The 230,686-nt window shown below is 59.1% G+C and carries 204 protein-coding genes, 5 pseudogenes and 1 riboswitch (2 of these 210 only partly in view); of the genes and pseudogenes, 108 read left to right on the top strand and 101 right to left on the bottom strand.

Translation table 11 applies throughout. The features are described from left to right. Together ABOK31_RS28115 and ABOK31_RS28120 are read left to right on the top strand one after the other, a co-directional pair. Positions 1–216, top strand: partial view of a M20/M25/M40 family metallo-hydrolase gene (locus tag ABOK31_RS28115; protein WP_349962093.1) — the 3' end only. The gene continues 1,005 nt to the left of window position 1, outside the view; 216 of the gene's 1,221 nt are visible here — the last part of the coding sequence; its start codon lies beyond the left edge, outside the window; it ends in the stop codon at positions 214–216. A gap of 6 nt (positions 217–222) precedes the next feature. Beyond that, positions 223–1,356 carry a Xaa-Pro peptidase family protein gene (locus ABOK31_RS28120; RefSeq protein WP_349962094.1) on the top strand — a complete coding sequence of 378 codons (1,134 nt, stop codon included), beginning with the start codon at positions 223–225 and terminating at the stop codon, positions 1,354–1,356. Positions 1,357–1,448: 92 nt separating this feature from the next. On the opposite strand, the gene ABOK31_RS28125 is transcribed toward ABOK31_RS28120, so the two are convergent. Then, a complete protein-coding gene (locus ABOK31_RS28125; protein ID WP_349962873.1) occupies positions 1,449–1,745 on the bottom strand; it encodes a hypothetical protein in 297 nt (98 codons plus the stop codon). Between ABOK31_RS28125 and ABOK31_RS28130 the strand changes: the two genes are divergently transcribed. Further along, complete coding sequence (locus tag ABOK31_RS28130; RefSeq protein WP_349962863.1) at positions 1,638–2,087, top strand: DUF3592 domain-containing protein; 450 nt, start codon at positions 1,638–1,640, stop codon at positions 2,085–2,087. The two genes, ABOK31_RS28125 and ABOK31_RS28130, sit on opposite strands and share 108 nt — an antisense overlap. On the opposite strand, the gene ABOK31_RS28135 is transcribed toward ABOK31_RS28130, so the two are convergent. After that, the gene (locus tag ABOK31_RS28135) at positions 2,084–2,941 is read right to left on the bottom strand and encodes a GNAT family N-acetyltransferase (protein ID WP_349962864.1); all 858 of its coding nucleotides are present in this window, start codon (positions 2,939–2,941) and stop codon (positions 2,084–2,086) included. The two genes, ABOK31_RS28130 and ABOK31_RS28135, sit on opposite strands and share 4 nt — an antisense overlap. A 256-nt stretch (positions 2,942–3,197) precedes the next feature. On the opposite strand from ABOK31_RS28135, the gene argE reads away from it, so the two are divergent. The 7 genes from argE (at position 3,198) to ABOK31_RS28170 (ending at position 10,279) form a co-directional block, all read left to right on the top strand. Beyond that, on the top strand, positions 3,198–4,325 hold the full coding sequence (gene argE, locus ABOK31_RS28140) for an acetylornithine deacetylase (protein ID WP_349962866.1): 1,128 nt from the start codon (positions 3,198–3,200) through the stop codon (positions 4,323–4,325). A gap of 13 nt (positions 4,326–4,338) precedes the next feature. Then, complete coding sequence (locus ABOK31_RS28145) at positions 4,339–5,262, top strand: glyoxylate/hydroxypyruvate reductase A (RefSeq protein WP_349962096.1); 924 nt, start codon at positions 4,339–4,341, stop codon at positions 5,260–5,262. A 24-nt stretch (positions 5,263–5,286) separates the two neighbouring features. Beyond that, positions 5,287–5,640, top strand: a complete 354-nt coding sequence (locus ABOK31_RS28150) for a cupin domain-containing protein (protein ID WP_174172412.1) — start codon at positions 5,287–5,289, stop codon at positions 5,638–5,640. Positions 5,641–5,779: 139 nt separating this feature from the next. Beyond that, positions 5,780–7,243 carry an aldehyde dehydrogenase family protein gene (locus ABOK31_RS28155; protein WP_349962097.1) on the top strand — a complete coding sequence of 488 codons (1,464 nt, stop codon included), beginning with the start codon at positions 5,780–5,782 and terminating at the stop codon, positions 7,241–7,243. Positions 7,244–7,256: 13 nt separating this feature from the next. Next, positions 7,257–8,300, top strand: a complete 1,044-nt coding sequence (locus tag ABOK31_RS28160) for a tartrate dehydrogenase (protein WP_349962099.1) — start codon at positions 7,257–7,259, stop codon at positions 8,298–8,300. Positions 8,301–8,315: 15 nt separating this feature from the next. Beyond that, on the top strand, positions 8,316–9,773 hold the full coding sequence (locus ABOK31_RS28165; RefSeq protein ID WP_349962101.1) for an NAD-dependent succinate-semialdehyde dehydrogenase: 1,458 nt from the start codon (positions 8,316–8,318) through the stop codon (positions 9,771–9,773). 158 nt (positions 9,774–9,931) lie between these two features. Next, positions 9,932–10,279 (top strand): hypothetical protein, encoded by a 348-nt coding sequence (locus ABOK31_RS28170; RefSeq protein ID WP_174172416.1) that lies wholly within the window; start codon positions 9,932–9,934, stop codon positions 10,277–10,279. A 97-nt stretch (positions 10,280–10,376) separates the two neighbouring features. On the opposite strand, the gene ABOK31_RS28175 is transcribed toward ABOK31_RS28170, so the two are convergent. Both ABOK31_RS28175 and ABOK31_RS28180 read right to left on the bottom strand, forming a co-directional pair. Further along, positions 10,377–11,651 carry an FAD-binding oxidoreductase gene (locus tag ABOK31_RS28175; RefSeq protein WP_349962103.1) on the bottom strand — a complete coding sequence of 425 codons (1,275 nt, stop codon included), beginning with the start codon at positions 11,649–11,651 and terminating at the stop codon, positions 10,377–10,379. A 15-nt stretch (positions 11,652–11,666) separates the two neighbouring features. Then, on the bottom strand, positions 11,667–12,335 hold the full coding sequence (locus ABOK31_RS28180; protein WP_174172418.1) for a haloacid dehalogenase type II: 669 nt from the start codon (positions 12,333–12,335) through the stop codon (positions 11,667–11,669). A gap of 321 nt (positions 12,336–12,656) precedes the next feature. Between ABOK31_RS28180 and ABOK31_RS28185 the strand changes: the two genes are divergently transcribed. The 7 genes from ABOK31_RS28185 to ABOK31_RS28215 all read left to right on the top strand — a co-directional run bounded on the left by ABOK31_RS28185 (position 12,657) and on the right by ABOK31_RS28215 (position 21,074). Beyond that, a complete protein-coding gene (locus ABOK31_RS28185) occupies positions 12,657–13,496 on the top strand; it encodes a GNAT family N-acetyltransferase (protein WP_349962106.1) in 840 nt (279 codons plus the stop codon). A gap of 13 nt (positions 13,497–13,509) precedes the next feature. Beyond that, complete coding sequence (locus ABOK31_RS28190; RefSeq protein ID WP_349962107.1) at positions 13,510–14,883, top strand: aspartate aminotransferase family protein; 1,374 nt, start codon at positions 13,510–13,512, stop codon at positions 14,881–14,883. Positions 14,884–15,118: 235 nt separating this feature from the next. Beyond that, positions 15,119–15,841 (top strand): HAD-IA family hydrolase, encoded by a 723-nt coding sequence (locus ABOK31_RS28195; protein ID WP_349962109.1) that lies wholly within the window; start codon positions 15,119–15,121, stop codon positions 15,839–15,841. 64 nt (positions 15,842–15,905) lie between these two features. After that, positions 15,906–17,516, top strand: a complete 1,611-nt coding sequence (locus tag ABOK31_RS28200; protein ID WP_174172422.1) for an ABC transporter substrate-binding protein — start codon at positions 15,906–15,908, stop codon at positions 17,514–17,516. A gap of 101 nt (positions 17,517–17,617) precedes the next feature. Continuing rightward, positions 17,618–18,568 carry an ABC transporter permease gene (locus tag ABOK31_RS28205; RefSeq protein WP_174172423.1) on the top strand — a complete coding sequence of 317 codons (951 nt, stop codon included), beginning with the start codon at positions 17,618–17,620 and terminating at the stop codon, positions 18,566–18,568. Continuing rightward, the gene (locus ABOK31_RS28210) at positions 18,565–19,416 is read left to right on the top strand and encodes an ABC transporter permease (protein WP_174172424.1); all 852 of its coding nucleotides are present in this window, start codon (positions 18,565–18,567) and stop codon (positions 19,414–19,416) included. The genes ABOK31_RS28205 and ABOK31_RS28210 overlap by 4 nt, the downstream gene beginning before the upstream one ends. Before the next feature lie 2 nt (positions 19,417–19,418). Then, positions 19,419–21,074 carry an ABC transporter ATP-binding protein gene (locus ABOK31_RS28215; protein ID WP_349962113.1) on the top strand — a complete coding sequence of 552 codons (1,656 nt, stop codon included), beginning with the start codon at positions 19,419–19,421 and terminating at the stop codon, positions 21,072–21,074. Positions 21,075–21,099: 25 nt separating this feature from the next. Here ABOK31_RS28215 and ABOK31_RS28220 read toward each other — a convergent pair whose 3' ends face one another. Continuing rightward, positions 21,100–21,576, bottom strand: a complete 477-nt coding sequence (locus ABOK31_RS28220; protein WP_092713673.1) for an Lrp/AsnC family transcriptional regulator — start codon at positions 21,574–21,576, stop codon at positions 21,100–21,102. A gap of 232 nt (positions 21,577–21,808) precedes the next feature. Here ABOK31_RS28220 and ABOK31_RS28225 point away from each other — a divergent pair, with 232 nt between their 5' ends. Both ABOK31_RS28225 and ABOK31_RS28230 read left to right on the top strand, forming a co-directional pair. Continuing rightward, the gene (locus ABOK31_RS28225; RefSeq protein ID WP_349962114.1) at positions 21,809–23,134 is read left to right on the top strand and encodes an FAD-binding oxidoreductase; all 1,326 of its coding nucleotides are present in this window, start codon (positions 21,809–21,811) and stop codon (positions 23,132–23,134) included. Between the two features lie 95 nt (positions 23,135–23,229). Next, positions 23,230–23,577, top strand: coding sequence for a DUF488 domain-containing protein (locus ABOK31_RS28230; protein ID WP_174172427.1), 348 nt, complete (start codon positions 23,230–23,232; stop codon positions 23,575–23,577). 132 nt (positions 23,578–23,709) lie between these two features. On the opposite strand, the gene ABOK31_RS28235 is transcribed toward ABOK31_RS28230, so the two are convergent. Next, positions 23,710–24,828, bottom strand: coding sequence for an ankyrin repeat domain-containing protein (locus ABOK31_RS28235; protein ID WP_349962115.1), 1,119 nt, complete (start codon positions 24,826–24,828; stop codon positions 23,710–23,712). Positions 24,829–25,247: 419 nt separating this feature from the next. Between ABOK31_RS28235 and metB the strand changes: the two genes are divergently transcribed. Further along, a complete protein-coding gene (metB, locus tag ABOK31_RS28240) occupies positions 25,248–26,405 on the top strand; it encodes a cystathionine gamma-synthase (RefSeq protein WP_349962116.1) in 1,158 nt (385 codons plus the stop codon). A 51-nt stretch (positions 26,406–26,456) separates the two neighbouring features. On the opposite strand, the gene ABOK31_RS28245 is transcribed toward metB, so the two are convergent. After that, positions 26,457–27,578 (bottom strand): HPP family protein, encoded by a 1,122-nt coding sequence (locus ABOK31_RS28245; protein ID WP_349962117.1) that lies wholly within the window; start codon positions 27,576–27,578, stop codon positions 26,457–26,459. A gap of 53 nt (positions 27,579–27,631) precedes the next feature. Then, positions 27,632–28,537, bottom strand: a complete 906-nt coding sequence (locus tag ABOK31_RS28250) for a LysR family transcriptional regulator (protein ID WP_349962119.1) — start codon at positions 28,535–28,537, stop codon at positions 27,632–27,634. 114 nt (positions 28,538–28,651) lie between these two features. On the opposite strand from ABOK31_RS28250, the gene ABOK31_RS28255 reads away from it, so the two are divergent. The 10 genes from ABOK31_RS28255 (at position 28,652) to ABOK31_RS28300 (ending at position 38,570) form a co-directional block, all read left to right on the top strand. Beyond that, positions 28,652–29,335, top strand: a complete 684-nt coding sequence (locus tag ABOK31_RS28255; protein WP_349962121.1) for a 5-formyltetrahydrofolate cyclo-ligase — start codon at positions 28,652–28,654, stop codon at positions 29,333–29,335. Positions 29,336–29,528: 193 nt separating this feature from the next. Beyond that, on the top strand, positions 29,529–29,849 hold the full coding sequence (locus ABOK31_RS28260; RefSeq protein ID WP_349962123.1) for a hypothetical protein: 321 nt from the start codon (positions 29,529–29,531) through the stop codon (positions 29,847–29,849). 423 nt (positions 29,850–30,272) lie between these two features. Beyond that, the gene (locus ABOK31_RS28265) at positions 30,273–30,983 is read left to right on the top strand and encodes a GntR family transcriptional regulator (protein ID WP_174172432.1); all 711 of its coding nucleotides are present in this window, start codon (positions 30,273–30,275) and stop codon (positions 30,981–30,983) included. Continuing rightward, complete coding sequence (locus tag ABOK31_RS28270; protein WP_349962124.1) at positions 30,980–31,891, top strand: dihydrodipicolinate synthase family protein; 912 nt, start codon at positions 30,980–30,982, stop codon at positions 31,889–31,891. The genes ABOK31_RS28265 and ABOK31_RS28270 overlap by 4 nt, the downstream gene beginning before the upstream one ends. Continuing rightward, complete coding sequence (locus ABOK31_RS28275) at positions 31,884–33,401, top strand: aldehyde dehydrogenase (protein ID WP_349962126.1); 1,518 nt, start codon at positions 31,884–31,886, stop codon at positions 33,399–33,401. Before ABOK31_RS28270 ends, ABOK31_RS28275 begins: the two co-directional genes overlap by 8 nt. Further along, positions 33,398–34,744, top strand: a complete 1,347-nt coding sequence (locus tag ABOK31_RS28280) for an FAD-binding oxidoreductase (RefSeq protein ID WP_349962127.1) — start codon at positions 33,398–33,400, stop codon at positions 34,742–34,744. Before ABOK31_RS28275 ends, ABOK31_RS28280 begins: the two co-directional genes overlap by 4 nt. A 78-nt stretch (positions 34,745–34,822) precedes the next feature. Further along, positions 34,823–35,674, top strand: a complete 852-nt coding sequence (locus tag ABOK31_RS28285) for a glycine betaine ABC transporter substrate-binding protein (RefSeq protein ID WP_174172436.1) — start codon at positions 34,823–34,825, stop codon at positions 35,672–35,674. 87 nt (positions 35,675–35,761) lie between these two features. After that, positions 35,762–36,853, top strand: coding sequence for a glycine betaine/L-proline ABC transporter ATP-binding protein (locus ABOK31_RS28290; protein WP_174172437.1), 1,092 nt, complete (start codon positions 35,762–35,764; stop codon positions 36,851–36,853). 14 nt (positions 36,854–36,867) lie between these two features. Continuing rightward, entirely contained in the window at positions 36,868–37,716 is an 849-nt protein-coding gene (locus ABOK31_RS28295; protein ID WP_349962129.1) for an ABC transporter permease subunit, read from the top strand. Further along, complete coding sequence (locus tag ABOK31_RS28300) at positions 37,713–38,570, top strand: ABC transporter permease subunit (RefSeq protein ID WP_349962131.1); 858 nt, start codon at positions 37,713–37,715, stop codon at positions 38,568–38,570. The genes ABOK31_RS28295 and ABOK31_RS28300 overlap by 4 nt, the downstream gene beginning before the upstream one ends. Before the next feature lie 14 nt (positions 38,571–38,584). On the opposite strand, the gene ABOK31_RS28305 is transcribed toward ABOK31_RS28300, so the two are convergent. After that, on the bottom strand, positions 38,585–38,818 hold the full coding sequence (locus ABOK31_RS28305) for a hypothetical protein (RefSeq protein ID WP_349962874.1): 234 nt from the start codon (positions 38,816–38,818) through the stop codon (positions 38,585–38,587). Here ABOK31_RS28305 and ABOK31_RS28310 point away from each other — a divergent pair. Then, a complete protein-coding gene (locus ABOK31_RS28310; RefSeq protein WP_349962867.1) occupies positions 38,711–39,688 on the top strand; it encodes a 4-hydroxyproline epimerase in 978 nt (325 codons plus the stop codon). The genes ABOK31_RS28305 and ABOK31_RS28310 overlap by 108 nt on opposite strands. Positions 39,689–39,714: 26 nt before the next feature. Further along, on the top strand, positions 39,715–40,701 hold the full coding sequence (locus tag ABOK31_RS28315; RefSeq protein ID WP_174172441.1) for a GlxA family transcriptional regulator: 987 nt from the start codon (positions 39,715–39,717) through the stop codon (positions 40,699–40,701). Between the two features lie 133 nt (positions 40,702–40,834). Here ABOK31_RS28315 and ABOK31_RS28320 read toward each other — a convergent pair whose 3' ends face one another. Next, complete coding sequence (locus ABOK31_RS28320; protein ID WP_349962134.1) at positions 40,835–41,980, bottom strand: ROK family transcriptional regulator; 1,146 nt, start codon at positions 41,978–41,980, stop codon at positions 40,835–40,837. 200 nt (positions 41,981–42,180) lie between these two features. Between ABOK31_RS28320 and ABOK31_RS28325 the strand changes: the two genes are divergently transcribed. The 5 genes from ABOK31_RS28325 (at position 42,181) to ABOK31_RS28345 (ending at position 48,655) form a co-directional block, all read left to right on the top strand. Beyond that, complete coding sequence (locus ABOK31_RS28325) at positions 42,181–43,458, top strand: ABC transporter substrate-binding protein (RefSeq protein ID WP_349962136.1); 1,278 nt, start codon at positions 42,181–42,183, stop codon at positions 43,456–43,458. Between the two features lie 120 nt (positions 43,459–43,578). Next, a complete protein-coding gene (locus ABOK31_RS28330) occupies positions 43,579–44,454 on the top strand; it encodes a sugar ABC transporter permease (protein WP_349962138.1) in 876 nt (291 codons plus the stop codon). After that, positions 44,454–45,305 carry a carbohydrate ABC transporter permease gene (locus tag ABOK31_RS28335; protein WP_174172445.1) on the top strand — a complete coding sequence of 284 codons (852 nt, stop codon included), beginning with the start codon at positions 44,454–44,456 and terminating at the stop codon, positions 45,303–45,305. Before ABOK31_RS28330 ends, ABOK31_RS28335 begins: the two co-directional genes overlap by 1 nt. A 39-nt stretch (positions 45,306–45,344) precedes the next feature. Then, positions 45,345–46,496, top strand: coding sequence for an ABC transporter ATP-binding protein (locus tag ABOK31_RS28340; protein WP_349962139.1), 1,152 nt, complete (start codon positions 45,345–45,347; stop codon positions 46,494–46,496). A gap of 17 nt (positions 46,497–46,513) precedes the next feature. Continuing rightward, positions 46,514–48,655, top strand: a complete 2,142-nt coding sequence (locus tag ABOK31_RS28345) for a beta-galactosidase (protein WP_349962141.1) — start codon at positions 46,514–46,516, stop codon at positions 48,653–48,655. 85 nt (positions 48,656–48,740) lie between these two features. Here the strand turns inward: ABOK31_RS28345 and ABOK31_RS28350 are convergent, their stop codons facing one another. From ABOK31_RS28350 to ABOK31_RS28365, 4 genes are all read right to left on the bottom strand, one after another. Beyond that, the gene (locus ABOK31_RS28350; RefSeq protein ID WP_349962142.1) at positions 48,741–49,610 is read right to left on the bottom strand and encodes a shikimate dehydrogenase; all 870 of its coding nucleotides are present in this window, start codon (positions 49,608–49,610) and stop codon (positions 48,741–48,743) included. 138 nt (positions 49,611–49,748) lie between these two features. Further along, on the bottom strand, positions 49,749–50,420 hold the full coding sequence (locus ABOK31_RS28355) for a TetR/AcrR family transcriptional regulator (RefSeq protein WP_349962144.1): 672 nt from the start codon (positions 50,418–50,420) through the stop codon (positions 49,749–49,751). Positions 50,421–50,503: 83 nt separating this feature from the next. Continuing rightward, positions 50,504–52,390, bottom strand: coding sequence for a TIM barrel protein (locus ABOK31_RS28360; protein WP_349962146.1), 1,887 nt, complete (start codon positions 52,388–52,390; stop codon positions 50,504–50,506). Between the two features lie 83 nt (positions 52,391–52,473). Then, the gene (locus ABOK31_RS28365) at positions 52,474–53,814 is read right to left on the bottom strand and encodes an MFS transporter (protein ID WP_349962147.1); all 1,341 of its coding nucleotides are present in this window, start codon (positions 53,812–53,814) and stop codon (positions 52,474–52,476) included. 542 nt (positions 53,815–54,356) lie between these two features. Between ABOK31_RS28365 and ABOK31_RS28370 the strand changes: the two genes are divergently transcribed. Beyond that, the gene (locus ABOK31_RS28370) at positions 54,357–55,781 is read left to right on the top strand and encodes a M20 family metallopeptidase (RefSeq protein WP_349962869.1); all 1,425 of its coding nucleotides are present in this window, start codon (positions 54,357–54,359) and stop codon (positions 55,779–55,781) included. A 73-nt stretch (positions 55,782–55,854) separates the two neighbouring features. On the opposite strand, the gene ABOK31_RS28375 is transcribed toward ABOK31_RS28370, so the two are convergent. Continuing rightward, complete coding sequence (locus tag ABOK31_RS28375; protein WP_174172452.1) at positions 55,855–56,340, bottom strand: Lrp/AsnC family transcriptional regulator; 486 nt, start codon at positions 56,338–56,340, stop codon at positions 55,855–55,857. 172 nt (positions 56,341–56,512) lie between these two features. Here ABOK31_RS28375 and ABOK31_RS28380 point away from each other — a divergent pair, with 172 nt between their 5' ends. From ABOK31_RS28380 to ABOK31_RS28400, 5 genes are all read left to right on the top strand, one after another. Further along, positions 56,513–57,292, top strand: coding sequence for an ATP-binding cassette domain-containing protein (locus ABOK31_RS28380; RefSeq protein ID WP_349962149.1), 780 nt, complete (start codon positions 56,513–56,515; stop codon positions 57,290–57,292). A 44-nt stretch (positions 57,293–57,336) separates the two neighbouring features. Further along, positions 57,337–58,110 (top strand): transporter substrate-binding domain-containing protein, encoded by a 774-nt coding sequence (locus ABOK31_RS28385; protein ID WP_349962151.1) that lies wholly within the window; start codon positions 57,337–57,339, stop codon positions 58,108–58,110. 12 nt (positions 58,111–58,122) lie between these two features. Continuing rightward, on the top strand, positions 58,123–58,848 hold the full coding sequence (locus ABOK31_RS28390) for an ABC transporter permease subunit (protein WP_349962153.1): 726 nt from the start codon (positions 58,123–58,125) through the stop codon (positions 58,846–58,848). Between the two features lie 11 nt (positions 58,849–58,859). Continuing rightward, positions 58,860–59,549: an ABC transporter permease gene (locus tag ABOK31_RS28395; RefSeq protein WP_349962155.1), complete on the top strand. Its 690-nt coding sequence runs from the start codon at positions 58,860–58,862 to the stop codon at positions 59,547–59,549. Between the two features lie 63 nt (positions 59,550–59,612). Next, entirely contained in the window at positions 59,613–60,533 is a 921-nt protein-coding gene (locus ABOK31_RS28400; protein WP_349962157.1) for a homocysteine S-methyltransferase family protein, read from the top strand. Between the two features lie 56 nt (positions 60,534–60,589). Here ABOK31_RS28400 and ribB read toward each other — a convergent pair whose 3' ends face one another. The 7 genes from ribB to ABOK31_RS28435 all read right to left on the bottom strand — a co-directional run bounded on the left by ribB (position 60,590) and on the right by ABOK31_RS28435 (position 67,623). Then, the gene (gene ribB, locus ABOK31_RS28405) at positions 60,590–61,216 is read right to left on the bottom strand and encodes a 3,4-dihydroxy-2-butanone-4-phosphate synthase (protein WP_349962158.1); all 627 of its coding nucleotides are present in this window, start codon (positions 61,214–61,216) and stop codon (positions 60,590–60,592) included. 111 nt (positions 61,217–61,327) lie between these two features. Continuing rightward, positions 61,328–61,475, bottom strand: a riboswitch (FMN riboswitch). Positions 61,476–61,575: 100 nt separating this feature from the next. After that, positions 61,576–62,358 (bottom strand): glucose 1-dehydrogenase, encoded by a 783-nt coding sequence (locus ABOK31_RS28410; RefSeq protein ID WP_349962160.1) that lies wholly within the window; start codon positions 62,356–62,358, stop codon positions 61,576–61,578. A gap of 77 nt (positions 62,359–62,435) precedes the next feature. Beyond that, the gene (gene tpiA / locus ABOK31_RS28415) at positions 62,436–63,173 is read right to left on the bottom strand and encodes a triose-phosphate isomerase (protein ID WP_349962162.1); all 738 of its coding nucleotides are present in this window, start codon (positions 63,171–63,173) and stop codon (positions 62,436–62,438) included. A 4-nt stretch (positions 63,174–63,177) separates the two neighbouring features. After that, the gene (locus tag ABOK31_RS28420; RefSeq protein ID WP_349962164.1) at positions 63,178–63,966 is read right to left on the bottom strand and encodes an SDR family oxidoreductase; all 789 of its coding nucleotides are present in this window, start codon (positions 63,964–63,966) and stop codon (positions 63,178–63,180) included. A gap of 122 nt (positions 63,967–64,088) precedes the next feature. Further along, positions 64,089–65,567 carry a sugar ABC transporter ATP-binding protein gene (locus ABOK31_RS28425; RefSeq protein ID WP_349962166.1) on the bottom strand — a complete coding sequence of 493 codons (1,479 nt, stop codon included), beginning with the start codon at positions 65,565–65,567 and terminating at the stop codon, positions 64,089–64,091. 28 nt (positions 65,568–65,595) lie between these two features. After that, positions 65,596–66,525 carry a sugar ABC transporter substrate-binding protein gene (locus ABOK31_RS28430; protein ID WP_075855984.1) on the bottom strand — a complete coding sequence of 310 codons (930 nt, stop codon included), beginning with the start codon at positions 66,523–66,525 and terminating at the stop codon, positions 65,596–65,598. 117 nt (positions 66,526–66,642) lie between these two features. Then, entirely contained in the window at positions 66,643–67,623 is a 981-nt protein-coding gene (locus ABOK31_RS28435; protein WP_174172462.1) for an ABC transporter permease, read from the bottom strand. 223 nt (positions 67,624–67,846) lie between these two features. Here ABOK31_RS28435 and ABOK31_RS28440 point away from each other — a divergent pair, with 223 nt between their 5' ends. The 4 genes from ABOK31_RS28440 (at position 67,847) to ABOK31_RS28455 (ending at position 72,232) form a co-directional block, all read left to right on the top strand. Beyond that, positions 67,847–68,656 carry a transketolase gene (locus ABOK31_RS28440; protein ID WP_349962793.1) on the top strand — a complete coding sequence of 270 codons (810 nt, stop codon included), beginning with the start codon at positions 67,847–67,849 and terminating at the stop codon, positions 68,654–68,656. Then, complete coding sequence (locus ABOK31_RS28445) at positions 68,656–69,612, top strand: transketolase family protein (RefSeq protein WP_349962168.1); 957 nt, start codon at positions 68,656–68,658, stop codon at positions 69,610–69,612. Before ABOK31_RS28440 ends, ABOK31_RS28445 begins: the two co-directional genes overlap by 1 nt. A gap of 178 nt (positions 69,613–69,790) precedes the next feature. Next, positions 69,791–71,257, top strand: coding sequence for an FGGY-family carbohydrate kinase (locus tag ABOK31_RS28450; protein ID WP_349962169.1), 1,467 nt, complete (start codon positions 69,791–69,793; stop codon positions 71,255–71,257). A 21-nt stretch (positions 71,258–71,278) separates the two neighbouring features. Then, positions 71,279–72,232 (top strand): sugar-binding transcriptional regulator, encoded by a 954-nt coding sequence (locus ABOK31_RS28455; protein WP_349962171.1) that lies wholly within the window; start codon positions 71,279–71,281, stop codon positions 72,230–72,232. 81 nt (positions 72,233–72,313) lie between these two features. Here the strand turns inward: ABOK31_RS28455 and ABOK31_RS28460 are convergent, their stop codons facing one another. The 6 genes from ABOK31_RS28460 to ABOK31_RS28485 all read right to left on the bottom strand — a co-directional run bounded on the left by ABOK31_RS28460 (position 72,314) and on the right by ABOK31_RS28485 (position 76,960). Further along, a complete protein-coding gene (locus ABOK31_RS28460; protein WP_349962173.1) occupies positions 72,314–72,988 on the bottom strand; it encodes a 4-carboxy-4-hydroxy-2-oxoadipate aldolase/oxaloacetate decarboxylase in 675 nt (224 codons plus the stop codon). A 98-nt stretch (positions 72,989–73,086) separates the two neighbouring features. Next, a complete protein-coding gene (locus ABOK31_RS28465; protein ID WP_349962175.1) occupies positions 73,087–73,923 on the bottom strand; it encodes an ABC transporter substrate-binding protein in 837 nt (278 codons plus the stop codon). Between the two features lie 31 nt (positions 73,924–73,954). Next, entirely contained in the window at positions 73,955–74,725 is a 771-nt protein-coding gene (locus ABOK31_RS28470; protein WP_174172468.1) for an amino acid ABC transporter ATP-binding protein, read from the bottom strand. Continuing rightward, complete coding sequence (locus ABOK31_RS28475; protein ID WP_349962177.1) at positions 74,722–75,480, bottom strand: amino acid ABC transporter permease; 759 nt, start codon at positions 75,478–75,480, stop codon at positions 74,722–74,724. Before ABOK31_RS28475 ends, ABOK31_RS28470 begins: the two co-directional genes overlap by 4 nt. Next, entirely contained in the window at positions 75,477–76,184 is a 708-nt protein-coding gene (locus ABOK31_RS28480) for an ABC transporter permease subunit (RefSeq protein ID WP_174172470.1), read from the bottom strand. Before ABOK31_RS28480 ends, ABOK31_RS28475 begins: the two co-directional genes overlap by 4 nt. After that, entirely contained in the window at positions 76,181–76,960 is a 780-nt protein-coding gene (locus ABOK31_RS28485) for an SDR family oxidoreductase (protein WP_174172471.1), read from the bottom strand. Before ABOK31_RS28485 ends, ABOK31_RS28480 begins: the two co-directional genes overlap by 4 nt. Positions 76,961–77,202: 242 nt before the next feature. On the opposite strand from ABOK31_RS28485, the gene nac reads away from it, so the two are divergent. Beyond that, entirely contained in the window at positions 77,203–78,108 is a 906-nt protein-coding gene (gene nac, locus ABOK31_RS28490; protein ID WP_092713764.1) for a nitrogen assimilation transcriptional regulator NAC, read from the top strand. A 45-nt stretch (positions 78,109–78,153) separates the two neighbouring features. On the opposite strand, the gene ABOK31_RS28495 is transcribed toward nac, so the two are convergent. From ABOK31_RS28495 to ABOK31_RS28530, 8 genes are all read right to left on the bottom strand, one after another. After that, positions 78,154–79,359, bottom strand: a complete 1,206-nt coding sequence (locus tag ABOK31_RS28495) for a pyridoxal phosphate-dependent aminotransferase (protein WP_349962180.1) — start codon at positions 79,357–79,359, stop codon at positions 78,154–78,156. Between the two features lie 46 nt (positions 79,360–79,405). Beyond that, a complete protein-coding gene (locus ABOK31_RS28500; protein WP_349962182.1) occupies positions 79,406–80,173 on the bottom strand; it encodes a 5-oxoprolinase subunit PxpA in 768 nt (255 codons plus the stop codon). A gap of 31 nt (positions 80,174–80,204) precedes the next feature. After that, a complete protein-coding gene (locus ABOK31_RS28505; RefSeq protein ID WP_349962184.1) occupies positions 80,205–81,200 on the bottom strand; it encodes a biotin-dependent carboxyltransferase family protein in 996 nt (331 codons plus the stop codon). Beyond that, positions 81,197–81,904 carry a 5-oxoprolinase subunit PxpB gene (gene pxpB, locus ABOK31_RS28510; protein ID WP_349962186.1) on the bottom strand — a complete coding sequence of 236 codons (708 nt, stop codon included), beginning with the start codon at positions 81,902–81,904 and terminating at the stop codon, positions 81,197–81,199. Before pxpB ends, ABOK31_RS28505 begins: the two co-directional genes overlap by 4 nt. Then, positions 81,901–82,326, bottom strand: a complete 426-nt coding sequence (locus ABOK31_RS28515) for an acetyl-CoA carboxylase (RefSeq protein ID WP_349962188.1) — start codon at positions 82,324–82,326, stop codon at positions 81,901–81,903. The genes pxpB and ABOK31_RS28515 overlap by 4 nt, the downstream gene beginning before the upstream one ends. After that, a complete protein-coding gene (locus ABOK31_RS28520) occupies positions 82,323–83,705 on the bottom strand; it encodes an acetyl-CoA carboxylase biotin carboxylase subunit (protein WP_349962189.1) in 1,383 nt (460 codons plus the stop codon). The genes ABOK31_RS28515 and ABOK31_RS28520 overlap by 4 nt, the downstream gene beginning before the upstream one ends. Continuing rightward, the gene (locus tag ABOK31_RS28525; RefSeq protein WP_174172478.1) at positions 83,705–84,145 is read right to left on the bottom strand and encodes an acetyl-CoA carboxylase biotin carboxyl carrier protein subunit; all 441 of its coding nucleotides are present in this window, start codon (positions 84,143–84,145) and stop codon (positions 83,705–83,707) included. Before ABOK31_RS28525 ends, ABOK31_RS28520 begins: the two co-directional genes overlap by 1 nt. 269 nt (positions 84,146–84,414) lie before the next feature. Further along, on the bottom strand, positions 84,415–85,443 hold the full coding sequence (locus tag ABOK31_RS28530; RefSeq protein ID WP_349962191.1) for a 4-hydroxythreonine-4-phosphate dehydrogenase PdxA: 1,029 nt from the start codon (positions 85,441–85,443) through the stop codon (positions 84,415–84,417). 217 nt (positions 85,444–85,660) lie between these two features. On the opposite strand from ABOK31_RS28530, the gene ABOK31_RS28535 reads away from it, so the two are divergent. Both ABOK31_RS28535 and ABOK31_RS28540 read left to right on the top strand, forming a co-directional pair. Beyond that, entirely contained in the window at positions 85,661–86,326 is a 666-nt protein-coding gene (locus ABOK31_RS28535; protein WP_349962795.1) for a GntR family transcriptional regulator, read from the top strand. A 185-nt stretch (positions 86,327–86,511) separates the two neighbouring features. Further along, positions 86,512–88,245: an alpha-glucosidase gene (locus tag ABOK31_RS28540; RefSeq protein ID WP_349962193.1), complete on the top strand. Its 1,734-nt coding sequence runs from the start codon at positions 86,512–86,514 to the stop codon at positions 88,243–88,245. A gap of 173 nt (positions 88,246–88,418) precedes the next feature. Here the strand turns inward: ABOK31_RS28540 and ABOK31_RS28545 are convergent, their stop codons facing one another. The 10 genes from ABOK31_RS28545 to ABOK31_RS28590 all read right to left on the bottom strand — a co-directional run bounded on the left by ABOK31_RS28545 (position 88,419) and on the right by ABOK31_RS28590 (position 98,994). After that, positions 88,419–89,348 carry a LysR substrate-binding domain-containing protein gene (locus ABOK31_RS28545; protein WP_349962194.1) on the bottom strand — a complete coding sequence of 310 codons (930 nt, stop codon included), beginning with the start codon at positions 89,346–89,348 and terminating at the stop codon, positions 88,419–88,421. Between the two features lie 76 nt (positions 89,349–89,424). After that, the gene (gene argH / locus ABOK31_RS28550) at positions 89,425–90,813 is read right to left on the bottom strand and encodes an argininosuccinate lyase (RefSeq protein WP_349962195.1); all 1,389 of its coding nucleotides are present in this window, start codon (positions 90,811–90,813) and stop codon (positions 89,425–89,427) included. Positions 90,814–90,861: 48 nt separating this feature from the next. Further along, on the bottom strand, positions 90,862–92,223 hold the full coding sequence (locus ABOK31_RS28555; protein ID WP_349962197.1) for an MmgE/PrpD family protein: 1,362 nt from the start codon (positions 92,221–92,223) through the stop codon (positions 90,862–90,864). Further along, positions 92,213–93,112, bottom strand: coding sequence for a polysaccharide deacetylase family protein (locus ABOK31_RS28560; protein WP_349962198.1), 900 nt, complete (start codon positions 93,110–93,112; stop codon positions 92,213–92,215). Before ABOK31_RS28560 ends, ABOK31_RS28555 begins: the two co-directional genes overlap by 11 nt. Beyond that, positions 93,109–93,981, bottom strand: coding sequence for a polysaccharide deacetylase (locus ABOK31_RS28565; protein WP_349962200.1), 873 nt, complete (start codon positions 93,979–93,981; stop codon positions 93,109–93,111). Before ABOK31_RS28565 ends, ABOK31_RS28560 begins: the two co-directional genes overlap by 4 nt. 132 nt (positions 93,982–94,113) lie before the next feature. Further along, entirely contained in the window at positions 94,114–94,944 is an 831-nt protein-coding gene (locus ABOK31_RS28570; protein WP_349962202.1) for an ABC transporter substrate-binding protein, read from the bottom strand. A gap of 41 nt (positions 94,945–94,985) precedes the next feature. Next, on the bottom strand, positions 94,986–95,747 hold the full coding sequence (locus tag ABOK31_RS28575) for an amino acid ABC transporter ATP-binding protein (protein WP_349962203.1): 762 nt from the start codon (positions 95,745–95,747) through the stop codon (positions 94,986–94,988). Then, on the bottom strand, positions 95,747–96,634 hold the full coding sequence (locus ABOK31_RS28580) for an amino acid ABC transporter permease (RefSeq protein ID WP_349962205.1): 888 nt from the start codon (positions 96,632–96,634) through the stop codon (positions 95,747–95,749). Before ABOK31_RS28580 ends, ABOK31_RS28575 begins: the two co-directional genes overlap by 1 nt. 193 nt (positions 96,635–96,827) lie before the next feature. After that, positions 96,828–97,316, bottom strand: a complete 489-nt coding sequence (locus tag ABOK31_RS28585) for an NUDIX hydrolase (protein WP_349962207.1) — start codon at positions 97,314–97,316, stop codon at positions 96,828–96,830. Further along, positions 97,309–98,994 (bottom strand): Na/Pi cotransporter family protein, encoded by a 1,686-nt coding sequence (locus tag ABOK31_RS28590; RefSeq protein WP_349962210.1) that lies wholly within the window; start codon positions 98,992–98,994, stop codon positions 97,309–97,311. Before ABOK31_RS28590 ends, ABOK31_RS28585 begins: the two co-directional genes overlap by 8 nt. Before the next feature lie 394 nt (positions 98,995–99,388). On the opposite strand from ABOK31_RS28590, the pseudogene ABOK31_RS28595 reads away from it, so the two are divergent. Together ABOK31_RS28595 and ABOK31_RS28600 are read left to right on the top strand one after the other, a co-directional pair. Further along, positions 99,389–100,194: pseudogene (locus tag ABOK31_RS28595) on the top strand (MBL fold metallo-hydrolase). A 46-nt stretch (positions 100,195–100,240) separates the two neighbouring features. Beyond that, positions 100,241–101,200 (top strand): aminoglycoside phosphotransferase family protein, encoded by a 960-nt coding sequence (locus tag ABOK31_RS28600; protein ID WP_349962212.1) that lies wholly within the window; start codon positions 100,241–100,243, stop codon positions 101,198–101,200. Positions 101,201–101,286: 86 nt separating this feature from the next. On the opposite strand, the gene ABOK31_RS28605 is transcribed toward ABOK31_RS28600, so the two are convergent. From ABOK31_RS28605 to ABOK31_RS28615, 3 genes are read right to left on the bottom strand one after another with little or no spacing between them, the layout of a single operon-like run. Further along, complete coding sequence (locus ABOK31_RS28605) at positions 101,287–102,672, bottom strand: HAMP domain-containing sensor histidine kinase (RefSeq protein WP_349962215.1); 1,386 nt, start codon at positions 102,670–102,672, stop codon at positions 101,287–101,289. Beyond that, a complete protein-coding gene (locus ABOK31_RS28610; protein WP_015342375.1) occupies positions 102,669–103,340 on the bottom strand; it encodes a response regulator transcription factor in 672 nt (223 codons plus the stop codon). Before ABOK31_RS28610 ends, ABOK31_RS28605 begins: the two co-directional genes overlap by 4 nt. A gap of 2 nt (positions 103,341–103,342) precedes the next feature. Next, a complete protein-coding gene (locus tag ABOK31_RS28615; protein ID WP_234910232.1) occupies positions 103,343–103,660 on the bottom strand; it encodes a hypothetical protein in 318 nt (105 codons plus the stop codon). Positions 103,661–103,838: 178 nt separating this feature from the next. Here ABOK31_RS28615 and ABOK31_RS28620 point away from each other — a divergent pair, with 178 nt between their 5' ends. Then, positions 103,839–107,882 (top strand): Pls/PosA family non-ribosomal peptide synthetase, encoded by a 4,044-nt coding sequence (locus tag ABOK31_RS28620; RefSeq protein ID WP_349962219.1) that lies wholly within the window; start codon positions 103,839–103,841, stop codon positions 107,880–107,882. Between the two features lie 8 nt (positions 107,883–107,890). Next, a complete protein-coding gene (locus ABOK31_RS28625) occupies positions 107,891–108,508 on the top strand; it encodes a 4'-phosphopantetheinyl transferase superfamily protein (RefSeq protein WP_349962222.1) in 618 nt (205 codons plus the stop codon). A gap of 73 nt (positions 108,509–108,581) precedes the next feature. Here the strand turns inward: ABOK31_RS28625 and ABOK31_RS28630 are convergent, their stop codons facing one another. Further along, positions 108,582–109,529, bottom strand: coding sequence for a bile acid:sodium symporter family protein (locus ABOK31_RS28630; protein ID WP_349962226.1), 948 nt, complete (start codon positions 109,527–109,529; stop codon positions 108,582–108,584). Positions 109,530–109,688: 159 nt separating this feature from the next. Between ABOK31_RS28630 and ABOK31_RS28635 the strand changes: the two genes are divergently transcribed. The 9 genes from ABOK31_RS28635 (at position 109,689) to ABOK31_RS28675 (ending at position 117,904) form a co-directional block, all read left to right on the top strand. Further along, on the top strand, positions 109,689–110,387 hold the full coding sequence (locus tag ABOK31_RS28635) for an isoprenylcysteine carboxylmethyltransferase family protein (protein WP_349962229.1): 699 nt from the start codon (positions 109,689–109,691) through the stop codon (positions 110,385–110,387). Between the two features lie 143 nt (positions 110,388–110,530). Beyond that, a complete protein-coding gene (locus ABOK31_RS28640) occupies positions 110,531–111,349 on the top strand; it encodes an ABC transporter ATP-binding protein (RefSeq protein ID WP_349962231.1) in 819 nt (272 codons plus the stop codon). Continuing rightward, positions 111,346–112,116: an ABC transporter permease gene (locus ABOK31_RS28645; protein WP_349962234.1), complete on the top strand. Its 771-nt coding sequence runs from the start codon at positions 111,346–111,348 to the stop codon at positions 112,114–112,116. The genes ABOK31_RS28640 and ABOK31_RS28645 overlap by 4 nt, the downstream gene beginning before the upstream one ends. A 35-nt stretch (positions 112,117–112,151) precedes the next feature. Next, a complete protein-coding gene (locus ABOK31_RS28650; protein ID WP_174172498.1) occupies positions 112,152–113,183 on the top strand; it encodes an ABC transporter substrate-binding protein in 1,032 nt (343 codons plus the stop codon). Between the two features lie 349 nt (positions 113,184–113,532). Then, positions 113,533–114,186, top strand: coding sequence for a hypothetical protein (locus ABOK31_RS28655; protein ID WP_349962238.1), 654 nt, complete (start codon positions 113,533–113,535; stop codon positions 114,184–114,186). Between the two features lie 6 nt (positions 114,187–114,192). Further along, positions 114,193–114,756, top strand: coding sequence for a T6SS effector amidase Tae4 family protein (locus tag ABOK31_RS28660; RefSeq protein ID WP_349962241.1), 564 nt, complete (start codon positions 114,193–114,195; stop codon positions 114,754–114,756). 493 nt (positions 114,757–115,249) lie between these two features. Continuing rightward, the gene (locus ABOK31_RS28665) at positions 115,250–116,242 is read left to right on the top strand and encodes an alginate lyase family protein (RefSeq protein ID WP_349962243.1); all 993 of its coding nucleotides are present in this window, start codon (positions 115,250–115,252) and stop codon (positions 116,240–116,242) included. Between the two features lie 70 nt (positions 116,243–116,312). After that, positions 116,313–117,173 (top strand): hypothetical protein, encoded by an 861-nt coding sequence (locus tag ABOK31_RS28670; protein WP_349962246.1) that lies wholly within the window; start codon positions 116,313–116,315, stop codon positions 117,171–117,173. A 65-nt stretch (positions 117,174–117,238) separates the two neighbouring features. After that, a complete protein-coding gene (locus tag ABOK31_RS28675) occupies positions 117,239–117,904 on the top strand; it encodes an ATP-dependent Clp protease proteolytic subunit (RefSeq protein ID WP_349962249.1) in 666 nt (221 codons plus the stop codon). Here the strand turns inward: ABOK31_RS28675 and ABOK31_RS28680 are convergent. Then, on the bottom strand, positions 117,883–118,041 hold the full coding sequence (locus ABOK31_RS28680; protein WP_349962252.1) for a hypothetical protein: 159 nt from the start codon (positions 118,039–118,041) through the stop codon (positions 117,883–117,885). The genes ABOK31_RS28675 and ABOK31_RS28680 overlap by 22 nt on opposite strands. A 206-nt stretch (positions 118,042–118,247) precedes the next feature. Between ABOK31_RS28680 and ABOK31_RS28685 the strand changes: the two genes are divergently transcribed. Next, complete coding sequence (locus ABOK31_RS28685) at positions 118,248–119,048, top strand: prolyl oligopeptidase family serine peptidase (RefSeq protein ID WP_349962255.1); 801 nt, start codon at positions 118,248–118,250, stop codon at positions 119,046–119,048. On the opposite strand, the gene ABOK31_RS28690 is transcribed toward ABOK31_RS28685, so the two are convergent. Next, positions 119,012–119,257 (bottom strand): hypothetical protein, encoded by a 246-nt coding sequence (locus ABOK31_RS28690; protein WP_349962258.1) that lies wholly within the window; start codon positions 119,255–119,257, stop codon positions 119,012–119,014. The two genes, ABOK31_RS28685 and ABOK31_RS28690, sit on opposite strands and share 37 nt — an antisense overlap. Before the next feature lie 164 nt (positions 119,258–119,421). Here ABOK31_RS28690 and ABOK31_RS28695 point away from each other — a divergent pair, with 164 nt between their 5' ends. Continuing rightward, a complete protein-coding gene (locus ABOK31_RS28695; RefSeq protein ID WP_349962261.1) occupies positions 119,422–120,549 on the top strand; it encodes a LysM domain-containing protein in 1,128 nt (375 codons plus the stop codon). Beyond that, complete coding sequence (locus tag ABOK31_RS28700) at positions 120,546–121,370, top strand: hypothetical protein (protein WP_349962263.1); 825 nt, start codon at positions 120,546–120,548, stop codon at positions 121,368–121,370. The genes ABOK31_RS28695 and ABOK31_RS28700 overlap by 4 nt, the downstream gene beginning before the upstream one ends. A 116-nt stretch (positions 121,371–121,486) precedes the next feature. Here the strand turns inward: ABOK31_RS28700 and ABOK31_RS28705 are convergent, their stop codons facing one another. Next, entirely contained in the window at positions 121,487–121,912 is a 426-nt protein-coding gene (locus ABOK31_RS28705) for a DUF4168 domain-containing protein (RefSeq protein ID WP_349962265.1), read from the bottom strand. Positions 121,913–122,319: 407 nt separating this feature from the next. On the opposite strand from ABOK31_RS28705, the gene ABOK31_RS28710 reads away from it, so the two are divergent. Further along, positions 122,320–123,492, top strand: coding sequence for an AGE family epimerase/isomerase (locus ABOK31_RS28710; protein WP_349962267.1), 1,173 nt, complete (start codon positions 122,320–122,322; stop codon positions 123,490–123,492). A gap of 302 nt (positions 123,493–123,794) precedes the next feature. Here ABOK31_RS28710 and ABOK31_RS28715 read toward each other — a convergent pair whose 3' ends face one another. From ABOK31_RS28715 to ABOK31_RS28730, 4 genes are all read right to left on the bottom strand, one after another. Next, entirely contained in the window at positions 123,795–124,967 is a 1,173-nt protein-coding gene (locus ABOK31_RS28715) for a lactonase family protein (protein WP_349962268.1), read from the bottom strand. Positions 124,968–125,039: 72 nt separating this feature from the next. Further along, positions 125,040–125,948, bottom strand: coding sequence for a 5-dehydro-4-deoxyglucarate dehydratase (gene kdgD / locus ABOK31_RS28720; RefSeq protein WP_349962271.1), 909 nt, complete (start codon positions 125,946–125,948; stop codon positions 125,040–125,042). Positions 125,949–125,986: 38 nt separating this feature from the next. Then, positions 125,987–126,961 carry a mannonate dehydratase gene (locus ABOK31_RS28725; protein ID WP_349962274.1) on the bottom strand — a complete coding sequence of 325 codons (975 nt, stop codon included), beginning with the start codon at positions 126,959–126,961 and terminating at the stop codon, positions 125,987–125,989. 68 nt (positions 126,962–127,029) lie between these two features. Next, entirely contained in the window at positions 127,030–127,740 is a 711-nt protein-coding gene (locus ABOK31_RS28730) for a FadR/GntR family transcriptional regulator (RefSeq protein ID WP_349962277.1), read from the bottom strand. Between the two features lie 130 nt (positions 127,741–127,870). On the opposite strand from ABOK31_RS28730, the gene ABOK31_RS28735 reads away from it, so the two are divergent. From ABOK31_RS28735 to ABOK31_RS28755, 5 genes are read left to right on the top strand one after another with little or no spacing between them, the layout of a single operon-like run. After that, positions 127,871–129,466 carry an ABC transporter substrate-binding protein gene (locus ABOK31_RS28735; protein ID WP_349962279.1) on the top strand — a complete coding sequence of 532 codons (1,596 nt, stop codon included), beginning with the start codon at positions 127,871–127,873 and terminating at the stop codon, positions 129,464–129,466. Between the two features lie 20 nt (positions 129,467–129,486). After that, positions 129,487–130,515: an ABC transporter permease gene (locus tag ABOK31_RS28740; protein ID WP_349962280.1), complete on the top strand. Its 1,029-nt coding sequence runs from the start codon at positions 129,487–129,489 to the stop codon at positions 130,513–130,515. Then, a complete protein-coding gene (locus ABOK31_RS28745) occupies positions 130,512–131,414 on the top strand; it encodes an ABC transporter permease (RefSeq protein ID WP_349962281.1) in 903 nt (300 codons plus the stop codon). The genes ABOK31_RS28740 and ABOK31_RS28745 overlap by 4 nt, the downstream gene beginning before the upstream one ends. Then, positions 131,401–132,246 (top strand): ABC transporter ATP-binding protein, encoded by an 846-nt coding sequence (locus ABOK31_RS28750; protein WP_174172515.1) that lies wholly within the window; start codon positions 131,401–131,403, stop codon positions 132,244–132,246. Before ABOK31_RS28745 ends, ABOK31_RS28750 begins: the two co-directional genes overlap by 14 nt. Continuing rightward, the gene (locus ABOK31_RS28755; RefSeq protein ID WP_349962283.1) at positions 132,243–132,980 is read left to right on the top strand and encodes an ABC transporter ATP-binding protein; all 738 of its coding nucleotides are present in this window, start codon (positions 132,243–132,245) and stop codon (positions 132,978–132,980) included. Before ABOK31_RS28750 ends, ABOK31_RS28755 begins: the two co-directional genes overlap by 4 nt. Positions 132,981–133,693: 713 nt before the next feature. Here ABOK31_RS28755 and ABOK31_RS28760 read toward each other — a convergent pair. From ABOK31_RS28760 to ABOK31_RS28780, 5 genes are all read right to left on the bottom strand, one after another. Beyond that, entirely contained in the window at positions 133,694–134,326 is a 633-nt protein-coding gene (locus ABOK31_RS28760; protein ID WP_349962284.1) for a phosphoribosyltransferase family protein, read from the bottom strand. Continuing rightward, positions 134,316–134,996, bottom strand: coding sequence for an energy-coupling factor transporter transmembrane component T (locus tag ABOK31_RS28765; RefSeq protein WP_349962285.1), 681 nt, complete (start codon positions 134,994–134,996; stop codon positions 134,316–134,318). Before ABOK31_RS28765 ends, ABOK31_RS28760 begins: the two co-directional genes overlap by 11 nt. After that, positions 134,993–136,516, bottom strand: a complete 1,524-nt coding sequence (locus ABOK31_RS28770) for an ATP-binding cassette domain-containing protein (protein ID WP_349962286.1) — start codon at positions 136,514–136,516, stop codon at positions 134,993–134,995. Before ABOK31_RS28770 ends, ABOK31_RS28765 begins: the two co-directional genes overlap by 4 nt. Before the next feature lie 19 nt (positions 136,517–136,535). Continuing rightward, positions 136,536–137,108 (bottom strand): aminotriazole resistance protein, encoded by a 573-nt coding sequence (locus ABOK31_RS28775; RefSeq protein WP_174172520.1) that lies wholly within the window; start codon positions 137,106–137,108, stop codon positions 136,536–136,538. Positions 137,109–137,568: 460 nt separating this feature from the next. Then, complete coding sequence (locus tag ABOK31_RS28780) at positions 137,569–138,282, bottom strand: phosphoribosyltransferase family protein (protein WP_349962287.1); 714 nt, start codon at positions 138,280–138,282, stop codon at positions 137,569–137,571. A gap of 26 nt (positions 138,283–138,308) precedes the next feature. Between ABOK31_RS28780 and ABOK31_RS28785 the strand changes: the two genes are divergently transcribed. Then, positions 138,309–139,358, top strand: coding sequence for a LysR family transcriptional regulator (locus ABOK31_RS28785; RefSeq protein ID WP_349962288.1), 1,050 nt, complete (start codon positions 138,309–138,311; stop codon positions 139,356–139,358). A 383-nt stretch (positions 139,359–139,741) separates the two neighbouring features. Further along, positions 139,742–140,284, top strand: coding sequence for a hypothetical protein (locus ABOK31_RS28790; RefSeq protein WP_349962289.1), 543 nt, complete (start codon positions 139,742–139,744; stop codon positions 140,282–140,284). Between the two features lie 194 nt (positions 140,285–140,478). Here ABOK31_RS28790 and ABOK31_RS28795 read toward each other — a convergent pair whose 3' ends face one another. Continuing rightward, positions 140,479–142,827 carry a methyl-accepting chemotaxis protein gene (locus ABOK31_RS28795; protein ID WP_349962290.1) on the bottom strand — a complete coding sequence of 783 codons (2,349 nt, stop codon included), beginning with the start codon at positions 142,825–142,827 and terminating at the stop codon, positions 140,479–140,481. Positions 142,828–143,349: 522 nt separating this feature from the next. Between ABOK31_RS28795 and ABOK31_RS28800 the strand changes: the two genes are divergently transcribed. The 4 genes from ABOK31_RS28800 to ABOK31_RS28815 all read left to right on the top strand — a co-directional run bounded on the left by ABOK31_RS28800 (position 143,350) and on the right by ABOK31_RS28815 (position 148,445). Continuing rightward, the gene (locus ABOK31_RS28800; protein WP_349962291.1) at positions 143,350–143,844 is read left to right on the top strand and encodes an Lrp/AsnC family transcriptional regulator; all 495 of its coding nucleotides are present in this window, start codon (positions 143,350–143,352) and stop codon (positions 143,842–143,844) included. 119 nt (positions 143,845–143,963) lie between these two features. Further along, positions 143,964–145,460, top strand: coding sequence for an NAD-dependent succinate-semialdehyde dehydrogenase (locus ABOK31_RS28805; protein WP_349962292.1), 1,497 nt, complete (start codon positions 143,964–143,966; stop codon positions 145,458–145,460). A 29-nt stretch (positions 145,461–145,489) separates the two neighbouring features. After that, positions 145,490–146,869, top strand: a complete 1,380-nt coding sequence (locus tag ABOK31_RS28810) for an aspartate aminotransferase family protein (RefSeq protein ID WP_349962294.1) — start codon at positions 145,490–145,492, stop codon at positions 146,867–146,869. A 145-nt stretch (positions 146,870–147,014) separates the two neighbouring features. Further along, positions 147,015–148,445, top strand: a complete 1,431-nt coding sequence (locus ABOK31_RS28815; protein ID WP_349962797.1) for a PLP-dependent aminotransferase family protein — start codon at positions 147,015–147,017, stop codon at positions 148,443–148,445. Positions 148,446–148,484: 39 nt separating this feature from the next. Here ABOK31_RS28815 and ehuA read toward each other — a convergent pair whose 3' ends face one another. From ehuA to ABOK31_RS28860, 9 genes are all read right to left on the bottom strand, one after another. After that, a complete protein-coding gene (gene ehuA, locus ABOK31_RS28820; RefSeq protein ID WP_349962295.1) occupies positions 148,485–149,249 on the bottom strand; it encodes an ectoine/hydroxyectoine ABC transporter ATP-binding protein EhuA in 765 nt (254 codons plus the stop codon). Continuing rightward, positions 149,246–149,938 (bottom strand): ectoine/hydroxyectoine ABC transporter permease subunit EhuD, encoded by a 693-nt coding sequence (ehuD, locus tag ABOK31_RS28825; protein WP_349962296.1) that lies wholly within the window; start codon positions 149,936–149,938, stop codon positions 149,246–149,248. The genes ehuA and ehuD overlap by 4 nt, the downstream gene beginning before the upstream one ends. Next, positions 149,935–150,600, bottom strand: a complete 666-nt coding sequence (gene ehuC / locus ABOK31_RS28830) for an ectoine/hydroxyectoine ABC transporter permease subunit EhuC (protein ID WP_349962297.1) — start codon at positions 150,598–150,600, stop codon at positions 149,935–149,937. The genes ehuD and ehuC overlap by 4 nt, the downstream gene beginning before the upstream one ends. A 95-nt stretch (positions 150,601–150,695) precedes the next feature. After that, the gene (gene ehuB / locus ABOK31_RS28835; RefSeq protein WP_174172529.1) at positions 150,696–151,553 is read right to left on the bottom strand and encodes an ectoine/hydroxyectoine ABC transporter substrate-binding protein EhuB; all 858 of its coding nucleotides are present in this window, start codon (positions 151,551–151,553) and stop codon (positions 150,696–150,698) included. A 103-nt stretch (positions 151,554–151,656) separates the two neighbouring features. Next, entirely contained in the window at positions 151,657–152,676 is a 1,020-nt protein-coding gene (doeB, locus tag ABOK31_RS28840) for a N(2)-acetyl-L-2,4-diaminobutanoate deacetylase DoeB (RefSeq protein WP_349962298.1), read from the bottom strand. Between the two features lie 9 nt (positions 152,677–152,685). Beyond that, positions 152,686–153,864, bottom strand: coding sequence for an ectoine hydrolase DoeA (gene doeA / locus ABOK31_RS28845; RefSeq protein WP_349962299.1), 1,179 nt, complete (start codon positions 153,862–153,864; stop codon positions 152,686–152,688). Continuing rightward, positions 153,861–154,877, bottom strand: a complete 1,017-nt coding sequence (gene eutC / locus ABOK31_RS28850) for an ectoine utilization protein EutC (protein ID WP_349962300.1) — start codon at positions 154,875–154,877, stop codon at positions 153,861–153,863. Before eutC ends, doeA begins: the two co-directional genes overlap by 4 nt. Beyond that, positions 154,874–155,860, bottom strand: coding sequence for a hydroxyectoine utilization dehydratase EutB (gene eutB / locus ABOK31_RS28855; protein WP_349962301.1), 987 nt, complete (start codon positions 155,858–155,860; stop codon positions 154,874–154,876). Before eutB ends, eutC begins: the two co-directional genes overlap by 4 nt. A 273-nt stretch (positions 155,861–156,133) precedes the next feature. Then, positions 156,134–157,333 carry a DUF3422 domain-containing protein gene (locus tag ABOK31_RS28860; protein ID WP_349962302.1) on the bottom strand — a complete coding sequence of 400 codons (1,200 nt, stop codon included), beginning with the start codon at positions 157,331–157,333 and terminating at the stop codon, positions 156,134–156,136. Positions 157,334–157,607: 274 nt separating this feature from the next. On the opposite strand from ABOK31_RS28860, the gene ABOK31_RS28865 reads away from it, so the two are divergent. Then, on the top strand, positions 157,608–158,156 hold the full coding sequence (locus ABOK31_RS28865) for a VOC family protein (RefSeq protein WP_174172534.1): 549 nt from the start codon (positions 157,608–157,610) through the stop codon (positions 158,154–158,156). Positions 158,157–158,176: 20 nt separating this feature from the next. Here the strand turns inward: ABOK31_RS28865 and lpdA are convergent, their stop codons facing one another. The 7 genes from lpdA to ABOK31_RS28900 form a co-directional block, all read right to left on the bottom strand. Further along, positions 158,177–159,565: a dihydrolipoyl dehydrogenase gene (gene lpdA / locus ABOK31_RS28870; RefSeq protein ID WP_349962303.1), complete on the bottom strand. Its 1,389-nt coding sequence runs from the start codon at positions 159,563–159,565 to the stop codon at positions 158,177–158,179. A 4-nt stretch (positions 159,566–159,569) separates the two neighbouring features. After that, a complete protein-coding gene (locus ABOK31_RS28875; protein ID WP_349962304.1) occupies positions 159,570–160,850 on the bottom strand; it encodes a dihydrolipoamide acetyltransferase family protein in 1,281 nt (426 codons plus the stop codon). A 2-nt stretch (positions 160,851–160,852) separates the two neighbouring features. Further along, positions 160,853–161,866: an alpha-ketoacid dehydrogenase subunit beta gene (locus ABOK31_RS28880; RefSeq protein WP_174172537.1), complete on the bottom strand. Its 1,014-nt coding sequence runs from the start codon at positions 161,864–161,866 to the stop codon at positions 160,853–160,855. A gap of 1 nt (position 161,867) precedes the next feature. Continuing rightward, positions 161,868–163,100 (bottom strand): 3-methyl-2-oxobutanoate dehydrogenase (2-methylpropanoyl-transferring) subunit alpha, encoded by a 1,233-nt coding sequence (locus ABOK31_RS28885; RefSeq protein WP_349962306.1) that lies wholly within the window; start codon positions 163,098–163,100, stop codon positions 161,868–161,870. A gap of 82 nt (positions 163,101–163,182) precedes the next feature. Further along, the gene (locus ABOK31_RS28890; RefSeq protein WP_349962308.1) at positions 163,183–164,310 is read right to left on the bottom strand and encodes an acyl-CoA dehydrogenase family protein; all 1,128 of its coding nucleotides are present in this window, start codon (positions 164,308–164,310) and stop codon (positions 163,183–163,185) included. 25 nt (positions 164,311–164,335) lie between these two features. Next, positions 164,336–165,523 carry an acetyl-CoA C-acyltransferase gene (locus ABOK31_RS28895; protein ID WP_349962310.1) on the bottom strand — a complete coding sequence of 396 codons (1,188 nt, stop codon included), beginning with the start codon at positions 165,521–165,523 and terminating at the stop codon, positions 164,336–164,338. 28 nt (positions 165,524–165,551) lie between these two features. Then, on the bottom strand, positions 165,552–166,319 hold the full coding sequence (locus tag ABOK31_RS28900) for a 3-hydroxyacyl-CoA dehydrogenase (protein WP_349962311.1): 768 nt from the start codon (positions 166,317–166,319) through the stop codon (positions 165,552–165,554). A gap of 195 nt (positions 166,320–166,514) precedes the next feature. On the opposite strand from ABOK31_RS28900, the gene ABOK31_RS28905 reads away from it, so the two are divergent. Then, positions 166,515–167,522, top strand: coding sequence for an AraC family transcriptional regulator (locus tag ABOK31_RS28905; protein ID WP_349962799.1), 1,008 nt, complete (start codon positions 166,515–166,517; stop codon positions 167,520–167,522). A 72-nt stretch (positions 167,523–167,594) separates the two neighbouring features. Here the strand turns inward: ABOK31_RS28905 and ABOK31_RS28910 are convergent, their stop codons facing one another. Further along, positions 167,595–168,482, bottom strand: coding sequence for a LysR substrate-binding domain-containing protein (locus ABOK31_RS28910; protein ID WP_349962312.1), 888 nt, complete (start codon positions 168,480–168,482; stop codon positions 167,595–167,597). 107 nt (positions 168,483–168,589) lie between these two features. On the opposite strand from ABOK31_RS28910, the gene ABOK31_RS28915 reads away from it, so the two are divergent. The 3 genes from ABOK31_RS28915 to ABOK31_RS28925 are packed head-to-tail and all read left to right on the top strand — an operon-like array spanning position 168,590 to position 172,222. Then, the gene (locus tag ABOK31_RS28915; protein ID WP_349962313.1) at positions 168,590–169,843 is read left to right on the top strand and encodes an aromatic ring-hydroxylating dioxygenase subunit alpha; all 1,254 of its coding nucleotides are present in this window, start codon (positions 168,590–168,592) and stop codon (positions 169,841–169,843) included. Between the two features lie 10 nt (positions 169,844–169,853). Beyond that, positions 169,854–170,915 carry an FAD-binding oxidoreductase gene (locus ABOK31_RS28920; protein WP_349962801.1) on the top strand — a complete coding sequence of 354 codons (1,062 nt, stop codon included), beginning with the start codon at positions 169,854–169,856 and terminating at the stop codon, positions 170,913–170,915. Positions 170,916–170,941: 26 nt separating this feature from the next. Then, positions 170,942–172,222: a Xaa-Pro peptidase family protein gene (locus ABOK31_RS28925; protein ID WP_349962314.1), complete on the top strand. Its 1,281-nt coding sequence runs from the start codon at positions 170,942–170,944 to the stop codon at positions 172,220–172,222. Positions 172,223–172,257: 35 nt separating this feature from the next. On the opposite strand, the pseudogene ABOK31_RS28930 reads toward ABOK31_RS28925, so the two are convergent. The 3 genes and pseudogenes from ABOK31_RS28930 to ABOK31_RS28940 all read right to left on the bottom strand — a co-directional run. After that, a pseudogene (locus ABOK31_RS28930) lies at positions 172,258–172,365 on the bottom strand (GFA family protein); the annotation flags it as partial. An 86-nt stretch (positions 172,366–172,451) separates the two neighbouring features. Beyond that, entirely contained in the window at positions 172,452–173,024 is a 573-nt protein-coding gene (gfa, locus tag ABOK31_RS28935) for an S-(hydroxymethyl)glutathione synthase (RefSeq protein ID WP_349962316.1), read from the bottom strand. 445 nt (positions 173,025–173,469) lie between these two features. Beyond that, positions 173,470–175,506 carry an NADH:flavin oxidoreductase gene (locus ABOK31_RS28940; RefSeq protein ID WP_349962317.1) on the bottom strand — a complete coding sequence of 679 codons (2,037 nt, stop codon included), beginning with the start codon at positions 175,504–175,506 and terminating at the stop codon, positions 173,470–173,472. A 145-nt stretch (positions 175,507–175,651) separates the two neighbouring features. On the opposite strand from ABOK31_RS28940, the gene ABOK31_RS28945 reads away from it, so the two are divergent. After that, a complete protein-coding gene (locus ABOK31_RS28945; protein WP_349962319.1) occupies positions 175,652–176,281 on the top strand; it encodes a TetR/AcrR family transcriptional regulator in 630 nt (209 codons plus the stop codon). Positions 176,282–176,487: 206 nt separating this feature from the next. Here the strand turns inward: ABOK31_RS28945 and ABOK31_RS28950 are convergent, their stop codons facing one another. The 4 genes from ABOK31_RS28950 to ABOK31_RS28965 form a co-directional block, all read right to left on the bottom strand. Continuing rightward, positions 176,488–177,681 (bottom strand): FAD-dependent oxidoreductase, encoded by a 1,194-nt coding sequence (locus ABOK31_RS28950; protein WP_349962321.1) that lies wholly within the window; start codon positions 177,679–177,681, stop codon positions 176,488–176,490. Between the two features lie 78 nt (positions 177,682–177,759). Beyond that, the gene (locus ABOK31_RS28955) at positions 177,760–178,560 is read right to left on the bottom strand and encodes an amino acid ABC transporter ATP-binding protein (RefSeq protein ID WP_174172549.1); all 801 of its coding nucleotides are present in this window, start codon (positions 178,558–178,560) and stop codon (positions 177,760–177,762) included. Positions 178,561–178,564: 4 nt separating this feature from the next. Beyond that, positions 178,565–179,305 carry an amino acid ABC transporter permease gene (locus ABOK31_RS28960; RefSeq protein WP_349962324.1) on the bottom strand — a complete coding sequence of 247 codons (741 nt, stop codon included), beginning with the start codon at positions 179,303–179,305 and terminating at the stop codon, positions 178,565–178,567. A 14-nt stretch (positions 179,306–179,319) separates the two neighbouring features. Next, positions 179,320–180,243: a transporter substrate-binding domain-containing protein gene (locus ABOK31_RS28965; RefSeq protein WP_349962326.1), complete on the bottom strand. Its 924-nt coding sequence runs from the start codon at positions 180,241–180,243 to the stop codon at positions 179,320–179,322. Between the two features lie 112 nt (positions 180,244–180,355). Between ABOK31_RS28965 and ABOK31_RS28970 the strand changes: the two genes are divergently transcribed. Together ABOK31_RS28970 and ABOK31_RS28975 are read left to right on the top strand one after the other, a co-directional pair. Continuing rightward, entirely contained in the window at positions 180,356–181,042 is a 687-nt protein-coding gene (locus ABOK31_RS28970) for a GntR family transcriptional regulator (RefSeq protein ID WP_174172552.1), read from the top strand. A 377-nt stretch (positions 181,043–181,419) separates the two neighbouring features. Continuing rightward, entirely contained in the window at positions 181,420–183,372 is a 1,953-nt protein-coding gene (locus tag ABOK31_RS28975; RefSeq protein WP_174172553.1) for an EAL domain-containing protein, read from the top strand. 133 nt (positions 183,373–183,505) lie between these two features. On the opposite strand, the pseudogene ABOK31_RS28980 reads toward ABOK31_RS28975, so the two are convergent. From ABOK31_RS28980 to ABOK31_RS28995, 4 genes and pseudogenes are all read right to left on the bottom strand, one after another. Then, positions 183,506–184,277: pseudogene (locus ABOK31_RS28980) on the bottom strand (nucleotidyl transferase AbiEii/AbiGii toxin family protein). After that, a pseudogene (locus tag ABOK31_RS28985) lies at positions 184,270–184,752 on the bottom strand (transcriptional regulator). Before ABOK31_RS28985 ends, ABOK31_RS28980 begins: the two co-directional pseudogenes overlap by 8 nt. Positions 184,753–184,819: 67 nt before the next feature. Then, the gene (locus ABOK31_RS28990; protein WP_349962329.1) at positions 184,820–184,945 is read right to left on the bottom strand and encodes a sigma-70 region 4 domain-containing protein; all 126 of its coding nucleotides are present in this window, start codon (positions 184,943–184,945) and stop codon (positions 184,820–184,822) included. Then, a complete protein-coding gene (locus ABOK31_RS28995) occupies positions 184,938–185,219 on the bottom strand; it encodes a sigma factor (RefSeq protein ID WP_349962330.1) in 282 nt (93 codons plus the stop codon). Before ABOK31_RS28995 ends, ABOK31_RS28990 begins: the two co-directional genes overlap by 8 nt. Positions 185,220–186,003: 784 nt before the next feature. Here ABOK31_RS28995 and ABOK31_RS29000 point away from each other — a divergent pair. After that, positions 186,004–188,175, top strand: coding sequence for an adenylate/guanylate cyclase domain-containing protein (locus ABOK31_RS29000; protein WP_349962331.1), 2,172 nt, complete (start codon positions 186,004–186,006; stop codon positions 188,173–188,175). A 106-nt stretch (positions 188,176–188,281) separates the two neighbouring features. Here the strand turns inward: ABOK31_RS29000 and ABOK31_RS29005 are convergent, their stop codons facing one another. Together ABOK31_RS29005 and ABOK31_RS29010 are read right to left on the bottom strand one after the other, a co-directional pair. Beyond that, complete coding sequence (locus ABOK31_RS29005; RefSeq protein ID WP_349962333.1) at positions 188,282–189,307, bottom strand: FecR domain-containing protein; 1,026 nt, start codon at positions 189,305–189,307, stop codon at positions 188,282–188,284. A gap of 370 nt (positions 189,308–189,677) precedes the next feature. Then, positions 189,678–190,592, bottom strand: a complete 915-nt coding sequence (locus ABOK31_RS29010) for a LysR family transcriptional regulator (RefSeq protein WP_349962334.1) — start codon at positions 190,590–190,592, stop codon at positions 189,678–189,680. A 101-nt stretch (positions 190,593–190,693) separates the two neighbouring features. On the opposite strand from ABOK31_RS29010, the gene ABOK31_RS29015 reads away from it, so the two are divergent. Both ABOK31_RS29015 and ABOK31_RS29020 read left to right on the top strand, forming a co-directional pair. Then, positions 190,694–191,332: a DsbA family protein gene (locus tag ABOK31_RS29015; protein ID WP_349962335.1), complete on the top strand. Its 639-nt coding sequence runs from the start codon at positions 190,694–190,696 to the stop codon at positions 191,330–191,332. Positions 191,333–191,357: 25 nt separating this feature from the next. Beyond that, positions 191,358–192,254, top strand: coding sequence for an MBL fold metallo-hydrolase (locus ABOK31_RS29020; RefSeq protein WP_349962336.1), 897 nt, complete (start codon positions 191,358–191,360; stop codon positions 192,252–192,254). 322 nt (positions 192,255–192,576) lie between these two features. Here the strand turns inward: ABOK31_RS29020 and ABOK31_RS29025 are convergent, their stop codons facing one another. Next, positions 192,577–193,326: an SDR family oxidoreductase gene (locus tag ABOK31_RS29025; RefSeq protein ID WP_174172558.1), complete on the bottom strand. Its 750-nt coding sequence runs from the start codon at positions 193,324–193,326 to the stop codon at positions 192,577–192,579. Positions 193,327–193,503: 177 nt separating this feature from the next. Here ABOK31_RS29025 and ABOK31_RS29030 point away from each other — a divergent pair, with 177 nt between their 5' ends. Continuing rightward, a complete protein-coding gene (locus ABOK31_RS29030; protein ID WP_350019311.1) occupies positions 193,504–194,082 on the top strand; it encodes a TetR/AcrR family transcriptional regulator in 579 nt (192 codons plus the stop codon). Positions 194,083–194,155: 73 nt separating this feature from the next. Here the strand turns inward: ABOK31_RS29030 and ABOK31_RS29035 are convergent, their stop codons facing one another. Together ABOK31_RS29035 and ABOK31_RS29040 are read right to left on the bottom strand one after the other, a co-directional pair. Then, a complete protein-coding gene (locus ABOK31_RS29035) occupies positions 194,156–195,409 on the bottom strand; it encodes a Zn-dependent hydrolase (protein WP_174172560.1) in 1,254 nt (417 codons plus the stop codon). 151 nt (positions 195,410–195,560) lie between these two features. Beyond that, positions 195,561–196,049 (bottom strand): Lrp/AsnC family transcriptional regulator, encoded by a 489-nt coding sequence (locus tag ABOK31_RS29040; RefSeq protein WP_075854587.1) that lies wholly within the window; start codon positions 196,047–196,049, stop codon positions 195,561–195,563. A 113-nt stretch (positions 196,050–196,162) separates the two neighbouring features. Here ABOK31_RS29040 and ABOK31_RS29045 point away from each other — a divergent pair, with 113 nt between their 5' ends. The 9 genes from ABOK31_RS29045 (at position 196,163) to ABOK31_RS29085 (ending at position 204,959) form a co-directional block, all read left to right on the top strand. Further along, a complete protein-coding gene (locus tag ABOK31_RS29045; RefSeq protein ID WP_349962338.1) occupies positions 196,163–197,383 on the top strand; it encodes a diaminopropionate ammonia-lyase in 1,221 nt (406 codons plus the stop codon). Beyond that, positions 197,380–198,567 carry a M20 aminoacylase family protein gene (locus ABOK31_RS29050; RefSeq protein ID WP_349962339.1) on the top strand — a complete coding sequence of 396 codons (1,188 nt, stop codon included), beginning with the start codon at positions 197,380–197,382 and terminating at the stop codon, positions 198,565–198,567. The genes ABOK31_RS29045 and ABOK31_RS29050 overlap by 4 nt, the downstream gene beginning before the upstream one ends. A gap of 74 nt (positions 198,568–198,641) precedes the next feature. Next, complete coding sequence (locus tag ABOK31_RS29055; RefSeq protein WP_349962804.1) at positions 198,642–199,742, top strand: branched-chain amino acid ABC transporter substrate-binding protein; 1,101 nt, start codon at positions 198,642–198,644, stop codon at positions 199,740–199,742. A gap of 146 nt (positions 199,743–199,888) precedes the next feature. Further along, the gene (locus tag ABOK31_RS29060) at positions 199,889–200,791 is read left to right on the top strand and encodes a branched-chain amino acid ABC transporter permease LivH (RefSeq protein ID WP_349962341.1); all 903 of its coding nucleotides are present in this window, start codon (positions 199,889–199,891) and stop codon (positions 200,789–200,791) included. A 4-nt stretch (positions 200,792–200,795) separates the two neighbouring features. Continuing rightward, the gene (gene livM, locus ABOK31_RS29065) at positions 200,796–202,187 is read left to right on the top strand and encodes a high-affinity branched-chain amino acid ABC transporter permease LivM (RefSeq protein WP_349962343.1); all 1,392 of its coding nucleotides are present in this window, start codon (positions 200,796–200,798) and stop codon (positions 202,185–202,187) included. Next, on the top strand, positions 202,187–203,032 hold the full coding sequence (locus ABOK31_RS29070; protein ID WP_349962345.1) for an ABC transporter ATP-binding protein: 846 nt from the start codon (positions 202,187–202,189) through the stop codon (positions 203,030–203,032). Before livM ends, ABOK31_RS29070 begins: the two co-directional genes overlap by 1 nt. Further along, positions 203,032–203,760 (top strand): ABC transporter ATP-binding protein, encoded by a 729-nt coding sequence (locus tag ABOK31_RS29075; protein WP_349962346.1) that lies wholly within the window; start codon positions 203,032–203,034, stop codon positions 203,758–203,760. The genes ABOK31_RS29070 and ABOK31_RS29075 overlap by 1 nt, the downstream gene beginning before the upstream one ends. A 21-nt stretch (positions 203,761–203,781) precedes the next feature. Beyond that, positions 203,782–204,135 (top strand): DUF6867 family protein, encoded by a 354-nt coding sequence (locus ABOK31_RS29080; protein WP_349962348.1) that lies wholly within the window; start codon positions 203,782–203,784, stop codon positions 204,133–204,135. A 65-nt stretch (positions 204,136–204,200) separates the two neighbouring features. Beyond that, a complete protein-coding gene (locus ABOK31_RS29085; RefSeq protein WP_349962349.1) occupies positions 204,201–204,959 on the top strand; it encodes a sulfite exporter TauE/SafE family protein in 759 nt (252 codons plus the stop codon). 78 nt (positions 204,960–205,037) lie between these two features. Here ABOK31_RS29085 and ABOK31_RS29090 read toward each other — a convergent pair whose 3' ends face one another. Continuing rightward, positions 205,038–205,967: an AEC family transporter gene (locus ABOK31_RS29090; protein ID WP_349962351.1), complete on the bottom strand. Its 930-nt coding sequence runs from the start codon at positions 205,965–205,967 to the stop codon at positions 205,038–205,040. Between the two features lie 318 nt (positions 205,968–206,285). Between ABOK31_RS29090 and ABOK31_RS29095 the strand changes: the two genes are divergently transcribed. The 3 genes from ABOK31_RS29095 to ABOK31_RS29105 all read left to right on the top strand — a co-directional run bounded on the left by ABOK31_RS29095 (position 206,286) and on the right by ABOK31_RS29105 (position 212,018). Beyond that, positions 206,286–207,209 carry a LysR family transcriptional regulator gene (locus ABOK31_RS29095; RefSeq protein ID WP_349962353.1) on the top strand — a complete coding sequence of 308 codons (924 nt, stop codon included), beginning with the start codon at positions 206,286–206,288 and terminating at the stop codon, positions 207,207–207,209. Between the two features lie 364 nt (positions 207,210–207,573). After that, positions 207,574–209,466 carry a HAMP domain-containing methyl-accepting chemotaxis protein gene (locus tag ABOK31_RS29100; RefSeq protein WP_349962355.1) on the top strand — a complete coding sequence of 631 codons (1,893 nt, stop codon included), beginning with the start codon at positions 207,574–207,576 and terminating at the stop codon, positions 209,464–209,466. Positions 209,467–210,284: 818 nt separating this feature from the next. Next, on the top strand, positions 210,285–212,018 hold the full coding sequence (locus ABOK31_RS29105; RefSeq protein ID WP_349962356.1) for a hypothetical protein: 1,734 nt from the start codon (positions 210,285–210,287) through the stop codon (positions 212,016–212,018). 29 nt (positions 212,019–212,047) lie between these two features. Here ABOK31_RS29105 and ABOK31_RS29110 read toward each other — a convergent pair whose 3' ends face one another. Beyond that, positions 212,048–212,944, bottom strand: coding sequence for a hypothetical protein (locus tag ABOK31_RS29110; RefSeq protein ID WP_349962358.1), 897 nt, complete (start codon positions 212,942–212,944; stop codon positions 212,048–212,050). A gap of 640 nt (positions 212,945–213,584) precedes the next feature. On the opposite strand from ABOK31_RS29110, the pseudogene ABOK31_RS29115 reads away from it, so the two are divergent. Beyond that, positions 213,585–215,139: pseudogene (locus ABOK31_RS29115) on the top strand (ISL3 family transposase). 452 nt (positions 215,140–215,591) lie between these two features. On the opposite strand, the gene ABOK31_RS29120 reads toward ABOK31_RS29115, so the two are convergent. Beyond that, positions 215,592–215,840 carry a hypothetical protein gene (locus tag ABOK31_RS29120; RefSeq protein WP_349962360.1) on the bottom strand — a complete coding sequence of 83 codons (249 nt, stop codon included), beginning with the start codon at positions 215,838–215,840 and terminating at the stop codon, positions 215,592–215,594. 432 nt (positions 215,841–216,272) lie between these two features. Here ABOK31_RS29120 and ABOK31_RS29125 point away from each other — a divergent pair, with 432 nt between their 5' ends. From ABOK31_RS29125 to ABOK31_RS29135, 3 genes are all read left to right on the top strand, one after another. After that, on the top strand, positions 216,273–217,112 hold the full coding sequence (locus ABOK31_RS29125) for a LuxR C-terminal-related transcriptional regulator (RefSeq protein ID WP_174172580.1): 840 nt from the start codon (positions 216,273–216,275) through the stop codon (positions 217,110–217,112). A gap of 530 nt (positions 217,113–217,642) precedes the next feature. After that, positions 217,643–218,536, top strand: a complete 894-nt coding sequence (locus ABOK31_RS29130; protein ID WP_349962362.1) for a hypothetical protein — start codon at positions 217,643–217,645, stop codon at positions 218,534–218,536. Positions 218,537–218,563: 27 nt separating this feature from the next. Then, a complete protein-coding gene (locus ABOK31_RS29135; RefSeq protein ID WP_349962364.1) occupies positions 218,564–227,113 on the top strand; it encodes an RHS repeat-associated core domain-containing protein in 8,550 nt (2,849 codons plus the stop codon). A 44-nt stretch (positions 227,114–227,157) separates the two neighbouring features. On the opposite strand, the gene ABOK31_RS29140 is transcribed toward ABOK31_RS29135, so the two are convergent. Next, positions 227,158–227,655, bottom strand: coding sequence for a GNAT family N-acetyltransferase (locus tag ABOK31_RS29140; RefSeq protein WP_349962365.1), 498 nt, complete (start codon positions 227,653–227,655; stop codon positions 227,158–227,160). After that, positions 227,652–227,948, bottom strand: coding sequence for a DUF1778 domain-containing protein (locus ABOK31_RS29145; RefSeq protein ID WP_349962367.1), 297 nt, complete (start codon positions 227,946–227,948; stop codon positions 227,652–227,654). Before ABOK31_RS29145 ends, ABOK31_RS29140 begins: the two co-directional genes overlap by 4 nt. Before the next feature lie 586 nt (positions 227,949–228,534). Here ABOK31_RS29145 and ABOK31_RS29150 point away from each other — a divergent pair. Next, positions 228,535–229,833, top strand: coding sequence for a DUF4010 domain-containing protein (locus tag ABOK31_RS29150; protein WP_349962369.1), 1,299 nt, complete (start codon positions 228,535–228,537; stop codon positions 229,831–229,833). 292 nt (positions 229,834–230,125) lie between these two features. After that, positions 230,126–230,686 carry the 5' portion of a transporter gene (locus ABOK31_RS29155; protein ID WP_349962371.1) on the top strand. The gene runs 234 nt beyond the window's last position, so only the first 561 of its 795 coding nucleotides appear in the window; its start codon is at positions 230,126–230,128; the stop codon falls past the right edge of the window.

A 230,686-nucleotide genomic window follows, 5' to 3' on the forward strand; every position in this document is an offset into this window, starting at 1 on the left:
CGGGGCGAGAAGCAGCCGACCGGCGCCATTACGCCCACACGTTTTTACGGGACGGATGCCGGCCATCTGTACCATGAGCTCGGCATGGAGGGCATCGTCTGCGGGCCGGGCGGCCGGTACAACACGATGCCGGACGAACGTGTCGACATCGTCGACTATCTCGACATGATCCGGGTCTACATGCTCACCATTCTCGACATTTGCGAGGTTGCCTGAGGCTCCATGTTTCCTCGTGACGAATATGATTGGCGGATCGCCAAGGCACACGCCGCGATGGATGCCGCTGCCGTCGATCTGCTCCTGATCGACAGCGGCGAGCTTCTCGCATGGCTTACCGGCTATACAGTTTCGGAGACCATGTATCGTGCCGCTTTTCTACCGCGACACGGCACACCATGGTTCGTCCTGCGAGAACTCGACGAAGCGCCATGCCGGGAAAAGACCTGGATTTCCGACATTATCGGCTTTGCCGACACGGTCAGTCCGCATGAGGCCATCGCCGGCAGCATCCATGCTCAGGGTTTTGCCAATGCCCGTATCGGGACTGACTTCGCCTCCTACAGCTTCAGCGCCGATACGGCGGCCAGGCTTCGGGCGCATCTGCCCCAAGCGCAATTCGTCGCCCTTCCCGGCATCAGCGACAGTCTGCGTTGGGTCAAATCAGCCCGTGAGATTGCCGTTCTGACGCAAGCGGCCGGCATCGCTGACAAGGCCATGCTGGCAATAGCGCAGAGTACGAGGGCCGGCTCTTCGACCCGTACGGCTGCGGCAACCGCGGCTGCCACCTTCCTGCTAGAAGGTGCCGACAGCGGAGAGACCGGTCCGATCGTCAAGGCGAGCGGCGACCACCAATTCCTGCATGGTTCTTTCAAGAGCGAATTGCTTGACGCAGGTGATATTCTGCATGTGGAGCTTATTCCGCGCGTGGGCGGTTATGGCGCCCGTCTCATGCGGCCGATCGTCATCGGTGAAGCAACCGCGAAACTTCGGGATATCGCCTCCCGCATCATCGCATTGCAGGATCAGCAGATCGAAGCCATGAAGCCGGGCGTTTCTGCTTGTGAGGTGGATGCCATTGTCCGTCAGGGCCTCATGTCGTCAGGATTGAGACAGCGTTACGACAACGTAACGGCCTATACGCTTGGTCTTTATACCCGCACGCCGCGCACCAGCGATTTCTCTCGGGTTTTCCTGCCGGATGCGAATTGGCCACTGGAGGAAGGTATGGTTTTCCATATCTATGCGACAGCCGCCAGGCTTGGATTCAGCGAAACGGTTGTCGTTACGCCGGAGGGCGGACGACGTCTGACGATGACGGGGCGCCACCTCCTCGGCTCGGAGAAATGGCAGGCGTAGCAGCTCGGGGCCAATCGTGCGGATTTCATCCCGCCAGCGGCAGTCGTATTTTTCGAAAATACAGACCTTGCAGATCGCGGTTTGCGTTTCATCTAATAGAAGCCTCGGCGTTGGCGATAGGCAGCGCCGGCGGAGCAAGGTTTAGGTGAAATGAGCGGGTTTGATCCGCTCATCCCTTTCTGAAGATCGGGTGAGGCCGCATGATAAGGTCGAGTCGACACGCGCCGAAAGCCGGAACCAAGCGGTTTCAGAAATTCGCCTTCATCACTGCCTTCGCGATATTGACAGCGGTAACCGCTCTTCTGGACTGCCGCTTTGTTTGGCGTGCCGTTACGGCCGGGATGAATCGAGAGAAAACCGTCGGTGTCGTCATTGCGCTCGACCGCCACGTAGAAATAGCTCCGCTCCGGAAAGCTTCTGTTATGAACCGGGGCTCTGACACCGTTACGACCTACGCGCCGATTGTCGTCTTTCAAGGGGACGATGGTATGTCCTATCGGGTACAGGGAGGGGTCTACTCGAGCTACAATCCGGCCAGGATTGGCGATCAGATCCCCGTCTATTATCGCCATGATGATCCGCATGACGCAATCATCGCATCCTTCCAGGAAATATGGTTGCCGGTGATCGTTGGAAGCGGCATGGCTGCCGCCTTTGCGCTTGCCTTGTTCGGAACGATCTGGCTGACGCGCGAAAAGCCTGCGGACGGTGAGGCTGTGTCGAGGCCCTAACCGAGCGCCTGACTGGCAAGAGCATATTTAGCCATCATCCCGGCGACAGCCTTGTCTCTGTCGGAGGGATGCTTTCCAAGCGACATGGTCAGGACGGTATCGCAGACGATCATGCCACTCTGGGACACGTAAGATGCAAAGTCGCCGCTCTCCATATGGGTATCGAGGCGCAGAAACTGACCGGAATGGCTGCTTACATGCGGCGCGACCACGGCAATCGCGTCAGCGTCATTGGACGCAACGACCGGTCCGACGACATGGCTGCGTCCGAAAGGCCGGCACAATGCGAAAGCCTGCAGATCCGCTCCACGGAACAGACCATAGCCGATCGATTGCTCGTTGAGACGCCTGACCAGTTCCGAGCGGTCGACACCGAAGGCAACGGCATCAAGCCGAAGGATCGCAGCAAGATCGTCGGTGCCAAGTTGCCGTACCGTGCCCTCCGAAGTTAGCGGCGCAAAATCCTTTGCGATCCGCGCCTCCCCCTGACATTGGTAGACCGTCTTTTCCGGCTTGAAATCCAGTGAAAGATATAGGCGGCGCGCCGCCTGGGTCGCACTGAGGCTGAGGCGGCGTCCCGCTACTTTGTCCAGGATCCGGCTCATCAGCCATTGGCCGGTGCCATTGGTCTGCAGTCGCGGAGAGGTAATCACCATACCGACGGTGGCAAACTCGTCTCCATGCGGAAACCACATGGCAGATCCCATGACGCGACCGATTTCGTCGAGCGCGACGATGCCGCTACCCGTTTGCCGCAGAAATTCCCAGTCCTCGGCTCGATGCGGCCACCGGACCGAGATCGACAGCGCGTGCAACTGATCGAGTTCCACGTCTTTGATGTCGCCGATATGCATGGAGAAAGCATCGACCCGCAAACTGTCTGATACCTTCACTGGACCACCTCAAAACTTGCTATCCATAGTCATACGCCAAAACAGAGGCGCTCCCCGCCGATAAGGATAGGCGACGCCCGTCGATACAATTAGCTCGAATTGCCTGTGCCCGCACAACAATCGACTGAAACACCTCGACATTCGGCATGCAATTATGAAAGCAGCCGCCATGCTATGGGGGAAATATCCGCAATTTGCCGCAGCCGCTGAGGAGCATATGGACACGGTTGAAATCCTCGCCCGTCTTGTCGCCTTTCCGAGCGTCGTCGGCACGCCGAATGACGGCATAGTCGACTGGATCCGGACGTATCTGCAAGATCTCGGAATCCACGTCACCGTGCTTCCAGGGCCTGAAGGCGACAGGTCCAACATCTTTGCCACGATCGGGCCCAGGGATGTCGCAGGTTATATTCTGTCCGGACATATGGATGTCGTTCCCGCCGGAGAGCCGAGCTGGACCTCGGAACCCTTCGCGCTCAGTCGGGAGGCAGACCGGCTCTATGGGCGGGGAACGACGGATATGAAAGGGTTTCTTGCCGCCGCACTCGCGGCCGCGCCGGAGCTAGCCAGGGCAAACCTCGCCCGCCCCATTCATCTGGCATTCTCCTATGACGAAGAAGCGGGATGCCGGGGCGTACCGCATCTTCTGGCGCAGATGAAGGCGCTTTGCGCACATCCGCAAGGTGCCATCATCGGCGAGCCGAGCCGCATGCAGGCCGCGCGCGCCCATAAGGGGAAAGCGGCAGCGCGCGTCACGATCGGCGGAAAGGCAGGCCATTCATCTCGTCCGGACCTCGCGCTCAACGCCATTCATGCCATGTCGAAAGTGCTCAGCTCGGCAGTCGATGAAGCTCATAAACTGACGCTCGGCCCCTTCGATCCCGCATTCGAGCCGCCCTATTCGACGCTTCAGGCAGGTATTATTTCCGGCGGACTGGCGCTGAACATCGTTCCCGATAGTTGCCGTCTCGACCTTGAGGCGCGGGGCATTGCCAATGTCGATCCCGAGGAGCTGCTTGCTCCGATCAGGCACAGCGCAGAGATACTTAGGGAACAGGGCTTCTCCGTGGACTGGATCCCGCTCAGCGCCTATCCCGCGCTATCGCTTGCCGAGAACGCGCCGCTCGCAACCCTGCTGGAGGAGATCACCGGCAAGCCGTCGCTTGCCGCGGTCAGCTATGGGACCGAGGCTGGCCTATATCAGGCGGCCGGCATCGATGCGATCATCTGCGGGCCTGGTGATATCGAGCGCGCTCACAAGCCGGACGAATACATTCTGGAAGCCGAGCTTGCGGAATGCCGCCAGATGATATCAGCGCTGGCTGCGCGATGTGCGCGATCCTGATGGAGCAATTGCCGTGACGTTTCTCTTCAATTCGGATGCCAGGCGCGGTGCGATCTTTGCCCGGGCCTTCGCCGAGGAACTCCCTGATCTGGCATTTTCCATGGATGCGGCAAGCGTCGATCCGGACGAGGTTCGCTTCCTGATCACCTGGACAGTGCCAGACGACCTCGCCCGTTACCGCAATCTGGAAATCCTGTTTTCGATCGGCGCCGGCGTCGACCAGTTCAAGACGGACCTCGTACCCGAGCATGTGAAGATCGTCCGTATGGTCGAGGATGGCATCGTCAGGATGATGCAGGAATATGTGACACTTGCCGTGCTGGCCCTGCATCGCGACCTTCTCTCCTATCTTGCCCAGCAGCGCACCGAGGAATGGCGCGCCCTGCCTCCGCGTCAGGCGCATGAGAGGCGGATCGGAGTTCTGGGATTGGGGGTTCTCGGAACGGCCGTGCTTGAACGGCTGAAGCCTTTCGGCTTCCCGCTTGCCGGCTGGAGTAGATCACCCCGGTCAATCGAAGGTGTCGAATGCCATCATGGTGATGCTGGCCTCCGAACCATGGTGGCGGCAACGGATATTCTCATTTGCCTGCTGCCTCTGACTCAGGAGACCACGGGGTTCTTGAACGACACTCTTCTTGGCACTCTTCCGGCCGGGGCGATGCTGGTGCATGCCGGTCGCGGCCCACAGCTCGATGCACACGCGCTGATCGAGGCGCTAGAGACCGGCCATCTTGCAGCGGCGGTGATCGACGTGACCGACCCTGAGCCGCTGCCCACAGATCATCCTTTGTGGCGACACCCAAGAATCATGCTCACCCCGCATATCGCCAGCGTGACGCAGCCTGATACCGCCGCACGCGCGGTGATCGACAACATCCGTCGTTATCGCGCGGGCCTGGACCCCATCGGGCTCGTCGACCGGCAACGCGGCTATTGAACCCATAGCAATGAAAGGCTCGACATGACCCTGCTCAAAACCGTTATAACCAATCCTGAGACGGCGCCGCGTGAATCCAAGGCCCTGCCGGAAAGGCTGATTGCCGGCGACCCGTCATTCAAGACCTGGGCACAGGATGAGGCGAAGGATGGCGCAGTACGCACCGGTGTCTGGGAGGCAACGCCTGGTGAGACCCGGTCGATCAAGGGCGAGACCTTCGAATTCTGCCATATCCTGTCGGGTGTCGTCGAGATCACCCCTGATGGCGGCGATCCGGCGGTCTACAGGGCCGGCGACAGTTTTGTGATGAAGCCCGGCTTCACGGGCAGATGGAAGACGATCGAGACCGTTCGCAAAATCTACGTGACGGTGGGATAAAAGCTGCTGGCTGCCGCAACAGAAATCACTGTTCGCCCTCGCTAAAACGCAAGATTCGTCGGCATGCCCGCCGGCATACGAAGCAAGCTGCTCGTAAGCCGGCGCTAGGCTTTGGCAAAGCCTTAAGAAAGAGCCTCCCATGAGCTTGAGTTTCGATCCTGACACATTGCCATTGCCGATCGGCCACTTCATCGGCGGGGAACTCATTGAAGCTCCCGGCGCGATAGAGATGCACAGGCCCTCCGATGGCAAGCCCTACGCAGGCTGCCCGATTGCAGGCCCCGAGATGGTGGACCGGTCCGTCGAATCGGCCAAGGCGGCATTGAAAGCAAGCAACTGGAGTGGCCTGCGCCCACGCGAACGTGTCCGCGTACTGCATGCCTGGGCCGACCTGATCGAAGCCGAAGCCGAAAACCTTGCCCGGGTCGAGGCTCTGTCGTCCACACGCCTCATCGCGCAACTGGTGGCCGGCGACATCGCCGTCACCGCCGAACAGATCCGCTTCTTTGCCGAATTCGCCGACAAGGAAGGCAGCGATGTCGTGCCGACCGATGACAAGACCTTCGGCATGATCCTCAGCGAACCCTATGGCGTCGTCGGCGCGATCACGCCCTGGAACTTTCCGGTCTCCATGGCCGGCTGGAAGCTCGGCCCGGCGCTCGCTGCGGGTAATGCCGTCGTCCTCAAGCCCTCGGAGATGACACCGTTTTCGACTGTTTACCTGGCCGAGCTCGCCGTGAGGGCCGGATTGCCCGCCGGCCTTTTCAACGTCGTCCTCGGCGACGGACTCTCAACCGGTACTGCGCTCACCGGCCATCCCGACATCGCCAAGGTCAGCTTCACCGGCTCGACGCGCGCCGGCTCGGCGATCATGGAGAATATCGCCCGCACCGGTATCAAGCCCGTGACGCTCGAGCTTGGCGGCAAGAGCCCGCAGATCGTCTTCAAGGATGCCGATCTTTCGAAGGCGGCCGATGCGATCGTCGGCAGTGTTCTCTTCAATGCCGGCCAGGCCTGCGTCGCCGCGACACGCGTGATCGTGGAGGCAAGCGTGGCTGGAGAGTTTACGCAAGCGCTCATCGCGCGGATGGCCGACGTCGGGCCCGGCCCCACCTGGGATGCAGCGACACGCTATTCGCCGATCATCTCCGAGCGCCAGCGTGACCGGATCGACGCGATCGTTGCCGCCGCGATCAACGAAGGCGGCCGCTGTATCGCCGGCGGCAAGCCAATGGACCGGTCAGGCTATTTCTACGAGCCGACGCTTTTGACCGATCTCGATCCGTCGTCTCCAGCCATTCTCGAGGAGATCTTTGGGCCGGTCCTGACGCTGCAGACCTTTGAGGACGAGGAGGAGGCGATGGCTCTTGCCGATCACCCGACCTACGGGCTTGCTGCGGGCCTGTTTACATCGGACCTGTCGCGCACCATCCGCCTCAGCCGTCAGATCCAGGCAGGCACGATCTGGGTCAATCGCTACAGCCGCTCACGCGATCATATTCTGCCCACCGGCGGCTACAAGCGCTCCGGCATCGGCAAGGATCTGGGGCGCGAAGCCTATCTCGCCAACCGAAAGACCAAGAGTGTGCTCATCAACCTCTAAGGGACCTACAGCCATGAAGACCTATTCCATTGCCCTGATCCCCGGCGACGGCATCGGCCGGGACGTGACGGACGCCGCATGGTCGGTGCTGCAAGTCGCGGCCAAAACTTGCGGTTTCGCATTGAACGGCACCGAATTTCCTTGGTCATGCGCATTCTACAAGCAAATCGGGCGGATGATGCCCGAAGACGGGATCGAGACGCTGAGGACGTTCGATGCCATCCTGCTCGGCGCGGTCGGCTGGCCGGCCGAAGTGCCTGATGCGGTCTCGCTGCATGGCCTGCTGCTGCCGATCCGCAAGGCCTTCGTGCAATATGCCAATATCCGACCGCACCGGCTGCTGCCTGGGGTACAGGGACCATTGCGGGCGGAGGCCTTCGACATTCTTTGCATCCGCGAAAACACCGAGGGCGAATATTCGGGCGCCGGCGGCCGCGTCCATCAAGGTACCAACGATGAAGTCGCGGTGGAGACGTCGATCTTTACCCGCGCGGGTGTCGAGCGGATCTTACGTTTCGGCTTCGAGCAGGCGCGCAGCCGGCGGGGCAAGCTTGCCTCCGTCACCAAGTCCAACGCCCAGAAATATTCGATGGTCTTCTGGGATGAAATCACGGCCAAGCTTGCGGCCGAATATCCTGATGTCGAGGTTTCGAGCTATCACATAGACGCCATGGCGGCGCGTATGGTGATGGCGCCGGAAAGCCTTGATGTCGTCGTCGCCTCCAATCTGTTCGGCGATATCCTGACCGATCTTGGCGCGGCCATTCAGGGCGGCCTTGGATTTGCGGCTTCGGCCAATATCAACCCACGGCGCGACGCACCTTCCATGTTCGAGCCGGTTCACGGTTCGGCCCCTGATATTGCCGGGCTCGGCATCGCCAATCCGATTGCCGCCATCTGGTCGGGCGCGATGATGCTCGATCATCTGGGCGAGAAGAATGCGGCTGCCCGCATCATCGCTGCCATGGAGGCGACAACGGCGCGCGGCATCGGCACTATTCCGGGCAAGGATCGAACGGAAACCATTACCGCCGGCATCATCGCCGCGTTCTCCTGACTGCAGAGGGACCTCATGTTGGATTTGAAAGACAAGCAGCTTTTCCGTGAGAAGGGATTGATCGACGGGCTTTGGATCTCAGCGGCATCCGGCGCGACGGTGGATGTTCACGACCCGGCCAGACAGGCCGCAATCGGCACCGTGCCCGATATGGGCTCCGCGGAGACGCGCAATGCGATCGTGGCCGCCGAGCGCGCGCAACGCAGCTGGAAGCGCAAGACCAATGCCGAGCGTGCCGCGCTTCTCGAAGCCTGGCACGATCTCATGCTTGAAAACGTCGACGATCTCGCCCTCATTCTGACGACGGAACAGGGCAAGCCGCTCGACGAAGCGCGTGGCGAAATTCGCTACGGCGCCTCCTTCGTGAAGTGGTTCGCCGAGGAAGCCCGCCGGATCAACGGTCACACGATTCCCTCCCCCACCCCAGATCGCCGCATCATCGTGCTCAAGGAGCCGGTCGGCGTCTGCGGTATCATCACGCCCTGGAATTTTCCCAATGCGATGATCACCCGCAAGGTCGCGCCGGCTCTTGCCGCCGGCTGCACCGTTGTCATCAAGCCCTCGGAATTTACCCCTTATTCTGCTCTCGCGCTCGGGGTACTGGCCGAACGCGCCGGCATCCCGGCCGGCGTCATCAATATCGTCACCGGCATGCCGGCCGAGATCGGCAACGAGATCATGCGCAACGAAACCGTGCGCAAGATCTCCTTCACCGGCTCGACCAGGGTGGGGGCGCTGCTGATGCGCGGTGCTGCCGACAGCATCAAGCGGCTCAGCCTCGAACTCGGCGGCAACGCGCCCTTCATCGTCTTCGACGACGCCGATCTCGACCTTGCCGTCGAGGGCGCGCTCATCTCCAAGTTCCGCAATGGCGGCCAGACCTGCGTCTGCGCCAACCGGCTCCTCGTGCAATCGAGCGTCTATGACGCCTTCGCAGCGAAACTGAAGGCAAAGGTCGATGCCATGAAGGTCGGCCCGGGCACCGAGGCCGGCGTGTCGATCGGCCCAATGATCAATCAAGCAGCCATCGAAAAGATCGACCGGCATGTTCGCGACGCCTTGGCAAAGGGTGCCAAGATCATCACATCGGCTCGGCAGCTACCCGATGGCGGGCAATATACGGCGCCGATCGTCCTGACCGGGGCGACAACGGAGATGGAGCTTGCCGGCGAAGAGACGTTCGGGCCGGTGGCGCCGCTTTTCCGCTTCGAGACCGAAGACGAGGCGATCGCGATCGCCAACGGCACGCCCTTTGGATTGGCCTCCTATTTCTATACTGACAATCTCAAGCGCGCCTGGCGCGTCGGCGAGGCCCTGGAGTTCGGCATGGTCGGGCTCAACACCGGTTCGGTTTCGATGGAAGTCGCACCCTTCGGCGGCGTCAAGCAATCCGGCATCGGCCGCGAGGGCGCGCAGGCCGGTATCGAGGAATATCTTGAGATGAAGAGCTTTCACATGGCCGGGCTTACCTAAATATGCCAGCTCTGGCTCATCATCTTCATGAGACCATTTCGATCCTCCGCAAGGAATTGTAATTGCGGCACACCAAAAGTGGTGCATAGATCATGACCGAGCAGCGGCCGGCGAAATCCGCCAGCGGACGTCGGGCGCCATCGGAATATGGAGACGACATGATCATTCGTTTTTGGCGAGCCGTGGCAGGTTCTGACGAAGTGCTGACCGCCTATGCGACGCACCTCGAAACAACGACTTTCGTTGAAATGGCGCAACTGCCCGGCCACCTTGGCGCAACCCTCGCCCGCAAGGTGCGAGGCGAAAACAATGAATTGGTGGTCATGAGCTTTTGGACGGACATGGCCTCCGCCGGCCATTTCGGCAAAGGCGATTTTGACGATGCGGTGGTGAAGCCGAGCACGCAGAAACTGTTGCGCTCCTTCGATCTGAAGGTCGAATATTTCGAGACTGTAGTTTCGACCGGGCTGGTCGCCGGTCAGGATCGTCCGCTTCAAGACGTCTAGAGCAATTCCAGGAAAAGTGCGTGAGCCGCTTTCCGTCCGGAATCGCGTGGAAAACGGAATCGCTCTAGGACAGCACATCAGAGCCTGATGGTCGTCATCACCCTAACCTGTCCAGCATCTTGTAATAGAGACCTACCAGCGGCAGGAACCATGGCTTGCCGAAATGGCCGGGTACAGCAGGCCAGTCGACGTCCTTCATGGGATTGCGATCTTCGCGGCCGAGCATGGCGTCAGCCATGATCATGCCGAGGTGCGTCGACAGTTGCGCGCCATGACCGGAATAGCCCATCGCATACCAGCTTCCATCGTGATAGCCGGCGCGCGGATAGCGATCCTTGGTCATGTCGACGAGACCGCCCCAGCAATAATCGATATCGACGCCGGCGAGCTGGGGGAATATCTCGGTCAGGCCCGCCTGGAGGATTGCGCCGCTCTTGGCGTCGGAGCGATGATCGGAGGTAGCGGAAAATCGTGCCCGCCCGCCGAACAACAACCGGTTGTCGGGCGACAGGCGGAAATAATTGCCGATGTTCATCGAGGTGACACAGGTGCGATTTCCCGGCATGACCGACGCGATCTCGTCCGCCGTCAGCGGCCGGGTTGCGATCAGGAAGCTGCCGACCGAGATGATCCGCCGGCGGAAATAGCCGAAATTCGGGGTCGTGTAGGCGCCGGTCGCCACCAGCACATTGTCGGCCGTGATCTCGCCGCGCGGCGTCACCAACCGATGCCGGCCATTCTCCTGGACCCTGTTCGTCACAGGCGCTGCCTCATGGATGACAGCACCATGGCGCACGGCAGCATCCGCAAGGCCGACCGCATAGCGGCCCATATGCATCATCGCGCTTTTCTTGAAAAGCATGGCTCCGTGGAAGGGCGAGCCGATTTCCTGTTTGAGATCGTCCGGCGTAAGCAGTGCCGTATCCGCATCGACTTCGGCATGAACGGCTTCGAAATTACTGGCGATTGATGCGAAATGCTGTGGCTTCGATGCCAGTTTCAATTTTCCGGCCCGCCGGAAATTGCAGTCGATCCCCTCCTCGGCGACAAGCGCCTCGATCGTATCGATGGAAGCGTCGAGCGCCTTATAGAGTGCGATCGCCCTGTCCTTGCCGAGTTCGGCCTTGGCGGCCGGATAGCTATGGGCAAGGCCGTTGTTCAGATGGCCGCCATTGCGGCCCGAGGCGCCCCAGCCGACACGCTCGGCTTCAAGCACCACGACCCTCGCGCCAGCCTTGGCCAGTTGCCGGGCCGCGGACAGTCCGGTGAAACCGGCTCCTATGACACAGGCGTCGTATCGCCCTTCGACCGGACCTTGCCGGCCTCCGGCAAAGATCGGCGCCGTATCGTGCCAATAGGAGACGAATTTCATGAGACTACCCTTCCCTTATAGCCCGACGACGCCGGCCAGGCCGGATATGTCTGCGATCTCGACATAGCCGTAATAGGGATTTGCAGGTTCATGGCCGCGATTGACCCAGACCTTGTTCTTGATGCCGAGATCATGCGCCGACATCAGGTCGTAGCGGAAGGAGGACGAGCAATGCAGGATGTCCTCCGGTCCGCAACCCAGCATGTCGAACATATATTCAAAGGCCTTGAAGCGCGGCTTGTAGGCATTGGCCTGTTCTGCCGTATAGACGGCATGGAAAGGTGCGCCAAGCTTGTCGACATTCGACATGATCTGGCTGTTCATCGCGTTGGAGAGGATCACCAGCGGGATCTCCTTGGCAACTTTCGCCAGTCCGGCCGGCACATCGGGATGCGGCCCCCAGCTGGGTACACGCTCATAGATCGCCTTGGCGTCTTCCGCCCGAAACTTGACTCCATTTGCGCGGCAAGTCCGTTCGACGGCGTTGTGAACGACATCGGCATAGGGTTTCCAGTCGCCGAGAATCTCGTCCAGCCGATAGGCGGCGAAGTTCTTTGTAAACTGCTGCATCTTCGCTTCATCAAGTCCGGAGCCATAAATGTCGCGCGCCGCTTCGGCCATCTCGAAATTGATGAGCGTGCCATAGCAATCGAAGGTGATGTATTTCGGCCGGAAAGGCGCCATGTCCGTTCGTCCTCTGTCTAAAGGGCATCTGCGTTCTCTACTGAAACGATCATAGGCTGAAGTCCTGCGACGGACATGATCGAATTGGCGTCTCCGCAAAGCATATTGTTTCGTATGCGCGGCATGCTTTGGCAGACTGTTGCAGCAGACACGCATCGCTATGCTGTTTTGGGATCGTTAGAAAGCCGCCGAAACAGGATCGGCAGCATAAGATGCGGCCAATCGCATTCGCTACGGCGAAAGATATCACGACAAACCGCGCCTTCAGATAATCTGCCGTGCGGGGATCGCCGAGACTTGGGGGCAAGGAAAGGATGCCCCATGCGAACCGACAGCATAGATTTGGTCAGCTTCACACCGGAGCATATAGACGGTGCACTCGCCCTCTCGCGCCAAGCCAAATGGCCTCACCGCGCCGAAGACTGGAATCTGGTCTTGCGCTTGAGCCATGGCGTAGCAGCCATGGACGAAACGGGTCATGTTGTGGGTACCATCCTGATGACCCCCTACGGGGAAGATTGCGCGACAATCAATATGGTGATCGTCGACGAGAACCTGCGCGGCCGCGGGCTTGGCCGCAAGCTCATGGACGCGGCAATGGCGCTTGCCGGTGATCGGTCTCTAAGGCTCATCGCAACCACGGACGGACTGCCGCTCTATCGCAAGCTCGGCTTTGTCGCCGAGGGCGAGATCTTCCAGCACCAGGGGCATCTTGCCGATCTCGTTCCGGGAGGGGATGTCGAGGCTGCGACCGCCGATGACTTTTCCGCGATCAAAACGCTCGACCGCGCAGCCTTCGGTGCCGACCGCAGCTCATTGATCGACGCCCTTGCGAACATCGCGCAAGTCGTTGTCTTTCGGCGTAATGGCCGCGTCGAAGCCTATGGCGCTCTGCGCGCCTTCGGGCGCGGCGAGGTGATCGGGCCTGTAGTCGCAACGAATGCCGAGGATGCGAAGTCTGTGATAACGGCGCTCGCCCTTCGCAAGTCGAGCACCTTCTTGCGAGTCGATACGAACGAAGGCTCGGGGCTGACTGGCTGGCTGGCGGAAATCGGCCTCAGCCATGTGGGTGGCGGCATTGCGATGCGACGACCGACTGGCAATGCGGTGGTCAGCCAGAACGCAAGAATATTTGCATTGGCCAATCAGGCCCTCGGATAATCTGGAGATCATCATGCTCGCCAACTCCCTTATCGAACTCGATCGCGCGCACCTCATCCATCCGGTCTCATCCTATCGCGGCCATGAAAAGCTGGGCGTGCGGGTGCTACGATCCGCAAAGGGCGCGACTGTCACCGATGCATCCGGCCACCAGCTCGTCGATGGATTTGCCGGCCTCTGGTGTGTGAACGCCGGCTACGGGCATGAGAGCATCGTCGAGGCGGCGGCCCGCCAGATGCGTGAACTCCCTTATGCGACCGGCTATTTCGATCTCGGCTGCGAGGCGGCCATTCGTCTCGCAGCCGAACTCGCCGACCGGGCGCCCGGCGACCTCAATCATGTCTTCTTCACGCTCGGCGGATCGGATGCGGTCGACAGCACGGTGCGTTTCGTGCGCTACTACTGGCATGCGAAGGGCAAGCCGGAGCGCGATCAGTTCATCTCGATCGAGCAAGGCTACCACGGCTCCTCGACGGTCGGAGCCGGCTTGACGGCGCTGCCGGGATTTCACGCCGGCTTCGGCGTCCCCTTCGATTGGCAGCACAAGATCCCCTCGCCCTATCCTTACCGCAATCCGGTCGGCGAAGAGGCGGACGCCATCATTGCCGCGTCGATCGCAGACCTCAAATCAAAGATCGAGGCGATCGGCGCCGAGCGCGTAGCGGCATTTTATGCCGAACCGATCCAGGGATCAGGCGGTGTCATCGTGCCGCCGAAAGGCTGGCTGAAGGCGATCCGCGATCTCTGCAGCCAGTATGACATTCTTTTCATCGCCGATGAGGTCATCACCGGCTTCGGCAGAACCGGTCCGTTGTTTGCCTGTTCGTACGACGAAGTCGTTCCCGACTTCATGACGACGGCCAAGGGCCTGACCTCCGGCTACGTGCCGATGGGCGCGGTCTTCATGTCAGATCGTGTTTATGATGTCATCGCTGACAGTGCCGGAAATGCCGCCATCGGCCATGGCTACACCTATTCGGCCCATCCCGTCAGCGCCGCCGTCGGGCTCGAGGTGCTGAAGCTCTACGAGGGCGGCCTTCTGGAAAACGGCATCAAGGCAGGCGCGCGCCTGATGGCGGGGCTGGAAAGCCTGCGTGACCATCCGCTGGTCGGCGATGTCCGCGGCCGCGGGATGCTGGCGGCCGTCGAGCTCGTCGTCGACAAGGTCAAGAAGACACCGTTACCAAGTGCTGCCGCGCCGGCTCGCAGGATTTTCGATCGCGCCTGGGATAATGGCCTCGTCATCCGCGCATTCGCCCATGGCGTGCTTGGATACGCGCCACCACTTTGCTGCACGGACGGTGATATCGACGCGATCCTGGAGCGCACACGTAAGACACTCGACCAGACTTTGGATGATCCGGACGTTCGGGATGCCATGCGTTGAAGCGGCGTAGGCCGTTCTTCGTTGGTGAAATGTCGGACGGAGCCGGAAATTCGGAATTTTGTGCCGCGGCACACCATCGATTCGGCGACTCCGCCGCTCAGGAACTGCCAAACTACTTCCTAGAACGGCTGAAAACCGGCTTTTCCGGGCCTTGGCAGGAAGATTTCCGCCCCTTGGGCCAGAATTTTATGCTGCAAGTGGCTTGTCCGCGGCAGATCATGAAGGAGAGCATGACTTGGCCAAAGATTTTCAGGACTTCAAATATCTCACTTTCGACGTCGTCGGCACGCTCATTGATTTCGAAGGCGGCATAAAGACCTGCCTCACCGAGATTGCGACGGAAGTCGGCACCTCCATCGACGGCGAGGAAGCATTGAGACTCTACCGCCAGGCGCGCTACAGCGAGGATGCGGATCTCTTTCCGGACGATCTCTCACGCGTCTACATGGTCATTGCACCCGCACTCGGCCTGCCGGCGGAAGATCGTTATGCGCGGCGGCTGCGCGATTCGGTGGCCAACTGGAACGCGTTCGACGACAGCGCGGCAGCACTTGCCGAGCTCAAGATAACACATCGCCTCGTCGCAATGACAAATGCTCGCCGCTGGGCGCTCGATCATTTTGAAAAGAAGCTGGGCTCGCCGTTCTTTGCGACCTTTACCGCCGACGATACCGGCACGGAAAAGCCAGATCCCGCCTTCTTCGAACAGGTATTCGAATTCGTCACCGGCAAAGGGGCAAGCAAGAACGATATCCTGCATGTCGCCCAGAGCCAGTATCACGATATCGGCATTTCGCGAAAACTTGGTCTCACCAATTGCTGGATCGAGCGCCGTCATGCGCAGAACGGCTATGGCGGGACGATAGAGCCCGAAAACTTCACTCAACCCGACTACCACTTCACGTCGATGGCGGCCTTCGCCTCGGCGGTCAAGGAAAGGCTGACCGAAAGACAATGACCCAACCCGGGAGAGCTCGCGAGCAAGACGAGCATCCCATCAATCAACAGAAAAGGGGAATGAGATGACTGACAGAATTACAAACTGGACCACCGCCGACGACGCAATGGTGGAAAACGCCATCCGGCGCGGAGCAACGCGGCGCGATCTTCTGAAACTGATGCTGGCGGGAGGCGTCGCGGTATCATCAGCAGGCATCATTCTCGGCCGCGCCACGCAGGCCGTTGCAGCCACGCCAGTCTCGGGCGGCGCGTTCAAGGGGGCCGGCTGGTCGTCGTCCACCGCCGACACGCTAGACCCCGCCAAGGCTTCCCTGTCGACAGACTATGTGCGCTGCTGCTCGCTCTACAATCGCCTGACCTTCATCGACAAGGCCGGCGTAACGCAAATGGAGCTTGCCGAGAGCATCGAAAGCAAGGACGCCAAGACCTGGACGATCAAGCTGCGCAAGGGCGTGACGTTCCATGACGGCAAGGAACTGACGGCCGACGACGTCGTCTTCTCGCTGAAGCGCCATCTCGACCCGGGCGTCGGCTCCAAGGTTGCCAAGATCGCCGCCCAGATGACCGGCTTCAAGGCGGTCGACAAGTCGACCGTCGAAATTACGCTTGCCGACCCGAATGCCGACCTGCCGACCATTCTGGCGCTCCATCACTTCATGATCGTTGCCAACGGCACGACGGACTTTTCGAAAGGCAACGGCACCGGCGCTTTCGTTCTCGAAACCTTCGATCCGGGCAATCGCTCGGTCGTCGTCAAGAACAAGAACTACTGGAAGTCTGGCCAACCCTATCTCGACTCCTTCGAGTTCTTCGCCATCAGCGACGACAATGCCCGTGTGAATGCCCTGCTCTCGGGCGACATTCATCTTGCCGCCGCGATCAATCCGCGCGCTGTGAAGCTGGTCGATGGCCAGTCGGGCTTTGCCCTGTCGAAAACGACAAGCGGCAATTACACCAATCTCAACATGCGCCTCGACATGACGCCGGGGAACAAGAAAGACTTCGTCGACGGGATGAAGTCTCTGGTCAACCGCGAGCAGATCGTCAAATCAGCATTGCGCGGCTTTGGGGAAGTGGCCAACGATCAGCCCGTCTCTCCGGCCAGCATCTATCACAACAATGATTTGAAGCCGAAAGCCTTCGATCCGGACAAGGCCAAGTTCCACTTCCAGAAGGCGGGCGTGCTCGGCCAATCCATTCCGGTGATCGCGTCCGATGCAGCGGGTTCGTCGATCGATATGGCGATGATCATTCAGGCGGCCGGCGCGAATATCGGCATGAAGCTCGATGTCCAGCGCGTTCCGTCCGACGGCTACTGGGATAATTACTGGCTGAAGGCGCCGATCCATTTCGGCAACATCAATCCGCGCCCGACGCCCGACATCCTGTTCTCGCTCCTCTACGCTTCGAATGCCCCATGGAATGAGAGCCAGTACAAGTCGGAGAAATTCGACAAGATGCTGATCGAAGCCCGTGGCTTGCTCGATCAGACCAAGCGCAAGCAGATCTACGACGAAATGCAGGTGATGATCGCCGACGAGGCAGGCACCATCATCCCTGCCTATATCTCGAATGTGGATGCCATTTCGAGCAAGGTACACGGATTGGAAGCCAATCCGCTCGGTGGCATGATGGGTTACGCGATGGCGGAGTATCTCTGGCTCCAGGCCTGACCGCCGCTGGACACCTCTCCCGAGGACGGCTGACGCCGCCTCGGGGGATTTTCGTCCCGCAAATGCCATTCGTTCCTTAGAACGCCGCAGGAGCATTTTGTTTGAGATCCGAGGTTTCCTTTCTTGTCCTGAACCGGCTCTTCATTGCGATCATCTCCTTGCTGATCGTGTCGTTCGCCGTGTTTTTCGCAACCAGCATGCTGCCGGGAGATACCGCTTCGATCCTGCTCGGCCAGGCGGCGACGCCGGAAGCGGTGGCAGGCTTGCGCAAGGCCATGCACCTCGACGAGCCGGCAATCCTGCGGTTCATGGGATGGCTTTTGGGCTTGATGAGGGGCGACCTCGGCATCTCCTATGCGAATAACATGCCCGTCGCGCAGCTGATCGGCGGCCGCCTGGTGGCGACGCTGGAGCTTGCGGCCATCACCACTCTCGTCTCCGTGCCACTGGCACTGCTGCTCGGCATTACGTCTGCCATGCTTCGCGGCTCCTATTATGATCGGCTCGTGACCGTCATCTCGATCGGCGTCATATCGGTGCCCGAATTCATGGTCGCGACGCTCGCGGTCTTGCTGTTCGCCGTTTATCTGCGCTGGCTGCCGGCATTGTCGTCGACGAGCGAGGCCCATACGCTCTTCGATCTCATGAAAATCTATGCCATGCCGGTCATTACGCTTACCTTTGTCATTTCGGCCCAAATGATCCGGATGACCCGGGCAGCCCTCATCGAAACGCTGAAGACGCCCTATGTCGAAATGGCCCTGCTCAAGGGCGCCTCGCGCAGCCGCATGGTGTTCCGGCACGCATTGCCCAATGCTCTCGGGCCGATCGTCAATGCCATTGCGCTTTCGCTCTCCTACCTCGTCGGCGGCGTCATCATCGTCGAGACGATCTTCAACTATCCGGGCATCGCCAAGCTGATGGTGGACGCGGTCGCAACCCGCGATCTGCCGCTCATCCAGAGCTGCGCGATGATCTTCTGCCTCGGCTATCTCTTGCTGATCACCGCCGCCGACATCATTGCAATCCTGTCAAATCCGAGGCTGCGATGATCACGAAAAGCTTGGCTCCCCGCCCCTCATCTCTGTTTGGCTACAAGGTCAGCCCCGTTGGCGTTGTGGCTTTCACCATCATCCTCGGCTGGACGATCGTCGCCCTGTTCGCGCCCTATATTATCCCCTACTCAGTCGGAGATATCGTCGATACGGATTATTTCGGCCCGATGAGCCCGCAATTGTGGCTCGGCTCCGACTATCTCGGCCGCGACATGCTCTCGCGTGTGCTGATGGGCGCGCGCTATACTGTCGGCATTTCATTGGCTGCCGTGGCACTCTGCTGTTTTTGCGGCGTGGCGCTCGGCATGACCGCGGCCGTGATCGGCGGATGGTTCGACACGATCCTGAGCCGGTTTCTCGACGCCTTGAATTCGATCCCGAGCAAGCTTTTCGGCCTGGTCGTCGTTGCCGCTGTCGGCTCGTCCATTCCGGTGCTGATTATCACGCTCGCCGTCATTTATACCCCCGGCGCCTATCGCTTTGCCCGCGCCCTTGCCGTCAACATCAACACGATGGATTTCATCACGGTTGCGCGCAGCCGCGGCGAGAAAGTCGGCTACATCATCGGCTCCGAAATCCTGCCGAACATTATCCGGCCGGTACTGGCAGATTTCGGCCTGCGCTTCGTCTTTGTCGTGCTCCTGCTATCGGGCCTTTCCTTTCTTGGCCTCGGCCTGCAGCCGCCCTATGCCGACTGGGGAGCGCTGGTCCGCGAAAATATTGGCGGGTTGCCTTTCGCCGCTCCTGCCGTGATCGTGCCCTCCTTTGCCATCGCCAGCCTCACCATCAGCGTCAACCTGCTGATCGACAACCTGCCGCGCAGGATCAGGGACAGGAGCGCATGACGATGACCAACCTCGTTGAAATCAGGAATCTCAAGGTCGAGGCCAGGACGGACTCCGGCCGGGTCATCGAGATCATCAAGGACGTCAGCTTCGACATCGCCAAGGGCGAAATCGTCGCGCTGATCGGCGAAAGCGGCTCGGGCAAGACGACGATCGCCCTGACGCTCATGGGACATGCGCGAGAAGGCTGCCGCATCTCCGGCGGCAAGATCCAGGTCGACGGGCAGGACATGGCCGCGCTCTCCGAAAGCGAACGGGCGAAAGTCCGTGGCACGACGGTCGCCTATATCCCGCAAAGCGCGGCGGCGGCCTTCAATCCCGCCACGAAGATCATCGAGCAGGTGATGGAGGTCACCCGCATTCATCGGCTGATGCCGCCCGAACAAGCGCGCCGTCGCGCGATCGAGCTCTTTCGGGCGCTGTCGCTCCCAAATCCGGAAACGATCGGCGAACGATATCCGCATCAGGTCTCCGGCGGTCAGTTGCAGCGGCTCGCCGCCGCCATGGCGCTAATTGGCGAACCCAAGCTCGTCATCTTTGACGAACCGACCACCGCGCTCGATGTGACAACACAGATCGACGTGCTGAAAGCGTTCAAATCCGTCATTCGTGCCGGAGATATTGCCGGCGTTTACGTCTCCCACGATCTGGCGGTCGTGGCGCAGATCGCCGATCGCATCGCTGTGCTCAAGGGCGGCGAAATCCAGGAATTGGCGAGAACTGAAGCGATCCTGACGCGGCCGAGCCATCCCTATACGCGCGAGTTGTTGGCAGCCTTCGAGCCGAAGCAGGCCATCCGCGACAACAAAACAGGCGGGTCGATTGCGCCCGTACTGAGGATCGACAGCCTGGTCGCCGGCTATGGCGATCTCCAGCCCAACGGCCTGCCGGCGGTCTGTGCGGTTCAATCCGTGAGCCTCGAGGTGGAGAAAGGCAGAAATCTCGGCATCATCGGAGAGTCCGGATGCGGAAAGTCGACGCTCGCGCGTGCGATTGCCGGAATACTGCCGGCCGTGTCAGGCACCATCGGCTTCAATGGCAGCGACATGAATCGCACCGCCAAATTGCGCACACGCGATCAATTGCGGGAGATGCAGATCGTTTTTCAATATGCCGATACCGCGCTCAATCCGGCAAAGTCGATCGCCGATATTCTCGAGCGGCCCTTGGTCTTCTATCACGGCATGGATCGCAAGGCGCGGGAGGCGAGAGTCGATCAACTGCTTGACATGGTGCGATTGCCCCGCGCGCTTCGCTATCGCTATCCGTCGGAATTATCGGGCGGCCAAAAACAGCGTGTGAATTTCGCCCGCGCCCTGGCCGCCGAGCCACGCCTGATCATCTGCGATGAAATTACCTCCGCCCTCGACACCGTCGTTGCCGCCGCGATCATCGATCTCCTCAAGGAGCTGCAACGTGAGCTGCATCTATCCTACATCTTCATCAGCCATGATCTCTCGGTCGTCGAGGCAATCTGCGACGAGATCGTCGTGATGTATGGCGGGAAGAAGGTGGAGCAAATCACGCGTGAGACCACGAATGCGCCTCGTCACCCCTATTCGCAACTGCTGTTCGGGTCCGTTCCCAAGCTTGATCCGACCTGGCTTGACAATCTTGTCCAGGATCCAGCGCTCAAGCGTGAATATGGTCACGGCTAACCGATGCCGTGATGCTGGATGCCGCTTACATGGGAAACAGGCTGGTGAGCGGCATATGCGACTTGACGATCGGTGATTTGAGCACGACGAAACTGAAATACTTGTCGATGCCGATATCCATGTCGGTCAGCCGTTCCATGATGGTCTGGTACTCGCCGATCCCGGCGGTGACGAACTTGATGAGATAGTCGTAACCGCCCGAGACGAGATGGCACTCGATCACCTGGTCGATTTTCTCGACCACGTTAAGGAAGCGGGCAAAGTCGATCTGCCTGTGGTTCTTCAGGGTAATTTCGGTAAAGACGGTCAAAGTCTGGCCAAGTTTGGCGAGATTGATCTGCGCCGAATAGCCCTCGATATATCCTTCCGCCTGCAGCCGCTTGACGCGCATGAGGCATGGGCTGGGCGAAAGAGCCACCAGCTCTGCCAACTCGACATTGGTGATGCGGCCGTTTCTCTGAAGCTCGTAGAGGATTTTGATGTCGATCCGATCCAGTTTCATGAGAGACCCGCCATTGAAAAAGTGCCGAAGACAGACGGCACAAAATGCTGCTACCAATCAAGACAGAGGGTAGCACACCCAATGGGCATGTCCATCCGGAAGAAAAATCTCCGTTGAAGCACAATAGTTTATACAGTAGATCAATCACGGCATAAAATTTGGCGTGACGGTGATCTCCAGCAAGGTTTGGCCAAGCAATGAATTAGATTCGGATAGAATCTGGAGATCGCGCATGCCTGCACCGCTTTGCCTTATCGAAAGCTCGCCGATATTGCCGAAGTCCGCCGATGCCGTCGTGATCGGCGGGGGGATCGTCGGCGTTTTCACGGCATATTATCTTGCACGATCGGGCCTGCGCGTAGCGCTTGTCGAAAAGGGCCTGATCGGCGCGGAGCAGTCCAGCCGCAATTGGGGATGGTGCCGGCAGCAGAATCGCGACGGGCGCGAGCTGCCGATCGCGACGAAAAGCCTCGATCTCTGGGAGCGATTTGCCGCCGACAGCGGCGAGGATACAGGCTTTCGCCGCTGTGGCCTGTTCTATCTCAGCAATGACGAACAGGAGATCGCCGGCTGGGCGCGCTGGCACGACTTTGCCAGAACGGTCGGTGTCACGACACATATGCTCGACAGCGCTGCTGCGACCGAGCGTGGCCGCGCCACGGGGCGCATCTGGAAAGGCGGCGTCTTCTCGCCGACCGACGGAGTTGCCGATCCGGCCAATGCCGCGCCAGCGGTGGCACGCGCGATCATGAAGCTCGGCAGTACCGTTCATCAGAACTGCGCCGCCCGCGGCCTGGAAACGGAAGCAGGACGCGTCAGCGGCGTGATCACCGAAAGCGGCGTGATCCGCACCAAGACCGCGATCCTCGCCGGCGGCGCCTGGGCGTCATCCTTCTGCCGGCAGCTGGGCATCCGCTTTCCCCAAGCCTCCGTTCGCTCGTCCATCCTGGCCGTTTCCGCCGGCGCCGAGGGATTGCCGGATGCCTTGCACACCAGCGGCGTATCGATCACGCGTCGCGGCGGCGACGGGTATACGCTGGCCATCAGCGGCCGAGGCCGGATCGATTTGACGCCGCAACAATTGCGGTTCTCATCGCAATTTGTTCCGATGTTCCTCAAGCGGCGAAAAAGCCTTTCGCCCGGTGGGCTCGAAGGCTTTCGCTCTGGCCACGAATCTTTGAAACGCTGGCGGCTCGATCGAGCAACACCGATGGAACATATGCGCATTCTCGATCCAAGGCCGGACCATGCTACCATCGAACTGACGCATGCAAGGGCACTGGAACTCCTGCCGGAGCTTCGCAAGACTAAGATCACGGCCGGCTGGGCGGGCTATATCGACAGCACGCCGGACGGTGTTCCCGGCATCGGCGAGATCTCAACCCTTCCCGGCTTCATTCTCGCCGCCGGATTTTCCGGCCATGGTTTCGGGATCGGACCCGGGGCCGGCCATTTGATTGCCGATATCGTGACCGACGCTGCACCCATCGTCGATCCACTGCCCTATCATCCCAGTCGCTTTGCCTCATCCGTTTGGGGCAAGGTCGCGGATTTCTGAGGCACAAAAAGAACGCCGGTCCTCTGATTATTGACCAAGTTCCGCAGACGGATGTTATCATCGCCGAGGGCAGCCGCCCTAGAAAGGCGATGAACATGCCTCTGCGCATCAAACGAATTTATGAACCCGCTGATGATGGCGACGGCAAGCGTATCCTCGTCGACCGTCTATGGCCTCGCGGCATCAGCAAGAACGACGCTCATATCGACGCCTGGGTGAAGGACGTCGCCCCGAGCGCCGAGCTGCGACACTGGTTTGGTCATGATCCGAAAAAATGGGATGAGTTTCGCCGGCGCTATCAGGATGAGCTCAAGAAGAACTCGAAGGCAGTGGAAGAGCTTAGAGAGCAGATAGGGCAATCGACTGCCACGCTTCTTTATGGAGCGAGAGACACCGAGCACAACAATGCTATCGTGCTCATGAACTTCATCGCCAATCGGTAGAGCGTTGAGCGGCATTGCCGATCGCGACGAAACTCTCTTAGCGCCAAGCTGAACCGATCGGCAATTTCCGCGGAGCCGACCATAAACGGGATCGTTGCCACAAAACCGCTGCGCGCTTTCGCGCGACATGCTTTAACGCCCATATGAAGGCGTCGCGAGCGCGGTCGGATTTGGGTTCAGCGCCACCCACTTGACCGCCAACTCACCTAGACGCCGCGTATCGCCATATTTTCGTTTCACCTCACTGATGATCGTTGTCGCCTCTTTCAATTCAGCCGCAGGCAAAGACTTGCCGGAACCGAGATGCATCAGCAGTGCGTCAGCCATCTGTTTAAACTCTTTATCCCAATTTATGCCACCATTACCGTCAAGCTCTCTGGTAATGCGCCCCGAAATACGGATGACTTCGCCTTGCACTGTATTGGCTGCTCCGCTCGACGGTACCAATAGCTCCCACAATTCCTGATGGCGGTCCTCCCACTTGGCCGCCTTCGCCACAATAGGCGACTTGCCATCATGCATGTTTCGGCGCGGTACAGGAGGGACGCCGAATAAGACATAGAGCTTATCGAGCGCAGTACTGGTCGCCTCTCTGCTTTCTGGATTGAAATTGCCACGATGGAATTCGAAATCCGTTCCGATACGCCGAACAAAACCCTGTATTTCCTGGGAAATTCGATCATCATCCTTTTGTCCCCGTCCAAGCAGACGCGAGGCAAACGCACGGATACCGGTCTGTTGGCGCGGCTGCGCAGCCAGCAACAGTTCAGCCATTTCGGCAATCTGCTGGATTTTCGCGTTACTGCATTGCTGGAGGGCAAGCGCCAATGGAGTCAGGCCGCTGTTATTGCGAGCATCAACACGTGCGCCACGTTCAAGCAGGATCCGAGCAGTTCGGATGTTGCCGACTGAAGCAGCCTTGTGAAGCGGAGTGTCGCCCCTGCTATCGCTGCTATTTACATCCGCGCCCAGTTCCAGCAAAACATTGATCTTTCCCTGCCAGTGACCGGCACGATCATGTAGAGGAGTCTCGCCATAGCTGTCGGTTGCAGAAATGTCCGCGCCTTGATCGACCAGCCATCGTGCAACGTCGTCCGGAAGCTCGTTGAAGGCCAGAGCAGCTCTTTTGAAGGGACCACCACGTGCATTCACGTCGCATGTATCGAATACAGCCTTGATCGCATCGGAATTACCCACCTTCAGCAATTCCTCGAAATTCTTCGGCAGCATTTTCTTCTTGGCTTTAGGCATCGAGCGCGGGCCTCATTTTTTGGCTAAGGGTAAATCGCCCCAAAGTGATCCGATGTCGTTCGCGTCAAAGTTCAACCAGTTTTAGACGCCGATCGGTTCCCATAAATCAACGCTTTGCGGACCGGAAATCAATACCTGCCTACACCGGAACGGATCCCGCAAGTCTCCGACTTCGTGCGCTCGACAAGCAAATCCCTACCCTTTCCTTTCCTGTTCATGGATGGTCTTTCAGCAAAATTAGAGAACGAAATATCATTGTCATTCTCTAGATGAAAATTATAATCATACGAAGGGTTTGGATCTCCGCCGGTCATGCCCGGCAAGCCAACCACAAACCCCGCCTGCGAACAGATCAATCCTTATTGGCGATGCGCATCACGGCAAACGTCAAATCCAATTCATGAAAGGGCAATTCCCTCGTGTCGATCAACAAGGACTTCAGAACGATTGCAGCTGCAAATGGGATCGCGGACGATACGGCTTATGGCGCCGTCACCCCGCCGCTCTATCTGTCGAGCAACTTTGCATTTCGGCAGTTCGAGCAAGCACAGGCCTACGAATATTCCAGAACGTCCAATCCCACGCGCGACCTGCTTGCCGATACGGTTGCAAAACTGGAGGGCGGAGCCGGCGCGGTGGTGACTTCGTCGGGAATGGCGGCCGTCAATCTCATTCTTGGTCTCCTGAAGCCTGGGGATCGGGTGATTGCACCGCATGACTGCTATGGCGGAACATATCGCCTTTTGGCTGCTTTGCGGGACAAGGGTCACTTCGAGGTCGAGTTTGTCGATCAAGGCAACAGCACGGCACTGGCATCGGCGCTGGATCGCGGCGCGGCGCTGGTTTTCGTCGAAACGCCCAGCAACCCGCTCATGCGCATCGTCGACATCAGGTCCATTTCCCAACAGGCGAAATCGGCAGGGGCTCGCCTCGTGGTCGACAATACCTTTCTGTCGCCGGCCCTTCAGCGGCCGATTGCCCTTGGAGCCGATTTCGTAATCCATTCGACAACAAAATATCTGAACGGCCATTCCGATGTCGTTGGCGGTGCCGTCGTTGCGGCAAATTCCCATGATGTAGAGGAGCTGAAAGCATGGGCGAATATGATCGGGGTTACCGGCTCGCCATTCGATTCATATCTTACCCAGCGCGGCATTCGAAGCCTCTTTGCGCGGATCGAACGACAGCAGACGACGGCCATGGCCATTGCGCAGTTTCTCTCCCGGCACCCGCAGGTCGGGGCCGTGCATTATCCCGGTCTGCCGACCCATCCGGGTCATGAACTTGCGGCGCAGCAGCAATCGGGTTTCGGCGCCATGTTGAGTTTCGAGCTCAATGGAGGGATTGAAGCCATACGCCGCTTCGTGGCGACGCTGAAAATCTTCACCCTTGCCGAATCCCTGGGCGGCGTTGAAAGCCTCGTTGCGCATCCGGCAAGCATGACCCATGTCGGCATGGGTGCCGAAGCCCGCCATGCCGCTGGCATCCGTGATGGGTTGCTCAGGGTCTCCGTCGGCCTGGAAGCAGAAGAGGATCTGCTGTCGGATTTCGCGGCAAGTCTTGGGAAGATCGAATAGCTCACCGTCATCCTTCGGAGATGAAAGCGGATCGAAACCTCCGCGCCGATTTCAGGCGACCACTCGCGTCGGGGCGTCCTTGGTCGGCAGAAGCCGTGCCATCGCGCTCAACAGATCCGTCTGCGATATCAGACCAAGGACGCGCCAGTCGGCATCAACGACGATGACCGCATGCGTGCGTCCGTCCGTCAGAACAGGCAGGAGCGAGAGAGCAGGATCGGCCGCATCGGCTACGGCCGGTTTGGATATGGCGTGCGCAATGGTGTCGAGACCGCCCGAGAGCTCACGCAAGCCGACTGTGCCGATCAGGCGGCCCTCCCGATCCTTGACCGGCAACGTGCGAATATTGTGCTTCAGCAGAAGATGCCGCGCGTGATCCGGCTCAGCATCCTCGCCGATGGCAATGACATCGCGCGACATGATGTCGGCACAGCTTATGTCTCCATGCGAACGCACCGCTGCCTGCAATTCGACCTGCCGCAAAAGGCGGCTGAGGTCTGCGCGATCGATATCGAAGGTCTCGTCAAGCACGCCCAGGGCGGCATCGACGTCTTCTTCTCTAAAACCCACCCGCAAGGGCGGCGGCAGATCGCGCGTCTGATGGGTATTCTCGGCGGGCTTTGCGACAACATGCGGATAGTTGCGCCTGGAGAGCTTGTGAAACACAAGTCCGAGGCCCACGAGTATGCAGGAGTTCAAGGCAACCGGCACGAACGGAAACAGGAAACCCCAGCCCGCAACGACCGGACCGCCGAGAACGGCGGTCAAGGCTGCAGCTCCCCCTGGCGGATGCAGGCATCGCGTAAACGACATTGCCCCGATTGCAAGCGAGACGCCGACCCCGATCGCGATGATCGGATCGTGGATGAGATAGGCGGCGATGATGCCCATCAACGCGGAAATGGTGTTGCCGCCGATAATCGACCAAGGCTGTGCAAGCGGACTCGCCGGAACCGCGAAAAGCAACACCGCAGACGCCCCCATCGGCGCGACGATGAGCGGAAGATGCGGTCCCTGCCCGAACAGATAGCCGCTGATGACTCCGGTAAGGCCAATGCCGATCAAGGCACCAAGGCACGCGATCAGCCGCTCGCGCAAGGTGGCTCCGGCGAGGATCGGGGAAAACAGACGGAACCGGCTGGACCCCGCCTTGTGGGACTCTGGATGCTGCATAATGAAACCAGTTTTAGAGAAGGGTATTCCTTGGATGAACGGCAGGACGCCGGCTAGTTCGGCACGAGCGGCAGGCTCCTGCCCTTGGTGGCGCCGAGGACTTCATGAAACGCATCGAACGAACTCGGGCGATCATTCTTGCGGGAGATAAGGATCGTGTCGACGGCAGCAAGCTGGTGTGTCGCCGATGTCGCCGGCCAGTGCATGAGATCGAGAACCGACTTTGGCATGACGCCGGCTGCGTTACCGGTCGCCACACTGGCCAGGATGGCATGATAGGAGCCAAGTTCGGTCGTCGGCAAAGAGCTCGATTTGCGCGCCCAGCCTTCTGCAATCCTGCGATAAGTGCATCCGGGCTCAAGGGCAGCAATCGATCCGACACGCAAATCGGCAGCCGAGCGGATCGATGGATGCCCGGATGGCAGAAGGAGGAGCAAATCCTCGACAAATACCGGCTCGGCCTCGAGCTGCTTGAGCTCGGCCGCAAAACTTGGATCTTCATCCAGCATCGCTTTTGGCGGCCGGGCGATCAACGCGCAGTCCAAAACATCGCGCAGAACATCTTGAGCAAGATCGCGGGAAGCGCCAAGTGTCAGTTGAAGCGATACATCCGGCCACATATGATTGAACTGGCTGAGCGCTGCGGGCAGCCGGCTTGCCGCCGTGCTTTCCATCGTTCCTAGACGCAACGTACCCGTTGGGCGCTGCGGCCTGACCGCCTGACGCGCCTCGAGCGCAAGCGCGGCAAGTCGATTGGCATAGACCTGAAATGTCTCGCCTTCTTTCGTCAGCGTCATCTTCTTGCCGTCGCGGCTGAAGAGCAGGACACCCAGATAGTCCTCCAACTGCTGGATGCGCGTCGTCACATTCGACGGCACGCGTCCCACGACTTTGGCGGCCTTGGTCACGCTGCGGTCACTGGCCACAGCAAGGAAGATCTCGATTGATGAGAGGTCCAATGAAAAGATCTCGATTCAGGAATTAAGTTATCTTATCATTCCCTATATAAAAATCATTGTCGCAGCTCAAGCATGTTTCGGCATCGAGCCATGGAATGGAGTTCCGAAGAGCGGATGGCAAAATCAGATCGACATCAAACGGACGAAACAATCCGCGAATATGCGTCGCCTGCCTGCATGCTGCACGAGGTCGACCCAGCCTATAGCGGCATTTCACCCGATGAGGACCGGATCTCGACTATTTTCGCGTGGCGAAAGGCCGAACGGCAAAGGCTAATCGGAGCGCGAAAGGCGCTGCCGTTCGAAAAACGCGAGGACTATACGGGTTCGATTGCTGCTCATCTCGACCAGGTTGTCACCGATATCGACGGCAGACACGTCAGCCTGTTCTGGCCCTTCTCGGGAGAGCCCGACCTGAGGGGATGGATGGCCGCCTTGACGGCCCGTGGCGCGAACTGCCTGTTGCCCGTCGTCGTTGCCAAGGCAAGGCCTTTAATATTCCGATCATGGAAAAAAGGGGAGCGGCTTGAACGCGGGGTATGGAACATTCCAGTGCCGGCAGAGGGCAAGGAAGCAATCCCAGATATCGTCATAGCGCCCCTGGTTGGCTTCGATTCAGCTTGCTACCGTCTTGGTTATGGAGGCGGATTTTTCGACAGAACCCTTGCTGCCCTCGAGCACAAGCCTTTGGTCATCGGCGTCGGCTTCGAATCGCAGAGGATCGACACCATCCGCCCGCTTGCTCATGACATTCCGATGGACGTGATCGTCACGCAAGCAGGACTACGCTATCGATGAGTTCTACGCTCCTTTTTCTTGTCGGGCTTTGAGCCTGTCGATTCCAATGAGGTGCTAAACAGAGCGGCAGATCGCCGGACAAACGGGCAGCGGTTCATGCCTGCACGCTGCTTTACCCGGCCAGATCAACGCCTGCACCTATTGGCACATGAATTGCGTCTTCATGATCGATCCATCGGAAGAGACGATATTCATGCTGTCCATTCTCCCGCCGCTACTTTTGAGCATTTCCCTCGGTTTGAGCTGGAATAGGTTTCTGCTCACGTTCACAAGCCGCGGGGACTGTCTTCAAAACCAGATGCCGGTTACGATGGTCGCGGCGACCGTCAGCCTGACCGCCCTTGCATTGTCGTTTGCCGACAAGGGACCGTTGCTGGGAGGTGCTATCATCCTGCTCGGACTGTTGCTTGCGGCCATCAGCAAGAACCTCTCCCAACCCATTGCCATTGTGGCGCTTTCCGCCGTCAGCCTTGCGGCCTATCTCCAGTTTACAGCGCATGCATTGAGCCACTGATGCCCACCAAATCGGCATCCGATGCCGTGACGCCCTGCGTCATCTAAAGGATCTCGGCAAATCCCGCTCGGCTTCGGCTGACCTGCCTTGAGCACAGAGAATTAGCGATGGGAACACGTGCGTGATTGCCAAATGGCAAGCCCACACCGCGGTCGCATCACTGCTCGCCCTTCACACGCCTCCGGTCGGTGAAATCCGAAGAGCCGGATCAATTCCCTCTGACATCCGAGTGGCGATTTTCGCGAAAAGCCCCGCTGCTCAAAGCATTCGGCAGCAAAAACAGGATTGTATTTTTTCACAACATCTATTGTGTACTCATATTATACAATTTTATTGACTCGATGATCGGCCTGTGCGACCTTCCTCCCATCAGCAGGAGCCGACGGGTTCAATTCCCTGCAAAATCCCAAGGAGGAGGTCGCAATGAAGGGCGGGAAGAGCAGTCTTTACGACGATCTGAAACGTCAAATTCTGACGATGGAGCTCGATCCTGACCAGGATTTGGACGAAGTCAGTCTCAGCGAGCAATACGGCCTCTCGCGCACACCCGTCCGGGAAATCTTTCGGCGCCTCGAGGGCGAAGGCTATATCGACATCCGGGCCAATCGCGGCGCACGCGTCAGCCCAATGAACCATCAGACCCTCAGGCACTTTTTTCTGGTGGCGCCGATGATCTATGCCGCAATCGGCAGGCTCGCGGTGCAGAACTTCAAGCCCAAGCAACTCGTGGATCTGAAAGAGACGCAGGATCGGTTCCGATCGGCAAGCACCTCGGGCGATGCTCTCGCCATGGTACTCGAGAACAATCGCTTCCACGAAATCATCGGCGAAATGTCGTTCAACGCCTATCTGCAGCCGAGCCTGGGTCGCTTGCTGATCGACCATGCACGGATCGGCCACACCTTCTTCCGCCCGAAGAACGACGATATGCGCGAGCGGCTTCAACTCGCCGTGGAGCATCATGACGGCTTCATCGAGGCAATCGCGAAGCATGACGAAGACACCGTCGTGGACCTGGTCTTCGAGCATTGGGAGCTGTCGCGCGAGAACATGGAAATGTTCATCGCGCCGCAAGGAATGAAGGCGGACGCGCTCGTCGAAGTGCCCGTCACATCGATGGAGAAATCGTCTTGAATTTCGAAGGCATCTACACCCCGGCGATCACGCCCCATGGACCGGACGGTCAGATAGACAAGGCTGCCTTCGCAGCCGTGCTGGAATCCCTCGTCGAGGCCAAGGTCCACGGCATCATCATCGGCGGCTCTACGGGCGAATATTATGCCCAATCCATGCAGGAACGGCTCGATCTTGCTGCCTATGCCAAGCAGGTCATCGCAAACCGCCTGCCGCTGATCGTTGGTACCGGGGCGACCCGTACGGAGGACTCGGTCGCTTATGCAACGGCAGCAAAGGAGATCGGCGCGGATGCAATCCTCGTGACGTCGCCGCCCTATGCCCTGCCGACGGAGAAGGAAAATGCCATTCACGCATTGACGGTCGACCGCGCCGCGGATCTGCCGATCATGCTCTACAACTACCCTGCCCGCATGGGCGTGATGATGGGCGACGAATATTTCTCGCGTGTCGGCAAGTCCAAGAATGTGCGGGCGATCAAGGAAAGTTCCGGGGAGATGGCAAACGTCCATCTGCTGGCGCGGAAATTTCCTCACATCGCACTGTCTTGCGGCTGGGATGACCAGGCCCTCGAATTCTTCGCCTGGGGTGCGAAGAGCTGGGTGTGCGCCGGTTCGAACTTTCTGCCGCGCGAACATGTCGCGCTCTACGAAGCCTGCGTGCTCGAGAAGAATTTCGACAAGGGCCGCGCCATCATGACGGCGATGCTGCCGCTGATGGATTTTCTCGAAACCGGCAAGTTCGTGCAATCGATCAAACATGGCTGCGAGATCATCGGCCTCAAGGCCGGACCTGTCCGCGCACCGCTGCGCGGAATGACCTCCGAAGAAAAAAGAACCCTCCAGACTGTCGTCGCCACCTTGAAGCGCACGGTCGCCCAGATCACGTCGGGAGCCAATCATGCATGAACCTTTGACCGCAGCCGAATACAAGGCGATTGCCGCTGGCCTTGATCTGCCGACGAACGCCTTCATCGACGGTTCCTTCCGTCCGGCCAATTCCGGCAAGACGTTCACGACGACCAATCCGGCGACCGGCGAACTCCTGGCTAACGTTGCCGCCTGTGATGCCAGCGACGTCGACTACGCCGTACTCAAGGCAAGAGAGGCCTTTGAGGATGGCCGCTGGCGTCAGCTATCGCCGGGCGAGCGCAAGGCAACGCTCATCAAGTTCGCCAGGCTGCTCGAAGAGAACCGTCACGAGTTGGCGGTTATGGAGAGCCTCGATAGCGGCAAGCCGGTTCGCGAGTGCCAGACCGTCGACGTGCCCGACACCATCCACACCATCCGCTGGCACGCCGAGGCGATCGACAAGCTCTATGACAATACCAATCCTGTTGGCCCGAATGCGCTGGCAATGGTGGTGCGCGAGCCGATCGGCGTCGTCGGCTGCGTCCTGCCCTGGAATTTCCCGCTGCTGATGCTTGCCTGGAAGATCGGCCCGGCGCTGGCTGCTGGTTGCTCCGTCGTCGTCAAGCCCGCGCAGGAGACGACCCTGACGACGCTGCGGGTTGCCGAACTTGCTTATGAAGCCGGTATCCCAGCCGGTGTCTTCAATGTCGTCACCGGCAGCGGCAGGGATGTCGGCGAACCGCTCGGCCTGCACATGGATGTCGACATGGTGGCCTTTACCGGCTCGACGCCGACCGGCCGCCGTTTCCTTCATTATTCCGCCGATTCCAACCTGAAGAAGGTCGTGCTCGAATGCGGCGGCAAGAACCCGGCCGTTGTGCTGGAAGATGCCGACGATCTCGATCTCGTCGCCGAGCAGGTCGTCAACGGTGCCTTCTGGAACATGGGCGAAAACTGCAGCGCGAGTTCACGCCTCATCGTCCATGCCAAGATCAAGGACGAGCTGCTAAAGCGCATCGGCGCCTATATGCGCGAGTGGAAAACGGGCGACCCCCTTGATCCGGAAAACCGCGTCGGCGCACTGGTCAGCAAGAACCATTACGAGAAGGTCACATCCTTCCTTGACGACGTCAAAAGCGAGAAGTTGACGATCGCCCATGGTGGCGAAACGCATGGCGGCATTTTCGTCGAGCCGACGGTGGTTGACGGCGTCACCGCTGCAAGCCGGCTTTTCAAGGAGGAAATCTTCGGGCCGATCCTGTCGGTGACGACGTTCAACACCCTGGCCGAGGCCGTCGCTCTTGCCAACGACACCAATTATGGCCTGACGGCGTCGGTCTATACCGGCAGCCTGAAGAATGCGATCCGGCTGTCACGTGACATCCGGGCCGGCCTCGTCACCGTCAACTGCTTCGGCGAGGGCGACGCGACGACACCGTTCGGCGGCTATAAGGAGTCCGGTTTTGGCGGGCGCGACAAGTCGATCTTCGCCCATGACAATTATTGCGAACTGAAGACCATCTGGATCGATATCTCCGATCGCTCGGTGGACGAGACGATCCGATGATCACGACGTCCGTCAAGCGTTTGCCGGCAGAAAACGGCATCTCGGGCTGGGAGGCGATCAGTCGACGTTCGTTCCCGGTCCGGAGCCTGGAAGGCAACGTGACTGCGGACTGGCTGATCATCGGCGCGGGTTTTGCCGGGCTTTCCACCGCGCGCCGGCTGCTGCAGCTTCGGCCCAACGACAAAATCGTCGTGCTTGATGCGAGCGAGGTCGGCAAGGGCACCTCGGGCCGCAATTCCGGCTTTATGATCGACGTCCCGCACAACCTTTCATCGAGCGAATATTCGAGCGGCGGTCTGGACGCCACTCGCCTGGAGATGGCTCAGAACAGGGCTGCGATCGCTTTCGCGAGAGAAGCCGCGGACGAATACGGCATGTCCCCGGAAACTGTCGACCCGACAGGCAAGATCAATGCGGCGGCAACCGCGCGCGGAATGAAACTGAATATCAGCTTCGGCCGATCCTTGAAGGGTGCGGGCGAGAAGCACAGCTTTCTCGATGCATCCGAAATGCGCAAGCTTACCGGTTCCGATTACTACCTGGGCGGCCTTTACACGCCGGGCGCGGTCCTGATCCAGCCCGCCGATTACGTTCGCGAATTTGCGGCAGGGTTGTCGCGCAAAATCGACATCTTCGAAAGATCGCCGGTTACCGCCCTGACGCGGGACAAAGGGACATGGACGGCTATCTCCCCTCGCGGCAAGGTCACCGCACCGAAGGTTATCCTCGGTGTCAACGGTCACATCGACGACTTCGGTCACTTCCGCGGCCGCCTGATGCACATCTTTGCCTACGCCTCGATGACCGCTCCATTCTCAGCCGACGACCTCGGACGAAAGATTTCGGGACGAGATAGATGGGCGCTGCTTCCGGCCGATGCCATGGGCGCGACGGTGCGAAAGATCACCTCGGGCGGACAATCGCGCATCGTCATTCGGACGAAATACACCTACGAGACGACGATCACCGTTTCTGATCGGCGAATGGCCAAAATGGCCGAAGAGCATCGAAATTCGCTCGATGCGCGGTTTCCGGGACTAAAGGACATTCCCTTCGAACACAGCTGGGCCGGGCGTCTCTGCCTCAGCCGGAACCATGTGCCGGCATTCGGCGCGCTTGACGAAGGGCTTTATTCGGCATGCTGCGAAAACGGGCTCGGCACCGTCAAGAGCACATTGGCAGGCATGATGGCCGCCGAACTTGCGACCGGCACTGCCTCGGAACAACTCGAACAATACATGGATCACGCCGCGCCATCCCGGTTGCCACCGGAACCCTTTGCATGGCTCGGCATCAATTCAGTGATCCGTTTGCAGGAATTGCGCGCAGGCCGCGAGGGATGATCCCTCGCCGCGCAATGTGAAGACTGCGCCTATCGCAGGTCTTCAACAATATGGGAACGAAAACTAGGAGCAAGAAAAATGAAGACTTTGTGGAAAGCGCTCTGCGCGGCCGCGATGGTCGGAATGACCGCATTCTCCGCCCATGCGGAAGAGAAGAGCATCACCGTGGGAACGATGTCGTGGGAAGACCTGACACCGATCACCGGGATTACCAAAAAGGTGCTGGAAGATGCCGGCTACACCGTGAAGGTCGTGCCGTTCTCCGAATGGGGCATCGCCTATGCAGCACTCAGCAAGGGTGACATCCAGATCCTTGCCTCTCAGACCGATTACGTCGCACAGGACTATTGGGACAAGAACAAGAAGCGCCTCGAAAAGATCTCGCCCGTTTCGCACGGCCTGTTCCAAGGCGTCGCAGTCCCGAAATACGTGCCGATCGACTCCATGGACCAGCTGAACGCCAACGCCGACAAGTTCGGCGGCAAGATCGTCGGCATCGAGCCGGGTTCGGGCCTGATGCGCGATACTGCCAACGCCGTTAAAGGCTATGATCTGAAACTGCAGCTCGTCGAAGGCAGCACCGCAGCCATGACCGCGGCCCTCAAGTCGGCCGTTGACCGCAAGGAATGGATTGCCGTCACGATCTGGGAGCCGTCCTGGATGATGCAGAAATACGACGTGAAATTCCTGAAGGACCCCAAGGGCATCTTCCCGCCGCCACAGAGCTATTACTGGATCGGCAAGAAGGGCTTCTCCGCCGACTATCCGCACGCTCGCGAGGTCATTGCCAGCGTCTATGTGCCGCTTGCCGATATCACCGCGATCAACAGCGCCGTGAATGACGGCAAGACAATGGACGAGGCCATCAAGGACTGGACCACCAGCCATGCCGATCTCCTGAAGCGGTGGGAGAATATCAAGGGCGAATGATGTCGACAGCGGGCCGCCATCGGGGCGGCCCGCATCCCTCAACGAAGACGAACAGGCCGGCAATGGACTGGCCGCGTGGGGAATACAATGAACACTGTCATGGATAACACCGGTGAAGTCCTGGTCGATTGCCAGAACGTCTGGAAGATTTTCGGTGCGCGTGCGACCGCCGCTGTGAAGGCCGTTTCCGAGCGTGGCCTCTCCAAGAAGCAGGTGCTTCAGGAATTCAACTGTGTCGTCGGTGTCTCCGATGCCCACCTTCAGGTCCGTCGCGGCGAGATCTTCTGCATCATGGGCCTCTCGGGAAGCGGAAAATCCACCCTGGTCCGCCTTCTCAACCGTCTTATCGAACCGAGTCTCGGCAGGATCACGATCAAGGGCAAGGAAATTGCCAGGCTGAACGCGGCCGAACTGCGCGATATGCGCGCCCGCAATATCGGCATGGTGTTCCAGAGTGTGGCGTTGCTTCCAAATCGCACCGTTCTTGAGAATGCGGCCTTCGGATTGGAAGTCCGCGGCGTGTCAAAGGATGAGCGCAACAAGACGGCCCGAGCTGCGCTCGATAAGGTCGGCCTCTCCGACTGGACATCGCGATACCCGTCTGAACTGTCGGGTGGGATGCAGCAGCGCGTCGGCCTGGCCCGTGCCTTGGCGGCCGATCCCGAGATCATCCTCATGGACGAGCCGTTCAGCGCGCTTGATCCCCTTATTCGCCGCCAGTTGCAGGATGAGTTTCGGGAGTTGACGAAGTCGCTCGGCAAGTCCGCGGTCTTCATCACGCACGATCTCGAAGAGGCCATTCGCATCGGCGACCGCATCGCCATCATGAAGGACGGCGTCATCGTTCAGGTGGGAACCGCGGAAGAGATCGTAACGAAACCTGCCGACGACTACGTCGCCGACTTCGTTGCGGGCATATCAAGGATTCATCTCGTCAAGGCCCATTCGGTCATGCAGTCGATCGCGGAATACAGGAGCCTGCAGCCGCAGCATGATGTGGATGCGCTCCTGAAGACCTCTCCTGAGGCGGATATCGGCGAACTCATAGACCTTACGATGAAGTCGGATCGCGATGCTGTGGCAGTGGTCGACAATGGTTCCATTGTCGGTGTCGTCACCACGCGGGGGCTGCTTCGCGGCGTTGCCGGATCCCCGGCGCAACAGCAAATGCCGGCGTAGAAGGACGTACGAAAATGGACATCTCGGTCATTGCGGATACCTTCGATGCCTGGACCGATGACGCGCTGGGCTGGATCAGCGACAACGGCGACTGGCTGTTCACTCCCTTGAGGGCCATCCTCGAAGGAACCTATAATGGCGTCCTTTGGCTGCTTCATTTGGCGCCCTTCTACGTCAGCGTGGTCATTGTCGCGCTTCTCGCATGGCGCCTGATCGGCGCTTTGTCCGCCATACTGGCGGGACTGGGCCTGTTCTTCTGCGCAGTCATGGGATTGTGGAGCGAAACCATGAGCACGCTTGCGCTTGTCACCACTGCGACCATACTCGCACTTGCCATCGGAATTCCGATCGGCATCGCTGCCGGCTTCATGCGGTGGTTCGACAGGGCTCTAGAGCCGGTCCTCGACCTCATTCAGACATTGCCACCGTATATCTACCTTCTTCCGGCGATTGCCCTTCTTGGCTTCGGCCCCGCGACTGCGCTCGTTGCGACCTTCATCGTGGCGATGCCGCCCGCCATCCGGTTGACCTCGCTTGGCATTCGCATGACGCCGCCAGCCTTTATAGAATTGGGACAGGCAAGCGGCCTGACGCCATGGCAAATGTTCACGAAGATCAGGCTGCCCTTCGCAATCCCAAGTGTCCTGGCGGGCATCAACCAGAGCCTGATGATGGCATTCGGCATGGTCGTGATCGCAGGCATCGTCGGCTCCGGCGGCCTCGGCGAAACAATTTACAGCGCTGTGCGCACGCTCGACATGGCCACATCCATCAACGCTGCAATCGCGATCGTCATCTTGACGATGGTACTCGACAGATTGACGCAGAGCGCGGCCAGCCGCGCCAAGGCAGGTGTAAGATGAACCTCGATCTTCTCCGGTTTTCGCCAGGTACCTATCTTGCTCCCGTCGTCGATTGGCTGAACACCAACTTTCATCCCGTGTTCGAAGGCATCACCAAACTTATCGAAGCGGTGCTTGGCGGCATCGAAGCGGCGCTTCTTTACCCACCGCCTTATGCGGTGATTGCCATAGCCGTGCTTTTCGCAGCCTTTGTCATCAACATCAGAGTTGCAATAGTGACTGCCGTTGCGCTCACCTTCTGCCTGTTCACCGGCTTCTGGGCTGCATCCATGCAGACACTGGCTCTGGTAACAGTTGCAGTCGCCATCTCCGTCTCGATTGCCTTCCCGCTTGGCATTCTTGCATCGCGTTATAAGACCTTCGAGAAGGTTGTAAGGCCATTGCTCGATATCATGCAGACCGTTCCGCCCTGGGTTTATCTGATCCCGGCTGTCATGATCTTCAGCCTCGGCCGTGTGCCGGCGATCATCGCGACGATCGTCTATGGCGTACCACCGATGCTGCGTCTGACGACGCTGGCATTCAACCAGGTGCCGACGGACCTTCTCGAGCTCGGACAAGCCACGGGCGCGCCGCCGCGCTCGATCCTCTTCAAGATCGAGATTCCCTCCGCAATGCCGACCCTGCTTGTCGGCCTTAACCAGTGCATTCTTCTGTCGCTGGCCATGGTCGTTCTTGCCGGGCTCGTTGGAGCCGGCGGGCTTGGAGCCGAGGTGACGCGGGGCCTGACCCGGATGGAAATGGGGCTTGGGCTGCGGGCGGGTCTTGCGATCGTCGCCATCGCTATCCTGCTCGACAGACTGTCAAAGGGCGCTTTGCAGGATCGCGCCCGGTCATCGGCAAAGCACGGCTAGAACGGTTCAGCTTTTCACGGAATCTCTGAACCGCTCCAGCTTCCTGTTTTCACGCAATTCCGGACGGAAAGCGGCTCACGCACTTTTCCTGAAATTGCTCTAAGCGGAAAGATCATCGCATGCGCCACAGTTTCTTCTGCATCGATTCCCACACCTGCGGCAATCCCGTACGGCTTGTCGCAGGTGGCGGCCCCTTGCTCCCACATCTTCCGATCGCCGAGCGGCGTGAAATTTTCGTCCGCGATCATGACTGGATCCGCAAGGCTTTGATGTTCGAACCGCGTGGACATGACATCATGTCCGGCGCCATCATCTATCCCGCCTATCGTGAAGACTGCGATTTTGCCGTGATCTTCATCGAAGTCAGCGGATGCCTGCCCATGTGCGGAGCCGGAACGATCGGTCTGGTGACGGCGGCGATCGAAGAGGGCCTCGTCACGCCACGCATTCCCGGCAAGCTCTCCATCGAGACGCCAGCGGGCCGCGTGGATATCGACTATGACAAGCCCGGCGAATTCGTCGAGGCGGTCCGCATGTTCAATGTCGCAAGCTACCTGCATGCGGCTGATGTCGAAGTCGATGTGCCGGGGTTCGGCGCACTGACGATCGACGTCGCCTATGGCGGCAACTATTATGCTGTCGTCGAACCGCAGAGGAACTGGCCTGGATTGGATGGCATGTCGAGTGATGACATTGTCGACATCAGCAGGAAGTTGCGCGATGCTCTCGAGCGGATCTGCAATCCGGTTCATCCCGAGGATGAAAGGATAAGAGGTGTCCACCACGCCTTATGGTGCGACGCGCCGACGAGCGACAAAGCCGATGGGCGGGGTGCGGTTTTCTATGGCGACAAGGCGATAGATCGCTCCCCGGGCGGTACCGGCACCTCCGCACGCCTTGCGCAATTGCATGGCAAGGGTCGGCTGAAGGTTGGCGACACCTTTCGCCAGGAGAGCCTGATCGGCACGATATTCGAAGGATGTATCGAGTCGGAGGTTGAAGTCGGAAATTTCAGGGGTATCAGGCCGAGTGTCGGGGGCTGGGCACGTATCATCGGCCACAACACGATCTTCGTCGACGATCGAGATCCTTTGGCCTATGGTTTCCAGATCAAATAGAAAAGGTCGCTCCCGCGAGGCGTTGCATGAAATCCGTCAAACAAGAAGCTAAGCACGATCCCTTGAAGGTCGGATTCATCCTCGCACGATCATTTACGCTTTCCGCCTTCGCTCTGTTCGTCGATACGCTGAGATTGGCGAGCGACGAGGCCGACAAATCGGGCAGAGTGCTGGCCGACTGGCAGGTATTGGGTAGCACCCGGCATCTCATCACATCGAGCTGCGGTGTTCAGGTCGCACCGACGTCGGACTTTATCGACCCAAAGGAATTCCACTACATTGTCGTCGTGGGTGGGCTTTTGAATGCCGACATTACGATCGATCATCAGACCTCCGACTATCTGAAGAAGGCCGCAGCCCAGAAGATCCCGCTGATCGGGGTTTGTACCGGCACGTTCATTCTGGCGCGCCTTGGCCTGATGAAAACACACCAGACCTGCGTCAGCTGGCTGCACTATCAGGCTTACCGGGAGCAATTCCCCGAAAACCCCGTTCGCTCGGATCGCCTGTTCAATCTCGACCGGAGCCGCGGATCATGCGCGGGCGGAAGCAGCGCCGCCGATATGGCTGCTTTTCTCGTCAGACGGCACATCAGCCGAGATGCAGAACGAAACGCTCTGGAAGTGCTGCAAATCGAGCGCGCCCGATCCGGGCTGGATATACAGCCGCGCAAGCCACTCGCGATCGAATGCCAGGATCCACGCCTGAAAGCCGTGCTGATCACCATGGAAAGCCATATCGAGGACGTGGTGCCGACCGAAGAGCTTGCCGCATCGGTCGGCTTATCCCGGCGGCAGCTCGAACGTCTGTTCACCGAAGAAATGAAAACCTCTCCCGGAGCCGTCTACACCCGCATTCGCATGGAACGGGCCAAGCAGCTGGTTCTCCAGACAGAGGCACCGCTCATTGAAATCGCGCTCGAAGTCGGCTTCGACAGCGCATCCCATTTTGCAAGGCTCTTTCGCCGTCTCTTCGGACAATCTCCCACAGAGCTGCGTCGCGCGCATGCCTAAAGCAGGCGGAGAAACGTGCCGCGCCGATGGCTGCCAGCTTCCCTAATGACGTTCCCGATAAGGAGTGAGCGGAGTCCGACAGTCGGTTTCCTGCCGACACGACGCCCATATGCGGATCATGCGCGCAGCGGCATCATTCAACATCCAGATCGAAGAAATGCTGGGTCGCTAGAGCTGCGGCGCCTCGCGCCCAGGAACCAGGCACCCAATCTGGCAGCAATTCAGGCGTATTCAAAAAGACATATTTTGCCATCGAACGGCGGATCGGCTCGAGGATCGCCTCGCCAAACTGCATGGCTTCGCCGCCGGCGATGAGAACCTCGGGATCGAACAGGTTCACCAGATCCGCCACGTGACGCCCGATCAACTCTCCAGCTTCTGCCATGACCTCGAGAGCAGTCGCATCGCCGCCATCGATCGCCGCTGCGAATTCGTCGCGATTGGCCTTAGCGCCTCGGCGCCGACCCCACTCCTCGATCATCGGCGCCTCGGCTGCGTGAGCCTGAAGGCAGCCCCGTCTCCCGCATTCGCAAAGCCGTCCGCCGGGAACCGTGATGATGTGACCGAGCTTTCCGGCCAGGCCATGGCTTCCGTGATAGATTTCTCCACCCATAACAAGCGATGATCCGACACCGGTGCCGACTGCGATCGTCGCGAAATTGCTGTAGTTGCGGCCGGCGCCGAAGAGCCGCTGAGCAACGGTGAAGGCGCTGATGTCGTCATCGATCCAGACAGGGATATGAACCCGTTCACGCAGCAGTTCGGGAAAGGCGAGATTACGCCAGCCAAAGCGCGGGCTCTGCACGCAGATGCCTTTGACCGCATCCACCTCGCCGGGAATGGAAACGCCGACGCCCATAACCGGCGAGCCGGTACGGCCGGCATCGGCCAGAAGCTTCGGGATCGCCGTCGCGATGGCCTCGACCATCGTTTGCGGCAACGTGTCCCGCACAGGCATCTCGAAGGAAGCGATCGGCGTCGTGGCGAGGTCGGTCAGGACACAATCGATACTGTCGTGGCGAAGCTTGAACCCGACAGCCAGATGGCCGCCATAGTTGATATCGACTGGTACGGGCCGGCGCCCGGTTGCGCCCGTCTGCGCTTTTCCTTCGACGACGAGCCCCTCCTCGATCAGTTCCGTGACCACGAAGGTCACTGCCGCCGGACTGAGGCCCGTCACCGTGGCGATTTCGGCACGCGGCATTGCCCCGCGGTTTCGCAGCAGGTTGAGGATGAGCCGCCGGTTGAGGGCTCGAGAGGTACTAGGGTTGCCGCGCACGGTGATCCTTTAAATTTATTTTGTAAATTAACTATTGTTGCTTCCCGGAAGATACGGTATGCAATAGCACATGGCAATGGAGGAATGTCCGCTTGTATCAACGCAAGCGGAAAGGCCGGTTTATTGCGTAATTTCTGAAGGTTAGCGGCTGCTCATATCGGTGGGCGGGCCAGGATTTGATGTGCCTCGGGAGGAAAAAGATGGCATCGAAGAACGAACTTTCACTCATCAATGCAATCAGGGCGTCTCGGCGCCAGTTTATGATTGGCACGGGCGCTGCCCTGGCTGCCACGGCTCTTTATCGTCCGGCAATTGCCAATGGCGGCGAAGTGACGATCATTTCGGATATCGGCAATGCCGACCAGCGGGCCGTCCTTGACCGCATTGCTGCTGATTTTACCAAGAAGACGGGGACGAAAGTTACCATCAACAATATGGATCACGAGGCCCACAAGACGGCTATCCGCAGCTATCTCGTCGTCGGCGCCCCTGATATCTGCTTCTGGTTCTCCGGCAATCGAATGAAGGCTTTCGTCGATCGCGGGCTGTTCGACGACATTTCCGACCTGTTCGTGAAGGAAGGCTACAGCGACAAGCTGGGCGCCACCATGACGGCCGTCACCGTCAACGGCAAGCAGTACGGCCTGCCGCTTGGCGGTATTCTCTGGGGCCTTTTCTATCGCAAGGACGTTTTCGCCGAGAAGGGCTGGACGGCGCCGAAGAACTGGGACGACTTCCTGAAATTCGGCGAGGCGGCGAAGTCCGCCGGCATGACCCCGATCAGCATGGGCACAAAGGAACTGTGGCCGACCGGCGGCTGGTTCGATCACATGAACCTGCGCATCAACGGTCTCGACAAGCACCTCGCCCTTATGGAAGGCAAGATCCCCTATACCGACCCGATGCTGAAGCCGGTCTTCGACAAATGGGAAGAGCTCATCAAGGCCAATTTCTTCTCCGCAAGCGGCCCATCCTTCGGCTGGGAACAGGCGGGCGCGGCTCTCGCACAGAAGAAGGCAGCGATGATGGATCTCGGAGGCTTCATCAAGTCCGCCTTCCCGGCAGGCGACGAGGCCCAGATTGCCTTCGCCCCCTTCCCGGAAATCGTATCCGGTGTCGAACGCTATGAGGACTTCTCGGTCAACTCGGTGCATATCCCGGCCAAGGCGAAGAACCGGCAAGGTGCGCGCGATTTTCTCGCCTATTTCTATCAGCCGGAAAACCTCGGCGCATTCCTCGAAGCCGAAGGCACCATTCCGCCGCGCAACGATTGCCCGCCGAGCAAGGATCCCTTGGTCAACATCGCCGTAGAGTCGCTCAAGACCGTGAAGGGAACGTCGCAATATTATGACCGCGACACCGATCCAGACATGGCGCAGGACGGCATGAAGGGCTTCCAGGAGTTCACGGTCAAGCCCGAGCGGCGCGACCAGATCCTGGCGCGGCTCGAAAAGACCCGCGCGCGCATTTTCAAATAGTCCTCCCGGACCAAGGCGCGGCGGGCCAGGAGTCTTGCGGCCCGTTGCTCCCGCCGCGCCCATCTTCAAGATGTGCGCCTCCCGAGGCGCCGAGAACTATCGAACCAAGAAGTCTGAGCCATGTGGAAAAAACACAGGAACTGGCTGACGCCTGTCCTCTTCATTGTGCCGGGATGCATCCTGTTCGGAACGATCATCATCGCTTCCTCGGTGGAATCGATCTGGATATCGTTCTTCGATTGGGACGGTGTCGGGCAGAAGGCCTGGGTGGGATTGGCAAACTATTCAGAACTCTTTGCCGATCCGCAATTCTACGTCTCGCTGAAGAACAACATCATCTGGCTCGTCATGTTCATGGCGGCACCGCCGCTCGGGCTGGCGCTGGCACTCCTCGTCAACCAGCAGATCGCCGGCATGCGGATCTTGAAGTCGCTCTTCTTCATTCCGCTCGTGCTTGCGACCGTCACGGTCGGCGTCGTCTTCGGCTGGGTCTATGATCCGAATTACGGGCTTCTTGCTCTCATCTTCGGTCTTTTCGGCGCAACGGCGCCTGCCTTGCTCGCCGACGAGCATTTCGTCACCTTCGCCGTGGTCGCAGCCGCGCTCTGGCCGCAGATCGCCTTTTGCATGGTGCTTTTTCTCGCCGGCCTCAACAATCTGAGCTCTGACATCATCGGAGCCGGACGTGTCGATGGCGCGCGCGGCTGGAACATGCTCTGGCACGTCGTGTTGCCGCAGTTGCGTCAGGTAGGTTTCATCGCCCTTGCCGTTACCGTCGTCGGCGCATTGCGGTCCTTCGACATGATTGCAGTGATGACATCTGGCGGCCCCTTCGGCTCGTCGGAGGTCCTGGCCTACCAGATGTACGAGCAGTCGATCTTCTCATACCGGTTCGGCTATGGCGCAGCGATTGCCACCATCCTCTTCGCAATCATGATCGTTTTCATCACTTGGTATCTGCGCGTCATGGTGCGCATGGAACGGGAGACACGCTGATGTATCCTCGCCCCATTCCCGAAGAAAAGCCCGCGCTTCGCGGCCTTTATGCCGGCTTCGTCGGCCTCATCCTCATATTGTGGCTGCTACCGCTCTTTGCCGTCATGCTGACAGCCTCCAAGACGGCCGATGAGATCATGGCCGGCAAATACTGGACTTGGCCCGAGCACTTCAATCTGTTCGAGAACTTCCAGTCGGTCTTCCAGCAGACGAACATGTGGGGCTACTTCATCAACAGCCTCATCATCACCCTGCCTTCCGTATTGCTGGTTCTCGTGTTCTCGACGCTGACCGGCTATGTGCTCGCCCGCTATAATTTTCGTGGCAATGCGCTGCTCTTCTCGCTTTTCGTCGGCGGCAACTTCCTGCCTGCGCAGATCATGATGATCCCGGTACGCGATCTCATGGTCTCGGTCGGCCTATACGACACCTATTTCGCGTTGATCATCTTCCACGTCGCCTTCCAGACCGGCTTTGCGACCCTGTTCATGCGCAATTTCATCGCGGCTCTGCCCGACGAATTGTTCCAGGCGGCGCGCGCGGAAGGCGCCTCCCCCTGGCAGACAATGCGCCATGTCGTCATACCGCTGATGCGGCCGGCGCTCGCAGCATTGGCGATCCTGATCTTCACCTTCGTCTGGAACGATTATTTCTGGGCGATCGTGCTCACCCAGAGCGATGTCGTGAAGCCGGTGACCGCAGGGTTGAACAACCTCAGAGGCGAATGGACGTCTGCCTGGAATATCGTGGCAGCGGCAACATTGTTCGTCGCCGTTCCGCCGGTCCTAATGTTCTTCCTGATGCAAAAACATTTCATCGCGGGCCTGACCATGGGCGCCGTCAAGGGCTGACGCGCGCCGCACCGTTTGAGACGATTTGGAGTATCATTCATGAGCCATGTACAGCTGATCGATATCGACAAACATTATGGCAGCTATCATGCCCTGCGTTCGGTCAATCTTTCCGTCGACAAGGGCGAGTTCATCGTCATGGTCGGCCCTTCCGGCTGCGGCAAATCCACCACGCTGAAGACCATCGCCGGGCTTGAGACCATCAGCTCAGGCGAGATCTGGATCAATGGCCGCAACGTGACGCGCGAGGAGCCGGGCGACCGCGGCATCGCCATGGTCTTCCAGTCCTATGCGCTTTATCCGCACATGACGGTCGCCGAGAACATGGGCTTCGGCCTGAAGATGGCCAAGCGGCCGCAAACGGAGATCGACGCTGCCGTCAAGCGCGCAGCCGAAATCCTTAGAATATCCGACCAGCTCGATAAACGCCCGAAGCAGCTTTCGGGCGGCCAGCGGCAGCGCGTCGCCATCGGCCGCGCCATTACCCGCTCGCCGGAGGTCTTCCTTTTCGACGAACCGCTTTCCAATCTCGATGCTGCGCTGCGCACGCAGATGCGCGTGGAGCTTTCGACGCTGCATCAGCAGCTCGGCTCGACGATGATCTATGTGACGCACGACCAGGTCGAGGCGATGACCATGGCGAGCCGGATCATCGTGTTCAACAAGGGCATCATCGAACAGGAAGGCGCGCCGCTCAACCTCTATCACAATCCGGCAAACCAATTCGTCGCCGGCTTTCTCGGTGCGCCGCGGATCAATTTCATCAATGCAAAGCTCATTTCCCTTCGCGATGGCATCGCTGAAGTCGCGCTCGAAGGTGGCGGCACGACGGTCCGCGTTCCGGTGGGCGATGTCGGCGATCTTAAGGCTGAGTCCCATCTCACCCTGGGCATCCGGCCGGAATCGCTGAAGATCGGCCCCTCCACCGAGGATGTCGCCATCTCCTTGGACGGCAAGGTCCGGCTGGTCGAGCAGCTCGGCCGTGAAACCATCCTCTACGTCGATGCGGGTCCGCTCGCAACGATCGGCTCGGAAAGCGGCACACGCAATTTCACCGTTCAGCTCGGTAACGCGACCGGGTTTTCGGCCGGCGAGCAGGTCAAGCTGTCCGCCTCCACCTCCGCCCTTTACCTCTTCGGCCCCGATGGCAGAACCCTCAGCCGGCCGAAACCCATCATTGCCTCTCTGTAAAGAAAGCTTGTGATCTCATGAAAGTTTTGGAAAGAAAGCCGCTCTCGGTCTGGCGGACGCTCAATCTCGACGGCTTCATGGTCGGCGTGCCGCATTATCCCGAACATGTCGACGAGAGCTATTGGGATCGCGATGCCGAACGCATGGCAGCTGCCGGTTTCAACGCCGTTCGCATGGCGGAGTTCGCCTGGCACATCATGGAGCCGCATGAAGACCATTTCGACTTCTCGCTCTTCGACAAGGCGATTGCCGGCCTTGCCAAGCACGGCATCAAGACCATTCTCTGCACGCCGACGGCAACGCCGCCGCGCTGGCTGACGGCAAAATATCCGGAAGTCCTGCGCGTCGATGCCAATGGCAGGCAGGCAAGCCATGGATCGCGCCAGCATTGCGACACGACGAGCCCGGTGTTGCGCGTGCACAGCCAGCGCATCACCCGCGCCATGGCCGAACATTACCGCGACAATCCTCACGTCATCGGCTGGCAGACGGATAACGAGCTGAACACGACGACCTCCGAAAGCTACTCGCCATCGGCGCTCATCGAATTCCAGAAGTTCTGCCGCGCCAAGTACGAAACGATCGAAGCTCTGAACTTTGCCTGGGGCGGCGACTTCTGGGCAACGGCCTATCAGACATTCGACCAGATCGTCTTCCCGAAGCCGATGAACCCGTCCTTCTCGAGCCCCGGCCATGTGCAGGACTATCACCGCTTCCTTGCCTTCGCGACGGCCCTCTTCCAGCACGATCAGGTGGAGATCCTGAGAGCCACCAATTCCGAATGGTTCATCTTCCACAATCTCGGCAACCTTGCCGACATCGATTTCCGCGGCCAGTTCGGCCAGGATCTCGATTTCATCGGCTTCGACATCTATCCGTTCCTCTATGACGAGATGCGCCGTGGCGGCGGCCATGCGATCACGCAGGCTTTTCATCTCGACCAATGCCGGGCTTATTCCGGCAATTTCATCGTTCCCGAACAGGCCTCCGGCCTCGGCAGCCAGCCGGGCTTTTCCTCCTCCGTGCCGGAACCTGGCGAGATGCGCCGCATGGCGATGACTTCCGTTTCGCGCGGCGCTGACGGTCTGATGTTCTTCCGCTGGCGGCCGGCGCATTTCGGCGCAGAAATCTACTGGAACGGCATTATCGACCACGATGACGTTCCACGCCGCCGTTACGAGGAAGCCAAGCAATTCGCATCGGACATCCGCAAGATCGAGGACAAGTTGCTCGGCACCACCGTCCGCATGGATATTGCCATCGCCGGCGCGGATTTCGACAATCAGGAAGCCTACAAGACCTATGCAATCGGCCTGCCAAGCCCGATGCAGGATGCCGCCCATCTGCACCGCGCGTGCTACCAGGCCGGTATCGCCTGCGGCTTCATCCATCCGGAAGATGATCTCTCGCGCGTCAAGGCGCTCTATGTTCCCCATTGGGTCATGTGGAAGGAAGAGTGGTCGCCAGCAGTGGAGAAGTTCGTCGCCGATGGCGGCACGCTCATCCTGTCGGCTATGACGGGAACCCGCGACGACAACAACCACATCATCCGCACCCAGGCACCGGGCAAGGCGCTCTCGGAGCTTTCGGGGGTGCATGTCTATGAATTCGGTCCGGTCTCCGCCCCAGGAGCGGATGGGCTGTTTACCGGCTTCCGCGAGGGCGGCATTGGTGGTCACCAGCCGTCGCCACGTCCGGCGGCAACCTCCGCTTCGCGCAAATATGCCTACACGATCGGCAATCGTCAGCTGGAAGCCGGCCATCTCTACGAGAAGCTGGAGACAACAGCGGACACGGAAACTGTTGGCCGCTGGTCCGATCGCTTCCTCGAAGGCACGCCAATGTTGACGTGCCGCCGGCATGGCAATGGCCAGGTCTACTACCTCGGCACCTATCTCACCGCGCCGCTTGCGGAGGTCATTCGCGAGCTTCTCGTCAGCAAGGGTGTTGCCGTACCACTAGTGCAGGATCTGCCTAATGGTGTCGAAGTGTCCCTGCGCGAAGGTGACAGCAGGAAGCTGCTGTTCGTGCTCAATACGGAGCATGAAACGAAGATCGTCAATCTGCCGTCCGGTACCGACCTGCTGACCGGCAAAGCCATATCGGGCATGACTGAACTCGCCGGCTACGGCGTATTGGTGATCGAGCAATCGGCCTGACATCGCCCATGATATCTACGGCGCCGGGAATGAAACTTCGGCGCCGAAGTTTTGGAATTTAGATTCTTCGATCACTGATCGGCATCTAGGCGCGCAGCGAATTGAAGTGCTGCATCATACGCTCGGCCGTCGGTCGGATACCGGTGAACAGCTCGAACGCCTTCACCGCCTGGAATACCGCCATGCCGCCGCCGTCGAGAACATGGCACCCTGTCTGCCGAGCGAGTTTCACCAACTCGGTCTCGATCGGGAAATAGACGATTTCTGCGACCCAAAGACGATCGGATAGAAGTTGCGCGTCGAGCGGCAGCCCGGGATGAGCGGCCATGCCGGTCGGCGTTGCATGAACCAGACCATCAGCTGCATCCAGTGCCACGGCAAGGTCATGACCAATCGAGAAACGGCAAGCGCCATGTGCTGGCTGCAGCTGATCCACGAGAGCCTGCGCGCGCAAGGGGTCGAGATCGAATATCTCTATGGACTGCGCGCCCATTTCAGCCACCGCATGGGCAACGGCAACGCCGGCGCCGCCAGCGCCCAGCTGCACAACGTGATCGAGTGAAACCCCGGTCAATCCGCGCCGGAAACTTTCGGCAAATCCCCACCAATCGGTATTGTGGCCGATCCTGCGCTGCCCATCAAAAATGATCGTGTTGATGGATCGCAGTGTCTGAGCATCAGGCGACAATTCATCCACCAGTGCCACGGCCGCCTGCTTACAAGGATGGGTGATGTTGAGGCCGGCAAAGCCCTGCGCCTCGGCTTCATCGACGAGAGCCGGAAGGTCCGATACGGAGAGGCCGCGTATATCAAGGTCGATGAGGTCATAGCGATAGGACAGGCCGCAATGTTCGCCCTCGCGCATATGCATAGCCGGCGTCAGCGAGCGGCCTATCCCGGCACCGATCAATCCGACATGAAGTTGACGAGGAACAATGGCAGCTTGAGTGTTCAATCTTTCCTCCCGAACAGCAAAACCAAGCCATGCTGCAGGCTTGTCCGCAAAATGTACGAACTAGTACGTAAAGTCAATATAAGACGCGCTTCCAGGCCTCCGGGAAACGTCGGTCCCAATCAAGCGGCTCTGGCACCGTCAGGCCATCTCGGAGGAAGGATGTCTCAGAAAAGCAAGGATCGCATCGACGATCAGAGACTTATGCCGCTTCTTCAAAGCTTCGGACGACAAGTCACGCTCGAAGATCGCCCCGAAAGTATGCCGATTGGAAACGCGAAAAAAGCACTGGGCGCTGATCATCATATGCAGATCGACCGGATCTACCTTGCGCACGAAGCTGCCATCGGCGTAGCCCCGTTCGAGGATTTGCGTGATGATATCGATGACGGCGATGTTCATCTGCGACAGGACGACCGAACGCTTCATATGTTCGGCGCGATGGATGTTCTCGATGCTGACCAGTCGTACGAAATCCGGATTCTGGTCGTCATGATCGAAGGTGCTTGCGATCAATTGTGCCATGGCCTGAACGGGCGGCATGTTTTCGAGATCGAGCTCGCTCTCGAGCGTGCGGATCTTCGTATAGGCCTGCTCGAGAACGGCGAGATAGAGCCCTTCCTTGCTGCCGAAATAATAGTAGATCATGCGCTTGGACGTCTTGGTGCGCTCGGCGATCTCGTCGACGCGCGCACCGGAAAAACCGGCTGCGACAAACTCCTCGGTGGCAATCTTCAGAATATTTTCCTTGGTCGCGTCTGGATCGTTCTTCCGCGTCAGACGCTCGATCTTGGCCGCTTGCGCTTTGGTCATCCCTTGCCCGTCTTCCTGGGTCTGTCTCTGCCCATCATTGAAGATCAAAGCTTTAACACAGGCTTCACGCCAATGGGGAGGGCCTAAAGTTTCGGCAGACCAATCGGTCGCAGATGCCGCCTCAGCGCTGCTATGCGAAAGATGGCATTGGCCGCACCATAGCCACGATAGCCGCTGCGCTGGACGATTTCGAAGAAGAAGCCTTCGCCGTAGGTCGGGCTGTAAAGCTGGAAATATTCGCCGTGATCGTCGCGATCATAAAGAATATTATGCGCCTTCAGCCGATCCGTGAAAGCCGGCTCCAGGCCGAATCTCGCCTCCAGATCGTCGTAATAGTTGGGCGAGATCATCAAGGTGGCAAAGCCGTTATCCGACAACGCGGCCGCAGCCGTAAAGATATCATCGGTCGCAAACGCCAGGTGCTGAATGCCGGAGCCAAAAGTTTCGGCGATGAAATGGCCGGCGAGCGTATTGCGATTTTCCGCGCCATTCAGCGTGATGCGCAAGGTGCCTTGTTCGTTTTCGACGACCTGGCTTCGAACGACGCCGGCCGGATCGATAATATCGACCATCGGCGTCTTATGCGCCTTCAGTATCGCCGTATAAAAGAGCAGCCAGGTCAGCAACTCCTCATATTTCATCGTCTGCGCGACATGATCTATGCCCGTCAGCCCGACCGGCTGCAGATCGGTGTCGTCATTGACCGGATCGAATTCGATCTCCCATATGCGGGCGAGCGCGCTTCTGCGATCGAGGAAATACAGGATGCCGCCGCCGACGCCCCTGACGGCAGGCATTTCGATCTCGCCGGGATTCAGTGGCTGTTCAAAACGTTCGGCACCCAGGGCCACGGCTCGCGCGACTGCGGCTTCGGCATCATCAACCCATAATCCCATCGCATAGGCTGACTGCCCGTGCAGAGCATAGGAGGCACCGGCAAATCCATCCGGATCGGTGTTGACGACGAGATTGATATCGCCTTGCCGGAAGACGTCGACGCGCTTGGTCTTGTGGCGCCCGACATGGCGAAAGCCCAGGGCACGCAGCCGATCCGCGAGCACGGATGTCTCCGCCTCATCGACGGTAAATTCGATAAAGGCAACGCCCTCCACCTCGGCGCGCGTCGGCATCGGCGGCAAGGTGAGGCTGCTGCTTTCCGCGCGACGAACCTGGTCACCGAGATAGATGAGAGAGCGCCTGCCATCGACGGCAATCGCGGTCGGCGAACCGCCACGAAACTGGTCGTTGAAAATCTCCAGCGAGAGATAGCCGTCGTAGCCAGTCACGGCGACGGCCTTCATGAATTCGAGCACGGGAAGATCGCCCTCGCCCGGCATGTTGCGGAAATGGCGGCTCCAATAAAGGAGATCCATGTCGATCAACGGCGCGTCGGCAAGCTGGATGATGAAGATCTTCTCTTTCGGGATCGATCGGATCGAATTGACGTCGATCTTGCGCGAAAGCGTATGGAAGCTGTCGAGAATGAGCCCGATATTCGGGTGATCGGCCCGACGGACGATTTCCCAGGCGTCGCGATGATCGTGAATGTGCCGTCCCCAGGCGAGCGCCTCATAGCCAACGCGCAGGCCGCGCCTGGCCGCTCTTTCGCCGAGCTCGAAGAAATCGGCCGCGGCTCGATCGATCCCGCCCAGCGCCACGGACGAGACGTTTGAACAAACGAGAACAAGATCGGTCCCCATCTCCTGCATCAGGTCGAACTTGCGTTCGGCGCGATCGAAGGTTCGGCTGCGCAGGGGTTCGGGCATGCCCTCAAAGTCCCGGAAGGGCTGAAAGAGCGTGATCTCCAGCCCATGATCCCTGACCATCTGGCCGACCTGGCGCGGCGATTCATCGAAGGCGAGGAAATCATTCTCGAAGATTTCGACACCATCGAAACCTGCCTTGGCAATGGCCTGAAGCTTTTCCTTGAGGTCACCACTGATCGAAACGGTCGCAATCGAGGTTTTCATTGTTTCATCCCGTTACTTGACGATTTTCAACAAACTCATCCGCGATCGCGACACGTTATCACCATCAAGATCAGACGCGACGGCTAGACCGTGCGATCGGCGTGGCGAACGGAAGCTGCCAAGCGTCGTTCATCCCTGCCGAGTTGATCGATCGGCGTCCGGTAGGTCTCCGTTGCGGTTGCCGCGGAAATGGCGGCAATCAAGGCTGTGATCGAGGTAAACACGGCAACCGGCACCCATCCCATCGGTCCTGTGCCCATCACGGCTGCGCTGATTGTCGGCGCGAAGCCGCCGAGTGCAAAGCCGATCTGGGTTCCGACAGCCATGCCGGACAGGCGCACGCGGGTGTCGAACATTTCAGCATACAGCGCCGGCCAGATGCCGTTCGATGCACTGTAGACCACGCCGGAAAGCAGGATACCGAGGACGAAGACCAGCAAGAGGTTGTTCTGGCTGATGGCCCAGATGTAGGGCCAGATCAGCACCGCACAGCCGACGGCACCGAAGATGAATATGGGCTTGCGGCCGATGCGGTCTGCGAGAATGGCCCAAGCGGGAATCGCACCGAGCGCCACGATATTGGCAAGCACCAGAACGGTCAGCATCGTCGAGCGATCGATATGCATGGTGTTGACGGCATAGGACAGGGTGAAGACGCTGAAGATCGTGCTGACGACGGAAATCAACGCCGCAAAGATGATGCGCAGGACATCCGCCCAATAATTGGTGATAAGCGAGACAAGCGGAACTTTTGCGACCTCGCCCTTCTTGGTTTCCTCCAGAAAGGCAGGTGTTTCCGCAAGTGTGCGGCGAACCCAGAATCCAACGATGACCACCACGAAGCTCAGGAAAAACGGGATACGCCAACCCCATGACATCAATGCGGCTTCATCGAGCTTTCCAAGCGGGATGAAGACCAATGTTGCAAGGATCAGCCCGGCCTGTGTTCCGCTCAGCGTGAAGCTGGTGAAAAAGGCGCGCCTATTTTCAGGCGCGTGCTCGAGCGTCATGGAGCTGGCGCCAGCCTGTTCGCCGGCAGCTGAAATGCCCTGCAGCAAGCGCGCCAGAACCAGAAGAACAGGCGCCAGAATGCCAGCCTGATTATAGGTCGGCAGGCAGCCTATGATGAAGGTCGAAAACCCCATGAGGAGCAGCGTGAACGTCAGCACCTTCTTGCGGCCGAATTTGTCACCGACGTGACCCAGAACGACTGCACCCAGCGGCCGCATGATATAGGCAACGCCAAAGGTCGCGAACGAGGCGATGGCCGCCGTTTGCGGATCTTCCGCCGAAAAGAAGATCTTCGGGAATATGAGAGCTGCTGCCGTACCGTAGACGAAGAAGTCATAATACTCGACGGCGCTTCCCAACCAGCTCGCAAGAGCCGCGCGCTTGGGTGTCTTATGTTCGATTTGTGCTTTCATGGTCGTTCCTCCCCAGAGCATTCGGATATCGAGGACACATCATAACCGGGCGCATCCGGCCTCCGCCTGCACCCGCTTACAAGGACATCCGAGATCATCCTGACAGTCATCGATGCCGCACGATGCAGCATCCGTCACTCCTCGCCGATAATAATGTACGAACTAGTTCGTTTTGTAAAGCGCCACCGAATTGCGATCACGCGACACGTTGTTGCGCGCATCAGAAATAATGTGTTGAACCAGCTTGTGCGTCACAGCCAGACGCGGTGAAGACCCTGCGATCAAGCCGAGCTCACCCACGGAGGCTGCGTCATTCTCCGTTCAAAATCCTGAAGGTCAGGCAATATGGGCCCGATCCGGCGGGAACGCTGGCCATCTCGCAACCAGACGAATCCTTATGCCAGAGTCATTCCGACCGTTACCGAAGCCAACAGCTCAAAACGATTGCATGTCGAAAACCTGGCGAGCATAAGATGCCACGCGAACACGACACCTTCCTGATGGTGGACAATCCGCAGGATTTAACAAAATCGGAGCTGCAAATGAATGCGAATGACCGCCAGGAGCTTTGGTCGAAGATCGATGATTCCAAACAGCGCCTCATCGAACTGAGTGATCGCGTTTGGGGGATGCCCGAGGTTTGCTACACCGAAGTCCGCTCCGCTGCGGAACACAAGGCCGAGCTCCTGCATCAAGGCTTTCGCGTGAAAGAAGGGATAGCCGGAATTCCAACGTCCCTTGTTGGAGAGTTGGGCGAGAGCGGCCCTGTCATTGCATTCCTCGGAGAATACGATGCGCTGCCAGGCCTCAGCCAGGAGGCGGGTATTACCGAACACAAGCCTGTCGAGGCGGGCGGTCACGGTCATGGTTGCGGCCATAACCTGCTCGGCTCCGGTGCCATGCTCGCGGCTGTCGGGCTGGCGAACTTCCTGAAGGAAAAAGGAATTCCAGCGCGCGTTCGCTACTATGGATGTCCTGCAGAAGAAGGCGGCGCTGCCAAGGCCTTCATGGTGCGCGAAGGCGCGTTCGACGATGTCGATATCGCCATTTCGTGGCATCCCAACAGCTTCTGGGAGGTAGTGCCGCCATTATCATTGGCCAATACGCGCGCCGATTTCGTCTTCAAGGGGCGCGCTTCACATGCAGCAGCCACCCCACATCTGGGGCGTAGCGCATTGGATGCCGTTGAGCTGATGAGCGTTGGCGTAAACTACATGCGGGAACATATGCCGTCCGATGCCCGTGTGCATTCGGCCATACTGGACACGGGCGGCATCGCTCCCAATGTGGTTCAAGCCCATGCGCGTGTCCGATACTCGATACGCGCCATGGAATTGCAGGATATGCTCGATCTGGTGCAACGCGTCTACAAGATTGCGCAGGGCGCTGCCCTGATGACCGAAACCAGCGTGGAAATGAAGATTATCAGCGCAGTCTCCAACACCTTGGGCAACAAGCCGCTCGAGCAGGCTCTTTACAATGCGATGGAGGAGCTGGGCGTACCGTCTTTCGATGACGGGGATCGCGCATTTGCCAGGAAAATTCAGGGCACCTTGTCTGATGCCGATATCGCGGCCGAATACCAGGCGATCGGAATGCCCGTCACTGACGAGCCGCTCGCGACCTTTCTCACCCCGCAAAACGCAAATCGCAAGCCATTGATCGGGTCGACGGATGTTGGCGACGTCAGCTGGGTCGTCCCGACCGTTCAGGTTCACGCGCCAACGGTTGCGATCGGCACGCCGTTTCATACATGGCAGGTGGTGGCTCAAGGCAAGATGCCGGCGGCGCACAAAGCGATGGTGCACGCAGCAAAAGCGATGGCAGCGACAGGACTTGCCGCGATCACTGATCCGATATTGATGGAAGGTGCAAAAGCCGCCCTGGCCGAACAAACCGCCCGCAAACCCTATGTCAGCCCTTTGAAGGCGGATGTGATGCCGCCCCTGGATATGTCCAGGGGATAGTTGCTTCTCGCCTTGGCGCGTACGGATAACAGGCGGGCACGGCGTGCCCGCCGATCATTCTGCAATCCGCGGGTTACCGTCCGGCGTCGTTACCCTCTGCCAGCGGCACGAGCAATCCAAGCTTGACGTCACGCAATACAACATTGGTGTGCATGCGCCGGATCTGCGGATTTTCCGCCATGATCACGGCGGCGATGTCGTCATAATGCTCGACATCCCTGGCAGTGACGATTGCAATGAGATCGACGGCACCCGTGACATAATAGACCTGCTGGATATGGTCCTGCTTTTCCGCCCAAAGGCGGAACTTGGCAAGCGCATCGTAATTGTCCCGCTCGATTTCCATGCCGACGATGAACACCATCGGGGTCCCCGTCGCCTTGCGATCGACGACCGCGATTTCCGCCTTGATGATACCATCTTCGCGCAGTCGTTTCAGGCGCCGTTGCACGGCGGATGTCGAAAGGCCGACCTCTTCGGCGATCGCTTCGGCAGTGAGTTGGCAATTGCGCTGGACGATATCGAGAATATCGCGATCAAAGCGATCCAGGTTTTCCATTCCCCACTCCTTTAGGCGCCGATGAAATCAGGCGACAACATCTCTATTCTATCATAAAAGATGCACAAGGAATACATTTTTGCATTTTTTATGCAAAATGATCTGAAATTGCGCGCAAATTCCGCTCTTCTTCGCGATATTCTCCGCAAATTGTTTTTCATCGGAATTCTATATGACAGCGCGGTCCTCCCAGGCACTTTGTGTGGAAGATCTCCACAAGAGCTTTGGGTCACATCAAGTCCTCAAGGGCGTTTCAACCACCGCCAATCAAGGGGACGTGATTTCCATCATCGGCTCGTCCGGCTCCGGAAAAAGCACGTTTCTGCGCTGCATAAACCTGCTTGAAATGCCCGATCGCGGCCGCATCCTCGTCAACGGCGAGGAAGTCGTCCTGAGGCAGGGACGCCACGGACAGATGCAACCGAAAAGCTGGCGGCAGATCGAGCGGATGCGCAGTGGCCTGGGCATGGTATTCCAGAGTTTCAATCTCTGGGCCCACATGACCGTTCTCGAAAATATCATCGAGGCTCCGGTGCATGTTCTGGGCATCCCCCGTCGCGAGGCGATCGAAAAGGCGGAGGCTCTTCTCAATAAAGTCGGGCTTTACGACAAGCGCGATGCCTATCCGGCCTTCCTCTCCGGCGGTCAGCAGCAGAGGGCAGCGATCGCGCGCGCGCTTTGCATCGATCCGGCGGTTATGCTCTTCGACGAGCCGACATCGGCACTCGATCCCGAACTGGTCGGCGAAGTGCTCAAGGTGATCCGTGACCTCGCAGAGGAGGGTCGAACCATGCTGCTGGTCACCCATGAAATGCGCTTTGCCCGCGATGTCTCGAACCACGTTCTCTTCCTGCATCAGGGACGGATAGAGGAGGAAGGGCCGCCCAGGCAGATCTTCGACGCCCCAATCAGCGCTCGCTGTCGGGAATTCACCGGCATGCTGACGTCCTGATCCACATCTCATTCGCAGACAAAACCATTAGGAGAATCCCTTACATGAAACTGATTTCCACTCTATTCGCCGGGCTCGCCCTTACGCTCTCCGCCATGACGGCTCAGGCTGAGGTTCGCTTCGGCATCATGAACGAATCCTATCCGCCCTTCTTCGCCAAGGATGCCTCGGGCAAATGGCAGGGCTGGGAAATCGATATGATGGATGCCGTCTGCGAGCAGATGAAAGAGAAATGCTCGATCGTCGAGCTTTCCTGGGATGGCCTTATCCCGGCACTTCAGAGCAAGAAGTTCGATGTGATCTGGTCATCCATGTCGAATACGGCCGAGCGCTCGAAGGTCATCGATTTCACCGACAAATATTACAATACGCCCAGCACGCTGATCGGTCCGAAGGACCAGAAGCCAGGCGCAACTGCAGACGACGTCAAGGGCAAGACCATCGGCATTCAGGTGTCGACCATCCAGTCGGAATACTACAAGAAATACTTTGCCAAGGTCGCGGACGAGAAGACCTACCAGACGCTCGACGAGGCGTTTCAGGATCTCGCTGCAGGCCGCATTGACTATGTCTTCGGCGATTCACTCGCTCTCGACGCTTTCCTCAAAAGCGATGGCGGCAAGGATTGCTGCGCCAAGATGGGCGACGTGGCCGACGACAAGGAAATTCTCGGAGCCGGCGTTTCCGGCGGCCTTCGCAAGGAAGACACCGAACTCAAGGCAAAGCTCAACGCAGCGATCGCCGCAGTACGCGCCAGCGGCAAATACGACGAGATCACCAAGAAGTATTTCAGCTTCGATATCTACGGCGCCAAGTAAGAAATAGCGACGATGGCGACCTCCCAGCAAGGCATTCTGGACCTGCTCTCCCCCTATCCGCCCGGATGGGGTGGCGTGCTATTGACCGGAGCCGCCTCCACGGTCGCCATCTCCGCCGGCGCCTTTCTGATAGGCCTTCTGCTTGGTACTGGCGGTGCGCTGGGCAAGCTCTCCGGCATCAGGCCGCTCCGGCTCTTACTCGAACTCTACACCACCGCCGTCCGCGCGGTCCCCGAGCTGATCCTGATTGTCGGGCTCTATTATGCGGGAATGGATGGCCTCAATCGTCTCCTCGTCGCGCTCAATCTGCCCGCCTTCGAATTGAACGGCTTTGCGGTCGCGGTTGCCGTGCTCGGTTTCGTGCAGGGCGCCTATATGACGGAGGTGTTGCGCGGCGCGATCCTTGCGATCCCCGTCGGCCAGATCGAGGCAGCGAAGGCTTTCGGCATGGGGTCGCGCCTGCGCTTCCGCCGCATCATCCTGCCCGCCTTGCTGCCAAACGCCCTTCCCGGTCTTGCCAATCTCTGGATGTCGGTCACCAAGGACAGCGCTCTCGTCGCGGTCGTTGGCTATCAGGAGCTGGCTCTCGCCACACGTCTCGCTGGTGCTAGCACCAAGCACTATTTCATCTTTTTTCTGGCGTCCGCCCTCATCTACCTCGCTCTCACGCTCGTTTCGAACGCCCTCTTCAACCTGTTGGAGCGGCGCGTTCGGCGCGGCCAGCCCAAGATTGCCTGAGGAACGTTGACATGACCTTCTCGTGGATATCATCCTATTGGCCGCTTCTGTTAACGGGAGCCGTCCAAACGCTGTCGCTGCTTGTGATTTCCGTCGTCTTCGGTTTCATCATCGCCGTCGGCCTCGCCTTCGCTCAGGTCAGTGGCGGCCCCATCCTGCGCAGCCTTGCCCGCGGCTACTGCACCTTCTTCCGAGGCACGCCGCTGCTGATACAGCTCTGGTTGCTTTACTACGGTGTCGGCTCTCTCCTACCGATGATCCCGGGTATCCGTCAGAGCCTGTTCTGGCCGATCCTGCGCGAAGGTTTCTTCTTCGCGGCCGTCAGCTTCACGCTGAATTATGCGGCTTACGAGGCAGAGGTTTTGCGCGGCGCGTTGCTTGCGGTCCCGAAAGGCGAGCTGGAAGCCGGCCGCGCGTTCGGCATGCGGCCCTTCACGCTGACACGGCGCATCTGGCTGCCGCGCGCCATTCGCATCGCATTGCCGACGATCGGCGGCGAAATCGTCATGCAGCTGAAGGCGACGCCGCTCGCCTTCACCGTGACGGTGATGGATCTCTACGCCGTTGCCACGAAAGTTCGCCAGGACACGCTGCTCGTCTACGAACCGCTGATCGTCGTCACCGTCTTCTATCTCATCCTTACAGCCATCATCGCACGAAGCTTCCGTTTTCTGGAAGCGCAGGTACCGGTGCGGCGCTAACCCACGGCACGAAGGAGAGGTCAAACCTCCCCGCAGATCCGCGTTATTTTGGAGATTCCATTCATGAGCAAACTCTTGATCCTCGACGGCGGCATGAGCCGCGAACTGCTGCGTCTCGGCGCAGAATTGAAACAGCCGGAATGGTCGGCGCTGGCGCTCGTCAATTCGCCGGAGATCGTCCGGCAGGTCCATGACGAATTCATTGCCGCCGGATCGGACGTTGTTACAACGAACAGCTATGCGCTCGTCCCTTTCCACATTGGTGAGGAGCGGTTCTGGAAGGAAGGGGCCGATCTCATTGCCCTGTCCGGGCGGCTGGCGCGCGACGCCGCGAATGCCTGCAAGGATCGAAAAATCCTGGTCGCCGGTTCGCTGCCCCCGATCTTCGGCTCTTACGAGCCGCAGAATTTCGATCCGTCAAAGGTACAGGACTATCTCAAGGTTCTGGTCGAAAACCTCGACCCCTATGTCGATGTCTGGCTCGGCGAAACCCTCAGCCTGATCGCGGAGGCAGACGCGGTTCGGACTGCGGTCGCTGAAACAGGAAAGCCGTTCTGGATTTCCTTCACGCTGGCGGATGATGCCGCGCAAAGAAACGGCGCCTCGCCCAAGCTTCGATCCGGCGAAGCCGTCGCGGATGCGGCTCGGTGGGCGGCGTCATCTGGCGCCGACGCACTCCTGTTTAACTGCAGCAAACCGGAAGTCATGCGAGAGGCCGTCGACGCAGCAGCGGAGGTTTTCAACCGGAGCGGCAAGAACCTGCAGATCGGCGTCTATGCCAATGCCTTCGAGGGAGAGCAAGGCGAGTCCGCCGCCAACGAGGGCCTTCATGCGACCCGAGAGGACCTGAACGATGACGCCTATTCACGCTTCGCCTGCTCCTGGGTCGATGCCGGCGCAACGATGGTGGGCGGCTGCTGCGGAATTGGCGCCGGACATATTCATCGGCTGAAGAAGGCTCTCCTTAGTCCCCAAGGGGCGTAGGAGAGCCTTGGATCACCATCGATCCGGACGAGATCAGATAGGCTGTATCAGAACGATCAGGCAGCCTTGAAGGGAGCACTCGCAGCTCTGTAGGCGATGAGATCCTCGATCGTGACAAGATGGAGGCCATGCCGCTCGGCGAAAACTTCGAGCTCTGGAAGACGCGCCATCGTGCCGTCGTCGTTTGCCACTTCGCAGATGACGCCGGCCGGAGAAAGGCCGGCAAGCCTTGCAAGATCCACAGCTGCTTCCGTGTGCCCCGGGCGCGACAGGACGCCGTTTGGATGCGCACGAAGCGGAAAGATATGACCGGGCCGGGCAAATTCCTCCGGACGAGATCCGTCCCTGACGAGAGCCCGAACAGTCGCCGCTCTGTCGGCGGCGGATATTCCGGTCGTGGTTTCCGGGATGTAGTCGACCGAAACGGTAAACGCGGTCCTCAGAACTTCCGTGTTGCGCGGCACCATCAACGGAATGTCGAGCTCGTCGAGCCTTTCGCCCTCCATCGGAACGCAGATGAGACCACGGGCATGGTTCATCATGAAGGCGATCGCCTGCGGCGTGACTGCTTCGGCAGCAATCACCAGGTCGCCTTCGTTTTCGCGGTCGAGATCATCGACAACCACGATGATCTCGCCTCGCGCAATCGCGGCGATCGCATCTTCAATTTTCGAAATTGCCATTTTCCTGCCTTTCAAGGGTTGCCGTTAAAACGGCGTGCATGGCCGGTCAAAGCCACCATTTTCCCTTGGGCGAACAAGCATGTGAACGCCACCATCAAGCGGCGTCTCCTGCGTTGCTCTCTTCCATCCGGACTATGACCGTCGGCTCCGGCATCTCACCGGATCTGCTGACCCTTCCGAAAGCTCGGAAGGCGCTCGCCGGCTCGAGGAAACTCCTCATACCGCCGGTGGGGAATTACACCCCGCCCTGAGAACAAGTGAAAGATAAGGGATCAACGCCTCATTCCGCAAGAGGCTTTGATCGCCGAATCGTCGAGAATTCGATCCGCCCGATGAACGCACCGTTCCTCATTGTCGAACTACGACATGATCAAGCCGCCATCGACATTGATCGTCTGTCCGGTGATATAGGCGGCATCGTCACTGGCAAGGAAAGTGACGAGGCCGGCAACATCTTCACCCGACCCAGCCCGTTTCATCGGAATGCCTTCGACCCATTCCTTCATGAGCTCGCCGGGACCGTAATTGCCGAGCAGCTTGCCCCATGCCTGGTCGTTATAGGCCCACATGTCGGTTTCGATGATGCCCGGGCAAAAGGCGTTCACGGTAATGCCCTCGGTCGCGACTTCCTTGGCAAGGCTCTGGGTAATGCCGACGACGCCCATCTTCGATGCCGCATAATGCGGCGTATAGATGAAGCCGTCGCGCGCCTGGCCGGAGGCGGTATTGATGATGCGGCCGCCACGGCCATGCTTGCGCATGCGGGCGATCGCCTCCTGGGCGCAGAGGAAGACGCCCTTGGTGTTGACGGCCATGACCTTGTCCCATTCGTCCTCGGTCATATCCTCGACGCGGGCGATGGTGATGACGCCGGCATTCTGGATGGAAACATCGACGGCGCCGAAGGCCGCCTCGGCAGCGTCGTAGAGACCTTTCACACTGGCCTTGTCCGTCACATCGCCGACGAAGGAAATCGCTTTGCCGCCGTCAGCCTTGATCGCATCGGCGACCGTATGGACCGAATCCTCGTTGGCGGAAACCACCAGATTGGCGCCCTCGCGGGCAAACCGTTTGGCGATCGCAGCCCCGATGCCGCGGCTTGCGCCAGTGATGACGACGGTCTTGTTTTCGAAGCGTTGCATTCTCTGTTCCTTTCGCGGTGACAGCCACACCAGGCGCCGGCTCGAGGGGCCGATCGCCCTGCCTGTTGCTGGCGATTTCAAACGGCCGCCGTAATAATCCCGGCAAACTCCGATGCCTTCAGCGATGCGCCTCCGACGAGAGCGCCATCGACGTTGGAAACGCCGAAGATCGCCTTTGCATTCGACGCCTTGACCGAGCCGCCGTAGAGGATCCTGACGCGAGTTCCATCGTCTCCCAGCTTCTCGTTAAGCATCTGGCGGATGAACAAATGCACTTCCTCTATCTGCTCGAGGGTCGGAACCAGTCCTGTCCCGATCGCCCATACGGGTTCATAGGCGATCGTCGTGTTGGAACTGGTCGCTGTTTCGGGAATTGAGCCTTCAAGCTGAGCACGAACCACCTCGATCGCCCTTCCCTCGTCTCGTTCTATGCGCGTCTCGCCGACACAAATGATGCTTGTCAGCCCCACCCTGTGAACCGCGGCAGCCTTGCCCGCGACTGCGGCATCCATTTCCTTGTAGGCGGAGCGGCGTTCGGAATGTCCGAGGATGACGAAGCGAGCGCCGATTTCGGCGAGCATCTCGGCGGAAACGTCTCCGGTATAGGCGCCTGCGGCCTGCGCATGGCAATCCTGTGCGCCGACGGCAATCGTCGAGCCTCCAGCGCATTCGGCCGCCTTTTCCACCAGCGTGAAGGGCGGGCAGACGACGATGTCACATGCCGCCTCGCCCGTTATTCCCTTCAGCGCCTCGATCTCAGCCAGGGAGGAAGCGAGACCGTTCATTTTCCAGTTGCCGGCAATCAGTTTCTTCATCGCATCACCAGCAGCAGAAGCCGCCATCGACGAGCAGGTCGACGCCCGTCACGAAGCTCGCGGCATTCGACAGTAGGAAGACGGCAGGTCCGACCATCTCATCGACCGTTGCCATACGCTGCATCGGCGTCTGCTCCTCGAAGAGCTTGGTCTGATGAACCATTTCCGGGCGCGTATTCATCGGCGTCGCGGTATATCCCGGCGAGATGGTGTTGACGCGGATGCCGCGGCCAACCCACTCCATCGCCAGCGACTTCGACATGTGGATCACGCCCGCTTTTGAGGCGTTGTAATGGGCCTGGCTCAGACCCCGATTGACGATCACACCCGACATGGAGGCGATGTTGACGATCGATCCGCGTCCGTTTTTCAGCATGGCGCGTGCTTCTGCCTGGCAGGACAGAAAAATGCCCTTCAAGTTGATGTCCATCAGCGTCTGGTACTGGTCTTCCTCCATCTCCTCCGCAGGATTGGCGTTGGCGATACCGGCGGCATTGACCGCAAGTGTCAGCGGACCGAGTTCCGCCTCGGTACGCGCAACCGCCTCCCCGAGAGAGGACTTGCTGGTGACGTCAGCCGCGATCTGGAGGGAGCGACGACCGGCCGCCTCGATATGCGAGGCCGTGTTCGCCAGGCCATCGTCGGAGCGACGATCAAGAAGCGCTACATCGGCGCCGCATTGAGCAAGGCCGATTGCGATGCGTTGCCCGATCCCGCTTCCGGCGCCGGTCACGAGCGCGACCTGTCCCTTGAGATCGAAGAGTTTCGGGGCGTTCAGAGTGATGTCGGACACCGCTCTTCCTTTCTGTTTGTCTAGAGCGTTTTCGCTTTTCTTCGATCGCGAAAACGCTCTATGTTGTTGTTTCTTTAGGCATTCCAGACGGAAAACCGCTACGCAATTTTCCTGGAAATGCTCTAGATTGTCGCGAGTTCCATGACCGAGACGTCGTTCGCCTCGTCACGATTGAGAATGCCTGCCTGCTTGCCCTGGGCAAGCACGAGAATTCGGTTGGAGACGCCAAGAACCTCCTCAAGATCGGAGCTGACGACGATCACCGCGACACCCTGTTTCGCCAGGTTCACGATGATGTCGTAGATGCCGGCTCTGGCGCCGACATCGATGCCCCGGGTCGGTTCATCAAGGACGACGACCTTGGGGTCGCGCATCAGCCACTTCGCGATGACGACCTTTTGCTGGTTGCCGCCCGACAGGTCTGACGCATATTGCTCGGCCCGGCCCTTGACGCCGAACTTCGCCACCGCCTTCTCGGCAAAGGCGCGCTTGACGCGCGATGTGATCCAACGTCCGCCGAGCTTGTCGAGATTGGCGTAGATGATGTTTTCGCTGATGCGATGACCGACGACGAGACCTTGTTCCTTGCGATCCTCGGGCACCATGACGATGCCCTTTGCGATCGCATCCGCCGGATCGCGAAGCTTGAGCTCCTTGCCCTCCAGCTTGATCGAACCGGCGCTGATCGGATCGGCCCCGGAAATGGCGCGAACGAGTTCCGTGCGGCCGGCACCAACCAACCCGGCAATGCCGAGAATCTCGCCGGCCCGAACGTCGAACGTCACATCCCGAAATGAATCGTCGGGAGAAGTCAGCCCATTGACCTGTAGTACCGCCCGGTCCGTCGGCTCGGGAAGAGCCGGAAACATCCGGTCAAGCGAACGACCGACCATGCTTTCGACGATGGTGCGAACGGGGGTGCCGCTATCGGCAAACTCCTGGACGCGCTCGCCATCGCGCAGGACGACGATGCGGTCGGTGATCTGCTTGATCTCCTCCATGCGGTGCGAAATGTAGACAATGCCGACGCCTTCGGACCGAAGCTTTCTTACCTGCTCGAACAGGGCCTCGGTCTCCGCGCCGCCGAGCGCCGCGGTCGGTTCGTCGAGGATCAGCAGCTTGGCATTGAGCGCTAGCGCCTTGGCGATTTCGATGAGCTGCTGGTTGGCCGTCGACAGGCCCGCGACCTTGCGCGTCGCCGGAATATGCAGGTTCAGGCGTGCAAGCTGTTCCTGCGCGCGCCGGACCATCTGGGGGCGATCGACGGCGCCATTCTTCATCGGCCACCGCCCGATGAAGACATTTTCGGCGATCGAAAGATGCGGCAAGAGCTGCAATTCCTGATGGATCAGGACGACACCCTTGTCGATCGCGTCGCGCGGGGTGGCCGGGGCATAAGGCTGCCCCAGCCATGTCATTGTTCCCTCGGAGGGTGTGCGTGACCCGGCGATAATGCCCGACAATGTCGACTTGCCGGCGCCGTTCTCGCCGAGAAGCGCGACCACCTCACCCGGATAGACATCAAGGCTGACATTCTTCAGCACCTGAAGCGGTCCGTAGCGCTTGGATATGCCTCTCAGGGAAAGAACGGGCTCAGTCACGGCACACCTCCTCAAGATTTCAGGACGATTACGGATGGTTGGCGATAAAGCCGGCCACGTTTTCCTTGGTCGTCAGCGTGGCGTCCATGAGCTGCACTGCGGGCACCTTCTCGCCGGCGACGAGCTTGACGGCATTGGCGACCGCATCGCGGCCCATCTTCTGCGTCTGCTGTGTCGCAGTGACGTCGAAGACACCCTTGCTGAGTGCTTCGAGAGCGGCGGTGTCACCATCAAAGCCGCCGACAACGATCTTCTGGGATGGGTTAGCAACCTTGATCGCCTGTGCTGCGCCGAGTGCAAGCGCGTCGGCCTGAGCAAACACGATCGATACGTCAGGATTTGCCTGCAGCATGTTCTGCATGATCTGGAATCCCTCGTCCTGGGCCCACATGTTGGAATACTGCTCGGCAACCACCTTCACGCCGGGATTCGCCTTCAGCGATTCAGCGCAACCCTTGCTGCGGTCGACTTCAGGCGTCGTGCCTTTCTGGCCGTGGATGATGACCATCTTGCCCTTGCCGCCGGCCTGCTTGAGGATGTAGTCGCAAACGGCCTTGGCGGACGCGACGGAATCCGTTGCAAGGAAGGTGTCGCCGGGGGCACCGTCGGCGTTGCGGTCGACGTTGACAACCGGAATGCCGGCATTCTTGGCAAGCTTTACGGGAACGCTTGCCGCCGCAGCACCGGCCGGAATATAGATCAAGGCATCGATGTTCTGGGTCAGCAGATCCTGGATCTGGTTGATCTGGGTCGGGCCATCGCCCTTGGCATCCACGGTAACCACCTGGATGCCGCGCTTCTTGGCTTCATCCTCGACGGACTGCTTGATCTGGTTGAAGAAGTTTGCCTGCAGGTTTGCAACAGCCAGACCGATCTTCTTGGTGTCTTTTGCCTGAACAGAACCCAATGACATCGCAAGCACGGCGGCCGAGGCCAGAAGAATGCGCGCAAATTTCATTTTATTTCCTCCTTTTTTCAGTGAACCCTTGGGTACGTCCTCCCCCTCGGGCATGTGATCCGCTCCAAACCTCTCGGAGAGGAACTGGTAAAGGTCCGCCGAACGCGGACCTGAATGTCAGGCCCGCCGCCTACGGATCGTTTCCGCGCCGACCGCAAGTACGATGACGATGCCGATGATGACCTGCTGCAGGAATGGCGAGACATTGAGCAAGTTGAGACCGTTGCGCAGAACGCCGATGATCAGGACACCGATGAGCGTGCCGCCAATGCCGCCAGATCCCCCGGAAAGAGAGGTGCCACCAATGACGACGGCTGCAATCGTGTCGAGCTCGTAACCAAAGCCGCTCGACGGCTGAACAGAGTCGAGACGCGCCGCCAGCACGATACCGGCCAGACCGGCCAGCACCGCGCTTGCGACATAGACGGCGATCGTCACGAGCTGGACATTGATGCCGGCGAGACGAGCAACTTCCGGATTGCCGCCCACGGCATAGAGCATGCGCCCCTCGGAGCGGAAGTGCAGGAACACCCAGGCCACGGCGACAACCGCCAGCATCAGGAAAACCGTCGCGGTCAGCACGCCGAAATGCCGATCGATCGCTAGCATCATGAACCAATCGGGAAATCCGACGATCTGCTGCCCATCCGTGATCATGTTCGCGACGCCGCGTGCGGCCGACATCATCGCCAGCGTCGCAATAAAGGCCGGAACCCGGAATAAGGTCACGAGAAGTCCGACGATCAGTCCGCTGACCGCGGAAGCGACGAGCGCGACTGCAATCCCCGCGACAAGCGGCAGGCCGGCAATATTTGCCGTCCAGCCCATGACCATCATGGCCAGCGCAAGGACCGAACCAACCGAAAGATCGATGCCGCCGATCAGGATGACGAAGGTCATGCCGACGGCCATGATCCCAAGCACGGTGATCTGATCGAGAATGTTGAGGCCGTTGCGAAGCGAGAGAAACGCATCGGTGCTGAGGCTCAGGAAAACGCAAAGAGCAAGCAAGCCAACAAGGGGTCCAGTAGCGCCGGTGAGCTTTTTCAGCCACGTCACGGACGGACGGCTCTGTTCATTGACGTCGATCGCCACCATCATTCCTCCCAGGGACCTGAGGCTAGCGGCCATGCCTGGCGGCTAGGTTTTCAAGCTAGAATATTTATTCACATATGCTGGAAAATTCATTACCAACTCGCCTTGGCACTGTCAACCGAGTCTTTTCGGCCTGTTTTGACAACAACTCATCCGCGGGGGCTTGACTAACGATCCTCCTGTGCAAAAATATAAATAGATGAATATTTATTCACACGAGGAAATGATGGAGCCTTCCGAACTTGAACGTATTGCTCGTCAGATACGTCTGCGAGACCTCCAGGCAGTCTACGAGGCAGGTGCCGGACATATTGGCGGCGAGATGTCCGTAATCGACCTTCTGGCCGCGCTGTACTTCCGCGTCCTGCGTATCTGGCCGGATCAGCCGAAACATCCTGATCGGGACAGGTTCGTACTTTCGAAGGGACATACCGCATGCGCGCTCTATGTCACGCTGGCAAAACGCGGCTTCATTCCGGAAGACGAAATCTCGACGTTCCTGAAGCCGCATTCGAGGCTCAATGGCCACCCCAATTGCAACAAGGTACCGGGCGTCGAAACCAATACCGGTCCCTTGGGGCACGGCCTGCCGGTCGCGGTCGGCATGGCCAAGGCAGCCAAGCTGTCAGGCGCCGGCTACCATACCTATGTCATCACCGGCGACGGCGAGATGCAGGAGGGCTCAAATTGGGAAGCGATCATGGCCGCCGCACAGTTCCGGCTTGATAATCTGACCCTGATTGTTGACCATAATCGGTTCCAGCAGGGGGCGGCACTTTCGGATACGAACGACATCGCGCCGCTTCGCCCGAAGCTCGAAGCCTTTGGCTGGGACGTCAGCGAAATCGACGGCAACAATATGCATGAGGTTGTCCCCGCCCTCGAACACCGGAGCGATCGCCCCCATTGCATCGTGGCCCATACCAACAAGGGGCACGGAATCTCCTTCATGCAGGATCGTGTCGACTGGCATCACAAGGTTCCGAGCAAGGAACAATACGTAGTCGCATTGGCAGAATTGTCGGAGGCACTCTAATGAACGCGCCTGTGAATGCACCCAAGCTCCACGACTGCCGAGACGCTTTCGCATCGACGCTCGAACGCCTTGCCGCCGAGAATGAAACGATCGTGGCCGTCTGCAACGATTCGGTCGGATCTTCGAAGCTCGGCGGCTTCAAGTCGAAATTTCCCGACCGCCTGGTCAATGTCGGCATTGCCGAGCAGAACATGGTCGGCGTCGGCGCGGGCCTGGCCAATGGCGGACGCCTCCCCTATGTCTGCGGTGCTTCGCCGTTCCTCACAGGTAGATCGCTCGAGCAGATCAAGGCCGACATCTCCTACTCGAATGCCAACGTCAAGCTCGTCGGCATTTCGTCCGGAATGGCCTACGGCGAGCTCGGTCCGACCCATCATTCGATCGAGGATTTCGCCTGGACGCGCGTTCTGCCCAACCTTCCGGTGATCGCGCCCTGCGACCGTATCGAGACGGCGGCCGCGGTGGAATGGGCGGCAAGCTACAATGGCCCCTGCTTCCTGCGCCTGTCGCGCGTCGGCGTGCCCGACCTCCTGCCGGAAGGGCACAAGTTCGAGCTTGGAAAGGCCAATCTCCTGCGGCAAGGCTCCGATGTCACGCTCATCGCAAACGGAACTCTGACCCATCGCATGATGCAGGCCGCCGATATCCTCGCGCAGCGCGGCATCAAGGCCAGGGTGCTCAATCTCGCCACGGTTCGTCCGATCGACGAGGATGCCATCATTGCGGCTGCCAAGGAAACCGGCGCGATCGTGACGGCGGAGGAGCATTCGATCTTTGGCGGGCTGGGATCGGCCGTGGCCGAAGTTGTGGTCGACAATGCCCCGGTTCCGATGACCCGCCTCGGCGTTCCCGGCATCTACGCGCCGACCGGCTCGGCCGAGTTCCTGCTCGACGAATTCGGCATGGCCCCGTCGGCTATTGCGGACGCCGCGCAAGCACTTATCAAGCGCAAGTAGGCAAACAGCACGCATTCAAGCCTGGGCGGCTTGCCGCCCCGGCCTTGTCGTTAGAGCCGGATGATTTTAGGTCGAATCGGCCTAAAATCTGAATCCGCTCTAGAATCACAGAAGTAGAGCAAGATGTCGCTCGAGCACCGCTCACACGTTTCGGCGTCATGCTCTGGTGGAGGATATAATGCGGGCCATTCTGGCAATCGACCAGGGAACCACCAATTCCAAGGCGGCGCTGGTCTCCGAGAGCGGAGACATCATTGCCAGAGGCTCGGCTCCGGTAGGCATCTCCTATCCACAGCCCGGCTGGGTCGAGCAGGATCCAGATCGGATTTACGCATCCGTCTGCGAAGCGATCGCACTTTGCCTGCAAGGCGCGCCTGGTGCGACAATCGAAGCGATAGCGATCTCCAACCAGCGGGAATCCGTTACTATTTGGGATGCCGAAACGGGCAAGGCGCTTGGACCGGTACTGAGCTGGCAATGCAGACGCACGGCGCCGGATTGCGAGCGTCTCATCGCCGATGGACATTCCGAGCGCGTCGAGGCGCTGACCGGCCTTCCTCTTGATCCTATGTTTCCCGGCCCGAAGTTCCGGTGGCTTCTCGATCGGGTCGCACATGGGCGAAAGGTCCGCATCGGTACGATCGATAGCTGGCTCATCCACTGCCTTACCGGTGGTCGCAAGCACGTCTGCGATGCCTCGAATGCGGCCCGAAGCCAGTTGTTCGACCTCGCGGCTCAAGCCTGGAGCGAGGAACTGGGCGAGATTTTCGAGGTCGATATCCGGCTCCTTCCGGAAGTGCTCGACAGCTCCGCGGACTTCGGAACCACGCAGGGTCTTGCCGGCGTTCCGGACGGCACACCGATCAGATCGGCCATCGGGGACAGCCATGCCGCCTTGTTCGGCCACGGAGCCTTCAATCCCGGCGATGGCAAGGCGACCTTCGGAACAGGGTCTTCGGTCATGACCACTCTTCCGCACTTCATCGCACCACGCAATGGCATCACCACAACGGTCGCCTGGCGCATCGCCTGGCAGCCGACTTTCGCCTTCGAAGGCAATATCCTCGTGTGCGCTGCGAGCCTGCCATGGATGGCCGGCATTCTGGGCCTCCCGGACGTTGCTGCCCTGGTTGACCTTGCAGCCACCGCCGAACCGGACGGCCCAGGCTTCGTGCCAGCCTTCGTCGGGCTGGGGGCGCCCTACTGGAATTCCGACGCCCGCGCTCTCTTTTCGCAGATCAATTTCAGCACCACCCGCGCACAGATGGCACGCTCAGTCACCGACTCGATCGCCTTGCAGGTTCATGACGTAATCACGGCGATGCGGGCACAAAGCGGCGGCGAACTTGGCAAGCTTTACGTCGACGGCGGACCGAGCCAGAACCGTTTCCTCATGCGATGCGTATCGAACCTGGTAAAGCACGCTGTCATCCAGTGTGAGGCCCCGGAAGCGTCGGCGCTGGGAGCCGCTTATCTTGCCGGTCTTTCGATCGGCCTCTGGCCGGATCTCGACGCCATCGCGGCGCTTCCGAGAAATACTGAAGTCATCGAGCCGGAAAACATCGACGGTACGGGCCTCGTGAACAGGTGGAATGATGCGCTGGCCCGCTCGACGTTGCGCACAACTCCGGTTAAAGGTGAATAAAAATTCACCCCGGGATCAACGATGGCTCGCCTTAACGAACTCCGCCTCATTTCACGAGTTGCCCAGATGTACCACATAGAGGGCAAGCGGCAGGCGGATATCGCGCAGCATCTTCGCCTGTCGCAGGCAACAGTCTCGCGAATGCTGAAGCGGGCCGAGGCGGAAGACATCGTGCGCACAAGTGTTATTCCGCCCGTCGGCACCTATAGCGAACTCGAAGGAGGGCTGCGCGAGAAGTACGGTCTCCCCGAGGCGATCGTCGTCGAATGCACCGAGGACCGGGACGGAGCCGTCATGGCGCGGATCGGCGAAGCTGCCGCGCATCTTCTGGAGGTGACGCTTGCACCCGGCGAGATCATCGGTGTGTCGAGCTGGAGCCAGACGATCTTCAGGATGGTGGAAAACATTCATCCCCAGAAGAGCGCCCAAGCCAAGTACGTCGTCCAGACGCTTGGCGGCATGGGCGACCCGTCGGTCCAGACGCATGCCACCCAGCTTACCACCCGCCTTGCGCGACTGACCGGCGCGGAGCCGAAGCTGCTTCCGGTGCAGGGCGTCACGACCTCGCGCGAGGCCAAACTCTTGATGCAGGCGGATCCGTTCGTGCGGGAGACGATGGACCTCTTCGGCAGCATCACGCTCGCCATCGTCGGGATTGGCGCCGTCGAGCCATCGGAATTGCTTGCAAGATCCGGTAATATCTTCTCGTCACGGGAGCTTGCCGATCTCGCCGAGGCAGGCGCTGTCGGCGATATATCGCTGCGTTTTTTCAACAAGGACGGCAAGCCTGTTAAGACGCCGCTCGACGAGCGCGTCATCGGCTTCCCGCTCGAAGATCTCGAACGGGTTGATCGGGTCATCGCGCTTGCCGGCGGAGCAAAGAAGACCGCGGCAATTGCTGGCGCCCTGAGGATTGGAGTTATCGATACACTGATAACGGACAAGTTCAGCGCCGAGCGACTTATTGAATCATAGGCGGCCACAACAGCAACAATCTGTCGCTAACTGGAATCGCCGCCTACGGGATTGGCTGTGAAAGCAGCAGCCGTCGTCAGCTCAGATATCAACGATGAGGCCTTTGGCCTTCAATACAGCTTCAAGCTTGCTGACTTCGATGACCGATTTTCCTTGCTTATAGGCCTCGATGTATCCGGCCTCGGCCTCGTCGCGAGCCTGTGAGAGCCGGGCGACCTCCTGCGCCTCCTCCTGGCGAACGATGACCAGTCCGTCGGCATCGCCAATGACGATGTCGCCCGGATTGATGATCTCTCCGCCGACAATGACCGGATCGTTGACTGCCGCGATCGTTTCCTTGACCGTGCCCTTGATGCAGACGCTGAGCGAGAAGACCGGAAATCCGAGTTCCCTCAGCTGCAGCGTGTCACGCACGCCGGTATCGGTCACCAGGCCGCCAATGCCCTTGGCAAGGCAGGCATTGGCGAGCACATCGCCGAAGGAGCCGGCTTCCTCATATTCGCCCGCGGAGACGACGATGATGTCGCCCGGCTTGGCGAAGTTGATCGCAAGCTGCAGCATGATGTTGTCGCGCGGCGCGCATTTCACCGTGAACGCCGGGCCACATAGCTTCATGCGATAATCCACGGGCTTCAGCCGCGAGGACAGCGCACCACGGCGACCTTGAGCCTCATGGATCGTTGCAGGCGAAAATTTGGCGAGTGCGTCGATGTCGGCCTTGCTTGGGCGCTTGGCAATATCTTTGATGTGGGTCACGGAAACCTCCCATGGTTAAGCCGGCGGTGGGTGCGCCCACCGCCTGTAATCGATGACAATTTTCGGATGGATGACTGACCGAACTAGGCGGCCCTTCGTCAGGGAATCGGATCGAACTTCAATTCGGTGATCGGGACGACCTTCTCGGTACGGGTCATTTTGTACTCGGTATTCGGACCAAGCCATTTCTCCCAGATCTTGTTGATCTCGCCCGCGCTGTCGAGCTTATGGAGGATTTCGTTGATCTTTGCGGTCAGCGCCGGTTGATCCTTTTGCATGCCGATACCGACCGGCTCCAGCAGCATGGGGTCGTCGATCATGCGCATCTGCTTGCCCTTCGTCTTGGATTCGTTGACAAGCAGCGTCGTCGTCATGGTGTTGGCGACGAGACCCCGCGCCTTGCCCTGCTGAACGGCGAGATAGGCAGACCCGGTGTCCTGGAAGGTCAACGGGTCGGACTTGTTGAGCTTGATTGCCAGTTCCGAAGTCGAGCCCTTGGTCGAGGCAAGACGCTTGCCTTCGAAATCGGCCTTGGTCTTGCCGGCGTCATCGGCGGGGACGATGAGCATTTCCTTGGCGATGTAATAGGGATCGCTGAACTGGATCTGTTCGGCGCGGCTGAGCGTATAGGCAAGGTTGGCGACCGTGATATCGACGCGGCCGAGCTTCACTTCGGGAACACGTGCCTCGACTGAGATCGGCTTGATCTCGGCCTTCACGCCAAGTTCGTTTGCAATCGCCCGGCACAGATCGACGTCGAAGCCGACCATTTCGCGGGTTTTCGGGTCGGGCGAGGAAAACGGCGGCACGTCGGCATAGGTCGCGCAGCGAAGCGTCTTTGCTGACATGATGGTGTCGAGCTGATCCGCCTTGGCCGGCAGGGCAATGGCGACGCCGGAAAGCGCCAATGTCACGGTGAAGCATTTCCAGTTCATTGCTGTTCTCCTTGTTATCGATTTCAGGTGCTTAGTGGCGCAGATCCGAAAGGAAGCGCTGAGCTCTGGGATGACGGGGGCTCTTGAAGAATTCCTCGGGAGGCGCAGTCTCCAGGATCTCGCCGGCATCGATGAACCAGATCCGGTCGGCCACGTCGCGGGCAAAGCCCATTTCGTGGGTAACGCAGAGCATCGTCATCCCTTCAGCCGCCAGGCTTTTCATGACACTCAGGACTTCGCCGACCATCTCGGGATCAAGCGCACTCGTCGGCTCGTCGAAGAGCATGACCGGCGGCTCCATTGCGAGGGCGCGGGCGATGGCCACGCGTTGCTGCTGACCGCCTGAAAGCTGGCCTGGATAGGCATTCGCCTTGTCGGCGAGACCGACGCGATCAAGCAATGCGAGCGCCTTGTCGCGCGCCACTTTCGCCGGCACGCCCTTGACCCGGATTGGCGACATCGAAACATTGTCGACGACGGACAAATGGGGAAACAGGTTGAAATTCTGGAAGACGAAGCCGATCCGGCTGCGCAGCCGATTGAGCTCGGCAGCGCCCATCGCGGCATGAATATTCTTTCCCTCAAAATCTATCGAACCGCTATTGATCTCTTCCAGCCGGTTGATCGTGCGGATCAGTGTCGACTTGCCGGAACCGGACGGTCCGCAAATGACGACAACTTCACCGCGGCTGACATCGGCATTGATGTTGTTCAACACCTGATAATGGCCGTAGCTCTTGCAGACCGCGTGAAGACGGATCTCCCGAGCGCCGTCCTGCGGTGCGGGAACTGGGATGCTCATAGCTGCTCCGTGAATGTTTTTAAGGGAACGACATCGCTGCGCAGCTGTATCTTCCGTGGTCCGGCTCGCCGCCGGGCAATCCGCCGTTCAACGCTGTTTGCGACATGGGTCAGGCTCCAGCAGAGCGCATAGTAGACAACGGCGAGGATGAAGAAGACCTGGAAGGGTTGCGACAGCAGCTGGTTGTTCACCTGGCTTGCCGCGAAAGTCAGGTCCGGCACGTTGATGATGTAGCCGAGCGTCGTGTCCTTGATCGTCGAAACGAACGTCGAGATCATGCTCGGGATCATGTTGTAGAGCGCCTGCGGCAGGATCACGAAACGCATCGCGCCGATGTAACTGTGGCCAAGTGCTCTCGCAGCATCCATCTGCCCCTGGCCGAGCGAGACGATACCGGCGCGAACGACCTCGCTCAGGAACGCGCCCTCATAGATGATGAGCGTTACCAGCATGATCAGGAAACTTGGGACATCCGCCCCCGTCCATAGCGGAACGATGAAATAGCACCAGAGGATCAACATCAGCAGCGGAACGCCACGCGTGACGTAGACGAGGCCGGTTGCCGGCCATCTGAGAACCGCCCATTTGGAAAGACGGGCCATGGCAAGCAGAATACTGACGGGGAATGCGAGCGCGATGGCAAGCGCCGAAAGGATGAGCGTATTGGCAAGACCGCCCAGCGGGCCATTGGGATACTGGCCGATCAGCAGCAGAAGCCAATAATCATGGATGATCTTGATGATATCCTGGATCACGCGCGCGCCCTCCGCACCGGATCGCTGCGCAGGGAGATATATGCGCCGAAGGCCATGATGATGAGGGAGAAGAAGAGATAGATGACCGTACCGATCAGATAGATCTCGAAAGTGCGGAAACTGACATTGTCGATTTCCTTGACAGCATGCGTAAGTTCTGACGCACCTACGACGATCGCGAGACTGCTGTTCTTGAACAGCGATACGCTGTGATTGATGAGCGGCGGCAGGGCATTGCGCACGCCCTGGGGCATGATGACGAAACGCATGGCCGAAATGTAGCCATGCCCGAGCGCCTTGGCCGCTTCCATCTGCCCTGGGCCGACCGACCGCAGCCCGGAGCGCAAATCCTCACTGAAATAAGCGGCCTGGCACAGCCCCAGGCCTATGATGGCGAAGATCGCCTCGGCATTGTGGTCGGCAAGCCAGTCGGTGACGCCTTGCGGCATCAGCGTATAGATCCCGAAATACCAGAACATCAGCTGCACCAGCGTCGGCACGTTGCGATGGTAGGAGACGTAGGCTTTCACGATCGGCTCGCCGATGCGAAGCGGCGAGACCCGGAGGGCAAAAAGCAGGATGGCCAGCGTCATCGCAAGGAGCCAGGAGCCGATATAGATGACGAAGGTCATCTCGATGCCCTGCAAGAGCATCGCGACGTAATCCGGATTCCTCAGGATGGCCGACAGATCGAACCCGCTCACCGCTTCGCACCTTCCGCATCATAGGTGGCGGCGGATGTCTCGGGCTTTGCCGTCTGCAGGCCGCCCATCACCTGCAATGTCGGGGTGATCTCCATATGACCGATATTGACCGCGACCGGCGCTGAAATCGCAAAGGCGATCGCATCCGCGATATCGGCCGCCTGCGGCAGCTCGAACCCGTCAATGAAGCGTTCGCGCACGCTCGGGTCATCACCATGGACGTGGTTGAAGATATCGGTCGCAACACGACCAGGGCAGATCTCGGTGACGCGGACCCGCTTGCCGAATGCATCGATGCGCAGCTGGTTCGACAGCATGGCGACGCCAGCCTTGACGGCATGATAAGTTGAATTGCCGCCGAAATTGTAGTTTCCGGCAATCGAGGAGATGTTGATGACGTGCCCGCGGTCGCGAGTCACCATCCCCGGCACGACCAGACGGCAGATATGCAGCACGGCGCGAAGATTGACATCGATGAGGAGATCGATGTCTTCCTCGTCCGCCTGAAGGAATTTCTTCGGCCGGTCGACGCCGGCATTGTTGACCAGAATGTCGAACTGAACCCGGTTGGCAAGATCGGCGATTGCGGCGCGATCCGACACATCGATGACGTGGGCGATGCATCCCGTGCGCTCGGCCAGTTCCTTCAGGGCACCGGCACTGCGGGCAATCGCATGCACCTCTATGCCCTCGCGGCAAAACCGCTCCACCACGGCGGCGCCGATACCGGAGGAGGCGCCAGTGACCAGCGCGGTCTTGTAATCGGAGAATGGCATTCTGATCCCCTTTTTGTTGGTTTGGACATTAGCGGAGCTTCAACTCCTTGCCTAAGACCGATTACTTTTGGAGTAATAAGCAACTTTTATGGAGATGTGCCGGCCGCAAGCGGACTGGCCATCGCTGCGGGCGATTGCACTTTTCTGCAAGAGCCGGCATGGCGTTCCGACATCAGCCTGCGTTGCAAAACAGATGCGCGTCTGCAAACATGCCCCGCCAAAACAGAACAGTAATCGATGCCATGGATATCAGACGCTTCAAATCCTTCATTGCCATCGTCGATAGCGGCAGCATTACGCGGGCCGCCGATATCCTGCATCTCGCCCAGCCGGCTCTGAGCCAGCAATTGGCGGCGCTCGAGGAACATTTCGGCCAGAAACTCCTGATCCGGAGCCAGCAGGGCGTCAGCATGACCGATGCCGGGCACGCGGTTTATCGGCACGCGCAGATCATTCTGCGTCAGATGGAACAGGCGCAAGCCGATGCCGCCGCTGCCGGCAATTCGCTTGCCGGACGCGTCTCGGTCGGCCTCGTGCCCTTCAGCAGCGCCGCCACGCTTTCCGTCGACCTTCTGGCGGAGACACGCAAGAGGCACCCCGGAATTCTGCTTCATCTGACGGAGAGCGTCGGCCAGACCTATAGCCAGATGATCATGACCGGCCGGCTGGAAATGGCCCTGATCCACGGCACGGGGCCGATCAAAGGCGTGCGGTTCGAGCCGATCCTCCGGGAAGAATTCTACCTCGTTGCCCATCGCAATTTCGCGATCGATTCAGACCAGAAACCCGTGCCCGTTAGCGCACTCGATGGGATGCCGATGCTGTTGCCGCCGGCTTACAATTTCGTACGCCGGGCCGTCGATGCCGCCTTCACGCGCAGCCGCATCAATCTCAAGGTCGTGGCCGAAGTCGAAATCGTGCGAACGCTGGCGCGCGCCGTCGGCAGCGGACTAGGCGCGACCATCATGCCGAAGGCGATCGCCGACCGCATCGTGTCGGAATCGAGCGAGCCTCTCGTCTGCCGGCTGATCTCGCCGCGGATCGAGGAAACGCTGTCGCTTTGCACCTCCGATCAGAATTCGCTGTCGGAGCCTGCATTTGCCGTCAAGGACATCCTCGTCGAGCTGACCGAGCAGTTGAAAGTCTAAAGCTTCCGACCCGGAAATCGGGCCGGAAGCGTGTAACATCGCCGCTCAGCGCATATCGCGGCAGAACTCAGCGATACGGGCGCAGCCCTCGCCCAGCTTCTCCATGCTCGTCGCATAGGAGATGCGGAAATAGGGGCTCATGCCGTAAGCGGAACCCTGCACCGTCGCGACATGGTGCTCATCGACCAGCGCCATGACGAAATCGACGTCCGTCTCGATCTTGCGTCCGCCCTTGGTGGTCTTGCCGATCAGGCCGGACATATTGGGATAGATGTAGAAGGCGCCTTCCGGCTTGTGGCAGCGCAGTCCATCGACCTTCGACAGTTGATCGAGAACGAAGTCGCGCCTTTCCCTGTAGATTGCTGCCCGCTCCTTCAAAAGATCCTGGGGACCTTCCAGCGCCGCGATCGCCGCCGCCTGCGTGACGGTTGCAATGCCGCCGCTGTTCTGACCGTTGACGTTGCTGATCGCGGCAATCAATTCCTTCGATCCGCTGGCGCAATATCCAAGACGCCAGCCGGTCATGGCATAGGCCTTCGAGACGCCGTTCATCGTCAGGACCCGATCGTAGAGCCTGGGTTCGGCATCGGCGATCGTGCAGAATTCGAACCCGTCATAGACGAGGTGCTCGTAGATATCGTCGGTGAGTATCCAGACATCCGGATGGCGCAGCATGACCTCGGCGATCGCGGCCATTTCCGCGCGCGAGCAGGCTGCACCAGTCGGATTGTTCGGAAAATTCAGGAGAAGCCATTTGGTGCGCGGCGTGATCGCCGCCTCGAGGTCCTCCGGACGCAGTTTGAACCCGGCCTGCTCGAAGCAGGGGACAACAACCGGGACGCCGCCGGCAAATTTGACGATGTCGGCGTAGCTGACCCACGACGGCGTGGGAATAATGACCTCGTCGCCCGGATTGCAGGTGGCCAGCATCGCATTAAAGATCACCTGCTTGCCGCCACCGGAAACGACGATCTGGCTTGCATCGTAATCGAGGTTGTTGTCGCGCTTGAATTTTCGGCTGATCGCGGCCTTCAGCGCCGGCGTGCCGTCCATCGGCGGATATTTGGTATCGCCGCCGAGTGCAGCCGCGTGCGCTGCCTCGATCGCATGGGCGGGGGTCGGGAAATCCGGCTCCCCGGATGAAAGGCTGACAACCTTGATGCCCTTGGCGGCCAGTTCGCGGGCGCGCTGGGTCATGGCGGCGGAGGCGGAGATGGAAACGTTCTTCAGGCGATCGGCTGTGGAGGGCATTGGCGTGCTCTTTCAGTGGAAATGAAAACTTGGTGGCCGGAGGCGATCAGGATGCAAGTTCTGCCGCGGGCGCGAGGGTCGCACCAGAAGCCTCGATTTCGCTGCGGATGATACGGGCAAGGTCGAGCGAGCCGGGCGTATCGCTGTGGACGAGGATCGACCGGGCCGGCATTTCAAGCGTGCTGCCGTCGATCGCCTCGACGGTCCCATCCGTCAGAAAGCGACGCACCCGTTTGCGAACCGCGGCCTCGTCCTTAACCAGCGCGCCCGGCAGACCGCGGGTGACGAGCCTGCCGTCGGCATCATAGGCGCGGTCGGCCAGAAACAGCGCCAGCGTCTTGAGTTTCGCGCGCCTTGCCGCCTTTTCGATTTCACTGCCCGACGTCACGAAGACGACCAGACGCGGATCGACCGTGGAGATGGCATTCATCATCAGATCGGCGAGCGCCGCATCGCGGTTGACCATATTGCCCATGGCCGCATGAAAGCTGAAATGTCCGACGGTCATGCCCTCGCTCCTGGCGATCGCAATCAGCGCGCCGAGCTGGTAAAGCATCTGCTGCCGAAGCTCGTCCGGCTGGAACGGCATCTCGCGCCGGCCGAAACCGGATCGGTCCGGCAGGCCCGGATGCGCGCCGATGCCGACACCGTTCTCCTTCGCGAGACGCACCATGCGCGCCATCGTTTCCGGGTCACCGCCATGAAAACCGCAGGCGATGTTGGCAGACGACACGATCTTCATCATCGCCTCGTCATCGCATAGCCGATAAGGACCGAAACCTTCGCCCATGTCGGAATTCAGATCGATTTTCACCTGCTCCTCCTCTTGGTCCCTGCCACTCTCATCAGGCCATCGCCTTCAAGGCGCGCTTGACCATTTGCGACGTTCGCCTGACGTCCCCGACATAGCGGGCCACGGCCTGTTCAACCGCACGCGCCTCCGCATGCGTCGAGCGGACGAAGCGGAGTCGGGTGCCGATACGCGCCTGGCCGAGCCGCCACAGATCGCATTCGATGACGCCGGCGATCTTCGGATAGCCACCCGCGGTATTGGCATCGCTCATCTGGATGATCGGCTCGCCGGCCGGGGGCACCTGGATCACGCCGGGCACCACGCCATGCGAGCGCATTTCGACCGTCGCCGTCGGCTTGATCGGTTCGCCGGACAGGCGATAGCCGGTGCGGTCGCTGCTCGACGATATCCTCCAGCTCTGGCTCCAGAAGGCCTCGCCATCCCCGGCGAACAACTCATGCTCGCCGGCCGGTATCGCACGGATCGGCAACGCGCCGTCGATCATGGCCGGGAAAAAGTCGCGCAAGGCGATCGCAGGCTCGACAACGGCAAGACCACTTGCCGGCAGGGGGAGCGCATCGGCGGATGTGCCAAATTCAATCCGGTCGCCCTTGATGAGCGCGCGACCGGCATTGCCGCCAAAGCCGCCGCGCAGGGACGTGCTGCGCGAGCCCATGAGAACCGGCACATCCAGCCCTCCACGGAAGACGATGTAAGCACGTGCTAACCTAAGTGGCTGCCTTAGCTCGAGGATCTGGCCCGGCTCGGCGACGTGCGTGCACCAGGCAATCAGCTCCCGTCCGTCCAGTACGGGGCTGCCATCCGCACCCGTGACGGCAAAGACGCCGCCCGTCACGAACTGTAGTTTGAACGGAAAGGTCTGAACCTCTATCGCAGCCGCATCGTCGTCGTTGCCAACAAGGATATTGCCGATCTTCACCGCAAGAGGGTCCATCGCGCCGCTGGCTGTGACGCCGATGTCGCGATAGCCGGGACGGCCGAGATCCTGGATCGTGTTGAATGGGCCGGTTTCAATGATCTCGATCATAGCTCGATCCTTGCCGGCAGAAAGCGGACGATATCGCCGGGCATCATCAAAGCCGGCGTCGCTGAGGTCGGATCGAACATCTGCAGCTCGGCGTGGCCGAGGGAATTCCAGCCATTCGGGCCAGTTAGCATCGCAACGCCCGTTTGCATTCCACCGATCGTGACGCTGCCCTTCTCCATCCTGAGCGATGGAACGGTCTTGCGTGGCATATAGATGCGCGGATCGAGCCCGTGCAGATAGCCGAAACCGGGAGCGCTCCCCAAGGCGAAGACGCGGTAGCTCGCCTCGTGATGCAGGCGCACGACCTCACGGTCGCTCAAGCCGCAAAAGTCGCAGATGGCGGGAAGATCGATTGCATAGGCGCCACCATAGTGAACCGGGATTTCGATGACTTTTCCCGCGAGGTCCAAGCTCTCGGCGTTGTTCCATGCCTCAAGAAGCCGGAGCGTGACCAGATCGGGGTCCTCCGGCGTCTCCTTGAGGATCGCCAGGAGATTGGTCATTCCGGGGATTACTTCCGCTATATCGGTCCAGCCCCTCACCGTCCGCGCCAAAGCCCAGATCCATCGCTGCGCGGGCAAATCGAATTCGCCCGGCGCTTCCAGCAAGAAAGATCGCGTGCCGATGCAGGAAATCCGTGCCCGGCCCTTGGCGGCGGGAACGATTTCGCGCGACGAGGTGATGGTGTTCGACGTAGCAATCATGGCAGCGGCTCGATTTCGAACAGGGGATCACCGAATCCGACCAGGGTTTCAGGCTCCACCAATTGCCTGGCCAGCGAACCGGATCTGCCGGCGGGAATGGGAAGCAGAACGGAACTAATGCGGATAAAGCCGATCACATCCCGGTTTGAGACCCTGCGAGGCAGACGCTCGGCTGCATCGGAATCCGAAGGATGCAATGGATAGAAGTGACCAGCCATTGGCGCTTTGATGATCGCCATCGGTATCGCCGGCTCGGGCTGCGCATTTCCTGTCAGCTTGATTTGGGCGCCCGCAGCCTTCGAGACGATGATGCGTAGATTACCGCCCGGTCGCGAAATTTCTATGCCATCGACGCCCGCCGCCGTCAGCGCATCAGCCAGAGCCGCGATGGTCGAAGGATCGCTAAAGTCGATCGCACTCATGCCGCCCTCCTCTGCCGAAGCCATTGCTCCAGATAGTGAATATCTGTCTCGCCGCGGGCAAACCCTTCATCCTCGAACAACATGCGCAGTAACGGCAGGTTGGTGGAAATCCCTTCTATCCTTGTGGCAGCAAGCGCCTCGCGCATTTTGGCCATGGCTTCTGCCCGGGTAGACGCATGAACGATCAACTTGGCGATCAGTGAGTCATAATAGGGCGAAACCCGATAGCCGGCGTGAATATGGGTATCGACCCGGATACCCGACCCTTCCGGCAGTGCCAGATCGGAGATCGTGCCTGCCGAAGGCAGGAAACTTTCGGAATCCTCGGCATTGATGCGGCATTCGAAGGAATGGCCGGCACACGCCACATCGTCCTGGCGTATTTCAAGGGGAAGACCCTGGGCGACCATTATCTGTGCTTGGACGATATCGATCCCGCTGGTCGTCTCAGTAACGGGATGCTCGACCTGCAGACGCGTATTCATTTCGATGAAATAGAAAGCCCCATTTTCGTAAAGGAACTCGAAGGTTCCGACGCCGCGATAGCCGATCTGCCGACAGGCTTCCACACAGGCCAGACTGACAGGCTCGATCACTTCCGAAGAAATCCCGGGCGCCGGGGCCTCCTCCACGACCTTCTGATGCCGGCGCTGCATCGAGCAATCACGGTGCCCGAGCCAGACGGCATTGCCGTAGATATCGCAGAGCACCTGAATTTCGATGTGACGCGGATGCTGGAGGAACTTCTCCATGTAGAGCGCCGGCGAGCCGAAAGCCTGACGGGCTTCTTCCCGCGTCAAAGCAATGGCCTCATGCAGCTCGCCTGCGTCAGGAACTACCCGCATCCCTCTGCCGCCTCCGCCGCCGGCGGCCTTGATGATCACGGGATAACCAATCTCCTGGGCGGTCCGCTCGACGGAAGTCGGGTCGTCCGGAAGAGACGTATCAGGACCGGGCACGCAAGGGACACCTGCAGCAATCATTGCCCGCTTCGCCGCTATCTTGTCGCCCATGATCGCGATCGAGGAGGCTTCGGGGCCAATGAATGCGAGGCCGGCTTTCTCCACAGCTTCGGAAAAAGCAGCATTCTCGGACAGAAACCCGTAGCCGGGGTGGATCGCACCCGCCCCGGTCAGCTGTGCGGCAAGGAGGATCGCATCTTGATTGAGATAGCTGCCGGTCGCGTTCGCGGGACCGATGCACAGAAAGGTGTCAGCGGTCTTGCCGTAAGGCGCCCGCCTATCGGCTTCGGAGCAGATCGCGACCGTCTTCAGGCCGAGTTCGCTACAGGCCCGCTGAATTCGCGCAGCAATTTCGCCGCGATTTGCGATCAGGACCGTATCGAAACGTCGACCCGCCTTGTCGAGAGCTTCCGCCACTACGCGATCTCCGCCAGGACTTCGCCCGTCTCGACTTCACCGCCATCTATTTCGGTAAGGTGCCTGATGCGGCCAGCCTGCGGGGCCGCGATCTTGTTGAAGACCTTCATCGCTTCGATGATGAAGAGCGTCTGCCCCTCCTCCACCGCGTCGCCAACCTTGACGAAAGGCTCCTGCCCGGGTGCTGGTGCCCGGTGCAAGACACCGAAGATCGGCGCCTTCACGGTCACAGCGGTGCCTTGCGACTTTTCTGAAATATCGCAGCCTTGTTCAGCGCGACCAGTTGCTACGCTGGCAGCCATCTGCGCTGAAGGAAACGAATCCGTCGGATTGAGCGTTCGGAAGATCCGAACCGTAACATCCTTTTCCGTTACCGTGAGCTCGGTAACGTTGGATCGTCCAACAAAATCGATCAGTGTTTTTATCTTCGACAGATCCATGCGAGAACTCGGTATTTCGGAGCACCTCCCGCAATCCAATGGGTAATGACAGCGTTTGGCTGCCTTCCTCCCTACACGATGGCTTTCACGATGGGGTCAAAGGAACTTTTGATGACGCAGCCCCACGCTCGATGAGACAGCTGTAGCCAATCGATTTATCAAGGCCTCAAGGTGATTTTGTTCGCCAGGAACCAGAATCGCTCGCGAGGTTTGGCGTCAGGTACGGCAAATCGCCAGATCCGAACGTTGGGGCTGGCGGTTCCGGGAGGTCAGGCGGCGCTCGCCTCGCCTTGCGCAACCATCCGCGCAGCAAGCAAGACGGCCTCCTCGCTGGCGCCGACATTGGCGATGCCCTTGCCGGCAATATCATAGGCTGTACCATGCGCGGGTGTGCAGACAGGGAACGGCAATCCACCGAGCATTGTCACGCCGCGATCGAAACCCATCATCTTCATCGCGATCTGACCCTGATCGTGATACATGGTTAGAACTGCGTGGAAGCCGCCTTTCAACGCCGTCAGGAATACGGTATCGGCAGGAAACGGTCCTTCGACCTGCCAGCCCATCTCAACACTCCGGATGACGGCGGGCTCGATGATGTCGATTTCCTCCATACCGAAGCTGCCGCCATCGCCGGCATGCGGATTGAGCCCGGCTACCGCGATCTTGGGCTCGGCGATCCCGGCCTTGACCAAGCATCTCCGCGTAAGATCGAGTTCCGCAAGAATGGCTTCCTGCGACATGTGGGAGGCAACGGCCGAAAGCGGAATATGCGACGTCACGCGCGCATTCCAGATCTTTTCCAGCACGTTGAATTCCCGCATCTTCTGCCGGAACTGCAGCACATCGGCGATGAAGCGAATTTCGTCGTCATAGCCCGGATAGGCAAGGCGCATGGCCTTCTTGTTGAAGGGCGTGAAGCATACCGCATCCACTTTGCCGTCACGGCCAAGTTCGAGGGCATTGCGGAAGTTTTCAATGGCAAAGCGCCCTCCGATGAGAGCCGCCTCCCCTCTGCGCACATCGGCAGGCGCCAGATTGCCGAGGTCCACGAAGGCATGCGCTGTCACTGCCTGCCGGCTGATATCGCTCAAGGACACCGGCTGCAGCTCGGGGATTACACCCGCAACCACCGCTCCATCGTTCAGAATACGGCGGTCGCCGATAACCACCAGCCGCGCGGCTTGGTGCACCCGTTCGGAAACAAGCAGTCGGGCCGCCAATTCGGGGCTGACGCCTGCGGGGTCGCCCATGGCAAGTGCGATGAGGGGACGATAAGCCGCGCGCATGTCATTCATTTTGGCTACCCGATCTGGCGTGAATGAAGCGACGCTATCGAAGCGACGGGACAGCGTCAAGTATTCTGTATACAGAATACAAAATGTAGAAAGGTTGCTCGTCGGCGATCCCGGGCTGGACAGTCATGGGTGGAAAAGATACGTCCAGAACAACGTCGTTACTTTTGAAGACCAGGGGATGGACATGGTTGCAGGCTCCGATCCGCTTTCGAGCGTGATGGATGCATCGGCGAGCGGGTCCGGGCCGATTGCCCGCATGTCGCTTCACGACGCAATCGTCAACCGGCTGCGCGACATGATCATCGAGGGCGAGCTGCCGCCCGGTTCCCGCATCCATGAAACCCAGATGGGCCAACGGCTCGGCGTGTCCCGCACACCCTTGCGCGAAGCGATAAAATTCCTCGCGAGCGAGGGACTTGTCGAGCTCGTACCGAGCCGGGGGGCTGTCGTGCGCCAGTTCAGCGCCAAGGATCTCAGGGACATGCTGCTTGTGCTCAAGACCCTCGAGGTTCTGGCGGGTGGCATCGCCTGCGAACGCGCCACCGACGAGCAGATCGCCCATATTCGATCCCTGCACGAAGAGATGCTTGGCCACTATCGCAAGCATCGGCGCATGGAATACTACAAGCTAAATCAGAGCATTCACTCGGCCATCGTGGCCCTCTCCGACAACGAGCCGCTGGCCTATACCCACGGCATGCTGCAGGGGCGCCTGAAACGAATGCGCTTCGTCAGCCATGAGGGCGAAGAGAATTGGGCCAAGGCTGTCTCCGAGCATGAAGAGATGATCGCGGCTTTGGAAGCCCGGGATGCGGCTCGCCTGTCCGAAATCATAGAGCGGCATCTGTCGGCTGCTTGGGAGCGGGTCGAGGCCTCGCTCTGACGGCGCCTGCGTGAGCACGGCAGCAGGGTGTCGAAGCCTAGCCCGCCTGACATGACAAAATCCATCGCATCGACACCACAGATGAGCCTGCACGCCGATCGCAATCGCGGAACGGATCGTCGCAGACCCTTGACCGGCGGTGAATCGGATACACTTGACGTCACGAGTGAACGACTGGAGAAACCATGTCCGTCCCAACTTCCTCCGCGCCTCCCGAAACGACACTTGCAACCGCGGCCTGGTGGAAACGCGCTGTCGTCTATCAGGTCTATCCAAGGAGCTTTGCCGACGCCAATGGCGACGGTATCGGTGATCTGCGCGGGCTGATCAACCACCTCGATTATCTTGCCTGGCTCGGCGTCGATGTCATTTGGCTTTCGCCCGTCTATCCCTCGCCGCAGGATGATAATGGCTACGATATCAGCGACTATCGCGACATCGATCCGCTGTTCGGCTCACTCGCCGATTTCGACGAACTGATCGAGAAAATGCATGCACACGACATGCGGCTGCTGATGGATCTGGTCGTGAACCACACGTCGGACGAACATCCCTGGTTTGTCGAATCCCGCGCCTCGCGCGATAACCCCAAGCGCGACTGGTATTACTGGCGGGACCGCAAGGCGGATGGCTCGGCCCCAAACAACTGGAAGTCACGCTTTTCAGGTTCGGCCTGGGAATATGATGAGGTGACCGACCAGTCCTACCTGCATCTCTTCTCGCGCAAGCAGCCGGATCTCAATTGGGAGAACCCCGAACTGCGTCAGGCCGTCTACGAGATGATGCGCTGGTGGCTGGATCGCGGCGTGGATGGTTTCCGCATGGATGTCATCAACTTCATCTCCAAGGTCGACGGCCTTCCCGACGCGATCGGCACAGATGCATCGAGCGACGGCAGGCAGCACTATATCCACGGCCCGCGGCTGCTGGAGTTCCTGAGCGAAATGCGCCGCGAGGTGTTCGACGGTCGCGACAAAGTGCTGCTGACTGTCGGCGAAACGCCGCAGGCGATCGTCGATCATGCGAAGGCGCTGACTGACGAGCGAACCGGCGCGCTCAACATGGTCTTCCAGTTCGCGCATATGCAGGTGGATCAGATCGGCGCGACGCGCTGGGCACCGACGACGCTGGAGCTCGGTAAGCTCAAAGCCGTCATGGGACACTGGCAGGATGGCTTGGCCGACGCCGGCTGGAACAGCCTCTACTTCAACAATCACGACCAACCGCGCGCGCTATCGCGCTGGGGCAATACCAGCCAATACAGGGTTCAATCGGCCAAGGCCATCGCCACGGTTCTGCATATGCATCGAGGCACCCCCTACATTTATCAGGGCGAGGAGATCGGCATGACCAATCCCGAGCTGAAAACCATCGACGATCTTCTCGATGTCCAGTCGCGCAACTATTACTTTTCGTGTATGGCAGCCGATCCCGCGCAGGATCAGGAGGCACTGATGCGCGTCATCAGGCCAATGGCGCGGGACAATGCCCGCAGCCCGGTTCAATGGGATGCAAGCATCAATGCCGGCTTTTCGACCGGCAAACCCTGGATGGCCATCAATCCCAATTACAAGACGATCAATATCGAGGCCGAAAGGGCCGACCCGCATTCGGTGCTGCATCACTACCGGCAGTTGGTCGCACTCCGACACGAGCACGACGTGATCGCCTATGGCAGTTCAAAGCTCGAAGCGCTCGACGACCCGCAGCTCTATATCATCATCCGTACGCTCGGCGACGAGCGTGCCGTCATGCTTGCCAATCTCTCCTCCGAACCGGCAGCCGTCGACGGTGGTGCCTATGCGTCGCCCGATCTCAAGCTCGTATCGAGCAATTACGATGACGACGCCGAGCCGATGGAAGCAATCAAAATCCTGCGGCCATGGGAAGCTTTGATTTTCCTGTCATCTGCGCAATAAGCAACGCGATCGATGGAACGCCTATGAAGGCGGTCATCATCTCGGCGCGTTATCTCGATCAGCCATCGCTCCGTATCAACTTACGGAACTCAACTGCAAAACGCGCGATGGCAATCTGGATGAAGCGCTGTCGGCAAGTCTCTGATTTCGCCGCCGCTTCCTTCCTTTAAACGTCAGGTCCGATCGCCCCCAAAGCCGTCGGCAGTTGCATTGCAAGCGTGCCCGAGCCAGTCGGAAAAGGCCCGCACCTTCTGGCGCGCTTCGGCTCTTGCCGGCCAAAGCGCATAATAGCCGTAGCCGCTGTCGATGATCCGCTCGAAAGGAGCGACCAGCTCGCCGCTCTCCAGATCCTGTCGAGAAAACACGAGATCGCCCATCGTTACGCCATAGCCGCTCGCAGCCGCGGTCATCGCGAAATCCTGCGTGTCAAAGACCTGATGACGAGAGGCCTGGAACGAATAGGCGCCTTCGGCCTGCAGCCAGAGCGTCCAGTCGCTATGGCGCGGATTGGAGTGCAGCAGGACGCAGTTCTGCAGGTTCTTCACCTCGGGCGGATCGCCGAGCCTGGATAGAAATTGCGGCGAGCACATCGGCGTCAGCTGCTCCCGCAATAGCGGCAGCACATCCATGCCGGGCCAGTGGCCGTTGCCGTAGGTGATCAACATGTCGATATCGCCGACGGAAAAGGTCGGCCGCAGGAACCAGGCGGTATCGATATTGATGTTCAGGTCTTCATGATGGCTATGAAGATCCGGCAGGCGAGGCAGGAACCATTTGCGCGCGAAGGTCGGCGGCATGCGAATAGTCAGAGAGCGCACCGTCGTTCGCGTTGCCTCGAACGAGGTCTTCAACGAGGCGAGCAGGCCGTCGACGATCGGGATCAGCGCCATGCCGCGTTCCGTCAGCGCCACCTTGCGGGTGTGGCGCTCGAACAGGCTGCAGCCGAAATAATGCTCGAGCTGCTGCACCTGCCGGCTGATTGCACTTTGGCTGAGATTGAGTTCTGCCGCCGCCGCCGTGAAACTGCCCGTTTCCGCGACAACGGAAAAGGTTTGCAGCGTCTGCAGCGGCGGCAATCTGTTGTGATCGAACCTCGGCTCCATTCCCTACCCGGCTTCTCCGCTGCTGTCTCGAACAGCAAGCATTAAAGCATGTGGATGGAATGGCAACCGACGGCCCTCAGGCGATCGCGCGGCGCACCGTCTCGATGGCTTCCCGGACCCTTCGCGGCGCTGTGCCGCCCTTGTGATCGCGGCTGGCGACAGAACCCTCGACAGTCAGCACCTCGAAGACATCCTCGCGAATACCAGGCGAAAAGGCCTGCATGTCGGCGAGCGAAAGCTCCGAAAGCGTCGGCAGCGCCTTGTCGCGGGCAGCACCGACGATCGCGGCCACGGCGTGGTGCGCATCGCGAAACGGCAGACCGGCGCGGACGAGGTAATCGGCAAGATCGGTTGCCGTGGAATAGCCCTGATTGGCAGCCGCGAGCATCTTTGCATGCTTGGCCGTGATGGTCGGGATCATCTGCGCCGTGACGCTGACCGCAGCGCGGACGGTCTCGAGCGTATCGGTGAGCGGCGGCTTCGATTCCTGCTGGTCCTTATTGAAAGCGAGCGGCTGGCTTTTCATCAGCGCAGCCGAAAAGGCGAGATTGCCCATAACACGGGCGGCCTTGCCGCGCACAAGCTCCGCAAGATCCGGATTGCGCTTCTGCGGCATGATCGAGGAGCCGGTGCAGAACTGGTCGCCCACTTCGATGAAATCGAACATCGGCGTGCACCAGAGGATGACTTCCTCGCTGAAACGCGACAGGTGTCCCATGATGATCGAGCCGGCACTGCAGACATCGACGACATAATCACGGTCGGAAACGGCGTCGAGCGAGTTGGCAAAGGACGTAGAGAAACCAAGCTCGGAGGCGCTGTATTCGGGATCGATCGGATAGCCGGTGCCTGCGAGCGCTGCGGCACCAAGCGGTGAAACGTTGAGGCGTTCGCGCGCCGCGCCGACACGATCGAGATCGCGCAGGAACATTTCGACATAGGCCATGAGATGGTGACCGAAGGTCACGGGCTGCGCCACCTGCAGATGGGTGAAGCCCGGCATGATCGCATCGGCGTGTTTCTCGGCAAGGTCGACGAAGGCGCCGATGAGCGTCTTTAGATCATCAGCAAGAAGATCCAGTTGCTCGCGCGCATAGAGACGAATGTCCGTCGCCACCTGATCGTTGCGCGATCTTGCGGTGTGCAGCTTCTTGCCGGCATCGCCGATCAGCGCGATCAGCCGATCCTCGACATTGGTATGAACGTCTTCAAGCTCCGTCTTCCACTCGAAGGCGCCGGAGCGCATTTCTTCCGCCACCTGGTCGAGGCCGGTCTGGATCTGCGCGTTGTCCCCGGCAGTCAGAATGCCAGCGCGGGCAAGCATTTCGGCATGAACCTTGGAACCAGCAACGTCGTGCAGGGCGATGCGCTTGTCCTGATCAAGACATTCGTGAAAGCTTTCGAAATCCCTGGAGACGGCCTCCTTGAACAGCGGGGACCATGTGGCTTCTTTCTGGTTTCTCATCGCGGTCTTCCCTTTTGAACGAATGCCACCCTCCTCCGGGCGCATCCTCTATTGAAGCAGCGCAAGCAGGCTGCGGGTGTCGGTCTGGTTTTCGAGATCGAGAACGTAGTCGCTGAGAGCGTCGACCCTTGATCCCGGCAGCACCATGCCGGCGAGCGCTGCATATTTGCCGATCAGCCTTTCATCGCTCAGCGGGTTCTGCGGTCCCCCGAGTGGAAATTCGACAACGAGCCGATGTCGCTCGCCCGCGGCAGTCACGATGGTGATCGCCGGTTCATCCTCGTCCTTCATGGCGGGATCGATACGCACTGTGATACGATCCATCAATGGACCAATCTCGGCAGCCGACCACGCGGACTCCTCAAGTTCGGCCAGAAAAACCTTGCCGTAACGCAACCGCGCCGCCAGCGCATAGGGCAGGCTCATCTGCGCCTGGGCGCGGGATGAAATGATCTTGCCGCCGCACATGCCATACTGGAAACCGCTGATATCCACCTTGATGGCGGCGATATCGGCGGGACCAAGCCCATGACGCTGCAGCAGCAAATCCAGCGCATCGATCCCCGCATGCGTGCCCCGGCAGGTGGCGTGCGGCTTTATGGAGCACCGGTTCAGCCGCCAATAGTGTCCGAAATCGCGGACGAGCGCCTGCGGATCGCCCTTGCCGGCACCGAAGGTCGCGAAAAAGCTGCCCCAGCGCTCCGCCTCGAAAACGCTGTCGGGGCCTTCGAAACCCTGCCCTGCGAGGTAAGCGGCCATGAGCCCGCCTTCGGCGGCACGGCCAGCGTGGAGCTTTTTGGTCGAGCTGCCATTATGGATGAACGCCCAGGTGCCGCCAGCAAAGGAGCAGGCCGAACCCAAAGCGGAGGCCATGGCATTCACATCGAGGTTCACCAAACTGCCGACGGCGGCGGCAGCTCCGAACGCGCCGCACGTCCCCGTTGAATGCCAGCCGAGACCATTGTGCTCTTCATATCCGCCGACGGCTTCCAGCACGCGCCGCCCGACCTCGTAGCCGAGCAAGACGCTGCGCAACAGGTCGCGACCACCAACCGGCCCTTCGTGATCGCCAAGCGCGGCGAGCACGGCTGGAAGGACGACTGCACCGGAATGATCGCAGCCGCCGCTGTCGTCAAGCTCGTAGGCATGGGCAGAAACACCGTTGACGAAAGCCGACGTTCTCGCGTCCGACGCAATCGATCGGCCCCAGATCAGGGAAGATCCGGTTCCGGCCTGGATACCGAGCATTGCGACGACGGCGTCAGTTTCGCGGGATGCCGAACCGGCGATCGCAGCACCCAGCGTATCGAGAATATGAAGCTTCGCCTTGTGGATGGTCTCGGGTGGAAAGGCTTCATAGTTGGTCGAGCAAACGAGATCCGCCAGTGCCTGGGTCAGATTATCGCTCACGGGACCGTTCCTCATCGACATAGTCTTCATAGACATTGATCGGGTGGTCGCCCGGTGCAGCAAGGCCCTTGTCGGCGTGCCAGCGGGCTACGTCTGCGGCCGTCGCCAGCCACACGTCGTGGAAGCTCGTGATATGGGCAAGCAGGGCTTCAACAAGTGCGATCCGGCCCGGCGTGCCGGTCCATTCCGGGCGAAGCTGGATGACGCAACAGAGGCCGTATTTGCGGTAGGCATCAAACTCGGCGATCCAGTTGCCGAGCACTGCCTCATAAGACGGGATGCGGCTTTGCCCCTTCGGGAAGGCCGGCGTGAAATTGAACTGGAAGTAAGGCCGGTCCTCGAGCTCGTTGTGAACCGGGATCTCCACCAGCGACGAGGAATGAGTGTAGGGCACATCGTCCCCATTCAACGATGCCGACCAAGAATAGCCAGCCTCGACGAGCAGGCGGTCGAAGCGACGCGGCCAGTTGCCAGCCGGAAGCCGGAAGCCGGAGACGTCATTCGATGCGATCGCATTCAGCCTCTCGCGACTGCGCTTCAGCAGATCGACGGCTTCGGGCGCGGAGATGGCTTCGTAGCGCTCGAAATCCCAGCCATGGCTTTCGATCTCATGGCGCGGCGACACGACATCGCGCAGCAATTCTTCGTGTTTCTCCGCGACGACCCCGGGCACGAACCAGCTCGTGGATATACCGGCATCGGCAAAGGCGTTGCATAGGCGCTCGACGCCGCGTGTTGCGCCATATTGCCAGACGGAAAAGCTCTTGCTGCGCCCCTTCAAGTCCGGCGCCTGCGCGACGGCATCGAGGCCATCATCAAAGATCACGGAGACAATGGCCGCGCATCTCTTGCCCTGTGGCCAGAAGCCTTCAGAAGCCGTGCTGGTCATGCGGCAGTCTCCGAATGTTGTACGATCCACCATTTTGCGATTTCGGCGCAATGCGTTGCCCAGACGCGGTCGCCATGGGCGGTGATCGCTTTAAACAGGCCTTCAAGGATCGCGAGCCGGCCGGGCTTGGCGCAGACCTTCGGGTGCAGGATCGTCGTCCAGCAGAGCCCTTCGCGGTGATAGCCTTCGAATTCGGCGCACCAGTTCTTTTGAACATCGGCGTAGCCCGAGATGCGGTCGAGACCGATGGGAAAATCAGGCTCTTCGGTATAGGCGAGCGCGGTATAATCATCGATATCCCAACGCCCCGGAATCTCGACCAATCCGCGCCCGCGCGGCGTGGTATGAAAGTAAGGCCTGTCATCACCGCGCATCGAGCTCGAATAGATCACGCCGAACTCGTGTAGCAATTGCGCCGTCTCGTCGCTCCAGTCGCCCGACGGTGTGCGGAAGCCGACGGGCGATACACCCATTCGGCTTCGGAAGATGTCACGGGATCGACCCATGATATCGAGCTGCTGCTGGTAGCCGCAGTCGATGAAGACCTCGTGATAATGGCCGTGATAGGCAATCTCGTGGGCATCGCGAAGAATACGCTCGCATTGCGAGGGCCAATGTTCGACCACCCAGGTCGGCACGAAGAAGGTAGCCTTGAGGCCGTAGGCCGCGAGAAGATCGAGAAGGCGCGGCAGCGCCCGCCACGGGCCATAGGCGCCCTGCGTGAAATAGCGCGGATTGGACAGCAGCGAGCCGTCGAGCATCGCATCGCCCGTCGGGCCATCGACATCGAAGGCGAGCGCCACAGCCGATTGCCGGCCTTCCGGCCACAGGCTTGGTTTCGCCGATTTGGTTGCATTCTTCGCAGTCATGGGACTCTGCATGCGTCTTGAGGTGTTTTCGGGCGCAACCATCCATCCGTGGGCGCTGAGGCGCCCCGGCCGATGGCTGCATGCAATGGGATGAAGGAAGCGCCGCTATGATCGCGGCGCTTCTTCTAAGTGTTACTTGACGCCGTTGATGACGGCCTTCGGAACGGCATTGTGGACAAGGCCCCACTTCTTGAGGATCTCATCGTAGCTGCCGTCCGTGATCAGCGCGTCGAGAGCGCCGGCAACCGCGTCGCGAAGCGCGGTATGGTCCTTCTTGAAGCCTATGCCGAAGGTGTCGTTGCTGAGCAGCGGCTCACCAACGAGCGTATAGGTGTTTGGCTCGACGCGCATCTGGTAAGCGATCGTTTCGATGCCCTGCACGACGGCGTCATAGCGGCCCTGCTTCATGCCAAGACGGGCCGCGTTCGAATCCGCGGTCCCCTCGAACTTGATGGCGGGCTTGCCCTTGCCTTCGCAATTCTCGGCACTCCAGGCCTTGACGTTATCGCCGAAGGAGGTGCTGCGGCTTCCGGCAACCGTCTTGCCGCAAAGGTCTGTCGCCTGCTTGTAGGTCCCGGCATTGGCGTTGACGGTGAAGAGGATCGGGCCGCTGGTGATGTAGTCGACGAAGTCCATGGCGGCCTGGCGCTTCACGTTGTCGCTCATGCCGGAGATGATCATGTCGGCGCGGCCGGTCTGCAGGCCGCTCTGCAATTCCTGGAAAGCCGAGGTCACGAAGACGGTCGTCAGGTTGAGCTTCTTGGCGATCGCGTTTGCCAGATCAACGTCGAAACCATCGATCGTACCGGTGTCCGGATTGACGAACTCCATCGGCGGATAGATCGGGTTGGTCATTATGCGGAGCTCGCCATCCTTGATCAGGTTCAGGCTTGAATCCGCGGAGGCGGCGGTGGCCGCAAGCGACAGCAGGGCTACTGAGGCGGCGAGACGAATGAGTTTCATGCAATTCTCCTCTGATGATCTTTCTTCAGGTTCTTTTGTTGTTAAAGCACCGCAGAGATGAAGTTCTTCACTCTGGGATTCCTGGGGTTTTCCAATATGTCGCTCGGCGTCCCGGTCTCGACGATCATGCCGGCATCCATGAAGACGACGCGGTCGGCGACCTCGCGGCAAAAGCCGATTTCATGCGTAACGACGATCATCGTCGTGCCTGACGCGGCAAGTTCCTTCATGACGCCGAGCACCTCGCCGACGAGCTCGGGATCAAGCGCCGAGGTCGGTTCGTCGAAGAGCATCGCCTTCGGTTTCATGGCGAGCGCGCGGGCAATGGCGATGCGCTGCTGCTGGCCGCCGGACAGCTCGCCCGGATAGGCGCCCGCCTTGTCGGCGAGGCCGACACGCTGCAGGAGAATGCGCGCCTCGGCGATGCATTCCTGCTTGGGCCGCCTCTGCACACCGACCGGACCTTCGATGATGTTCTGCAGGACGGTGCGATGCGGGAAAAGATGGAATTTCTGGAAGACCATGCCGACGGACTGACGCTGGCGGGCGATCTCGCGATCCGGCAGGTGAAACAGCCTGTTGCCCTCGCGGCGATAGCCGGCGATCTCATCCTCGACCGTGACATAGCCGCCGTCGATCTGTTCCAGCTGGTTGATGCAGCGCAGGAAGGTGCTCTTGCCCGAGCCGGAAGGCCCGATGATGCAGACCACTTCGCCCTTCCGGATCTCGAAATCGATGTCCTTCAGGACGTGAAACGTGCCGAAATACTTCTGCAGGCCGTGTGCCTTGATGATCGCGTCCATCAGGAAGCCTCCCCGACCAGAGCCTGGTTGGCTGCCTGCTGGGCGCTCGCATCACGCCGGCCCCAGCCCTTGGAGAAATGCCGCTCGATGTAGATTTGCGCAATGCTGAGCACGGTGACGACGACCATGTACCAGATCGCGGCAACGATCAGCAGTTCGATGACGCGCGAATTGACGTAGTAGATATCCTCGACGTTTTTCAGCACCTCGGAATATTGGATGACGCTGGCAAGCGACGTCAGCTTCACCATGCCGATGGTTTCGTTGCCGATCGGAGGAACGATAACGCGCATGGCCTGCGGCAGCACGATCTTCAACGTTGCCCTAAGCTTCGTCATGCCGATCGATTGCGCCGCTTCCATCTGGCCCTTGTCGATTGACAGAAGGCCGGCCCGCACGACTTCGGCTGTGTAAGCGCCCTGCTGAATGCCAAGGCCGAGAAGGGCGGCCACGAAGGGCGTCATGACATCGACGGTGCGGATCGACCACAATCCCGAAATGCCGATCGTCGGAAAGATCAGGGCGAGATTGAACCACAAGAGAAGCTGCAGCAGCGCCGGCGTGCCGCGAAACAGCCAGACATAGCCGACGGAAATACTGCGCAGAACCGGATTGTCGGACATGCGCATGATCGCTGCGATGACGCCGAGGACGATGCCGACGATCATGGCGCAGAAGGTCATGATGATCGTGTTGCCAACCCCTGCCAGGACGGCCCTGGTGAACAGGTTCTGTCCGACATATTCCCAGGCGATGTCGCCCTTCCAGAAGGCTCTCGCCAACAGAAGAAGCAGGATTATGCAGATTGCCGCCATGATCTTCGTGCCGATCTTTCGCTGCGGCACGATCACAAGCGCATTCACGTCCAGTGGCGCTGAGTTGGTCAAATTTCGATCCCCTGAGCTCGTTGGTGAGCTTCCATTTTCTAGTGGGGAAAAGTTACGTTGCTTTTGAATTCATCCGCAAACGAGATTTAGACATGTAATTTATGCGCTTTACGCATAAATCAGGGACACCCATGAGGATGTTGCACCGTCTGGTCGCGGCGAATTGGGATGGAGGAAGCCGGGGCTTCTTGTTTCACCGATCCGGCGTGAGGGCGGTCTCGACCCTGCGCAGAAGGCTTTTTAGCTCCGGTTCCCGAACGCGGGCGGCCGCCTCGTTGGGCGAGAACCATTGCCGCTGGCGCTGACCGCGCTCGGGAAAGCGCTCGTCCAGTCCCGTCACCTCAAGCAGATGAACCTGAACTACGGAGGGAACCGTATCGCCGGTATCGAGAGACTTCAGATAGGTATAATAGCCAAAATTCTTCTTCCTGGCCTTTCCCTTGACGCCGGCCTCTTCCCAGGCCTCGCGTTCGGCGACCTGATGCGGCAGCCTGCCTTCCATCGGCCATCCCTTGGGAATGACCCACCGGCCGCTGTCGCGCGACGTGATCAGCAGGATTTGCACATCCTTTCGCGCGGGCAAGCGCCTGTAACAGATCGCGGCATATTGCTCGATCAACCGGCCGGCAAAGAGCTTTCCAGCTTCGTCCGCCAAACGACCGAGATAGGTCTTTTTAGTCATGTGCCGTCACTGCCGCCTGCCGGACCGGGCTCGGCGTCCGGCTTTGCAGCAGTTCGCCGCGCTCTTCCAGAACGGGATAGGCGGCGGCGGCAACGAGGTGGGAATTGATCTGCTTGAGGTCGCGCAGAAGGTCGAGGTGAAGCGAGCTGGTCTCGGCCGTCTCGATCCCGCCCTGACGTAAGCGCTGGAAATGGGCTTCCGTTCCCTCACGCTCCGCCTTGCGGAAAATCACCTTCTCGTCCGCCAGCATGCGCGCGGCACTCTCGTTCTGTGTCATGAACAGAGCGGCCGTCGTTTGCAGGTTCGACTGCAATCGGTCGAACAATGTCGCCAGTTCGAGCTGCCCTTCCTTCGAGAAACTCAAACCTCGGCGCAGGCGTTTTGCCAGGTGCGGCAGGAGGTTCTGGTCGAGCACATCGCCGGCATGTTCCATGTTCATCGAGAACAGCAGGATCTCGTTCAGACGTCTCCTGTCGGCTTCGCCGAGCTCATCGGGATCGATCGAGGTCAGGTAGGTCTTCACCGCCGTATTCAGGCTGTCGAGGATATTGTCCAGCGAGCGCAATCGTGTCAGCGCCTTTCGATCCGTGTCCGACAAGGCGGATTTGGCGCCTGCAAGCATTTCCGAGAGCACATCGACCAGTCTCAACGCCTCGCGTGCTGCCGCGCCGAGAGCGACCACAGGCGTTTCCTTGGCGGCCGGATCGAGATATCTCGGGCGTGTCGGATCGGCCTCGTCGATCTTCTGCGGCAGCAATTTGGTCAAGAGATCGGCATAAGGCCGCAACAACGGCATGAACACCACGGCCAGAACGACGTTGAAAGCGCTGTGAAAATTGGCGACGGCACGGGCGCTGTCGCTATCGACCAGCGCCGACAGGCGGGTGATCCGCTCCAAGAGGCCAATCACCGCAACAACGCCGATAATACGCGTCAGCATGTTGCCGATGGGCAGCCGCTTGACGGAGAGATCGGCGCCCGACTGCCCTTCGATGAGTGGATTAATCGCAGTGCCCAGATTGGCGCCGAGAACGAGCGCAAAGGCCTGATCGACGCTGACCAGCCCCTTGCTTGCCAGAGACATGATGAGCAGCACGACGGCCACGCTGGAATGGGCAGCCCACGTCAGAACGGCTGCGAGAAGCATGCTCAGCACCGGTGTCGCAGCGATCGCATCGAGGACGTAGGCGAGCGCTTTCGACCCCTCATACTGCGTCATCAGGTCGAGGAGCTGATGCAGCGCCAGAAGCATGAAGCCAAGCCCGATCATGACGCGCCCGAGATCGTGCACACGCGAATTCGCGGTCCGGCGAAACATCAGCACGCCGATAAGGATGAGGGCCGGCGAAGCGGCGGCAACATCGAAAGACAGCACCTGGACAATCAGCGTCGTGCCGACATTGGCCCCCAGCATGACGGCAAGCGCCGGCACGAGGTCCACCAGACCGCCGGCTGCAAAGCCGGAGGCCATCAGGCCGGTAGCCGTGCTGCTCTGCAGGATGGCGGTGACGCCGATCCCGGCAAAAAACGCCTTCGTCCGATTGCTGAGCGCGCGACCGAGAAAGGAGCGCAGATCAGGGCCGAAGGCGCGCTGGATGCCGGTCTGGACCATGCGCGTGCCCCAGAGCAAGAGGGCGATGTGACCGGCCAGAGCAACGAGGCCGAAAATAAGCGCCATGGTGGTCCTCCATATGCCTGCGATGCCCGGATAAATGCCGGACATCAATATCGCGATTACCTAAACTTTCATTAGCCGACTATGTTTCTTTGTCTTTGCACCTTTTGCAAGACCAGATTGTCACAAAACTGATAGGATAATAATTTCTACATTAAAAATCATACTGATAGATTGTCATAAATTCTGTCACTATCACTACGAATATCCATACTTCCGGGAAAGGTCGGCCTGAAAACGACGATTTTCTGTCTGCAACGAGATTGTTTGAGGATCGCTGCTTCGCCTTTTCGCTTTGATCCGTCCAATGTCTGGCCAATATAGCACAAAAGCCTTCATTTGCCGTGCGGCGGGCCTACGGCCACAGGCTAGAAGACAGACTGGCGAGGAATTCGAGATGACGCATTTTATCTGCATCACATGTGGCGCACAGTTCGGCGAAGGCGACAGACCGCCGCCGACCTGCCCGATCTGCGAGGACGAGCGCCAGTTCGTACCTCAATCGGGGCAGGAATGGACCGACATGGCGGATATCGGCCGGAGGCATGCGGTAATCTGGAATGAAGAGGCCAAAGGCGTTCACAGTCTGCAGATCGCGCCCCATTTCGGCATTGGCCAGCGCGCCTTTCTGATCGAAGGACCTGATGGCAATATCCTCTGGGATTGCCTCAGCCTTATCGACGAGGCCAGCAAGGCGCGGATTGCCGCCATGGGCGGCTTAAGCGCGATCGCGATCTCCCACCCTCATTTCTATTCGTCGATGACCGAATGGAGTGCCGCCTGCGGCGGAGTGCCGATCCATATCCACGCCGACGATGGCGACTGGGTGCAAAGGCAGAGTGCTGTGCTACGTCTATGGAAAGGCGAGACGCTGCCGATTGGCGGAGCGACCATGATCCGGTGGGCGGCCACTTCAACGGCAGTTCCGTGCTCCATTGCCCCTGGCTCGAAGGCGGGCGCGGTGCTCTCTTCGTCGGCGACACAATGCAGGTGACCATGGACCGCAAATTCGTCAGCTTCATGCGCAGCTACCCAAATCTCATCCCGCTCGCGCCCAGGGCCGTGACGGCGATATCGGAAGCTGTCCGACCCTATCGTTTCGAGGCGATCTATGGCGCATTCCCCGGCAGAACGGTCGAAAGCGACGGCAGCCGCGTGGTGGAGCGCTCCGCGGAAAGATACCTGAAGGCGATCGCAAGTTGAGAATTTTGCAACCGATGTTCCGCTTCAGACATGGGCCTACTCATACATGAAACAGAAAATACCGACGCGGCGAACGCCGGATGCTGGGCTTGCCGCTGCAATCGTATCAGAGGTCATTGGTTGCACTCCGGTTACTGTTAGACGCTTCACTACCGGCGCGCAGCACTATGTCTTCGATCTTCAGTTCGCTGACCGGCCTTCGGCCGTTATGCGCATTGCCGATCCATCCGCTCGGGCCGAAATGGCCGGTGCGGTTTATCTTTCGCGATTATTGCGGCCCGGTGGTGTGCCGCTTCCAGCCATTCTGGCCGAAGATATTGACGCGGAGTTTCCCTGGCTTCTGCTAGAGCGTTTTCCCGGCACGGATCTGGGTTCGGTCATCTTCAACCTTGCGGAAGAGAAGCTGGATAGGATTGCTTCACGCGTGGCGCATGCTCAGGCCATCACAGCAAGAACCATATCCGCAGGACGCTACGGATATGCCGCACGAGCGGAACAAGCGCCACACGGCGTGTGGTCGCAAGTGTTGCTTACCAATCTTGCTCGTTCGCGAGGGCGGATCGGATCTGCCGGATTGTTTGATGTCGGGCTGGTTGACGCAGTCGAACACGAGGTAACAATCCGACGCGAAGAGCTCGACAAGATTGAAGCGATACCTTTCCTGCATGACACCACGACAAAGAATGTAATTGTCACACCTGAGGGCGCGTTCAGCGGCATTGTTGACGTCGATGATCTTTGCTTTGGCGATCCGCGTTATCCTGCCGCTTTAACATTGGCTGCGCTGATGGCCTATGGCGGCCCCGTGAGCTACGTCGATGCGTGGCTCCGGCACGCTGGGCGAGCCGATGACCGGCTTTTTCGTCTTTACACGAGTGTCCTTCTACTGGACTTGATGGCCGAGCACGGCCACGTTTTCAACGGCAACGAGACTCCGTTAGCACCGGCAGTTCAGGCCGCGATGCAGAGCGCACTTGAGTTCAATCTCAACTTAGTACGGTCATGAATGCCGCGTAGTTCAAGACTTCACTACGCTCCGGCGGCCACCGGCGATATCCGTCCTTGTTTCCAGTCCAATCCGACCGCGCCGAACTAGTTTTCCAGCGCCGCCTGCTTGTCCTTGACCAGCCGCGCCGGCAAATTGACGGTGACGGACAGTCCCCCAAGACTGGAACGGGCGAGCGTCAGCTTGCCGTCATAGGCTTCAACCAGATCCTTGGCGATCGCCAGGCCGAAGCCGGTTCCGGCGATGCTTTCGTCCAATCGTCTGCCGCGGCGGATGAAAGCCATTTCCGCATCCTCGGGCAGACCCGGGCCATCGTCTTCGATGCACAGCTCCACCCCCTCGGGCAACTGCGACAGGCGAACCTTGACCTTCCCGGCTGTCCATTTCCTGGCATTGTCGATCAGATTGCCTGTGATGTCGGCAAAATCCGCCTCGTCGATCGCCAGCCACATCTCGGTCGGCGCCATAAGTTCGAAATCGATCTTCCGCTCGGTCGACAGGCGCCGCATGACCGAGATGATCTTCTGGAGATCGGCGCTGGCATCCATGACGCCGACGGTATGGGCAGCCGCAAGGCTCGCGCGGGTTTGCGCCAGCGTTCGCTTGATCTGCGCCTCCATCCGGCTGACTTCCGTCTGGATGGCCGCGGCCCGCTCCGACATGCCCTCTTCCGAAAGAATGCGGGCGGTCGCCTCAAGTGCTGCGAGCGGGGTCTTCAGACCATGCGCCAGATCGCCGGCGCGAGCTCGCGCCTGCGTCAACTGCGTCTCACGCGATGCGAGCAGGCCGTTGAGATCGTCGACGAGAGGCTGGACCTCGCGCGGAAACTGGCCGGTGATCTTGCGCGCGGATCGCTCCTGCACCGCCATCAATGCCGCGCGCAGATCGTTGAGCGGCCGCAATCCGTATCTCAGAAAGGCAATGACGGCCACGATGAGAGCGGCTGACAACACGCCCAGGGATGGCGCCATGGCGTAGAAGAAACGCCAGCGCGCGGGCGCGAGCTCGCGATTGTCCAGCCCCATCAAGATATCGACCATCTGATCGCCCGTCGCCGAAGGGATGGAGATGGAGCGCTCGACGGCAAGAAGATGGCTGCCGTTCGGTCCTTTCATATCCGTTGCCCGGCCAGCATCGCGAGGGCGCGAACGAAGCCAGGGCAGATTCTGCTCCCAGAGGGATTGCGAGCGCAGCTCCACGTTGCCGTTGCGGCCGACCTGCCAATAGAAACCGCCATTCGGGATGCCGAAACGGGAATCCGTCGGCGTATCGTCGAGAAAGAGCTGGTTGGACGAATTGATATCGACCGCGGCCAAAAGAACGCGCAATTCCTCGTCTATCTCGGAGAGGGCAAGCGCCCTGACAGCCAGCCCGGAAATGGCATTGATGCCGACGCCTGCCAGAAAGGTTGCGACAATGATTGCCACCGCAGAACCCAGCAGCAACCGCCCTCGCAGCGAAAACGGCGTCATGACGGCGGCGCCTCGCGCGGAATGATATAGCCCTGGCCACGCCGCGTCTCGATGACAGTGCCGTCGAACTTGCGGCGCAGGCGGGCGACGACCACTTCAAGCGCGTTCGACAGAAGCTCCGTCTCTTCGTCATAGATGCTGTCGGCGATCTGCGTTCGGGAAAGCACAGTGCCGGCATTGTGCATCAGATAGGCAAGGAGCCGATATTCGAGCGCCGTCACCTGGACCGGCTGCCCACGAAACGAAACCGTACGCTGGCGCGTGTCAAGTTCCAGCACGCCGTTGGAAAGGATCGGAGAGGATTGTCCGGCGGCGCGGCGCATTAGTGCGCGCACGCGGGCCAGAAGTTCTTCCATGCGGAAAGGCTTGGTCAGATAGTCGTCGGCGCCCGCATCCATGCCGTCGACCTTGTCGCGCCAACCGTCTCGCGCCGTCAATATGATGACGGGCATACCGCGGCGTTCTGCACGCCAGCGTCGCAGCACCGTCAGGCCATCGAGCTTGGGAAGTCCGAGATCAAGGATGACAAGATCGAAATGCTCGATATCGCCGCGATACCAAGCCTCCTCGCCGTTGCTCACGGTCGAGACGACATAATGCTGGTCCTCCAGGCAGCGGCGCATGTCCGCCACAATACTGGGCTCATCCTCAGCAATCAGAATGCGCATTTTCAGCGTCTCTCGATCACGGCGAGTGTTGCACCGTCGAGCACTATGTCACCACGTTTGCCATCCGGCTTCAATACGCGCACGGCATAAGCCTGACGCCCAGCCCGGCGAACCCGCTTGATTCGCAGCACCTTTCCCGGCATTTCACGCGCGACGACCGCGTAAATCTCGCGCAGCGGCCGCAAGGTACCGGCATCTTCGACCAGAACACTGCTATGCGAACGAGCTAATGCCTCCATGCCTGGCGAGCTCAGCAATGCCGTCACCAAGAGAACGGACAGCCAGCGGTGCCAGCCGGCTCTTCGCCCGAATATGCGCAACGATATCAATCCTTCTTCCGAGATAGCACACGGGGCTCGCCCCACGCCGATCCAAACATAGCTTTCCCAACATTACAATTCCCTGACAGCGCCCGTAAGAGAGCTGCAAATTGAAGGGTGTATAAGCATTGATAGATGGCACGCTGATTGTGTCGAGTTTCGTTTCGCAGAAGTTACCATGACTATCCAGATCTCGTCGATTACCCCAAATGCCAGCCTCTCGGTTTCCTCAGGCGGCATTCGGCCTGAGTTCGTCCGCAATGAAACCCTGGTGGACATATTCAAGGCAACGGTTGCCCGCAGCCCCGACAAGACGGCACTGACCCTGATCGGAACCGACCAGGCGATGACCTATGCCGAACTTGACCGGCTCTCCGATGAGGCGGCGCGTGCGCTCGGCCGTCGTGGTATCGGCCCCGGCGATTTCGTTGGCCTGTGGTTCCAACGCTCCCTTGAGCTACATGTCGCGCTTCTGGCGATTCTCAAGGCCGGAGCTGCCTATATCCCGTTCGATGCGTCCGCTCCTGCCGATCGCGTAGCTGTCAGCCTGGCCGATTGCGGCGCGAAATGGCTGCTGACGCATGACGAAAAGGCGGCGCTCGCACCCGAATTCGATGGTCAGACACTGCTCCTCAAGACGCTGTTCGCCGAAGATGACGATGGCATTGCACCGCGGGTCGCCACTCACGGCGATCCCGCTTATGCCATCTATACGTCCGGCTCCACGGGCAAGCCGAAGGGCATCGTCATCACACACCGGAATATCTGCCACTATCTGCGGGCGGGTAACGATGTCCTCGGCATGGTCGAATCGGATGTCGTTCTTCAGCAGGCCTCAGTTGCTTTCGACCTTTCGCTCGAAGAAATATTCGTTCCCTATCTGGTCGGCGCGACGCTGAAGGTTGCCACATCTGCCGTCATGGCCGAGCTGGACAGGCTCGCCGATGTGCTGGAAGCGGAAAAGATCACGGTCATCGATACCGTGCCGACCCTGCTCACCATGCTGGAACGCGATGTCGAAAGCTTGCGCATCATCATCGTCGGCGGCGAAGCCTGCCCTCCGGCAATCGTCAGCCGCTTCTCCAAAGCCGGCCGGCGCCTGATCAATACTTACGGCCCGACCGAGACGACGGTGGTTGCAACCTACGTCGAACTCGATCCTTCCCGACCCATCACGATCGGCTGCCCGATCGCCAACACGACCGCCTATGTCGTTGATGAAAACCTGCAGCTTGTAGCGCGCGGCGATACCGGTGAATTGCTGATCGGCGGACCGGGTGTTGCTGCCGGATACAGAAACCTGCTGCAGCTGACCGCTGCCAAGTTCATCGCCAACCCCTTCGCGCCCCATAACGATCCGGTACTTTACCGCAGCGGCGACGCCGTGTTGATGGACGAAGAAGGCCAGCTCCATTTCCTCGGCCGCATCGACGATCAGGTCAAGATACGCGGCTATCGCATCGAGCTCGGCGAGATCGAGATCGTTGTCGGTGAGCTCGCCGATGTGAAAGCTGCTTCCGTGGTCGTACATCGGCCGCCGGATGGCGAGGAGATGCTGGTCGCCCATGTCGTCACGACAGGCAGCAACTTCGATCGCGACAAGGCGCGCACAGTGCTCGCCGCGAAACTGCCGCCCTATATGGTGCCTGCCGCCTGGCACAGCCATGTGTCGCTGCCGCGGCTTTCCTCCGGCAAGATCGACCGCAAGACGCTTGCCGCAATCCCTCTGGTCGCCGACCAGTCGACGCAGGCACAAGAGCCGCCCCGCACATGGACCGAAGCCCAGCTGCTGAAAGCGGCCACGGAGGCGCTTCGCCTGCGCTCCATCAGCTTCGAAGCCGATTTCTTCACCGAGCTCGGCGGTCACTCCATGCTCGCGGCCCGTTTCGTTTCCGAAGTCCGCAAGATCCCGCTGCTGGCAGGCATCGCCCTGCGCGACGTCTATGCCGGCCGCACCCTGCGTGGCATCGCGGCGATCCTGGAGCAGCGCACGGAGCGTACTTCCGGACAGGAGCGCAAGAATTTCGACCCGGTTCCGTGGCGCCGGCGCTTCCTCTGCGGTCTGGCGCAAGCGGTGGTGCTGCCCTTCATCGTCGCGATCGCAACGCTGCAATGGATCGGCCTGCTGCTCGCCTCGATCCTGCTGATCGATGACGGCGCCTCGGTCTGGAATGAAATTCTCATTCTGGGCGGCGTCTATCTCGCTCTCAATCTCGGCGAGAAGCTGGTTGTCGTTGCCCTCAAATGGCTCGTCATCGGCCGCACACGCCCTGGCGTCTATCCGCTGTGGGGCGCCTATTATTTCCGCATCTGGCTGATGCAACGCATCGTCCAGCTCACCGCTCCGAAATTCCTCAAGGGCTCGCCGCTCATCCGCGTCTATATGCGCGCACTCGGCGCCAGGGTCGGCAAGGATGCGATGATCGACGAATTCGAGGAAGGCGCGATCGACCTTGTGAGCGTCGGCGCAAGATCCAGCCTCGGCGTCAAGATCAAGCTCGCCAATGTCGAAGTCATCGGCAATGAGATCCATGTCGGCACGATCGATATCGGCGATGGCGTACAGATCGGCAACGGCTCCGTCATCGGCCATAACGTCAAAATCGGCGACGGCGCCGTCATCGGCGATCTGACGGCAATTGCCGCCGGCACCCATGTCGAGGCCCATACTCGCTGGGACGGTTCGCCCGCTCGCCAGACCGGCCATGCGGAACATGAGGAAATGCCGGCGCATCCGGAACTCGGCGTCGCTGGACGCGTGTTCCAGTTCGCCGCCTATTTCGTTGCCTACAATCTCAGCCTCGTCGTCGGCCTGCTGCCGATCTTCCCGGCCTTCTACCTGTTCTCTGCCGTACAGCAGATCTATGCACCTGGCTCCGACGAAGCCCTGTCCTGGGGAATGATCGCCGCACTCTCATGGCCGGCTTCCCTGCTGCTGATCGTCGTGTCCATGGCTGTCGTCGTGGTCTTGCGCTGGGTGCTGCTGCCCCGCGTCGTACCCGGCCGCTACTCGATCTTCGGCAATCTCTATTTCCGCAAATGGGTTGTCGGCCTGACCACCGAGGCCATGCTGGAAACGCTGAACTCGCTCTACGCCACCGTCTTCATGCGCAACTGGTATCGCCTGATGGGTGCCAAGATCGGCAAGGGTACGGAAATCTCGGCAAACTTCGCCGGTCGCTACGACCTCATCGAAATGGGCCGCGACAACTTCATCGGTGACGAGACCATCTTCGGCGACGAGGAAATCCAGAATGGCTGGATGATACTCAAGCGCCTGAAGACGGGCGATCGCTGCTTCTTCGGCAACTCCTCCGTCATCTCGCAAGGTGCCGTGATCGAGAGCGATTCACTCGTCGGCATCAAGACGCGCCTGCCCGACTCCATGCACGTCAAGGCAGGTGAAACCTGGTGCGGCAGCCCTGCCTTCCAGTTCCCGACGCGCGAGAGGCTGCAGGCGGCTGCGTCCGCCACCTATGCACCGCCGCTGCGTATGCGCCTTGTGCGCATCGTGTTCGAAGCCATGCATACCTCGTTGCCAACCGCCATTCTCATCGTCATGGCGCTCGCAATGTCCGACATGATGGCAAGCGCGATCGATGATGGCGCTTGGGGAAGACTGTTCTGGACGCTGATGGCTTCCGGCCTCGCAACTTCGGGCATCCTGTATCTGGTCGCCGTCGCCTTTAAATGGACGCTCATCGGTACCTACAAGCCGATGAACCGGCCGATGTGGTCCTGGTGGGCAATGCGTACCGAGGCCGTCGCGGTCTTCTACGGCGGGCTCGCCAGCAAGATGCTGCTTGACTATCTGCGCGGCACGCCCTTCCTGCCATGGCTGCTCCGTCCCTTCGGCACCAAGATCGGCCAGGGGGCATGGATCAACAGCACCGATATCTGCGAGTTCGATTGCACCCATATCGGCGACCATGCCGTACTCAACATGGGATCCTGCCCGCAGACCCATCTCTATGAAGACCGCATCATGAAGGTCGGCCGCATCATGATCGGCAAAGGCGTCTCCATCGGTACGGGAAGCACCGTCCTGTACGAGGCCAATGTCGGCGATTTCGCTGAGATCGGACCGCTGACCCTGGTCATGAAGGGTGAAGCCATCCCGCAAGGAACGTCATGGGTCGGCACCCCCGCCCAGGCGGTTCAAGCCGAGCAGGAGCAGGCCCCGGTTGCTCGGAAAGAGACCCTGCCCTCCGCCGCCGCGTGAGCAGCGGCATGACGGCCCCTCGATTTGAGGTCGTCCTGACGGTCGCAAATGCGATCGCCATCCTTGTCCGCCCGATGCCGGGCGGACGAGCAGAGCGTGATAAGGTCGCGCAAGTAGCCTTGAGAACAGCAACACAGCGGGACGATCTTTCCATCTATCGCCGGCCAAGTGAACGGCCGGCGCTCAGGCATCCCTATCACGAACTGGGTATTTCGCTTTCGCATCGCGCCGATCTGCTGCTGGCGGGCTTTGCGCCTGATGGCGCTGTCGGTGTGGATATAGAGATCGAAGATATCAACGGATTCGAACCGGTGGCCTTTGCCGCCGATCACTTCTCACCGCAGGAAGCGGCCGCGGTAGCCGCCCTCGATAGCGCGGCGGCACTGGAGATTTGCTACCGGCTGTGGGTCGCCAAGGAGGCTGCATTGAAGATCAGCGGCCGCGGCATTTTCGACGGGCTGGACGAACCCGATCTGGCGGCGCAACTGCACCTCCTCCGCACCGATGGCGCAATCATCCAGCTTGACGCCGGATCGCGGCTGCCGCCGATTGCACTCACCGTGACCCGGTTTGGCGGGGCCGCGGCTCAATCCGTCTATTGCGCCCTTGCCAGGGATATGAGCTGAACGGCCGTCGCTTGATGGCAAGCATTGCGGGCGAGCGCGGCTTGAAGCCGCGGCTTGTCATACCGTGTCGATATCAGGGCCGCGGGGGCGCATCTGCGTCTTCGCGCGAGGCAAACCAGTTTGCCAAGGTCGCGCCGGAAATATTATGCCAAACGGAGAAGATCGCGCTCGGAACAGCAGCGATCGGCGAGAAATAGGCGGTTGCGAGCGCAGCGCCCAGACCTGAATTCTGCATTCCGACTTCGATCGCCAGCGCCTTGCGCTTGTAGAAGTTAAGCCCAAGCACCTTCGACGCATAATAGCCGAAGAGGTAGCCGAGACCGTTGTGCAGCACGACGACGACGAAAATCAGCAGGCCGGACTGCACGATGGCCGCCTTCGAGGCACCGACGACGGCGGCAACGATCAGAACGATGCCGATGACGCTGACGAGAGGCAGAACAGGGATCGCCCTGCGAACCAGGCCAGGCACGGCCTTTTGCGCGATGAAGCCAAGCAGCAGCGGCACGATGATGACCTGCACGATGCTGATGAACATCGACCAGGCATTGACAGGCAGATATTGGCTCGCGAACATCCAGACAAGGAATGGCGTGACAATCGGCGCGGCAAGTGTCGTCACACTCGTGCAGGCGACCGACAGCGCTACGTCGCCACGCGCGAGATAGGTCATGACATTGCTCGAGGTTCCGCCTGGGCAGCAGCCGACCAGAATGACACCGGCAGCGACTTCCGGCGGCATCGGAATGATCCGCGTCAAAAGCAGTGCCAGTGCCGGCATGATGCCGAAATGGGCGATGACGCCGATCGCGACCTCATGCGGACGACGCGCCAGCTCGCGAAAGTCGTCTCCGGATATGGTCAGTCCCATGCCAAACATGATGATGCCGAGGAGCACGACGATCCAGGGTGCAAACTGCTTGAAGACATCGGGCAGGAAAAAACCGAGAACCGCAAACAGGATGACCCATATGGAAAAGGTCTTGCCGACGAAGGCGGAAAAGGATGCCAGGAATTTCATGGGATCTCCGGGGGGAAGGAGCATAATGATATATGGCCGGTCTAAACCCGGCGCTCCGCGTGTCAAGGCGTCGAATTGCCCGATCCGTCTGCTTCCATCATCTATGCGGCATAAATCCATCGAAGGGCGCAGCAGGTTTGCCCTGCAAGGAGCCAATACATGACTGTCACCGAACCGGAACCCATGTCCCGCACGAAGGCCATATCCTATGCCATTGGCCTGCCGCTGGCGCTGCTCGTGCTTGTCTTTCTGCCTGCCGGCCGCCTCGATTGGGTGCCCGGATGGGTCTTTATCGCGTTCCTTGTGGTAAGCTATGGGATAGCGACGCTGATCATGCGTCGCGTGAACCCCGTGATCTTCAGGGCGCGCAGCCGCTTCCAGGCCGGGACCAAACGCTGGGACCTCATCCTGGTTTCGCTCATGTGCCTTGGCATGATCGCCGAAATACCGCTTGGAACTCTGGATGTCGGAAGGATGGCGTGGTCGGCAATGCCAATCTCCATCGTGATCCTGGGTTATATCCTGCTTGCCGCCGGCATTGCGCTCGGCACATGGGCACAAGCCGTCAATCGCTTTTTCGAGCCCGGTGTCCGCCTCCAGCGCGAACGTGGCCAGCATGTCATCAGCAATGGTCCCTACGCATTCGTGCGTCATCCCGGCTATGTCAGCGCGATCATGATCTTTGCCGGGTTGGCACTGGCGATCGGTTCTTGGTGGGCTCTAACCCCAGCCGCGTGGGCAAGCGGTCTGCTGATCCTGCGCACAAGCTGGGAAGACGCGCTGCTGCAAGCCGAGCTGGAGGGCTATGCCGACTATGCCAGGCGCGTACGGTTCCGATTGCTGCCCGGTCTCTGGTAGAGCCTTGCCGCCTTCCGCTGCGGCATAACGAACTGCGCGCCCGATCGCATATTGACTGGCACGACCTGCTTTGATCTGTTGTTCGGAAATGGCAATGCCAGACGTTCGGCAAATCGGCGGATGTCCGGGAGGAACAGCAAGGCATGACGATGGAGGCTGTACGGGCGGTCAGCCTGAAACAGGTGGCGATTTCCTTTGAAATGGCCGGCAAGGCACGGTTCGACGCCGTAGCGGCGACCAATCTGGATGTAGAGGCGCATGAGTTCGTGGCCATTGTCGGCCCGACGGGTTGCGGTAAATCCACGCTTCTGAACGCGGCGGCTGGCCTTTTGACGCCGGCCTCCGGCACGGTCGAAGTCTTCGGCCAACCGCTGAAGGCAATCAATCGGCAGGCAGGCTATCTCTTCCAGCAGGATTCGCTGATGCCGTGGAAAACGGTTCTCGAGAATGTTGCGATCGGACTCGAGATCGCGGGAACGGATACGACCGAGGCAAGAAGGATCGCCCGCGATTGGCTGGGGCGTGTCGGCCTTGCGACATTTGCCGATCGTTTCCCACGAATGCTCTCCGGCGGCCAGCGCAAGCGCGTCGGTCTCGCCCAGGTGCTCATCCGCAATCCGAAACTGCTCCTGATGGACGAGCCTTTCGGACCGCTCGACGCGCAGACACGCCTCATCATGGGCGACCTCCTGCTCAAGCTCTGGTCCGAGGACCGCAAGGCCGTGCTATTCGTTACGCACGATCTCGATGAGGCTATTGGCCTTGCCGACCGCGTTGTCATCATGTCAGCCGGTCCGAAATCCCGCATCATCGGCGATTTCAAGGTGCCTTTGGAGCGACCGCGCGATATCGGCGAGATACGCCACGATCCCGTCTTCAACCGGCTTCATCGCGATATCTGGCAGGCGCTGCGCGATGAAGTGATGACGGCCTATCGCCAGAGCAGTGGGGAGGTCGCATGAACCGCTCCCTCCTTCTCCTGCTGCAGATCCTGGTGGCGCTTGTCATTCTGGTCCTTTGGCATCTTGCAACAAATACCAGCCTCTTTGGCAACCCGAAGACCATATCCTTTTTCTTTGCCGATCCGCTCAAGGTCGCGCAGCGTGTCATCCAATGGTTCGCCAGCGGATCGATCTGGTATCATCTCTGGATTACCTTATCGGAATCGATCCTCGCTTTCCTGCTCGGCGCCTTCGGCGGCATCGTCTTCGGCTTCTGGTTCGCGCGCCGGCCGCTGATCGCCGCGGTGTTCGATCCTTACGTGAAAGCGGCAAACGCGCTGCCTCGCGTCGTTCTCGCCCCGATCTTCGCGCTCTGGTTCGGCCTCGGCATCTGGTCCAAGGTCGCGCTTGGCATCACGCTGGTTTTCTTCATCGTCTTCTTCAACGTCTATCAAGGCGTCAAGGAAGTCAGCCAGCCGGTCCTGTCCAATGCCCGCATGCTTGGCATGAACGAGCGCCAGCTGCTGCGCCATGTCTATTTGCCCTCCGCACTTTCCTGGGTGTTTTCCAGCCTGCATACCTCGGTAGGTTTTGCCGTCGTCGGCGCGGTCGTCGGTGAATATTTGGGCTCTGCCGCGGGTCTCGGCTATCTCATCCAGCAGGCCGAGGGTGTTTTTGACGTGACGGGCGTCTTTGCGGGCATGGTAGTTCTGACCGCCTTTGTCCTGCTCGTGGACTGGGCGATGACGATGGTCGAACGGCGCCTGCTGGCCTGGCGCGGCCAGTAGCACATGGAAAATAGTGAAGTGGAGGAAAAAGGAACATGGAACGCAGGACATTTCTGATCGGGACGGCAAGCTTCGGTATCGGCGCGTCGCTTACCGGCATCCTCCCCGCCGCGGCACAGGATGCGAAACCGGAAAAGCCGGATCTGTTGATCGGTGTCGGCGGCAAGCCGCTGCTCTATTACCTGCCGCTGACCATCGCCGAGCGGAAAGGCTTCTTCAAGGAAGAGGGTCTCAACGTCACCATCAATGATTTCGCCGGCGGTTCGAAGTCGCTCGAAGGCTTGATCGGCGGCTCGCTCGATGTCGTCGCCGGCGCCTATGAACACACGATCCGTATGCAGAACAAGGGGCAGGATATCGTCGCGATCTGCAATCTCGGCCGCTTCCCGGGCATCGTTATCGCCGTGCGCAAGGATCTCGCCGGCGAGATCAAGTCGATGGCCGATATGAAGGGTCGCAAGATCGGCGTGACCGCGCCAGGCTCCTCGACGGCGCTGATGTTCCAATATGCCATGCTGAAGAACGGATTGAAGACCGACGATGCGTCGCTGATCGGCGTCGGCGGCGGAGCCGGCGCGGTTGCCGCGGTCAAGAGCGGTCAGATCGACGGTCTTTCCCACCTCGATCCGGTTATCGCGCAGCTGCAATATGACGGCGACATCACCGTCCTTCTGGATACCCGCACCGAAGCCGGCACCCGCGCGCTTTTCGGCGGCCCGAACCCGGCCGCGACCGTCTACATCAAGCGCGAATTTGCTAAAGAGAATCCGATCACCACGCAGCGGACGGTCAATGCCTTCATGAAGGCATTGAAATGGATCGCGACGGCAAGCCCCGAAGATGTCGCCGGCGTCGTGCCGGAAGAGTACCTGCTCGGCAATCGTGACCTCTATATGCAGGCCTTCAAGAATTCCAAGGAAATGTATTCCCCGGACGGCATGGTCACGATGGAAGGCTATAATTCCATGATGGGCGTCTTGAAGACGCTCGATCCCGAACTCGCCAATGCCGACGTGCCCTTCGACAAGACATTCGATCCGACCTTCGCAAAGGCCGCAAAGACCTGATGGAAGCAACAGGCGTGGCCGGCATTTTGGCCGGGCACGCCTGACCCCCGACAGCTCGGGGTGATCGAACCGAAATCTCTGTCAGATTGAGCAAGCGTCGACGGGCCAGCGTGATGCTTACGGGGGAAGCTTTCGCCTATCGATCTAGCCGCCTGTTGCATTTGCACACCGAGCGATGAGGACGGCAACTAAAAGCTCGCATCCCTCTCGAAAAAATCAACCGGAGGCCTAGATCAGGCGTTGTAGTGTGATCGGAAGTGTTGCGAGGCTATGTCGCCCGTGCCTTTTGGCGGCTTTGTTCGTCGTCAAATGCCGGAGTTCAAGCGGAAACTTATGGAGTACCAATGGCATGGCTTCACTTGCCAAAGTGTTTCGGGCGCCCGTCCTAATTGCCTTGTTTATCCTCTCCTTCGCGCTTTCCCCTACATGGGCCGATGATGCCGGCCAATCATCAAGCGGGACTCAGCTCCCGCGGCCGACGAGCAGCTACACGGCGACCTCGGCGGATGGCGTACCGGTAAAATTGAACTACTTCTCTCCGCAAGACGGTATCGCGGTCGTCTTCGTCATCGGCGAAACGGGCCAACCTTTGAAGACGCTTCCATCCATCGAAGAACAGGGCAAGCTCCTGGATGGCTTGCTAAGCCAGTTGGTCAGCGAACATAAAGACTTGCCGGCGACCTTTCCCCTCTTCCTGACGGGAACCAAGGATAGCTTGACGACGGAGCTGGTGGCGAAGCTGCACGACAAGGACGCCAACTGGAATCCGAAGACCGGTCAACCGAAGCGCGGCCATTTCAATGATGTTGTAACGGCCGAGCTCAACACGATCCTTCAGTCGTCACCCGTCGCCCAGGCTTTCCAGTCCCATGGCTACAAGCTGGAGCTGACGGATATCGAAAAGATCGAAATGCAAGTTCCCGCCAAGAAAGGCGATGGAAAATATCCGCAATACATCAACTCAATGGATATAGACGCGACCAAAATATCAACCGGAGGATGACGTAAGATGAATCAACAGGTACGTTCTCATTTGAGACCCTCTTTCGATGATCTGGTAAAGAATTATCCCGACCCGAGACGGGTCAAGTTGAAGCCCCTGAAGGAAATTATCGGCGGCGGTCTTACGACGGACTGGGCGATGAACAGTATCAGCGATAGCTGCACCCTTCGCATGAGCCGCGCATTTAATTATGGTTCCAGCTATCAGATTCCGGCCCATTTTCCGGGCTTGAGAACCTTGGCGGGCAAAGATGGATTGCGCTATGCCTATGCGGTTCAGGAATTTCACAAGTGGCTGAAGCAGCGTCTCGGCGCTCCTGACCTCATCGTGAAAGGCAAGCCCGTCAGCCGCGACAGTTTTGCCGGCAAGAAGGGGATTATCATTTTCGATATCGTCTTCGGACCGAATCCGGATGGCACGCGCGCCCTTGGCCATGCCGATCTATGGGACGGCCAGACCTTCTATGACGAGCTCGACGGTACCAGCAGACCGGACCGTGACTTCTTCACCATAGCCGATGGCGTCTCGCTCTGGATTTGCCCCGGAACGACGAATTTGGCCAGTCGCTGACAAAACTGTTCGCTCGAAGAATAGTCCCGCCAATCCAAGAAAACCGCCACCGGGGAGAAGCAAGATCCCGGGGCCGTTATTGGGCGGCCTTACAAGAAGAGCGGCTTCCGTCGCCCATGGAAGCTGCCAAGCGAATAAATTCACCCACGGGCTGGCGAGGCTAGCCAAACCATCTTTCCGGGTCCAGCTAGAGGCAATCCTCACCGACCTGGAAATGAAACGCCTGCCTCAAGAGATTTTCCGACAGCCGCCGGCAACTGTAATGAGCAGCTGCCCTGCCACCACGACTAGCCAGCAGTTCGTGGCTCCGGTTGCTGTTTCCGGATGCGAACCACAAGTCACCTCATTGGCTCCTGGCAGCGAAGAATTTTTTCAAATTGACCGACGGGTTTCGATCGCATGCACGTTCAAGCAGCGCAAGATCTGACGAGAACCTGAATGACAAGGTTTGTTGAGGTCCAGGCAGGCTGCGGTCCGATACTGGAGAATGAGGATGGTTGCATCATTCAAAACGCCAGTGGGCCAGAAGCGGATATATCCGACAATGCTCCTCGGCATGTTGTTCGTCTTCGCCTTTCCCATCGCGGTACGCGCGGAAACCTGCACGGTCCCACCGCCAATTTCTGCCATCGATCCACCCGGTTTCTACGATGATCCCGATGGCTATGGCCGAGCGATAAAACCGCTGCACGTCTTCATCGAAAAGGTGAATAAGGCAGCCGATAGCGGCGACAAAGCGTGCCTGGTCGAGCTTCTGGGTATTTGGGCGCGTGCGAATGCCTTGATGGCACCGATCAAGGGCTATCAGGGATATTGTGAGCGCTCATGGGCAGGAACTGACTTTGCCTTGGCTCTCCTCAGATTCTTTCCCCAGTCAAAGAACGATGCGCCCGCTGTTCCGCCGGCTATCTCGAAATGGCTTATCGAGATAGCCGGCGGAACGCGGGATGCGAATGCCATCAACCGCCTGCACAACAATCTGGTTTACTGGGCAGGCCTGAATCTCACGGCAATAGGAACGCTGACGAAACGGCCCGACCTCATCGACGCCGGCATTGCTCGTGCGCGCGAGGGTATCAAGGATATCCAGCCGAACGGCACATTGGAACGCGAGTTGAAACGTGGAGACCGAGCACTTCATTATCATAATTTTGCGCTCATCCCGCTGGTTTTCACCGCGGAGTTGGCGCAAGCGCGGCATGTTGACCTCTATTCGGAAAACAACGGGGCTATTCGACATCTGGCAAATGTGATGATCGATGCAGTGCTCAGCCAAAGCAGCTTCTCAGCCTATACTTCCACTCCACAACATCTTTTCCCTTGGACTTTTGCCGGCGATCTCGCCTGGATGGAGCCATATCAGGCTCGCTTCCGCGATCCACGATTGGTGGCCCTGATTGCTCAGCGGCGGCCTTTTATCAACCCACGGCTCGGTGGCAACGTGACGGCCACCTGGAGCGGACGCCCGACAACGGAGCATCCCTAGTGGTGATATCCGGAACAACCCGATCAACCGGCGCTTCAGCCCCATCTGAGATGGTCAATGGAGAATCAGCATGCATTTAACACGTCGGCAGTTTGCCATTCTGGCCTGCGCTTTGACGGTTCCGGCAGGCCGAGGCGCTGCGGCAAGTGAAGATAACGCAGTATTCTGGCAAGCGAATCTGGCAGATCGATCAATCGCCATCTTCGGCTATGAACGCATCAGTGCCGCACTGGTATCCGACATCGTTCGCGATGGAGAGCGGATATCCGATCAGGCAAGTTCAGTCTATACCGACATCGGCCCGAACGCCCCGCACTTGAAGTACTCAACGAATATAAAACAAGTGCCACCGGTTCTTCCCGATTTGACACCAGCGGATGCAGACGATCTACGCCGCATTATACCGGCCGCAGCAGGTTCCCCGGTTGAACGTCTTCCAGGATACGTAGTGGCCTTGCTGCTGATGGGCGAAGGACAACACTCATGGGCGCCAAGCGTCGAGGGTGTGATCATGGATCATGTCCGCTCCGGTGGAAAGCAAATCTCCCCGCTGATAAGCGATACCGACCTGATGTCGATATGGTCGCCACCCGATACTTTCACACTGAAAGCAGTTGGTGCACATCAAATCGGCTATCTTCTCGAAAAACGCCGCCAGCTGGGGCCTATCGGTGGCTATATGGAAACACTTTACAGGCAACGGCGTGTATCTGAGATCACGCAGTTGCGAGAGGAAATAGCCAAAGAAGGAGTGGTCAGTCCGCTTGGTTCTCTGGCAGGTCCGCAATTCAAGGCGCTACTTCTGAAGCAGGTCTTGAAAATTGACTCGACGAAGAATTTTCTCCTTCTTCCCCTGGCCGTCTTACTAGGTAATGACGGCATCCTGGAACTCATGAAATCAAACGGCTTTCAGATAACTGCATTGGCATAGTGCTGCCGGTGCCTGTGAGAGCCGCGTGCTCCATCGAAGTATTTATCCCATTGGAGGACTATCTGATGTCAGCAATCATGAACCGCCGCGATCTCTGCCTGTATCTATCTGCATTGGCTACGGGTATGCTTGAACCCAAATTCGCCTCTGCTCAAGACAAGGCAAATAGCACATCGACAGCTTACTTGTATTTCTCACAACCGATCGACGACAAATCGACACTTAGCCTGACAAACGGATTGATCGACCTGAGAGCTAAGGGATATAAAATAATATACCTTATGCTGAATTCCAATGGCGGGAACATATCATCTGGAATTGCCTTATATCACATGCTGTCTGCCATGGATATAACGATCAATACATATGCTATTTCCAATGTTGATTCGGCAGCAATTCTCTTGTTTTTAGCCGGAAAGGAAAGAGTTGCAAATAAAGAGTCTCTGTTTGCATTTCACTCCGCCAGAGAAGACTTCAGCAATGAAAAGCTTACTCCGGACGAGATCACCGAGAGATCAAATGTACTTGAGATCGACAATGATCGAATGAAGGAAATATTCAAGGAGCGACTTACACTCGGCGACAAGCAATACGGCGATTTCTTCGGCCCGCAGCTCCGGTTCGTAAGACCGCAGGAGGCATTAAGCATCGGCCTGGCAACGCGGATCGGTGAGATAAGCATGCAACCACATGACGGCCTCTATTATGTTCAGTCCTCTGCCGGCAAGTAACTTTGATGAAACATGGCCCCGTTCGCGGCAATCAAAAGCGCCGCCGCTTTATCGCGGAATGACAATCCGAACGCGATGCCGACCGGCTGGCGCATTTTACCGAGGTTGACCGACAATGAGTGGAAAGACGCGTTCAATCCTGTCGATTTTCCTCCTTTGGTGGCAAACCGCCGCTGTACTCGTCATGCTCTTTTCGGGTGCAGCTCGTGCTGAAGATCATGCGTTCGTCGGCTTTCAGGAGATAACCGTTCCGAACGGCAGCGAACCTCCGTTGCACGCTGGCATCTGGTATCCGACGCTTGCCCCACCCCGGGAGACACGTTTGGAGACCTTCACCCAATTGGTGGCGCCGGATGGCGCGATTGCCGGACGCGCCTTGCCACTGGTCGTCATTTCTCATGGCGGGGCGGGATCGTTCGCCGGCCATTACGACACCGCCCTTGCGCTTGCCCAAGCAGGCTTCGTCGTTGCCGCGGTCGACCATGCGGGGGACACTTTCGACGATCAGCGACAGGTGCTGAAACTGTGGCGGCGGCCACAACAGCTGAATCGCCTGATCACCTTCATCCTCGACGATTGGCGGGATCATGCTCACGTTGACTCCGGGCGGATAGGCGCCTTCGGTTTCTCGAATGGCGGTTTCACCGTACTCGTGGCTGCTGGAGGGAAACCCGATCTGAGCCTGATCGATCCCTATTGCCGCGATCATCCCACGCATGATCTGTGCTCCACGCTTATGAACGCCGGCATAAGCTCTGTGGCCGCTTTACCGATTCCTCCCGATGCCTGGCTGCGAGACCAGCGCATCAAGGCGATAGCTGTCGCCGCTCCGGCATTTGGGTTCACTTTCTCGAACGGCGGTTTGAACGATGTAACGGTTCCGATCCAGCTCTGGCGCGCCGCCGATGACCGCCGTCAACCCAATCCCTGGTACGACGAGGCGGTGCGCGCCGCATTGCCTCATCCACCCGAGATGCATGTCGTGGCGGGCGCAGGGCATTATGACTTTCTGCCGCCGTGCAGTGCGGTACTCGCCAAGCATGCGCCTGCCATATGCGCCGATCCGAATGGCTTCGATCGAGCAGCGTTTCACCGCAGCATGAATGCTCAGCTGATCAACTTCTTCCGGGCCAAACTCCAATAGCCGCGGCTACGCCAGACTTGTGAACCAATACGCCGCTCCGGCTTGCCAGCCTCCACCAGCACGCAGCGCATCGCTCCGGCTCCGGTCGGCGCACGGTCCATTCCATCGATGAGCCACCTCCAGGCCCTGTGAAAATGGGCTTCGGCATTTCCGCCCGCGCTGAATTCCGCGCCGCCAATCATCGCCGCGGCCATCGGCAGCGCGATCATTTGGATGCACCTAACGGTGGAATATCTCTACGTCAGGTATGATTAGTAATCTTATTGTCATATGACGATAGCGAAAAACTGATACGGCGTTGACAGGCGCTCCAGCCAACTATCCTATTCCGCTAAGCAACCCTATTCCGTTAAGTAACACACGGGGGAAATTGATGATCGGCACACGATATCAGGTCAAGGCGGGCGATACGCTCTGGTCTATTGCCCACGAACATCTCGGCCACGGCGCACAATGGCCGCGTATCTGGCGCTATAACAACCGCCGCGATGTCATTCGCGCCACCGGCCATGGAATTCCCGATCCGGATTTGATCCATGCCGGCAGCACAATTCTGATTCCCGTTCTGCCGGGTCAGCGCGAGCATGGCAGCAACGGCCGTCACCATACGCATCATACTTCGCAGCATCATAATCCCCCGACGTCCGCCACCACGCAGGCGTCGCATTCTCCCTCGCCGCAGCCGCTACGTACCGGCAACCCGGCTACGGAGCTGAAAAAGGAATTGCCGCACATCTATTCGCCGATCTCGATCAAGTACCGCTTGAACGATCTGACGATGCCCGTCATCGAGACCCCAACGGCGACGATCGAGTTCCGCATGACCGGCGATGTCGTCCTGATGACGGACAAGCGATACCCGGCAACCTATGTGAGCAACGGCGGACGGCTGGAGACACAGATCTCGCAGCAGGCCAACGTTGCCTTCGGCCAGCTCATCGGCGACACGCGCTTCATCTATGATTCGAAGAAAAAAGAAGTGACCGTGCGCTCCATGCTGGTCAGCCAGAGCACAACGCCGAACGCGGCAGCCACAGCAGTTGGCGTCGAGTTCAGCTCCAGCAGCCCGATCCCGAAGCTGCGCGCCGAGGTCCGCTTCCCCAAGCTGCAAGGCAGGATCGGCCCGTTCCACTATGTCGCCATGAGCGTAGCCTTCGTCATTCTGATCACGCCAAAGGCTCACATTCCTCCGTCGGCACCCTCGCCCCAGGCCGTGCGTGACGCGGTGCGTATCCGCGAGCCCGAGGAAGGGACCAACTGGAGCCGTGTCATCGGTACTGGCCTGGTTATTGGCGCTGGCGTCATTGTCGTCGGGACCCTGGTCGAGGATTTCTTCTCCGGTGGCGTCGGCGTTGCCGATGATCCGGCCTCCTTTGCTGCCGCCGGCGCCTCGCTGACGCGCGGCCTGGCGATGCTTCGCGGTGCGGCCACCACAGCCCTGCCACGCGCAATGGTTCCGGCCGCCGTGCACGTCGGTGCCCGGGTCGGGTTGGCACATTGATCGTCTCACGGCGCCTTCTACTTGGCGCAGCGGTGGTTCTGGCCGGGAGCGGTTCCTACCTTCTCGGCCGGTCGACACCGAAAGAGGATACCATTGCCGACCCTGATGCATATGCAGCCAAGCTTGGTCGGCAACAGGGTCTGACGATCGGCTTTGGCGATCCCTCGACCTTCTACGTGCCGCCCTATCTACCCGCCGATGCGCCAGTAGAGGGCGTCACGTTGAGCCCGGCCGACCGCACTGCCGTAAAGGACTCGCTGCACGGTATTGCCAAGGCTTTCGAAGCCTATCCGGAACAATGTCTCGGCCGGATCATCAAGGCGATCTTCATCGCTGGCAAGATCTTGATCGACGGCGCCGAGGCTGGCGGTACTTATGGGCTAGACTGGATATTCCTCGCCGCACCCTCCAACGTCTCGGCCGAGACGCGTCGGCTGACTGCAGAGCTTGGCGTGCACCACGAAACGAGTTCTTTCATCTGGCTGCGCAACGATGCCCTGCAGCGAGCTTTCACCGCGCTTGAGCCGGCTGACTGGCAATTTCAAAACAGTGCGACCGATCAGATCGCTCGTAATGGCCAGACCGCACCGCCGGTGGAAACCGGCTTTCTCTCCGCCTATGGCGCAACGACCTCAGAAAATGATTTCAACACCTATGCCGAAATCGCCTTTTCCGACCCGGGACACCTGACAAAGCTGGCCGAAAGTGTACCGGTCATTGCGAAAAAGCTCGCGCTGACACTCGATTCCTACATCGCCGTCGACGAACGATTGCGCGAGACTTTCGCTCGAAACGGCCTGCTGAAAGCAGCCGGGCGATAGACCGGCCGATCGCCTCACTGCTATCTCGACGAAGAGCCGGTCGAAGCTGCACCAGGATTGCAGCACTTGGCGCGGCATCGACCTGTTATCACTCCACCTGGAAATCGTGCCGTCGTTTACTGCTGTGCAGGTGCGGTTTTCTGAATCTTGTCCTGGACTTTCTTGACGAGTGCAGGGTCTTTCTTTGCCGCTGTTAGAATTGCGTTGTATTCGTCTACCGACATCCCCGGAGAGGTCTGAACAGCCTGCACCATCTGCTTGCTTGCCTCGGTCTGCAGCTGTTGCTTCGCCGTCGGATCCTGTGTTGCGCCGATCTTGGCCGAATATTCCTGCCTGATCTTGTCCACCTGGAGATAAGCGACCGCAAAAGCCTCTATTTTCTGATCGCTGACTGTAGCAGCGGTAGCAGTGCTATCGGGCTGCTGCGCTTGGGCAGGTTGCTGCTCTTGTGTTGCTTGCTGTGCGAACGCTTGATTGCTGAGAACCATCAAGCTCAAGACTGCAGCGGTCAACGATGCAGCGGGGATATGACGAATAATCATCTCAATTCCTCTTTAGTCGTGCGGGGGGAACACCTCTTTGACGGCGTAGAGCGAAGGATGGCATATCGTATAGATTTAGCCGGCGGTTAGGGTTGAGGAACGATCCGGCGGCAATGTGGCCGTCAAACGTTTTCTGTGAGGCAATTGCGCGGCGATCCCCTGGCCATAGAGCGGCAGCTTTATGGCGATCACTGTCGGGATTCAATCCTACGCCGAAGTTTGGAAAGAACTCCGGATTGACCTCGTGGCCCGAACCGCTATTCCGCTGGTTTCCCGCAGGCCATGACCCGGGATAAGTGGAATCTGCTCCGGCGGCTTAAATAATGTGCGGATTTATAAAACAGTATTGATACAACCTATACGACGATGTTATTGCCGTCCGCACCTTCCCTATAGCGAACGATAACTTGTCCAGCACCAATCAAACGGCGATGAAGAACTACGCATCTCTCCTTCACTTCAAAAGCTACTTCATCGAGATTGTCTTACCGACCTGGATCTCATCCGCTTTCGACGATGCCACCGGCCAATTCATGGAAGGCTTGCAGATCGATGGCTCCGCAGATCCGAGCGGCATCGTCCGCACGAGAACGGCGGCGCGCGTGATCTACGTCTTCGCACACGCCAGTGCGCTTGGCGTTGCCCCGCAAGGATCGCTACAGAAAGCCGAGCGCGCCTTTGCCAATCTCTCCGCAACTTCGCGCATTGGCTCGCAAAAACAAGGGTTTCCAAGGAGCATTAGCTACACGACCGGTGCCGTTGTTGATTCCGAGCGCGACCTCTATGATCATGCATGCGTCCTTCTAGCGCTAACCTGGCTCGCTCAGGCGACCGGCAAGGCAACGTACCGCAATCAGATCGACGATACGATCACGGCGATGGACGCTATGTTGACGGCCCCGCACGGCGGCTGGGCGGAAGACAGCCTCGGCAGCATCCCCCGTCGGCAGAACCCCCATATGCACTGTTTCGAATCATTTCTCGCCTTGGCGGAAGCTTACGCCGCTCCCGCACATATCGCCCGCGCCAGCGAACTTTATGGGCTATTCCGATCCCGCTTTTTCGACGAGGCCACAAACACACTTCGCGAGTATTTCGGGCCTGCGTGGGAGATCGGCGATATATATGGATCAGAACGAATAGAGCCGGGCCATATGGCCGAATGGGTTTGGCTGATTGGCCGCTATGTGAAGTGGTCAGGAAGGGACCTCAGCTCGTTGACAGCCAAGATACTGGACAACACCCTCTCGGTTGGCAGGCATGCAGGTACGCCCTTCCTGATCGACGAAACCAGTGTTGACGGCATTCCAACAAAGCAAAGTCGCCGTCTATGGCCGCAAGCTGAGCTGATAAAGGCATACATAACGCAAGCACGGCTGACCGGGAATTCGGACTACCTTGAACGTGCAGAGCAACTGACAGCAGCCCTATTGGAAACCTATCTTGCACACACCCCCAGAGGAACTTGGCGCGACTGCTTTGACCTTAGCGGGCGCTCGATCGCAACCTCTATACCTGCAAGTTCTCTTTATCACTTGTGGACGGTCGTCTCCGAACTGATCCACTTGGACGGACGATAAACATCGAGATCCGTTTCAGCGCGAACTTCTTCCGAAGTCGGCAACGACCGCCGATGCGATAGAGTAACAATCGATTCCGACAGCCGGGAATGTCAAAAACGGCTTTTCGCCATGACTGCGACTGACCGAGGTTGGCGCAAATCCGCCCGGAAGTGGTCTGCCGAACGAAACAGGAGCACATGAGACATGGCGAGAAGACAATCATCTGGGAGTCGGGCGGGTTAGCTTTACCGGACGACCCGAATTTATAGCGACAGCCATCCCGCATACAAAGGCGGAATGGCTGTGATCCTTGTTTCTTTTCAAGGAAGAGTGACGATCTCGATCCAGTTCGCGCCGGCGTCGACAGGATAACGATCGATCGGCGTGAGCGCGCCGTTCGCCTGGTCGATAGCATAGACGGTGATCTTGTCGGATTTCTCCCCGGTCGCGATCAGGAAGCGGCCCGACGGATCGATGCGGATACCGCGCGGCTGTTTCTCGGTCGGATAATTGGTGACATAGGTGAGGTTTCCGCTTCCGTCCCCGACATGGAAGAGCGCGATCTTGCTGGTGGTTCGCTCCGTCGTATAGAGGAATTTGCCGTTCGGGGCGATGCCGATGTCGGCGGCCCAGACCTTCGGCTTGCCGTCATCGACAGGTACGGCTGCCGGCGTCGTGGCGTTGAACGGCGGCGGAGGCGGCGGGGCAATGCCCGGAGACAGCCCGGCATCGTCCGGAACGGATGCGACGCTTTCGATTTCGGTGAGTACCCCCTTCGCCGGATCGAGGCTGTAGTGAATGACGTGGCCGGTCAGTTCGGTGACGACATAGACCGATTTGCCGTCCGGAGAGAAAATGATATGGCGCGGCCCGAAGCCGGGTTTGGTGGCAATCTCAGGCGGATTGTTCGGCTCCAGCATGCCGGTCTGCGGATTGAGCACGAACTGCAGCACGACGTCGGAGCCGAGATTGGTCGCAAAGACATATTTGCCTGTGGGGTCGCTGACGACCGAATGAGCATTGCGGCCGGTCAGGATCATCTGGCGAGTGCCGTCCGTCACGCGGCCATCCGGATCGATCGGCAGGACCGCGATCTTGTTTCCGCCATAGGAGGAGGTAAAAAGCAGGCGTCCGGAGGGATCCGTCGATACATAGGGCATGCTGTCGGGCAAGGCCGCGACCGCACCCTGTGTCAGATTTCCTGTTGCAGGATCGATCGATAGCGTTAGCACCCGGTAAGGCTGCGAGCGCACGACGACATAAAGATGCTTCTTGTCGGGGCCGACGGTCATCGGCATGACCATCTTGCCCGCATCGAAGGTCGCCGCTGGCGTCAGGGTGCCGGCCTTCTCGTCCATGCTGTAGCTGTCGATCTTTCCGTCCGTCGCCGCGGAGACATAGACGAATGTCCTGGCAAACGCGACGTCCGCCGCGGCAAGCATTGCCGAGACGGCGATGACCGAGCCAAAAATTCCAGATGGTAATCTAACCACGAGTGTCCTCCTCCCACAAAAGAGCGATCGTCGGCATTGCCGACGATCATTTGCATCCGTTTGGCTACCGCTTTACGCGGCCTTGGCCGTCTCGATGATCTTGGCGAGTGCTGCCAGCTCCTCCGGGGTCAAATCGGTCAGCGGTGGACGCACCGGGCCGGGATCTTTACCGAGAACATGTAAGCCGGCCTTGATGATCGAGACCGCATAGCCCTTCTTCCGATTGCGCAGGGCGACGAACGGGAAGAAGAAGCCCGTGAGGATTTCATCGACGGTTGCCTGATCGCCGCTCCGCAACGCGCTATAGAAACGCTGGGCAAGCGCGGGAATGAAATTGAAGACGGCGGAGGAATAGGTCGTGACGCCAGCCGCGAAATAGGCCTGGGCATAGACTTCATGCGTGGGCATGCCGCCGACATAGACCAGGCGATCCTGGAGCTTGGTGGTGATCTCAATTACCTTGTCGACTTCACCGACGCCGTCCTTGTAGCCGATCAGATTCGGGCATTCGTCGGCGAGCCGCGCTATGCTGTCTGCACTGAGCACCGCATTGTCGCGGTTGTAGACAATGACACCGATCCCGACGGATTGGCAGACCGCCTTGACATGAGCGATCAGACCGGCCTGTTCGGCAAACATGAGATAAGGCGGCAAGAGCAGCAGACCGTCGGCCCCGGCCTTCTCGGCCGCCTTGGCGATCTCGATGGCGAGCGACGTGCCATAGCCCGTTCCTGAGATGATCGGCGTATTGCCCGCAGATGCCTTTGCGGCACGAACGACCTGCGGAATTTCGACGGGATTGAGGGAGAAGAATTCACCCGTTCCGCCGGCAGCAAAAAGGGCGGCAGCATCATAGCCTGCCAGCCATTCAACATGGCGGCGGTACTTCGCCTCATCGAATTTGAGGTCGCTATCGAAATGGGTGACGGGAAAGGACAGCAGACCGCTGCCAACCATCTTTTTGAGTTCAATCGGGTTCATCTTGGAATCCTATTATCGATTGGTATGGGCAATGGGTCTCAGGCGCCTTCGAGCGACTGAACGAGGGCCGCGATGTAGCCATAGCAGAAGGCGAAGGCGACGCCGGTCGGGTCCCGGCCGCTGATGGTCGGCACATGATCGGGCATCAGCATGTATTGATAGCCGACTTCCTTGTAGACCTTCACGGAACGGACCATATCCATGTCGCCCTCGTCCGGGAAAGTCTCCATGAAGGAGAGCTTGCCGCCGCGAATGTTGCGGAAATGGACGTTGAAAAGCTTACCGCGCGTGCCGAACCAACGGATGATGTCGTCGATTTCCTCACGCGGATTGTCTAGCATCTCGCCGACCGATCCCTGGCAGAAGTTTAGCCCGTGATAGGGGCTTTCGCGCATCAGCACGAATTTCTTCAGGCCTTCGACGGAGCCGAGCACGCGCGTGACACCGCGATAACCCGGCGGCGTATAGGGATCGTGCGGATGGCAGGCGAGACGGACGCGATTGCTCTCCGCCACGGGCACGACGCGCTCCAGGAAATAGTCGATCCGCTCCCAGTTCTCATCTTCCGACAAGACGCCGGCGAGGCCAGGGGCCGCCTGGTGGTCCGCCTTATCCCAGCGGAAGCTCGCATTCATCGAACCGCCGCGTCCTCGTTCTTCCGGCGTGCGCGGAATGCCGATGAGGTTGAGATTGTATTTTGCTGCGGGAATGCCGACAGCCGCCACATCTTCGATGAGCTTGCAAACCGCATCGATCTGGCGATCACGATCCGGTCCGGCAAGCAGAATATCAGGATAGGATGCCTTTTCGATCGGCTGAGACGGCAAGGGAAGCTGGATCATATCCAGAATCAGCCCGAAACTCTCGACCTTGTCGCGGAGGCGCTCAAGATCGGACAGCGTCCAGCTCTCCGGTTTTCCCGGCGGGTCCGCACATATATGCTTCAGCCCCAATTGCGCGAAAACGCGATAATCGTCGTCGTCGCGCGCCTCGACCTGCGTTCCTACATACACCGAGCGTCTCTCCCATGAGATTGATCTATATCATATGACATAATATGAATTTTATGAAGTGTCGAGAACTATTGCTGCTCCGCGAGCATGCGATAACGGCGCTGGCTCGCCAGCATATGTGCCCGCATCGCCTGGCGCGCTCGCTCCGGGTCCTGGTCCGCGATCGCAGCCAGAATTTCCGCATGCTCGGCATGCACCTTCTCCAGATAGGCGCGATCATTCGCTTCAGGCAATGTCGGAAACTGTCCGCGCGGGATGGTTCGGGCGCCGAAATGCCGGAGTACATCGACATAGAAGCGGTTGTTCGTGGCCGCCGCGATCGCCATGTGGAATTCATAATCCGCTTCGACGGTCGATAGTCCCTGCTCGATCAGCAATGCCATCTTGCGGTTGGCGGCAGCAATTGCCGCCTCCTGTTCGGCCGTCCGGCGATAGGCGGCGATTGCAGCCGCCTCGCCTTCCGCAGCCATGCGGAATTCGAGCAATTCCAGTGTCTCGGGGATGCTTTTGACCTCGATGGGCGTCAATAGCAGACCGGATCGTGCCGACGTTTGGGAAACGAATACGCCCTTGCCTTGAACGGGCTGGACAAGGCCTGCAGCACGAAGGTCCGCGATCGCCTCGCGCACCACAGTCCGGCTGACATCGAAGGCCGCTTCGAGCTGCGGCTCCGTCGGAAGCTGGTCGCCCGCCTGAAGCTTGCCAGTTTCGATCTGCATACGCAGTTCATCGATGACCCTTTGTGCCAGCCTTTGCCTCGCCCGGGCATTTGTCGCCATTCTTGGTCCCCCGTTCATTTTCATCAAGCCATCGGCATGGCCTTGCAAACCATGCCGATCTTCGGTAAATCATAATATGACATGCGGATAACATCATACGTATTATATACTATTCGAGGGAGGAAGCATAATGAAGCACTTTTCGAAGGCCATGTTTGTGGGCGCTACAATCGGCATGCTGACACTGGCTGCGCCGCAGCTTCAGGCGGCTACGCCCAAAGATCAATTGGTAATCGGCACCTCGCTCGCGCAGGTGCTGTCCCTCGACCCGCAGCAGGCCACTGAACCCAAGGCGCTCGAAATCCTTGCCAATCTCTACGATCGACTTGTCGCAACGACCGCGGATGGCAAGATCGTACCGCAGCTGGCAGAAAGCTGGACGGATGACGGCAAGTCGCTGACGCTGAAATTGCGGGAAGCCACTTTCGCCTCCGGCAACCCGGTCACCGCCAACGATGTCGTCTTCTCACTGACCCGGCTGATGAAGCTCAACCAGTCTGGTTCCTCCTATTTCAAGCGCATCGGCTATTCCACGGAAACCGTCGCCAATCAGATCCATGCGGTCGACGCCAAGACGGTGCGCATCGATCTGACGGACAAGGTGACGGCCGAAGGGCTGCTTTATCGGCTGGCGCTCGGCGTTTCGAGCGTTGTCGATAGTGTCGAGGTGCAGAAGCATATTGCAAACGACGATTCCGGAAACGCCTGGCTGCGTACCCATTCGGCAGGCTCCGGGCCGTTCACGCTGAACAAATGGACCCCAAACGAGATCGTCATTCTGGATGCCAACAAGGCCTATGTCGGCGGCGCACCGAAAATGCGGCGCGTCATCATCCGCCATGTACCGGAAAGCCAGGTCGAGCGGCTGATGCTTGACCGCGGCGATATCGATATCGGCAATGCATTGTCCAAGTCCGATCTCGAAACCTTCGAGACCAAGGGCAATTTCGTCATCCAGCGCGTGCCGACGGGTGGCTTCTATGTGCTGGCGATGAATGCGGGCAATCAATATCTCGCCAACCCGAAGGTTCGTGAAGCCATCGCCTACGGCATTGACTACAAGGGTATTGAGAAGACCATCATGGGTCCTTACGGCCGGGCACGAAACGTCCCCGTTCCGGAAAACTTCGAATACGCACTGCCGAATCCGGACTGGCATCTCGATGTTGCCAAGGCAAAGCAATTGCTCACGGACGCAGGCTTCAAGGACGGCTTCTCGCTGACGCTGAAGACGATCTCGCAGACGCCGCGCATCGATCTGGCAACCGCCATTCAGGCCTCCCTCGGCCAGATCGGCATCAAGGTCGAGATACAGCAGGGCAATGGTTCAGAGATCATTGCCGCCCACCGCGCGCGCAACTTCGACCTGCTGCTGCCGCAGACGAGCGCGCTGATGCCGAACGTTCTTGGCTCCATGGATGATTTTGCCAACAATCCCGACAACCGGCTCGAGGCCAACAATGCCGGCAACTTCGCCTGGCGTTCGGCCTGGGATATCCCCGGATTGACGGCACTTGCGGAAAAGACCTCGGTAGAGCCCGATGCCAAGAAGCGGGCCGAACTCTATACCCAGATGCAGCAGATGTTCGTTGATCTGAAACCGGCGCTCCTGCCGCTTTTCGAACGGTTCGAACCCCTTGTTCTCTCCGCCAGGGTCAAAGGCTATCTCGGGCATCCCAACCAGATGACCCGCCTTGAAAACGTGACCAAGGCCGACGCCGAATAAGCAATCGAAGGCAGCCGATCATGAAGGAACTATCCGTAGCCGAATTCGGCCGACGCATCGCGCATCTGATCGTCAGCCTGTTCATCCTCCTGTTGGTCACCTTCGTGATCGGCCGCGTCCTGCCGGCCGATCCGGTGGGTGCGATCGTCGGCGAGCTGGCCGATCCCGCCGCCTATGCGGCAATGCGCCAGCGGCTCGGACTGGATCTTCCCGTTTACGAACAGTTCTTCATCTATCTGAAGGGTCTTGCCCATGGCGATTTCGGCACGGCGATCCTGACGGGAAATCCCGTCTCCGCCGATCTTGCCCAGGCCTTTCCGGCGACGTTCGAGCTTGCGACGCTTGCCGTCATCATCTCGACCTTCGTCGGCGTGCCGCTCGGTCTGGTGGCAGCACTGTTCCGTGACCGGCTGATCGACAAGATCGCGCGCGTCGTCTCTCTCGTCGGCCATTCCATTCCGGTCTTCTGGTTCGGGATCGTCGGGCTTGTCGTCTTCTATGCGAGCCTGAACTGGGTCGGCGGCCCAGGCCGGGTCGATGTCTATTATGAGGGTATCGTCACGCCGCAAACCGGTCTTCTGCTGGTGGACAGTCTCCTGCAGGGCGAGACGGACATTTTCTGGAATGCGCTGAGCCACATCATCCTGCCGGCCTTCATTCTCGCCTATGCGGCCGTTGCCTATATCACCCGCATGACCCGCAGTTTCACCCTGGAGCAGCTCAGCCAGGACTATGTGATTGCCGCCCGCGCCAAGGGCGTCGGTCCAGCGCGAACCATCATCGGCCATGTTCTTCCGAACATCGCCGTGCAGCTCATCACCATTCTCGCCATCTCCTATGGGGGGCTGCTTGAGGGCGCGGTGGTGACCGAAATCGTCTTCTCCTGGCCGGGCATTGGCCAATACATGACGAACGCCCTGATGATCGGCGACATGAATGCCATTCTTGCGGCAACCATCATTGTCGGATTCTTCTTTATGCTTTTGAATTTCCTAGCGGATATCGCCTATGCGGTCTTCGATCCGCGCACCAGGGAGGCCGCCCGATGAGCGATGCGATTCATGCGGACGTAACCGTCCGTCCGCCGAATATCATGAGCCGCATGACGGGCTCACTGAAAAGTGCCGGCAGCAAGCTTGCCCACGAGCCGCTTGGCCTCACAGGCTTCATCATCCTCGCCCTGCTATGCCTGATCGCGATCTTCGCGCCGCTTCTGGCGCCCTATGATCCGAACGTGCAGGTGCTTTCGGACGCGTTGAAGCCGCCAAGCCTTGCGCATCTGGCCGGAACCGACGAATTCGGCCGCGATATCCTAAGCCGCCTGATCTTCGGCACACGCATCACCATCCAGACGGTGCTGTCGATTTCGGTGATCGTCGGCCCGATCGGTCTTCTGATCGGCGTGGTTGCCGGCTTTTTCGGCGGTCGTATCGACGCACTCCTGATGCGCGCCACCGATATCGTGCTCTCCTTTCCGTCGCTGATCCTGGCACTGGCCTTTGCCGCGGCGCTCGGCGCTGGCCTGACGACAGCGATCATCGCCATCTCGCTGACAGCCTGGCCACCGATTGCAAGACTGGCACGCGCCGAGGCGCTCGTCGTCCGGAACACCGACTATGTCGCCGCTGCCCGGCTCTATGGTGCCTCCAGGCTGCGTATCCTGTTCTTCTACATCGCGCCGATGTGCGTCCCCTCGGTTATCGTGCGCCTGACGCTCAACATGGCAGGCATCATCCTGACGGCGGCGTCCCTTGGTTTCCTTGGGCTAGGCGCCCAGCCGCCAGCGCCGGAATGGGGCGCGATGATTTCCAACGGCCGCAAATACATGCTCGATTTCTGGTGGGTCGCCGTCATGCCCGGCATAGCGATCCTTCTGGCAAGTCTGGCCTTCAACATCGTCGGCGACACACTGCGCGATATTCTGGATCCCCGCCATGCAAGATCGTGATCCCCATCCCATCCTCTCCGTTCGAGGCCTGAACGTCCGCTTTGGCCGCAACTCCCTGGCGGCGGTCTCCGATGTCAGTTTCGATGTCGGACGCGAGCGCGTCGGGATCGTCGGCGAATCCGGCTCCGGCAAATCGACGACAGGGCGCGCGGTCATGCGTCTGCTGCCGCCGAGCGCAAGCATCACGGCCGAACGCATGGCGCTCGACGGCGTCTCCCTGCTCGACAGGTCGGAGCGACAGATGGGCGCCCTGCGCGGCAAGGATATTGCTTTGATCATGCAGGATCCGCGCTATTCCCTCAATCCGGTGCTGACCGTCGGCAAGCAGATCGCTGAGGCGGCGCGACTGCATTTGGGTTTGCGTGGCGGCAAAGCGCGCGATGCTGCGCGCGCCATGCTCGAGCGCGTCCGTATCAACGATCCGGAGCGCGTGATGGCGCTCTACCCGCATCAGATCTCGGGCGGCATGGGTCAGCGCGTCATGATCGCGATGATGCTCTTGGCAAAACCGAAGCTTGTCATAGCCGACGAGCCGACGTCCGCACTCGATGTCAGCGTGCGCAAGGACGTGCTCACTCTGCTCGACGAGCTGGTGCGCGAGAACAATTCCGGACTGCTGCTCATCAGCCACGATATCCGCATGGTCGCGGCCTTCTGCGAGCGCATCATCGTCATGTATTCCGGCCGCATCGTGGAGACGCTGACGCGTCTGGAAGATGCCCAGCATCCATACACGCGCGGACTGATGTCCGCATTGCCGGACCCGCACAAGCCGGTGCGCCGCCTGGCGGTGCTCGACAGGGAAAAGCTTGATCTGGAGACCAGCCGATGATTAGCGTTCGCGATCTTGATGTCGTCTTCACCTCCGGCAAAACGAAAAACCATGTCGTCAGAGGGGTAAGCTTCGATGTCGGCAAGGGAGAGACGCTCGGTATCGTCGGCGAGTCGGGATGCGGCAAGTCGACCGTGCTGCGTTGCCTCGCCGGCATGGAAAAGGGATGGTCGGGCGATATCGGCCTTGCCGGCAAGGCTGTCGGCAAGACCCGCACGCGGGATGAACTGCGGCAGGCCCAGATGGTGTTTCAGGACCCCTACGGCTCGCTGCATCCCCGTCATCGTATCGGCACGGCGCTCGCCGAACCGCTGCGGGCCATGGGGCACGACGATGTCTGGGTGAAGGTCGAAAAGGCATTGCGCCAGGTCGGCCTGCCGCCGGCCTTCGCCAACCGCTATCCGCACGAACTTTCCGGCGGACAGCGTCAGCGCGTCGCGATCGCCCGGGCCTTGATCCTCTCACCGCCGATCCTGCTGCTTGACGAGCCGACTTCGGCGCTCGACGTGTCGATCCAGGCCGAAATCCTCAATCTTCTGGCCGACCAGCGTGACGAGCGTTCCCTGACCTATGTCCTCGTCAGCCACGATCTGGCCGTCATCGCCCATATGTGTGACCGGGTGCTGATCATGAAGGCCGGCACCTTCGTGGATGAGCTGACCAAGGCGGACTTGCAGGCCGGCACGACACATGACGCCTATACACGCGAACTGTTCGAGGCGAGTTTCCTTTAAGGCGGACATGGCCGATAGCCGATCGCTCCAATCACTCCGCAAAATCGACTTCGGAAACAGATCGCAGTCCGGTTCCCATCAGGATCATGATTGCGATTTTCGTGGTCATGGCCCTTTGGTACAGCGGAATTCGGAAGGAAAACCTTCTTGGATTGGTTGATGTATGGCCGCTCACCCAGTTTCTATATAGTCCATGATGCTAGTGGGTTTGCATTCATCATATGATCCTGTAATCGAAGACAGATGATGCACAAGTTTCTTGCTCTCCTCTTGATCGGCCTTACGCTTTCCGCATGCGAGCAACGCGGAACCGAGGCCGTGGATTGCCCGTCGCAGGGGCCTAACCTGGAGGCTATGGGTCCCAATGGGCTGTATGAGTTCCGCGAGGATTGTGAACCCAATGCCTTGACATGTATCGACCCTAACAAGAAGGCGCGAACGGGTGACGGCACCGTCATCTGCAGGGTCCGGAAGCAATAGAGCGCTATTGCAGGTCTGTCTTTTCTCACAAAAGGGTAGCGGGTGCGCAACGCGCTATGCGCGGGTTTCCTCTAGTATGATTGCCGGAATTTCGGAAAGCCTGAGGACCGCATGGCTGCCATCCGGGCGTTCCGACCCCAACAAAATGGTAGAAAGACCTGCTGCCCTGCCACCGGCTATCCGACCGCCAATGCGGCGAAGCCAAAATGCCCATTTGAATTACAGTAACGACCTCAGGTGCCGGGAATTGGCTCCCAAGGCGAATTGCCGGCCTTGGAGAATTGAGGAATATGAGCGAGGCCCTGAATGAGGTTGCAATCGGATCCCAGCGTCTCCTGCCAATCGCGAGCTTCGGTCAGGATAACGCCAATGCCGACAACTTCAGCTCCCGCCTTGCGCACCAGTTCCAGCGAGCCCTTGAGGCTCGACCCCGAGGCAACCACGTCGTCGACGACAAGCACGCGCTTGCCCTTGAGAAGGGGGATCGCGGCACGGTCCAGCAGCAGGCGCTGTTCGCCCTTGGAGGTGATGGAGGAGATGCGTTGTTCCAGCGCATTTGCCAAATGGATCTTCGGCGACTTCTGCAGGACGACATAGTTGTCGAGGCCGAGCGCCCGTGTCACTTCAATGGCGACGGGAATACCAAGTGTCGCCGTGCCGACCACGATGTCGGGCTTGAGCGATGCGAATTTGGCGGCAAGCTTGATGCCGACATGCTCGCCGAATTTCACGCCGAGATCGATGACCATCATGAGGGAAATGGCAAAATCCGGCTTAATCGCCACGATCGGCAGATCAACGGCATAGCCGGCAACATCGACCGTCCAGTTCTGCCCGGTTCTCGGGTCTGCGGTCTCAGAGGTCATGGGTCTTTTCCTTCATGCTGAGGCGCTGCTCGACCATCAGGCCGACTTCTCGCCAGGTTGTTCGCTTGTGTTTCAGATCATATCCGTAAAGGGTGAGGGAAAACGAGATGGCATGCGCCATGCGGATCGCCTGGACGAGCAACGGAATGCCGCGTGCCAGTGCAAAGCGCAGTTTGGTCGGCAGACTGACATCATCGATCTCCATGCCGCGAGAACGCTGGGCGTCCGCAATGCGCTCGAAATCATCGCGCAGCATCGGAATGACGCCGAAGGTCAGCGACAGAACAAGCGTGGCAATGGACGGCAGCCGCGCAGCGCTTGCCGCCGCCAATATCTCACCCGGCGAGCTTGTTTCCATGACGAAATAGAAGGCGGCCGTCGTCGTCACCAGCCTGGCGGCCATCGCCGCCGCAACCGACAAGGCCTCCGGTGTCGAAAGACCCTGCAGCCAGAGATTTATCATCCAGCTCACCATGACCATGCCGGTCAGGAGTGTGGCGCCGTTGACGTAACCGTGGAGACCGGGGACCTTCAAGCCCCAGAGAAGGGCCAGGCAGATAAGCGCAAGGGGCACTCCGAACCGCCAGTCCGGGGCGAGCCAGGCGGCCAGCATGATGATGAAGGCAATTCCGAGCTTGATAAAGAAATTGAGCTCATGAAGCCGCGTCATGCCATGCTCCAGGCTGTCATATCGTAGGGTGCTTGCCAACCGAGAGAATGGAAGCTGCCGCTTTCCCAACCGTCTTCGGGCACCCCCTCGAACGCGATCGTGCCATTATCGAGGATCATCAGGCGGGTGGCCAGATCGTCGACCAATTCCAGATCGTGCGAGATCAGCATGACCGCCCGCCCCGAAGACTGCATTGACGAGATGAAAAGTTCCAGCATTTGCCGGCCTTTGATGTCTCTGCTCAATAGCGGCTCGTCGATGATGGCAACAAGCGCGCCGGTCGCGTCGGCGCAGGCGAGCCCCAGCAAGGCCTGCTGACGGGCCGAAAGAGCAAACGGATTGGCTTCCGCCAGGTCGGAGAGTGCGTATCGCTCCAGCGCCGCCGTGGCGCGCGCAAGGACGGCCGGGTCGTTCGACGATGCGCTCGATGCCGTAATCGCAAAAATCACCTCACCGAGTACGGTCATGTTGAACAGGATATGGCGCATGTTTTGAGGAATATAGGCGATCTTGCGCGCCCGCGCCGCAACAGACCAGTCGTCGGCCTTTGTCCCGTCGAGAAGGATGGAGCCCGAGGTGGTTTTCACGAGCCCGAGGATCGATTTGAACAGCGTTGTCTTGCCGGCGCCGTTGCGGCCGATAAGCGCCAGCACTTCTCCAGCCCGGATATCGAAACTGACGTCCTTCAGCACCGGGTTTCCGCGCGAGCGGGAAAGCTGGCTCGCCAATCCTGAAACGGTCAACAGCGGACGGCCCGGCTCGACGGTCTTACGCGCCGGCCGGACGCGCATCGGCGGCAAAATGCCGGCTTCAATCCAGGCGGCATCCTGCCTGAGCACCGCCTCCGGCGCCATGCTTGGAGAGACACCGCCGCCATGCAACAAAGCAATGCTGTCTATTACGGAGCAAAGTGCTAAAGGGTCCTGCTCCGAGATCAGCAGCGTCGGGGTGCTGTCCAGCACTTTCCGCAGAATGTTGGACAGCCGCACGCGGGCGGCCGGATCAAGCCCGGTCGTAGGTTCGTCAAGCACCAGAATCGATGGGCTCGAGACGATTGCTGCAGCTATGGTGACCATTCGCCGTTCACCCCCCGAAAGGGTCAGAACCCGACGGCCGCTCAATGCCTGCAGCTCGAATTCGGTCATCAGTTCGGTCAGCCGATCTCGGATCGCGTTTCGCTCGACGCCTTTGTTTTCCAGCGGAAAGGCGATGACATCCTCGACGCAGATATCCCAAAGCTGGTCTTCGCTGTTTTGCGACACGAAGCCGATCGTGCCGAACAGCTCCTTCTTTGTGAAGGAAAGCAACGGACGACCATCAAGCTCCACCTGCCCGGAGAATTCGGCAACTGGAATAAGGCGCGGGATCAGGCCCGCGGCAACGCCGAGCAACGTCGACTTGCCGCTGCCGGCTTCACCACAGACGAGAAGCCGTTGCCCCTCGTCAAGCATACAATTGGTTTCGGCAAGCACCGGCGCGGCGCCACCGAAACCGATCGTCAGATTGGCAATATTGAGCACTTGTTGATCCAGATTGGGTTCAGAAGCGCTTGAAACCGGAGGGATGGGCACTCTTCAGAATTTTCAGGGCCGGAATGATCAGAAGCGGCGTGCCGACGACCATCGGAACGATGTCGGACAGGCCGAGATAGCCAAAACCCCACCAGAACGGGAAAATACCGAGATAGGCAAGGCTTGCGGACACTGCCGCCACCATAATCAGCCCGATGACAAGGCAGACCACGGCAATCTTGATCAGCGCGGCGCGATCGAAGACCGTCTTGGCCGGATCGAAGAGGAGCCCAGGCACAAGGCCGGTCAGGCCGACCATGATGCCATCGACGAGAAGCGAATGCGCAGGTATGAAGGTGCCGGCCAGAAGCGACCAGACGATGGTGCCGAGATAGCCGCAGATGAAGCCGCTGCGCCAGCCGAGCAGAATGCCGATCACCGATGGCAGGAAGGCGAAAATGCGCCACTGAATGACGCCGGGCACGAGCTGGATTGGATTGGCATAAGCCCAAAGCACGCCAGTCGCAGCAGCAGCCACGATCGAGAGTACGATGGGAAAAAGTGTATTGCCGTCGGTTTGCGGCACGGTCGCTGGTTGCATGATCTTGGTCCCTTTAAAAAGTAATTTCCAGAAATTCTCGGAAAACCCATTGGAACGGCTCTCCGCGATCATTCAGGCGCAGTTCGCACTCTTTTATTGACGCATCCGGTTACTCAAATCCCGAATTCCATCCATCACGAACGGATGCCAGGACATCACAGTCTACCGATCCTCGGGATCCCTTACAGGCCGCCGCTTTAGCGCCCCTAAAAACTCACGGGGGCGATGGAGACAAGGCCAGCGAACGCACAGATCGGAATTGCAATAGCGATGGATTGCCCGCTCACGGAAGTTCTCTCCAAGATTCAAACGACGTATAGGAAATTCAAATCACAAAAACCACCCATGATTGCATAGGGATTTTGATCTAGCAAACGCAGTATCGACAGGCCAATCCAATCATGCGCATGACACCCAACGGGTACGGGAAAGATAGCTCAGCAAATCGCTGGCGCCATGCTTATATTCGCGCAACGTCTTTCTGGGCGACGGAACGTCTCCGCGGGATCTGACCGATGGGCTTGTTGACCGAAGCGCGATCTTCCGTCCAAGCATCCTTTTCGGTCGCGGCATCCGGCGTCGCCACTCCGTCGACAATATCGAACTGCGGAATGTGGCTCAGACTGGTCACCAGCCTGGCATCCTCTCCGAGTAGGTTCCGCCAAGAATGACCTTCGGTCAGAATGGCGCCTGCACCAATTATGTTTGCGCCGGCCCGACGCACGAGCCTGATTGCCGCCGCCATGCTGGAACCGGTCGCGATGACATCATCGACAACAAGAACGCGTCTGCCTTGAAGCAGCTTTATCGAGCGGCGATCCAGCAGAAGACGCTGTGGCATTGCGGTCGTGATGGAACGAACATCTTCGACCAAGGCGTCCGCAAGGTGAAATTTGGGTGATTTCTGCAGGATTACGTATTGATCGATACCAAGGCGCCGCGAGACTTCGATGGCGACAGGGACGCCCAAAGTAGCACTGCCGACGACGATGTCGGGCCGCAACTGCGCAAAATGATGGGCAAGAGCGTCGCCGACGAGATCTCCGAAGCGGATGCCCATGTCGATTACCATCAGCAATGCGATTGCCCGCCGATCGCTCAGCCGGACGATCGGCAGGCTGAAATTCTCGCCGGCAACCTGTACCTGATGCGTTTGCGGGGTCTCCAGATACATGCTTGCGGCCTTCTTGGCACCATTGATTGCATTCAAATTATTGTCTTAATAGACACCAGATCACACAATTTTTACAACCAACAAAATTCGTCCGGTGTGTTTCCTTTTCTTCAACGAGGTATACCTTCCGAATGAGCAGACTCCTGTTTTCTCGCTTCGCGCACTACCTCGACGAGATCGCCAACCATGGCTCGATCAGAAAAGCCGCGGAAAAGCTGAATGTGTCGGCTTCAGCGATCAACAAGCAGCTCATCAGCGCCGAGGAGGAATTCGGTGTTGCCTTGTTCGAGCGCATGCCGCGCGGCATGCGGCTGACATCGGCGGGCGAATTGCTCGTCAACGGCTATAGGGAATGGAATAAAGATCTTTCCCGCATCAAATCCGAAATCGAGGAACTGAAGGGACTGCGCCGCGGCGAGGTGAAAATAGCAGTCTCCCAAGAAACCGTGCCCGATTTTCTGCCCGCAGTGATTGCGCGGTTCACGAAGGATCATCCTCGTATCCGCAATGCGATCGCAGTGGAGGATTCCGATCGCGTGCGACAACTGGTCAGGGACGGAGGCGCAGACTTCGGACTGACCTTCAGCCCCCTGCCCTTACCGGGAGTCATTGTTACGCGCTCCGCCGACTTTCATCTCATCGCCATGCTGCCCGCAGATTCCGGCATCGAGCAACCGGACAGCATCTCCATAGGCGAATTCTTCAAGAAGCCGACGATCGTTCCCGACACCAGCAGTCATCTACGGGATGTCGTCGACATTGCCGCGGCGCGCGTCGACATCCGTTTTCAGCCTGTCTTGACGACCAACAGCTTGTCGCTCATGCGTTCCATGGTCCGCGAGGGCTGTGGTTACGGGGTTACGGCGATCGCTTCCGGCATGGTCCTCCCGCATGAGGACGGATTACACTATTCTCGCATAGCCGACAGCGGCTTGCCGCCAATGGTACTTTCCTTGATCGTTGATCCCAGGCGCAGCCTTTCGATGACATCCATCATCGCCCGCAGGTACTTTGAGGAATATCTCGATGAGATCGCAGTTCGAGCCGGAAAGGTAGCTGCGCATTCATTGGAGTAGTCAGTCTTCTGCCTGGACAAGATGCTCCTTGCTCGACGATGCCATCCATCATGGCGCTATCTCGTCTCCGTCAACCTTTTATCAATCAAAGGTAGCATCAATCGCATTTTATTCTCTAGCCTGAGCTGTCAAAGCTCATGTCAATTTTCGTGAGCAGCATGCCGTGGCGCCGGCGCTCAACATTGTCCATATATTGCGAAATTATTCCGGAGGCCGCTGAAGCAGGCGCCGCTCGACATATTCGGACAAAGGTCGCCAAGGGCCACCCTGCCGTTGAAGAAAAGGCAACACACCGAACGAATTTTGATGCTTGCAAAAGTTGCACAAGCTCGCGCCTATAGCGAACAATATTTTCTAGTGCTAATTCTCGAGGTAGCAAGGGAATGGCGAATGATTTTACCCCATACGAGTCCTATAGGAGAACACGAACAGGACTCCGCCTTGTTCCCGCGCCGGAGCCGCGCCTCGTCGAACGGCAAGCGGAAGAAACTCCCCTGCCTGAGGCCAAGTCATATCTTTTGAGCACAGCCGATGGAACGATCCGGACGGTAATGCTTCCCGCCGGCAACCGGATCGAACACATCCACAAGTTGGTCGGATCCAGTGGGGTCGACGTCGTCCGCATCGAGGACTCTCATCTTCTCTATGCCGACAATAACAGTCTTATCGACGGGCTTTCCAGCGTAGCGGATTTGAAGGGGCACCCCTCGCCGCTGGCCGGCAATCTTCTGATCGTTGGCAAGGATGAAAGCGGTGGGACCGCAAGCGTCAGTACTGGCATCGACGATGTCGCGTCTTGGTTCACGATCATTCGTCCGGTTTTCCTGCCTGTTTTCGAAACCTTGCGCGAATCTCAAATTCTCAGCACGCGCGTCATCCGCCTGGACGTTCGCATTGAACGGTCGATCCCGAACATCATCGAATAGGTCACGAGAAGATCGACGATCTCACCATGCCAATGATCTTCACCGCGAACCTTGTTTTTTCTTCGATCAAAGAGCAGCGAGCGCAGGGGAAGGCGGCATAGTCCGCCTGCCCTTGAAAAGGACGAGCCTCAAAGCATTGCCGATGCAACGGGTTCGGCTCATAGGACAGCGCCTTTCCGAAGAAGGTAAAGCCGTTAGAAATCCTCCCACACCGGACTTGCCGCTGGTGAAGTCTTACCGAAAGCGGAGCGCAATCTTTCGCCCAACGCTCTCTGGCCGGAAAGCTCCGTGCCTTTGTTGGGAGTTGCAGGTACCTTGGCGGACGTTGCCGCTTTCTCCCGTGGAGAAGCCGCCAGCTGTACTATCTTTCCTGCGGCATGGTCCAATTTGAACTGGGCAAGGCGCGCGGACAGCGATGAAACCTCGCTCGCCAGCGTATGGGTGGCAGCGTTGGATTCCTCGACCATTGCAGCGTTTTTCTGCGTTGCCTGGTCCATCTGATTGACGGCAGTGTTGATTTCCTGCAGCCCGGTCGATTGCTCTCTTGCCGATTGCACGATCGCCTGCACATTGCTGTCGATCGATTGCACCTCCTGAACAATCGCGCGAAGCGCCTCCCCTGTCTGACCGACGAGGCTGACGCCTCTTTTGACCTGATCGCCCGATGAATGGATCAAGGCCTTGATTTCCTTTGCTGCGGTGGCGGAACGCTGCGCCAGTTCCCTGACCTCTTGAGCAACGACCGCAAACCCCTTGCCGGCCTCGCCCGCACGCGCAGCTTCGACGCCGGCATTCAGCGCCAAGAGATTGGTCTGGAAGGCAATGTCGTCGATGACGCCAATGATGTTGGAAATGGACTGGGAAGACTGCTCGATGCCGTTCATGGCCTCGACTGCGCTATGGACGATCTGACCCGACCTCTCGGCATTATCCTTGGTACGGCCGACCAGAGCTGCGACCTCTTCGGCACGCGTGGTGGAATCCTTGATGGAGGTCGTGATCTGTTCAAGCGCGGCGGCGGTCTCCTCGACGGAAGCGGCCTGCTGCTCCGTTCGCTTGGCCAGATCATCCGCACCGGTGCGGATCTCCTCCGATCCGCACTGGATCACCGACGCGTTTTCGGAGAAGGAGATCATGGCCGCCTGCAGCTTCTCGACCGAGGCATTGAAATTGCCGCGAATTTCATCGAGGGCCGAGGTGAACGGCTGGTCGAGCCGCGCAGTCATGTTTCCGTCGGAAAGCTGCTCGAGACCGGCAGCCAGCTCACCGACGGCGAATTTCACTTCCGCTTCCTGGGCGTCGCTGATGCGGGCGCGCTCCGCCTGCTCGGCCTGCTGCGCGGCGCGGCTGGTTTCGGCCTCTCCTTCAAGCCGGACCTTTTCGCGATTATTTTCCAGCAGGATGTGCAATGAGCGGGAAAGGTCGCCGATTTCGTCGCGGGCCTCACGATCCTTCAGCGCGACGTTCAAATCGCCGTTGGCAATCCGATCGGTCTCGCCAATGACATTCTCGATACGGCGAACGAAGCGCCGGGCGATCAGCCAGCCGGCAAGGCCAAGGAGAACAGTGGCGATCGACGTCACTGCTATGGCATTTCTGACAATTGTGTTGACCTGGGCGAAGACCGTAGCTTTCGGAACCGCGACGATCGCGTACCACGATATGGCATCGGTCAGCTTTACCGGCTCTGCGACAGCAAAATAGGTGGCGCCGTCAGGGCTGGTGATTTCGCGCTCCGCACCGGGATTGGCGATCAGCTGGTCCCAGCCGGCCGTCTCGGCGCCGCCGTCCTTTATGTTCTTTCCGATCAGCGCCGCATCGGGATGACTAATCATGCCGCCCCCGGCAGTCACCAGACTCATGAAGCCGGTCCCCATTGGATGTATGGCGGAAATCGCTTTCTGAGCATCGTCGAGGGCCATGTCCAGGCCGGCCACGCCCACAGGCTTTCCACCGATCATGATCGGCTGGGCAATGGAGGTCATCAACACTTGCTTGCCGTCGATTGCGTACGAATAGGGCTCGATGACAACAGTCTTTTGCTGGGTGAAGGGTAGCTGATAATAATCGCCAGCGCCGGAAACGGTATAGTCGACGAGAGGAACATGGGTGATCTGTCCGCCGCTTCGAACCCAGTAGGGAATATAGCGGCCGGTGGCATCATGGCCTTCTTTCCCGACGAAATCCTTGTCTTTTCCATCGAAGGCATTCGGCTCCCAGCCCGTCCAGACACCAAGCGCCATCGAATTGCTCGCGAGCATATTCTTCAGGATCGCGTCGGCGGTTGCCCGGTTCGCATCGCTGGCATCCTTCATGGTTGCAAGGACACTCTCCAAGGAGTTGACGACAGCAATCGCCGCACCAAGGGTCTTTTCCGATCCGGCCGCGGTCGTACTGGCAATCTGGCGCATCTGGTCGAGGCTCGATTGACGAACGGTCGTATAGGCTGAATCAAACAGGATGGCGGAAGCGGCCACCGTTGCGATGACGCCGCATGCGGCGACGGAAAAGATATTGCGGCTAGTTGCGGATTTCAGAATCATATCACCACCTTATTGGGTGGCGTTGCGATCGCGCGGCGCGCCCCCCGCGTGCCTCTGACAGAAATAATATTCCGCAAGCGGCAAACAACGATCCAGGCCGCTTGTATCAGGGTGATGCTAGATATTCTTGATTAAAATTCGGTATCTCCAGGTATAGGCATCGCCGTGCAAACCAGTATAACTTTTGATCACCAAGAAAATGTCGGAGCTATTTCTCAGAAATTAATGATTTCGTCGCAATGAATGCGACAAAATGGATGTCGCAGCGCAAAATTAGAAATATCTATTATATTTCACTTGACCCGATACCATCGCTTATGAGCGTCACCCGTATTTCCTGCAGACGCGTTTCCAAAGAGCCAAGACCGCTGTGCGATGAGCCGGGTGCATCCGGCAAACACCAGGTCGTATTTCGAGATCAGCAACACCGGGCCAGTGGCAAATTCCGTGTGGCATGCTTGTCAGTCCTGGCTTCGAGTGCCATTGGTCTGGAAACGACAGGTGATAACAAGCAGCTTTGACATGAAACTTGATGCAATTGATCTACGGATACTGGATGCCATTCAGCGCGATGGCCGCATCACCAAGCTCGCGCTGGCCGACAAGGTCGGATTGTCGCCGACACCATGCTGGCTACGCCTTCGAAAGCTGGAAAGGGCCGGTATTATCACGGGTTACCATGCACATCTGGCATTGCGTCGCCTCGCGCCGATCGCCAGCGTCATGGTCGAGGTCACGCTTGCCAATCATCGCCAGGCCGATTTCGAGCGCTTCGAGCGAGCGGTTGCGGCAACGCCGGAGATCGTTGCCTGCTGGGCCGTCGGCGGCGGTGTCGATTACATCCTGAAGATCATGGCGGCCGATATCGATGCCTATCAGCGCCTGATCGACGACCTCCTCAGTCGCGACCTCGGCATCGAACGCTATTTCACCTATATCGTGACCAAGACCGTGAAGGAGGAGACGGTGCTTCCCGTCATCGACCTGCTTTCTCCGGATGCGCCTGGCGACGAATAGAGAGAGTCTCTACCGACACCATTCACTTTAGGTCCTTTCTCTCTTCCAACTGCCAGCAATGGACAATCTCTCGCGGCGTTCCGTGGCAGCATCGGGCATCTGGAAAGAGAGACCCGACCATGACCGCGCTCCACGCCCGCGCCACCTATCATGAAGCCCTTTCGCGGTTGAACGACCGCCATCTGCTGCGAGACCTCTCCTATGTCGCTGGCCGCTGGGTCGCCGGCAACACCAATCAAAGCTTCGAGGTCACTGATCCCGCGTCCTCTGCGACGCTTGCCTGGGTTGCCGATCTGGGCAGAGACGAAACCGTCTGCGCCATCGACGCCGCGGCAGCTGCCTTTACCGCCTGGCGTTCACTTCTGCCGCAGCAGCGCGCGGCGATCCTGCGCCAATGGTATGAGCTCATGCTGGAGGCCCGCGAGGATCTGGCGCTCATCATGACACTGGAACAGGGCAAGCCCTTGGCCGAATCCCGCGGCGAGATCGACTATGCCGCAGGCTTCATCGAGTGGTATGCCGAGGAAGCCAAGCGCATCAACGTCGAAAGCGTCACCAGCCATCTGCCCGACACCGAAATGTTCGTTCGCAGGGAGGCCCTGGGTGTCGTCGGGATTGTCACGCCCTGGAACTTCCCCGCCGCCATGATCACCCGCAAGGCCGCTGCAGCGCTTGCCGCCGGCTGTACCGTCGTTGCCCATCCATCGTCCGAAACACCCCTGTCGGCGCTGGCACTTGCCGAACTCGGCGAGCGCGCCGGCCTTCCGGCGGGCGTCTTCAACGTCGTGACTGGCGATGCGGCAACCATCGTCGGCGCCTTCTGTGATGATCCGCGGGTCAGGGCATTGAGCTTCACCGGTTCGACGGGCATCGGCAAATTGATCGCCGGCCAGTGCGCCGCAAGCATGAAACGGCTTGTCATGGAGCTTGGCGGTCATGCGCCGTTGATCGTCTTTGACGATGCCGATCTCGATCGCGCCGTCGATATCGCCGTCAATGCCAAATTCGCGACCTCCGGCCAGGATTGCCTGGCCACCAACCGCATCTTCGTTCAGCGTCCGATCATGGAAGCTTTCGTTGCGGCATTCCGCAAGCGCATCGAAGCGCTCAAGGTCGGAAACGGATTGGACGGCACAGTCGATATCGGGCCGTTGATGCATGAACGCGCCATCGCGAAGGTCGAGGAGCATGTTGCCGATGCGCTGAAGCGCGGCGCGAAGCTTGCGACCGGTGGAAAACGTCACGCTGCCGGCCCGCTCTTCTTCCAGCCGACCTTGCTCGTCGATCCCGCGCCGGATGCCCTGATCATGCATGAAGAAACATTCGGGCCTGTCGCCGCCGTGACCGCTTTCGATAGCGAAGACGAGGTCATCGCTCGTGCCAACGACACCGAATACGGCCTTGTCGCCTATGTCGTGACGGCGAACGGCGCGCGGCAGATGCGCCTCGGGCGGGCGCTCGAATACGGGATGGTGGCCGTCAACCGCGTGAAGATCACCGGCGGGCCGATCCCCTTTGGCGGCTGGAAGCAATCCGGCCTCGGCCGCGAGGGCTCCCGCCACGGCATCGAGGCCTTCACCGAGCTCAAATATCTCTGCGTCGACACGACAGCCTGACGCCCCAATACAAAGGAAGGAACCATAATATGTTGGACAAGCGCAACGAACTGAACGCCTGGGACCGGGACCATTTCTTCCACCCCTCGACCCATATGGGAATGCATGCGCGCGGCGAAACCCCGACCCGCGTCATCGCCGGCGCCGAAGGCGTCTACATCACCGATACCAACGGCAAGAAGAGCCTGGACGCCTTTGCCGGCCTTTACTGCGTCAATGTCGGCTATGGCCGCCAGAAGATCGCCGATGCGATCGCCGAGCAGGCAAAGAACCTCGCTTATTACCACGCCTATGTCGGCCACGGCACGGAAGCCTCGATCACGCTTTCGAAGATGATCATCGACCGCGCGCCCGAAGGCATGAGCCGCGTCTATTTCGGCCTTTCCGGTTCCGATGCCAACGAGACCAACATCAAACTCATCTGGTACTACAACAATATTCTCGGCCGTCCGGAGAAGAAGAAGATCATCTCGCGCTGGCGCGGCTATCATGGTTCCGGCGTCATGACGGGAAGCCTCACCGGACTGGAACTCTTCCACAAGGCCTTCGACCTGCCCCGCGCGCCCATTCTTCATACCGAAGCCCCCTACTTCTTCCACCGGGCCGACCGGTCGATGGATGAGGAGCAGTTCGCGCAACATTGCGCCGACAGACTGGAAGAAATGATCCTCGCCGAAGGTCCGGAGACGGTCGCAGCCTTCATCGGCGAACCCATCCTCGGCACCGGCGGCATCGTTCCGCCGCCGAAGACCTACTGGCAGAAGATCCAGGCCGTTCTCGACAAATACGACATCCTGCTCATTGCCGACGAGGTCGTCACCGGCTTTGGTCGTTTGGGCACGATGTTCGGCTCCGATCACTACGGCATGAGGCCGGACCTGATTACCATCGCCAAGGGCCTGACATCGGCCTATACGCCGCTTTCGGGCAGCATCGTCTCCGACAAGATGTGGCAGGTGCTTGTCCAAGGATCCGACCAGCTTGGTGCCATAGGTCACGGCTGGACCTATTCCGCCCATCCGATCTGCGCGGCTGCCGGCATCGCCAATCTCGAACTGGTCGATGAACTTGGCATCATCCAAAACGCCAGCGAGACCGGCGCCTATTTCCGCTCCGAACTTGCCAAGGCCATCGGCCACCACAAGCATGTCGGCGAGGTCCGCGGCGATGGGTTGATGGCAGCCATCGAATTCGTCGAGGACAAGGACGACCGCAAATTCTTCGACCCCGCGCAGAAGATCGGCCCGCAGGTGGCGGCTGCGCTACTCGAGCGCGGCGTCATCGGTCGGGCCATGCCGCAAGGAGACATCCTCGGCTTTGCACCGCCGCTCTGCCTGACGCGCGAGGAAGCTGATACCGTCGTCAAGGCGGCTGCCGGTGCGATCGAAAGCGTGCTTTCGAAGCGTTGATCCAGCCCTTGCCGGGGTAATTCCCTCCGTTCTACGCGATGATGGCGCGGCCCGTTGTTGACAATGGGCCGCGCCATCGCATTCGGTCGTCGCCATCCGGTGCCGAATGGTGTACATGGATTCCATAATTGTACCGGACCAATCCATGTATCGTCATGATTCAAAAGACCAGGACAATGGTGCCTGGAAACCCGTCCTTCAGCACCGGAAGGGCGTGACCAAGCACAAGCTGCTCACCGACAAGATCATCGCCGACATCGATGATGGCATCCTGCCGGTTCACGCGCAGATGCCGACGCATCGCGATCTCGCCCATGCTCTGGGAATTTCGGTCCAGACCGTGAGCCTGAGCTACAAGGAAGCGGAGCGCCGCGGCTATCTACGCGGCGAGGTCGGGCGCGGCACCTTCGTGCGCAGCCGCGTCACCGAACGCGCTGACAGCTTCATGCTCGATCGCGACCCGAGCGGCAGCGCCGATCTCTCCATCATCCGGGCCGTCTACACCGAGGCGCATGAGCGATCGGCCCGCGAGCTCATGCAGGCGCTTGCCGAAAGCGACAACAGCAGCTTCATGCGGCCCTGCCGGCCGATCGCCGGCCTCGATGCCCATCGGGCCGCAGCGCAGGTCTGGCTCTCAGGTCTGTCGGTGAAGGCCGATCCCGATCGCATCCTCATCACGAACGGCGCCGCGCACGGCCTCTTCCTTGCCGTCGCCTCGGTCGTTCGACCGGGTGAGGTGGTCCTGACCGAAAACCTGACCGATCACGGCATCATCGGCCTTGCCAATGTTCTCGGTTTCACCCTGCGCGGCCTTCCGACAGATCATGAAGGCATCCTGCCGGACGCCTTCGAGGCCGCCTGCGCCATTGGCGACGTCTCGGCGCTGGTCATCGTCTCCTCGCTCGGCAATCCAACCAGCCACGTCATGGGGGCCGAGCGCCGGCGCGCGATCGCCGAGATAGCCCGCCGGCACGGCATCTTGGTCATCGAGGACGAGGTCTACAAGCCAATGCTGCGCGATCCCCTTCCCTCCATGGCGGATCTCATCCCCGAGCTCGGCTTCTTCGTGACCAGCTTCACGAAATCGGTCATGACGGGCTTGCGTATCGGCTATCTCGTCGTCCCGGCGCACTATTCGATCCGCGCGGCCTCGATCCTGCGTGTTACCGGATGGAGCGCTACCAATGTTGTCGCCGAAATGGCGTCACGCTGGGTGCTGGATGGAACGGCGCAAGCCCTGATTGCCGTCCAGCGAACGGAAGCGGAAGCTCGGCAGGCGATCGTCTCCGATGTACTGGCGCCGTTCGTCGCGGGCAGCCACCCCCTGTCGCTTTGCGCCTGGCTTTCGGTTCCAGAGCGTTGGACGGAGGAAGGTCTTGTGCGCGCGCTTGCCCGCAAGGGTGTCGCGGTCACGCCGTCCGATCCGTTCGTTGCAGGCGGGGAGCGGCCGGCCGGCGGCATTCGCATATGCCTTGGCGGTCGCCTGTCTCACTCCGCGCTTCGCTCGGCGCTCGAAACCGTTCGCGGCACCTTCGAGCAACTGCCACCCGTCTTCGATGTGGGTTCGATCGTCTAAAACAGCGGCGGAAACGTTTTGGTTTCACGCCTCGGCGCATCAGAGGATAGAACCCAGAAACTCCTTCGTGCGCTCTTCCTTAGGCGCACTGAAAATCTCCTCCGGCTTGCCCTGCTCGCAAATGCGGCCCTTGTCGAAGAAGCAGACCCGGTCGGAGACTTCGCGGGCGAAGCGCATTTCATGCGTGACGAGCAGCATGGTCAGATCGTGTTCGTGGGCAAGATTACGGATGACGCCGAGTACCTCGCCGACCAGCTGCGGATCGAGCGCCGATGTCGGCTCGTCGAACAGCAGCACGCGCGGACGCATGGCAAGGGCGCGGGCGATCGCCACGCGCTGTTGCTGGCCGCCGGAAAGCTGGCTTGGATAATGATCCTTCTTCTCCGACAGCCCGACCATGCGCAAGAGATCGACCGCACGGCACTCGGCTTCCGCCCGCCCAAGGCCGAGCACACGGATCGGTGCCTCGACGACGTTGCGCAACACGGTCATGTGCGGAAACAGATTGAAGCTCTGGAAGACCATGCCGACATGGGTGCGGATCTGGCGCAGATGCGCCTCGCTGGCGAGGAACCGGCCCCGGCCATTATCCTGGTGATAGGACATGCCGGCGAGATGCAGGGTTCCTTCCTGGAATGGCTCGAGCGTCATCAGGATACGCAGGACCGTCGATTTCCCCGACCCGGAAGGGCCGATCAACGTCACCTTCTCGCCGGGGGCAACATCGAAGCAGAAATTATCGAGCACGGTGAGGTGGCCGTAGCGCTTGGTCACGTCTTGAAAGCGGATCAGTGGTTGCGTCATTTGAGAGCAATTCCGTTTTTCGGCAGCGCCTTTTCGAGCCAGTGAATGGCCGCCGAGCAGACGAGCGTGAGGATGAGGAAGATCAGGCCAACGAGGGAAAGCGGCACCAGATACTCGAATGTCCGATCCCCGATGAGATTGGCGAGGTTGAGCATGTCGACGACCGTGACGACGGAGAGCACCGGTGTCTCCTTGAGCATGGAGACGAGATAGTTACCCATGGCCGGTATGATGCGGGGGATCGCCTGCGGGATGATGATATCCCAATAGGTGCGGCCGTGGCTTAGATTGAGCGCCGTTGCAGCTTCCCATTGCCCGCGCGGCACCGCATCGAGACCTCCGCGATAGACTTCCGACGTATAGGCCGAATATTGCAGACCGAGCGCCAGCGCACCCGTCAGGAAGGCCGGCAACGTGATGCCGTAGATCGGCAGGACGTAATAGAGGAAAAAGAGCTGCACGAGCAGCGGCGTATCGCGCAGGAACTCGATGACGAAGGCTGTCGGCCACGAGATTGCGACAAAGCGGCTGCGCCTGAGCAAGGCGAAGACGAGGCCGAGAACGAGCGCGATCGCGAAACCGGCCGCTGCCGCCTCCAGTGTGACGATCAGGCCGATGCCGAGGATCGGCAGGATCGACCATGCGAAGGAGATCGTCGTCGACGTATCCCAGGTGAAGCCATACATCATGCCGGCGCCCTCCCCGGGAAGGCGACACCGCGGCCAAGGATCATCTCCAGCCAGCGCATGAAGGCAACCAGAATGAGCGCCATGATGAAATATCCAATCAGCGTCAGCGAATAGATCGTTACGCTGTCGAGCGTGATGTTGCGCAATTGCTGCGCCTGGAAGGTCAGATCGCTGATCGAAATAAGCGACACCAAAGCTGTGTCCTTCAGATTCTGGACGGCAAGATTGCCGAAAGCCGGCATCATTTCGACGACGGCCTGCGGCAGGACGATGTGGAAGAGCGTCTGGCCCTGACCGAAATTCAGGGCTCGCGCCGCCTCATGCTGGGTATCTGGAACCGCCTGCAGCGCGCCGCGCACCACTTCCGCGCCATAGGCACCTATGTTGAGCGCCAGACCGGCGATGCCTGTCGTGATGGGATCGAAGGAGATCCCGATCAGCGGCAGCGCGTAGTAAAGCCAGAAGAGCTGCACCAGCAGCGAGGTGCCGCGAAAGATCTCGATATAGACGACCGCGATTGCGGAGAGCAGCCGCCCTCCGGCAAAACGCGCGAGACCGGCTGCGAAGGCCAGTACCGCACCGAGCAGCATCGAGGCGATGGCGATGATCGCCGTCACTTCAGCCCCCTTCAGCAATGCCGGCAGATAATGTGTCCAACTCATTTTTCAGGTCACCTCCGTTCCATTATGGGAGGGGCCGAACGACCTGACGACCGACACGGAGACGGCCGCCAGATGGTTCTCGACTGTCGATGGGCTCACTTGCCCGCACAAAGGTCTTCGGTGCTCTTCGTGCGTGCTGCCTCGACGCTCTCGGCGCTCAGACCATAGGACATCAGGATCTTCTTGTAGTCGTCCGTCTTCTTGAAGGCTTCAAGCGCGGTGTTGAACGCCTTGTAGAGCTCCTTGTCCTCGGGTCGGAAATCGAAACCACCATAGCTTCTGACGGATTTTCCGTTGATGACCGGGTCGGTGAAGGGTTCCGCGTGCTCGACATTGGTGCTGCCCTGAACGAGCTTGGCGACGGTCAGCTCGGTCGCCGCATAGGCGTCGGCACGGCCGGTCTGGATCGTCGACAGCGCGTCCGCATTCGCCTGGATCATGACGATCTGGGAATCCGGAATGCCAAGACCGTGGAAGAAATCAAGCTGATCGGCACCCGATACGATCGCGACTTTCAGCGATGGGTCCTTCTTGATGTCCTCATAGGAATGTAGTTTTTTCGGATTGCCCTTCGGCACCAGCAGCCCCTCGCCATAGCTGGAGTTCGGCGTGGTGAACTGCACCTGCTTGCAGCGCTCCGGCAGAATATTCTGCTCGGCGGCAACGAAATCGAAGCGCTTGGCCTTCAAGCCGGGGATCAGCGACCCGAACGGCGTCACGGTCCAGTCGACTTCCTTGACACCCATCGACTTCAGGACGGCGGCGGCAACATCGGGGCCGATCCCCTTGGCCGCACCACTCTCGTCCATGAAGCTATAGGGAACTTCATTGGCGCTGGCGCCACGGATGTAGCCATCCTTCTTGATCTGCTCGAGGCTGGCCGCATGGGCGGATGCGGCAAGGCCCATCGCAAGACCCACGGCGGCGACACTGCGGTAAAAATTCGTTCTCATGGTTCACTCCTCTGTGGTTGGATTCCGCTATCGGCCGTCCGGTTTTCCGGATCTTTGCCGTAACGGGGTGGTGATCCGCGCCGCGCTGTCGCGGCGCGGCAATTCAGGGGCCTTCCGTCAAGGTCGCGACGACGGCCAGACAATCCCCGGTCTTGATCAAACCGGGGAAATGGCGTGCGGCGAGAACACCATCCAGCGCCGCCCGATACTCAAAGGGCTCGGATCCCGTGCGACCGATCGGATGGATGCGGGCGATGATTTCTCCTCGCATGACCGCATCACCCAGATCCTTGAGCGGCTCGAAAAGCCCGTCCGCCTCGGCAAAGACGAAGCAATCCGACGACGGCATATCGAGCCATTGCGTCGCCTCGATCTCCGGTGCACCCGAGGCAATTCCCGCATGCTTCAGGACGTTCAAAACGCCGCGCTTGGCAATGGAAGCCGTGCGCGCCGATATGGTTCCACCGCCCGAAAGCTCGGTCGTCACAAAGACCTTGCCCATCTCCTCCGCCGTCGTGTCGTACATGCCGACGGCATCGATCTCGATCATCCGCATGGAATAGGGCGCGGAAAACGCAGTGACCGCATCGAAACAGGCTTTCTCCTGGCCCTTGTCCGGCAAGGCGTGAGCTGCCGCGAAGGGCAGAAAATCAAGCGTTCGGCCACCCGAATGAAAATCGAGGACAATATCGGCAAGCGGCAGCAGGTGACGGGTAAAGTAATCGGCGATCTTCTCGGTCACGCTGCCATCGGGCCGCCCTGGAAAACTCCGATTGAGGTTGCCCTTGTCGATCGGAGACGTGCGCGTCGCCACCTGAAAGGCAGGGTAATTCATCGCGGGTATGATGATGACCCTTCCCTTGATGTCCTCAGGCGCAAGCGCGCGGGCGAGATCGAACAGGGCAACGGGACCCTCATATTCGTCGCCATGGTTGGCACCGGTCAAAAGCGCCGTCGGCCCCTCGCCATTCCTGATGACGCAGATAGGGATCATGATCGACCCCCAGGCGGAATCATCGCGCGACCAGGGCAGTCGCAGATGGCCGTGCTGGATGCCGTCCCGATCGAAGTCGACAGTCGGCGTGATCGGCGATGGGCGTATGGATAGGCTCATGCTGTTCATCTCAGGCAATCACTTCACGACCAGACGCCGGGGAACATTGGAGAGGCATTCGACGCCAGTCTCGGTGATGACGATGCTCTCGGTGATTTCCATGCCCATATCTTCCAGCCAGAGGCCGGTCATGAAGTGGAAGGTCATGCCGGGCTTGAGTTCGGTGCGATCGCCGGGGCGCAGGCTCATGGTCCGTTCGCCCCAGTCAGGCGGATAGGAAAGACCGATCGGGTAGCCGGTGCGATTATCCTTGACGATCCCGTATTTCTTCAGAACCGCGAAAAAGGCGTTGGCGATATCTTCGCAGACATTGCCGGGCTTGGCGGCGGCAAGGCCCGCCTCCATACCCTCGAGCGTCGCCTTCTCCGCATCGAGAAAGGCCTGCGTCGGCTTGCCGAGGAAGACCGTTCGCGACAGCGGGCAATGATAGCGGCGATAGCAGCCGGCGATCTCGAAGAAGGTGCCTTCGCCGCTTTTCATCGGCTTGTCGTCCCACGTCAGATGCGGGGCAGAAGCATCGGCACCCGACGGCAGCAGCGGGACGATTGCCGCATAGTCCCCCCCGAAACCGTCGACGCCGCGAATACCGGCATCATAGATTTCAGCGACCAGATCGGACTTGCGGATTCCCGGCGCAACCTTCTCGACGATCCGCTGGTGCATGACCTCGACGATGCGGCCGGCCTTGCGCATATAGTCGAGCTCGGTCTTGCTCTTGACGGCGCGCTGCCAGTTCACGAGCCCTTTCGCATCCTTGAAGCGGGCATTCGGCAGATGCTTGACGAGCGAGGCGTAGGCTGCCGCGGTGAACCAGTAATTGTCCATTTCGACGGCGATCGAGGCATTGGCCCAGCCGCGTTCCTCGATGATCTTCGAGAGCAGATCCATCGGATGGCGCTCGTTGGACTGCACATAGTGATCCGGGTAGCCGACGATGTTGTCATGGGCGAGATAGGCCGTGCGCTTGGCGCCATTGGCATCCTGCCCGCGCCCGTACCAGATCGGTTCGCCGGCGCCTGGCACCAGTACGCATTGATGCACGTAGAAGGACCAGCCGTCATAGCCGGTGAGCCAATGCATGTTGGACGGATCGGTGACGATGACGAGATCGACACCGGCCTTTTCCATGGCGCGGCGCGTCTTTTCGAGCCGCTCGGCATATTCGGCGCGGGTGAAATTGAGGGTCGGTTCGCTCACGCTGGGTCTCCTGATGCTTTTGTCGTTTCGATCGCCTGCCCGGCGCCGGCCAAGACGGCACGGCGATGGGCAAGCGTGGCAATGGCGGTATCCTGGACGCCCGTCCCGGTCAGATCGCAAAGTGTGATCGCCTCGGGCGACCGGCGACCTGCCGCCTGCCCCGCAACGATGGCGCCGAGTTCGGGAAAGTCTGCCGTCTCGCTCACAAGCCCCGCGGCAATCGCATGACGAAGCTCGCCCAGCCGCCGTGTCTGTCTGAGACTGTCGGCGACGTAAGGCGTTGCTTTCGAAATCGCGGCGGGTTGGATCTCGTTCTTGTGCTCGGCGTCCGATCCCATGGCGGTGATGTGCTGGCCCGGCTGCAGCCAGGCGGCATCGAGAATCGGTTTTTCCGAGGGCGTCGTGGTGACGATGATATCGGCGCCACGGCAGGCCTCTTCGACATCCGCCACCGCCGAGACGGGAAAGCCGAGTTCGGCCGTCATTTCACTCGCAAGCTTTTCGGCCTTTGCCAGATCCCGCGCCCAGATCCGCGCAGCCTCGATCGGCCGCACCAGCGTGAGCGCGCGCAATTGCAGGCGGGCCTGCATGCCCGCCCCGAGAATTGCGGCGATCCGGGCATCCGGCCGGGACAGATGACGTGCGGCGACGGCCCCCGCCGCGGCGGTGCGTACATCCGTCAGATAACCGTTGTCGAGCAAAAGCGCCTCGACGAGGCCGGTGTGGGCCGACAGGAGCATCATCAGCCCGTTGGTGCTTGGCAGGCCAAGCGATGGATTATTGAAAAAGCCGGGGCTGACCTTGATCGCGAAGCTATCGAGATCAGGCACATAGGCCGTCTTCACATCGACCTCGCCGCGATGGGCAGGGATATCGAGCCGCATAATCGGCGGCATTTCCACCGTCTTCGTCGCCAGCGCCGCAAAGGCCTGTTCGATGCAGTCGACGGTATCGTTATCGAGCCGAACGACCTTGCGAAGATCGGTTTCCGTCAGGATCAGCACGCGCGTCATGGCACCACTCCCCTCTCATGACCATTGACGATGGCCCGATGGGTCGCCGGATCGATATTGCCTCCGGAAATGATGACAACCATTGGGCCAGCGGGTTTGACCTTGCCAGCAAGCAGGGCCGCTATCCCGACGGCACCCGCCCCCTCGACGGTCATGCCCTCGATCAAGGCGGCATGGCGGATGCCAGCGGCTATCTCCTCTTCGCTGAGCAGGATCACATCATCGAGAAGCGCCCTGCACATTCGGAACGTCAGGCGGTTGTCGAGCCCAATGCCGCCACCGAGCGAATCCGCGAGGGTCTCCACCTCCTGCACATCCGTCGGACGACCGGCCGCAAGGCTTGCCGCCATCGCCGCGCCGCGCTCCATCGACACGCCGACCACCTTGGCGGCGGGCCGACGGCTTTTGATCGCGGCCGCAACACCGGAGGCCAGCCCCCCGCCCGACAGCGGCACGAAAACAAGCAGCGTTTCCGGCAGATCGTCAGCGACCTCGAGCCCGAGCGTGCCCTGGCCGGCAATGACATCGGCATCGTCAAAGGGCGGAATGAAACACATGGCCTCATCACGGACGAGACGCTCGACCTCCAGCATCGCATCATCCTGCGAGTGTCCGACAATACGGATGTCGGCCCCGAGGTGTCGGATGGCTTCGATCTTGTTGGCCGGAACAAGCGCGGACAGACAGATGGTTGCGCGCGCGCCCATCGCCTTGGCGGCATGGGCAACGGCCCTGCCGTGATTGCCAGTGGAGGCTGTCACCAGCCCGCGCGAACGTGCCTCTTCATCCAGGCACAAAAGCGCATTGGTGGCGCCGCGAAGTTTGAAACTGCCCGTGTGCTGATGGTTTTCCAGCTTGAGATGGATCGGAACGCCCATTCGCTGAGACAAGGCTTGCGAGAACCGCAACGGCGTGCGCAGCACATAGGAAGCAATGCGTCGCCGCGCCGCTTCTACATCCGGCGGCGTTACCATCATTGTCATGGCGCGCACCGGTCTCTTGCCGATGATGCAACCGGCGTCATCATGATTTCTATCTCTTTCTCGCGCTGGATGTTCATGACATCAGCGTGAAAGAGACAATGGATCATGTCAATCTGTATATTGTTTCATTACAATTATAAGTGAACCTTCCAAGACTGACGGCCAAGTGAGGTCATGTCGGCATGGCGCGCTTGGCGGGTCGCCAGGCGCATGGGATTTCGTATTCGTGCTGGTGCTGGCGGCGGTTACTGCGCGCTCTGTGTTCGAAAGACGTCAGGATTTCAGCGCGTGCCTAACCCTCAGGATCGCAAGGGCAACCGCTCCGATCACCACGGGAATGGAGATCAGCATATAGATCGGATTGATATGAAGGCCGGCATGATCTGCCGTCTCGAACGCGACTTTGATCAGGCTCAGAAGGTAGTAGCTGATGGCAATGATCGAAAGACCTTCGACCGCCCGCTGAATTTTGACCTGGGTTTCAGCGCGATCGGCCATGGCCTGGATCTGAGCGGCGTTCTGGACCTCGATCTCCACCTGAATACGGGTCTGGAGCAAGTCGATCAGATGCATGGTCGCATGCGACAGTTGTTCAAGGCGCAATGCTGTCGCCTCGCAACTTCTGACCGCCGGTTTGAAACGGCGCGCGACGAACACGCCGAAACGCTGAAAACCCGGGACATGGGTCTCGCGCAGCTCGGCAATGCGTTCCTCGACGATTTTGGCATAGGCGGCGGTTGCGCCAAAACGATTGCGCGTCTGCGCCGCCGCTGAGATTACCTCCGCGGAAAGCTGAGAAATCTCATCGAGCAGTCGCTTGTGGTCTTCGGCAGAGGTCGACACATGGCGATTGGTCAATTCGACAAGCTTTCGGTCGTAGCCGCCAAGAACCGGGCCAAGCCTCCGCGCCTCCGGGAAGCCCAAAAGCGCCATGACGCGATAGGTCTCGATTTCATAGACCCTGCGAACCATGCGGCCGAGCCGATATGCATTGAGATCGTGATTGAAGAGGATCGTGCGGCTGGTGCCGTCGTCCCCGACGCGAAAATCCGAGCAAACGAGTGCCGCTCCGCCGCCAATCGTGGATGCCGCCGTGTCACCGAATTGGAGCGCCGAAAGAAGGGGGCCGAGTTCGCTCGGCGCCGATCCGCAAATGAGAACTTCCAATCGGCAAATGAACGACCAATCGATCAGGCCGGCGAGCCGCGCCGCCTCATCAATCGACAGGGAACCCGTGGGCCAGATCGAAGGATCGGCCTCAAGAGGCGTAACCCGGGTGACGGTGACGAATTCGGTGTGAAACTCGACCTGCGTTCGAGGGCCTTCGATTGCGTCCTCGGCAACGACAACGCGGTGGCTCAGATCGGAGATCGAGGGTGATGTGCCCGACAGGGCTATATGCTCGACGAGCGCCGGACCCGAAAAATAGATCGATGGCCGCGCGTGAAGTTCCGAATTGAAATCGACTGCCACCGTTTTCGCTCCCCCAAGCAAATGCCTGTTCTAACCGTATGCCGGCCATTGCGGCAATCGGCAATGCTTCGCTCCCTGCGACAGAGTGTCCCGAGGTGTCGACGGCAGCCTCGTTCGGCCGGCTTCGGACATAGGGTAAGCTCTCCACAACCAACATCGATCGCGTGACTTGCGAACCGAGGCTTTCGGTAGAAGATAGTGGTGAACGCACGGCCAGGCTCAGAGAACCACACAAGCGGCGGTTCGCCCTGGGAGTATTGAAGGGGAGACTCGCATGACAAAAGCAGCAAGCTTGGGGTTGCCTGGCCTCCTGGGTCAGGACCATACGGGCATCACCGTTCCCGATCTCGACGAGGCGCTGGATTTCTTTGTCCGGATACTCGGCTGCAAACATGCCTATACGTTCGGCCCGATCGGCGATGACGAAGGCGATTTCATGCAGCAGGCGCTCGGCACTCATCCGCGTGCCCGCATCAGGCGCGCCGCTCTTATCCGCATCGGTCATGGCTCCAATCTGGAGCTCTTCGAATATGAGGCACCGGACCAACGTCGCCTTGAGCAAAAGAACAGCGACATCGGCGCCTTCCATGTCGGTCTTTATGTCGAAGACATTCAAGCAGCCAAGGCCTACCTCGATGCACAGGGCATCGCGACCCGCCTCGGGCCGCTCCCCATTGGTGAGGGACCGAATGCCGGACAGAGCATTCTCTATTTCCAGTCACCCTGGGGCCTACAATTGGAGGTCATCAGCTATCCCGGGGGCATGGCCTATGAGAAGACGTCCGAAACCATCCTTTGGTCGCCAAAATCTCCAGAAAAGTGATGTCGGTACCAGACACTGGCTCAAATGTGCAGGGCATGGCCGAGCGCTTTCAATGCGGCTTCCTGCAGGCTTTCGCTGCGGGTCGGATGGGCGTGGATCGTCCCGGCAATGTCTTCCAGCCGCGCACCCATCTCAAGCGCCAGCGAGAACGCGCTTGACAGTTCCGAGACGCCGGCGCCGACCGCCTGCAGGCCAAGGACCAGATTGGTGTCCGCGCGCGCTACAGCCCGCACAAAACCGTCTTCCGACTGGGTCGTCATCGCCCGCCCGTTGGCACTGAAGGGAAAAAGACCGACGCGAATTTCATAGCCCTGGGCGCGCGCTTCATCGGGTGAAAGCCCCGCGGTGACGATCTCGGGATCGGTGAAGCAGACGGCGGGAATGGCGCGTTTATCCCAGACACGCTTGCGGCCGGCAACGATCTCCGCGACCATCTCGCCCTGCGCCATGGCGCGATGGGCAAGCATCGGCTCGCCGGTGACATCGCCGATCGCGTAGACGCCGCGCATGGATGTGCGGCAGCGTTCATCGATGCGAATAAAGCGGCCGGCGCGGTCGAGATCGAGCTCTTCAAGCCCCCAACCTTCTGTGCGCGGCTTGCGCCCGACAGTGACGAGCACTTTGTCGGCGGCAATCCGCTCTTCCTCTCCAGCGACGGTCTCGACTACCAACGCCTCTCCGGAATAGCCCTTCGCCTTTGCGCCAGTCAGCACGCGCACGCCAAGCTCACTCAGGCGCTTGGCGACGGGCTTGACGAGCTCGGCATCGTATTGCGGCAGGATCTGCGCCATCGCCTCGACCACCGTGACCTGCGCGCCCATCTTGGCGAAGGCGGTGCCGAGCTCCAGGCCGATATAGCCGCCGCCGACGACGGCAAGTGTATTGGGCACACTCGTCAGCGACAGCGCTTCGGTGGACGAGAGGATCGCTCCGCCAAAGGGCAGCGCCGGCAGCGCGACCGGTTCGGAGCCCGTCGCGATCACGACCGTTTCGGCACGGATGACCTGGGTTCCGGTCTCGGTCTCGACTTCGACAGTCTTGCCGTCGCGGAACGTCGCCTGCCCATGCACGATCTTGATCTTGGCCTTTCGCAGAAGACCGAGCACGCCGCTGTTCAACCGGCCGACGATGCCATCCTTCCAGCGTATGGTCTGGCCGAGATCAAGCTTCGGCGCCTCGACGGTGATGCCGAGCGCATTGGGGCTCGTCATGTGGCTGACCTTCTCGAACTCCTCGGCCGCATGGATCAGCGCCTTGGAGGGGATGCAGCCGATATTCAGGCAGGTGCCGCCAGCCTTTGTGGATTCGACAATCACAGTGTCGACGCCGAGCTGGCCGGCGCGGATGGCGCAGATATAGCCGCCGGGTCCGGCGCCGATGACGAGGAGCTTGCAGACGATTTCTTTCATGTCATCAACCTTCGATGAAGATCAGAGCGGGGGTTTCCAGCAGCGCCTTGATCCGCTGCACGAAAACAGCCGCGTCCCAGCCGTCGACGATGCGATGATCGAAGCTCGACGAAAGGTTCATGATCTTGCGCGGGACGAATTGGGTGCCGTCCCAGAGGGGCCGGGTCATGATCTTGTTGACGCCGACAATCGCGACTTCCGGATGGTTGATGATCGGCGTCGTGACAATGCCGCCAAGCGCGCCGAGCGAGCTGATGGTGATCGTGGAGCCGGAAAGCTCCTCGCGTGCAGCGGTGCCATTGCGGGCGGCCTCGGCAAGACGCGCGAGTTCGGCGGCAACGTCCCAGATCGGCCGGGCCTCGGCGTGCCGGACGACCGGCACCGTGAGACCCGACGGCGTCTGCGTGGCGATGCCGATATGGACGGCGCTATAGCGGGTGACGACGCCGGCATCATCGTCGAAGGTAGCGTTGATACCAGGCTGCTCGCCGATCGTCTTGACCAGCGCCCGCATCAGGAAGGGCAGGATGGTCAGCTTCGGTTGATCCGGCTTGCGGCCGGCATTCATCGTCGCGCGCAGATCCTCGAGATCGGTGACATCGACCTCCTCGACATAGGTGATGTGGGGAATGCGCGAGCTGGCAAGACGCATCTTTTCGGCAATGCGGCGGCGCAGGCCGGTGACCTTGATCTCTTCGGTGGCGGTTTTACGGGCAAGCCCGGCTGGCGCAACGGGAGCGGGCTGGGCGCCGCGCGCAATGAACTGATCAAGGTCTTCGTGGCTGATGCGGCCGGCCGGGCTAGTGCCGATCACTTGGCGCAGGTCGACGCCGGCCTCCTGGGCACGCAGGCGCACGGCGGGGGAAGCGAGCGGTCGCTCCGCCGGTTCGCGAGCGGTGAGACGTTCCATGGATTTTTCCGGCTCGGCGACCCTTGCTTCGACGGCTGGTCTCGCTGGAGACGACGCGGCGGGTTTGGTCTCTGCGGGCCGGTCCCTGACCGGCTCGGCTTTCGCTGCCGGCTCAGCCGCATCCCCATCCTCTCCGGCGATCTGGATACGCAGCAACGGCGCCTTGACCGCGACCGTATCCCCGACCTCGGCGCCAAGCCAGAGCACGACACCCTCGACCGGAGAAGGAATTTCCACCGTCGCCTTGTCGGTCATCACGGCGGCGAGCACCATGTCCTCGCGCACCGGATCGCCGGGTTTGACGTGCCATTCGACGAGCTCTGCCTCGGCCACGCCTTCGCCCACATCGGGCATCTTGATGACGAATTCACCCATCCTCAGCCCTCCATCACTTCTTTCAGTGCCCGGCCGACGCGGGCGGGACCGGGGAAATAGTCCCATTCCTGCGCGTGCGGATAGGGCGTGTCCCAGCCGGTCACGCGCACGATCGGCGCCTCAAGACTGTAAAAGCAGTGTTCCTGAACCAGCGACGCGATTTCCCCGCCGAAACCTGAGGTCAGTGTCGCCTCGTGCACGACAACACAACGGCCGGTCTTCTTCACCGACTGCACGATCGTATCGAGGTCGAGCGGCAGAAGGCTGCGCAGGTCGATCACCTCGGCATCGATCCCCGTTTCTTCCGCTGCGGCGAGCGCCACATGCACCATCGTGCCATAGGCGATGACGGTGGCCGCATTGCCCGCCCGGCGGATCTCCGCCTTGCCGATCGGGATCGTGTAATGCCCTTCCGGAACCTCGCCGAGATCATGTTTCGACCAGGGCGTAACGGGCCGCTCGTGATGGCCGTCGAAAGGGCCGTTATAGAGGCGCTTGGGTTCGAGGAACATCACCGGGTCCGGGTCCTCGATCGCGGCGATCAGCAGGCCCTTGGCGTCGTAGGGATTGGAAGGCACGATGACCTTCAGGCCGCAGACATGGGTGAAGAGTGCTTCCGGGCTCTGGCTGTGCGTCTGTCCGCCGAAAATGCCGCCGCCTGTCGGCATGCGCACGACGATCGGGCAGGTGAAGTCGCCGTTGGAGCGGTAGCGGATGCGTGCGGCCTCCTGGGTAATCTGATCGTAGGCCGGGTACATGTAGTCGGCGAACTGAATTTCGACGCAGGGCTTCAAGCCATAAGCGGCCATGCCGATCGCCGTACCGAGGATGCCGGACTCGTTGATCGGCGCGTCGAAGCAGCGGGTCTTGCCATATTTGGCCTGAAGCCCCTGCGTGGCACGAAAGACGCCGCCGAAATAGCCGACGTCCTCGCCGAAGACGACGACATCATCGTCACGCCCCATCGAGACATCCATGGCGCTACGCACGGCCTCGATCATTGTCATTCTTGCCATATCAGTACCCTGCCTTTTGCCGCTGGCGGCGGATATGGGCGGGCATTTCCGCATAGACGCCCTCGAAGATATCGCGCACCGACGGCTTGCCGCCGGCATGGAGCGTGCCGTGGCTTTCGGCCTGTTTCTGTGCCTCGATGACCTCGTCCAGAACCTCGGCCTCGGCCTGCGTGTGGCGTTCCTCCGACCAGACGCCGCGCACGATCAGATGTTTTTTCAGCCGCAGCACCGGATCGCCAAGCGGCCAGGCCTCGGATTCGGTTTTCGGACGGTAGGCGCTCGGGTCATCCGACGTGGAATGCGCACCGACGCGATAGGTGACATATTCGATCAACGTCGGACCGAGATTGCGCCGGGCACGCTCGGCCGCCCATTTGGCGACGGCATAGACGGCCAGATAGTCGTTACCATCGACGCGCAGCGCCGGGATACCGAAGCCGAGACCGCGGGCGGCAAAGGTGCCGGAGCCGCCCCGGGCAATGCCTTGAAAGGTCGAGATGGCCCACTGGTTGTTGACGATGTTGAGGATGACAGGCGCCTTGTAGGTGGAGGCGAAGACCAGCGCGGAGTGGAAATCGGATTCGGCAGTCGAACCGTCGCCGATCCAGGCGGCGGCGATCCTGGTGTCATTCTTGATGGCCGACGCCATCGCCCAGCCGACGGCCTGCACATATTGGGTGGCAAGGTTGCCTGAAATGGTGAAGAAGCCATGCTCCTTCGACGAATACATGATCGGCAGTTGCCTGCCGCGCAAGGGATCTGCCTCGTTCGAGTAGATCTGGTTCATCATCTCGACCATCGGATAATCGTCGGCGATCAAGAGCCCCGCCTGCCGGTAGGTCGGGAAATTCATATCCCCCTTGTTCAGCGCCTTGCGGAAGGCGGAGCTGACCGCCTCCTCGCCAAGATGCTGCATGTAAAAGGAGGTCTTTCCCTGCCGCTGCGCCATCAGCATGCGGGCATCGAAGGCCCTGAGCTTCATCATGTTGCGCAGGCCCGTCAACAGCTCCCCATCCGAGAGCAGCCCGGCCCATGGGCCGACCGCCTCGCCGTCGCGGTTGAGAACACGGATGATGGAATAGGCGAGATCGCGGATCTCTTCCGGCGCCACATCGACCGCGGGCCGTGGCACAGCCCCGGCTTTGGCGATCTTGACGTTGGAAAAATCCGGCTGGCCACCGGGCCGAACCGCCGGCTCGGGGACGTGCAGGCTCAGATTTGGAACCTCGTTCATGCGCTGTGACACCTCCCTTGTCGACCGTCTCGCCCGTTGCTCCCCACGGCGGGCATAGCCGCATACATTCTAGGAAAACATACTATAAGTTGCGTGCGATAACGATGCGCTGAACGTCGCTCGTTCCCTCGTAAATCTGGCAGATGCGGACGTCGCGGTAGATGCGTTCCACCGGATAGTCCGCCATGTATCCGTAGCCGCCATGGATCTGGATCGCATCGGAGCAGACCTTTTCGGCCATTTCCGAGGCGAACAGCTTGGCCATCGACGCTTCGGTGAGGCAGGGCTGCCCCTCTTCCTTCAACTGCGCTGCGTGCAGCACCATCTGGCGGGCGACCTCGATCTGCGTTGCCATGTCGGCAAGCCGGAAAGCCACCGCCTGATGATCGATGATAGGCGAGCCGAAAGCGGTGCGCTCGCGAGCATAGTCGCGCGCCGCCTCGAAAGCCGCGCGCGCCATGCCGACGGACTGCGATGCGATGCCAATGCGCCCGCCTTCGAGATTCGACAGCGCAATCCTGTAGCCGTCGCCTTCCGCACCGAGCCGATTTTCGGCAGGGATGCGCATGCCGGTAAAGGCGATCTGACATGTGTCGGACGAATGCAGGCCGAGCTTGTGTTCGACACGCACGACCTCGTAGCCGGGCGTGTCGGTTGGCACGATGAAGGCAGAAATGCCCTTCTTGCCGGCATCAGGATCGGTGACGGCAAAGACGATGATGATATGGCCGTTCTTGCCTGAGGTAATGAACTGCTTGGCGCCATCGATCACATAATGATCGCCGTCGCGGCGGGCGCGGGTCTTCAGGTTCGAGGCGTCGGAGCCAGCCTGCGGCTCGGTGAGCGCAAAGCCGCCGATCCATTCGCCGCTTGCAAGCTTCGGCAGGAAACGCTGCCTCTGCTCCTCCGTCCCGTATTTCAGAATCGGCACGCAGCCGACGGAGCTGTGAACGCTCATGATGGTCGAGCAAGGGCCATCGCCGGCCGCGATTTCCTCAAGCGCCACGGCATAGGCGATCACGCCCGTTTCCGAACCGCCATAGGCTTCCGGCACGAGCATGCCGAGAAAGCCGAGTTCGCCCATCTCTCGCAGTTCCTCGCGAGGGAATCGGCTTTTCTCATCGCGCTCGGCAGCACCCGGCGCCAGCCGCTCGCGGGCAAAATCGCGTGCCATGTCGCGGATCTGGATCTGGTCTTCGCTCAGGATCATATCCCGGACTCCTCCTCGAAACCGTTCAGTTCAGTTCGACGGCCATCGCGGTTGCTTCGCCGCCGCCGATGCAGAGCGTCGCCATGCCGCGTTTCATGCCGTAGCGCTTCAGCGCCGAAAGTAGCGTGACGAGCACGCGCGCACCGGATGCACCAATCGGATGGCCGAGCGCACAGGCACCGCCGTGAACATTGACCTTGTCATGCGGCAAGTCGAGATCGCGCATCGCCGCCATGGCGACGACGGCAAAGGCCTCGTTGACCTCGAACAGGTCGACATCACCAAGGTTCCAGCCGGTGCGTTCACCAAGCTTGCGCAGCGCGCCGATCGGCGCGGTCGCGAACAGATTGGGTGCCTGCGAATGCGTGGCATGGCCGACGATGGTGGCGAGTGGTGAGATGCCCTTGCGCTCCGCCTGCGAGCGCCGCATCAGCACCAGCGCGGCCGCGCCGTCGGATATGGAAGAGGCGTTCGCCGCCGTCACCGTACCGTTTTCACGGAAGGCGGGTTTGAGCGTCGGAATCTTCTCCGGCTTTGCCTTGCCCGGCTGCTCGTCCCGGCGGACGACGAGCTCGGACCGCCCCGCCTTCACCGTAACGGGAATGATCTCGGCCTCGAATGCGCCCTCTTCGATCGCTTTGCGGGCGCGGGTCAGGGATGTGACCGCGTAGTCGTCCTGAGCCGCGCGTGTGAACTGATAGGCCTCGGCACAATCCTCGGCGAAGGTGCCCATGAGGCGACCCTTGTCATAGGCATCTTCCAACCCATCCAGGAACATATGGTCGATGACACGCCCGTGTCCGAGCCGGTAGCCGCCCCGCGCCCGGTCGAGGAGGTAAGGCGCATTCGTCATGCTTTCCATGCCCCCGGCAACTGCGATCGAAGCGCTGCCAGCAGCGATCAGATCGTGCGCCAGCATGACCGCTTTCATTCCGGAACCGCACATCTTGTTGACGGTGGTCGTCCCCACCGCAAACGGCAAGCCAGCCCCGATCGCGGCCTGCCGTGCCGGTGCCTGCCCCTGGCCGGCCGGAAGAACGCACCCGAAAACTGTTTCCTCCACAGCATCCGGACTGATACGGCTTCGATCGAGCGCAGCACGAATGGCGGCGGCACCGAGCTCCGGCGCAGTGGAATCTTTGAAATCGCCCTGGAAGCCACCCATTGGGGTGCGGGCCGAACCAACGATGACGATCGGATCTGCTGGCGTCATATCAAAACCTCCCGTTCACGAGCCTGCCTCAGTGCGGCGCCATGCGCAACGCGCCATCGAGGCGGATGACCTCGCCATTCAACATAGCGTTTTCGCAGATGTGGCGTACCAATGCGGCGAATTCCGCCGGCCTTCCGAAGCGCTGCGGAAAAGGTACGCTTTTGCTGAGCGAATCCTGCACCTCCTGCGGCATGCCGGCCATCATCGGCGTCTCGAAAATGCCTGGCGCGATGGTGACGACGCGAATGCCGCTGCGGGCCAATTCCCGGGCGATCGGCAGTGTCATGGCGGCGACGCCACCCTTGGAGGCCGCATAGGCCGCCTGACCGACCTGCCCATCGAAAGCGGCAATCGAGGCCGTGTTGATGATGACACCACGCTCGCCCTCCGCGTCAGGTTCTCCCTTGGCGATTGCCGCAGCCGCGAGCCGGATCATGTTGAAGGTGCCGATAAGATTGATGCCGATCGCGCGGGCAAAGCTGTCAAGCCGGTGCGGGCCGTTGCGGCCGATCACCTTTTCGCCGGGCGCGACGCCGGCGCAATTGACCAGCCCATGCAGATGGCCGAAGCGTTCCTGCGCCATCTCGATCGCGGCTTGAGCGTCCTGCTCCTGCGTGACATCCGTCCTGATAAAGACCGCGCGAATTCCAAGTTCGCCGACAATGCCGGCACCAGCATCGGCATTGACATCGGCGATGACCACGTTCGCGCCCTCACCTGCCAGCATTCGCGCAACCGAAGCCCCGAGGCCGGAACCGCCACCGGTAACGACGAAGGTTTTTCCCTGGATCAACATGATCGCTCTCCTCCAGCGCAGTCGATTTCAACCGAGAGCCTCCACGCTTCGTGCAGTCGCCCGCAGTATCGTATCCCCGGAAGAGCGCGATTCACCTTGCGCCTCGCCCAAGCTTACCGTCGCACGATATTGCATTCGATGACAAAAGCGTCTCAAATCAACGGCCAGTTTTACCATATTTCGCAGGTCATGACGATGACGGAAACCGCACGGCGGATGATATCACCTTTCTTCGTGAAAGAGGCGATCGACTGCCTCAGACGGCAGGGAAAATCCCCAGAACGATTGCTGGCGACACTCGGCCTGTCCGCCCAGATCGACGTGCCGATCTCCGCCGAAAGCTACGGTGCGCTCTGGCTTGCGATCGCGGCCGAGATGGATGACGAATTCTTCGGCATGGGCGGCAGACCCATGCGTCGCGGCAGCTTCACGCTGCTCTGTCATTGCGTGCTGCACGCAAGGACCCTCGACCAGGCACTACGGCGGGCGCTGAGGTTTTTGAACATCGTGCTGGAGGACCCGAAAGGACATATCGAAGTGGTCGACGGGCTGGCGCATATTGTGCTGACCGACCTCAAGAGCGCGCACTCCGCCTTCGCCTACCGGACCTACTGGATCTTGCTGCACGGCATCGCCTGCTGGCTCATCGGGCGGCGCATCCCCCTCCGGATGGTCGATTTTCGCTGCGCCGAGCCGGATCATGGCGCCGACTACCGGCAATTCTTCGGGGCGCCCGTGCGCTTCTCACAGCCGGCGAGCAGGCTTGCCTTCGATGCTTCCCTCCTCAAACTCGCGGTGACCCGCAGCGAGCAGGCTCTGAAGCAGTTTCTACGCAATGCGCCAGCCAATATTCTCGTGCGCTACCGCTATGACGCCGGCCTTGCGGCGAGCGTGCGCAAGCGGCTCCGCCAATTGCCGCCCGCCTCATGGAAGGCATTCGATGATCTGGCCGCGCAAATGCGCATGTCTCCTTCGACGCTGCGGCATCGCCTGCATGCCGAGGGCCAGAACTATGCCGCCATCAGAGATGAAATCCGCCGCGATCTTGCAATCGAGATGCTGCAAACGACTGAGTTTGGCGTCGGAGAGATCGCGACACGCCTCGGCTTTTCCGAACCCAGCGCCTTCCATCGGGCATTCCGAAAGTGGACCGCAAGAAGCCCGGCTGCATTTCGCAAGGAGATGAGCGCGCGAACGCCATAGTGTGTCGTTATGCCCAGCGACGGCGTTCACGATCTTGACAAGCCTTATCCAGATTGGGCTCCGAAGCTGGCCTTACCGCGTCAGGGCGTTGGCAAGCCAGTTTGCGGCGTGTTCCGCGGCAAGCGTACCGCGCGTTCTTGCTGGAAGGAGAACGTGATATTGGTCCGCGGTGGGTATCTCGGCCTCCTCCAAGGCGACGAGCGTGCCATCCTCCAGGAAGGTCTGGACAAGAAGACGCCAGCCGAGCGCGATCCCCTGCCCGGCACGGGCGGCCGCAATCGCTTCCGTATAGTGGTTGAAGCGAAGATGCGGCTTTATTCGCAAAGCCCGGCCCGTTTCCTGGACCCATTGCGTCCAGGAGAGCCATGAGCGGTCGTGAGCGTCCGTCTCTATGAACTCGTCGGCATCGGACATCTGCTCCGTCGGGCGACGCCGAAGATAGTCGGGCGAGCATACGGGAACGACGACGTCCTCCTGGGAGGCGACTATCTTGGCGTCGGCAAATGGCGGTCTCCCGTATCGGATGGCTATGTCTACGCCGCCGGCGTCGAGATCAATTCTTGCGTCCTGCGAGATGACCCTGATCTGTACGCCCGCATTCTCCCGCCGAAACTCTGCCAACCGTGGAAGCAGCCAGAAGGAGGAGAAGGCGACGGTCGCGCCGATCGTCACCACGTTCTGCTGGGAGGATGTGACGGCATCGACCGCATCCGCGATGCTGGCGAAGCTTTGCGCAAGCGTCGTTCCCAGGGTGAGGCATGCAGCAGTCGGTTCGATGGCGCGATGCTTGCGTACGAACATCGGTAGCCCGAGCTCCTCTTCCAATGTCGCGATCTGGCGGCTGACGGCTGCCTGAGTGACGCCAAGCTCGGCCGCAGCCGCAGTAAAGCTCCGATGCCGCAGAACGGCCTCGAGAGTCATCAATGCGGTCAGGGATGGAATTCGCCGCCGAAAGTTCATATGCATCCTTCACATTACATAATGTTATGCATTCGTGAAAATTAATGCCGTTGAAGCATAAGCGATGCAAGGGCAAACTGCGGATCATCAAGGCATAAGAGGTTATCATGCTAAACAGGCTTCCATCTTCCATCTCAGCCCTCCTTGAGGCACGCGCCGATGGTTATTCCCTGCCTGCCGGCCTCTATATCCGCGAGGATGTCTTCGAGGCCGATATCGACGTCTTCTTTCACAAGCACTGGATCTGCGTCGGCCTCGACTGCGACGTGCCGGAACCAGGCGATGCCACCGTTGTCGATATCGGCAAGACCAGCCTGATCCTGCTTCGCGACGACGACGGTGAAATTCGCGTGCTTCACAACGTCTGTCGCCATCGCGGGTCGCGCCTGCTCGATGCTGGCAAGACGATCGTCTCGAAGCTCGTCTGTCCCTATCATACATGGACGTACGAACTGACCGGCGAGCTAAGCTACGCACCGCATATGGGCAAGGACCTGGACAAGCAGTGCCATAGTCTGAAGCCGGTGAACTTCAAGTCGATCGGCGGCCTGATCTATGTATGTCTCTCCGACAATCCGCCGGAAGACATCGCAACCCTCGAACAAGCGATGATCGAACGCCTTGCGCCCTACGAAATTCGGAATGCCAAGGTCGCTCACCAGACTGACGTCATCGAGGACGGCAACTGGAAGCTCACGATCGAAAACAATCGCGAGTGCTACCACTGTTCCGCCAATCATCCCGAGCTCTGCGTATCCTTCGTCGACCTCGACTTCGGCTTCGATCCGGAGACGCTGAACCCCGAGGACCGCGAGCAGGCCGCCGAGCATTTCAGGCTCTACGACGAGCGGACAAAAGCCTGGGAAGCGGATGGTTTCCCGTCGGCAGCGGTCGAACAGCTCGCCGACTGCGCCACGAACTTCCGCACCCAGCGCCTGATCATTGCAGGTGCAGGTGAATCCCAGACACATGACGCGACTGCGGCATCGTCGAAGCTGCTTGGCCAGATGACCCGCAAGGATCTCGGCGATACGCATCTTTGGGGTCACAATAGCTGGAATCACTTCATGGGCGACCACGCCGTGGTCGCAATCGTCATCCCGCTCTCGGCCGGCAAGACGCTGGTCAGAACCAAATGGCTCGTCCACAAAGACGCTGTCGAAGGCAAGGACTACGACCTCGACAAGCTCACGGACGTCTGGATCGCCACGACGGACCAGGATGCGGACCTTGTCGCCCGCTCGCATGCCGGCGCGCTCGACCCTGCCTACCAGCCCGGCCCCTATTCTCGATTCTCGGAAACCAACCTGGACAAGTTCGCGGCCTGGTACATCGATCGGATGCGCACCCATGGGTATTGAGTTCGCTCAAATGCAGCGTGGTCAGGCCGCCGTTTGGGATCCAGAGCACGACGAAACGCTTGTATGCATCGACGTGCACCAGGAGACGCATGACGTGAAGAGCTTCACGTTCGCATCTCCGGAAGGCAAACACTTCAACTTCGATGCCGGCCAGTACTTTCTGTTCGATTTCCCGATGGGTTCGGATGGGGAAGCGCGCTGCTACAGCATCTCGTCATCGCCCCATCGCGGCAACGCGTTCACCGTCACGGTCAAGCGCGTACCCGGCGGCAAGGTCTCGAACTGGCTGCACGACAACATGGCTGCCGGCATGACTGTCAGGGGTCAGGGGCCGCTTGGTCACTTCATCCGTCCGAAAGGGGAGAAGACGAAGCTCCTGCTACTCTCGGGCGGCTCGGGCATCACGCCCGTCATGTCGATCACACGCGATCTGGCGGATCGATACGAACTCTCGGACATCGTTTTCCTTCACGCAGCGCGCACGCCTTCCGACCTCATCTTCCGCCATGACCTTTCCGGTCTCGCAACACGGATGAAAGGTCTGCGTCTCCAGTTCCTGCCGGAGACGGTGGCTGGCGAGCCGACCTGGCCGGGATTGACCGGACGGATCTCGCTCGAGTACCTCAAGCTTGCGGTTCCGGACATCGCCGAGCGTATCGTCATGTGCTGCGGCCCGGCACCTTTCATGGCCGCAGCCCGCGCGATCACAACCGCACTGGGCGTCCCCTCGACAAACTACATCGAAGAGAGCTTCGATGCGGCGGTCATCGACGAGCCGGGGCTGGACGTCGAGCAACAGCCCGCCCAGAAGGTCTATCAGGTCGAATTTTCGAAGCAAAAGCGGACGCTGCAAGTCTCCTCCGATCAGACAGTGCTCGCAGCCGCGAAGAAGGGCAGCATCAGGCTTCCTTCGTCCTGTTCGAATGGCGTGTGCGGTACGTGCAAATCGAAGCTCGTCTCCGGCTCGGTCGAAATGAACCACAATGGCGGCATCCGGCAGCGCGAGATCGACGCCGGGATGTTCCTGCCTTGCTGCTCGAAACCGCTTAGCGATCTTGTCGTTGATCGGTGACGAAGGATTGATGGGAGAGGAATCGAATGCTGGGCAGGGAAGAGAATTCGCCGCCATCATCAAGCGCGCCCGTCTTCAAGGACGATCGCAAGCAAGCCTATCTCAATCCTGATGGTGCCGATCGTCCCCTGATCAGCCCGATCCCATCGTCGACCCTCGACAGCGCAAGGCGTTACCGTCTGGGGCGTCTACGGGCAAAGATGAAGGAATGGGACTGTCCGGCGCTCCTGCTCTACGATCCGGTCAACATCCGCTACGCCTTCGACTGCTCGAACATGAGCATCTGGACGATGCACAATCCGTCCCGATACGCGCTTATTCTCGCCGACGGGCCGGCGATCATGTTCGAATTCGAAGGATCGGAGCACGTAAACGATGGATTGCCCGGCATTGACGAGGTTCGAACGTCGAAGTCCTTCCTCTTCTTCACTGCGGGCAATCTGGTCGAAGACCGGATGAAAGCATGGGCGGACGAGATTGCTGATGTCATCAAGCTCCACTGCCGCAACGGCAGGATCGCCGTCGACAGGCTTGAACCGGCGCCCGCCCATGAACTGCAAAGCCGCGGTTTCACCTTGCTCGACGGCCAGGAGCTCGCGGAACGCGCGCGCGCGATCAAGAGTGCGGAAGAAATCGAGCTCATGCGCTGGACGATCCGCGTCTGCGAGGCCGGCATGGCACGAATGTACGAGGTTTCCGAGCCCGGGCGCACCGAGCGGGAAATCTGGGCGGAACTCCATTTCGAGAATGCGCGCAGCGGCGGCGAATGGCTGGAGACCAAGCTCCTGACCGCAGGCCCACGGACGAACCCCTGGTATCAGGAATGCTCGGACTACATCATCAGACGTGGCGAGATGATCTCCTTCGACACCGATATGATCGGGCCCTATGGCTATTGCGCCGACCTTTCCCGTTCCTGGACCTGCGGACACGTGGCCATGAATGCCAAGCAGAAGGAACTCTATTCGGCAGCAAGAGATCAGATCGACCATAATCTTGCGGTCATCCGGCCTGGCATGACGTTTCGCGAGTTCAACGAGAAGAGCTGGCGAATTCCGGAAAAATACCTCCCCTACCGCTACACTTTGGCCGCGCACGGGACCGGCATGGCCGACGAATGGCCGGGCATTTTGTTGCATCCTGATTTCGACGAGAATTTCAGCGGCGTCATCGAAGAAAACATGGTGCTCAATATCGAAAGCCTCATTGCCGAAGACGGCTCCGAAAGCATCAAGCTCGAAACCCAGGCGCTTGTCACGGCAACCGGAAGCGAGCGCCTTGATACATTTCCCTGGGAAGAGATCTGACCGCAACAGAGCGATCGGCCGCCTCCAATACCGAGCTAATCGTATGGCCGTGCGGGAAGGTTACCAATGGCGTCGGCCCAGGGCAGCCCGGACGAGCACCAGATCTGCGATTGGGGTGGCAACTCGTATCTCTGGTTTTCGGTGCGCCCGCTTTCTCCTGGGTATGGCTCCTAAAAGTCTGGGGCAACGCCAGAACGGTTCTCACCGAAATGGCGTCGCCTTCGACCCTTTATGCGGGCAGAGCGCCGCTCTTCTTGGCGGTCCAAGTCGCGATGTAGTCCATCAGGCCGGGCGACAGGCAATCATAGGGCTCGAGGTCGGAAGATCTCAGCTTCGACCTGACCTCATCCATCTTCGAAGGATCGAAACCGCTTTCGATGATCGAGGAGACGAAGGCCGCAAAGCCCGGCTGCGCCCAGCCCTTGCCTTCGAAGCGCTCGGGATGGATGAACGACAAGCCCTGGAACGGATGTTCGCGTTCGACTGGCCCGTACATATGGACACCGCACTCCTTGCAGGCGTGGCGCTGGATCAGGGCGGCCGGATCGACCACCGCGAGCTTATTGCCGTTTTCCAGAACTTCGACCTTGTCGGTCGGAGCGACGGCCACGACCGAGAAGTTCGCGCCGGCAGGCTTCCAGCACTTCGTGCAGCCGCAGGCGTGATTGTACGCGATATCGCTGCCGACCTTTACCTTCACCGGATTGCTTGTGCAATTGCAAACAAGCGTCCCGCCGGCAAAGCTGGCATCGGTCGCCCGATATCCGGAATCCACGACCGGATGGATATTGATGCTACTCATAGATGCTCTCCTCCCTCCTGGGCCGGGCGGAATGCTCCGGCCGAGCTGCAGTCGCTCATTTCGCCAGCCTTTCAGCATGGCAGCGACGATGATCGTCCATGAACGTCGAATGAAGAAGCAGGAGTGGCCGCGGCCCTCCTCCGTCCTCAATTTAAGCTCGATACTTGCAGCCTCGCAAGCGTTCTTGAGTTCCGGAAGCCCGCAACCCATCCTCGATGAAGGTACGGGCTTCGTAATCGCGCCAGGCGGTCCCATTGGCATCGCGGTAGCCTCAAAAAACCAGGCGCGACCAGCCCGCTACGCTCGGATGGCAGATCGGCGCCAAGTCCGACGACGCTCCGCGCCAAAGCGTCGTCATCTTTCAGATGCGCCTTTCGCACTTTAGATCTTTGATTTCGCGCATGTCGTTGTCGCAAAACCGCTGCACATGTCTGCGCGGCGTGCTCTAGATGTCCTTTGCGATCCTCAGGCCATCGTAGATTGCGGCATGCGTATTGCGCGCGGCCACGGCATCGCCGATCCGGAAGAGCTGGAACCTGCCTTCCGGATTGCGGATGACGGATTGCGGCTTCCCGTCCAGGAGCTGATCATAAGAGGTCTCACCCAGATTGCTCGAACGCGGCTTGAGTTCGAAGTACAGCTCGTCGAGCGGGATTGTGCCGTGATTGATCACGATCTGATCGACGACACGCTGCTTGGAAACGCCGCCGTAGTCGCTTCCGACATTGGCAACGATCTGGTTGCCGTTCCTTTCGGCCGATTCCAGCCGGAACGTCACCGTGAAGGTCACATCGAGCTTCTGCAGCGAACGCATGTAAGGAACGAGATTCATCGCCATGACTTCGGGAGCAAAAGAGCGATCCGGCGTCATGATCTCGACCTTCGCTCCGGCCTTCGCCAGGAATTCTGCTGCCTGCAGACCTGCGTGATCACCGGCATCGTCGAATATGAGCACGTTCGATCCTGGTTTCACGTCTCCTGAGATTATGTCCCACGATGAAACCACGAGTTCGTTTCCCTTCGAAAGCACCTCAGTATGCGGCAGGCCGCCCGTCGCGATAATGACAACATCGGGATTTTCAGCCGCTATGGTTTCGGCTTCAGCCCATGTGTTGAAGTGAAAGGTGACGCCAAGCTTCTCGCACTGACTCATGCGCCAATCAATGATGCTGATCATCTCGCGGCGGCGTTCACTCTGCGCCGTGAGACGGATTTGACCGCCAGGGTCGTTCGCCGCTTCGAACACGACGACGTCGTGTCCGCGCTCGGCCGCCACCCGTGCGGCTTCAAGACCCGCCGGCCCCGTGCCGACAACGACCACCTTCTTGCGGATCTCCGCCTTCGTGATGATGTGAGGCATCGTCTGCTCGCGCCCGGTCGCCGCATTGTGAATGCAGAACGCCATGCCGCCCTGATAGATGCGGTCCAGACAGTAGTTGGCGCCCACGCAGGGGCGGATGTCCTCTTCGCGCTTCTCGATGATCTTGCGGACGATATGCGGGTCGGTCATATGGGCGCGCGTCATGCCCACCATGTCGACCTTTCCCGCCGCAATCGCGTGACGGGCGGTGGCTACATCGGGAATCTTGGCAGCATGAAACGTCGGGAAGTTCGTGGCAGCGCGAATCTCGCCTGCGAAATCGAGATGCGGGGAATTGGCCATTCCCTGGATCGGGATCACGTCGGTAAGTCCGGGGTCGGTGTCGATATGGCCGCGGATGACGTTGAGGTAATCAATCAAGCCGCTGTCGCGCAGACGCTTCGATATCTCAAGGCCATCCGCTTTGCCGGTACCGCCGGGAAGACATTCGTCGGCCGTGTATCGAACACCAAGGATGAAGTCGTCGCCCACCCTCTCCCGCATGGCCTTGAAGACGTCGAAACAGAAGCGCATGCGATTTTCGAGAGAGCCGCCATAGGGGCCCTCGAGTTCGTTGGTGAGCGGCGAGGCAAACTGGTCGATGAGGTGGCCATAAGCTTCAAGTTCGACGCCGTCCATCCCGCCCGCCTTCATGCGCTCGGCAGCGTCGGCGAAATCCTTGATGATGCGTTCGATGTCCCAGTCTTCGAGCTTCTTTGGAAACGCGCGATGAGCCGGTTCGCGGTGATGGGAGGGTGACACCACGGGCAGCCAGTCTCCCTTGTCCCAGCGCGTGCGCCGACCAAGGTGCGTCAACTGGATCATGATTGCCGCTCCCTCCTCGTGAACCGCGTCGGTCATCTCCCTGATCCACGGAACGATCTCGTCCTTGTAGGCGAGAAGGTTGTTGAATACTGGCGGACTGTCCTTGGATACGGCGGCTGAACCCGCTGTCATGGTTAGGGCCACGCCACCCTTCGCTCTCTCCAACGTGTATGCGCGATATCGTTCCTTCGGCATGCCCTCTTCGGGATACGCAGGCTCGTGAGACGTAACGATGATGCGGTTGCGCAGCGCCAGATGCTTGAGTTGATAAGGTTGGAGAAGAGGATCGTTCGACATGTGCCGGGCTCCAGATTAGGAATGCAACAGAACGCTAAACAGCAATGTACATAAGTGTCAATATTGGAAAACATATAAGTCTCTTTTCCAGACATAGATGTACATTTCCGTTGTGCGGGTGCTGCCGATTTGTTAGGAAACGACCATGGATCAGAGTATGAACGACAGCGGCCGGCGAGGATCGCAGGAGGGGTGGCTCGAGGCTGCCTACGCATTGCTGATCGATTCCGGTATCGATTCCGTGAAAATCCTGCCATTGGCGAAAAAGCTGAAGCTGTCACGCACAAGCTTCTATTGGTTCTTCAAGGATCGCGAGGAACTCCTCGACGCCCTTGTGGGAAAATGGCGGGACAAGAATACCGGGAATCTGATCAAGCAGTCCGAGGCATATGCGGAATCCCTTGTCGAGGCGATGTTTAATGTCTTCGACTGCTGGCTGAACAAGGACTTGTTCGATTCCCAGTTCGAATTCGCAGTGCGCAGTTGGGCCTTGCAGTCCCCGGACATCCTCAAGGAAGTTCGTGAAGCAGACCAGGCGCGAGTGGAAGCGCTCTCGCGAATGTTCATGAGGTTCGGTTTGGAGCCGGCAGCCGCCGATGTTCGCGCGCGGACGACCTACCTTGTCCAGATCGGCTACATTTCGATGCAGTCGCAGGAAGATATCGCTGTCCGAATGAAGCGCATTCCGGAATATATCGCGATTTATACCGGACAGAGTCCGCAGCAGCGAGAGCTGGATCGCTTCTTCGCCCGGCACGGTTACAAACCAGGCTAGGATGAAATACTGAACGAGCCGAGAAGGATTGGCACATCGGAGGCTGAGCTTGGCTCCAAGGGGCAATTGCCGGTAACCGTTTCGCCGCGCCGCCGGCCCGACGTTCTTCCTGATGCGCTACATCTCGCTCTTGATGCATTCGAATGGCTGCTCCACCGACCAAACCGTTGGTCGACGCGTATCGATCGGCCATCTCTTCTCGTGCTTTAATCGGCCAGCATTGCGCTGACCAGTTGGGCCGTGCGGGGCGCCAAGGTCAATCCGATATGCCCATGCCCGAAGGCAAGGATGACGTCTCTACCGCCTTTTGAAGGCCTGATGACCGGCACGGAATTGGGCATTGAAGGCCGAAACCCAAGCCAGGAACGACTTGGCGGCCCAAGTTCGGGGAAGAATCTGCGCGCATTCCTCACAAGGGCTTGCGTAAGCCGCGGATTCCCCGGAGCCGTCAAACCGCCAAGCTCCACCAGACCGGCAACACGCAGCCGCCCCTGCATCGGGCAAAAATAAAAGCCGTGGGCCGTCGGGCAGACCGGCCGCTCGACCGGCAGGTCCGGCATGTCATATTCAACGTGGTAGCCACGCTCGGTATCAAGCCGCACGGGATCACCGAGCGATGCGGCCAGTTTGCGCGAATGGGCGCCGGCGGCGATGACGACCGTGCGGACGCGCAGCTCGCAAGCCGAAGCTGCGATGCGCAGGCCGCTTCGCTCACGCACGATGTTGGTAACCGATGCCTGAACGAATTCCACGCCTGCCCGCTTCACCGCTGCAGTAAGAAGGCGCATCACCTCGCCCGGATCGCTAAGATTGATGGCGTTCGGGAAGAAAACCCCGCCTTCAAATCCAGTGAGGCGAGGCTCCAGCCGGGCTACCTCACCGGCCGAAAGAAGCTCTTGCGAAACGCCATAGTTGCGACGCAGCGCTATATCGGCACCAGCCGCCTTGAACGCCTTGCGCGTTTCATAAAGGTAGAGGCAACCCTTTGCGGACAGAAAGTTCGATGCGTTTATCTCCGCGGCAAACTCCGTCCAGGCCGACGAGGCGTCCGAAACAAGTTCGGCAATCCGACCGGCATTTCCGCGATAGCGGTGTGGGAGAGATTCGTAAGCGAACCGGGCAAGCCAGGGGAACAGGGTCGGCAACGCTGATGTCCGGACCGCCAAAGGGCTGTCCGGACTGAGGATAAGCGACAGGAAATTTCGAAGCACCGATGGGGTTCCCACCGGTATGATCGCATAGTCCGCCACGGTTCCCGCATTGCCGTAGGAGGCGCCTGATCCCGGCTCGTTCGGCTCGATGACGATGACCTCGCGCCCATCGGCACGAAGCCGAAGAGCAATCGCAAGACCAATGACGCCACCGCCCACGACGGCGATATCTGTCGAAATCCGTTTCATTTCATCCATATTTTTTCAGAGAGAAGCAGTCACCGGCGCGATCGCAATACCAGGGTGACACGACTGGAAACTTCGCGCTCAGCCCGGTTTTGCGTATCTTGCGACATAGGAAACGGTTCGAGGCTCCCTGGGATTGTCCAGCACATCTGCAGCCGGACCCTGCTCTATAATCCGACCGCCATCGATGAAAACGACCCAATCCGATACTTCCCGGGCGAATGGGAGTTCATGCGTGACGATGATCATCGTCATCCCGTCCCTTGCAAGCTCGCGCATCACCCGCAGCACTTCACCGGTCGATTCCGGATCGAGCGCGGAGGTCGGTTCATCAAACAGGAGAACGGTTGGCGACAGAGCCAGAGCCCGCGCGATCGCCACGCGCTGCTGCTCGCCGCCCGACATTTGTTCCGGATAGGCAAGCGCCCGGTGTACGAGGCCAACCCTGGTCAGCAATCGCACGGCGCGCTCCACCGCTTCGCGCTCCCCGATGGCCGCGGCGTGCATCTGCGCCAGCACGACATTTTCCACCGCGGTCAGATGCGGAAACAGATTGAAGCGCTGGAACACCATGCCGACCCGCTGGCGCAGCTTTGCAAGGTCTTTGCAGGTCACCGCTCCCTTCGAAAAGATTGCTTCGCCGTTTATGTCGATGGCGCCATCTTCGGGCTGTTCAAGCAAATTCACGCAGCGCATGAGCGTAGTCTTGCCGCCGCCGCTTTGCCCGATGATACTGACAATCCGGCCGCGCGGAACGTCGAGGTCTATGCCATCGAGAACCAATCTTCCATCGAAGGATTTTCGAAGTCCCCTGATCTTGATCGCGGTGGCGTTGTCGGGTGCGGTCACAAGGCGCTTTGGTTCGACTGTTATCTGAGCCATTCGTCTAACCCCCTGCCTGAATCAACGTTCTTGCCAGCCTCAACCGCCGGCGGCGACCAAACGACAAGGGTATGCCCGCATGGATCGTGCGCTCGAGCCAGAGGAGGCATTGCGAGACGGGATAGCAGACGGCGAAATAGACTGCCGCGATCACCAGATAGACCTCGAGCGATCGGAATGTCTCCGAAGCGATCAATTGCGCTCTCGTCATCAGCTCCGCCGCCGAGATCGTCACCAGCAATGAGGTCGACTTCAACAGGTCGACGAACATCGTATTGGTACCCGGCAGCGCAAGGCGGAGTGCTTGCGGCAAGATCACATGACCAAAGGTGGTGGCACGGCCAAGACCCAAAGCATGCGCCGCCTCATTCTGACCCGAGTGAATGCCAGCTATCGCCGCGCGAAAGATTTCCGACAAATAGGCTGCATAGAACAAGACCAGGCTGAGCACACCGGCCACAAAGACGCTGAATCTGATCCCGACCGAGGGCAAGCCGAAGTAGGTGACGAAGATGATGGCAAGCAGGGGCACATTCTTGAAGACTTCCGTGTAGATGGTCGCCGGCAGGCGCACGATGCGCAACCGATTGAGGCGCATCAAGGCAAGCGCGAGTCCGAGGATCGCCGCCCCAACGAAGCTAGCCACCGTATAGGCAAGGGTCCGTAAAAGACCCTCGCCGAGATTGCCTGCATAGTCGCCCCAGGGAACTTGAAACAATTGAGCAAGAGGTTGCCAAAAGCTCATGTCCGTTCCTCCATTCAATCAGCGACGGATGGCGGCGACCAGGTCTGCGGGCGATCGACGCCGCGCCGCTGTGCCGCCATATCCGGTGACGGAACCAGGAACTGCTTGGGATCGCCGCCCCATTTCGTCACGAGCGCGGCGAGCGAACCGTCCTTGTACATCGCATCGATCTGGTCGGAGATCGCCTGGGCAAGCTTCGGCGCCTGTTTGGGGAGATAGAAGCCGGTCATGTAGGGCTGGAAGTACTTGTAATCGGGATGAGCGGCGACCTGCTCCGCGGTCGGCGCATTGAGATAGGCAACCCGAAACTTCATATCGGGTCGTTGCTGCTGCTGATAGATGATCAGCAGCGGATCGAGAAAGCCGACGTCGAGCCTTCCCGACGAAAGATCCGAAAAGACGCTGTCGGCTGTCGGATAAGTTCGCGCATCGGCCTTCGGAACTTCGGCAATCGACTTGGCCCAGACATATCCGGTCACCGTGCCGAGTGCCTTGCCCTCCAGGCTCTTGACGTCGGGATAGGAAGCATCGCCATGCACAGCCATGGCCGGCGGCGAATAGTAGGGCGGATCGGTGAACAAGCCCACCTTCTGCCGTGCATCGGACCATGCGATGCCACCGATCGTGATATCAGCGCGCTGTGACTGTACCGAGGCAAGCATGCCGGGAAAATCGGTTGCCGTCGTCTCGATCTTGAGACCAAGCTTCTTGGCGACCGCGTCGAGAATGTCGCTATCGAGCCCGACGAGCTTTTCATCCTTCAATGCCGTGTACGGCATGTAGGGCTCTATCGCGACCTGCAGCACGCCCGGTTTCAGCGTCTCCAGGTCTGCAGCATTTACAACCGTAGCCACGGTCAGCATTCCAATCCCAAAGCCCAGGATTGCCGCCATCCCGCGTTTGAACCGCGAATGTGGGAAAATATCGTTGCTAATCATGTTCACCCTCCTTATATTTTTGTAATATATTACAGAGTATATTATCGAAGTGCATTGTCAAGTGATTCAGCTGGAAGCAGGCTGGATCACCCTCAGGATGGAGATGATGTGGATGGACACTTGGGTGTCGGAAGAAATGCTCGACGATCCGGAAGCGACGCTGACATTGGCTGAACGCACCTATCTACAGCTGCGCGAAGACATCATCACGGTCCATCTGGCACCTGGTACGATCCTGCGCGAAAATGACGTGATGCGTCGTCTCGACGTTGGCCGCACGCCCGTGCGGGAGGCATTTCTGCGACTGCAGCGCGACGGCTTCGTCGATGTCAATGCGCGCCGGGGCACTTTCGTCAGCAGGATCGACATCAGCGATCTCACGGCAATCTATGAAGCCCGGGCTAGGATCGAATCCTGGGCAACGCGACTGGCGGCAGAACGCTTGCGTGAGCCGGAACGCCTGGAAGCCGGCAAACTGATAGAAGCGCTAAAGGCGCTCTCCCTTCCTTCGGAGCTCGATGCCCTGCTTGCGCTCGACCGGCGCATTCACCGCTTTATCTATCGAAGCGCCAAGAACCGATACCTGTTCGACACGCTCGACCACTACCATAATCTTTCGCTCAGAATCCTGCATGTCGCGATGCGGCGGTTTCCTGAGCTCTCCCCGGGACTTGATAAGGTCGTACAGGAGCAGATCCTGATGCTTGAAGCCGTCTGCCGGGGAGATGCCGATACCGCGGAACGAATTGCGCTGCATCATGTCCTCAGTTTCGAACAGGACGTCCGCAAGGTCATTTGACCGCGTCGAAGAGGCTGAAGCTTTCCACTTCGCCGCACCTTTGGCTCGACGGATTTCGACGATCGGCTCCGAATGCTCGTCCAATGGCTATGGTCTGCCAATTTTCCTCAAGGCAATCTCGCTGTCAGTGCTCGCGTGGCTAATCAACCGCCGCAACGTTCGGGGTCGCATCGGGTATCGAAGAGCACATTTGCCATATCAAACTTGGTGTAAACGCTAGGCTGCACAGCCCTTGCAAGAAAAGACCTTCTTCCGATCAGGATAACAAGGCATGCAGCCGACGGTTGAAGCAATTGTTTATTGATTAACCGTGTGCATTTCAAATAATGTAACAACATCTATGTTATTAATGGCGTCGTTACTCTATGAGCCGCGCTATGGAAATACTAAAAGCCAAACAGAAATTTCAGCAGTTTATGTCCATTCAGTCCGATAATCCGGATTTGCTGAAAGCTCAGTACCGCGCTTTCACCCGGCAGATGCCGATGATGTATTTAATCCTGATTTCGAGTACGTGGGCGCTTTCTATTACCCATATGCAATCAGCGCCGGCTTGGCTCACCGTTGGCATCCCTGCTTTTTTTACGCTCGGCTGCATGCTCAGGATCACATTCTGGTGGAGAACACGCAATGTCGATCCCCGGCCTGAGGTGGCTTACGCAGCGCTCGTCCGCACCAATCGCCTGGCTATTGGGATCGCCACTGCATTCACCGTTTGGTCATTTTTACTGGTGCCCTATGGCGATGCATATGCTCAATCTCATGTCGCCTTCTATATGGCGATTACAGTCATCTCCTGCATTTTCTGCCTGATGTATGTTCGCTCGGCGGCATTCATAGTCACTGTGATCGTCAATGGAGCATTCGTTTTATTTTTCGTGGCCTCAAGGCAACCGACTTTTATTGCGATAGCTATCAATGTGGTACTGGTCTGTGCGGGCATGATGTCGATTCTCCTGACAAACTACCGCAATTTCGAGCGCATGGTTATCTCGCAGCAACGCACAGAAGCACTTAGCAATGAGAATCTCTTGCTTGCGAATGTCGACAGCCTGACGGAATTACCCAATCGTCGCGCGTTTTTCACGCATCTGGAAGCCGAATTCGAAAGGGCCAAGGCCGAAAACACGCGACTGGCCCTGGGTGTCATCGATCTCGATGGCTTCAAGCCGGTCAACGACCTTTACGGGCACTCGGTGGGAGATAGGTTGCTGATCGACGTCAGCAGGCGCCTGACGACCAGCTTGAAAGCCAGTCGGGCGTTTCGATTGGGTGGTGACGAGTTTGCGATTGTCGCTCCGCTCGCGCCTGAAGATGCGCAGCTCGTCAAAAACGCGAATGCAATCTCCGAATGGCTCGGAGCGCCTTATCATCTGCCGGAAGGAACGGTGCACGTATCCGCATCGATGGGAATAGCAGTCTTTCCAAACCTCGCTTCCACTCTGGAGCAGCTTTTCGACAGGGCTGATTATGCCCTCTACCATGCCAAAAGAAACCGTCGCGGGGGCGCGGTTTTATTCGACGCTGAGCACGAAAAGCAGATCAATATAGAAGCGCGCATTGAGCATCTGCTCAAGCAAGCCAATTTGGAAGATGAGCTCTCGGTCATGTTTCAACCGATTGTGAGCCTGGGGAATGACCAAACGGTTGGCTTCGAGGCCCTGGCCCGCTGGCATAGCCCGGTTCTTGGGCAGGTCTCGCCCGCACAGTTCTTCCCCATTGCCGAACGGGCTGGCATCGTCAGTTCGCTGACGCGGCCGCTGCTTAAAAAGGCACTTGCCTTCGCATCGGAATGGGAAAAACCTTTGCGCCTGTCGTTCAACCTGTCGGCCTACGATCTCAACTCCAGCGAAGGAGTTCTGTCGCTGATCGCAATCATCGAGAGCAGCCGCTTTGACGCGAAGCGTCTTGATCTTGAAATTACCGAAACGGCCTTTACCCACGATTTCGAGCAAATCAAGTCGTCGGTCGAAATGCTGCGGCGCCTCGGTTGCGGCATTTCACTGGACGACTTCGGCACCGGTTATTCCAGCCTGACGCGGCTGCATGCTCTTCCTTTGACTAAGATCAAGATCGACCGCAGCTTCGTCACAGATTTGCACAAAAGGCCCGCCAGCTACAAGATAGTGAAATCTCTTCTCACGCTCAGCCGAGACATGGGTCTGGAATGCGTGGTTGAAGGTGTAGAAACACCCGAAGAACTTACCGCCCTTCGAGGGTTGGGAGGTACGCTGGTGCAAGGCTACCTCTATTCGCGGCCGCTAAGCGAAAAAGGCGCCGCCGAATGGTGTTTCACCGCCACACGGCAAGCAGGCTCACCAGCCAGCTGAACCGCGAGTATCTCCGACACATGCCGGAGATGGCATGCTCACGAGGGGATACGAACCGCCGACCCCGTTATTTACTTCGGCAGCGCAATCGACTTGTCATCGTTCCATGGCCCGACAGTGGTGACCAAAAAGCTCATTTGCCCAGCCTCACAGCCGCAACGGCGTGCGGCATCAGGAACGTGGCAATCTCCGCGATGACGTCGGTCAGATTGCCGGGTTCGTGTGCAACGCTTTCAACGAATGCGTGCCTACGATTGCACGCGCCAATCTGTCATCATTGAAATCGAATGATCTGCTGAGAACCATATATCGTAGAAGTCCTTCATCCGACTATTTGCACGCCCCAGCATGACCATCGCCTGGAACTTCTCGGCAATAACCGTCTCCCGTGCATAGGCTCGGAGCCGGGGCATCGGAAAACCCAGCATAGAAGGATAATCTAACATCTCCGCCCCAGGCTCGAGCGCATCGCCAAATCCGATGTCAATCGTCAGGGTGATCCGGGCGCCGCTGATTGAGGCGACCACCCGCAGCCTGAGCCCGCCATATTCCAGTCCCTCGCGAATGCGATCCACGCGTAAAGTTTCTGCGTCGAACGTGACGCCATCATCAGCCTGTTGCGCCAGAATCTCCCGAAAGGTCTTCAGCATCGGGTCCGGCTCGGGACTGCCGAAGCCCAAAAGGTCGAGATCACGCGTGCCGCGGTGTGGATCATCGAGCAGCTCATCATCAGCATCGCACCCTTCAGCACAAAACGGCCCGCAGGGGGTGACTGGCTGAGCCGGAATAGTAACCGCTCAAGCGCAAAACGCGTCAGAACCAAATCGAAGCTTTGCCCGCTTGCCTTGGCGAGTTGCAACAGGCGGGCGCGCCGAGGCGCCGAGATTTCTGATTTCTTTAGCCATTGGCGGTTCGTGCCTCGAGATACGGCCGGATCACCGTGCCAACACCACCGCGCTCAGCCTGATCAGCGATTTCGCCAGGAGTAGCCCTTCGTTGCCGCAGCGTCTCCTGCAGCCCCTCAATCGCCACGGATAGACCAATCTTGTTGCGATAGCGAAAGCGATAGGCAATCGTCTTGGCGACTCCAAAAATCTTCACCGGAACACCTTCAACGACACGGGTCTCTACGCTTTCGTTGAAAAGGCTGTCTGTGAAACGTACGATGCGTATAGCAGGGCCGTTCGGTTGTGGGGCCTAGTCGTTGCGGCCTATGGCAAACCAGATTTGCCTCGGGAGTTGATCCGTCAAGCCGTGGAAAGCGAGGGCCGAAACAAGACAGACAACGGCTTTCGGGACACGTTTGGCAATCTCTGCCAGACTGTGGTTGGCATCGAGCTCCGTATCGGGAAGTTGATAAAGACCGCGGGCAAGCCGCACGACCTAGCCATCCCGTTCCAGACGAGCGAGCGCGTCGCGGCAATGACCGATAACGAGTTTCACATCATTATACAGTATTGCGGGAAACATTCAGATGCTCGGCGATTTGCTGATAGGCCCAGCCATCGACATGCGACAACGCCCATACCGTTCGCGCCCGTACCGGTAGTTCGAGCAGAGCCTCTTCAAACAAGCGGGCGCTCCTGCTCGATCAATTCTTGTTCGGCAGAAGAAGCCTCCAGCGCAATGCTCTCGATGTCTTCCTGGCTGACCTCCGAGTTTTCAAGAGTTTGACGAGTTTTGCACCGACGGTTGCGATCAAGCGCCATATTGCCGGCGGTTTGATAGAGATAGCTCTCAAGGTACTCGATCGACGTGACCTCAAGCGCATTGTGCGCCTCGACATATGTCTCTTGCGCCAAATCCTCGCAGTTTGCGGATCGCGGACAATCCGCATCACTCTCCATAGGAGGGAACGTCGATGTATGGCGAAGATAGCGTTCAGCGCGGCTGACATGTCTACCGCCCTTCGAAGACCCATACCGATGATCGCCGGCTCCTGTCCCGACACATGCTATCGAGCACCGACTGCGATATGGCCTCCGGCATGTCAATGCGTTCGATCCTAGGATGTCGAGCCGGACGGTCAGGCAAGGATAGGAACTCCGACTGCATCTACCGGCAACCCCACCGTCCGGCCTCTGCCTTGGTTGAATAATTCGGTCGCAAACGTCTTTCAACAACCGTTCACTCGGTCTGAATGGGCGACCTCGCGGTGACGGGGTAAAATATGAGTATTACCGGCATGTTTTTCATATTTTTCAAGAGGAGCCGACAGTGAGGCTGAAAGCCTGCCAACAGTCACGAGTTCTCGCTTTTCTGCCTTCCGTTGCGATCTCATCACTCGAACCTCTCTCTTCCTGGCCTCCCCACATTAGCACATATGTGGGTATATGGCCGCCGGTACAAATACCTCTACAGCTCGGACAGCCATGCTTGATTCCCGGGCATGAACTCATGCCCGGGCTGAAGCGTCGGGTTTCGCGAAATCTTCCCTAATTTGCGGCATTGCCTCAGCTACCGCCGTGCAAGAATTCGGTTCCTTATCTCTTCGATATTTTGATCATTGCATCGTGCCCGGGAACAAGGCAGCGTATTCTTCCTTGTCGCAGCAGCAGACCAATAGTTTTTTGTATTTCTTCGAATCCTTACTTAATGCCAGGGATGCGGGACAAAGGGGCTGACGCCATCATGGTCACTCGTGCGCAGCAAATTGGCGTCGTTATCGGCCTGGCCTTCGTCACGGCATTGACGATCCTGCGGGCAAGCGATCCTCCGTTGCTAAGGCTCGCCCGCGATTTGACATTCGACCAGTATCAGCGCCTGGTGCCCCGGACGTTCGAGAACCAGCCTGTGCGGGTCGTCGACATAGACGAGGCGTCGCTGCGGGAGTTCGGTCAATGGCCCTGGCCAAGAAACCGGATTGCTGCCCTTGTGGACAGGCTTTCCGATATGGGCGCGGCTGCTATCGCCTTCGATGTCCTCTTCGCCGAGCCCGACCGCCTGTCACCACGCAATGTCGTTCGCGACGTCACCGGCGTTGCTCCCTCGCTGCTCGGCAATCTGCCGGATAATGATGAAATTTTTTCCCAATCGCTCGCGGGCAAGCCGGTGGTGCTGGGTTTCGGCCTCTCCAACGAGGGAAACTATCTGCCGCCGGTCAAGGCGGGCTTTGCCTATACCGGCGAAAGTCCTTTCGGAGCGCCGCCCGCGATCAAGGCCGCAACACCGCTGCAGCCGCAATTGGAAGCCAATGCCGCGGGCCTCGGCCATATCAGCCTTAATCCGGGTACATCATCGGCGGTGGTGCGCGCGGTTCCGCTTTTTCTCAGCGACGGCAAGCAGCTTTATCCCAGTCTAGCGCTTGAAGCGCTCCGTGTCGCGCAGGGAGCCTCCACCTACGTACTCGATGCGGCGCCAAACACGCCGAATACCCTCACCCGGGTCAAAATCGGCAATTTCGTGGTGCCTGTGACGGCGGCGGGAGAGCTCTGGCTCTATGTCAGCCCCGACACCGCGGAGCGGTATATTTCGGCAAGCAAGATACTCGCGACCGAAAGCCCCTCCTCCGATATCAGAACCGCCATCGAAGGCAGTATCGTCTTTGTTGGAACCTCCGCTTCCGGCCTCCAGGATGTCCGCACGACGGCCCTTGACGAGAATGTGCCGGGTGTCTCCATCCACGCGCAGATCGTCGAGCAGATCCTTTCAGGCCGCTTCCTTTCCCGGCCGGATTGGGCAGACGGGCTGGAAATCCTGTCCATCGCCGTCTTAGGCAGCCTTCTGGTGGTCGTCACCACCTTCGTCAATCCGGCCGCAGCCCTTGCCTGCGGCCTGTTGATTACGTTTTTTGCCCTTGTGGCCTCCTGGACTGCCTTTCTTTACGGGGGGCTTCTCTTCGACCCGCTGGCACCGATCGTTTCGGGATCGATCACGCACTTCGCTGCAACGGCATTCCGCTTTCTCGTGACGGATCGGGAGCGGCGCGACGTGCGGCGGGCTTTCGGCCATTACCTCTCTCCATCGCTGCTTCATCGCATCGAGCATACGCGCAATGCTCTGCGTCTCGGAGGAGACGAACGCGAGCTGACGGTCATGTTCGTCGACGTGCGAAACTTTACCCAGATCAGCGAGGAGATGAGCCCGAGCGCCGTCGTCGCGTTTCTGAACACGCTGCTCGATGCGCTCAGCCACCATGTCATCGCCAATGACGGCACGCTCGACAAATTCATCGGAGACTCGATCATGGCCTTCTGGAACGCTCCCGTCGATGTCTCCGATCATGCCGGCAAGGCCGTGCGTGCGGCTCTCGGCATGCGGGAAACTCTGGCCCGCCTCAATGGCAGCGATGCCTTCGGTTTCGGAGACGCGCGGCGGGTCGGAATAGGGATCGGCATCCACACGGGGCTTGCATGCGTCGGCAATATGGGGGCCGAGACCCGTTTCAATTACACGGCAGTCGGCGATGCCGTAAACATTGCCGCGCGCATCGAATCCGCCTGCAAGGATGTCAATTTCGACATTCTGGTGTCCGAACCGACGGCAGGCTCGCTACCCGATTGGGCTCTGCTCGAAGCAGGAGCGCTGACGCTGAAGGGTAAGAGTATGCGAACCAAACTCTTTGCGGTGGTCGGCGACGAGCGCGTGGCGAGATCCGCCGGATTTGTCGAACTGCAGACTACGCACAGGCAGCTTGTCGCCGCCCTAAGGATACGCTCGACAAGCAGCCGCAAACTCATCAGCGCCGCCAAACTCAAGGCGCAAGCCGCGGCAACAGGACTATTGCAGGATTTTTACAGCCAGATCTCGCGCCGAGGCGGACACTTCGTCGACGAGACTGCGGACAAGGCCGCCGATATCTAGCTGATTTTGCGTTTTACCTTTTTCAGGCAATCTCCGAGCCGCTCTATCTCGTTGTTTTCTCGCAATTCAGGACGGAAAGCCGCTGCACAGTTTTCCTGGAATTACCTTAGCGATGGTGATGTCCGCCGTCGTGATCGCCTTGATCATTATGATCACCGTCATCGCCTTCATTGTCCTGGTCGCCTCGATGATGATCGCCCCATCCGTGCTCGCCTCTGCCATGATGACGGTCGTGATGCTTGCCATCATCGTCGTCATGCTTATCTGGTTTGTCGGGCGTGTTTGATGGATTTGGGACATTCGGCGTGGTGGGAGTTTCCGTCGGTGTCGCCGGCGTTTCCGTATGTGGCGAATCCTGTGTGTTGGGTACGCTAGGCGTATCGGGCTGGGTCGGACTGGGATTATTCGCGGGAACGCTGCGTGGAGAGATCCCGTTGGGTTGGCCCCTCATCGCCGTCGACAGACCACAACCGCCGCCGCCGACAAAACCCATTCGTCCTGAAAGTTGCTGATCCCCGGACAGGAACGGCAGAGCCCGCTGGTTGCCCAGCGTTTTAAGAACGTCGCGATTGACCCGGCGAGGTTCGCTGATCTGACCGTTGCGTTTCGCAACGACGCAGTCGCATTGCTGTTTCAATTGCCTGCAGCCGCCTGCGCCGCAGAATTGCGCAGCGCCATTCAACAGAACGACAGCCGTCGTACCGTTGGCTCCGACATAAAAATCAAACGCGGTTCCGCGCACGCCGATCGTTCCGGCCGGCGTCACGATTTGATAGGCTGAGTGGCTCGAATTTCCGCTCATCCAGCGAAAACTGCCCTTTGCCGCATTTATGGTCAGCTTTTTCACTGCGCCCGAGTCATCGAAGACGAATTTGTCGATGGTAACGGACGATCCGGCTCCGACAGCGAGTCTGGTGCCGTCCCGAAATGTAAACTGTCCGAGGCCCGAAATCGAGGTGCGAATTTGCTCGTCCCGATGAACGGGATCATCGACCGCGAGCGGGCCGCCAGCACCCGTAACTTCGGTTTTAATCAACACCGCCTGGCCGACCTTCTCGGCGGCTTTCAAAGACAATGGTGCGAGCAGCATGGCGCTCAACACAACGGTCACGGCGTGACGGAAATAAAACACCACACCCTCCCCAAGCTTATTTATAATTTATCACAATATATTCTTGGATACAAATTACTATTTATAGTTCAAACTTCGTATATTTTTCTACTTTTGAATTAAAATTCGCCGAAACACGCACGCTTTCCACCAAAAGTATTATATACATATCTCCATAAAGAGAATTTATACAATAATTACAATGATGTGCATTACAGAATCTCTTCCTGGGCACTCGAAAATGGAGTGACGACCACTCAAAATTGCTGAGCTCGAAGAATTTGAGGCAGGTTCCGTACCGGCGCGACATGCACCAGATGTCAGCAGGATACGTTTCTCAGTTGCATTAGAATTTCATATACACCAAATCGCTAGATGTCGTCACACTGTTTCACTTAGATGCAGCATTCCGTCGCCTCTCGGCAGCCTGGATCATCTCGATGAATCTGCTTACCTTGGCGGGACGAAAGCGCGCGATCGGCAGTACCGCGTGAATGCCTCCAGCGGGCAGCGTCCACTCCGGAGCCAATCGCTGCAGGCGCCCGACCGCAATGTCGTCCACGACCATGTAGTCTGGAAACACCGAAACGCCCATGCCGGCCCTCACGCAGGCATAGGCGGACGGTGTCTTATCCGTCCGCACGGCGGAACGCATCTCGACGATCTCGGACTGGCGGCCCTCTTTCGAAAATACCCAGCGCAAAGGCTGACGTAGCACCGCGTTTTCGATCCAGGGCAAGGCCGACACGTCGGACGGTTCCATGGTTTTGGGAAAGCTTGCCGCCAGCTTCGGTGTCGCCACAAGGTACTGCTGGAATGTGCCGAGACGCCTGGCCTTGTTGCTCATATCGGTCAGCCAGCCGACCCTGATCGCCAGATCCAGTTGACCATTGGCAAGATCAATGACGCTGTCGTCGAATATGAGATCGACGCGCATTTGCGGGAAGCGTTCGCGGTAGGCTGCAACCACGGATGCAACGACTGCGGCGCCATAATCCAATGGTGCGGTCAGCGTCAGCGTGCCGGTTGGCTCGCTCGCGTGAAGAGACATTTCTCCGTAGGCTGCTTCCGCCTCCCGCAGGATAATGATGCAGCGGTCGTAGAACACCCGACCCTCTTCCGTCGCATGCAGCCGCCGCGTCGTCCGCATCAGCAATGAAACGCCGAGCTCCTCCTCCAGCCGCGCCACCTGATGGCTGACCACGGCCTTGGCGACGCCAAGCCGCTCGCCGGCCGCGGTGAACGACCCCGTCTCCACGACGGAGGTGAAGAAAACCAGCCTGTTGAGATTGAGAAGCTTGCTCATGCTATTGTCTGATTAATTCATACAGTCTGTATGATTGATCGATATTTTTCAAAGTGGCAAGAGCTGAGATGATCTGGCCTCACGAACCGAGGATACAATCCATGCTGGAATTGTCAGCCATCTATCTCTTCGACCCCTTATGCGGCTGGTGCTATGGCGCGAGCCCGATGATCGAGCGTCTGCGGCTGGCGGGCGTCGACGTCCACCTTCTTCCGACGGGTCTGTTTTCCGGAGCCGGCGCACGCGAGATGGATACCTCATTCGCGGCCTATGCCTGGTCGAACGATCAGCGCATCGAACGCCTGAGCGGCCAGCCGTTTTCCGAAGACTACCGCTCAAAGGTCTTGAACAAGAAAGGCTCGCTGTTCGATTCCGGCGCCGCCACGCTTGCCATCACGGCAGCGGGCCTTGCGGATCACCATAAGCGCTTCGATGCACTGCGCCTCATCCAGCATGCCCGATATGTGACGGGGCTGGACATCACCAGCGTGGCTGTTCTCGCCGATTTGCTCTCCTCCGGAGGATTTGGTGAGGCTGCCCGCAACTTGACCGAGGGTTCCAGCGACTTGCTCGAGGCCAATCGGCAACTCGTGGCGAAGGGACAGGATCTATTCCGTCGACATGGTACGAATGGCGTTCCGGCCCTGGTGATCGAAAGAAGCGGCCATCAGCACCTTCTCGACGCGAGCGCTCTTTTCAGCAGCTATGAGAACCTCATGGCGCATCTCCAGGCAGTATGACCCCACAAACGACAAAGGAACCAGCATGTTTACCAGACGCGATGTATTGAAACTTTCCCTGGCCGCCGGTGCCGTCTCGATCATTCCCCTCGCCGCCTCCCAGGCCGCAGGCTCGAAGCTCAACTGGCAATTCTTCCAGGCACCCGAGACAGGATTCCGCCGCACGCCGGTGCTGCTTACCGGCAAGAAGGAGGCGATCCTTATCGACGGCGGCTTCACGCTTTCGGATGGCCACGCCGTCGCGGACGCCATCAAAGCAACGGGCAAGCGTCTGACCACCATCTATGTGAGCTGCAACGATCCAGACTATTACTTCAGTCTCCGGCCGATCGTCGCCAACTTCCCCGATGCCAAGGTCATCGCCAAGCCCGTCACGGTTGCGGCCATCCATGCCAACGTCGAAGGCAAGCTTGCCACCTGGGGACCGCAACTGAAGGAAAACGGTCCGCAGAAGCTTTCGGACGTTGTCATTCCGGCAGCCTCGGACTTGAAGGCACTCGAACTCGACGGCGAGAAGATCGAAATCGTCGAAGTTCCAGACATGCATGATCGCCGCTACCTTTGGGTACCGTCACTCAAGGCCGTCTTTGGGGGCGTGCTCGTTTCCTCCGGGATTCACGTCTGGGTCGCCGACGAAGCCACGCCGGAAAAGCGACAGGCCTGGATCAAGGCCCTCGACGAAATTTCGGCTCGCAAGCCGAAGATCGTGATCCCTGCTCATCAAGCCGAAGGCGCGCCGCAGGGTCTCGAAGCCGTCAAGTTCACCCGCGACTATCTCGTCGCCTTCCATGAAGAGGAAGTGAAGGCCAAGGACAGCGCAGCTTTGATCGCGGCGATGACCAAGCGATATCCCAATCTCACCGACGTCGGGTCCCTCGAACTAGGCGCCAAGGTCGCAAAGGGCGAGATGAAGTGGGGATGATCTGAGCCACAAGCGACAGTGACTGTTCATTTTTGGCGGTCGCCGTCGTTTGAACAATTTCACTGGCCTGCAGCCGCTCCTGATCATCTTGGGAGGACTGCACGACCCGAACCGCAGTTCGAATTGACCGAGCCATCAACGAGGCTCTTGAAGGGATACGAACCGTCGATTCCTATTCGGATCTCCGTCCAGCGGTTGTGCCTTAAGCAGCACATTGCATTTAAATCATGCGATGCGCGAAGGTACATATTTAGAAAAGGCAGTCGTACATAGTAATACATCAGAAAGGCCCGGCGCTCCGGAAAAACGCCGAGCCACGTGATCAGACCTGGTTCCAGCCACCATCGACGCAGAGTTCGCTACCTGTCAGATAACTGGAATCATCCGAAGCCAGGAACAGGACAGCCTTGGCGATCTCATCGACGGTGCCACTGCGGTGCATTGGAATTTGTGCGTGCGCCTGGGCCCTCGTCTGTTCGATCATCTCCTCGCTCACTCCCGATTTCCGTGCTTGATCGGTATCGATGTAGCCCGGCGCCATGGCGTTCACCCGGATGCCCTTGTCGATGAGTTCAACAGTGAGCGACCGCGCCAGCGAGCGAATAGCCGCTTTGCCCGCTGAGTAGACACTGACGTACGGCATGCCTTTCGTAGTCAGGGTCGTTGTGTTGAGGACCACCGAGCCGCCGGACGTCATGAGCGGCAGGAGCTTTTGCACCGTAAAGTAAGTTCCCTTGAACGTGCATGCGATCGTGAAATCGAATTCTTCCTCGGACATGTATTCAAACATGTTCGGCCGTGCGGCCCCCGCATTGGCAAAGATGATGTCGACGCGTCCGTGCTTTCTCTCGACAAATTCGCGAAGCGCTTCGAGGTCTGCCATTTTGGAAATGTCGCTGCGGATGGCTTCGGCGCCGTTTCCGATGCTTTGTGCTGCGGCATCGAGCGTTGCCGGATCGCGGCCTGTAATCACAACCTTCGCGCCTTCGCGTGTGAACAGCTTGGCTGTCGCCAGCCCGATTCCATCGCTGCCGCCAGTTATAACAGCAACCTTCCCGTCCAATTTACCCATATTCGTCTCCAATTCGTCTTCGAAGGCGCCCGACATAAACCGCACTATTGCTGGAGTGGCGGGGCCGGAAGTTATATATGAAGCATCATTCAGGTTTTGGATTCGCTTATGGGAAACGACCTCCGACCACCGCTAACCCCCCGGAAATCCCCACGTCAGGACCGGTCCATCGCGACCGTGGAAGCTATTTTCGAGGCAACCCTTCAGGTTTTGTCGAGTGATGGTTTAATCCGTTTCAACACCACGCGTGTGGCACGTCGTGCGGGCGTTTCGGTTGGAACGCTCTATCAGTATTTCCCGAATAAGCAGGCTTTGCTCTTTGCGGTGCTGGAGCGACATCTCGTCATGCTTGCTGAGGCGATCGAAAAAGCGTGTGACGAAAATCGCCATGCTGCCGTGGAGATGTTGGCGGAAGCCGTGGTGAAAGCTTACCTCCGGGTACAAATGGCTCAAGCAGAACTGTCCCCTGCCCTCTACCGAATCTCTTTGGAACTCGACGCCCGCGAGCTAACCGAATTGGCCACTCGGCGAAGCGCCAAGGCAATCGCGACATCTCTATCCACTGCTGGCGATGGCGATTTCTCTGATCCAAGATTGGTCGCTGAGACCCTGACAGCAGCCCTTTATGGAACCGTTCCCGCCTTCTGCCATAGGGTCTTGAGCGAAGCCAACGGCGTGGAGGCCCAAAAACAGCTTACAATGATGTTCCAATCCTATATTCGCGCGCAAAAGGCACACGTTAGCCAGCCCGAGTAGTCAGCTCATTTGTGGACTGCGGCGATAGTCGACGTGAAGCCATCTGATATCCGCGTCCATCTCGCCACCCGGATCAAACTTCTGCAGTCCTACTCGCTTTGGCCAGAGACGCTACGACATCGAGCAGCATATTCGCTCCCGCGACAAGGTCTGGATCGTGCGTCTTTTCCTTCGGATTGTGGCTGATTCCTCCAATGCTGGGTACGAATATCATGGCGGAGGGCGCCATACGCGCGATCATCTGCGCATCGTGACCCGCGCCGGACGTCATGCGTCTACAGGTGTGACCTCGGCGGCTTGCGGCAGCTTCAACCAATTCTACAATCTGCCGGTCAAACTTGACGGGCTCAAATCGGGCAAGGCGTTCGACCTCGATGAAAACGTCCTCGTCTCTGGCAATTTGTGCCAGGAACGCCTCTAGCGCCGATTCTTCTTCCCTGAGGCGATCTTCGTCAGGATCGCGGAGATCAACGGTGAAGACCGCGCGAGACGGAATGACGTTGATCGCATTCGGTTCGAAAGTCATGCACCCGACCGTCGCGACGGTGGGGGTGTTCGAGCTCCGGGCACGATCCCTCAGAAACGTGATCACGCGAGCTGCCGCATGACCAGCATCGCGCCGCATGGAGATGGGAGTCGTTCCCGCATGATTCGCATCACCATTGACCGTCACACGTTGCCAGGAGATTCCTTGCAGGTTTTCGACGGCGCCGATCTGTATTCCTTCACGCTCGAGTACCGGACCTTGCTCGATATGAAGCTCAATATAAGCATAGGGTTGGATGAAGCCTGGTTCCATGTCTCCATCGTAGCCGATACGGCGAAGCTCGTTCCCCAAGATGACGCCGTCGATACCCTTGGTGGCAAGAGCAACATCCACGTCAAGACCTCCCGCATAGACGAGCGAGCCCATCATATCCGGTGCAAATCGTACACCTTCCTCATTGGTGAATGCTGCGACGACAATGGCGCGATCCGGCCGAAACCCGCTCTCTTTCAGCGTCGCGATGATTTCGAGACCGGCAAGCACGCCATAGCATCCGTCGTAGATGCCCGCGTCAATGACGGTGTCGATATGAGACCCGAGCATGAGCGGTGCGTTATCGGCAACACCTTCCGGCCGCCAGATGCCGAAGATATTGCCAATGCGGTCGACGGCCACTTCGATCCCGGTTTCCCTGAGCCATGCAACGAACTGATCGCGACCTAGCTTTTCGGTGTCCGATGCCGCCAGACGGACAAGCCTGCCATCGGCGCCGCGTCCGATCTCGCCGAGTCTCTGAAGTCGGCCGAGAAGGCGCTTATCATTGACGGAAAGACTGTTCATCGGGGTATGCTCCTTGTGGCTGAAATTGCATCTCCATGTTGGCGCCATAATAATTTGGAGCGATGTAAATTTGCGCTGATTTATCAAGGTCGGTTTGCAACTTTGTATCGCCAGACCTCCAATCGTGAACTTTTGATGCGTCGGATCGCCGTCAACCCAATGGGATTGACAACCCCACTTTGACGCGATCCATCGCCACGAATGTCCGGAAATGCTTCACGTTGTTGTTCTGGAAGAAAAGGCGCCGGGTCAAAGCTTCGTAGTCGCTCATCGATCTGACCGAGATCACCAGCATGAAGTCCGCCTCTCCCGTGACATAGTAGCATTGCTGCACTTCAGGCGCCGCCACGAACGAGCGCTTCGCCATTTCGTAAAGGTCGGTCCTCTCGCTCTCCATCGCGACCTGCGCGAAGAGGATGATCGGCTGCCCTACCTTCGCCGGATCGACGATGGACACGTTCGCCTGGATGACGCCCGTATCCTCGAGCCGTTTGATCCTGCGCTGCACCGCGGGGGCGGAAAGATTTACCAGTTCCGCAATCTTGCGTTGGGACATTTTATTGTCGCGCTGGAGAAGATTGAGGATCGCCTTATCCGTTCGATCAAGCGTGATTTCATCGTCTGTGGAATTTTCACTCATTTCGACCCCGTTTAAGTAGGCATTTCATCAGAAACAGGTGCAAGTTTAAGCGCAAATTCGATCTTGAATGCAATATATATTCATTGACATTTTCATGACGAGTGGACTGAGAGATGTTTCTGCAGAACGAAAACGCAGACTACCGGACGAAGCTGGATCCGATCGACGCGGAAACCTTGAGCCTTGATGCTGCTTTGGAGGTCGAACGCTTCCTCAACCATCGGGAAGGACACAAGGAGACGCCGCTGGTGGCGCTCCCCGGGCTGGCGGGAGAGCTTGGTGTCGCCTCGATCCACATCAAGGACGAAGGGCACCGCCTGGGGCTCGGGAGCTTCAAGGCACTCGGCGGCTCCTATGCGGTCATCCGTCTTGTCCTCGAAGAGGCTGCGCGCGAATTCGTCAGGGACGTGGATATTTCGGAGCTGCATACTCCTGAAGTCAAAGCGGTCGCGCGCAAGTTTACGGTAGCCTGCGCAACAGACGGCAATCATGGAAGATCCGTGGCTCAGGGTGCCCAGCTTGTCGGTGCAAACTGCGCAATCTTTGTCCATTCCGGTGTCAGCGCCGAACGCATAGCAGCCATCGCTCGCTTCGGAGCAAAAATCATCCGCGTCGATGGAAATTACGACGACTCCGTCGCCGAGGCGTCTCGCGTCGCGGCTGCAGAAGGATGGCAGACAGTCTCCGATACCTCCTGGCCCGGTTACGAGAGAATTCCCGGTTTCGTCATGCAGGGTTACACGGCCCTTCTAAGGGAGGTCGTCCGGCAGATACCGAGGCCACCGACGCACGTCTTCGTCCAATCGGGCGTGGGTGGAATCGCCGCAGCCGTTGCCGGTTACTTCACGCTGCTTTACGGCGACGACCGCCCCATCTTCACGGTTGTCGATCCTTCCCGCGCGGCATGCCTATTCGAGAGCGCCCGGGCAGGAAGGGCCACCAAGGTCAAGCATGGCGAGCCGACGGTCATGGCAATGCTTGAGTGCTATGAGCCTTCGCTTGTCGCTTGGAGGATCCTTTCTCGCAGCGCTGACGCCTTCATGACCGTCGATGAAGACGAGGCTATCGGCGCGATGCGCCAGCTCGCCGATCCGGAAGCTGGAGATCCGGCGATCGTCTCTGGCGAAAGCGGCGGTGTCGGTCTTGCCGCCCTCGTCAAGGTATCGGCAGATCAGGATCTGCGCTCCAAGCTCAAGCTCGGCAAGGACAGCCGCGTGCTGCTGATCAATACCGAGGGTGCGACCGATCCCGCACTCTACCAAAAGCTTGTTGGGGCATCACCGGAAAATGTGGCCGCCCGGTCTAATACTCAGATGGCAGGAACTCAAGAATGACTGATCTGCAGAAGCTCCACGAAGAGATGACCGGATGGAGGCATGACATCCATCAACACCCGGAGTTCGGGTTCGAAGAGAAACGCACCTCCGCATTCGTCGCATCGAAGCTTCGTGAATTCGGAATCGACGTTGCGGAGGGTCTCGGAGGAACGGGCGTTGTTGGAACATTGACGCGTGGGACCAGCAATCGATCAATCGCACTCCGTGCAGATATGGACGCTCTGCGCATAACCGAGCAAAGCGATTTGCCCTACAAATCTGCCAATCCGGGCGTGATGCACGCCTGTGGCCATGATGGTCATACGACCATGCTGTTGGGTGCTGCCAAGTATCTGGCCTCGGAAGGCGGATTCGACGGCACGGTTCGCTTTATCTTCCAGCCCGCCGAAGAATGGGGCCGAGGTGCGCTCTCAATGCTCGAAGATGGGTTGATGGACCGCTTTCCATTTGAGGAAATCTACGGGATCCACAACATGCCAGGCGTTCCGGTCGGCGTGCTGCAGACCAAACCGGGCGCAATGATGTCGGCCGAAGACAACTTCGAGATCGTTCTTCACGGTGTCGGGGGCCATGCCGCCCGTCCCCATTGGGGCAATGAGGTGCTGGTTGCCGCGTGCGCGATCGTTACGAACCTTCAGACGATCGTTTCCCGAAGGATCAGCCCAACGGATATCGCCGTGGTCTCGGTGACAGAGCTCCTCACGGACGGCACGCGAAACGCACTGCCGGGCATGGCGCGGATTCTCGGGGATGCCCGAAGCTTCAAGCCCGAAGTCAGCCAGTCAATCGAAAAGCAGATGCGCATCATCGCGGAAGCCACTGCGGCGGCCTACAACGTGACTGCGGACATTAAATACACGCGTGAATTCGTTCCGCTCATCAACGATGCAGAACTGGTGCAGGAGGTGTTTGCTGCTGCGAGAACCATCCTTCCCGCGGATAATGTCATTGAGATCGCAGAGCCAGTCACCTCCTCTGAGGATTTTGCGCATTTTCTGAGCCACGTACCCGGTTGCTTCATGAATCTTGGCAACGGTGAAGCGTCCGCTCCCCTTCACAATCCCAGCTTCGACTTCAATGACGCAGGGCTCATCCATGGCGTCAGAACCCATGTCGCGATCGTGCGACGTCGTCTTCCCGAGGTCCCTACATCGGAGGACGCAGATCTCCTGCTCTCGTGAATAGCAACCGGGGAGCGGAGCGAAATGCTCTGACCTAACTCAATGTCTAAACATTCAAAAAAAGGGGAATGACGATGAAGAAGCTACTTTTGGCTGCGACGATGCTTGTTGCGATCAGCACACCGGCTTTCGCTGACATGACGATCGGTTGGGGTGGACCGATCACGGGCGGCAGTGCCGCGGTAGGCGAACAAAACCTCAATGGCGTGAAGCAGGCAATCGAGGACATCAATGCGTCGGGCGGCATCCTCGGCGAGAAACTTGTCCTTCAAGTCGAAGATGACGCGGGCGATCCAAAGCAGGCTGTCTCCGTTGCTAATCGTCTTGCCGCAGCCGGGGCTCAGTTCGTAATCGGCCATCAGAATTCCGGGGCATCCATCCCGGCATCCGATATCTATGCCGAAAATGGCATGCTGCAGGTAACTCCTGCTTCCACGAATCCAAACTTCACAGAGCGAGGTCTCTGGAACACGTTCCGCACCTGCGGCCGGGACGATCAGCAGGGTACGGTCGCCGGAAACTATCTGACCAAACACTTTGCCGGGAAGAATGTCTTCCTCGTCCACGACAAGACCCCTTACGGACAGGGTCTCGTCGAAGAGGTTAAGAAGACGATCAACGCGGGCGGCCTGACCGAAGTTGGCTTTGAAGGAATCAACGTCGGCGAAAAGGACTTTTCAGCCCTGATCGCAAAAATAAAAGAAACCAAAGCCGACGTGGTCTATTTCGGCGGGGTCTACACCGAAGGCGGACTCATTCTGCGCCAGTTGCACGATCAGGGCATCAAAATTGCGATGGTCGGCGGCGACGCGATGTTTTCTACGGAATTTGCGGCAATCACTGGCGCTGCTGGCGAAGGGACCCTGATTACCTTCGGTCCGGACGCCAGCAAAAACCCGGCCGCGGCCGACGCTCTTAAGAAGTTTGCCGAGAAGAAAATCAATCCCGAAGGCTTTACGCTGTACGGATATGCAGCCGTGCAAGTCATCAAGGCCGGTATAGAGGCTGCCGGCAAGGCCGATCCCCAGGCTGTCGCCGACAAACTTCATAGCGGCATGTCCATCAACACCGTTATCGGCCCGCTTGCCTATACTCCAAAGGGCGACATCACTCGCCTTGACTTCGTCCTCTACGAACTCAAGAACGGCAAGTTCGTGGAACAGGCGACGAAATAGCGCTTCGCTCCGGCTCATCGGCTGTCTCCGGCGCGCATGTCAATAGCCATGCGCGCCGGAAAGCCGCTCTATCATCACTGACATCGATAAAAACTCGAACCCTATTCAGGGCAGTGGCAGTGCGTGCTTTTTTCCGGGAGGACACCTTGGAATACTTCATTCAGCAGCTCTTCAACGGACTGACCCTCGGGTCGATCTATGGTCTCATCGCCATCGGATATACGATGGTCTATGGCATCATCGGTATGATCAACTTCGCTCACGGCGACATCTTCATGCTCGGCGGCTTTGCTGCGATGATCGTCTTCCTCGTACTCACTTCCGTTTTCGCGGGCCTGCCGGTGGCAGTAGTGCTGCTGGCGATGCTCGTGGTCGCAATGCTCACAACCAGCCTCTGGAACTGGACGATCGAGCGCGTTGCCTATCGGCCGCTTCGAGGATCGTTTCGGCTGGCTCCGTTGATCACCGCGATCGGCATGTCGATCGTCGTCTCAAACTTCATCCAGGTCGTGCAGGGGCCGCGCAACAAGCCGATCCCGCAGCTTATTGGCGATGTCTACCGTATCGGCGCGATCACCGTATCACTGAAGCAGATCATTATCATCGCCCTGACCTCGCTGCTTCTCGTCGTCTTCTGGTACATCGTCAACAAGACCGCGCTCGGTCGTGCTCAACGCGCCACCGAACAGGATCGCAAGATGGCGGCACTTCTCGGAATCGACGTTGACCGCACGATCTCCGTCACCTTCATCATGGGTGCAGCACTCGCCGCGGTCGGCGGCACGATGTTTCTGGTTTACTATGGTGTGGCCAATTTCACCGACGGCTTTGTTCCAGGCGTGAAAGCATTCACCGCCGCCGTCCTTGGCGGCATCGGCTCGCTACCGGGCGCGGTCCTCGGTGGCCTCCTGATCGGCCTCATTGAGTCTCTTTGGTCGGCATACTTCACCATCGACTACAAGGATGTCGCGACATTCGCAATCCTGGCTTTCGTCCTGATCTTCAAGCCGACCGGCATCTTGGGGCGGCCGGAAGTCGAGAAGGTATAACGTCATGCAACACACATTGCGCTCCACCACCAGGCACAGCGGCGGGCACGTATTAAAAGGCATCCGTGAGGGTGTCTTCGCTGGCCTCATCTCACTCGGGCTCTTTGTCCTCTACATTGGCCTCGGCACCCAACAGAACATGAGCAACCAGTTGATCCTCGTCCAACGTTGGGGTCTTCTTGGTATATTCGTCGCGATCGCTGCAGTCGGCCGCTTCACCATGGTTGCCATCATTCAGCCCAACATCGACAAGCGGAAGTTGGCCAAGGCGAAACGCGGCGAGCAGGAACCCTCGACGGAACAAAGCTTCTTCCGACAGCATTTCCTGAAGATCGCACTCATTGCACTCCTGCTCTACCCGATGGCTATCTACGCACTTGTCGGCGCCCAGGGCTCGTTGAAATGGGTCGACAACTTCGGGATACAGATCCTCATCTACGTCATGCTAGCCTGGGGCCTGAACATCGTCGTCGGCCTCGCTGGTTTGCTCGACCTCGGCTATGTCGCATTCTACGCCGTCGGCGCATATTCCTACGCCCTTCTTTCCAGCTACTTCGGCCTATCTTTCTGGCTGCTGCTGCCGCTCTCCGGAATCTTTGCTGCCCTCTGGGGCATGGTTCTTGGCTTTCCGGTGCTACGTCTGCGTGGCGATTATCTGGCGATCGTGACCCTTGCCTTCGGAGAGATCATCCGACTCGTCCTCATCAACTGGACGGAGGTCACCAAGGGAACCTTCGGCGTCTCAGGCATTCCGAAGGCAACACTTTTTGGCATTCCTTTTGACGCTTCTGCGGGTGGATTTGCCAAGCTCCTCGGTCTGCCCATTTCCGCCGCCTACTACAAGATTTTTCTCTTCTATTTGATCCTGGCGCTTTGCCTTCTCACGGCTTACGTCACCATCCGGCTTCGTCGGATGCCGATAGGCCGCGCCTGGGAAGCTCTGCGTGAGGATGAGATCGCCTGTCGCTCACTAGGCATCAACACGGTCACGACCAAGCTCACGGCTTTCGCAACCGGTGCGATGTTTGGTGGCTTTGCGGGGGCTTTCTTTGCAGCCCGCCAAGGCTTTGTCTCCCCCGAGTCCTTCGTATTCATGGAATCGGCGGTGATCCTGGCAATTGTCGTTCTCGGTGGCATGGGGTCGCTGACGGGCATCGCTATCGCCGCGATCGTGATGATCGGCGGTACGGAACTGCTCCGGGAAATGGCATTCCTGAAGGCCGTCTTCGGTCAGGACTTCACACCTGAACTCTATCGCATGCTGCTCTTCGGTCTAGCCATGGTCATCGTCATGCTGTTCAAGCCTCGAGGGTTTGTCGGCTCGCGGGAACCGACCGCCTTCCTGAAGGAACGCAAGGCCGTGTCCGGAAGCTTCACAAAGGAAGGACACGGCTGATGTCCAACGATACCCTGCTCAAGGTCGAGCACCTGTCGATGAAGTTTGGGGGACTGATGGCCATCGGCGACCTGTCCTTCGAGGCCCGCCGTGGCGAAATCACCGCGCTGATCGGCCCAAATGGTGCCGGCAAGACCACCGTTTTCAACTGTATCACCGGATTCTATAAGCCGACGATGGGTATGATCACCCTCACCCGGAAGACCGGCAAGCAGCATCTGCTGGAGCGGCTACCGGACTTTCGCATTACTCGTGAAGCCAAGGTCGCCCGTACTTTCCAGAATATTCGTCTATTCTCAGGCCTCACGGTTTTGGAAAATCTCTTGGTCGCTCAGCACAATGAACTGATGCGCGCCTCGGGATACACGATCCTTGGCCTGCTTGGGATTGGATCCTACAACCGCGCGTCCGCTGGCGCCATCGAGCGCGCCAAGCATTGGCTGGAAAGGGCCGATCTCATCGATCGTGCCGACGATCCGGCGGGTGATCTATCGTACGGCGCTCAGCGTCGCCTGGAAATTGCCCGTGCTATGTGCACGGCCCCCGAACTACTCTGCCTCGACGAGCCGGCCGCAGGCCTGAATCCTCGCGAATCCCTCGCTCTCAATGAGCTGCTGCGGGGGATTCGTGCTGATACAGGCACATCAATTCTACTCATCGAGCATGACATGTCGGTTGTCATGGAAATTTCCGACCACGTCATCGTTCTCGAATACGGTCAGAAGATCTCCGACGGCACGCCTGAGCATGTGAAAAACGACCCGAAGGTCATCGCGGCCTATCTGGGGGTCGAGGACGAAGAAGTCGAAGCGGTTATCGCGACTGTGGAAGGGAGTGTGCTTTGATGGCCGGGAAACAGCTTCTCAAGATTCAGGGGGTCGAAGCATATTATGGCAACATCCGCGCCCTCGCAGGGGTCGATGTCGAGGTCCGTGAAGGTGAAATCGTCAGCCTGATCGGCGCAAACGGCGCAGGCAAGTCGACACTGATGATGACGATCTGTGGCAGTCCACATGCGCGCAGCGGGTCCATCGTTTTCAATGGCACAGACATCACGCAGATGCCGACGCATGAGATCGCCCGTCTCCGGATCGCCCAGTCGCCGGAAGGTCGTCGCATTTTCCCACGGATGACTGTGATCGAGAACCTCCAGATGGGAGCCGGGCTCGACAATCTCAAATTCTTCAAGGAAGACGTCGAAAAGGTGTTTGCGATATTCCCGCGCCTGAAGGAGCGTCAGCACCAGCGGGCGGGAACCATGTCAGGTGGCGAGTTGCAGATGCTTTCGATCGGCCGCGCGTTGATGGCGCGCCCGAAGCTCCTGCTTCTCGACGAACCGTCGCTCGGTCTCGCGCCACTTATCGTCAAGGGCATTTTCGCGCAAATCAAGAAGCTCAACGAACAGGAGGGCCTAACGGTCTTCCTAGTCGAGCAGAATGCGTTTGCCGCCCTGAAGCTCTCACATCGCGCCTACGTCATGGTGAATGGCAAGGTCACGATGAGCGGTTCGGGCAAAGATCTTCTCGCCGATCCGGAAGTTCGCGCAGCCTACCTTGAAGGCGGACGGCACTAGGAAAAAGACAAGGATACGGACATGCAAGGACTATTCTTCGAGCCGGACGCCGGCGTCCATCTAATCATCCGCGGCTTTGTCGCTCTCCTCGGCTTGTGGACGGCCTGGCGCGCTGGCAAGGCGGTGGCGGACGCTTGGAGCAGCTATCCTCTTGTACTCTGCCACACCTTTCTCATCGCCTGGGTAATGCAGTTCCTCCATCACGCGCTGTTCAACGGCCCGATGTTCAGCGTATCTTTTTACCTCGTTGATTTAGCACTGCTGCTCGTTTTCTCGACCGCTGGATTCCGATTCCGTCGCACCAGCCAGATAGTCAACAATTACTATTGGCTGTACGAGAAGACATCTGCCTTTTCATGGCGCGCCAAAGTTTAAGTGTCTTCAAATGGAGGTAGCGACATAAAGTTGCTGCTTCCACGCATTCTAAGAGAGGCTCGTCAATGGCATTCGATCAAGTCCTTCTTGCAGTCGTTGCATTCGGTGCAGGAGTCCTCAACTCAATCGCCGGAGGTGGGACATTCCTAACCTTCCCGGCTTTGGTCTATACGGGCATGCCTGTCGTCGCTGCCAACGCCACGAGTGCTGTCGCGGTGTTCCCAGGGTATCTGGGCGCGATTGGCGGCTTTCGCAATGAGATTAGGCAATTCGAACGGAACAGGTTGATCAAAATCACCTTGCTGACCATAGTGGGAGGACTTGCTGGATCTCTGCTGCTCTTGGTGTCCTCAAATCGAGCTTTCTCCGTTGTAGTTCCTTTTCTCCTGGCCCTGGCGACACTCGCTTTCGCCTTCGGCGGCCATATCAGACGATGGTTGGCAGATCACAGCGAGAGTCATTCCAACAGCCCGCTGAGTATAGTGTTCGTCGCGGTCTATGGCGGCTATTTCAATGGTGGACTTGGAATCGTGCTGCTGGCGTTGTTCTCGCTCTGGGGGATGCGTGATCTGAACCTTATGAATGGGCTGAAAAACCTTGTCTCCCTCATCATATCGGCAATTTCAGTGGTGACGTTCGCCGCGGCGGGGATCGTCGCCTGGCAACCGGCTATTCTGATGGCAATCGCCGCAGCGATTGGCGGCTACATGGGCGCCCCGCTCGCAAGGATTTTACCGGTTGCCGTTGTCCGGACGATCGTTATCTTGGTTGGATCCGTTCTCAGTGTTGTTTTCTTCCACCGAGCGTTCTTCGTAACCGGATAGATGAAACGCATATCCAACGAGCCGCCACATGGGTTCCTTTCTTTCAGGCATATACCTCATGTCCGATCCATTAGGCACTCAGATGACAACAAACCTTTCCACAACAGCCAAAATGAGCGGCATGGTAGCCAAGGCAAGCACAGTCTGCGCGGCAATTATCCCTGCCATCAAAGGAGCGTCGCCGCCTAGCTGTCGCGCCATGACATATGCTGACGATGCTGTAGGGAGAATTTGAAACAGAAGAGCCATCGTCAGCGCTGGCCCTTCAAGACCGATCGCCATTCCAACGAAAGCAGTGGCAGCGGGCATCGCCAGAAACTTCATGATAGATGACGAGGCAACAGGTCCAATCCACTGTCGCATCCTGCCGAAGTTCAATGCTGCTCCTACACAAAGAAGTCCGATAGGGAGCGATGCCGACCCCAGACTTCGAATAGCCGGTTCGATTCCGACAGGAATTGCGAGCCCGAACGACTGGAACGCTATACCCCCGAATGAGGCGACAACGAGCGGGTTCCCCAAAAGCTGTTTCAGAATTCCATAGCCGCTCAGTTTTGCTGATCCATGCCTGGAGAACACCAACACACAAAGGATATTCACAGTCGGGACGATGGCAGCATTGCAGATTGCTGCAAGCGCGATGCCTTTTGCTCCGAACAACCCACCTGCAAGCGTGATACCCACATAATTGTTGAAGCGAACACTGCCCTGGAAAACAGAAGTGAAAGCGGGACCGTCGATTTTCATAAGCGGACGCACAACCATGACTAGCCCGGCCACCACAATCGTCGAGACAATAAGCGTCAGCGCAAGCTCCCGGACGGGTAACGACTGCAGATTCGCTGTTGCCAGCCCGTCGAAGAACAGGCAGGGAAGCAGGAGGTAGTAGCTGAGGCGCTCGGCTTGCGGCCAGAAGCTATCGCCGAGAAACTGCCTGATACGGAGAATCATACCGAGTGATATCAGGATCACGATCGGTATCAGAGCTAGAAGCACTGCTCCGTTCATGGCGCTGTCACCGCAGCGGCGACGATGCGAAGGTGGCCCTTTGCAATTGCCATAATCGCAATCAGACGATGGAGTTGCCTTCGTGATCCAAGCATACTTCCCCGGCAACTCGATCCCACCACACGGCGTGCTCTAATAGAAATTCGCGAATCTTTGATCGCAGCAAAAGCTTGAGTTTGGGCGTTCATTGGATTTCCTGAAATGAAGGGTCCTAGAGCCGTTCTATCAACCCGCACTGGCGAGGAAAAATTCTTAATTCTCTAATGTTCAATGAGTTTTTTTAATATATCATGACACCTCGTTTAGGTTCGGTTCTCCATGTCAATTCGTTCACTCAGGACCCTGCAAGCTATTGCCCGCCACGGCTCCTTCGCACGTGCGGGTGAAGTCGTAGGATTGACGCAGTCAGCTGTCAGCTTGCAGGTGAAGGCGCTGGAAGAAGAGTTCGGCGCCCAGTTATTCGATCGCTCTCGTCGTTTACCCGTGCTGACCGATGCTGGAAGGATCGTCCTGTCGAGGTCGGAAGAAGTCATCGCGCTCTACGACAAAATTTTTGAGGCTCTCGGCGACGAGCAATCTCTTGCTGGGAAATTGAAACTCGGAGCGATCCAGACCGCTTTGTCCGAGGTTTTGCCAGATGCGCTCGCGATGTTAAAAAGGTCGCATCCACGCGTCCGAGTACATGTCGCTGCGGGAATGTCGTTGGAACTTGCCCGCCAAGTGGCGGGGGGTGAACTTGACGCAGCGGTTACGACCGAGCCGGTTCGTCCCGTTCCGGCAGAATTCGTGAGCTCACCACTTTACCAGGAAGGATTCTGGGTCGTTGCACCTGCGGGCCAGGATGGTGACACCGTCTACGAACTCCTAACTTCCATGCCGTTTATCCGTTTCGATAGTCGTGCTTGGGCTGGTCGGATAATCGACCGTGAGCTTCGGCGACAGCGAATTGAAGTTCACGAAGAGATGATCCTCGACAGCCGGGAGGCTATCCTCAAGATGGTCGAGAAAGGCTTGGGGGTTGCTGTCGTTCCTTTGTCAGAGGAAATGCATCGAGGGCTAACCCTGACCTGTCTGCCATTCGGCGAACCGCAACTCTTCAGGAAAATCGTCCTGCTCGAACGACCAGACCGGGGCGGAGGACGTATCGCCACGGCCCTCATTTCGGCAATCGTACACGCCAAACAGAAGCAAGCCAGTGAGCAACCCGCAGCAGATCTCTCGAACTGTTCAACAAGATTGTAAGTAGTACCGGACGGCCCGTCGATGGAGGTTGGGGCTCGATTTAGTCAGGCTTCCGGCGCTGAACACAAATATTGCAGAGGATTGTACCCATAACAGCCGAACATCAATAGATTGCTCTTGAAAGAGATCAAACCGGCGACCCCGGTGCGACAAAAGTCATCACTGGCCTTCAAGGGACGCGGGTCTATCCTTGAGCAACACGCGCGCGATAATGATAGCGCTGATGGCGACCGGCACGGATTCAAAGCCATATTGCGAAAATAATATCCACTTTCTGCACATTTAGGCGGTCGTATAAATATTTAAACTCCGCATTAATATGATTTTTCTCAAGTAAAAGTGATATTTTGCTAGAGGCAACACCATGAAAATTACCATTGCTAGAACGCTTATTATTTTCGGCGTCGTTGTTACCATGGGCCTCTTGGGAGCTGTTGGATTACAGCAACACGCGCTGAACCAGCTTAAGGTGAATGGGCCGATCTATGAGCAGATCGTCAATGGCAAGGATCTCGTTGCCGACATACTGCCGCCGCCGCTCTTCGTTGTGGAATCCTACATGTTGGCTCTGGAAGCCGGTGAGTTCCCCGATAGGGTGGAAGCAAATGCAGCCAAAATCGCCAAGCTTCGCGCCGATTACAATGAGAGGCGGGCCTATTGGCAGAAGTCCAGCCTGCCGCAGACGCTGAAAGATCAGCTTGCCAATGATGTACTCACCAAGTCAGATAATTTCTGGCAGGCGATGAATGACGGTGTTCTTCCCGCGCTGGCCGCCAAGGATACGTCGAGGATCAAACAACACATCGCTCGGCTGAAAGATGCATTTCATCTGCACCAGGATGCCGTCGAACAGCTGGTCGCCAGCTCCAATGAGTTTCTGTCTGAACAAGAGGATGGAGCCCGACAAGAGATCCAGCGTTGGACGGCGCTCTCGCTCTCTGCGGCGGCCGGTGCGATTTTCTTGCTTGTTGGCGGAACACTCCTGTTGCGTCACCGGGCAATCGCACCCCTGGAAACCATGCGCGCTTATATGAGCGTGCTGGCGGACGGGGACTATAGCAAGGACGTGCCGCATTCCAACCGCCCGGATGAAATCGGCGCGATGGCAAAGTCGGTTGCGGTATTCAAGACAAAAGCGGAAGAAAATCGCAGGCTCGAGGCCCAGGCAGAGGCCAATCGCCGGACTTCCGAACATGAACGCACGGAGCAGGAAAGTGTTCAGAGGCAGCAATCCACGGATATCAAGTTCGCCGTCGATGCCCTGGCGCATGGGCTGCATCAGCTTGCCAGCGGCAATCTTACCCATCGCATCGCGGACGCCTTCACCCCGCAGCTCGACACCGTGCGCCTGGATTTCAACGCCGCCCTGGAGCAGCTCCAGGATACTCTTCGGACGATCGGAAGAAATGCGCACGTGATCGCGGCAAGCTCCGATCAGGTAAAGGTGGCAACCGACGATCTCTACAAGCGAACCGAACGACAGGCAGCTTCGGTTGAAGAAACCGCAGCTGCGCTGGAGCAACTGACCACGACAGTCGCAAACTCAAGCCAACGCGCCGATGATGCCGGCCGCCTGGCCGCTACCGCTCATGAAAACGCGGAAAAATCCGGTCATATTGTCGGCCGTGCGATTGCCGCAATGGATGGTATCGAAGCGTCGTCGAACGAAGTTTTCAACATTATCGGAGTTATTGACGACATCGCTTTCCAGACGAACCTTCTGGCGTTGAATGCGGGAGTCGAAGCCGCGCGCGCCGGCGACGCCGGTAAGGGCTTTGCCGTCGTCGCACAGGAGGTCCGCGAGCTTGCGCAACGCTCGGCGCATGCCGCTAAGGAAATAAAGACCTTGATCAGCGCCTCCGGGGAGCAGGTCAAAAGAGGCGTGGCTCTTGTTGCCGAAACCGGCCAAGCGCTTGGTCAAATCGGGCAGCAAGTCGAAGAGGTCAACCTCAATGTCGCCGCAATCGTCGATGCGTCGCGAGAACAAGCAACGGGTCTCAAGGAAATCAATCTGGCGCTGAATACGATTGATCAGGGCACGCAGCAGAATGCTGCCATGGTTGAAGAATCCAATGCCGCAAGCCAACGCCTTGCAAAAGAAGCAGAAGCTCTTTTCGATCTGCTCGGCCGTTTTAAGACCGGCGAAACGTCACAATCGGCAAGTGTTGCTACCGGCTTCAGACGACAGGAACGCCAAGCGGCAGCGTCACCACTACCTGGCTTCGGCCGCACGGCGATTCGTGCCTATGGAAGCTAGATGACAGCCGATCGTGATCATCAGTTGCCTATAGCCTCCGGACAGAGCCAAGCTACGAAGCTCCTGATGACCTGCGCCTCAAGTTCTTCCTCCAGCGAGGCGGGTGATCCTTATCACAAACTCGTTAGCCCTATTAGATCTTTAGCAGCTCGCCCAACACACGATCCTTCCCTCTGCAGAGATTATGAATTTCTGACTGATCACGTTGATCCATAAAAGCCCCAAAAGACGCTTTGCTATTGAAAGAATCGAACCTACGCACCATCAAGCGTGAGAGCTAAACGATTGAAATACAAAAATTTCGGCAGAATCGCGCAAGGATGTCATTTCATCGTCTCCGCTGGTGTTGGTGCGCCCGTAGGTGCCTGCTGAAATGCCGTAAAAACCGACTTCGGACTTATCGAGATGATCGTGGGCGCTCCATGCGCTTAGAACATAATTAAGCACCTGACCACGGGACGGTTTATCAACCAACGCTTCATGCGGTCGCTGGTATCCTTGTGATTGTCTCTCAGATAGGTCAGCGAAACTGCAACAATTCTATGCCGAGCAAGCAATGTTGCTGTATCGGATCGGTCGCCGTACCAGCCTGCATCTCCGTGTAAACGCCACCAAGAAAACCGTTAAAACAAGCCTTAACAAGATGGTCATGCAAACATCTGCGGACGGGCTGCAGCAACATGGAGGGCCATGCGCAATGCTCCCGTTCGACGTTTGATGTTAAAAATACTGTCTAAGAGTCGAGATATCGCATTCAGTATTGCGCGTTGCAGTTGATGCGATAACATGCATCTGGCTATTTTTTGGGGTGAGTACCGGTGTTCCTGCGTCAATCCATTCTGGCCATCGTGGCATCCGCAACCTTGTTCGGCGCGGCGCATGCAGACATGACGATACAGCGCATACCAATAGAAAACGCTGCTCCCGTTCTTCTACTGAAGGGTGAATTCAGCCAATCCGACGATCCGCAGCAGCTCTCCCGGGAGGTCACAGCAAGCGGCGCCAAAGCCGTTACCTTTGACAGCAACGGCGGCAACATCCTTGCAGCCATGGCCTACGGCAGGATGATCCGGTCGCTCGGCCTGGCGACCTTTCAGCTGCGTGCCAGCCAATGCGCATCCGCCTGCACGCTGGCATTCGTCGGCGGGGTGATCCGCCAAGCAGAGCCGGGTGCCATCGGTGTTCATCAATCTTCGTTTGCGCCAGGGGCCGGGCTCGACGGTCCCACTGCCGTAGCTGCGATACAGACGATGACCGCGCAGATAATGTCGTATTTTACGGAGATGGGCGTCGATCCGAAGCTGCTTCAAGTCAGCCTCTCCGTACCCAGCGACGATATGCGATATCTTACCGCCAGCGAAATGCAGAACTATGGTGTGACCTTCGGCAACCTCAACGATATAGCCGGTCGGCTTGCCGTAGCAGGAGCGGCTGTGCCGGCAGTTTCCTCTTCCGCGACGCATGAACCTGCAGCACAGACAGACGAGCAGAAGGCCAGGGCCTTCATATCTGCCTACTATGACGCCTGGTCTCACGGAAACCCCGACGCGGTCGCATTCATGGAAAAGGCGTATGGCGATACCGTGGACTTCTACGGGAAAGCGACACCCAAAGCCGAGGTGGTGACTGCAAAGCGTGACTTTGCGACACGATGGCCCATCAGGGCCTACAGCGAAAGACCACAGTCTCTGAGGATCAACTGTTCGAATACTTGTAGTATCGAAGGAAATGTCGATTGGTACGCAAAGCGCGCCGGCGATCGCATATCATCGGGGACTGCGGAGTTCTTCTTCGTCTGGGACCAGAAGACGGGTACGATCGTATCGGAGAGCGGCAAGGTTAGCGAGACGGATAAGGGAGCCTCCGCGCCGGTCCGCCTCATATCGCAGTGGCAAGAGCAAAACGGAGCATGCCGCGGCGGTAGCGGAGATTCGGCTGACACTCTGCCAGCCTGTGACAGGCGCGAGCGCATCGCAGCGAAGCTTCAGACTGTTGGCTGGTGCCTCGGCCGCGAAGGCGAGTATGGTTATCAGATGGACTGGCATGCGTGTGATGTCCCATCATCTCAGCAAGTAGCTGCAGGCGCCAACGCATCAGCCGTATCAAGTACGATGCGCAAAAACCCTTCCGACTTTCCGATCTCAGGTCGATTTGCCGGGAAGACGAGCCTGCCGGATTTCAAGGGACGAGATCACCAGTTCAATTCCTTCAGAACTCGCATCCGCGACGGCATGCGCCAAGGTCCCAACTTTGCGGGACACTATACCCTTATTCAGATCGGCTGCGGAACGGGATGCTCCTTCGCGATCGTTGCCGACAACAAGACTGGCCGACCGGCGAGCTTTCCACGCGGCGGCGAAGCGAACATGTATCTTGCGTTGGATTATCGTCTCGAAAGCCGCCTGCTTGCGGCTCAATGGTTCAGCTACGATTCCGGTCGCTGCTTCCTTGAGTATTTCGATTTTGATCGAGACGAATGGAAGCCCCTGACGAAGGCCGACATCGGAAATAACGACACCTGTTACAAGACGATCGAAGAAAATCTTCGCTGACCCCGCGCGGTGCCGGAGAGGAAAAACGGTTATCTGAGGCTCGAGCCGTCTCCACCCGTGTCCCGAGCTCCACGCGGCTGGCTTGCACCGCCCGTCGATGTGGGATCTGCGGGACGGGCACTCTCGACATAGAGACCATACCGGGTGCCGTAGCCTGCAACGCTCAAGCGCATGCCGGGTGCAAGGCTCTGTCTAAAGCTATCCGGAAAACCGCACAGTTCTCTGAACATCAAGGGCAATCCCTCAAGCTTGATCGGTCGGCGGCAGCCTTTGCTCTCAAAGCCGTCGATTTGCACCACCGTATAAGGCAGCTCTACATGGGCGCCGGTGAACAGTGGGAAGATCATTGGAATGATCAGAATGGCGATATTCCTACCGGACACAAAGGCAAGCAATGCCGCGCCGCCAATGATAATCGGATAGTCGCCCCAAAGCTCTTGATATTTGCGCAGTACCAGAACATAGACCGCAGCCGATACCAGGCCGATAGCAAGGCTCGGTTTACTCATTAGTGCCGCCCACTCCGTCGACGGCAGGAATAGTGGAATGAATACGCCGACGACCATTGGCACCGCGACACCGACCAGTACCCAAAGCCAAAGCAATTTGCGCGCAATCCAAGGAAGCTGCCGTCGTGCCGAACGCTGCTCGTCACGTGTTCTCGCTGGCCTATTCGCCGCGATAATACGCCTGGCCTCTGCAGCGGTCATAGCATGCGGGTAACGCGGTGGCATCTCGATCTTCCCCGATGCAATCCAGCGCTTGATTTGGTTGATCTGCTTATCCGAAGCAGGTTCATGGGCCTTGATCCAGGCCGACAGCTCTTTGTCGTCGCCGAGCGCACCGTCCGGGATCGCCTGATTTATGCGCAATGCAATCCATTTAGCACGCTCGACTTTTGTCGAGGAAGGGCGACGCACCGTCATGTGTTTGCGCCGGCCTCATCAGGCATTTCAATATTGCACGTCTTCATGAGCGAATTGCGTCCTCCCGACCGAATCCCGTTACGATTGCGTGGTCAGTTTATGGTGAACGAGCGGCACCAGTACAATACCTTGATCTCCAAAACCGCTGTTGGCGTGCGAATTTGAGAGCGAGCGTTGGCGAGCCAGGTTTCTGAACAGGTCGGCCCCACACCTTCCGGCATGGCCATAGGCCGTCATCGAGGAGCTCCAGGGGCGTGTAACAACATCGTTGCGCCAATGGTTATGGCGGCCATGATAAGAAGAGTTGCGAAAGTCAGGCCGTTGATTACGGTGAAGGGATAGTGGCGCGATAACGATTGAAAGCATGGAGCCAGCTTTCTGCGCTCGATGAATGTTGCACTGCGATCAGTGATGCCAGGCTGCGCCACCGATTTGCCACTTACCGGAGCTTGCAAGTGTACCATCTTGGTTGGCGGACTTTCGCTTAAGGGTATAAGGAGCCGTCCATAATTGCCTGCTATGCGAGCTGAGTTGGTGCGAGGACTGATCGGAATTATCAATCAGCACTAAAGATTGGCTCTGACTCAGTTTTGCTGCTGTCGCGAACGAGGCTTTCTCTGATTCATCGGAGGATCAGCCAATGCAACATCGATTTTCGCATGCGAGCCTCGCACCGGCCGGCTTTGCAGTAGAAACTGTGAATGTTGCTTCGGAGTGCGTTCAAGTTCGGCTGCGATCACGCCATGCCTCAGCAGTTTGTCCCGACTGCGGGCGGTTAAGCCAGCGTATTCAAAGTCGATATGTACGCCGGCCCGCTGACCTACCGCTAAGCGGCCGGCGAGTAAAACTGATGATCGTAGCGCGCCGGTTTTGGTGCGATGCCGTTCTTGGCGGCCGACGCATTTTCTGCGAGCAGTTCGACAAAGGCGTGTTGGCTCGCTACGGCCGCCGCATTCAGTGGCTTGAGACGATCATCCATCATCTTGGTCTGGCGCTCGGCGGCAGACCTGCCGCAGCTTTCGCCGACCGTCTGATGATGCCGGTTAGCAACGACACACTGCTTCGGGTGGTTCGCCGCCGTATCGCTTGATCAGAGCGATGAGCTGACCGTCATCGGCATTGATGATTTCGCCTTCAGACGCGGCCAAACCTATGGAACAATCGTTTGCGACCTGGAGCGCCGTAGGCCAATCAGGCTGCTGCCGGATCGGGCGCTGGATACGTCACGGACATGGCTCGCCGGCCACAAGTCGATATCGATCGTCGCCCGTGATCGGGGTGGCGGCTATGGTGAGGCCATAGCGAAGGCTTTGCCCGATGCTGCACAGGTCGCCGATCGCTGGCACCTGATGGAGAATTCCAGTCGGGCCTTTCCCGCTGCGGTTGGCAAGTCGATGCGCCAGATCCGGCAAGCCGTTGGCAGTAATGTCGTTGATCCTAAGCTTCTGACCTACGCAGAGAGGCTGCAGTACGAAGGATATCTCCGCCGCCAGGAAACGAACGAGGCAATTCGGGAACTATCAAAGAACGGAACTTCAATTCGACAGATCGTTCGCCAAACTGGTCATAGCCGGAAGCTTGTCCGCGACGTCCTGAGAGGACAGCGCCTCGATGTCTTCCGTACACGGCTCAGTTCCCTGGATAGCTGGCTGCCCTGGCTCAATAGCCGCTGGGAAGACGGAGCAAGGAATGCCCTGGCACTCTGGCGGGAGATGAAAGCAAAAGGCTTTTCGGGGCAGAGCGGCGTGATCTCACAATGGGCTCAGCGTCGACGTCTTGCGCAGAGGGCCAACCAGAGCGGGCTTGCGCGAACGCCGTCGGCACGGGTCATCGCAAGGCTAATGACAACCGCGCGCAATGATCTCGCAAAGTCCGAAGCGATCCTGATAGCGGCGATCGAAGTAAACGTCCCAGAGCTTGTAATCGCCCGCACGGCCATTGGTGACTTCCAATCCATGATCCGGTCGAAGACCGCGTGAAAGCTCGATGAATGGCTTGAAGCTGCTAAGCACGACCCGGTCGGATCATTCGTCGGCGGCGTTGAAAAGGACCTGGATGCCGTAAGAAACGCAATCATCTCACCGTGGTCAAATGGGCAAACGGAAGGTCAGGTTACACGACTGAAACTCATCAAACGCCAGATGTACGGCAGAGCAAAGCTCGATCTCCTGCAAGCGCGGTCGATCGGCGCATAGGAGGAATTCTACGTCAGCAAAAGTGCGTCAGAGCCACGCTTTGACCCAGATTTGCATTTGAGGTTGATCCATTGAGTCAGGAGGAACCCGTTGATCAACCTGCTATATCTATATCGAAACAGGGGCGCGATGAAATGTAAAACCGAGTTAAATCGCGGCTCTGACTCACATTTGCTGCTGTTGAAGATGATGCTTCTAGATTTGATTACTTTTGAGGATGTGGGTCGACAAAAAAGGGGGAAATGCACTTGGGAAAATAATTATGAACATTAGGGAGCAGATCAAGAATAAAAGCATCACATAACCACGGGAAGCGTTGCATTAAATATTAATACCAGACATAACTCTGTACATTTGAGGATTATATTGATAAATTATCAATATAATCCTCAAAATGAGCTATTATGTTAAAATTGAAATTATCTCATTTGCGCACTTCATCCACGAAACTCTCAATGCCTCCATGTAGGCCTATCAGAATATTCTTCGTCAATAATTGACAACGCCGTCGAAATATCGATCAATAGAGCTACTGTATCGGATGTTATCTTTCCGTTGTTATTCTTGTTTTCATTCTCAACTAACCGCAGTATGTTCAAAAACAAAGCGGTCTGGTCTTCATTTGACAAATAATCCCCTTGCCGGATTTCAACCATTGAATCCATAATTGAGGATCGAAGGGTATCGTTTGCTTTGTTCATATCCAAATTCCTTGGTAGAATCCCATCTTAGTTATTGAACTGAGTATGAAGTGAAGGCAGCCAAACGGCAGGGATTTGCTGTTCAACAAGCGGCATGCTGGCAGCATGGAGCATAGGCGTTTTATGTGTGTCGTGCTCCTTGACGGCGAGAATATTCCGATAGCATTCGCAGTATCGGTTCATCGGCACGGACGAACGCTTCTCATGCAAGCAGCCGACCCCCTAATTTGCGCGATCCCCTTCATTAGATGCCGAGCGACAAATGTCCTTCAATGAAACGGTGGCTATGACAATCGGAAATTCATTTACCTCAACTAAAACGATTTGTGGGAGCAGTTTTCAACCCATCGACTTCCAATCCTCACTTGAGATTAATGGGATATACGGGCCAACGCACCGTCGGTTTCATCGCCAGTAATGGGAGGTGATTGGATGAGTATCGCGCAGCTGAATGACTTGGACCGACCCCTCATGGAGGAAACCATCCGCCTCTACGAACATGAACCGGATCTGCAGAACTTGCCATCAATCCTCTTTGACGCGGTGGCCCGACTGATCGATGCCGATGTTGTCACGTATGCGGAGTTTCATCACAAGAGCAAAGACTTTCGTGCCCTGGTTTCGGTGGAGGACGATCCCGCCGCGCGAGGAGCGGGCATGGCTGCCTACGCACGCCATATGCACAGCCATCCTTTCTGGCAGAACACCCCAGAGTTTTATGGCGACCAGGCGCTGCGGGAATCAGATTTCTTCGATGACGAGACCTATCTCAACCTTCCGATCGTGAAAGAGGTCTTTCTGCCATCTCGAGCGCGACGGATCATGAAAATGATCATTGCGCATGACGATTATGTCGTCGACATCGCCGGGTTCAGAGTGATCGGGCGCCCCGCTTTCAGCGATCTCGAGCGTGATCGGTTGGTCGCTTTTCGTCCGCATATCGTTCGCAGCTATCGTCAAGCGCAAGAGCGCACGCTGGCCAAACTCACGCCAATCGACCGACTGTGCATTGCGTTTCCACAGTTGAGCCCGCGTCAACTTGAAGTAGCCTCGTGGGTTGTTCAAGGAAAGTCCAACGAGGATATCGCCACCATTCTAGATGTCGGCATCGATACGGTGAAGGCGCATGTCAAAGCGCTCTATAGCAGGATAGGCGCCGAGGGGCGCCTTGCCGCGGCCGTGATCGCTCACACCACCCCACCATTTTCCGAGCTTCCACCCCTTTGGAAGCTGACGTCATCGGCTTGGGGCAGGCAACAAAGACCGATCTAGCGTAGATCAGAGCTCATTTATGGGCTTGGCTTTGATGGGATTTCGCTCTCCCAAGCAACAGTCAGGCAACAAGAACACCCAGATCGTGCTCGACGCCGAGTTCGGCTCGAAACAGATCCTGCTTGGCCGTCCGCTCCGGCACCCCCCTTCAGATCGACGAGAAATCGAACATCCCGCGTTCCGGTGAGAAACATGTCTCCCAATGGGACACATCGACCCGTAGTGCTCGGCAAAGCGACGCTCATCAGACCGATCCTTACCCTTTCGGGTAATGGCATCGCACCGCGAAAACGATCAAGGTCCTCAAGCCATTCGTTCAACCGCGAATGGCGCTGGCATCGAGGAGAAATGGCTATGACGCGCATAACTCCGCATGACCGACGTTTCATGAATGGCGCAAACGCGCCAGACGAACCGAACCGCGCCACACCGTGCGCCGACCGCTGCAGCCAGTCAGATACGCAGGAATAACGGCCGCGCCAATTCGCCGGCCCCGCCCTTCCACCCATTCCAAAACGAGGATTTCAGCGATGCCCCTGACCTATCAAACCATGAGTCTCAGCCCTATCCAGAACCATACCTTCACTTTCCCTGACACGATCAGCCAGTTCGCGGTCGGCATCTCGTCCTTCTACTTCGCTTTCAGCGAAGATCATCACGTCCAGCAGATCAGCCTCGCCCTCACGTCGAATCAGGTAGCACCCACACAGGTCTCCGTCGCTGTGAACGGCGTATTGAGCGATGCAAGCGGCAACACGGTCGACCTCAGCAAATCCTATGTGACCGTCGTGGTCGTCGCGTGGACGGGCGCAACCACCACCAACCTGCTTTCCGCGCCGTTCTCCGTGGCGAGCGGATCCAACAACGAAAGTCCGCCGATCAGTCTGCCGGACTCGTTCCATTCCATACTGCAGGCCTGCATGAGCGGCTTTTATCTCGCCTATCCGCAGACCGATCATCATGTCCTGAATGTCAATGCTTCGGTCGGAAGCACGGCCAACGGTTCCGACGGATACATCACGGTCACTGCGAATATGTCGGACGATTCGGGCAACACGGCGCAGAACCCGACGGGAACGGGGTTCCTGGTCGCAAGCTCCGACAAAATGCCCTCCTTCATCGTAGTGCCATACACGGCACAAAACGCCGGCCAGCAGACGATCCCCATGGGATCGGTGAAACTATCCGATGCCTTCGTGCTCCTGACCGGCTTCCAGGTACAGTTCCCAGACAATGATGATCACGAGATCAGCAATATTGGTGCTGGCCCGAATACCTGGGTCTGCCAGAGTGACGATACGGGCTCCAAGGTCGTGAGCTCGGGCGTCTGGGCCTGGATGGGCAACGACGATGGCGACACGCAGGACATGTCGCTGAGCAGCGCAAGCGTCATCGCGGTTGGCATTCTCGACCAGTCCGAATAGCAACCCATCCTTGCTGGGGACCTTCCCATGTCAGACTCCACCTCTCAACTTCCGCCGATCCGTACCTTCCAGTTCGATACCAGCGCCGTTGCGTCGCTTGACAGCAATGTCAACCAGTTCCGCGGCGACATTAATCTAACGCAGGCATTGCTGGCGATGCCAGGTCGACTGAGTGGTGACGGGCTGGATATAACGGTGTCGTTGCTCTACCAGAGCAACGTCTATCGCGACGCGATGACATGGAACCGGGATGCGCCCACGAGCATAGCCGGACTGGGCTGGACCCTGCCTGCGACATTGATCGAGCTCGATGATGGCGGTGCCCCAACGCCAGGCACACGGCAATACACTTATGTGAGCGGGGGAATTCCCACGCCGCTTGCGCGGGAACCGGAAACCTCGAACCTTTTCGCGGTGGACGCGTTGCTCGCCAATGATCTTGAGGACGGCCAGCCCGTGCCGGCCGCCCTCCGCGCCGAATTTGTCCGTCGCGGCTTCAATCTGTCATCGGCGACGATGGTCTCCGCCACCTCCTCGACGGCATGGACCCTGTCCGATGACGACAACCAGCAGCTCTTTGACCTCGCGCTTGTCGACACCCAGCTTCAGGTCCTAGACGGAGGCGAGGCGTACCAGCTGGTCAACTACGCATTCCGCAAGATCCTCTACTATCCACCTTATGAACGATGGGTCGTCGTCAACGAAGACGGCCACCGAATGTCCTTCGGGGGGCTCGAAGCGCCCACGGCACAGGGTTACGCGACTTCAGTCGGTAACAGCATCGAGTGGGGCATACGCTGGTCCCTTGATGGCGGAGCAGCCTCGGCCATATGGGAAGGTGCGAGCGACGTGACATCCGGCCAGTGCCAATATGCGCGGGTCTGGCATCTGGCCGTATGCTCGGTTCTCTGGGGCGATTCGATCGCATATGGCTATAATGAATGGGTGCGGGATCCGTCCACGGGGCTGATCCCGGACGCGGAGCAACCCGTGGGCGCCGGCGGCCTGCCCTACACCAAGGCCTGCTACCTCACCAGCATCACCGACGTGTTCGGCCGCAAGGCCGTCTTCCAGTATGGTGACAAGTTGTGGGACGATTCCACGCCCGAGAGCGCGCGGGAATATGCCGATCCGCACAAGCTCAAGCCGGACATGACGGCGAACGCATACCAGGATCGGTACGAAACGAAATTCCTCGAAGGCATCGCCGTGCAGGACGTCACCGGTGCGTCGATGTTCAGCCTGGCGCTCGCCTATCTGCCGAGCCAGCCTGCCGGCGGGGATGACAGCCCCGTCGCCAACGTAACCTCCTATGCCGGCGCACTGTACGGCGACACCTGCAAGCGCTTCCTCACCGGCGTCACCTTCCAGAATGCTTCGGGAGAGGCCCTGCCCGGGCTCATCTTCGACTACTATTTCGATACCTCGCTGTCGGGATCGAGCCCGGGTGCTCTGAAATCCATCACCTATCCGCAAGGCGCCGTCGCCACCTATACCTATACGCAGCAGCAGCTCGCAGTCTGCGAGCGGATGGTAAGCGTCGGACCGCCTTCGGACGATTTCCAGGGTGCGGAACCACGGGCCTTCTTCGGCTCCGATTATGTCGTCACCACCTGGTACAATACGAGCCAGGGCACGCTTTCATTGCAGGTCTACACGTGGCTTGGACGCTGGATCGAATGGTCGCTCACCGATGATACTGTTCTCTTCAGCAGTGCCGACGGCCTCGACCTGACGACGCTTAACGTCGTCGCCAACGAAAATTTCTTCGCACTCTCCTTCACGAGCAGTAGCGAGACCGATCTTTACGTCTTCCAGAAGGATGTAGCCAGGCCAGGTCAATGGGTGCCGGCCACGGTCGACGGCACCACAACAGCGCCCAACCAGCCGACGCGAAGCTACGCGCCTTCGGGTGGAACAGTGGATGTCATCGGGGGCAACACCTTCCTGCTCGTCGTCTGCATGGACCCCGATCATTCGTCCTACGGCTACGATCGGCTCACCTGGCGCTGGACCACGGCAAGCTGGACGCTCGAATCCTTCACGCTGTCGCAATATGCCTGGGCAACGGCGATGAACGAGTATCAGCTGATCCTGGACGAGACGGGAAAGGCGGAATTGTCCTTCCTGTCACCCGGTCTCGTCTGGAGCCAACCGGCGATCCTTACGCTGCCCGATTTCAGCTTCGTATACTACGACCGGGTGACGCTGGTGCCGTCCGCCTCCTTCGTGGTGATGAGCAACCTGCAGACCGACAATTCCCAGTCGCGCGGCTACGAACTCACCTTTCTTCAATGGGACGCGGCTTACGCATTCCCCTCGACCGTGACGAGCTTCACCTTCAACGACCGCCTGGAAGCGAGCGGCAGTTACAAGACGCCCTATATTCCGACCATTATCGGCAACACGATGGTCGCGGTGGCCGCACATGTGCTGCGCTACAACGGCCAGACCTGGCTTGAGAATTCGCAGCTCGTGCCCGCAAGCCTGCCATCGGGATCGCAGCAGCGCTATGCCTACGGTCCGGACTACGCGATCCAGATCATGGTGCCAGGCGGCGGCGTCGGAACCACCACGGCAAAGGTCCTGTCCTTCGATCCCGACGCGGACTCCTCGTCGTGGACGCGAAGCCCGGTCACGCCAGCGCAGGGGCTCTCAAACCCACCCGGCTATTCGGCGACGGCCAATTGGCCATCCGCCGGTGGCGGAGACTTCATGAACATCGGCCAATATCTCTATTTCCGTGGAACAGCCACGGATTGGGATGACGTGCTGACCCAGTCTCCGAATGCTGACCTGCAGCAGCTGGTGAACCAGGCGCTCGGCTCCGCCGATGGCTATGTGCTGAATGCCGAGTCCGTCATCAACGAGGGGCCGACCTTCCTTGGGTATTACGTCTATGACATCGCGGATTCGACAAACGATCAGGCCGCGGTGCTGGTACTCAAGAATGGCGGTGTCTACGGTGCGGCCCAGACACTCTCGTCGGAGCGCATCTACACGCCTGCCGAAAGCGTCCCCACCACGCCCGGACAGACACCGGGCGGACCGGAAGCGTTTACCGCATATCCGAGCACGGATCCGGATTTCGACCACGCCTCGGCGATCCTCCTGCACCGCTATGCCGGCGACGCCATCGACGGAGCACTGACCCATTACGCGGTCACCAGCATCTCCATCACCGACGGTTTCGGGGCGACTGCCGCGACGACCTATTTTCCCGATCCCGATCAGGCTGCCTGCGATCCGACAGGGCTCGTGGTCAAGTATTATGAGGTCACGACCTACCCCGGCACCGCGGATGCTTCGCAACCGACCTATGGCTCCAAGGTAACGCGATATCTCAACGGCCTCGCAGTTGCTACCGGCGCAGACTACTACAACATGCTCGACGGCTTGCTGCAAAGCGCGGAGACGCTCGACAGCCAGGGCAACTTGCTGGCCCAGACCCAGAATACATGGCAGGCTTACACAACTCGTACCTCCGACCCCTCCGACCCAGAAGCGCCGCTGCTGAACCTGAAGGGCGCCTACGTTCTTCAGATCCAGCAGATCAAGATGGAGGATGGCGTCGCCAGCACGCAGACGACAGGCTACGTCCCCGACGGTCTCGCCGCGCCCTTCTCCGGTCAGCCAGTATCGACACAGACGCTCGTCTATGGCGGCAGCGGCGCACAGGAAACCTTCACCACCACCACGACCTACGGATATGAGATCGACGCGACGCTGCTTGCACAGCACATGCTGACCAAGGTGGCGCAATCTACGACCAGCTGGGCCTCGGGCAATGCCGCCGCGGTGCCGATCAAGGCAACCGCCATGACCTATGCCGGCTTCCCCAGCAGCTATGGGCAGGATGTGCTCGTCCCGGCGAGGGAGGCAACCTTTGCCTGGACGGGTACGGCGGCGATCGCTTTTCCGTTCTCCTCCTACAATCCTGGCTCTGTCCCGGACGGATGGCTTCGCAACTCGCTCATCCAAGGGCGCACCACCTCGGGCCAGCTTACCGAGATGGCGGATGCCTGCGGCGTCATTCAATCGACGCTCTACGGCACCGCGCCGGAGCTTCCGATCGCGCGCATCACCAATGCCTCGCTCTCGCGTGGGGAATGTGCCTATCTCGGCTTCGAACCTTACGAGAGCAACGCCGCGTGGACCATGCAGGGCACGCAACTCGTCACGGGCGACGCGCACAGCGGAACGAACAGCCTAAGCCTGCCAGGCGGCGGGACAGCCATGCTTACCACGACGCTGACCCCTGCGAACATCTCCCAGAACTACCTGCTTGGCTTCTGGTATAAGACGCCGGCCGGCTTCTCGCCGGGCAACGACGCCGGCTTCAGCGTGGTCGTCATGGTCGATGGCCTGCTGACGGAGGTACTCGGCGTCTCATTCGACGACACCGGCGGCGCTTGGACATACCGGACGCTGGGTATCCCGCTCATCGCGGGGCAGAGGTCCATCGAGCTGATCATCCAGGCCACCAACACCGCCGAAGATGCGGTGCTCATCGACGACGTACTGGTAACGCCGCTCGCAAGCAAGGTCTCCGTGCGCGCCTATGATACACCGACGCACCAGGTCACGGCGATGGTGGACTCGGCCGGGCATACGCTGCGGTGCATCTACGACAGCTTCCAGCGGCTGGTGGCCAAGGTGGGACCTCAGGAGCAGGTCAAGGAACTCGTTCAAGTCTCCCTGTCGCGCGCAGGCAATGCCACCGATATGTTCGATGCCGGCAACCCGAACGCCAATCTGTCGCTGGAACCCGCTGATGGCGGCACGCTGGAGACCTTCTGCACAGGCGACGAATGGCAGGATCGCTGGCAGGCCAGCGCCACATCGACGAATTGGAACGTCTCCGGCGGCGCGCTGTCGCACACGGCAAGTGTGGGCGATACGCTCACCTGGCAAGGCTCTTCCCCCGCCACCTCGGCCCTTTATTTCGAGGTGCTCCCACTCGCGACGCTGGCCGGTCCACTGGCCGTCTCCTTCGCCCAGGGCTACCAGCTCGCCTTCGATCCGAATGCCGGCTACAGCTTCACCGATCCGAACGGCAAGACGGTTCAGACGCCGTTGACAAGCCCGCCGCAGATGGCGACGGAATGGCTCACGGTCTTCGGTGGTGGCCTCGTGCTGTTCTTCGGTGACGGTCAACTCCTGTTCAGCGCCAGTGTCCCCCTCGACAGCCTGGATCCGATCGCGATCTCGACCGGTCCGAACCTCCTCTCCTTCCGCAACCTGGCGATGGTCGCGGCGCCACGGGTATCGCTCTCCTACACCGACGCCTCCGGACAGGACCGCCAGAAGCAACAGCTTCTCGGTCAGGATGCCGCCATCTCCGCCACCATTCACGATCCGCTCGGCCGAACCGTGGCGGTCACCCGCATGGCCCCCGCCAGCTTCGGTGCGGACGCAGCATTGCCGGTACTGAGCTATCATCCGGACTTCGTCGACGTATCGAGCTTCCTTGCCGCGATGGATGGAAGCTGGGAGATGACTGGGGACTTGGCCGACTACTATGCCGGCCAGTCCGACGGGACCGTGCCACGCTCGGACGACGAGGGCTACCCGTATTTCGGCTACTTGCTCGAAGCCTCACCTCGAAAGCGACGCCTGGAGCAGGGACAACCCGGCAAGGCCTACGCAATCCACGACATCGACAGCACGGCACCGGCCGATCGCCAGACAACGCAGTTCCTTTACGGACCGAACGACAGTTCGGCCTTCGATCTGCCGCAGGGAGACTATGTCGCCAACACGCTGATCAGCCCACTGAAGACGCAATCGCTTACCCTGCGCGACACGATGGGCCGCAAGCTTGCCTCTTCGCTCACGGATATCGCCGGCGAAGTCGCGGGGCAAGGGCAAGCCATCGCCACCTTCGCCGATGCCGCGGGGGCAGCAGCGGCCACCCTGCAGACCCGCCAGCCGAATTTCTACACCAAGACGCCGCAGTCGGACCCTTCATCTTTCGTGAAGTCGCTGGTGCAGGACCCGCTGGGGCGCACCCTGCAAACCGCAGACCCGGACACCGGCACCAGCCAGTTCCTCTATGATCCGTCGTCGCGTCTTCGCTTCGTGAACACGGCGCTCGAGGATGGCGAGGCATGGTTTGCCTACTACAAGTACGATGCGCTCGGCCGCGTGCTCGAGGAAGGGACGGTTCAGCAGGCCTGGGATGCGACGCGACTTGCCACGCTCGTTGGACAGGCCGCATGGCCGGATGACACCGTTGCACATACCGTCGCGCGAACCCATGGCTATGACGGAGATGGCAGCGATCCGAACGCGATCGGCAAGGAAATACTGATCGTGACGGTCAACCAGGCGCCTGCCTTAATCCCTTCGGCCGATGCCGTGACCACGACCGAGTCATTGGCCTATGACGGCGACGGAAATCTCGCCAGCATTACGCTGCAGCTTCCCTCGACACTTGGCACCTCGGCCGCGACCGTGTCCTACACCTACAACAATCTAAAGCAGATCACTCAGGTGACCTATCCGGACGGCTCGCCTGTGGCCACGGTCCTCTATGATTACGACGACGGGGGCCGCGTGACCCGCATCGGTACCTCGGTAAGCACACCGACGGACATCGCCGCCTACACTTATAATGCGGATGGTGATGTCGAGACGGAAACGCTGAACCAGGGGTTACTGACCGGCGCTTATCAGTATGCGTCTCCGGGCTGGCTCACCGGGTATACTGTAACGCCAAGCGGCACGACGGATGCCTGCTTCACTCTGGGGCTAGGTTATGACGCGGATGGCCGGATCGAGAGCCGCGGTCTGTCATACAGCTTCGGCTCGGATTCAGACAGCACACAAGTCGCCTATGCCTATGACGGCCAGATGCGCCTGGCGAGCGCGACCGTGACGGGAGGCACACAGGGCAACGAGTCCGTCGGACTATATGATGCCAACGGCAATATCTGGAAGCTTACCCAGGACGACGTGGAATACGATTTTACCTGCGCCCCGGGCTCGAACCGGCCGAGCACGTTATCGATCGGCAGCGCCGATCCCGATCCCATTTCCTTGCAGTTCAGCGCCGACGGCCGATTGACGCAGGCCGGGGGCCTGGCGCTCGAATATGACCCGTGCCTGAAACTGGCGACCGGGCTGACGGTCACCTCGGGGGATGACGTGACCCAGCTTCGGCTTGCCTATGGCGGCAAGGGGCAGCGGATACTGAAACAGGTCAGCGGCAATACGTCCTCCACTACGGTATATCTCTGGGGTGCGGCGGCCCAGCCGCTATGCAGCCACTCCGACGGGACATGGACAGCCTACATTCAGGGGCCTACGGGGCTTGTGACCGTTGTGAGCGATGCGCGCTATTTCCCGGTAAAGGATCATGCGCAGACCGTCTGGGCCGTGGTCGACGATCAGAATGCGCTGGTAGCCCGGTACGACTACGCGCCTTTCGGCGAGGTGCTCGGCATCTCGGGTTCTCTTCCGCAAATCGTCCCGTTCCGTTTCATGGGAAAGGCACTCGACACGGAAACCGGCCTCTACGATTTCGGGGCGAGGCTTTACCATCCCCTCCTGCGTCGCTTCTGCTCCCCCGACGTGGCGGGCCAGGGTGCGAGCCCCTACGGTTTTGCAGGCAACAACCCGATCATGATGATCGATCCCACCGGCAACACCTCGACCTGGGCCCGCGTGGGCATCGGGGCGGGAATGGCGGCACTTGCCGTCACCGGCTTCGCCCTCAGCTTTTTCACATTCGGCCTTTCCGACGTGCTGGCTGCCATCGGCGATGCTGTCGGCTCCGCGATTGGCTCGGTATCGAGCGCGCTGACCGGCGGCTCCGAAGTCGTGGCCGCCGGCGCTTCGGTTGGAGCCCAAGGCCTTTCGCAGACGGCGGTGCTGACCGAGCTGTCGACAACGGTCGCGCTGCCTGAAGGCGTTGGCGCTGCCGGCATCGAGGGAACCGTAAATGCCGTCGGAAATTTCCTACAGCAGGTCGTGACGAACACCGCCTTTGGCGTTGGCTCCTCCGGGCTGCAATATGATATCAGTCCCGGCGCCCAATTCTCGGGACAAGGCTTCCGCGATGCACTTCTGTCCGGCGCCTGGAGCGGGCTGCTTTACGGCATCGGCTCCGGCGTGGCCGGGCTCGAGGCCGAAGCCGTCAGCAAGGCGTGGGGTGACGTCGCCGAAAAGGCGGGACTGAATGCGGCAAGCAAGATAGCGGGCAAGGCAGCCTTCAAGGTTGCTCTCAACGTGGCGATGGGTAGCTCCACCAATGCTATCGCCCAGATCATGACGAACCTGATGACCCATCAATCCTGGAACCAGGGCCTTGCGCTCGCGGCGAAAGTGGGAGTGGCGGGCGGAGTGCCCTTCGGGGTGGGCGACGTCCTGCTGAACGATGCCAAGAATTGGGCAACGGAGTTCGCGACGTCTTTCGGCAGCGAAGGTCAAAGTCGCGTAGCGACGGCGATCAGAGGCGTGGATCAGGCGCTGAAAGCCGCGAAGTCGAACACGGCCGTGTGCCTGTACGGTATCACCGGCTATACGCTAGCGGAGGGATATGTCATCTGGGGAGCAACGAACCATGGCAAATAGCCTGGGATGGAATACGCTCAACCGAAATTATTGATGAGTTCCGCCTATGGGTTTAGCGCATTATTGAGGTCATGCAATCCGACCATCAGCATCATGGGGTCGGAAGGAGAAGATAAGAAGCCGACAGCCTCGTAGAAGGCTCGTGCGTCATCTGAAATCGCATGCACCAGCATGCCTCGGATGCCAAGTACTTCGGCGGCATTGAGCAGGCGCAGGCCCGCGTCGCGCACCACGGCCCTGCCGATACCGCGTCCTTGGTAGGATTGATCAATGGCGAGGCGACCAAGCACAGCGACCGGAATTGGATCAGGCATATTGCGCCGAAAACGGCCAGGCGCTTCCGGCTGTTTGACGGCGCCTAAAGCGAGCGCATAATAGGCGATGACGCGGCTCTCCTCGCCCACGACGAAGGTCCGCGATGCCCCGCTTGCTTGATTAGAACGGGCGCGGCGGTGCAGCCAATCGTCCAGTTCAAGGACGCCGGAATTGAACTCGGCTAGCTCATGATGATCGGCCAGGGGTGCCGGTGCGCTGAGGGTCACGCCTCATCCCACGGCGCTTTGGTCGACATGGTGCGTGCTAAACGCTCATTGGGCTGCGTAGGTGCGTCGAGCCGGACAAGGTATTCAGCATAAATTTCGGGACTTATCGTGAAGATAGTGCGGTCGAGCAGCACTTCCTCGGCTCGGCGTTCGGAAGCCTCCAACATGAAATCCGTGCGCGTCTTACCGAGCAACTCAGCGGCGCGATCGATCAAGTTGCGGGTCGCAGGCTTGATGCGCATATTCAGCGGTACGCTTGCGTCTGGGCTTTTGCGCGTATGTGAGGTCGGCATGGGAAACTCCTGTTTGTCCCTATATTGTCGTTACACATTTCGCGCATCCAATTTCGCGGCATTCACCTCATCTATGCTCTTGATGGGATTCGAACCTGAGGCACCTTCACGAGAAGCTGGATAAATCAGGTAGTTATGCTCTAAAGCGGCTTCGCTACCGCTTTGTATGATGCTTCCCAATAACCGTATATATTGAATCTGACCTCTTCTACGATAGCCGTGTCAGCGAGACGAGCTAGGCGGCCAACCATGAATTATGTCAAATAATTAAGAGTCCGATAAGCTCGGCTGTGGCTCACGTCATTTTGCAGAATCTGTCAAAGCGACCCCACTGGCGGAAAAGCCTGGCTAAATCGCTAGGCAAATCGACAATCTCGCGCCCAGATTGCCGTGTGCGCCCAATGCCAAGAGATTCAAATGTCTCTTCGCAGGCTCGTGGATTTTGACTAAAAGATTCACAAGAGCATGCTCGCGTCGATTGCAGCCATGGCGGATTATTCAAGTGAAGCCGATTCGGTGACGCATCCTTTGTCGTCACAATCGGCGACTTAAGGGATACTGTTACGGCTTCGAACAAGGAATTGAAATGGAGAGCATAGAACCTTTCGAACGACTTGGTTTGGCGTTGGCTATTGGAGCGATCGTCGGCGTAGAGCGCCACTGGCGAGAACGTGACGAAGGCGCCGGAAAGCGGACCGCAGGGATCCGCACCTTCATGATCGCCGGTATGCTCGGGGGCCTTTCTGGCCTTATCGAACAGACGCTTTCCGTGCCGCCGGCACGATACGGTCTGGTCATCATTGCCATTTTCGCGATCTTTAGTGTGATCTTCGCCCTCTATCAGTTTCGAGAGTCGATCGCCGAGGGAAATTACAGCGTTACTACCGTCGTCACTGCCATGGCCACGTTTGCCTTGGGAACCCTGGCGGTAGTGGGTAACACGCGATTGGCAGCAGCCGGCGGCGTGGCACTCGTGGCAATCCTGGCCAGTCGGGAAATATTGCATCGGTTCGTACGTGCACTGAGCTGGAATGAGTTGCGATCGGCTATTGTTTTTCTTGCAATGGCGATCATTATCCTGCCGATCCTACCGATGACCCCGCTCGGCCCATTCGGCGGAATTTCTCCTTCTGGGACTTGGCAATTGGTGGTCCTGCTCGCGGGGATATCCTTCCTGGGATACGTAGCTGTTAAAGCGCTTGGACAAGTTCGCGGCGAACTCGTCTCAGGGGCAATTAACGGCTTGGTGTCGTCAACCGCGATTGCTGTCACGAATGCCCGTCTTAGCGCGGCAGGGCATTCGGCCGCGCTGCTGGCTGCCGGCGCAACGGCCGCAAATGCCGTCTCCTATCTCAAGGTACTTCTTTATATCGCCATTCTTGCACCCTCCATCGCCGGGCGCCTCGGCGCATCCTTGGTTGGCGGCGCCTTGGTGATGGCAGTCTTTTCATTGCTGTTTGCGAGGAACAAAACTGCCGAGCACGTTGAACACGGCGCGCGAAACCCGTTCGAATTGCTTTCCGTTTTAAAAACTGCCCTCCTGCTTGTAGCCGTAGGCTTTCTGGCCCGGGCCGCGGCAGTTTGGTTCGGAGAGTCCGGTTTACTCGTCGTCTCTATACTGTCAGGTCTTGCAGATATTGACGCGATCACCGTTACTGTTGCTGGTATCCTTGACGCCATAGGCTCCGAGTTCGCCGCAACCGCTCTCGGTGCAGCCGTCATCGCCAACACAATGGCAAAGACGGCATATGCGTTAGCTCTGGGTGGTCGCGCATACAGTGGACGCTTCACCTTGGCCAGCGTCTGTGCGCTCCTGGCGGGCATCGTCATGTTCGAAACGACACCGAGGATCGAGCGGCTTTTGATGGAACACTTGCCGAAATAGCAACCAGGCGGTCATTCGCGCGGCATGAGTTCCGGTGCCGCCCCTTCACGCCGCGAGTACGACGACACCAACCTGATTATTCCGAGATCCCCTCTACATTGCAGCAAATGCCTACCGGGGCTAGCCATCGCTGGAAATAGCCACCGAAGGTGCGAGCTAGCGGCGTTGCAAACGCGCCAAGGGCTTTAACAGCGCTCGCCACCTGAGAAGCACTGTTACATCGGCATTTACCGTAACGTACTTCCTTCGTCCGCGTTGGATGCCAGTATGGCAAGATCATCGGGAGCAAAAAATGAACCGCACCATCTTCTTGCTGGCGCTTGTCTCGGCGACACCAGTGCTTGCCGAAGACGACGCAGACGAATTGGCTCGAAAGGTCTCCAATCCCGCCTCATTCATGGTGAGTGTTCCGGTCCACAGCGATTTCGACATCGGTCGCTGGGGCGATGGCAAAGCCTATTCCGCCACGCTCGACATAGAACCGGTCATTCCATTCGCACTGACCGATGATTGGAACATGATCTCCCACACTGACATCCCCATCGCCTATAGCGATCCCGTCGGCTCGGCAGGCGGGCGGCTTGGGATTGGCGATATCAGCCAGAATCTTTCCTTTACGCCAGCCCGCCATGGCCTCTTGGTCTGGGCGTTCGGACCGGAATTCTCGCTTCCAACGGCAACGGATGATCGGTTCGGGACGGGAAAGCTTTCCATAGGACCTTCGGGGCTCCTGCTACTGCAGACGAAGTCGATGAGCATTGGTCTGTCGGCGGACCATCTATGGTCGGTGGCCGGCGCGGGCAGCAAGCTGCGGGTCAGTACAACGGAAATCCAGCCCTTCCTGGCCTGGCAT

The sequence above is a fragment of the Rhizobium sp. ZPR4 genome (assembly GCF_040215725.1).
In the GTDB taxonomy this organism is placed as follows: Bacteria; Pseudomonadota; Alphaproteobacteria; order Rhizobiales; family Rhizobiaceae; genus Rhizobium; species Rhizobium rhizogenes_D.

Bases quoted from the DNA above. Each gene is read 5' to 3' on its own strand.
- ABOK31_RS28800 (WP_349962291.1), top strand. From the start codon at position 143,350: ATGAAACTTGATGCAATTGATCTACGGATACTGGATGCCATTCAGCGC.
- ABOK31_RS29110 (WP_349962358.1), bottom strand. From the start codon at position 212,944: ATGACGGTGCGTCGCCCTTCCTCGACAAAAGTCGAGCGTGCTAAATGG.
- ABOK31_RS28300 (WP_349962131.1), top strand. From the start codon at position 37,713: ATGAACCTCGATCTTCTCCGGTTTTCGCCAGGTACCTATCTTGCTCCC.
- ABOK31_RS28905 (WP_349962799.1), top strand. From the start codon at position 166,515: ATGACGGAAACCGCACGGCGGATGATATCACCTTTCTTCGTGAAAGAG.
- ABOK31_RS28535 (WP_349962795.1), top strand. From the start codon at position 85,661: ATGGATGCATCGGCGAGCGGGTCCGGGCCGATTGCCCGCATGTCGCTT.
- eutC (WP_349962300.1), bottom strand. From the start codon at position 154,877: ATGACGCGCGTGCTGATCCTGACGGAAACCGATCTTCGCAAGGTCGTT.
- ABOK31_RS28995 (WP_349962330.1), bottom strand. From the start codon at position 185,219: ATGGAGAGTGATGCGGATTGTCCGCGATCCGCAAACTGCGAGGATTTG.
- ABOK31_RS28220 (WP_092713673.1), bottom strand. From the start codon at position 21,576: ATGAAACTGGATCGGATCGACATCAAAATCCTCTACGAGCTTCAGAGA.
- ABOK31_RS28920 (WP_349962801.1), top strand. From the start codon at position 169,854: ATGCAGCGTGGTCAGGCCGCCGTTTGGGATCCAGAGCACGACGAAACG.
- ABOK31_RS28295 (WP_349962129.1), top strand. From the start codon at position 36,868: ATGGACATCTCGGTCATTGCGGATACCTTCGATGCCTGGACCGATGAC.
- ABOK31_RS28285 (WP_174172436.1), top strand. From the start codon at position 34,823: ATGAAGACTTTGTGGAAAGCGCTCTGCGCGGCCGCGATGGTCGGAATG.
- ABOK31_RS28290 (WP_174172437.1), top strand. From the start codon at position 35,762: ATGAACACTGTCATGGATAACACCGGTGAAGTCCTGGTCGATTGCCAG.
- ABOK31_RS28400 (WP_349962157.1), top strand. From the start codon at position 59,613: ATGAGCAAACTCTTGATCCTCGACGGCGGCATGAGCCGCGAACTGCTG.
- ABOK31_RS28610 (WP_015342375.1), bottom strand. From the start codon at position 103,340: ATGCGCATTCTGATTGCTGAGGATGAGCCCAGTATTGTGGCGGACATG.
- ABOK31_RS28670 (WP_349962246.1), top strand. From the start codon at position 116,313: ATGCATTTAACACGTCGGCAGTTTGCCATTCTGGCCTGCGCTTTGACG.
- ehuC (WP_349962297.1), bottom strand. From the start codon at position 150,600: ATGAGTTGGACACATTATCTGCCGGCATTGCTGAAGGGGGCTGAAGTG.
- ABOK31_RS28875 (WP_349962304.1), bottom strand. From the start codon at position 160,850: ATGGGTGAATTCGTCATCAAGATGCCCGATGTGGGCGAAGGCGTGGCC.
- ABOK31_RS28940 (WP_349962317.1), bottom strand. From the start codon at position 175,506: ATGTCGAACGATCCTCTTCTCCAACCTTATCAACTCAAGCATCTGGCG.
- ABOK31_RS28885 (WP_349962306.1), bottom strand. From the start codon at position 163,100: ATGAACGAGGTTCCAAATCTGAGCCTGCACGTCCCCGAGCCGGCGGTT.
- ABOK31_RS29125 (WP_174172580.1), top strand. From the start codon at position 216,273: ATGAGTATCGCGCAGCTGAATGACTTGGACCGACCCCTCATGGAGGAA.
- ABOK31_RS28525 (WP_174172478.1), bottom strand. From the start codon at position 84,145: ATGGATCTGTCGAAGATAAAAACACTGATCGATTTTGTTGGACGATCC.
- ABOK31_RS28355 (WP_349962144.1), bottom strand. From the start codon at position 50,420: ATGACCAAAGCGCAAGCGGCCAAGATCGAGCGTCTGACGCGGAAGAAC.
- pxpB (WP_349962186.1), bottom strand. From the start codon at position 81,904: ATGATTGCTACGTCGAACACCATCACCTCGTCGCGCGAAATCGTTCCC.
- ABOK31_RS28255 (WP_349962121.1), top strand. From the start codon at position 28,652: ATGGCAAAATCAGATCGACATCAAACGGACGAAACAATCCGCGAATAT.
- ABOK31_RS29145 (WP_349962367.1), bottom strand. From the start codon at position 227,948: ATGCCGACCTCACATACGCGCAAAAGCCCAGACGCAAGCGTACCGCTG.
- eutB (WP_349962301.1), bottom strand. From the start codon at position 155,860: ATGACAATGATGGTAACGCCGCCGGATGTAGAAGCGGCGCGGCGACGC.
- ABOK31_RS28210 (WP_174172424.1), top strand. From the start codon at position 18,565: ATGATCACGAAAAGCTTGGCTCCCCGCCCCTCATCTCTGTTTGGCTAC.
- ABOK31_RS28515 (WP_349962188.1), bottom strand. From the start codon at position 82,326: ATGAGTGCGATCGACTTTAGCGATCCTTCGACCATCGCGGCTCTGGCT.
- ABOK31_RS28775 (WP_174172520.1), bottom strand. From the start codon at position 137,108: ATGCAACCAGCGACCGTGCCGCAAACCGACGGCAATACACTTTTTCCC.
- argH (WP_349962195.1), bottom strand. From the start codon at position 90,813: ATGAGAAACCAGAAAGAAGCCACATGGTCCCCGCTGTTCAAGGAGGCC.
- ABOK31_RS28325 (WP_349962136.1), top strand. From the start codon at position 42,181: ATGGCATCGAAGAACGAACTTTCACTCATCAATGCAATCAGGGCGTCT.
- ABOK31_RS28530 (WP_349962191.1), bottom strand. From the start codon at position 85,443: ATGAATGACATGCGCGCGGCTTATCGTCCCCTCATCGCACTTGCCATG.
- ABOK31_RS29120 (WP_349962360.1), bottom strand. From the start codon at position 215,840: ATGAACAAAGCAAACGATACCCTTCGATCCTCAATTATGGATTCAATG.
- ehuA (WP_349962295.1), bottom strand. From the start codon at position 149,249: ATGACGCAACCACTGATCCGCTTTCAAGACGTGACCAAGCGCTACGGC.
- ABOK31_RS28945 (WP_349962319.1), top strand. From the start codon at position 175,652: ATGGATCAGAGTATGAACGACAGCGGCCGGCGAGGATCGCAGGAGGGG.
- ABOK31_RS28750 (WP_174172515.1), top strand. From the start codon at position 131,401: ATGCAAGATCGTGATCCCCATCCCATCCTCTCCGTTCGAGGCCTGAAC.
- ABOK31_RS28925 (WP_349962314.1), top strand. From the start codon at position 170,942: ATGCTGGGCAGGGAAGAGAATTCGCCGCCATCATCAAGCGCGCCCGTC.
- ABOK31_RS28705 (WP_349962265.1), bottom strand. From the start codon at position 121,912: ATGATTATTCGTCATATCCCCGCTGCATCGTTGACCGCTGCAGTCTTG.
- ABOK31_RS28440 (WP_349962793.1), top strand. From the start codon at position 67,847: ATGGAGCCTTCCGAACTTGAACGTATTGCTCGTCAGATACGTCTGCGA.
- tpiA (WP_349962162.1), bottom strand. From the start codon at position 63,173: ATGAAGAAACTGATTGCCGGCAACTGGAAAATGAACGGTCTCGCTTCC.
- ABOK31_RS28445 (WP_349962168.1), top strand. From the start codon at position 68,656: ATGAACGCGCCTGTGAATGCACCCAAGCTCCACGACTGCCGAGACGCT.
- ABOK31_RS29045 (WP_349962338.1), top strand. From the start codon at position 196,163: ATGTTTCTGCAGAACGAAAACGCAGACTACCGGACGAAGCTGGATCCG.
- ABOK31_RS28950 (WP_349962321.1), bottom strand. From the start codon at position 177,681: ATGAAACGGATTTCGACAGATATCGCCGTCGTGGGCGGTGGCGTCATT.
- ABOK31_RS28190 (WP_349962107.1), top strand. From the start codon at position 13,510: ATGCTCGCCAACTCCCTTATCGAACTCGATCGCGCGCACCTCATCCAT.
- ABOK31_RS28180 (WP_174172418.1), bottom strand. From the start codon at position 12,335: ATGGCGCCTTTCCGGCCGAAATACATCACCTTCGATTGCTATGGCACG.
- ABOK31_RS28380 (WP_349962149.1), top strand. From the start codon at position 56,513: ATGACAGCGCGGTCCTCCCAGGCACTTTGTGTGGAAGATCTCCACAAG.
- ABOK31_RS28215 (WP_349962113.1), top strand. From the start codon at position 19,419: ATGACCAACCTCGTTGAAATCAGGAATCTCAAGGTCGAGGCCAGGACG.
- ABOK31_RS29130 (WP_349962362.1), top strand. From the start codon at position 217,643: ATGCCCCTGACCTATCAAACCATGAGTCTCAGCCCTATCCAGAACCAT.
- ABOK31_RS28695 (WP_349962261.1), top strand. From the start codon at position 119,422: ATGATCGGCACACGATATCAGGTCAAGGCGGGCGATACGCTCTGGTCT.
- ABOK31_RS28245 (WP_349962117.1), bottom strand. From the start codon at position 27,578: ATGCAGCATCCAGAGTCCCACAAGGCGGGGTCCAGCCGGTTCCGTCTG.
- ABOK31_RS28155 (WP_349962097.1), top strand. From the start codon at position 5,780: ATGAGCTTGAGTTTCGATCCTGACACATTGCCATTGCCGATCGGCCAC.
- ABOK31_RS28505 (WP_349962184.1), bottom strand. From the start codon at position 81,200: ATGATCGAGATCATTGAAACCGGCCCATTCAACACGATCCAGGATCTC.
- ABOK31_RS28335 (WP_174172445.1), top strand. From the start codon at position 44,454: ATGTATCCTCGCCCCATTCCCGAAGAAAAGCCCGCGCTTCGCGGCCTT.
- nac (WP_092713764.1), top strand. From the start codon at position 77,203: ATGGATATCAGACGCTTCAAATCCTTCATTGCCATCGTCGATAGCGGC.
- ABOK31_RS28395 (WP_349962155.1), top strand. From the start codon at position 58,860: ATGACCTTCTCGTGGATATCATCCTATTGGCCGCTTCTGTTAACGGGA.
- ABOK31_RS28880 (WP_174172537.1), bottom strand. From the start codon at position 161,866: ATGGCAAGAATGACAATGATCGAGGCCGTGCGTAGCGCCATGGATGTC.
- ABOK31_RS28565 (WP_349962200.1), bottom strand. From the start codon at position 93,981: ATGACTGCGAAGAATGCAACCAAATCGGCGAAACCAAGCCTGTGGCCG.
- ABOK31_RS29040 (WP_075854587.1), bottom strand. From the start codon at position 196,049: ATGAGTGAAAATTCCACAGACGATGAAATCACGCTTGATCGAACGGAT.
- gfa (WP_349962316.1), bottom strand. From the start codon at position 173,024: ATGAGTAGCATCAATATCCATCCGGTCGTGGATTCCGGATATCGGGCG.
- ABOK31_RS28805 (WP_349962292.1), top strand. From the start codon at position 143,964: ATGACCGCGCTCCACGCCCGCGCCACCTATCATGAAGCCCTTTCGCGG.
- ABOK31_RS28495 (WP_349962180.1), bottom strand. From the start codon at position 79,359: ATGCCCTCCACAGCCGATCGCCTGAAGAACGTTTCCATCTCCGCCTCC.
- ABOK31_RS28600 (WP_349962212.1), top strand. From the start codon at position 100,241: ATGAAACAGAAAATACCGACGCGGCGAACGCCGGATGCTGGGCTTGCC.
- ABOK31_RS28665 (WP_349962243.1), top strand. From the start codon at position 115,250: ATGGTTGCATCATTCAAAACGCCAGTGGGCCAGAAGCGGATATATCCG.
- ABOK31_RS29075 (WP_349962346.1), top strand. From the start codon at position 203,032: ATGGCCGGGAAACAGCTTCTCAAGATTCAGGGGGTCGAAGCATATTAT.
- ABOK31_RS28755 (WP_349962283.1), top strand. From the start codon at position 132,243: ATGATTAGCGTTCGCGATCTTGATGTCGTCTTCACCTCCGGCAAAACG.
- ABOK31_RS28735 (WP_349962279.1), top strand. From the start codon at position 127,871: ATGAAGCACTTTTCGAAGGCCATGTTTGTGGGCGCTACAATCGGCATG.
- ABOK31_RS28650 (WP_174172498.1), top strand. From the start codon at position 112,152: ATGGAACGCAGGACATTTCTGATCGGGACGGCAAGCTTCGGTATCGGC.
- livM (WP_349962343.1), top strand. From the start codon at position 200,796: ATGCAACACACATTGCGCTCCACCACCAGGCACAGCGGCGGGCACGTA.
- ABOK31_RS29055 (WP_349962804.1), top strand. From the start codon at position 198,642: ATGAAGAAGCTACTTTTGGCTGCGACGATGCTTGTTGCGATCAGCACA.
- ABOK31_RS28865 (WP_174172534.1), top strand. From the start codon at position 157,608: ATGACAAAAGCAGCAAGCTTGGGGTTGCCTGGCCTCCTGGGTCAGGAC.
- ABOK31_RS28790 (WP_349962289.1), top strand. From the start codon at position 139,742: ATGGCGAATGATTTTACCCCATACGAGTCCTATAGGAGAACACGAACA.
- ABOK31_RS28640 (WP_349962231.1), top strand. From the start codon at position 110,531: ATGACGATGGAGGCTGTACGGGCGGTCAGCCTGAAACAGGTGGCGATT.
- ABOK31_RS28370 (WP_349962869.1), top strand. From the start codon at position 54,357: ATGAATGCGAATGACCGCCAGGAGCTTTGGTCGAAGATCGATGATTCC.
- ABOK31_RS28340 (WP_349962139.1), top strand. From the start codon at position 45,345: ATGAGCCATGTACAGCTGATCGATATCGACAAACATTATGGCAGCTAT.
- ABOK31_RS28970 (WP_174172552.1), top strand. From the start codon at position 180,356: ATGGACACTTGGGTGTCGGAAGAAATGCTCGACGATCCGGAAGCGACG.
- ABOK31_RS28470 (WP_174172468.1), bottom strand. From the start codon at position 74,725: ATGAGCATCCCAGTTCCCGCACCGCAGGACGGCGCTCGGGAGATCCGT.
- ABOK31_RS28630 (WP_349962226.1), bottom strand. From the start codon at position 109,529: ATGAAATTCCTGGCATCCTTTTCCGCCTTCGTCGGCAAGACCTTTTCC.
- ABOK31_RS28655 (WP_349962238.1), top strand. From the start codon at position 113,533: ATGGCTTCACTTGCCAAAGTGTTTCGGGCGCCCGTCCTAATTGCCTTG.
- ABOK31_RS28730 (WP_349962277.1), bottom strand. From the start codon at position 127,740: ATGGCGACAAATGCCCGGGCGAGGCAAAGGCTGGCACAAAGGGTCATC.
- ABOK31_RS28390 (WP_349962153.1), top strand. From the start codon at position 58,123: ATGGCGACCTCCCAGCAAGGCATTCTGGACCTGCTCTCCCCCTATCCG.
- ABOK31_RS28815 (WP_349962797.1), top strand. From the start codon at position 147,015: ATGTATCGTCATGATTCAAAAGACCAGGACAATGGTGCCTGGAAACCC.
- ABOK31_RS28955 (WP_174172549.1), bottom strand. From the start codon at position 178,560: ATGGCTCAGATAACAGTCGAACCAAAGCGCCTTGTGACCGCACCCGAC.
- ABOK31_RS28430 (WP_075855984.1), bottom strand. From the start codon at position 66,525: ATGAAATTTGCGCGCATTCTTCTGGCCTCGGCCGCCGTGCTTGCGATG.
- ABOK31_RS28435 (WP_174172462.1), bottom strand. From the start codon at position 67,623: ATGGTGGCGATCGACGTCAATGAACAGAGCCGTCCGTCCGTGACGTGG.
- ABOK31_RS29015 (WP_349962335.1), top strand. From the start codon at position 190,694: ATGCTGGAATTGTCAGCCATCTATCTCTTCGACCCCTTATGCGGCTGG.
- ABOK31_RS28810 (WP_349962294.1), top strand. From the start codon at position 145,490: ATGTTGGACAAGCGCAACGAACTGAACGCCTGGGACCGGGACCATTTC.
- ABOK31_RS28590 (WP_349962210.1), bottom strand. From the start codon at position 98,994: ATGGCGCTTATTTTCGGCCTCGTTGCTCTGGCCGGTCACATCGCCCTC.
- ABOK31_RS28485 (WP_174172471.1), bottom strand. From the start codon at position 76,960: ATGCCATTCTCCGATTACAAGACCGCGCTGGTCACTGGCGCCTCCTCC.
- lpdA (WP_349962303.1), bottom strand. From the start codon at position 159,565: ATGAAAGAAATCGTCTGCAAGCTCCTCGTCATCGGCGCCGGACCCGGC.
- ABOK31_RS28455 (WP_349962171.1), top strand. From the start codon at position 71,279: ATGGCTCGCCTTAACGAACTCCGCCTCATTTCACGAGTTGCCCAGATG.
- ABOK31_RS28165 (WP_349962101.1), top strand. From the start codon at position 8,316: ATGTTGGATTTGAAAGACAAGCAGCTTTTCCGTGAGAAGGGATTGATC.
- ABOK31_RS28305 (WP_349962874.1), bottom strand. From the start codon at position 38,818: ATGATCGCGGACGAAAATTTCACGCCGCTCGGCGATCGGAAGATGTGG.
- ABOK31_RS28910 (WP_349962312.1), bottom strand. From the start codon at position 168,482: ATGAACTTTCGGCGGCGAATTCCATCCCTGACCGCATTGATGACTCTC.
- ABOK31_RS28585 (WP_349962207.1), bottom strand. From the start codon at position 97,316: ATGACTAAAAAGACCTATCTCGGTCGTTTGGCGGACGAAGCTGGAAAG.
- ABOK31_RS28625 (WP_349962222.1), top strand. From the start codon at position 107,891: ATGACGGCCCCTCGATTTGAGGTCGTCCTGACGGTCGCAAATGCGATC.
- ABOK31_RS29000 (WP_349962331.1), top strand. From the start codon at position 186,004: ATGGTCACTCGTGCGCAGCAAATTGGCGTCGTTATCGGCCTGGCCTTC.
- ribB (WP_349962158.1), bottom strand. From the start codon at position 61,216: ATGGCAATTTCGAAAATTGAAGATGCGATCGCCGCGATTGCGCGAGGC.
- ABOK31_RS28275 (WP_349962126.1), top strand. From the start codon at position 31,884: ATGCATGAACCTTTGACCGCAGCCGAATACAAGGCGATTGCCGCTGGC.
- ABOK31_RS29090 (WP_349962351.1), bottom strand. From the start codon at position 205,967: ATGAACGGAGCAGTGCTTCTAGCTCTGATACCGATCGTGATCCTGATA.
- ABOK31_RS29035 (WP_174172560.1), bottom strand. From the start codon at position 195,409: ATGAACAGTCTTTCCGTCAATGATAAGCGCCTTCTCGGCCGACTTCAG.
- ABOK31_RS28120 (WP_349962094.1), top strand. From the start codon at position 223: ATGTTTCCTCGTGACGAATATGATTGGCGGATCGCCAAGGCACACGCC.
- ABOK31_RS28280 (WP_349962127.1), top strand. From the start codon at position 33,398: ATGATCACGACGTCCGTCAAGCGTTTGCCGGCAGAAAACGGCATCTCG.
- ABOK31_RS28315 (WP_174172441.1), top strand. From the start codon at position 39,715: ATGAAATCCGTCAAACAAGAAGCTAAGCACGATCCCTTGAAGGTCGGA.
- ABOK31_RS28185 (WP_349962106.1), top strand. From the start codon at position 12,657: ATGCGAACCGACAGCATAGATTTGGTCAGCTTCACACCGGAGCATATA.
- ABOK31_RS28740 (WP_349962280.1), top strand. From the start codon at position 129,487: ATGAAGGAACTATCCGTAGCCGAATTCGGCCGACGCATCGCGCATCTG.
- ABOK31_RS28465 (WP_349962175.1), bottom strand. From the start codon at position 73,923: ATGAACTGGAAATGCTTCACCGTGACATTGGCGCTTTCCGGCGTCGCC.
- doeB (WP_349962298.1), bottom strand. From the start codon at position 152,676: ATGAACAGCATGAGCCTATCCATACGCCCATCGCCGATCACGCCGACT.
- ABOK31_RS28345 (WP_349962141.1), top strand. From the start codon at position 46,514: ATGAAAGTTTTGGAAAGAAAGCCGCTCTCGGTCTGGCGGACGCTCAAT.
- ABOK31_RS28620 (WP_349962219.1), top strand. From the start codon at position 103,839: ATGACTATCCAGATCTCGTCGATTACCCCAAATGCCAGCCTCTCGGTT.
- ABOK31_RS28375 (WP_174172452.1), bottom strand. From the start codon at position 56,340: ATGGAAAACCTGGATCGCTTTGATCGCGATATTCTCGATATCGTCCAG.
- ABOK31_RS28545 (WP_349962194.1), bottom strand. From the start codon at position 89,348: ATGGAGCCGAGGTTCGATCACAACAGATTGCCGCCGCTGCAGACGCTG.
- ABOK31_RS29150 (WP_349962369.1), top strand. From the start codon at position 228,535: ATGGAGAGCATAGAACCTTTCGAACGACTTGGTTTGGCGTTGGCTATT.
- ABOK31_RS29050 (WP_349962339.1), top strand. From the start codon at position 197,380: ATGACTGATCTGCAGAAGCTCCACGAAGAGATGACCGGATGGAGGCAT.
- ABOK31_RS28135 (WP_349962864.1), bottom strand. From the start codon at position 2,941: ATGCATATCGGCGACATCAAAGACGTGGAACTCGATCAGTTGCACGCG.
- ABOK31_RS28575 (WP_349962203.1), bottom strand. From the start codon at position 95,747: ATGGACGCGATCATCAAGGCACACGGCCTGCAGAAGTATTTCGGCACG.
- ABOK31_RS28235 (WP_349962115.1), bottom strand. From the start codon at position 24,828: ATGCCTAAAGCCAAGAAGAAAATGCTGCCGAAGAATTTCGAGGAATTG.
- ABOK31_RS29010 (WP_349962334.1), bottom strand. From the start codon at position 190,592: ATGAGCAAGCTTCTCAATCTCAACAGGCTGGTTTTCTTCACCTCCGTC.
- ABOK31_RS28170 (WP_174172416.1), top strand. From the start codon at position 9,932: ATGATCATTCGTTTTTGGCGAGCCGTGGCAGGTTCTGACGAAGTGCTG.
- ABOK31_RS28265 (WP_174172432.1), top strand. From the start codon at position 30,273: ATGAAGGGCGGGAAGAGCAGTCTTTACGACGATCTGAAACGTCAAATT.
- ABOK31_RS28175 (WP_349962103.1), bottom strand. From the start codon at position 11,651: ATGAAATTCGTCTCCTATTGGCACGATACGGCGCCGATCTTTGCCGGA.
- ABOK31_RS28900 (WP_349962311.1), bottom strand. From the start codon at position 166,319: ATGTTGATCCAGGGAAAAACCTTCGTCGTTACCGGTGGCGGTTCCGGC.
- ABOK31_RS29080 (WP_349962348.1), top strand. From the start codon at position 203,782: ATGCAAGGACTATTCTTCGAGCCGGACGCCGGCGTCCATCTAATCATC.
- ABOK31_RS28765 (WP_349962285.1), bottom strand. From the start codon at position 134,996: ATGACGCGGCTTCATGAGCTCAATTTCTTTATCAAGCTCGGAATTGCC.
- ABOK31_RS28160 (WP_349962099.1), top strand. From the start codon at position 7,257: ATGAAGACCTATTCCATTGCCCTGATCCCCGGCGACGGCATCGGCCGG.
- ehuB (WP_174172529.1), bottom strand. From the start codon at position 151,553: ATGAGAACGAATTTTTACCGCAGTGTCGCCGCCGTGGGTCTTGCGATG.
- ABOK31_RS28570 (WP_349962202.1), bottom strand. From the start codon at position 94,944: ATGAAACTCATTCGTCTCGCCGCCTCAGTAGCCCTGCTGTCGCTTGCG.
- ABOK31_RS28780 (WP_349962287.1), bottom strand. From the start codon at position 138,282: ATGTATCTGGAGACCCCGCAAACGCATCAGGTACAGGTTGCCGGCGAG.
- argE (WP_349962866.1), top strand. From the start codon at position 3,198: ATGGACACGGTTGAAATCCTCGCCCGTCTTGTCGCCTTTCCGAGCGTC.
- ABOK31_RS29100 (WP_349962355.1), top strand. From the start codon at position 207,574: ATGAAAATTACCATTGCTAGAACGCTTATTATTTTCGGCGTCGTTGTT.
- ABOK31_RS29025 (WP_174172558.1), bottom strand. From the start codon at position 193,326: ATGGGTAAATTGGACGGGAAGGTTGCTGTTATAACTGGCGGCAGCGAT.
- ABOK31_RS28560 (WP_349962198.1), bottom strand. From the start codon at position 93,112: ATGACCAGCACGGCTTCTGAAGGCTTCTGGCCACAGGGCAAGAGATGC.
- ABOK31_RS28915 (WP_349962313.1), top strand. From the start codon at position 168,590: ATGCTAAACAGGCTTCCATCTTCCATCTCAGCCCTCCTTGAGGCACGC.
- ABOK31_RS28975 (WP_174172553.1), top strand. From the start codon at position 181,420: ATGGAAATACTAAAAGCCAAACAGAAATTTCAGCAGTTTATGTCCATT.
- ABOK31_RS28230 (WP_174172427.1), top strand. From the start codon at position 23,230: ATGCCTCTGCGCATCAAACGAATTTATGAACCCGCTGATGATGGCGAC.
- ABOK31_RS28360 (WP_349962146.1), bottom strand. From the start codon at position 52,390: ATGAAAACCTCGATTGCGACCGTTTCGATCAGTGGTGACCTCAAGGAA.
- ABOK31_RS28745 (WP_349962281.1), top strand. From the start codon at position 130,512: ATGAGCGATGCGATTCATGCGGACGTAACCGTCCGTCCGCCGAATATC.
- ABOK31_RS28895 (WP_349962310.1), bottom strand. From the start codon at position 165,523: ATGACGCCAGCAGATCCGATCGTCATCGTTGGTTCGGCCCGCACCCCA.
- ABOK31_RS28965 (WP_349962326.1), bottom strand. From the start codon at position 180,243: ATGATTAGCAACGATATTTTCCCACATTCGCGGTTCAAACGCGGGATG.
- ABOK31_RS29020 (WP_349962336.1), top strand. From the start codon at position 191,358: ATGTTTACCAGACGCGATGTATTGAAACTTTCCCTGGCCGCCGGTGCC.
- ABOK31_RS29085 (WP_349962349.1), top strand. From the start codon at position 204,201: ATGGCATTCGATCAAGTCCTTCTTGCAGTCGTTGCATTCGGTGCAGGA.
- ABOK31_RS28150 (WP_174172412.1), top strand. From the start codon at position 5,287: ATGACCCTGCTCAAAACCGTTATAACCAATCCTGAGACGGCGCCGCGT.
- ABOK31_RS29070 (WP_349962345.1), top strand. From the start codon at position 202,187: ATGTCCAACGATACCCTGCTCAAGGTCGAGCACCTGTCGATGAAGTTT.
- ABOK31_RS28410 (WP_349962160.1), bottom strand. From the start codon at position 62,358: ATGCAACGCTTCGAAAACAAGACCGTCGTCATCACTGGCGCAAGCCGC.
- ABOK31_RS28795 (WP_349962290.1), bottom strand. From the start codon at position 142,827: ATGATTCTGAAATCCGCAACTAGCCGCAATATCTTTTCCGTCGCCGCA.
- ABOK31_RS28635 (WP_349962229.1), top strand. From the start codon at position 109,689: ATGACTGTCACCGAACCGGAACCCATGTCCCGCACGAAGGCCATATCC.
- ABOK31_RS28450 (WP_349962169.1), top strand. From the start codon at position 69,791: ATGCGGGCCATTCTGGCAATCGACCAGGGAACCACCAATTCCAAGGCG.
- ABOK31_RS28385 (WP_349962151.1), top strand. From the start codon at position 57,337: ATGAAACTGATTTCCACTCTATTCGCCGGGCTCGCCCTTACGCTCTCC.
- ehuD (WP_349962296.1), bottom strand. From the start codon at position 149,938: ATGATGTATGGCTTCACCTGGGATACGTCGACGACGATCTCCTTCGCA.
- ABOK31_RS28365 (WP_349962147.1), bottom strand. From the start codon at position 53,814: ATGAAAGCACAAATCGAACATAAGACACCCAAGCGCGCGGCTCTTGCG.
- ABOK31_RS28260 (WP_349962123.1), top strand. From the start codon at position 29,529: ATGCTGTCCATTCTCCCGCCGCTACTTTTGAGCATTTCCCTCGGTTTG.
- kdgD (WP_349962271.1), bottom strand. From the start codon at position 125,948: ATGAACCCGATTGAACTCAAAAAGATGGTTGGCAGCGGTCTGCTGTCC.
- ABOK31_RS29095 (WP_349962353.1), top strand. From the start codon at position 206,286: ATGTCAATTCGTTCACTCAGGACCCTGCAAGCTATTGCCCGCCACGGC.
- ABOK31_RS28645 (WP_349962234.1), top strand. From the start codon at position 111,346: ATGAACCGCTCCCTCCTTCTCCTGCTGCAGATCCTGGTGGCGCTTGTC.
- ABOK31_RS28690 (WP_349962258.1), bottom strand. From the start codon at position 119,257: ATGATCGCGCTGCCGATGGCCGCGGCGATGATTGGCGGCGCGGAATTC.
- ABOK31_RS28330 (WP_349962138.1), top strand. From the start codon at position 43,579: ATGTGGAAAAAACACAGGAACTGGCTGACGCCTGTCCTCTTCATTGTG.
- ABOK31_RS29135 (WP_349962364.1), top strand. From the start codon at position 218,564: ATGTCAGACTCCACCTCTCAACTTCCGCCGATCCGTACCTTCCAGTTC.
- ABOK31_RS28200 (WP_174172422.1), top strand. From the start codon at position 15,906: ATGACTGACAGAATTACAAACTGGACCACCGCCGACGACGCAATGGTG.
- ABOK31_RS28960 (WP_349962324.1), bottom strand. From the start codon at position 179,305: ATGAGCTTTTGGCAACCTCTTGCTCAATTGTTTCAAGTTCCCTGGGGC.
- ABOK31_RS28225 (WP_349962114.1), top strand. From the start codon at position 21,809: ATGCCTGCACCGCTTTGCCTTATCGAAAGCTCGCCGATATTGCCGAAG.
- ABOK31_RS28675 (WP_349962249.1), top strand. From the start codon at position 117,239: ATGTCAGCAATCATGAACCGCCGCGATCTCTGCCTGTATCTATCTGCA.
- ABOK31_RS28540 (WP_349962193.1), top strand. From the start codon at position 86,512: ATGTCCGTCCCAACTTCCTCCGCGCCTCCCGAAACGACACTTGCAACC.
- ABOK31_RS28890 (WP_349962308.1), bottom strand. From the start codon at position 164,310: ATGATCCTGAGCGAAGACCAGATCCAGATCCGCGACATGGCACGCGAT.
- ABOK31_RS28660 (WP_349962241.1), top strand. From the start codon at position 114,193: ATGAATCAACAGGTACGTTCTCATTTGAGACCCTCTTTCGATGATCTG.
- ABOK31_RS28760 (WP_349962284.1), bottom strand. From the start codon at position 134,326: ATGACCTCTGAGACCGCAGACCCGAGAACCGGGCAGAACTGGACGGTC.
- ABOK31_RS28605 (WP_349962215.1), bottom strand. From the start codon at position 102,672: ATGACGCCGTTTTCGCTGCGAGGGCGGTTGCTGCTGGGTTCTGCGGTG.